The sequence below is a fragment of the Pseudarthrobacter sp. S9 genome, assembly GCF_050156545.1.
Classification (GTDB): Bacteria; Actinomycetota; Actinomycetes; order Actinomycetales; family Micrococcaceae; genus Arthrobacter.
Window position 1 is genome coordinate 2,320,852 of the sequence record NZ_CP189576.1, and the last position, 229,187, is coordinate 2,550,038.

Genomic DNA, 229,187 nt, shown 5'->3' on the forward strand with positions numbered 1-229,187 from the left:
CGGCGGAACCTCCGTGGGCCTGCTCCGGACGCTGGAGCTCTCCTCCGATGTCCTGGAGGGCGTGCTGCACATTACCGCCCGCGCCGCGGCCTGCGACGGCCCGGAAACCGAGGACGGCGAGATCCCGGATCACGCGGCCTGCCACCTGTACCAGCAGGACTGGGGTATCCCGGTGCTGCTGCAGGCAGACGGCGACACCGAGCTGGTGCTCGACCTGCGCGGCATGGATTGAGGACAGCCGCTGCTGGACTGGCCCAGTTTTGGGGGCCAGTCCCTTCAGCTGTGGCCCTGGTTGCGGCCGGGCGCGGCCATTGATGGGCCAGTCCCGCAGCGCTGGGTTGTCCACATAGGGCCCGGGCCGGCTGTTGAGCCTTGCATGGGGCCTGCACATTGGGGTCATGGATCCTGTGCAGATACTCAGCTCCGTGGGCGGGGTGGCGTTGTCCCGGGCTGTTGTGGCCGGAGGCGCCAACGAATCGGCCATCCGGAGCGCCGTCCGTGACGGTTCAGTGGTGCGGCTGGAGCGTGGTGTGCTCGCGCTTCCGGGCGCGGACCCTGAGCTGATCGCGGCAAAGCGATCCAGGGCGTTGCTCACGTGTGTTTCCGCCGCTCCGCGATTTGGTCTCTGGCTGTTGAACCCCGCCGCCAAGCCGCACTACTGGCACAGCAACGGCAAAAGGCCGCAGTCCTGCGTCAGCCACCGCATGCCCTTGACCCAGCCCAGAGCCTCGGGAGCCGTGGCGGCTCTGCCGGACGTCCTGCTTCACGCCTTGCTCTGTCTGCCCGCGCTCGAGTCCCTTGTCATGGTGGAAAGCGCCTACACCCGGGGAGACATCGACTTAGGATTCCTGCTGCGCCACCTAGCGGGAAACCGGTGCGGCAAGGCACGGAACGTGGTGGAGAGGGTTGAGCGCGGTGCGGATTCACTGCTGGAGACGCTGGCCCGGATCCTCTTCAGGGACGCCGGGATTTCCACCGAGACCCAGGTCTGGATCGACGGCATTGGCAGGGTCGATTTTCTGCTGGAAGGCTTCCTCATAGTCGAGATTGACGGGCTTGCCTTCCACCTTGAATCGCGGCAGTTCAAGAAGGACCGGCGCCGCGACAACTCGGCGGTCGTGCAGGGCCTGCCGGTGCTGAGATTCTTCTACGACGATGTCGTCTATGCTCCGGACGCGGTCCTGGCGCAGGTCCGGGAGGTGCTGGCACGGGGGTCGCTGCGCTGGCCGCAGCCGAACCGGCCCGGTTTTGAGGCGTTTGGGCCCGGGAACTGGCGTTAGGACGGCAGGACCGTGCTCAAAACCGGGCCAGTCCCGCAGCCGGGCGCGGGCGTGGCCGGGTCATAACTCAGTAGTTCAAGAGCGGGGTGAGCTTGACGGTGTCGGCGTCGATATCCAGACGGGTGGTGAAGCTGAAATCGTGGACCGCGTTGATGTCCGTGACAACGCCCGTGAACAGATCCACCTGGCGGGCCTTGATGCGTGCCTTGCCGTCCAACGGTGCCACGACCCAGCGGCCGCCAAAGGGTTCGATGCTGACGGCGGGGTACTCGGTGATGCTCCAGTCGATGGTCCCGTCAATCACGCGGTTGTTGGTGGCGTGGTAGAACGGGCAGTCGGGCTGGAGCTTCTGCTGCTTGTCGGCCTCGTCCGCGCAGGAATCCAGGAACTCCTTGACCTTGCCGCCCACGGCGTTCTTCAGTTGATCCGTGGCCTGGGTCAGCAGGTTCAGCGGCGCCGGGGGCACGTCCCTGCCGGACAGGGTGGCCCGGGTCGGCGGGGCGGAGAAGAACTGTCCGTTCAGGGAGGCCTCGTACTCGCCCGGGTAGAAGACAGCGAAGGAGTTGCGGCCGCTGGGCATGTTCACCGGCACACCGTTGAGCGTGGCCTCATTGGAATTCACCACGGTGACGTCGAGCAGGGGAAGCGCAGCCGGGACGAAGGACCACTTGTGGAAGAACAGCCACTCCGTACCGGACCGCTCCAGCAGGAATTCGGTGCGCAACTGGCTGCCGTCGATGCTGTAGTCAATGGGCACCATGACCTGGTTCCCGCCGCGGTCCTCAGCGTCGCCGAACGTGACGCCCGAGATGCGTGCGGCCGCGGTCTGCAGCGCAGTTCCGTCCAGCATCGCGGCGTTGCTGTGCGGCACGGAGGCGTGCAGCAAGCCGAGGGCTTTTTCGCCCTCGCCCTTCTGTAGTGCGGCCAGATACTCGCGGACAGGCTGCTGGGGGCCCGCGATGGAGTCGTTCACCAGGTTGATCGAAACGATGGCCCCGGCCACGGCAAGCATCAGGCCCAGCAGCCACACTGCTGCGATCCTGACCAACGCCTGACTCATTTGCACGTACCTTACGTTACCTGTAGGTCACCGGAAACCACGTGTCACAGGCGCCCCTTGTGACGCGGGGCATCGCTCCCGGAGAAGTTCGATGGCGCAACTCACCTCAGCGGTCAGGGCGCACTTTCAGGGATCAGGACACGGCCTGTACGCGGCTGCCGCAGCCAGGAATCCTTAGCTGCGGCGGCGCTTCGAGGAGGTGCCGAAGACCCCGCGGAGCAGCTCCCTGCCCAGCTGGGTCCCCAGCGAACGGGCCATGCTCTTGAGACCTCCGCCCAGCGCTCCGCCCAAGGCCCCGGCGAGGTCGCCGACCATGCCGCCGCCGGCCTCCTGCGGGGCCTGCCGCCCGGGAACCCTGTCATACCCGGGCGCCTCCTGCCCGGGCACCGGCGCGGGCCGGCTGCTCGGGCGGCCCAGGATCTCTTCCTCGATCCGCCGGGCGTCGGCGTCGACGGCGTTCCGGTCCATGGCGCCCCCGCCGCCCGGAACGCCGCCCACAGCGGACGGGCCCGCGGCGGCCCCGGTGGTGGCTGCCGCCTTGCCCGTGATCTTTTCGTAGGCGGAGACGTTGTCCACGGCCGTGCCGTACTTGGCGAGCAGTGCGGAGCCGGCGACGGTGCTGGAGATCAGGGCATCGGCGCTAGGGCGTGTCTCCTAATCGTGTGCTCCAGATGACGACGGCGTGCAGAACGGCCGCTGAGCGGTAGGTGAGGGCCAATTTGTCGTAGCGAGTGGCCAGGGAGCGCCATTGCTTGAGGGTGTTGAAACTGCGTTCGACGACATTGCGCCGCTTGTACGCGTCCTTGTCGTAGGTGACGGGCCGTCCTCCGGAGGAGCCCCTGCGTTTCCGGTTGGCTTTCTGGTCGTCCTTTTCGGGGATGACGCATTCAATGCCACGCCCGCGCAGGTAGCTCCTGATCGCTTTGGATGAGTAGGCTTTGTCAGCCATGGCCCGGTCCGGGCGGCTGCGGGGCCGGCCGGGACCTTCCCGTTCGACCTTCAGGGCATCCATGAGGTTTTCAAACATGGGCGAGTCCCCGCCCTGCCCGGGCCCCAGGAGCAGGACCAAGGGGCGCATGTTGCCGTCAACCAGGGCATGGATCTTCGTGGTCAGGCCGCCGCGGGAGCGTCCGACGGCATGATCATCCGGCTCATCAAGCAGATTCCTGTAATTCGAGAGGTCCCCCTGTGTGGCGGGGAAGGTTCGTGCCGTGCTGGTGGGCACGGTTGACCGTGGAGTCCACCGACACCTCCCAGTTGATCAGCCCTTGTGCGTCGGCACGGGTCAACAGCGCAGCCAGCACCCTGTCCCAGGTCCCGCTGGCGCTGTTGCGGCGGTGGTGCTTCCACACGGTCTTCCACGACCCGAAATGGGAAGGGAGATCCCGCCACGGGATACCTGCCCGGTAGCGGTAGATGATGCCCTCTGTCATCAACCGGTGGTCATTGAACGGCCGCCCCGGTTTCCCCGACGAATCAGGCATCAACGGGGCAATGAACTCCCACTGGGCATCGGACAACAAGGCATAACGCGAACTCACCACTCAATTTTGCCAAAAAGCCACCCCCAGCATTAGGAGACACGCCCTAGTACTACAGTCGCGTTTATTTTGGGCGGTCTCGGCGGTTTAATCGGACTTTCCGGTCGTGGCCTGTTAATCGTTGGTGGTGAGTGATGATATTTGTGTGGCGGAGGTAGAAGAGTGGGCCGAAGGTCTGGAGGAAATCGGCGATCTTATTGGGCCCCGGTTTGTCCGGTCCGAACCGCGGCGGAATGCTGTCGGATATGTGCGCGGGCTGCTTTCGGATGAGGAACGGAAAAACTCCTGGACCCTGTCTGAACGCGCCGGGCACGGGACCCCGGATGGCATGCAGCGCCTGCTCTCGACCACCGACTGGGACCCGGATGCTGTGCGGGATGATTTGTTCACCTACGTCAACCGCCACCTGGGCGATCCCGACGGGATCCTGATCATCGACGAGACCGGATTCCTCAAGAAGGGCACCGCATCGGCCGGGGTCGCACGCCAGTATTCAGGCACTGCCGGGCGGGTGGAGAACTGCCAGATCGGGGTGTTCCTGACCTACTCCGCCCCGGCCGGGCGCACCCTGCTGGACCGGGAACTTTACCTGCCCAAAACCTGGACGAATGACCGGGAAAGATGCACCCGGGCCGGGATCCCCAAAACCAGGGAATTCGCAACGAAACCGGTACTGGCCGCGGACATGATCGACCGCGCCCTGGATGCCGGGATCCCTGCCCGCTGGGCCACCGGTGACGCGGTCTACGGACAGCACACGGGGCTGCGCCGCCGTCTGGAAGCCAAAGGATTGCACTACGTGCTGGCGGTTCCCATGAACCAAAACATCATCGCCCCCACCGCCTGGCCGGGTGAACAGTGGCGCGCGGATAAACTCATCGCTTCCCTGCGCGGCAATGTCTGGCGGACCCGCACCGCCGGGGCAGGAACCAAGGGCGACCGTCGATACTCCTGGGCACGGACCCGCATCAACGGACCCGCCGAAACCGGAGAACATTGGCTGCTGGCCCGCCGGTCCCTGAAGGACCCCACCGACCTGGCCTACTACATCTGCCACGGCCCCAACCGGGTCTCCCTTGCCGAACTGGTGCGGATCGCCGGCGCCCGCTGGGCGATCGAGGAAACCTTCCAAACCTCCAAAGGCGAAACAGGGCTGGACCACTACCAGGTCCGCCAATACACCGGCTGGTACCGGCACATCACCCTCTCCATGTTCGCCCAGGCCTTCCTGACCGTGATCCGCTCCAAAAAAGGGGCCCTTCCGCCGCCGACGGCGAACTGATCCGGCTCTCACTGCCTGAAATCAGGCGGTTGCTCGTCCGACTCGTCTGGCACCGCACCACCAGCCCGAAACACGTCCTGAAACACTCAACCTGGCGAAGAAAACACCAGCACCGCGCCCGGCACTGTCACTACAAGGCCCGCGGACACACCCCATAAACGCGACTGTAGTACTAGGGCCCATGACGGATTCCGGGGCACGGAGGCGGGTCAGGGCCACCGGAGTCGGCGCGCCCTTCTCATTCATGACCGTGATGACGGCCTCGCCGATCCCGGCCGACGTGAGGGTCTCCTCAAGGTCGTAGTCGCTGATCGGGAAAGTGGACACCGTCGCCTTGAGGGCCTTGGCGTCCTCGGGGGTGTAGGCGCGGAGGGCGTGCTGCACGCGGTTGGCCAGCTGCCCCAGCACATCGGCCGGGACATCCTTGGGGGTCTGGGTCACGAAGAAGATGCCGACGCCCTTGGACCGGATCAGCCGCACGGTGGTGGTGATCGCGTCCAGGAACGCCTTCGAGGCGCCGTGGAACAGCAGGTGCGCCTCATCCAAGAAGAACACGAGCTTGGGCTTGTCGAGGTCGCCGGCCTCCGGTAAGTCCTCGAACAGGTCCGCCAGCAGCCACATCAGGAACGTGGAGAACAGCATAGGCTTGGTCTGCAGCGTGGGCAGCTCCAGGCAGCTCACGACGCCGCGGCCGTCCGGGGCGGTGCGCAGCAGTTCCGCGGTGCTGAACTCGGGTTCGCCGAAGAACTTCTCCATGCCCTGCGCCTCGAGGGTGATCAGTTCACGGAGGACGACGCCGGCGGTTGCCTTCGAGAGGCCGCCGAGTTCCGCGAGTTCGTCCTTGCCCTCTTCCGAGGTCAGGAACTGGATGACGGCCCGCAAATCCTTGAGGTCGATCAGTTCAAGGTTGTTCTTGTCAGCGAAATGGAAGACCAGCTGCAGGCTGGATTCCTGGGTCTCATTCAGTTCCATCACGCGGGAGAGCAGGATGGGGCCGAAAGACGTGATGGTGGCACGGACAGGGATGCCGTTTCCGTCGCCGCCGAGGGCCAGGAATTCCACCGGGAATGTCTTGCCGGACCATGCCTGGCCGATGCTCTCCGTGCGCCCGAGGAGCTTTTCGCTGCCCGTCGCGGCCGTGGCCAGTCCGGAGAGGTCGCCCTTGATATCCGCCAGGAACACGGGTACCCCCGCGGTGGAAAGCTGCTCGGCCATCATGTGCAGCGTGACGGTCTTGCCGGTGCCCGTTGCGCCGGCCACCAGGCCGTGCCGGTTCATCATTGCGAGCGGCAAGCGGACGGGGGCATCCTTGTGGAGTTCGCCGTCGATGATCGCGGCCCCCAGCTCGATCGTGGGACCTTCGAGGGCGTACCCCTTCTGGATGGTGGCGACTTTATCTGCAGTGGATTTGATGGCCATGCGGATAGCATAGCCGGGTCCGGCACGCCCGGACCCGGCTCAACGGTACAATCCCGCCCCCTGCTAGTCGGCGAGGACCTTGAGGACCTCCTTGGCCACGTTCTCGCTGGACTGCGGCTTCTGTCCGAGTTCCGCCATGCTCACCTGCGACAGTGCCAGGGCTTTGACCTTGCCCTCTTCCAGTAGATCGCAGAGCACGGCGGCATGTCCTCCGGGCCGATGCCGGGGGACATGCCGCCGGCCGGGTTCCAGGGCTGACGCGGATTTTGACCTTAGACTTCAGCATGGCCCCATCGATATTGAAAATGGTTCTTTTCGTCGCCGCTGCACTCGGCCTGGCGCTGATGGGCGGGTCACCGGCCTTGGCGGCCCCGGCGCTCTCATCAGAACCGGTGGGTATCGATGTGTCCTGGCCGCAGTGCGGCAAAACACTTCCGAAGCAGCCGGCCTTCGCGATCGTCGGCGTCAACAACGGCCTCGCCAACACCACGAACCCCTGCCTGGCGGCCGAGCTGGCGTGGGCCGAGACGGCAAAAACGCCCGCCGCGACGTCGCAGCCGAGGGTCGCGCTCTACGTCAACACGGCCAATCCCGGGCTGAAAGGGTCCTGGTGGCCCACCTCTAACGCCTACCAGGGCAAGCGCGTGGCCAACCCCTACGGGAACTGCGCCACGCGGGCCTTCAAGGCATGCTCCTACATGTACGGCTACGCGAAAGCGTACGACGACGCCGTACTCCGCGGGGTGAGGAATCCGGCGTCGTATCTCTGGTGGTTGGATGTGGAGACGGAAAACACGTGGCAGGCCGACAAGTCAGCCAATGTCGCCGTCCTCGAGGGCATGACCGCCTACTTCACGAGCATCGGCGCACGCGTCGGCATCTATTCAACCGGCAGCCAGTGGCGACAGATTGCCGGTTCGGTGTCGTCCGCCAGCCCGCTGGCCGGGTTGCCGAGCTGGCTGGCGGGTGCGGGGTCGTTGGCCGGTGCCAAGACCAACTGCTCGCTTCCCGGGCTCACCCCGCGCAGCCGCGTGTCGATGACGCAATACGTCTCAGGCGGGCTCGACTACAACTTCTCGTGCCGCTGATCCGCTAATCCTAGATCTGACGTGCCGGACCGGTGCTGCCTTGACGGCATCCGGCGGCCGCAGAAATATCCCGGCGGCCGGCAGAAATATCACGGGGGCCGGCAGAAATATCACGGGGCCCGCCGTCGTTGACCCCAGTGTGCCCGTGCCGGAGTCCGGTGTGGCGCCGGACCATGGTCCTGAACACTGTTCCGCTACGAAAGGCCGGCTTTTTCCGTGACTGTTCCGCTTTCCATCCTTGACCTGGCAACCATCGGCAAGGGCCAGACGGCGGCAGAGAGCTTCGCCGGAAGCGTTGCCATAGCGCAGCTCGCCGAGGAGCGGGGCTACCGGCGGATCTGGTACGCCGAGCACCACAACATGTCCTCGATCGCCTCCTCCGCCACGAGCGTGCTGATCGCGCACGTCGCGGCCCACACCTCCAGCATCCGCCTCGGCGCCGGCGGCGTCATGCTGCCCAACCACTCGCCGCTAACCATCGCGGAACAGTTCGGCACGCTCGAAACGCTGCACCCGGGCCGGATCGACCTCGGCCTGGGCCGCGCGCCCGGCAGCGACCAGAACACCATGCGCGCCCTCCGCCGTGACCCGATGTCCGCGGACAGCTTCCCGCAGGACGTGCTGGAACTCCAGGGCTACCTGACCGGCCCCACCCGCATCCCCGGCGTGGAAGCGACCCCGGGCAAGGGCACGAATGTGCCGCTGTACATCCTGGGCTCCTCGCTGTTCGGGGCCAGGCTGGCCGCCCAGCTGGGCCTGCCGTACGCCTTCGCCTCACACTTCGCGCCCAACGCCCTGCAGGACGCCGTCACCACCTACCGCCGCGAATTCAGGCCGTCCGCGCAGCTCGACGCCCCGCACGTGATCGCCGGCGTCAACGTCATTGCCGCGGACTCGGCCGCCGAGGCCCAGGCGATCTTCCAAGCCACCAAGCGGGCCCGGGTCTCGCTGTTCTTCGGCAACGGCCGGGTGTTCAGCGACGACGAGGCGGACATGATCCTGGACTCGCCGCAGGGCCAGCACATGGCACAGATGATGAAGTACTCCGCCGTCGGCACCCCGGACACCGTCCTGGAGTACCTGGACGAGTTCACTGCCCACGCCGACGCCGACGAGCTGATCGTTGCGCACCAGAGCACCGGCACCGTGGCGCGGCTGCGCTCCGTGGAGCTCCTGGCCGAGGCCGCCGGGCTCGTGCGGGTCTAGCGGCCTGTCGGCGCCCGGCCGGTCGCGGCGCCCGCTTACTGTTCCCGGCGGGCTCCGGCCGAGGCACTGACGGGGAAGACATGCGGGGCAGTGAACCCGGCCCGGCTGAAATCCCGGGCAATTCCCTCCGCGACCCTGCTGGCGTCGCCGTTCCGGACCAGGGCGATAGCGGCCCCGCCGAAGCCGCCGCCGGTCATGCGCGCGCCGAGTGCACCCAGTTCCTGTGCACTGGACACCGCCAGGTCCAGTTCCGGGGTGGAGATTTCAAAGTCGTCGCGCATTGACACGTGCGATTCGTTGAGGAAAGGTCCGATGGCGGTGGGGCCGGCAGTCCGCAGCGCAGCAACAGTGTCCAGCACCCGCTGGTTCTCCGTGATGACATGGCGGACCCGGCGGAAGGTCTGCCCGTCCAGCAGCGTGGCCGCGCGGGGCAGGTCCTCGGTGCCGAGTGCCCGAAGGCTGCCGACCCCCATGGTCCGGGCGCCGTCCTCGCAGGACCGGCGGCGGCTGGCGTAGCCGCCGTCGGCGTGGGAGTGGCTGGTCCGGGTGTCAATGACGAGCAGCCCCACCCCCGCGGCGGCGAAGCCGAGCGCGACGCTCTCCGTCTTCAGGCTCTGGCAGTCCAGCAGGATGCCGTGATCCGGTTCGCCCAGGAGCGAGGCCGACTGGTCCATGATGCCGGTGGGGGCGCCGACGACCCTGTTCTCGGCCAGCTGGCCGATCCGGGCCAGCTCCTGCCGGCTGAGGCCGAGCTGCCACAAATCGTTCAGGGCCAGGGCCACCGCGCACTCGACGGCGGCCGAGGAGGAGAGCCCGGCGCCTGCCGGGACATCTGAGCTCAGGGCCAGATCCACACCGGTGAGGGCGCCGGCGGGAGCGGTCCTGGACATGGCCCAGGCCACGCCCAGGGGGTAGGCGGCCCAGCCGTTCAGGGAGTCGGGGTCCAGTCCGTCCAGGCTCGTCTCCACCACGCCAGGGAATGCGCTGCTGGCAACCCGGAGCATGCGGTCTTCGCGGGCGCGGGCCGCTACGGTGGTGCGCTTGTCGATGGCGATGGGAAAGGCGAAGCCGTCGTTGTAGTCCGTGTGCTCGCCGATGACGTTCACGCGTCCGGGCGCGGACCACAAGCCGTCCGGTGCGACGCCGAACTCCCCGGTGAAGTATTCGGTTCCCTGGCGTAGAAGTTCGGTCATGGCTGAATGGCTTCCTGCTCTGTTGCTTCCTGCTTCATGGCTTCCTGGAGCCGGGCGGCTGCGGTTTCCGGCGGGATGTCGGCGATGAACGCGCCCATCGCCGCCTCCGAACCGGCAAGGTACTTCAGCTTGGTTTCCTCCCGCCGGGGCGACGTCAGCTGAAGCATCAGCCGGATGTCGTCCCGGTGGGCATGGACGGGCGCCTGATGCCAGGCGGAGATATACGGGGTAGGCGTCTCGTACAGGGCGTCCACGCCCCGTAGGAGCCGGCGGTACAGGCCGGAGAACTCGTCGCGTTCCTCGGCGGTGGTGGCGGCCAGGTCGGGAACGTGCCGGTGCGGCAGGATATGGACCTCCAGCGGCCATCGCGCCGCGAAGGGAACGAACGCGGTCCAATGCTCGCCCTGGAGCACCACGCGCTCGGACTTCTGCTCGAACCGGAGGACGTCCTCGAACAGCGAGCCCCCGTAGTTCTGGACCGAGCGGATGAGCTGGGCCGTGCGGGGCGTGATGAAGGGGTAGGCGTAGATCTGCCCATGCGGATGGTGCAGCGTCACCCCGATGGCCTCCCCGCGGTTCTCAAAGGGGAAGACCTGCTGGACGCCGGGCAGCGCGGACAGGGCGGCCGTCCGGTCCGCCCAGGCTTCCACGACCGTCCGCATCCGGGACTCCGATACCCCGGCCAGCGATCCGGTGGGTTCGGGGGAGAAGCACACGACTTCGCACCGGCCCACGGACTGCCGGCTGCGTCCCAGCCCCACCCTGGCGAGGTCGTCAAGCCCCTCCGGTGAACCGGGGCCGGTCAGGCCGGGCCCGAATGAGGGGGATTTGTTTTCGAAGACGGCCACATCGTAGAGGCTGGGAATCTCCGAGGGGTTCCCGGCCGAGGCGGGGGCCAGGGGGTCCAGGTGCGAGGGCGGCAGGACAACCCGGTTCTGGCGGGCGGAGGCGACCGAAATCCATTCGCCGGTCAACACGTCCTGCCGCATGGTCGCGGTCGGCGGACGTGCAGCCGGTTCGCGCAGATCGGGGGAACGCTCCGGGGAGAGCGCCGTGTCCGCGTCATCGAAGTAGATGATGTCCCGCCCGTCGGCGAGCAGATAAGACCGTTTCGTGATCTGGCCCATGTTAGACGCCTCTTCCGGTGTCGTCGGTGATGGCGCGGACGCTGAGGAGCAGCCCGTGTTCCGGGTTCAGGACTGGCATGGGCAGGCCCGACTCCGCCAGGAACCGGCCGCTTGCCTCAACTCCGGAGGAAAGCCACGCAGGGGGCAATACCTGCGTGAACGCATGGCCGATGCCGGGGGCCGGGTAGACCAGCTCCACCCGGTAGCTCCCGTCGGGCCGCAGCCCGGGGAGCGGGATCCGTCCGGGGACTTCGGAGAACGACGTCGCCACGGATACCAGGGCGTACAGCGCTTCGGTGCCGTCGTGGGAGACGACGCCGTGGAGCATCAGCGAGGGATCCGCCTCATCGGCGCGCACCATGCGTCCGCTGTGGATCAGCGCCCGGTAGTCCTTGAACAGCGCGATCGCAGCCGCGAGCTCGCTCCGTTCGGAGTCCTGGAGCTGGCGCACATCCCATTCCAGGCCGAAGTGGCCGAATATGGCGGTGATGGCGCGGAAGGACAGCGCATGGGTCCGCGCCGTGGTGTGCGAGCTTGTGGGGCCGATGTGCGCCCCGACGAGCTCGGGGGGCACCACCACCCCGGTCCACCGCTGGATGGTCTGGCGTTCCAGGGCGTCGTTGCAGTCGGAGGCCCAGACCCGGTCCGTGCGTTCCAGGATGCCGAGATCCACGCGGGCGCCCCCGGAGGAGCAGCTCTCGATCTCGACGTCGGGGTGGGCCTTGCGCAGTTCGTCCAGGAGCCGGTACACGGCCAGCGTCTGGGCATGCACCGAGGGGCTGCCCTCGTGGCCCATCTCGGTCAGGTCCCTGTTCTGGTCCCATTTGAGGTAGCTGATCCGGTACTGGCCCAGGAGGGCGTGCAGCCGGTCGAAGATGTACTGCCAGGCATCCGGGTTTGCCAGGTCCAGGACCTGCTGGTGCCGCCACCGCTCGGGCCGCGGGCCAGGTGAGGCGTGTCCGGCGGCGGGCCGGGCCGGTCCCGCGATCCAGTCCGGGTGGGCGCGGGCCAGGTCCGAGTCCTCGTTGACCATTTCCGGCTCGACCCACAGGCCGAATTCCATGCCGTGGCCGGTGACCGCGTCGATCAGCGGGGTCAGCCCGTCGGGCCAGAGCTGTTCGTCCACGTACCAGTCGCCGAGGCCTGCGGTGTCGTTTCTCCGGCCGCGGAACCAGCCGTCGTCGAGGACATAACGCTCGACGCCGAGCCCGGCGGCGGACTCGGCCAGCTCCAGCAGGGCGGGAAGCCTGTGGTCGAAGTAGACCGCCTCCCAGACGTTCAGCACCACCGGGCGGGGTTTGCCGGAGCGAGCCCCGGGATGGTGCGGGCGTCCGCGGAACCAGGCGTAGAAGGCGTCGCTGATGCCGTCCAGGCCGGAATCGGAGTAGGCGGCAAACAGCCACGGCGTCTCGTAGCTGGCACCCGCTGCGAGGGTGATTTCGGCTGATCCGAGCAGTTCCGAGGCGCCGATGACGGAACGGCCGTCCCCGATCGTCTCGACAAAGCTCTCGTGGTTGCCGCTCCAGCCCAGGTGCACGGCCCAGACCTGTCCGTGGCGGTTGCCGAATCCCACGGTTCCCGCAGCAAACAGCAGTGAGGAATCGTGGCCGGTGCGTCCGTGCCGGCCCGAGCGGACCCAGGTACCCTGCCGGATCGGGAGGCGCTGGGGGTGGGCTTCGCGGCACCAGCGGCCGGTGAGGTCCAGGATTTCCGTCGCGGCACGCCCCACGGGCAGCACGGTGGCAAGCTCCTCGAGGCAGTAGTTGTCTGGGCCGTCATTGTCCAGCGTGTGCCGGAGCTGCAGCAGGCCGCCGTCGTTGATCCGGATCTCGGTGCTCACCGTGACACCGGCGTCGGGAGCTGACTGGGTGATGACGGCGGAACGGCCGGCGCCGTCCGGCGTTTCCACGGACACCGCGCGGAGCCGGGCCGAGAACGCCTGGCCGTTCCGGTGGCCGCGGAGGCCGGGGCGTCCGCGCCAGCCGGAGGACGCCTGCGGGATCAGGCCCAGGGTCACGGGGATGTCCAGGGACGAGGGCGCAACAGGATCGCCGAGCAGCGACAGGTCCGGAAGGCCGGGGCCAAGGTCGGCGCCGAAGTGCAGCATGGCCGGCTCGCCGGTGCTGAAGTCGATGAGCAGGGCCTTGCCCGAGCACCGCAGGTACAGCGGGTCCAGGGGCGGTGCCTCCTCGGAGGCAAAGGTGGGTTGGGGGTGGTTCACGGCAGCTCCAGGCGTTGTCATTGGGGTTCGGGGGTGCTGATCCGGTCAGCCAGCGGCCGCGGCGTCGGTGGTGGAGGCCAGGCGCAGCCGGCCGACGCGTTCGCCGAGGATCCGCCGCGCTTCGCCCGCCAGCCGGTCGTCGCTTATGAGCTCGTCGGCGTCCTCGAGGCTGGCGATGGTGCTGATGCCGAGGGTCCCCCACTTCGTGTGGTCGGCCAGCACCACCACCCTGCGGGCCGCTGCAACGAACGCCCGGTCCGTTTCGGCTTCCAGCACGTTCGGGGTGGTGAACCCGGCATCAGGATCGATGCCGTGGACGCCGAGGAACAGCACATCCAGGTGCAGCTGCTTCAGGGCGGAGGTGGCCAGCGGTCCCACGAGCGCATCGGAGGGCGTCCGCTCGCCGCCGGTCAGGATCACGGTGGACGGGGAGGACCCCTGATGGAAAACATCTGCGATCCGCACCGAGTTGGTGACCACGGTGATCCGCGGCCCGGCGGACAGCAGCTGGGCCAGCGCCCACGTGGTGGTGCCGGCGCTGAGCCCCACGGCCATGCCCTCGCGCACCTGGGCGGCTGCCTCCTGGGCGATAGCCATCTTCTCGTCCTTGAGCTGCGTCACTTTCAGCTCGAAGCCGGGTTCGTGGGTGCCGGCGCCGCCGGGAAGCTTGGCCCCGCCGTGGATTTTTTCCAGGGCGCCCGCCGCATCGAGGGTTTCGATGTCCCGCCGGACGGTCATGAGGGACACGCCCAGCATCTTGGCGAGGTCCGCAACGCGGACGATCCGTTCACGCTGGACCTCTGCGAGGATGGCGGAGTGGCGGGCTGCGGCTAGCATTTTTGTCCTTAGTGGCTTGAGTGGATTGAGTGGTTTGTTGACGGGCTTGCTGGCTCGCCCATCAACGGGGAGTTCCGGGAACGGACGACGGCGACTGCGCCGGCCGCCAGGCTGAGCCCGCCGTTGAGGTCCGCACCGCTGAGAAGTTCAACGCCTGTAAGTCCAGCACCGGGAAGAGGCAGCCGGACGTCGTCCGTTCCGTGGTTGATGCAGAACGTCCAGTCCGTGCCGTCCTTGCTGCGCCGGCCGATTTCCACGTTGGCCGGGAGCTCCGGAATGAGGGGCAGTACGGCGGCATCGGCACAGAAGACGGTCAGCAGTTCGCTCAGGCCTTCCGGCGCCAGCGTGGTGGCGACATAGTAGGCTCGGCCGCTGCCGGCGTGGTTGCGGGTCACGGCGGGGGAGCCGGCCGCCGGTCCCTCGTCCACGACGGCGAGGACCTCGGCGGTGGTAGCCTTCCCGAGCTCGTTCCAGCAGGTGCCAGGGCCGAAGCCGCTGAGCCGGACGGCTTCGCCGGCGCGCAGCGGAAGGAACTCCTCCATCTGCACGCCCAGCAACCCGCTGAACGCGCCCGGGTAGCTGCCAAGCCTGATGTGGTCATTTTCGTCCACGATACCGGAGAAATACGTGATCACGAGGTGGCCGCCGGCCCGCACATAACCGTCCAGATTCGCCGCGCCGGAATCGCTCAGCAGGTATTGCATCGGGGCCACCACGAGCCGGTAGCCGGAGAGATCGTCAGTGCTTTGGCGGAAGTCGGTCGGGATGCCCGCACGGTAAAAGGCATCGTGCCAACGGCGTGTTTCCGCGATGTTTGAGGCGTCCACGCTCGGGTGTGAATCAAGTTCCGAGGCCCAACGGGCGTCGGTGTCATGGATGATGGTGACGTCGACCCGGCCGGACGCGCCGGTGACCACCGAGCCGCTGACTTCGGCGAGGCTGCGCAACGCCTGCCCCAGCTGGACCACTTCCCGCCACACCTTGGTGTCCGTGCCCGTGTGGGGCAGCAGCCCGGAGTGGAACTTCTCGGCCCCGGCGCGGGATGCCCGCCACTGGAAGAAGAGCGCGCCGTCGGCACCGCGGGCAACATGCTGCATTGAATTGCGCAGCAGCTCGCCGGGGGCTTTGGCGATGTTGCGGGGCTGCCAGTTGACGGCGGACGTGGAGTGCTCCATGAGCAGCCACGGCTTTCCCTTGGCCCAGCCGCGGGTGAGGTCTGCCGTTGCCGCCAGCTCCTGGAAGTTGCGCCGGTCCTCCGCGATCAGGTAGTGGTCATTGGAGACCACGTCCATCTGCTCTGCCCACCGCCAGTAGTCCACCGGCTGGTGCAGGCCCATGTTGAAGCCCATGAAGTTGGTGGTGACCGGATGCGGGGAGTGGGAGCGGATGATCGCGGCCTCGGCCTTGTAGCATTCCAGCAGTTCATCGGAGGAGTAGCGGGCGAAATCCAGCTGCTGGGTCGGGTTGACCCAGGTTCCGGACGTCCGCGGAGGCAGGATCTCCGCCCAGGCCGAGTAGCGCTGGGACCAGAACGCGGTGCCCCAAGCGGTGTTGAGGCCGTCGAGGCTGCCGTAGCGGCGTTCCAGCCAGGACCGGAAGCCGGCCGCCGCACCGTCCGAGAAGTCCGGCTGGTTGTGGCAGCCGTATTCGTTGTGCACATGCCACATAACCACGGCGGGATGGTCCGAGTACCTGCCTGCGATCTGCTCGGTCAGGGCGGCGGCAGCCCGCCGGTACTCGGGGCTCGAGGCAGCAAAGGCCTGCCGGGAACCGTAACTGTGCCGGACGCCGTCGGCCGTGATCGGAAGGGACTGGGGGTACTTGTGGCTGAACCACGGCGGCGGGGAGGCGGTGGCGTTGGCCAGGTCCACCCGGATGCCGTTGGCATGCAGCAGGTCCAGCACCCGGTCCAGCCAGCCGAATTCGTAGGCTCCCTCGGACGGCTCCAGCAGCGACCAGCTGAAGATGCCGACGCTGACCAGGTTGACGCCGGCCTCGCGCATCAGCCGGACGTCCTCGGTCCAGGTCTCCTCGGGCCACTGCTCCGGATTGTAGTCCCCGCCGAACGCCAGCGCCGGCGCTTCCGGGGAGCCCAGCCGGGCGGTGATGTAGTCCATGGCGGCGGTGTTGTTGCTGTCCACATTTATCCTTTGCTTGAGCCGAGGGTGAGCCCGGCGACGAAGTGGCGCTGCAGGAGGATGTACACAACCAGGGTCGGGATCACGGTGATGATGGCACCGGCGGCCAGCAGGTTGTAGTTGGACAGGAACACCCCCTGCAGGTTGTTGATGGCGGTGGTCACCGGGAGCCGGTCTCCGCTCTGGATGAAGATTAGCGGCCAGAAATAGTCGTTGTAGATGAAGATGACTTCCAGCGTGGCCATGGCTGCCAGGGCCGGCCGGCACAGCGGCAGAATGATGGACCAGTACTGGCGCCAGATGCCCGCCCCGTCCACCAGCGCCGCCTCCGTGAGGTCGTGGGACAGGGCCTTCATGTAGTTGGAGAGCACAAATGTGCAGAAGCCGATCTGGAACGCGGTGTTCGCGAGGATCACCGAGATGTAGGTGTTCAGCAGATTGCCGGAATCGCTGAACCAGTAGGGGAGTTGGAGCAGCTTGAACATCTCAAAAAGCGGTGTCGCCAGAACCTGGGGAGGCAGCAGGTTTCCGGCGGTGAACATGATCAGCAGGGTGATGTTGAACTTCCAGCTGACCCGGCTGACCGCGAAGGCCATCATGGAGGAGAACAGCAGGACCAGGATGATGGTGGGGATGCTGATGATCAGCGAGTTCGCAAAATACCGGGGGAAGCCGCCCTGGTTCCAGGCCGTGACAAAGTTGTCGAAGCTGAAGGCGCCGCCCAGGCTGAAGTAGCCGTACTTGTCCGTGTCGGCCTTGAGCCGCAGGGCGGTGAAGATAGCCCAGCCCAGCGGAATCATCCACATCACCGCCATCACGGTCAGGAAGATGTGGGTGCCGTAGTGGCGCTTGGCCTTGCTCCCGCCACCACGTATGGCGCCGGAGGACCCGGGCAGGGACGACTTGACGGCGGATGCTGTGCTGCTCATGATTTGCTTTCCTTCCCGAAGGTGCGGGACAGGTAGATGGTGATCGGCACCAGGGAAATCACCAGAAGAATGACGGCGAACGCGGAACCGATGCCGATCGACTGCCCCTCGCCCACCAGGAACGTGATGACCAGGGCGCTGATCAGCTCCAGCCCGTTGGTGCCCTTGTTAATGACCCAGACCACGTCAAAGGCACGCAGCGATTCGATGATGGTGATGACAATGATGACGATGTTCACCGGACGCATGGCCGGGAACACAATCCGGAAGAACGTCTGCGTGGCGTTGGCGCCATCGAGGGACGCCGCCTCCCGCAGGGAGGCGTCCACGCCCTTGAGCCCGGCTAAATACAAGATCATGACGTAGCCGGCGTGCCGCCAGGTGGCGGCCACGAGGGCGGCCCAGATGTTCACATGGGGGTCCCCAAACCAGTCCACCGCCTGCGGCGTGCCGGCGGTGCCCAGCAGGAAGTTCAGCAGGCCGTTGTCCTTTTGGTAGAACAGCTGCCAGATGATGCCGATCAGAGCCAGCGAGAGCATCACGGGTACAAAGAAGACGCTTTGGTAGATGTTGCTGCCGCGGATGTTCTGGTCCAGCAACACCGCCAGCAGCAGGCCGATGGGCGTGGCAATGAAGGCAAGGAAGACCAGCCAGAGAATATTGTGCTGCACGGCAGGCCAGAAGGCGGGGCTGTCGTTGACGACGTATTGGTAGTTCGCCAGCCCGGCCGCCCGGATCCCGTCCAGGCCCAGCCCGTTCCACCGTGTGAACGACAGCAGGACGGACAGCAGAGTAGGGATCCACACCAGAATCAGCTGGATCAGGGTGGGAACCCCAACCATGATGCTCAGGACAATCTTGTCCCGGTGGGAGAGGCGCCGGACGCGGCGGTTCTTGCGGATTCCGCGCCGGCCCGTGGGGGCCATTGCTGCCGTGGCGTTGCCCGCCGACGGCACATCGGTGGTGGAGCTCATGGGGGAGTTCTCCTAGGGTCGTTCCATGGCCGGAAGCCGGGGCCCGGGCAGTGCGCCCGGCCCCGGCTCCGTGGTGTGGGCTTATTGGGCGGCGTAGAGCGCCTTGGCCTGTGCTTCCAGGTTCTTGACGTCGATGGTTCCGTCCTTGACGAAACCCTGCAGTGCCGGGATCATCACGTTCGTAGCCATGGCGGGGAGTGCATCCCGGTCGAAGAACTGGCTGATGCTCGTGGCATTGGCGATCACGTCCGCGCACTTCTTATTCAGTGGCGAGAACTTGGAAGTGTCGGCACCCTTGACTGTGGCAATGTTGGATGGATCCACGGCTGCGTAGGCGTTCTGCCCCTCGGGGGAACCCATGAATGCCATGAAGTCGCGGGCGGCCTGGTTATTGCCACCCTTCTTCGACAGCAGCAGGCCATCGATCGGTGCTTCCACCGCCTCCTGGCCTTCGACGGCGATCTCCGGGAAGGGGAAGAAGTCAATGTCGGAGAGGACGGTCGGATCGGTGAACTGCTGCGTGACGAAGGAACCCAGCAGGTACATGCCGGACTTCTTTTGGCCCAGCGAAATGGCCGCGTCCTGCCACGTCATGCCCAGAGCGGCGGGGTTCTGGAACGGCAGCAGTTCCTTCCAGGTGTCAAAGACCTTGCTGACCTTGTCCTGGTCCCAGGATTCCTTGTGGGCCGTGAGGTCCATGTGGAACTGGTAGCCGTTGAGGCGCATGTTGATGTAGTCGAAGGTGCCCATGGCCGGCCAGCCGTCCTTGTCGGCAAACTCGATTGGGATCACGCCGTCGGACTTCATCTTCGCGCACAACGCAGTGAGGGCGTCAAAGGTCTTCGGAACCTCGTAGCCCTTCTCGGCCCAGAAGCTCTTCCGGTAGAAGAAGCCCCACGGGTAGTTGTAGTTCGGGACAAAGTACATCTTGCCGTCCGGGCCGGTGGAGGCCTTCTTCATGGCGTCGGAGTAATTGGCGCCGACTTTTTCCCAGACGTCGTCGATCGGTGCCAGCTGTCCTTGCGCCGCGTAGTACTGCATTCGGTAGCCGGCAAACCAGGTGAATGTGTCGTCCGGGCTGCCCTGCAGGTAGGCAGCAATCTTGTTCTGGAAATCGTTGTGCGGAACCACATTGGTGGCCACGGTGATGCCGGACTTCTTGGTGAAGGCGTCGGTAACCGCCTTGTAGGCCGCCTTGGGCACGTCATCCGATGACCCGGAACCGAAACTGACAGTCTTGGAGCCGCCCCCGCCGGAGGGTGCGCTGCCGCCCGTGCAGGCCGCCAGCAGTGGAACGCCTGCCATGGCCACGGCGCCCACCCCCAGCGTCTTCAGCAGTGTCCGGCGGTCCCATCCGCCTTGGCTGGAAGCCCTGCGCAGGGCGTCTTCATGCATGGTCATGATTTCTCCTTTGAAAAACACGGATGGTGTGCAGCGGCTCACATAATTATCTATCATAATCGAACAATAAGGAACGTCAAGAGGCAAAAAGGAACATTTGAGTTCACGAGGGGCCGGATGAAATGGCGGACCGCACCCGCCCCGTTGACTTGGCTGTGGGCCACCCCTACCGTTAAGGCTTTCAGGGTGTCGACTTGGTCCGCCGGCAGGTGGCAGCACCCGTAGTCCCGGATACACGGCAAAAATCCAGGTGCAACAATGAAGATCAAGTCCACAGCCGCCGCCACGCTGATAACCCTGGTGTTCATGGCCGGATTGCTCGGAGGCGGATCCGCACCGGCGTCGGCCGCCGGAACCATGTACTACGTGAGTGCGGCCGGCAGCGACACCAATGTGGGGACGTCACCCGATTCCCCGTGGCGGTCGCTCGAGAAAGTCAACGGCGCGGCCCTGCAGCCCGGCGATATCGTCAGTTTTCGCCGGGGGGACAAGTGGAACGGCGGTCTTGTGGTTAACCAAAGCGGAGCAGTCGGACTGGTGATCACGCTGAACAGCTATGGAAGCGGGGATCTTCCGACGATCGTCGGGGGGCAGACGGCAAATTGTGTCAGGCTGAACGGCAGCTTCATAGCGGTGGACGGCTTGCGCGCAGCGGCATGCGGCTACGCGGGATTCAGCGTCTACGGCGACAACAGCTCGGTCCGGAATTCCATCGCCGTAAACAATGCGGCAGGCATCAAGGTGGGCGACGGCTCGGACTTCGGCAGCTACACAAACAACACCCTGGCCGACAACAACATCATGAACGTCAATACTCCGGGGACAGGCTGCGGAACCGCGCGGGCCGTCAGGTGCAGCGATGATTCGGGCGCCTTCGGCGTGCTCATCAACGGCAACGACAACGAGTTCTCCGGCAACACCGTCACCGGCTCCACGGCGGCGTCCTACGACTTCACCCGCGACGGCAGTGCGTTCGAAATCTTCAACGGCAGCCGAAACAGGATCCACCACAACGTGGCAGCGGACAATAATGTCTTCTCCGAAATAGGGCGTTCAACCGGAACCGCCGACGGCAACACCTACAGCTACAACCTGATCCGGTCCACCTGCGGAGCCAATTGCTCCAAGGCTGCGGGCCTGATCGCGCGCGGCTCCGCCAGTTCCTTTGGTCCGACTAATCGCACCACCTTTGAATACAACACCGTCTGGCTGGACGGGCCCGATTCCCAGGCTGTTGTCTGCCACGCCTCGTGCCCCGCATCGACAGTCATCAGGGGAAACATCCTGGTGGGTGTCCGCAACTCATTGTGGATGGACAGCTCCGGCTGGACGGAACAACAGAACGTCCTCAACGGTCCAACAAATATTGCCCCGAGCGCCACGTCCACCACTGCGTCCGCGGGCTTTGTGAACGCGCCCGCCGATCTCCATCTGACAGACGCGAGCCCGGGGATCGACCGGGCCGATTCCAGTCCTTTCGGCACGGATCTTGATGGCAGGCCGGTGGCCCAGAACGGCGACTGCACGGGAACCAGCGCGGCCGATTCCGGAACCTTCGAGTACAAATCGCCCAACTGCTGATTGAGCTGAAGTTACACCGCCGCAACCGCCGGGACACCCGTGCGAAATGGGCCCGGGAGGATACTAGAGATATGTCCATTTTGGACGATTCTCATGCAGGCATTGGGGACTATCTGAAGGGCGGCGCCCATGCCCACTCCTCTCAACAAGTCACTGGCTGACTCCGCTCTTCTGACAAAATCCCTTCCGCTGGGGCTGCTTCGTGCCTTTGTGCAGACCGACGCCGCCGATGACGGCCTGACGCCCCAGCTGCTGGCCGCACTCAAGATCCTGGCACGCACGCCCGGGCTGCTGGTGGCGTGCAACTACGGCGGAACCCTCTGCACCGCGGAAGGCATTTCGACCGAGACGCTGCCGTTGGCCAGCGCGGCGATCGCCCTCCGCGCGCTCGCCGCCCTGCCCAACACCCACGCGGCCGTCATCTCCGGCCGATCCCTGCGCGACCTCGCCGCCGTCTCCCGCCTGCCGGCGGAGGTACATCTGGTGGGCTCGCACGGCACCGAGTTCGACATGGGTTATGCCCACGGACTCTCCCTCGCCACCGAGTCCGTGCTCCAGCGGGCCAGCCAGGCGCTCGCCGAAACCGTGGGGGCCTACCGGGGCATCAGCATCGAACGGAAACCCGTCGCCGTGTCTGTGCACACGAGGCCCGCGGCGCCGGACGTCGTGGCCCTGGCAACGCAGCAGACGGAGGGAATCGCCCGGGCACACGGGTTGTTCTTCATTGTGGACGGCTCCGTCCTGGACCTGTCCGTCGTCGAACCGTCCAAGGCAGCCGCCCTAGAGCACCTCCGCTCCATGCTCGGAGTGAGCGCCGCCCTCTACGCCGGGGACGCGTCCAGCGATGAGCTTGCCATGGCCACCCTCCGCGGACCGGACATGGCGCTGCGGGTGGGGGAGGGCCCCACCCTCGCCGCCCACCGGCTCCGGGACCCGGAGTCCTTCGCCCGGGTCCTGGCCATCCTCTTTGAACTGCGGCGGGCGTGGCTTTTCGGCGAGGACGCCGTGGGCCTGGAGCGGCACTCCATGATCGGCAACGGCTCCTCCACGGCCCTCATCACCCCGGACGCCAAGATCTGCTGGATGAGCCACCCGCTGCCGGACTCGGGGTCCCTGTTCGCCCATCTCCTCGGCGGGGACGCGGCCGGTCACTTTTCCGTGGAACCGGTGAAGCCCTCGCAGGTCCTGGGGCAGCGCTATGTGGACAGCACCATGATCGTGGAAACCCGCTGGGCGGACGTGACCGTGACCGACTACCTGGAACCGGCCCCGGAAGGCATCACCAGCCTGGTCCGCGTGCTCTCCGGCACCGGTACGGCCAGGATCGTTTTTGCGCCCCGGCCGGACTATGCCAATGCGCCCTTCAGCATGGAGGCGCGCGGCGCGGAACTGCATGTCGTGGGCACCGCGGATCCCATCGTCCTGCTGGCGCCCCGTGTCAGTTTCGCCATCACCTCGGACGGCCGCCACGCGACCGCCACGGCGGACGTCGAGCTGCGGCACGGCCCCGTCGTGCTGAACCTGCGCTGCGGCGACACGGAACCCCGGCCCGCGGAGCCCGACGACGAGACCGGGCGGCGGTCCGCCGTCGCGCATCATTCCCGCCGCTGGGTCGAGGGCCTGGTGCTGCCCGGCGTGAAGCCGTCCCTTGTGCGCCGCTCGGCGCTGGTGCTGCGTGCCCTCGTTCACGAACCCACCGGTGCCGTGCTCGCCGCGCCCACCACCTCGCTGCCGGAAGGAATCGGGGGCACCCGGAACTGGGACTACCGGTACTGCTGGCTGCGGGACGGGTCCATGACGGTCAACGCGCTCGTGGACCTGGGCTCCACAGTGGAGGCTGAAGGCTTCCTGGCCTGGCTCGGCAGGATCCTGACCCACGCTCCGGGGCCGGAGTGGCTCCATCCGCTGTACTCGGTGACCGGGGCCCCGCTGTCCACCGAGGCCATCATCGAGAGCCTGCCGGGCTATGCGGGATCGCGGCCGGTCCGGATCGGCAACGCCGCCGACCACCAGGTGCAGCTGGACGTGTTCGGCCCGATTGCCGAGCTGATCGACGCCCTGAGCGCGCGCCAGGGCTTCCTGTCCGATCCCCATTGGGAACTGCTGGTCCAGATGGCCTCGGCGGTCCTGGCCCGCTGGCGTGAAGCCGACCACGGGATCTGGGAGGCCCGACGGGCACCCCGGCACCATATCTACACGAAGGTGATGTGCTGGGTGGCGCTGGACCGGGCGCTGCGCACGGCGGCCCGCCACGGCCGGGAGCCTGTGCCGGACTGGGCGCCCACGGCCGCCACCATCCGCGAGGAAGTCCTGCGCGAGGGCTGGGACGAGACCGCCTCCTCCTACACCGTGGCGTACGACAGCCCGGACCTGGACGCCGCGGTGCTGCACATCGGACTCTCGGGCCTGCTGGACGTCAACGACCAGCGTTTCCTGGACACCGTCACGGCGGTGGAGCGTGAACTGCGTGTGGGTCCCACCGTCTTCCGCTACCGGTACGACGACGGCCTGCCGGGTCTGGAGGGCGGCTTCCACATCTGCACCACGTGGCTGATCGAGGCCTATGTGGCAGTGGGCCGGATCGAGGAGGCCTGGGATCTGTTCGACCAGCTGGTGAACCTGTTCGGGCCGACCGGGCTGCTGCCGGAGGAATACGATCCCGGAACGGAAACCCATCTAGGCAACCACCCCCAGGCCTATTCGCACCTGGGCTTCATCCGCTGCGCCCGGCTGCTCGACCGGCACCAGAAATATTAGCAGCGGGACCGCGGAGACGGCACCCTACTCGCAGCCGACGCCGTCCCCGTCACGGTCCAGCTTGCTGCTGTAGCCCGGCTGGCCCACATGGATGGGCGCCGCGCCCGCGGCGCGGACCGCGGCGCAGTTCGCGTAGTAGGCCGGTGCCTGTGCCGGGGCCACGGGTGCGGGCGCCATCTGGACCTGCGCAGGGGCGGGTGCCGGCGCGGCCTGCTGCACCGGTGGTGCCTCCTGTGCGGGTGGTTCCCCCTGGTCCGTCGGCGCCAGGGCGTCCGGGCAGTCCGCCAGGACCCGCGCCATGGCATCGTGCTCGGCCTGGGTGACCCAGAGCCCGTAGCTGGACTTGACCGAGATCTGGCGGGCGACGTAGTCGCAGCGGTAGGACTTGTTCGGCGGCAGCCAGGTGGCGGCGTCGCCGTCGCTCTTCCTGATGTTGGTGGGGCCGTCCACCGCCAGCAGGTTCAGGGGATCGTTGGCGAAGGACAGGCGCTGGGCGGGGCTGAGCTGTTGCGCGCCCTTCTGCCAGGCATCGCTGAGGGCGACGACGTGGTCAATCTGGACCGCTGTGCTGGTGCTGTTGCCGCGGAGGAAGTTGATGGCCGTTGCCGTGTAGGGGTCGTTCAGGACGCCGGAGAGCACCACGCAGTCGCGGGTCCCGAGCTTCAGGGCGAGGGCCGTGAGGTCCCGGCGGAGCATGTCATTGCGGGTGTCGCAGCCGTTGCGGTCGACGTCGGCCCAGGCCTGGCCGAACTGCTCGCGCGAGTAGCCAGTCTTCGGCGCCCTACCCTTGACGGGCAGCGTGGCCAGCACGTCCAGGGCCTTGCTGGCAAAGGCGGGCTGCTGGTGCGGGGCGCCGACGCCGACGCCGGTGAGGGTGACGCCGGGGGTTGTCTCGGGATCCAGCGGGGCGCCGTCGGTGCCGGGCATCGGCGTGGCGGTGGCAGTCGGGGCCGGCACGGTGGGGCTCGCGACGGCGGTCCTGGCGGCGGCAGGCGCGGTCCCGGGGCTCGCGCACGCCGACGTGGAAACGAGCAGCAGCCCGGCCAGGCCGCACGCAATCCAGTCGACCGCCCCCATCCTGCGGTGGCGTCGCGCCGTGCGTGATGGGGCGCTGGGCGAATCTACGCTGTTCAATTGTCTCCCCAATACGTGCTGTGTGCGGGTCGAATCCCGACCCGTCACAGCCTACCGGCGGCGGTCCAGGCAAGGCGCACGGCCACGCCGACCGGCCCATTGCGACGCTCCCTCAGCTCCTGCGGGAAAGAATCGCGTCAGGCGAGGATCAGGGCCACACCGATCATGGCCGGCACGGCCACCACCGTCGTGATCAGCACGGTGTCCTTCGCCACCGTGAGCCCGGCCCCGTAGCGGCTGGCGATGACAAACACGTTCTGCGCGGTGGGCAGGGCGGACGTGACCACGACGGCGAAGATTGTCTGCCCCTCCATGCCCAGCGCAAAGCGGGCGAAGACATAGGCCAGCAGCGGATGGACGATGAGTTTGAAACCGCTCGCCAGCAGGGTGTCGAGCCGGCGTCCGGCGGCGGCCTGCAGCGGCCTCGAACCGTTCAGGCTCATGCCGAAAGCGAGCAGCATGGCCGGGATCGCGGCACCGCCGATCAGATGGACGGGCTGCATCACCAGCTCGGGCACGTTCCAGCCGGTCCCGGCCACCACGAGTCCCAGGCCGGAGCCCACGATCATCGGGTTGCGCAGGATCATCAGCACGAAACCCAAAGGCGTGGTGCGGTGCTTGCTGGTGGTGGCATCCAAGGCCACCAGGAACAGCGGCGTGAAGAAGGCCAGCTGGAAGATCAGCAGCGGGGCGACATAGCTGGCATCACCCAGGACATATACGGCGATAGGAATGCCCAGGTTGGCCGAGTTGGCCAGCGAAGAGCTCATGGCGGACATGAGGGATTCGGGGAGGGGGCGTTTGAGCAGAAAGCGGACTGTGCCAAAGAACAGCGCCGCCGTCGCAAGGGCTCCCACTGCTGTCACCAGCAGCGGGGCGGCAAAGACGTCATGGAGTTTGGCCTTGCTGAGCGTCTCGAACAGCAGGGCGGGGCTGGCGACGAAGAAGGTCAGTGCGCTGAGCACGGAGCGGGCGTTCTCGCCCAGGATGTTCCGCCGGCCGACAAACATGCCGACCAAAATGATGAACCAGACGACGAAGAAGCCGGCGAGGACTCCTAGCACGCGACTCTCCGCAAGGTCGCGGGCGGGGGGTGGAAGGCTGTCACCACCCCAGACTAATCAGCTTTATTGAGCAGATGGCCTTATTACGCCGGAAAGCAGCGCGTCGGGTGGGGTGGCAGGCAGCAGTCCGGGGATCAGTTAAGCGAGGCGTTGTTCAGCGCGTGCGGCGGGCGCATGAGCCCGGGGGCAAGGCCCTCGGCGGGGTCGTTGCCGATCTGGACAATCTTGTTGTCCTTGTCCACGTGGACCACTTTCGGATTGTAGGCCTTCGCCTCTTCTGAGGTCATCTGGGCATAGGTGATCAGGATGACGACGTCGTTCTCGTGCATCAGGTGGGCGGCCGCGCCGTTGATCCCGATAACGCCGGAACCGCGCTCGCCGGCGATGGTGTACGTCTCCAGCCGGGCACCATTGGTGACGTCGACAATCGCCACGAGCTCGCCGGGGAGGATATCGGCCGCCTCCAGCAGATCCAGGTCCACGGTGACGGAACCGACATAGTGAAGGTCCGCGTGCGTGACCGTGGCGCGGTGGATCTTGGATTTGAATATTGTGCGATTCATAACGTCACCAGTCTAACGCGGGGCCGGCGTCCGCGCTGTGGCTCAGGGCACACGGCGGCCGGCCTGCCGTCGCAGTCAGGGGGCCGCGGTCAGGGGGCCGCGGTCAAGGCGGCGGTCAAGCGGGCCGCCCGCCCGTCGTCGGAGCGATGGAAGCCGCCGTCGCGGCCAGGATTTCACGGGCCGCAAGGATGGCAGGCCGCTTCGCGCTGGAGCGCCGCACCGAGGTGAAGACCGTCCGGTGCGGATCCCCGGGCAAGTCCAGCAGCCGAGCGGTGGTTCCCCGGCCGGTCCAGACCAGGTCCGGCATTAGGGCCACCGCATTGCCGGACTCGATCAGCCGGATCTGCGCCTGCAGGTCCGCCGTTTCGAAGCGGACGTCCGGCTCGAAGCCCGCGCTCCGGCAGGCCTGTTCGGCCCAGTGCCGTGACGCCGCGCCGCGGGGCTCCATGACCCAGGGCATCCCGGCCGTGTCCGCCAGCGTGGCGATGGCGGCCCGCTCCGGCGAAGCCGGCGGAACGGCGAGCCGGATGGCATCACTGGTCAGGGGGACGCGGTCCAGCTCGGCGTAGCGGGGCGCGGCGTGGCCGGGGTATTGCTCGGCGATCACCAGGTCGAAGTCCCGTGCCCACGTTTCATGAAGAGCGGTTTCGGGTTCCCGCTGCGTCATTTCGACCCGGACCTCGGGATAGCTGGAGGACATCCGGGTCAGGGAGTCGGGCATGAGCGCCAGGGCGGCCGACTGGAAGACGGCGATCCGTACCGTGCCGGTGACTGTGGTCAGGGAGGCCGCCAGGTCCGCCTCCGCCTGTTCCAGGGTCTCCAGGAGCTGGGCCGTGTGGGCCACGAGGACTTCGGCCTGGGGTGTCAGCTGTACCCGCCGTCCGGTCTTCCTGAGCAGCTCGACCCCGGCCTCCTTTTCGAGCAGGGCCAGCTGCTGCGAGACCGACGACGGGCTGTACTGCAGTGCCTCGGCGACCTCAGCCAGGGTGCCCCGGATTTTCAGTTCACGCAGCAGGCGTAACCGCCGGACGTCGAGCATCGCTATTCCTTTGTGTTTCTAATGGTTATTGATTAGGAGAATTCACTTTATCTAATGCAATCGGGCTTGCATACTGTTGTGACTCAGTAATCCCCATCACAGGGTGGATTGATGGGCACCATACCTAAGCAGGAGAACCCTGATGAACACAAAAGACCCGACCCAGTCGATCATGAGGCGCAAGCCCATCGACGACATCGAAGTAGAGAACAAACACAGCGGATTGTTAAAGAGCCTGGGGCTCTGGCAGTTGACGGCCATCGGCGTCGGCGGCATTATCGGCGTCGGCATCTTCTCGCTGGCGGGCCTTGTGGCCCACGGCAGCGAGAGCTCCCCGGGAGTGGGTCCGGCCGTGCTGTTCTCGTTCCTCATTGCGGGCCTGGCGTCTGCCGCCGCGGCACTGTCCTATGCGGAGTTCGCCGGCATGATCCCGCGCGCCGGTTCGGCGTACACATACGGTTATGTGGCCCTCGGTGAGGTGATCGGCTGGTTCATCGGCTGGGACCTGCTGCTTGAATACATTGCCATCGTGGCGGTGGTGGCGATCGGCATCTCCGGCTACTTCGACGCGTTCCTCTCCGGAATCGGCGTTCATATGCCGACCTGGATGACGTCGACGTTTGACGAGGGCAAGGGCGGAATCGTCAATATTCCGGCCATCCTCGTCTGCCTGCTCGTCACCTGGATCCTGAGCCGCGGCACCAAGGCCTTCGGCCGGTTTGAACTGGCGGCAGTGGCTATCAAGGTGGTCCTCATCCTGTTCATCATCGGCCTGGGCATGTTCTACATCAAGGCGGACAACTACAACCCGTTCATGCCGAGCGGGTTCGGTCCCGTCCTGGCCGGCTCGGCCACCGTCTTCTTCGCGGTATTCGGCTACGACGCCATGAGCACCGCGGCGGAAGAGGCCAAGGACGGCAAAAAGCACATGCCGAAGGCCATCATCCTCTCGCTGATCATCGCCATGCTGCTCTACGTGGCCGCCACCCTGGTGCTCACAGGCATGCAGAACTTCAAGGACATCGACCCCAAGGCCGGATTCGCCTCCGCGTTCAACGGCGTCGGGCTGCCGGTCGTGGCCACGATCATCTCGGTGTTCGCCGTCCTGTCCATCCTCACCGTGATGTTGACCTTCCTGCTCGGCGTCACCCGCGTATGGTTCTCCATGAGCCGCGACGGCCTGCTGCCGGGCTGGTTCGCCAAGACCGACCGCCACGGCACGCCCCAGCGCGTGACGTGGATCGCCGGCGTCGCCTCGGCGCTGCTGGCCGGCGTGTTCCCGATCAAGGCCGTTGCGGACCTGACCAACATCGGCATCCTCGCGGCATTCGTGGTGGTGTGCCTGTCCGTGATCATCTTCCGGTACAAGAGGCCGGACGCGCCGCGGACGTTCCGGCTGCCGTTCATGCCGGTGGTTCCGGCCTTCGGCGTGCTGGCCTCGGGCCTGCTGATGCTCCAGCTGCCGTGGGAAACCTGGGTCCGCTTCGTTGTCTGGCTCATCATCGGCCTGGCGATCTACTTCAGCTATGGCCGCAAGCACTCGCTGATGAACCCGGACAGCCCGCGGCATGAAGAAGCCGTGGAGATGCACCGCCCCGTCGGGTAACCGACGGCGGCGTAGTCGATTCGGTTTCGACAGGCTCAACCACTTCACCCGCGTTGCCCTATCACTTACAGCTCCCATCCGCCGGTTTTGGGGACCGGAAGTGATAGCGCAACCGGGGAAGATGGTTGGGCCTGCCGTTTTCCTCTCCCGGGAACCGTTGATTTTCCTAATCTGTATTGCTCGGAAAAGATCGCTTTATCTTATGAAAATCCGGTCGCATACTGATTCATAAGAGGTCCACATTTTGAGAAAGAACGAGTACCAGCCATGACCAACATCTCAACGGAATCCGGCACGAACACCGGCAATGCGGCCGCGCACGCAGCTGTCTCGGAAGGCTCTCCGGTTCTTGAAGCCGCAGCCCTCGCTGAGGACACCATCGGGCTGGTACGCCACTGGCTCACCGAAGCCGCGAAAGTCCCCGTTGACGTCTCGGCCGAGCAGCTCGCCGGCGTCCTGAAAGACCCGAACGGCCTCGACTTCACAGTCGGGTTCGTCGACGGCGTCGTCCGTCCCGAAGACCTCCAGGTCGCCGCCCGCAACCTCGCAGCCCTTGCGCCCAAGGTCCCGGCGTTCCTGCCGTGGTACATGCGCAGCGCCGTCCGCCTCGGCGGCACCATGGCACCGGTCCTGCCGCAGGTGGTCATCCCGGTCGCCCGCCGCGTGCTCCGCGAAATGGTCGGCCACCTCATTGTCGACGCCACCGATGCCAAGCTGGGCACGGCCATTGCGAAGATCCGCAAGGACGGCATCAAGCTGAACGTCAACCTCCTCGGCGAGGCCGTGCTCGGCGAGCACGAGGCCTCCCGCCGGCTCGAGGGCACGCACACCCTGCTGTCGCGCCCGGACGTCGACTACGTCTCCATCAAGGTCTCCTCAACGGTCGCCCCGCACTCCGCCTGGGCCTTCGACGAGGCCGTGGAGCACGTCGTCGAGAAGCTCACCCCGCTCTTCACCCGCGCCTCCTCCTTCCCCAAGGCCAAGTTCATCAACCTGGACATGGAGGAGTACAAGGATCTGGACATGACCATCGCGGTCTTCACCCGGATCCTGGACAAGCCCGAATTCAAGAACCTCGAGGCCGGCATCGTGCTTCAGGCCTACCTCCCGGACGCTCTGTCCGCCATGATCCGCCTGCAGGACTGGGCCGCCGCCCGCCGCGCCAAGGGCGGCGCCGCAATCAAGGTCCGTGTCGTCAAGGGCGCCAACCTGCCGATGGAGCAGGTCGAGGCCTCCCTGCATGACTGGCCGCTCGCCACCTGGGGCACCAAGCAGGACTCGGACACCAACTACAAGCGAGTCATCAACTACGCTCTGCACCCGGAGCGGATCAGCAACATCCGGATCGGCGTCGCCGGCCACAACCTCTTCGACATCGCCTTCGCCTGGCTGCTGGCCAAGCAGCGCGGCGTGCAGTCCGGCATCGAATTCGAGATGCTGCTCGGCATGGCCCAGGGCCAGGCGGAAGCCGTCAAGAAGGACGTCGGCTCGCTGCTGCTTTACACCCCCGTGGTCCACCCGGCGGAGTTCGACGTCGCGATCGCCTACCTGATCCGCCGCCTCGAGGAGGGCGCCAGCCAGGACAACTTCATGTCCGCCGTCTTCGAACTCAGCGAGAACGAAACATTGTTTGAGCGCGAGAAGCAGCGCTTCCTCGCCTCCCTCGCCAAGCTCGACGACGAGGTCCCGCCGCCGAACCGCCAGCAGGACCGCAGCCTCCCGGCCGAACCGATGCCGCACGATTCGTTCGGGAACACCGCGGACACCGATCCCTCGCTGCCGGCCAACCAGGCCTGGGGCCGCGCCATCCTGAGCCGTGTGCCCTTCTCGACCCTGGGCAACGCCGCGGTGGAGGCGGCCACCATCAACGACGCCGCAACCCTCAACTCCGTGATCGACGCCGCGGCGGAGCAGGGCAAGGCCTGGGGCGCCCTCTCGGGTGCCGAGCGGGCCGAGATCCTGCACCGCGCCGGCGACGTCCTCGAAGCCCGCCGCGCCGACCTCCTTGAGGTCATGGCCAGCGAGACCGGCAAGACCATCGACCAGGGCGATCCCGAGGTCAGCGAGGCCGTGGACTTCGCGCACTACTACGCCGAGTCAGCCCGCAAGCTCGACAACGTCGACGGCGCCACCTTCGTTCCGGCGAAGCTCACCGTCGTGACCCCGCCGTGGAACTTCCCGGTGGCCATCCCGGCGGGCTCCACCCTCGCGGCCCTCGCCGCCGGCTCCGCCGTCGTCATCAAGCCCGCCAAGCAGGCACGGCGCAGCGGTGCCTTGATGATCGAAGCCCTCTGGGAAGCAGGCGTGCCCCGCGATGTCCTCACCATGGTCCAGCTGGGCGAGCGCGAGCTCGGCCAGCAGCTGATCTCGCACCCGGCCGTGGACCGAGTGATCCTGACCGGCGGCTACGAAACCGCCGAGCTGTTCCGCTCCTTCCGCAAGGACCTGCCGCTCCTGGCCGAAACCAGCGGCAAGAACGCCATCATCATCACCCCAAGCGCGGACCTCGACCTTGCGGCGAAGGACGTGGCGTACTCCGCCTTCGGCCACGCCGGGCAGAAGTGCTCCGCCGCCTCGCTCGTGATCCTGGTCGGGTCCGTGGCGAAATCCAAGCGTTTCCACAACCAGCTGATCGACGCCGTGACCTCGCTGAAGGTCGGCTACCCCGAGGACCCCGCCAGCCAGATGGGCCCGATCATCGAACCCGCGAACGGCAAGCTCCTCAACGCGCTCACCACACTGGGCGAAGGCGAGAACTGGGCCGTCGAGCCGCGGAAACTGGATGAGACCGGCAGGCTCTGGAGCCCGGGCGTCCGCTACGGCGTCCGGCGCGGATCCCACTTCCACCTCACCGAGTTCTTCGGACCGGTCCTCGGCGTGATGACCGCGGACACCCTGGAAGAGGCCATCGCCATCCAGAACCAGATCGAATACGGCCTCACCGCGGGCCTGCACTCCCTTAACACCGAGGAACTCGGGCTCTGGCTGGACACCATCCAGGCCGGCAACCTCTACGTCAACCGTGGCATCACCGGTGCGATCGTCCAGCGCCAGCCCTTCGGCGGCTGGAAGAAATCCGCCGTCGGCGCCGGCACCAAGGCCGGCGGTCCCAACTACCTCGTCGGCCTCGGCGAGTGGACCAGCAAAGCCAGCACAGCCAGCAACGCGGGGGACAACGCGGCAGTTCCCGCGCACTCCGGCGTCCGCCGGATCGACGAGGCGGCCAACGGCTTCCTGACCGCTGACGAACTGGCACCGCTGCAGCGCTCGCTGGCTTCCGACGCCCTCGCCTGGGCCGGAGAGTTCGGCACGGCCAAGGACGTCTCGGGCCTGAGCGCCGAACGCAACATATTCCGCTACCGGGCCCTGCCCGTCACGGTGCGACTCTCCGAAGGCGAGCCGCTCGCGGACCTGGTCCGGACCGTTGCGGCCGGCGTCCTGGCCGGCTCCGCCCTGACCGTCTCCACCGCCGTCGAACTGCCCGCCCAGCTGCGTGCCGTATTGTCCGGCCTGGGCATCGCCGTCTCCATGGAGAACGACGCCGAGTGGCTGGCCACGGCCGGCACGCTCGCCGCGGCAGGCAAGCTGTCCGGCGCCCGGATCCGGCTCATCGGCGGCGACGCGAAGGCGCTGGCCGAGGCTACAGGCGGACGCCCGGACCTGGCCGTCTACTTCCACCCGGTCACGGAAGCCGGGCGCGTGGAACTGCTGCCGTTCCTGCACGAGCAGGCCATCAGCATCACGGCGCACCGCTTCGGTACGCCCAACCACATCTCGGACGGCCTGATCTAGGTCCCTAAACGGCGATCGCCGCCGTGCCCGCACCCCAGGGTGCAGGCACGGCGGCGATCGCGTTTAAGACTGCGGCCTCAGCCGAAGTACCAGCCCGGCGGCACCCAGGAGGCGGGAACCGCATGGGCGGAGAAGTCGTCGCAGCCGGAGCAGAAGTAGGTGACCTCGCCCAGCTTGCTCACGGAGCCGTCCCGCCGCTGCGTGGCCGGGACAAAGGTCTCCAGGTAAATGAACTCGTCAGTGCCGCAGCGTTCGCAATACGGGCTGGCGACATAGTCGGTGCCCCCCAGTGTGGCGTGGTGGGTATCGCGGCGGCCACGGCCGGGGTGCTGCGACGCCGCGCCGTGATGGACGGCGGGCGACACCGGGCGCGCCGACTTCAGCGCATGGACTGCCGTCGATGAGGGAAGATGGGGACTGTTTGTGGCTGGCAACATTGTCGGCCTATCCCGAACGCTCCCGTGCACTAGCCCCAGGGGCATCAGCAACGGGCAGCGTTCGTTGTCGAATCCTTGTCGTGGGCCTCTGCTTGACCTCAGACGCTTGACCTTAAGTACTGTCAGGATAGAGGAAGTCCAAGCGGCGTTCAATGGCTCGCGTTGACTCATCAAAGATGCCCGCGTAGCCGTATTCGAAGAATCATTTGAGAATGCCCGCGTAGCGGCGTGTCCGCCGGGCCGGTGTCCGCCGCTTCGGCATTGTGAGCCATGGAGCTTTCGATGAGTGAACGCAGGGCTGTCACGAAGACCATCGCAACCCGCTACGTCCGTTCGGGCCGGGCGGCGAAGAAGCAGGTTCTGGATGAGCTGTGCGCGACGACGGGCTGGCACCGCGACCATGCCCGCAAGGCGCTGCGGATGGCACTGGTGCTGAAGGTTGCCCGGCCCAGGGCGCCCCGGCCGCCGCTCTACGGGGAGCAAGTGATCGAGGCTCTGCGGTTCTGCTGGGCGGTCCAGGGCACCCCGTGCGGGCGGCTGCTCGCGGCCGCGCTGCCGGATCTGGTGCCGCGCCTGCGACGGTTCAAGGAACTTCAGATTGATGCCGGCACGGCCGCACTGCTGCTGCGGATCGCGCCGGCGACGATTGACCGCCGGCTCCGGGCGGACCGGGTGAAACTGGATCCGCGGGGCCGGTCCCATACCAAGCCCGGTACGTTGCTGAAGGACTCCATCCAGATGCGGACCTGGGCTGAATGGGATGACGCGGTGCCCGGTTTCGTCGAGATTGATCTGGTCGGCCACGAGGGCGGGAACAGTGCCGGTGAGTTCTGTTTCACCCTTGATATCACTGACATCGCGACCGGCTGGACCGAAACCCGGTCCGTGAAGAACAAGGCGCAGAAATGGGTCTTCGAAGCCATCAGGGACGCCACCGCGGCGTTTCCCTTTCCGATCCTGGGCATCGACTCGGACAACGGCTCGGAGTTCATTAATTGGGAGCTGTTCCGGTGGTGCGAGCAGGAGAAACTGACGTTCACGCGGTCCCGGTCCGGGAACAAGAATGACGGGGCGCACGTGGAGCAGAAGAACTGGCACATCGTGCGCCAGACGGTCGGCTACCACCGGTACGACACTGCCCGCGAGCTGGAGCTGCTGAACCGGATCTGGGACCTGCAGAGACTGCTCACCAACCATTTCGGACCCCAGCAGAAACTCGTCGCGAAGGTCCGCACCGGCGCGAAGATCAGCAAGAAATACGACCTTCCCGCGACCCCGTTCCAGCGCGTCCTGGCAGACACCGGCACCGTCGCCCGGGATGTGAAGGCCCGGTTGAAGCGGGAGAACAAACCCTTGAACCCGGCCGCGATCCAGCGTCAGGTCCAGGCCCTTTCCGCAGAGCTCCTGACCCTGACCACCGCCAAACAGGCCGCCAAACCCCGGCCGGCTACCCGGGCAAAATCAGATGATTCCACGAACCAGCCCAGGCGGGCATCTTGACATGATTCCTCGGGTGGCTGAGTAGGTACGCCGTCCGCGTAGGGAGCCCGCCGCGTAAGTACTCAGTGCCGGAGTTGGCACCTCCGCAGGACCCCTGCCGCGCACTCAGGCGGAGCGCTTCAGGGTCCGGCCCACGATCGCCTGGGTGAGGGCATCGATCACCTCGGTATTGGCCAGCGGGTTGCGGATCAGGGTGAAGTCGACGTCGCCCACGGGCGGGAGATCGAAGCGCCGCGTGATGATCTTCAGGTCGTCCGGGACCAGCGAGGAGGGCATCACGGCCACCCCGATGCCTGCCCGGACGGCGGCCAGCACGCCGCTGATCTGCCGCGTGGTGCAGGTGATCCGCCAGGTCCGGCCCTTGGACTCGAGCGCATCGATCGCAAGTTTCCGGCTGAGGCTGGGGGAGGGGTAGGCGATCAGCGGCACCGGGTCCGCCGGTTCCAGCGCGGTCTGCTCCAGGCCCACCCAGGCGAAGGAGTCCTGCTGGACCACCGTGCCGTCCTTGGCACCGGCCACCCACTTGACGAACACGAGATCCAGCTGGCCGGCGTTGAGCCGTTTGTAGAGCTGGTCGCTCTGACCCACAGTCAGTTCCAGGTTGATCTGCGGGTAGATTTGGCGGAACTCCCGGAGGATGCGGGGGAGGCCGGTGATAGCGAGGTCGTCGGCAGTGCCGAAGCGGAGTCGTCCGCGCATGGCGGATCCGGAGAAGTAGCGTGATGCGGCGTCGTGCGCGGAGAGGATGCTCCGGGCGAAGCCGGCCATGGCGTCGCCGTTGTCCGTCAGGCGCACGTCGCGGGTGTCGCGGGCGATCAGCATCCGCTTGGCGGCGGCCTCAAGCTTGCGGACGTGCTGGCTGACCGTGGGCTGCGCGAGGCCGAGGCGCTCGGCGGCCTTGGTGAAGCTCAGGGTCTCGGCCACGGCCAGGAAGGAGCGGAGCTGGGCGGGTTCAAACATGCGTACCTCCTGACCGGGGGTGCGGACGGCGCACTCTTCGTGACATTGCGTTTTGTAATGCTAGTTATGTTCAGAATAGTCTTCCACAATCGATTCCGGTCAGCATAGCGTTGAGGCATCCCCGCTCACCCGCTCCCTTGAGGACTTTTCGTGGCACCCCCTCCGCCGTTTCAGGCTTCCGTCGCCCAGTTTCCCGAGACCGTCACCCAGCCGATCGCCGTCGTCAACGAGCGCCTGCCATGGCGCCACACCTTTATTTCCCTGAAGGTCCGCAACTTCCGTATCTTTGCCATCGGCCATTTCGTGGCCGTCGTCGCGCTGTGGATGCAGAGGATCGCCCAGGACTGGCTGGTGCTGCAGCTCTCCGGGTCGGTCACTGCCGTCGGGATCACCGTGGCGCTGCAGTTCATGCCCTCGCTGTTCCTCGGACCGTGGGCCGGGATGATGGCGGACCGCTTCGCGAAGCGGAAAATCCTGATGCTATGCCAGTCGGTGGCCGCGGTGCTGGCGGCAATCCTCGCAATGCTGGCCCTGACGCAGCGGATCGAGGTCTGGCACGTCTATGCGATTGCCCTGGCGCTGGGCCTGGTCACGGTATTGGACCAGCCGGCCCGGCAGGTCTTCGTCAACGAACTGGTGGGACCGGCCTACCTGCGGAACGCCATCAGCGTGAACTCCACGATCTTCCAGCTGGGCGGGCTGATCGGCCCGGCGCTCGCCGGACTGCTGCTCACCGCCGTGGGCGCCGGCTGGGCCTTTGCCGCCAACGCCGTGGCCTGCTGCTCCACCGTGGCAATGCTCCTGAGCCTGCGCAAGGACCAGCTGCACATCAGCGCACCGGCCCCCAAGCGCAAGGGCATGCTGAAGGAGGGGCTGAACTACGCGCTCAGCAAGCCCACGATCTACTGGCCGTGGCTCATGGCCGGCTTCATCGCCGTGTTCGCGATGAGCCTGCCGGTGCTGCTGGCGGCCTTCGCCGACCACGTGTACGACGCCGGTGCCGGCGGCTACGGCCTGCTGAACGCCCTCGTGGCACTGGGCGCGCTGGCCGGCGCCATCACCTCCGCGCGGCGCCGCCAGCTGCGGCTCCGCTCGGTGGTCCTGGGCGCCGGGATGTACGGGCTCATGCTGTGCCTTGCCGCCTTCGCTCCGTCCATGGTGTGGTTCGGCGCGGCCATGGTCCTGTCCGGCTTCTGGTGCCTGATGTTCCTGACCGCCGCCAACCAGCTGGTCCAGATCAGCTCCAACCTGGCCATCCGCGGACGCACCATGAGCCTGTACATCATGGTCCTGATCGGCGGGCAGGCGATCGGCGGGCCGCTGATCGGATGGCTGGCCGAGCACGCGGACCCGCACACCGCGGTCCTGGTCTCCGGCGGGGTGCCGGTGCTGGCCGCCGTGACGGTCGCCGTCGTGCTGGCCCGTCGCGGGCAGCTGATGCTGCGCGTGGACCTGAAGGACCGGCGCCGCCTGCTGCGGATTGTCCGGAACCCGGGCGGGCGGCCGTCCGCCGCCACATCCTAGGTCCCGGCGGCTACCCGCCCAGCGGGGAGTGCGGGTACTCCGGCTTCCGCTGCTGGAACTGCAGCACGTCCTCGTTGAGGATCACGCCGTCGCGGATTTCTATCGCGCGGCTGATGGTCTCGTTTTCTGCCCAGGCCTCGGGGCCGGAGATCACGGTTTCGAGGAAGGGCAGCAGCGCCTCGCTGATTTCCCAGCTGGAGGAATTCCAGAGGTAGGACGGGCTGTGGTCCACGGCGTAGTAGTCGATGTGGTCCCCCACCTTGAGCATGGGCTCGGCGAAGGTGGTGTTTTTCGCCCAGCTGAAGCCCATGCCCTCATCGCAGGAGACGTCCACGATCAGGCTGCCGGACCGGAAGGCGTCCAGGTCCTCGGTACGCAGGTAGGTCAGCGGCGCGTTGGGGTCCTGCAGCGTGCAGTTGACCACGATGTCGCTCTCGGCGAGGAACGGTGCCAGCGGCACTCGGCCGCGGTCGGTGATGACCTGGCTAAGGAACGGGGCCTTGTCGTCGTGGTCGAACTGCACGATCCGCACCGAATGAATGGGCGAACCAACCGCAGCAACACCGCGGTTGGTCAGGACCTGGACGTCGTGGATGCCGTGGGCGTTTAGTGCAGTGACTGCGCCGCGGGCAGTGGCTCCGAAGCCGATGACGACGGCGCTCAGTCGGCGGCCGTAATCGCCGGTGGAGCCCGTCAGTGCCAGGGCATGCAGCACGGAGCAGTAACCGGCCAGCTCATTGTTCTTGTGGAATACGTGCAGGCCGAAGCCGCCGTCGCTGGCCCAGTGGTTCATCGCCTCGAAGGCGATCAGGGTGAGCTTCTTATCAATCGCCAGCTGCGTGATGGCCCGGTCCTGGACGCAGTGCGGCCACCCCCAGAGGACCTGCCCGTCACGGAGCTCGGCCAGGTCTTCGGGCTGCGGCTTGGGCAGGAGAACGACGTCGGCGTCCGCCAGCAGTTGCGCGCGCGGGACGATTCGCCCCACGAGCGGCGCCAGGTGGGCGTCCGAAACGCCGAAACGCTCGCCGTAACCCTCTTCCAGGACCAGCTGCTGCCGGAGTTCCGGTGCGATGCGGTCCAGGTGAAGGGGGTGGATCGGGAGGCGCCGCTCGTCAGGTTTTCGCGTGCTGGCCAGGACTCCCAGGGTGAGGCGGCTCAAGGCGGCGCTCACTTCTTTTTGGGACTCGCCGGCTTGGTGCTGGTGGCCTTGTCCATGGAGCTGGGCGGCGCTGCCGCGGACCTCTTATCGGCCCGCTTTTCCTTGATGGATTTGCCGGATTTCTTGGATGCTGCTTGACGGGGGGATTTGTCAGCCATGATCGCTCCTGTAGCGGAACCGAAGAGGTTCCTGACTTCTGACGATACAGGTAGCGACCTAACGGCCGTCCGGGGATTTCCGCCGGGGCGGCGGTGGGGAATTGGAGCGGCTGACGGGAATCGAACCCGCGTATCAAGCTTGGGAAGCTAGCGCTCTACCATTGAGCTACAGCCGCAGCGGGACTGTCCAAAAAATTGGTCAAGAGTCCCTGTTGCGTCAACCGGATTTACTTTACCTCAGCCGCGAGCCGTCCTCGAACAGCGACATCAGGCTTGTCGCCGCAGTCTGCGTGCGGTTCAAGGACACTGTCCGGCTTTGATTCAGGATCTCGTTCTCCTGCTCCAGAAGCCGGATCCGCTTCCTGGCATTCCGTAGTTCGGCGGCTTCCATTTCCGTAATGCCCGGTGTGATGCCGTCTTCGATCGCGGCTTTTGTGAGCGAGTTGTGCAGGGTTGCTTCACCATTCTAAATGGGCATGAAGGGGGAACAACGAAGGACACACCAGAATTTAGTGGCTACAAATGCTGGTGCAAAAGTAGGGCCACGGCCCGGAAACTCAACGATCCCCCGGGCCGTGGCCCCACCTAACTCTTCGACGGTAAACTCCGTCCCATGTCCTAGTAGTACTTTGTTAGGTTTTTGAGTGTTGCTCTTTTAATCTTCGGTCGGGTCTGTTAATTTCGGTTTATGAGGGACGACGAGATCGCGGCCGTGCGCCTTGAGCTGGAGGACTACGTTGCGGAGGTCTTCGGATCGCTGCCGCGCAAGGACCAGCGGGCCAAGGGCAGCCTGTATCTGCGGGGGCTGATGCTTGATGGCCGGCGTAAGTCGATGCAGCCGATGGGTGAGCGTCTGGGCGTGGACTACCAGCAGCTGCAGCAGTTCGTCTCCTCGTCGTCGTGGGCGGTGGAGCCGGTGCGGCGGCGGCTGGCGAACCTGGCGGTGGAGACGGTCGGGCCCGAGGCCTGGGTTATTGATGACACCGGGTTCAAGAAGGACGGGCCGGCCTCCCCGTGCGAAGCTCGTCAGGATACTTTTTTGGTGCTGGCATGGTGCTCATCCTTTCAAGGACTCAACACCCTCCATTAAACCCGGGGCGATTCAGACTGCCGCACCATTGATATGCTCCATTCCCCGATCCTACCGTTCAGTCATTCATTAGATGTCTAAGAAAAGTACGGTTTCATGGATCCGGCATCAAGAGGAGCAGGCCACTCCTGCTGACCTTGACCCGGCGGGGCCGTAACCGCGTGTTCAGCCAAAGTGAGGGTTCCCCGCCGGGAACCCACGGGTCTGTTCCCCTCAGGATCAGGGTTGGACCCGTGGGTTCGGCTCAACCCGAGGTGTTGCGCTCGAGCCGGTCAGGCGTTATCGGCGGTGGCCGCATACGCCCGGGTCCTGGGCCAGCGTTTCAGCGCGCTCGTCACGGTGGCGTGGGTCCACGCCGGGATCGCAGCCTGCAACGGGTGGCTGTTCTGCTGGCCCTGGTGGGAGAAACAGGCCCAACACCAACCCGCCCTTATGCCCGATGCGGCCGGCCCGGCACTCTGTGGGGTACACCTGCCCTGACCCGGGGCACGTGTAACGACTGCCCAGCTGAACCGCGCTGGGTTGCTGGAGGCTCTGCCCTGGACAGCGGTCCGCAGTTGCGGACGATAGGGAGGCCTGTGCTGTGGCGGATATCCATAACTCTTCGGTAAAGGCCCGCCGCGCATCTGCGCGTGGCGGGCCTTGCTGATTATCCTGAAGGTGTTAGCTGCAGTCTCTGGGGAAGCGGGCTACGCCCATCAGCCGTCCGCCGAGCAAGGATTCCCCGTGGCATTCGCAGAATACGACGTCGTCATCCAGCGTGATGCCATGAGCGTCTACAACTTCTTGCTGGATGCCAGGAATCTCCCGAGTTGGCGCGAAGGGATCCGGAGCGTCGAGCTCCAATCCGGCGCCGGCGGTGCCAAGGGCGCAGTGTACCGGCAGACCCTCACCGGGCCGGGCGGCCGTCCCGTTGCCGCGGATTTTGAGATCATCGAAGCGCGCCCGGGAGCGGAGATCCAGTACCAGGTCATCGTCGGCCCGGCCCGCCCGCACGGGGGCTACTACCTGAGCACGGAAGGAACGAGCACGCGCGTCCGCTTCGCCCTGGAATACGAGGCCAAGGGATTCCTGGTCCGGGTGAAGAATCCGTTCCGCAGGCGCATGAACGCCGAAGTCTGCCAGCTGGAGCGGCTCAAGGCGGTGCTGGAAGAGATGCCCGCGGCGGAATAGGCCGCGGGCTGGGGTGGCCCCGGCGCCATCACTCCGGGTCGCCCCGGGCAGTAACACTGGCAGTAACACTCGGCGGCGGCACCGACCCGCGCGGCCCGGGCATGGGCCAGTACGGTATTTTTGATCCTGTGCTGATCTCAGACCGCGACATTCGTACCGAAATCGACTCCCGACGGATTGTTCTGGAGCCGTTCGACCCTGCCATGGTTCAGCCCTCATCGGTGGACGTCAGGATCGACAAGTTCTTCCGGCTGTTCGACAACCACAAGTACGCCCACATCGATCCGGCGGAGGAACAACCCGAGCTGACCCGCCTTGTCGAGGTCGACGCCGGCGAACCGTTCATCCTGCACCCGGGGGAGTTCGTCCTCGGCTCCACCTATGAGACCGTCACGCTTCCGGATGACATCGCCGCCCGACTGGAAGGCAAGTCCTCACTGGGCCGGCTGGGACTCCTGACGCACTCGACGGCGGGCTTCATCGACCCCGGTTTTTCGGGCCACGTCACCCTCGAGCTCTCCAACATGGCCACCCTGCCCATCAAGCTGTGGCCGGGCATGAAGATCGGCCAGTTATGCTTCTTCCGGCTCTCCTCGGCTGCGGAGCACCCCTACGGCTCCGGCGAGTACGGCAACCGCTACCAGGGCCAGCGCGGTCCCACGGCCAGCCGCAGCCACCTGAACTTCCACCGCACCGACCTCTAGGCAGGTTCAGGCACAGCCGGGCAGGTCCGGGCCGGCCTAGGCCTGGCCGGCTGCCCGGGCCGCCGGCCGTTTCACGGGACGACGCAGCATCTGCACGAGCGGTTCCACGAAGCGCGCCGCCAGCGGACCCATGATGGCCATGATCAGCACGTAGGCGGTGGCCAGGGCCGCCAGCTCCTGGGGCACCACGCCGGAGGCGACCGCCAGTCCGGCGATGACAATCGAGAACTCGCCGCGGGCTATCAGGGCTGCCCCGGCACGGAAACGGCCCGGCACGCCGATCCCTGCCCGCTTGGCCGCCCAGACGCCGGTGATCACTTTTGTGGCTGCCGTCAGCACGGCCAGCAGCAGGGCCCAGCCGAGGACCGGCGGGATGGATCTGGGGTCCGTGTTGAGTCCAAAGACCACGAAGAAGATCGCCGCGAAGAGGTCCCGGAGCGGCTCGAGGATGCGGGTGGCGCTGTGGGCCGTGGCTCCGGAAATCGCGATGCCGAGCATGAAGGCGCCCACGGCCGCGGAGACCTGCATGGCGGCGGCCAGCCCTGCCACGAGCAGGGCGGCGCCCAGCAGGTTGAGCAGGAATACCTCGGAGTTCTCGCTGTGCACCGCTTTGGACACATGGTGGCCGTGGCGCAGGGCCACCACCAGGACGAGGGTGACGACGGCGAGGGAGATTCCCACGGTCTGGAGGCCCACGAGGAAGCTGACGCCGGCCAGCGTGGCCGTCAGGATCGGCAGGTAGACGGCCATGGCCAGGTCTTCGAAGACCAGGATGGACAGGATCACCGGGGTTTCCCGGTTGCCGATCCGGCCCAGGTCAGTAATGACCTTGGCCGCGATCCCGGAGGACGAAATGTAGGTGACGCCGCCCATCACCATGGCGCCCACCAGGCCCCAGCCCAGCATCGCAGCCAGCCCGGCGCCGGGCAGGAAATTGAGCAGTAAGTCCAGGACCCCGGCCTGCCATGACCGCTTCAGGCCTGTCACGAGCTCGGCCGCCGTATATTCCAATCCGAGCATAAGCAGCAGCAGGATCACGCCGATCTCGCTGGAAAGATGTGCGAACTCGTGCATGCCTTCGAGTTTGACCAGGCCTCCGGCCCCGAAAAACAGCCCGCCCACCAGATAGAGAGGGATGGGGGACATACCGATCCGCCCGGCCAGCCTCGCCAGCAGGCCGAGGCAGAACACGAGGGCCCCCAGCTCGATCAGGGTCAGGGCGAGCGGATCCATGCCGCTTAGCCGTTGCGCAGGATGCTGGCCGCTGTGTCCAGGCCTTCTTGCGTTCCGACCGCCACGAGAAGATCACCGGGGTGCAGGACGACGTCGGGTCCCGGTGAGGGCACGACCTCGCCCTCGCGCATGATGGCCACGATCGAGACGCCGCTGCGGGTGCGGATGCAGGCCTTGCCCATCGGCTGGTCGTGGAACGGGGATTCTGCGCCGATCGAGAACTGACGCGTGACGATTCCGGGGATTTCCCGGTGGGCTTCCGAGAGTTGCATGGCGAGGCGCTGGCCGCCCAGGAGGTTTCCCAGGGCGGCGGCCTCGTCGGCGGTCAGCGGGATGGACGCCTGGCAGGTGTCCGGATCGTCCCAGGTCGAGACGATCAGTTCCGTCTGACCTTCGCGGTATTCAACGACGCCGATCCGGCGTCCCGAGGCGGTCATGAAGTCCTTGCGCCGGCCCAGGCCGGGGAGGTCGGTCTCATCCACGTTCATATGTTCAGCCTAGTGCGCGAACGGGATTTTCGGAGGGCTCAGGCTGCCGGGACGACGGCGATTTCCGTCTTGCCCGGCGGCTTGACCGGCAACAGGGCAAGCAGGCCCGCCAGCAGCACCAACATGATGCCGAGGATGCCCCAGCGCTGGGCCTCGCCGGCAGCCACGAGCGGGGTGGCGACGGTGATGCACAGGGTGAAGAGGGTCGGGGCGAGGAAGCTCACGGCCCGGCCGGTGGTGGCGTAGAGCCCGAACAGCTCCCCGGATTCGCCGTGCGGGGCGAGCCGTGCGAGGTAGGCGCGCGAGGACGACTGTGCCGGCCCGACGAAGAGGCACAGGAACAGGCCGAAGATCCAGAACGTGGTGCTGCCGGCCCAGTCCATGCCGAAGAAGACATAACTCCCGTTACCGAGCACCAGGATGACGGTGCCCGCGACCAGGAGGCCGGCCAGGGACCCGATGATGACCGATTTCGGCCCGATCCGGTCATCCAGGAAGCCGCCGAGCATGGCCCCGACCGCCGCCACGACGTTGCCGAAGATCGCGAAGAAGATGACTTCCTTCAGCTCGAAGCCGAAGGTGCCGGCCGCGATGATGCCGCCGAACGTGAACACCGCGGCCAGGCCGTCCCGGAAGATGGCGCTCGCGAGCAGGAAGAAGATGGTGTGCGGACTCGTCGCGTAGATCGCCCTGATGCGCCGCACCAGCAGGCCATAGGATGCCAGGAACCCCAGGCCGGCACTCCGTTTGCCCGCGCTCCGTTTGGGTTTGGGGAGTTCCGGCACGGCGAACAATACCGGCAGGGCAAAGATGAAGAACCAGAGGGCGGAGAACACGGCAACCAGCCGGATGTTCAGGCTGTCCTCGGTAGATGCGCCGAACCAGTCAAAGCTGGGCTGGATGAACAGGCGGAGCACAACCAGCAGCGCCACGATGCCGCCGAGGTACCCCATGCCCCAGCCGAAGCCGCTGACCTTGCCGATATTCCGTGGGGTGGAAATCTGCGCCAGCATGGCGTTGTAGTTCACCCCGGCGAATTCGAAGAAAACATTGCCCAGCGCAATCAGGGTCACACCAAGGAGCAGGAACTCCGGCCGCGGGAAAACAAAGAAACACAGGCCAGTCAGGAGCGCGACGGCGGCCGTGTTGACGCCCAGCCACAGCTTGCGCCGCCCCCCGGCGTCCGAGCGCTGCCCGGTGACCGGGGCCAGCAAGGCGATCGCCGCACCGGCGATTGCCAGCGCGCCGCCGAGGACTGCCGAGGCCTGGTCCTCGCCGCCGAAGGCCTTGGACGTCAGGTACACGGTGAAGACAAACGTCGTCATGACGGCGTTGAAGGCCGCGGAGCCCCAGTCCCACGCGGCCCATGCCAGGATCCGGCCCTTATTGGCGACAGGGCTCCCGGATTCCAGTTCCGAGGACGGTCGCATGGCCTCGGGGGCGGCGGCTGAGTTCATAGCCTGAATGGTAGCCGTCGTGAGCGCGGCGCCGGACGCTCCCTGCCAAAAGAATTTGTGCACGCTTGGTAAACTGTCGGCACTGAACCTAACGAATACCCGCCTGCTCCAACTTGTTGACAATCGAAAACCTGACGTTGCGGAGATACCAGTGATCACAGTTCTTGCCGTGCACTTTGCGGTGGCTGCTGTGGCGCCGCTTCTCTTCCGGAAGTTCGGCAGGAACTCGTTCTACGCCCTGGCGGCGGTTCCCGCCGCCTCGTTCATCTGGCTGGTCTTGCAGCACGGTGTCATCTATTCGAACGCCGGGGCCACCGGCTCCGCGGCCGAAGTGCTCCCATGGATCCCCGCACTCAAACTGGAGCTCGCCTTCCGGATGGACGCACTGGCCTGGGTCATGTCGCTGCTGGTCCTCGGGGTGGGTGCCCTGGTGCTGATTTATTGCGCCCGGTACTTCAAGGACAAGGACGACGATCTGGGGGGCTTCGGCGCCCAGTTGCTTGCCTTCGCCGGGGCGATGTTCGGACTGGTCACGGCCGACGACCTGCTCCTGATGTTCATCTTCTGGGAACTGACCACAGTGCTGTCCTACCTGCTGATCGGATACGCCCGCACACGGCTGTCCGCCCGGCGCTCGGCGCTCCAAGCACTCGTCGTTACCACCGCCGGCGGGCTGGCCATGCTCGTGGGCCTGATCATCCTCGGCTCCGCCGCCGGAACCTACCGGATCCAGACCATCCTGGAGCAGGCGCCCGCGCTGGTCACGGGCCCCATGGGGGAAGCCGTGGGCGCCGCCGTCGTCCTGATCCTGATCGGCGCGATCACCAAGTCCGCCCTGGTCCCGTTCCATTTCTGGCTCCCCGGCGCCATGGCGGCACCCACGCCCGTGAGCGCCTACCTGCACGCCGCCGCGATGGTCAAGGCCGGGATATACCTCGTGGCGCGGCTCGCCCCGGCGTTCTCCGAGACGGCGTTCTGGCCGCCCGTGGTGCTGGGCCTGGGCCTGGCCACCATGCTGGTGGGCGGCTACCGGGCCCTCCGGCAGACGGACATCAAGCTCATCCTCGCCTACGGCACCGTCAGCCAGCTCGGCTTCCTGACCATGGTGGTGGGCCTCGGCACGCCCGACGCGGCGCTCGCCGGACTCGCCCTGCTCCTGGCGCACGGGCTCTTCAAGGCCACCCTCTTCCTCGTCGTGGGCATCATCGACCACCAGGCCGGAACGCGCGACATCCGCAAGCTCTCCGGCGTCTACGGCTCCGCCCGGGCGCTGGCAATCGTGGCGGGGATCGGCGCGGCCTCCATGGCAGGCTTCCTGCCGCTGGCCGGATTCGTGGCGAAGGAATCGGTCTTCGAGGCGTTTGTCCACTACGGCGCCGGATCCGTGCCCGGCCTGGTGATCTTGCTCGGCCTGGTCCTGGGCTCCATCCTGACCTTCGCCTACAGCGCCCGGTTCATGTGGGGTGCCTTCGCGGTGAAGCCCGGCGTCGAGACTACGCCGTTCAAGCCGATCAAGCCGGCGTTCCTGGCCGCCCCCGCCGTCCTGAGTGTCCTGACGATCCTCTACGGCCTGTGGCCGGATCCGGTGGACGGCTGGATTCAGCCCTATGCGGCGCTTTTTGTTGACGGCGCCGCGCACGACGGCGGACCGGCGGCCGGCGCTGCCGGGCACCTGGCGCTGTGGCACGGGTTCACGCCGGCGCTGGGGCTGACCGCCGCCACCTTCGCGCTCGGCCTCGCCATGTTCTACGGCCGCAACACCGTGTCCAGGCTGCAGGATCTGGTGCCCGGCTGGATCGACGGTGACCGTGCCTACCAGCTGACCATCGGCGCCCTCGACGACAGCGCGGTCTGGGTCACCGGCCGGACCCAGCGTGGCTCGCTGTTCTTCTACCTGTCCGTCATCCTGACCGTCGCGCTCGTCCTGCCGCTCACCGCGCTGCTCCTGGCCCGCAAGCCGCTGCCCGGCAGCCTCTACTTCATCGACCCCAACTCCCCGCTGCAGCTCGTGGCCGGCGCCGGCATCGTGATCGGGGCGCTCGCCGCCGTGCGGGCCAACAAACGTTTCCTGGCCGTGCTGATGGTCTCCGTCACCGGCTACGGCATCGCGCTGATGTTCGCCCTGCAGGGCGCTCCGGACCTTGCGCTGACCCAGATGCTGGTGGAAACCATCATCCTGGTGGCGTTCGTCCTGGCCATGCGCAGCCTCCCTGCGGAGCTGCGGGACCGTACCGGCGGAAAGTACCGGGTCATCCGGGTGATCATCGGTGTTGCCTTCGGAGCCACGATGATCTTCGTCGCCATCTACGCCCTCGGCGCCCGCGTGGCGCCGCCGGTCTCGCTGGAGTTTCCGCGGCTGGCCTATGAGGGCGGCGGCGGGCTGAACGTCGTCAACGTCACCCTCGTGGATATCCGCGTCTGGGACACCTTCGGCGAGATTTCCGTGCTGGCCCTGGCCGCCACCGGTGTTGCCAGCCTCATCTTTGTCCGGGGCCGCGGCGACAGGATCCGGACCGCGTCGACCGTGGCGGAAGGGACCGTGGGCCGGCGGAACGGTGCCGGGGGCAACAGCCGCGATGATGCCGCGCTGGCCCTGAGCCGCCGCTTCGCCGCGGCCACGCGCGACGCCTGGCTGGTGGCGGGCCGGACCCTTGCTCCGGAACGCCGCTCGATCATCTTCGAGGTGGTCACCCGGCTCATCTTCCACTCCGTGATCGTGTTCTCCATCTACCTGCTGCTGGCCGGGCACAACCTGCCCGGCGGGGGCTTCGCCGGCGGGCTCACCGCCGGCCTGGGCCTGACGCTCCGCTACCTCGCCGGCGGCCGCTTCGAACTGCGGGAAGCCACGCCCGTCGGCGCCGGCACCCTGCTGGGAATCGGGCTCGCCACGGCGGCGGCCGCAGGCATGACGCCGCTGCTGCTGGGCGGCCAGGTGTTCCAGAGCGCCATCGTCGGGCTGTGGCTGCCCATCTTCGGCGACATCAAGTTCGTCACCTCCACCATCTTCGACATCGGTGTCTACGTCGTCGTCGTCGGCCTCGTCCTGGACGTACTGCGGAGCCTGGGGGCCGAAATCGACGAGCATTTCGAAGATCATCCCGCGGAGCCCTCCGAACAGCAGGAAGCCGGCGGGATCCCGGCCGAAACCACCGCCAAGGGGAAAGCATGAGCGTCAATCTGACCCTGCTGACGGTCATGGGAGCCTTGTATGCCTGCGGCATCTACCTGATCCTGGAACGCAGCCTCACCCGGGTCCTGCTGGGACTCATGCTGCTGGCAAACGCCACCAACCTGCTGATTCTCACCACCGGCGGCTACGCCGGGCTCGCGCCGATGTTCAGCAAGGACACCGACCCGCGGGACTACAACGACCCCCTGCCGCAGGCACTGATCCTCACTTCGATCGTGATCTCCTTCGCCGTCACGGCGTTCATGCTGGGCATCATCTACCGCACCTGGGTCCTGGCCCGCCAGGACGAAATCCAGGACGACGCCGAGGACCGCCGCGTCGCGGAGACGCCCAGCTTCGACGCCGAGGACGACTCCGTGATCCCGGCGGAGACCTCGGAATTCCCGCTGGCCATGATCGGCTCCGACGGAGCCGGGATCTCGGACACCGCCGGACACACCGCCGCCGGAACCAACACAGCTACCGTCATGGCGGGCGACCGCCCGGTCATGGCCGAGGACGCCGCCGCGGAAGAACAGCCAGGCTCCCGGAACGTGGCGCCAAGACCGGAAGGAGGCGGACAGTGAACGTCGCCAGTTTTGCCCCGCTCGCCGTCGTACTTCCCATCCTGGGCGCCGCCCTGACCTTCCTGCTGATCCGGCACCCCCGGGCCCAGCGGGCCGTCAGCATCGCCGTGCTGTCCCTGACCCTGCTGCTCGAATGCTGGCTGCTCGCCTCTGTGTGGGAGGGCGGGACGGCCGCGGTGAACATCGGCGGCTGGCTTCCGCCCTGGGGCATCGTGATGGTGGTGGACCAGTTCTCCTCGCTGATGCTGGTGGTGTCCTCCGCCGTGAGCCTCGCCGTGCTGATCTACGCGACCGGGCAGGGCATGGCCGACGGCGACCGGGACGCGCCGCTCTCGATCTTCCACCCCACCTACCTGATCCTGGTGGCCGGGGTGTCCAACGCCTTCCTGTCCGGGGACCTGTTCAACCTCTATGTGGGCTTCGAGATCCTCCTGACCGCCAGCTACGTGCTGATCACGCTGGGCGGGACGGGCCCGCGCATCCGCGCCGGCGTGACCTATGTGGTGGTCTCGGTGGTCTCCTCAGTGCTCTTCCTGATCGCGATCGCCATGATCTACGGCGCCACCGGAACCATCAACATGGCGGATCTCGCCATCAAACTCGCGGATCTGGACCAGGGCACCCGGACCCTGCTGCACGTCATGCTGCTGGTTGCCTTCGGCATCAAGGCCGCGGTGTTCCCGCTGTCTTTCTGGCTTCCGGACTCTTACCCCACCGCGCCCGCTCCCGTCACGGCGGTGTTTGCCGGCCTCCTGACCAAGGTGGGCGTCTACGCGATGGTCCGCACGGAGACGCTGCTCTTCCCCGGGGACGCGCTCAACGCGCCGCTGATGGTCGCAGCGTTGTTGACCATGGTGGTGGGAATCCTCGGCGCCCTGGCCCAGAGCGACATCAAGCGGCTCCTGTCCTTCACCCTGGTCAGCCACATCGGCTACATGGTGTTCGGCCTGGCCCTGTCCACGGTGGCCGGGCTGGGCGCCGCGGTCTTCTACGTGGTCCACCACATCACCATCCAGACCAGCCTGTTCCTGGTCGCGGGCCTGATTGAACGCCGGGGCGGCAGCTCCTCCGTGGACCGGGTGGCCGGCCTGGCCAAGCTGTCCCCGCTGCTGGCGGTGCTGTTCTTCGTGCCCGCCATGAACCTGGCCGGCATTCCGCCGTTCTCGGGATTCCTGGGCAAGATCGGGCTCCTGCAGGCGGGCATTCAGCTCGGCACGCCGCTGGCCTACGCGCTGGTGATCGGGGGAGTGCTGACCAGCCTGCTGACGCTGCTCGCCGTCGCCAGGGTCTGGAACCGCGCATTCTGGCGCAAACCCGAGGACGCGGAACATCCCGATCCGGTGCTGCTCGCGGCTCCGCAAGATTCGGCCACCGGGGACCGGGGCGGCAAGACAAATGTCACCTTGCTCCCGCGGACCATGGTGGGCTCCACCCTGGGCCTGGTGATCTTCGGCGTGGCGCTGACCGTCTTTGCCGGGCCGCTGTTCAAGGTGGCGGACCAGTCCGCCCAGGAGATGCTGGACAGGTCCTCCTACATCCAGGCGGTGCTCGGCGAAGACGCGCCGGTCCCGGTGATCGCCCAGTCCGGGCAGGGTCAGCAGACTGGCGGCCGGAAATGAGCCGGAAGCGGATCTCGCTGCGACAGGAACTGCCGCTGCTGGTGTGGCTCGTGATTGTCTGGGGCGCCCTCTGGCAGAACTTCAGCCCGGGCAACCTGCTCTTCGGCGCACTCATCGCGGTGGTGGTGGCGCGCGTGTTCTACCTGCCCCCGGTGGAGCTCGGCGGCCGCTTCAATGTGCTCCGCGCCATCCCCTTCGCCGTCATCTTCCTCGCGAAGGTGGCGGCAGCGAGCTTCCAGGTCCTGTTCCTGGCCGCCGCCCGCGGACCGCGGGTGATCAGCGCCGTCGTCGCCGTCCCCCTGCGGAGCCACTCCGACCTCCTGGTGACCGCCACCGGGCACGTGATCTCGCTGATCCCGGGCTCGCTCGTGGTGGAGGTGGACAGGTCCACGTCCACGCTGTACATCCACGGCATCAATGTCCGCAACGCCGAGGACGCGACCCGGCTCCGCAAGGAAGTCCGGGACACCGAGGCCGGGCTGATCCGCATCATGGGGAGCCGAGACGAACTGTCCGCACTCAAGCAGGAGGCGCGCGCATGATGCAGCTTGTCCTGACGGTGACCGCCGTCGTACTGTCCCTGGCCGCCGCCGGAGCGATCATCCGGATCGCGAGGGGCCCCTCGCTGCTGGACCGGGTGCTCGCCGCCGACGTGCTGCTGGCCATCGTCGGGGCCGCGCTCTGCATCGACATGGCCGTCAACCGGCACCTCAACAACCTGATGCTTCTGGTGGCGCTGTCCATCATCGGTTTCGTCGGCTCCGTCACCGTGGCGCGGTTCGTGGCGGACAGGCGGGAGAACGTCCGTGAATCCTGACGCGTCCCTGGCCGACTTCATGATCGACGCCGTCTCCGCCGTCTTCATGGTGGTCGGCGCGCTGATGTCCCTCGCCGCCGCCGTCGGGCTGCTGCGGTTCCCCGACCTCATGAGCAGGATGCACGCCGCCACCAAGCCCCAGGTGCTCGGACTGTTCCTGCTGCTGTTCGCCCTGGGGCTCCAGATGCGCATCTGGTGGGTGTGGCCCGCGCTGGCGGTCGCCTGGCTGTTCCAGCTGCTCACCGTGCCCGTGTCCGCCCACATGGTGGGCCGGGCCGGCTACCGCACCAAGCACCTGCACCCGGAGCTGCTGAGCACCGACGAGCTCGAGGCCGTGGTCCAGCAGTCGGCCGCCAAGCGCGGTGCCGACGACGACCAGGGTGGCTGAGCCCGGTAGTCCAGGCCCAATCACCGGGGAGCCCGGTTAGACGATGTCCTGGGTCTTGGCGAAGCGGGTGATCGCGCGCTGGGTGCCGCGGTTGGCAAGCACCTGGATGATGGCGCTGACCGAGGCGGAGATCAGGGCGAAGATCAGGGCCGAGCGTAGCGTGGTGGGGATGTCGTCGTCGTGGCCCTTAGGCGGCTTGTTGCCGGTGGACTTCTCCCAGACGGTGTCGACGAGCTTGGTACCGACAAACCCGGCGAGGAGGCTGATGCCGGTGCCGAGCAATTTGATGACGATGTTCATTCCGGGACTCCTTGTGGGAGGAAGCAGGGTGGGAGGAAACCGAGTGGGAGGAAGCAGGGTGGCAGGAAACAGGGCTGCCCCTAGCCTAGCGTCCCTGCTGGGGGGATTCCCGCCGGGATAGCGGGGGAATTGTGACAGCCGGCGCGGGATTTGGCGGGCCTGCGGGTGTAAACTGAACAACGCCCACAAGGGCGATTTTAATACGACAGGGGAGCGCCGCCGTCGGGCATCACTGGAGGAATCCAGGGGAACCAATGGTGGGCGCTGAGAGTGCGGACAGCCGCAGACCCTCGAACCTGATCCGGCTAGTACCGGCGCAAGGGAGTCGAGATCTCAGAGTGCCCGGAGCGGCGGCGGAAGCGGCGGCCAGCCGGGGGACTCTCCCCTCCTGTTCCTCAGGAGGACGACATGACTGATACATCTGCAAAGCATGGTTCTGCCAAGCCGATGCTTGGACAACGCAACTACAACTGGCGTGTGGTGGACATCGTGGTGGCCGCCTTGATCGCCGTCGCCGGCGGCGTGATTTTCTGGGCCTGGTCCCAGGGCGCCAACGTGATTTCCGCACCCGTCAACGCGTTCTACCCGCCCCTGACAGGTCTCTATGCCGGCGGCTGGATGATCCCGGCCGTGCTGGGCATGCTCATCATCCGCAAGCCGGGCGCCGCCCTGTTCTGCGAAACAGTGGCTGCCACCGGCGAGCTGATCATGGGCTCGCAGTACGGCACCACGGTGCTGATTTCCGGCGTCCTCCAGGGCCTCGGCGCGGAGCTGGTGTTCGCCGCGATCCTGTACAGGAAGTTCAACCTGCCGGTGTCCCTGCTGGCCGGAGCCGGCGCGGGCCTGTTCGGCGGCCTCAACGACTCCTTCCTGCCGTGGGGCTGGAACATCGCCTACGCCGCCGGTGACAAGCTCGCCTACATCGTCTTCATGGCAATCTCCGCTGCCGTCATTGCCGGCGCCCTGTCCTGGCTCGCCACCCGCGGCCTGGCCAAGACCGGGGTACTGAGCTCCTTGGCCTCCCGCAAGGCCGCCACGGAGCCTGTCTTCTCCTGACATCCGCCGACGACTCATGACATCTTCCAATACAGTCCGCCCGTCGGCGATCACGGCCCGCGGCTGGGGCTGGCGGCACGCGGGCAGGCCCCGGCCCGCGGTCAGCGGGCTGGACCTGGACATCCGGCCGGGGGAACGGGTGCTGTTGCTGGGCCCTTCCGGCGCCGGCAAGTCGACGCTGCTCCACGCCCTGGCGGGCGTGCTCGGCGACAGCTCCGCCGGCGCCGGTGCCGCGGGCGGAGCTTCGGGCGACGCCGAGGACTCCGACGAGGCCGGAAGCCTCCTGATCGACGGCGCCCCGCCGCGGGCGCAGCGCGGCCGGGCCGGACTCATGCAGCAGGACCCGGAAACCCAGGTGGTGCTCTCGCGCCTCGGCGACGACGTCGCGTTCGGGGCGGAGAACCTTTCCGTGCCCCCGGCGGAGATCTGGGCGCGTGTGCAGGAAGCGCTCGACGACGTCGGGCTGGCCCGGCTGCCGCTGGACCACCCGACGTCGGCCCTCTCCGGCGGACAGAAGCAGCGCCTGGCGCTCGCCGGCATCCTCGCGATGCGCCCCGGGCTGCTCCTGCTCGACGAACCCACCGCCAACCTGGACCCGGCCGGCGTCCTGGAAGTCCGCGACGCCGTGGGCCGCTGCCTGGACAAGACCGGGGCCACCCTGGTGGTCGTGGAGCACCGGGTGGCCGTGTGGAAAGACCTCGTGGACCGGATCGTGGTGCTGCGGCCGGGTTCCGCCACGGAGTCCGCGGTGCTGATCGACGGCACCCCGGACCAGGTCCTGGAACAGGCACGGGACATGCTCATTGCTGCGGGCGTCTGGGTGCCGGGCCATGTGCCGCAGGCCCGGGCACGCACGGCGGCCGGGGCTGCCGGACAGCTGCTGCTCGCCGCGGAACAGCTCGCGGTTTCCCGGGAGCGGCCACGCCGCGCCGGTCTGCGCGGCGGCTTCCGCACCATCGCACCGCACCCGGTGCAGTCCGGCATCACGGCCCGGGTCCGCGCCGGGGAGGCCCTGACCATCACCGGCCCCAACGGTTCGGGGAAATCGACCTTCGCCCTGACCCTGGCCGGTCTCCTGCAGCCAGTCGCGGGGGCGGTCTCTGCCACGCTGGAGCTCAGCGCCGGCGCCGGCATCGATCCGTACCAGTGGAAGGCCCAGCAGCTGATCGCCAGGATCGGGACCGTCTTCCAGGAACCCGAGCACCAGTTCGTCACCGGCCGCGTGCTCGATGAGCTCATGTTCGGCCCCCGCCACCTCGGCTACGGTGAAGAGCGCGTGGACGAGCTGCTGGAGCGACTGCGGCTGAGGGACTTGGTGGACGCCAACCCCTACACGCTCTCCGGCGGCGAAAAGCGGCGCCTCTCGGTGGCGACGGTGCTCGCCGCCCACCCGCAGGTGCTGGTGCTGGACGAGCCCACCTTCGGCCAGGACGCGAACACCTGGGCTGAACTCGCCTCCTTCCTCTCCGAACTCCTCGACGCCGGCACCGCCGTCGTCTCCGTCACGCACGATCAGGAATTCAGCGCCGTCCTCGGCGGCACCGAACTCAGGCTGGCCACGCCGGGCCTTGACGTCGCGGACCTCGGGCTGCCCGAGGCGGCGTCGCCATGAGGGAAGTCCTGAACCTGCGCGGCAACCATGCCCTGCTGACCCGCGCCAATCCGCTGGCCAAGTTCACCGCCGTCGTCATGATCACCCTGGTGCTGGCGTTGTCGATCGACTGGGTCTCGGCGTCGGTGGCGCTGGCCTTCGAACTGATGCTTTTCCCGCTGGCCGGGCTGACCGTTGCCCTGCTGTGGCAGCGCGGCTGGCCGTTGATCCTCGCGGCGACGCTGGGCGGCTGGAGCACCGCCATCCTGGCGCCGGACACCGGGTCCATACTGTTCGACGCCGGCATCTGGTCCATCAGCGCGGGCTCCCTGCAGCTGGGGCTCGGCTTCATGCTCCGCGGCCTCGCCATCGCACTGCCCGCGGTGCTGCTGATGAGCTGCACGGACCCCACGGACCTGGCCGACGCCCTGGCGCAGAACGCGAAGCTGCCGCACCGCTTCGTCCTCGGCACCCTGGCGGCGATGCGGCTGGTGGGGCTCATGGCCGAGGAATGGCAGACCATCGGCATGGCCCGGCGTGCCCGCGGCGTGGGCTCGCGCGGCAACCCGTACCAGCGGCTCCGGGCCACCCTAGGACAGAGTTTCGGGCTGCTGGTGCAGGCCATCCGCCGCGCCTCCCGGCTAGCGGTCACGATGGAGGCGCGCGGCTTCGGCGGCGCGCAGCGGACCTGGGCGAGGCCGTCGACATTCAGCGGCCTCGACATCTGGGTCCTGCTGGGCGGGCTGGGCATCGCCGCGGCCGCCGTCGCCGCGGCCCTCGGGGCCGGCACCTGGAACCTCGTCTTCCTCACACGGCAGTAGACGCGGGAGTGTCCGCGGTAGACGCCGGAGCACCGGAGGACGCCGGAGCGCCGCGGCGCCGGAGGGCGGCCGGTCATGGCGCGGTTATCGCAGGTTATCGCACAGCGCGGGTATCCATGTGACATTGACGCCATTTCGGAGGCGATTCCGCGGCCGGATAGCTTATCCGTGATATTTTTCTGAAATGACTCAACAGACTGCTGAATACGTAGGCGTCCTGCTCCGCGATGCCCGCGGGGAGAAGGGCTGGACCCAGGCACAGCTCGCCGCCGAGCTGGGCACCAGCCAGAGCGCCATCGCCCGGATGGAACAGGGAAAGCAGAACCTGAGCCTGAAAATGATCCAGCGGCTGGAGACCATCGTCGGCCGCACCATCGTCAAAGTAGGCCGGCCGCAGATGACCCACCTCCGGGTGGACGGCGGCCGCACCCTCTCAGGCGCCGTGGACGTCAACAGCAGCAAGAACGCCGGCGTGGCCCTGCTGTGCGCCAGCCTCATCAACCGCGGCACCACGACGCTGCGCCGCCTGGCGCGCATCGAAGAGGTCAACCGGATCGTCGAGGTGCTGACCAGCATCGGCGTCGAATGCACCTGGCTCAACGCCAACGATCTCCAGATCCGCCGCCCGGCAGTCCTGGACCTCGGGTCGATGGACGTGGAGGCTGCCCGCCGGACCCGCAGCGTCATCATGCTGCTGGGCCCGCTCCTGGACGAATCCGGCGAATACCGGCTGCCCTACGTCGGCGGCTGCGACCTCGGCACCCGCACCGTGCAGCCGCACATGCAGGCGCTGCGCCAGCTCGGCCTCAGCGTGGAAGCGAAGTCCGGGTTCTACGCGGTGCAGGCGCCGCCGTCGGACGGCCGCGACCGTTCCTTCGTGCTCAGCGAACGCGGTGACACCGTCACCGAAAACGCCATCATGGCCGCCGCGCACCGCCGCGGCACCACCATTATCCGCAACGCCAGCTCCAACTACATGGTGCAGGACCTCTGCTTCTACCTGCAGATGCTCGGCGTGGAGATCGACGGCGTGAGCACCACGACGCTGAAGATCACCGGCCGCCCGTCGATCGACGTCGACGTCGAATACTTCCCGTCCGAGGACCCGATCGAGGCGATGAGCCTCATCACGGCCGGCATCGTGACGAACTCGGAAGTCACCATCCGCCGCGTCCCGATCGAGTTCATGGAAATCGAGCTCGCGACGCTGGAGCAGATGGGCCAGCGGCTCGAGGTGTCCGGCGAATACCTTGCCCGCAACGGCCGCACCCGGCTGGTGGACGTCACCACCCAGCCCTCGGAGCTGCGCGCCCCGGAGGACAAGATCCACCCCATGCCGTTCCCCGGCCTGAACATCGACAACCTGCCGTTCTTCGCGGTCATCGCCGCCAACGCCCAGGGCCAGACCATGATCCACGACTGGGTCTACGACAACCGAGCCATGTACCTGACCGAGCTGAACAAGCTGGGCGCCCAGGTGCAGCTGCTCGATCCCCACCGTATCTACGTCAACGGGCCCACCAAGTGGCGTGCGGCGGAAGTGGGCTGCCCGCCGGCGTTGCGCCCGGCCGCCTGCCTGCTGCTGGCCATGCTCGCCGCCCGCGGCGTCTCGGAACTGCGCAACATCTACGTCATAGAGCGCGGCTACGAGGACCTGGCCGAGCGGCTCAACACCATCGGCGCGAAGATCGAGTATTTCCAAGACTGACCCCCGCTGACCCCCGCTGACCCGCGTTGCTGGGACGCACCTGTCCTACGGGCCGGAGTCCGTGCAGAATAGAAGCATGCGCACTTTCGGCGTTGAGGAAGAACTCCTGATTGTCGACCCGGCTACCGGTTTCCCGCTGGCCCTGGCCGAGGCCCTCATGGCGCGCCTGAACCCGGGCGACGTCGTAGGCCACGCCGACGCCGGATTCAGTTACGAGCTCAAGCTTGAACAGGTCGAAACCCAGACCGTGCCGTGCCTTGATCATGCGGGGCTGCTCCGGGAAATCAGGCGGGGCCGGGCCCTGGCGGACCAGGCGGCACGGGCGCACGGCGCCCGTGTGGCGGCCCTGGCCACGTCCCCCTTCGCCCCCGCGACGCACACCACGCCCAAACCGCGGTATGCCACCATGGAGGAACGCTACGGCGTCACCGTCCGGGACCAGCTCACCTGCGGCCTCCACGTCCATACCCACGTGGAGTCCCCGGAGGAGGGAGTGGCGGTCATGGACCGGGTCCGCGACAAGCTGGCCGTGCTGATAGCGCTCAGCGCGAACTCGCCCTTCTGGAACGGCGCGGAGACGGGGTTCGAGAGCTACCGCACGCAGGCATGGAACCGCTGGCCGGCGGCAGGCCCCTCGATGATCTTCGGCAGCCTGCCGGTCTACCGGAGGGTGGTGCGCCGGCTGCTGGAAAGCGGCGTGCTGTTCGACGAGGGGATGGTCTACTTCGACGCCCGGCTGTGCCGGAACCATCCCACCGTGGAGATCAGGGTGGCCGACGTCTGCCTCCGGGCCGAAGACACGGCGCTGATCGCGGTGCTGGTGCGCGCACTCGTGGAATCGGCAAGCCGGGAATGGAACGACGGCGTGGAGCCCGCGCCAGTGCCGACCGTGCTGTTGAGGATGGCCGCCTGGCAGGCGAGCAACTGCGGGGTGACAGGGCAGCTGCTGGATTTCGGCAGCTTCCGGCCCGCTCCCGCCCGGGACGTCGTGGAAGCACTGGTGGACTATGTGGCCCCCGTGCTGGACGAGCAGGGTGAACTGGAGCTCGCTCGCAGCGGCGTCGAGCGGATCCTCGAGCAGGGCACCGGTTCGCAGCAGCAGCGCCGCCCGTTCAGCGACGCGGGACTGGCCGGCGTCGTGGACCATGCGGTCCGGGTGACGGCCGCCGCGGGACCCGAGATGGCAGTTCGCAGCAATGTCCCGCCGGCAGAATCATACGGTCGTTGCAACATCTGAATTCTTGGAGGTTGCAATGCCGGGTGGTTACCGGGCTTCTGATGCCCTGAAGGACGAGTTCTTTTCCCTGCTGCGGCAGGGGGTGTCGGTCAAGGAGGCGTCTGCCCGGATCGGCATGTGGCGCGGCACTACCCTGCGGTGGCTGGGTAAGACTGGTCGCATGCAGATGCGGATGGGTGTTGAGGGCGGCGTCGTAGGCGGGCCTGTGCCCCGGGGCCGGCCTGGGTCGAACAGGCTTGGTCTGATTGACCGGGCGGTGATCATGACGCGGCTGCGGGGCGGGGACAGCCGCGGCGATTGCGCGGGATATCGGCCGGGACAGGTCCGTCGTGTGGCGGGAAATCCGACGCAACCGGGGCGCTGACGGGGAATAGCAGGCCGACCTGGCCCAGATCCGCACCCATCAGCGGGGCCGGCGCCCCAAAGCGTTCCAGCTGCAGAGCCCCCGGCTGGCCCAATACGTGGAGGACGCCATGGACGATGGCTGGTCCCCGAAGCTGGTCTCCTTGGTCTTGAAGCTTGTCTTCCCCGACGATAGGAGCATGCAGATCAGCCACGAAACGATCTATCAAAGCCTTTACGTCCAGGGCCGGGGCGAGCTGCGCAAGGACCTGTACCGGTGCCTGAGCACCGGGAGGAACAAACGCACGGCCCGCGGCGACAGACCGCGCGGCGCGGCGGGCCGGCCCTACAAGGACGCCCCGAAGATCTCCGAACGTCCCGCCGAGGCCAATGACCGTGCAGTTCCAGGTCATTGGGAGGGCGATCTGGTGCGCCACGAGGCGCTGTTTTACCGAGCGGAGGTGGAAGACCTTCGCCTTTGTGCTGTCGCAGCAGCATGAAGAAGCTGGGGGCAGTCTGACCCGAGGAAACACCGGGAAGGGCGGAAAGCGGCCCCGACAACGCCGGGACGGACCAGCACTACCGAATGGGTCGGGTCCGGCAAGCAAGGCAGGAAGGTGTACGAGAGAAACCAGTGCTAAAAGCTTCTCAAGTCTCCCGCCAGCTCAAATTCGGTGGATATGGGCTGGCCTGCGGTGCGCACCACCCTCTCATTACGGGGTGGGAACTTGGATGTCGGTTAAGGTCGTTGGCATTCGAGGCCATGGTGAAGGCCTGCGGCGTAGCCGTGGCGATACCGCAGGGGCATAGCTGGGCGCCTAACCTGCCCATCGGTAAACAGTGAACGTGGGAACCATCGTGCGTCTCCCGTGACCGTGGGCCCATCCAGGGTCACGGTCACGGGTGGCGTGTTGTCCGTCGATCGGCGTGCGATGGGGCGGAGGGGTCGTAGTAGTCCGAGCGGGGGAAAGCCCCGTACATGGCGAAGGGCCCCAGCGGATATGACGCAGTAGCTACTGCAGGGAACGGAGACATTGGTGAATACCGGTGAACCGCGATGGGCTGACCTCGATGAGGCAACCGTGCGGGTACGTGCGATGCAGACGAAACTGCACCACTGGGCGGTCAGCGATCCTGACCGCCTTTTCGAGGATGTGTTCAACCTCGTCTATGACCGGGATTTCCTCACCGTTGCGTGGGGCCGGGTCAAAAGCAACAAGGGCGCCAGAACGGCCGGTGTTGACCGGCGCATTCCGGCCCTGATCGGTGGCGGTGCCGAAACCGTGGAGTTTTTGGGCGAGGTCAGGGAGCTGTTGAAGTCCCGCGCCTTCGCCCCGTTGCCGGTGAGGGAACGATTGATCCCCAAACCTGGCAGCAGCAAACTCCGACGGCTGGGTATTCCCACCGCGAGGGACAGGGTGGTTCAGGCATCCCTGGCCTTGGTGCTCGAACCGATATTTGAGGCGGACTTCAAGCCGGTAAGTTACGGCTTCCGTCCCAATCGTCGGGCTCAGGACGCGGTCGCCGAAATCCACGCAATGGGCACCCGGAGATATCACTGGGTGTTCGAAGCGGACATTGAGGCATGCTTTGACGAACTCAAGCACTCGGCTGTCATTGCCGAGGTGCGCAAGCGAGTCACCGACAAACGCGTGCTGGCCCTGATCGGCAAGTTCCTCAAGGCGGGCATTATGTCCGCCGAGGGGAAGATCAGAGCCTCGGGCACCGGAACACCGCAGGGAGGTATTATTTCGCCGCTTCTGGCGAATATCGCCTTGACGGTCTTGGATAAGCATTTCTGCGACAAATGGGATGCCCACGGCACCCCGTATCGCAGGGAAGCCCACCGGAAACGCGGCGGGGCCACCTATCGCATCGTGCGCTACGCGGACGACTTCGTGATCATGGTGGCAGGCACCAAGGACCATGCGGAGGCACTCTGGGACGAGGTTGCGGAGGTGATCGCCCCGCTGGGATTGAAAGTCTCCGTGCCCAAATCCCGGGTTTGCCATATTGACGAGGGCTTCGACTTTCTTGGTTTCCGCATCCAGCGGAGACTGAAGAAAGGAACCCAGAAGATGAGTGTCTACACCTACCCGTCGAAGAAGTCCTTGCTGACGATTCTCGGAAAGGTACGGGCACTGACACGCCGAGCGGAACACCCCTCACTCGACGTCCTGCTCCGCCAGCTCAACCCGGTGGTGCGCGGCTGGTGCAACTATTTCCGCCATGGGGTTTCCAAGGCGACCTTCGGCTATCTCGATGCGTTCATTTGGCACCGGGTTACCCAATGGATTCGCAAGCGGCACCCCGGCATTACATGGAAGGAACTCTACCGGCGCTTCCTGACAGGGAGGCCCGGAAACCAGCCGCAAGCCGAGGGAATTACGTTGTTCGACACCGCCTCAATAGCAGTAACGAGGTATCGGTGGCGGGCGCACAATATCCCAACGCCATGGGCGTCCAGCATGGCCTGAGTGGCTATCCGTGGAGCGCCGGATGCGATGAGAGTCGCACGTCCGGTGCGGAGGGCGGGTCGGAGAAACGAGCCGGGAGCAATCCCGGTGTCGCGCTCCGGCCCGACCCTACATCATCGGCAAGGACGGCCGCAGCGCCATCGGCACCCTGGTCGAACGCACCCCCCGGTACACCGTCCTGCTCCACCTGCCAGGGCAGCACACCGCCCAGGCCGTGGCCGATGCCATGATCGAGCAGATGCGCCGGCTCCCGGGACGGCTGGTCAATACCGTGACCTGGGACCGCGGCACCGAAATGGTCCAGTATCCGCGTGTCAGCATGGCCCTGGACGCGGGTGTCTATTTCTGCGATCCGCATTCACCCTGGCAGCGCGGCACGAATGAAAACACCAACCGGCTGCTGCGGCACTGGTTCGAAAAAGGCACAGACCTCTCCGGATTCACCGCCGGGGACCTGGACGTCATCGCCGACAAACTCAACAACCGGCCCCGCCCCACCCTGAACCTGGACACCCCGAAACAACGCATGCGCCAACTCATCGCCACCGCGCCTGACACCCATCGTTGCAACGACTGATTGACTTTGAGGCCGAAACATGCTCGCGAAGTGACATCCCGCGGCTAGTGGTGTGTCTCCAAAATAGATAATGGGTGGTCTGTTAATCTGATGGCGTGACGAATCCTGCTCCCGCCCTTTCGGTCTCAGATGGTCAGCGTGCCGCGTTGGAGGTGTTGTCGAAGTCGCAGACGGCCTCCCATCGCGAGGTGCAGCGGGCCCAGGTGCTGCTGATGTCCGCGGACGGGCTGGCGAACGAGTGGATCGCGAAGGTTGCCGGTGTGACCCCGGGGACGGTGCGCGCGTGGCGGGCCCGGTTCGAGGAGGAGGGGCTGGCGAAGCTGGGCAGGGTCCGTGCCGGACGGGGCCGGAAGCCGGTGATCCCGCAGTCCAAGATCGACGAGATCGTCGAGCTGACGCGGAACTCGAAGCCGGACGGGCAGACGCACTGGTCGGTGCGGACCATGGCCGCCAGGTCCGGGGTTTCCCCGGCGCAGGTGCAGCGGATCTGGGCGGCCCGGGGGCTGAAGCCGCACCGGGTTGAGGCGTTCAAGCTCTCCACGGACCCGAGGTTTGAGGAGAAACTCATCGATGTGGTGGGCCTGTATCTGAATCCGCCCGAGCAGGCGATCGTGTTGTGCATGGACGAGAAGTCCTCCATCCAGGCGCTGGACCGGACCCAGCCCTCGCTGCCGATGAAGAAGGGCCGCGGGGAAACGATGACCCACGACTACAAGCGCAACGGCACCACGACCCTGTTCGCCGCCCTGGACGTTGCCACCGGCAAGGTGATCGGATCCTGCCTGCCCAAACACCGGCACGGCGAGTTCCTGGCGTTCCTCAAAACGGTTGAGAAGAACGTGCCGGCAGAACTGGACGTGCACCTGATCCTGGACAACTACGCCACCCACAAACACGCCAACGTCAGAGCCTGGCTGGACAAACATCCCCGGTTTCACCTGCATTTCACCCCGACCTCCTCGTCCTGGTTGAACCTGGTCGAGCGGTGGTTCCGCGAGCTGACCGACAAGGCCCTGCGGCGCGGCGCCTTCCACTCCGTACCGGATCTGATCGCAGCGATCGAGGACTACCTCGCCTCCCACAACAACGAGCCCAAGCCCCTGGTCTGGACCGCGACCGCCGACAGCATCCTTGCAAAGGTCGCCCGCGGCCGCGTCGCACTCGAAGCCGTCAAACAAAACTGAGACACACCACTAGATCTGTTTGAGCGCCTGCCCGAGGTCGCGGATCAGGTCCTCGACGTCTTCCAGGCCCACGGAAAGCCGGACGACGCCGTCGCTGAGCCCGATCGCCGCGCGGGCTTCCGGACCCATGGCCCGGTGCGTCGTCGTGGCCGGGTGCGTGATGAGGGACTTCGAATCCCCCAGGTTGTTGGAGATGTCGATGATCCGCAACCCGTCCAGCAGCGCGAAGGCGGCCTCTTTCGCGGAGCGCCCCGGTGACGGGGAAAGCTCCAGCGTGAGCACGGTGCCGCCGGCCCTCATCTGCTTCGCCGCGAGCTCGTACTGCGGGTGTGATTTCAGCAGCGGGTACAACACCGAGCTGACCGCGGGCTGCTCCTCGAGCCATTCGGCCAGGCGCAGGGCCGAGGCCGAGGAGTGCTTGACGCGCAGCGCCATGGTCTCCAAGCCCTTGGTCAGGACCCAGGCGTTGAAGGCCGACAGCGCCGGGCCGGTGTGGCGCATGAGCTGTTTGACGGGTCCGTCAATGAACTCCTTGGTGCCCAGGATCGCCCCGCCGAGCACGCGGCCCTGCCCGTCGATGTGCTTGGTCCCGGAGTAGACGATCACGTCCGCGCCGAGGTCCCCGCAGCGCTGCAGGAGGGGGGTGGCGAAGACGTTGTCGACCACAACCGTGGCGCCGGCGGCGTGCGCCAGTTCGCTCACGGCGGCGATGTCCACGATTTCCTGCATCGGGTTCGACGGCGACTCGAAGAACACGGCCGTCGTGGGTCCCGCCAAGGCCGCGCGCCACTGATCCAGGTCCGGGCCGTCCACGAAGACCGTCTCGACGCCCCAGCGCGGCAGGATCTCGTTGAGGATCACAAAGCAGGAACCGAAGAGCGAACGGGCGGCGACGACGCGGTCCCCTGCCCCCAGCAGCGCGCCGAGGGCGGTGAAGACGGCGGACATGCCGGACGCCGTCGCAAAGCATGCCTCGGTGCCCTCGAGCAGCCGCAGCCGTTCCTGGAAGGTCGCGACCGAGGGGTTGCCGTAGCGGGAGTAGACGAAACGCTCGTCCTCGCCCGTGAACGCACGCTCGGCGGCGGCCGCGGACTCGTAGACGAAGCCTGAATTGAGGAAGATGGCCTCGGACGTTTCCTGGAAATTGGAGCGGTCAAGGCCGCCGCGGACTGCCTGGGTTTCGGGGCTCCAGCCGGCGGCGTCGGGATTGAAAGTCACTTAATTCTTTCCAAGGTTGGTGGGCAGGCCGCGGTTTTTCCAGCCGTTGACGGTCCGATCGCCGAAACGGTCGGTCTCGCCTTCGAAGCCCTCGAGGACGTTGTATGAGGTGTAGCCGGCCTCAGTGGCGGCGATCGCGGCGGCGATGGACCGGGCGCCGGAACGGCACAGGAACACGAGCTCGACGGCGGTGTCCTCCGGCGCCTGCTGCTTGAGCTGCTCCACGAACTGCGGATTGGGGATACCGCCGGCAAAGGTCCACTGGATGAACAACGGATCGTTTCGGCGTTCCGTCGCAGACGTGGTGTCCGGCATGCCGATGTGCGCCCATTCCCCTTCGGTGCGGACGTCCACCAGGATGGCGCCGGCCTCGAGCTTGGCCCAGGCCTCCTGCGGGCTGAGGTCTCCGGCGTAGCTCATGCGTGGCCCTCGAATGCCTCAGCAGAGCCGAAGTCGTCGCCGTCCAGGTCCTCGACGGCGTTGGCGACGGCGGCGTCCGCGCTGGCGATCGCGGCCGGAAGCACGACGGCCTGCGCCACGATGACGGAGCTGCCGTTGAAGGTGGCGGAGGGGTTTCCATGGAGGACGTAGCCCTCGGCCAGGGCCGCCGAGACGCGCTCACAAAAGGCGCGGTCGTCGGGGCCGGTGAACAGGCGGTAGGCCAGCTTCTCCTCAGCGGATGCCGGGCCGGGGGAGACGGGGGCGGGTGCTGCGCCAGGGGCAGCGGGTGCGGACGCGTCAGGCACGACGGATCTCCTTCTTTCACGCTTGCAGCTCGAATGGTCGATATGCCGAGTATTCACCTGAGGCACCCCGCCGCGAAAGGGAGGGTTGCCGACCGGCCAGTCAGGGCTTGGCGCCGGTTCTCATTACTCCCCAAAAACGTAACACTTCCGACGCCGGCCCGCACCGCCACCGTCGTCATGTTCCGTAACCGGGCCACCTGCCCCGCCGGATCAAACGCGGGATCAAACGCAAGTCACATCGGGCCCGGTCGAGGCGCCGGAACGGACGAAAGATGACCCGCGTTGCTGATCACAGAAAGTTATTCCGGGTAGTTGACAGGGAAATGTGAGTACTACTTGTTTGGGACCCTAATTCGGGGCCGCGTAGTTCGAGTAGTGCCTACTCGGGTGCTTCATGAGAGCGATCGCATTTACTGGGAGTGCTGATCCATTTAGGTCTCCAGAAGGTCTCAGAATGCAAAACAACACGCTGGGGGGCTATTGCATTGCGCTGAAAATGCGCCGTTCAATGCCCGGAAAGTGCAGGCAGCGCCCGTCACGGGTGCGCCCGGTCCCGTCATGCAGGCTGTGGACGATCGTCCGGGCCGACCCGGGAAATAACTCAACTCTGTCCCCAAGACCTGGCCCATTTATGCGGCCGGATCTGATCTCCAACAATTTCGTCCGGTTCAGCGCTGAGGGCTGCCGGAAATTCAACTAAGGAATTGGATATCCCATGGTCTCAGGACTCTGGATATCAGGGCTAGTGTGTAGACGGTTAGCTCAGGTCGTGGTTTGGCCCCGGGCCCTGTTCTGCTATTTGGCGATAGGTGGTGGGTGCCTGCTGGGTGCCGAGGCCGAGCAGGGCCTGGAAAGCTGCCATGGGTGTGCCACGCCGGTTGTACCGAAAGGTGAACTCGTCCATGTACACCTGCAGGTGTTCGTTGCTCACTGAGCGGTGGGTTCCTCGGAGCCAGGACTTGAAGTTGCTGATCGCGCGATGCACGCGGGGAAGGACCGGGTCGGTATCACCGACCTTCTTGGCGGCCCGCTGGGAGCGCGGGCGGTAGTCGTAGTCCTCCTTCTTGGCCAACGGTGCGTATCCCATCCAGCCGTCCGTGTGCACTATGGCGCCCGGAGCGACGGTTTCGGCGATGAAACCACACAGCGTCTCGCCGGAGGCGTCGGGGATCACCTTCATCCGTACCCGCCCGGAGCCCATGCCGCGCACTTCCACCGCGACGACCACCAGTGCGGCTTTGGCTGCGAGGTTCCTGCCGCCGCGCCGACCGGTCTCACGGCCGCCTACTTGGCATTCGTCGACCTCGACATCACCTGTCAGCAGGGTTCGTTCGGGGTTCACCATGGCCCGGCGCAGCTTGTGCAACATGGTCCAGGCCGTCTGATATCTGGTGAGTCCGAGCTGACGCTGCAACTGCCTGGCGGAGATCCCCGGGGTACCCGTCGTCATCAGGTAGGCCGCCCAGAACCACAGATGCAGGGCGGTGTGGGTCTTGTGCAGTACCGTGCCGGCGGTCAGCGAGACCTGGTAGTGACACCCGGCGCATTCCCACAGTCCGCGCGCGGCCACAGGCCAGACGACCCGCCCCTGACAGCGGGGGCAAACGTAGCCCTCAGGCCAGCGGCATTCAAACAGGTAGTCCAGACAAGCCTGCTCGTCGCCGAACCTCGCCTGGAAGTCCAGGACCGTCCGCGGAAAATCCGGTCTCGGCATTCACCCAGCCTACCTGAACTAACCGTCTACCCACTTCAGGGCTAATGCAAAGTCGCTGGTGATGGCCTGATTCGTGCGAGTCTGAGGGCCCGGTGGGCGTTTCTGGCGGTGTGTCTGGTGGCCTTGGCGATGTTGGTCGTTTTGGCCATCCGGTAGAGGCTGATGGCGAGGTTCCGCAGCGAGGCCATGAGCCGCGGCGCGTTGCCCGTGCGCACCTGGGAACCATCCTCGGCGAACGTGACGTCCCGGGTCCAATGCAGCCGGTTCTCGATCGTCCAGTGCCCGCGGACCCAGGCGTTGAGCTGCGCGGGGCTGGCTTTCCGGGCCGGCAGGGACGTGATCATGTAGACCGTTTCAACACTCCATTTCCGGCTGGTGAGCGGACGGGACCGGCGGGTGATTTGGGCGGCCTGGGCCGCGTGGGGGAAGAGGATGCCGGCCTCGATGGTGACGACCTTGATGACCCGGGAACCGGTGCGGCCGTGGCTGCGGTACCGCTGGCGGTCCCCGACGGGTACGTCCTTCCAGGGCAGCGCTTTCAGCTGCCGCTGCAGGCTCCTTTGGTTTCCCTTGACGCAAAGGACATAGTGCGCGCCGCGGCCGTGCAGGTAGGTGGCGTGGGAGCGTTGGGTGTGCATCGCATCGGCGGTGACCACCATGCCGTCAAGGTCCGTGAACTTGTCCAAAAGAGTCGTGAACAAGGTGATCTCGTTGGTCTTCACGCCCACGTCGACCTGCCCCAGGACGGTGCCGGTGGCGTGGTCCACGGCGGCCATCAGATGCACCCGGGAGCCGCCGCCGTTCTTCGCGCCGCGGACTTCCTTGCCGTCCACGGCGATGACGGCCGGCTTCACCTGCGCGGTGACCCATGCCCCGATGGCGGTATCGAACGCATCTCCATCGATCCTGGCCAAGACACGCTGGATCGTGGTCACGTGCGGGACGCCAATTCCCGCTTTGGCCAGGGGGTTGCGGCCCGTGTCGGCCGCCCATTCGGCGATCTCGGCGAAGGACTTCGCCCCGGAGAGGACGGCGCAGATTGCCAGCGCCAGGATTCCCGTCAGCCCGTACCGGATGCCCCGGCGTTTCCTGGGATCCGGGACGGAATCCAGGACGTCCCGCATCGTGCCGGGCGTCACGGCCGGCTTCGCCTGTGCCGGCATGTCCTCCAAGTGGCGTGCGAGGGCCTGGATGGGGGAAGATGGCATGAAGGAACTCCTGCTAAGCGGCGATCTAGACAATCACCTGTTTAACAGGAGTTCCCCTTCTTTAAAAGCACCCATCCAGCGCGTGTCAGCGCCTACTCGCCGGGCATGCTCAACGACTTTGCATCAGCCCTGCTCTGGATATGGTGAGATTTCGGGTGTGGGGTTTTAGGGGTTTTTCTTCATTCTGTAATGCAGGATGAGGTCGGTTCCTGGGTAGCGGGTTTTGGTTTGGGTGAGGTGTTCGCAGAGCTCGGCGAGGGCTTTGGTCTTGGCCTTGGTGGGCATCGGGTCCAGGGTGACCGTCAGGAAGCCGGGGACGGTCGGGTCAATGTCGCCGCTTGATGCCAGTGCGGTCCTCAGTAGGGCGTGGGCCTCGTCGGCGGCGCGTTTGTAGCCGGTGTTCGTGCGGATTTCCCGGGCGAGGGTCATCATCGTGTTGAACGCGGCCATCCGGATGCCGTGGTGAATGAGTCTCGTCTCCGTGTCCAAAACCTGCTGGCCCGGGGCCAGGTCTCCGAGGCGGATCCTGGCAGGGAGCCCCTGGTAGGCGGCTTCCGCGGCGTCAAGTGCCGTTTCGGCATCCCAGAGCGGGGCCTTGATGGCGTTGATCATGGCATTGGTGACGGTGATGTCGGTCGTTCCTGCCGGCGGGGTTCGCAGGGCGAGCAGTGCCGCGTCGGTGTCGGCGGCACTGTCGGTGAAGTGTTTCTTCGCGGCAACGACTCGTTGGTAGGCCGTGGCTTTGGCGGGGTTGGGGACCATCCTGTCAGCGTCGTCGTCGCTGGAGGTGTAGCTGTCGTGGGAGTCGAGGTCGAAGTGCATGCGGGCGTAGCGGAACTGGTTTTCCTGCCGCCACCGCGAACCCATCCGATACACAGCCTCCCCGGCGCCAAGGTCGCGGTCGGTGGTGAGGATGTGGATCTGCCGCCTCCCGCCACCGGAACCGGCGACCGTGCGGGTGATCTGGCGCATCTGGAACACTTCCCCGCTTGTCTTGGTCGCTGTCAAGGGCAGGTCAACGAGAGTGTCGGCCACGGCCCAGGTGCGGGTTTCGCCGTGGTCCTCACGATGGGACACCTCAGTAAAGAGCGCTTCGTCGATGTCTTCTGTTTTGCCCTTGCGCCAGGTCAGCGGGTCAAAGCCGGCCTCTGCCATGTGTTGGAAGAGTGCCGGTGACCAGCCGCCGCGGTCGAAGCCGGCAAGCACCCGCCGGTCATCACCCACAGCCTTACGCAGTTGGGGAAGGAGGCGGCGCAGTGCGGCAGCGAGGGAGGCTCCGGGTTCGGCCATGACCAGGAACACCGGGGAGCCGTTGGCGTCACTGACCCAGGTTTCCTCGGTTGCCGGGACGGGGAATTTCAACCGGGTCGAGTACAGTTTCCCGATTTTTTTCGTGCCCTGGTAGGCGCGCACATGCCCGTCCACATACAGGACCGCAGCGAGGTTCTCCCCGCCCGGGCCGGCTGGGTTGAGGTGGTGGGTGGCCAGGGCCGCAATCAACTCCGGTGCCTTGCCGGTTTCGGCGAGTTGGGCGATGCGCCGGCGGATCGTTTTCACTTCCGGGGCGCGGTCCAGTCCCAGGATCCGGCCCAGGTCCTCCGGGTTGAACCTGGTTGCGCCCTCGGCACGGGATTCCCCGGCCAACGCCCGCAGCACCGCATCCACCAGCATGGTTTCCATACCGTAGAAGCCGTTCGGCAGTGAACCATAGGTGGCCTTTGCACACTTGAGGAGGCCGGAGCGTTCCAGGGCGGGGAAGGCCAGGAACAACCCGGCATGCGGGACGCGGGCGGCCGGGGCAAACACCGGGGCCGCGCACTCCAAAACCCCGGCGGCGGCACGCTCCGCGGAACGGGCCACCGGCGCCGGCAGGATGGGAAGCTCCGGCTGCGCCACGGGTGGCGGTGCTTCGCCGACGCTGTCGGTGGGTGCGCCGTCTTGGGCGTCGGCCATGGCCATGGCGCGCCGGACGGTGTCGGTGGAGACCCCGGCGGCGGCGGCCGTGGCCCGCAGGCTTGCCCCGGTGGCACGGTAGGCCCGAATCTCCTCAGCTTTCGCCTCCGTCAATATGGACGGGCGTTTGGGGCCTTTCTTTTCCGGCACCAGGGCCGCCAGGCCCTCGGCGGTGAGCATCTTGCGCCAGCGGCGCAAGGACTCCGTCGTCACCCCGAACCCGGCGGCAACCTCACTGACCGGGGCCGCACCGATTTCCACCAGCTGGGCGGCTGCCATCCGCCGCAGGTCTTCCCGGCCGGCGGGCCACTGGAAGGACTTGAACCCGTTAATGAAAACGCTCCCGCCAGCCGCCTTGCCATCGAAGAACGCAACGACGTCTCCCATGAGCGTCGCGCCAATTTCTTCCAGGACGGGCAGGGCAGGTTGAATCGTCATCGAAACCATTGTTCCACCCACCCAAACGCGAAAATCAGCACAAATCTATTTTCTCACAGAGCGGAGCAGATTAACAGCCCTCCAGATATCAAAAACACCGGAAACTCAACGAACCTGAAAACCCATCACCCCACCATGACCGGAGCCCTGGGTCTCGATTCATGTTTTGCTGATTGTTTTCCTGATAACTTTCCTGGTGGCCGCTGCTGTGGGGCAGTCCTGGTTCCACCGCCGCCTGCGCCGGCCCGAGCTGCTCCGCAGGCTTTCCCTGATCGCGGGCAGCACGCTGCTGGTCGCGAACCTGTGCTGCTTCGTCACCGACGCTCCCGAGTTCTGGCGGACCGCCGATCTGACCGCGACCCTAGGGGGCATGGCGGCGCTGGGTGTTGCCATGACTGCCCTGCATACCGGCGGAGTTCCGGCCCGCCAGCCGCGGAGGGTCCTGGCCATCGGCGCCCATCCCGACGATCTGGAACTCGCCTGCGGCGGAACCCTGGCCAAGTTCGTCGACTCCGGGCACGAAGTGCAGGGACTCGTGATGAGTGACGGCAAGCGAGGCGGAGACGCCCTGGAACGCTCGCTTGACGCGCGGCGCGGCGCGGCGTTCATGGGGCTCAGCGGCATGAGCCACCACAACTTCACAGACACGGAGCTGTCCCGTCACAGCCAGGAGATGGTCGCCGTCATCGAAGGCGCCATTGCACGGTTCAACCCGGACATCATCCTCACCCACTCCAACCATGACCAGCACCAGGATCACCAAGCCGTGCACCAGGCCACGCTGCGGGCCGCCCGCCAGCATCACTCGATCCTCTGCTACGAGAGCCCGTCGGCAACCCGCGACTTCAGCCCGAGCGTATTCGTTGACATCGATGACTACATGGATGCGAAAGTCCAGGCCGTCAGGATGCACAGCGACCAGCTCGGCAAGCCGTATATGACCCCGGAACGGGTCCGCGGCATCGCATCGTTCCGCGGGGGACAGGCCCGGCGCAGGGTCGCCGAAGCCTACGAGCCCGTCCGGCTGCTCAGCACGGAACTGGAAAAGCTGTGAAGCCCCGCATCCTGGTCACCGGCATCGGCGGACCCGCAGGCCGCGCGATCGCGGCCCAGCTCAGGGCCCGCGGCATTCCTGTCCTGGGCACCGACATCCGCGAGCTTCCCGCCGAGGCCGGCGTCACCGTCGTCGCGGTCCCTCCGGCCACTGATCCGGAAATGGCGTCAGCGCTCCGCCGGCTCATTGCCCGCGAGGGGATCAACCTGGTGATTCCGACGGTCAGCGAGGAGCTTCCGCACATTGCGGCGGCCCGCGCCGGCTTAGGGGCGGACGTGCGTGTCATCATCGGTGACCCCGGGGCGGTGGCCCTGGCTAATGACAAGCTCTTCACCGCGTGGCAGCTCCGGCAGGCGGGCGTCCCCGTCCCACGCTTTGGCGTCCCCGGTGATTTCGCCGACGCCGGCGCCGCGATGGCCGCGCTGGGCGGACCCGTCGTCGTCAAGCCCCGGGTCTCCCGCGGCGGGCGCGGCGTGATCGTCGTCGACGGCACTGTAGGCATGGACTGGGCCAGCCTGCCGGAAGGGCAGATTGTCCAGGAGTTCATCCCGGGCACCGAGTACGGGCCCATGGTCTTCGGCACCCCCGCGCACAACAGCGCCGCGCCGTTCGCTGTCGTCGTCGAGAAGACGGAGCTGGCCCACGGCAACGTGGGCAACGCCGTCTCCACCCGTCGCGTCGAAACGGGCGAAGCCACGGATGTGGGCAACGTGGCGATGGCTGCCGTCCGGGCGCTGGGACTGACCGGACCGGTCGACGTCGACGTCCGCCGCCGCGCGGACGGCACCCCGGTGGTGCTTGAGGTCAACGCCCGTTTCGGTGCCAACAGCGAAGCGGCACCCGAACTGCTCGACGCCGTCCTGGCGTCCTTCACCCTCCAGTCCTTCAACCCTGCATCCTTCCGGCAGAGCACGGGAGCGTACGCCAATGTCTTGGTTTGAGGCGGCCTTTGAATCAACGGCAGAATCAGCCGCCCCATCAGCCGTCCCGGGGGCACTGTTCCTGCTGCTCCTCCTCGGCCTGCCGATCCTCGCGTTGGGGCTCGTGAAGCTCCTGGTGCTGCCGTTGTCCGTCTGGTTCGAAGTCCGGGCCGCCGGCCGGCGGCGCCGCGGCGCGCCCACCCTGCTGGATGAGTGGCCGAGCGTGTCGATCATTGTCCCGGCCTTCAATGAGGCAACCGTCATCGAGAACTGCGTCCGGTCCATCCAGCTCACCAGGTATGACAGGTACGACGTCATCCTCGTGGACGACGGCTCCACCGACAACACGGCCGGGCTGATGGCAGGCCTCGCCGCGGCCGATCCCCGGATCACGGTCCTGACGCAGGCAAACGCCGGCAAGGGGGCCGCCCTGAACCTGGGTATCCGCAACGCCACCGGCGACGTCCTCATGTTCGTGGATGCGGACGGGATCTTCTCCGCACGCACAGTCCGGCGGATGCTTCAAGGCTTCGAGGACCAGCGCACGGGCGCTGTCTGCGGTGACGACAGGCCGGTGAAACCTGAACCGCGTCCAGACCCGGATGCTGGCGTTCATCAGCCATATCGGCACCGGCATGGTTCGGCGCGCCCTGACCCTGATCGGCTGCCTGCCGATTGTCTCCGGCAATATCGGCGCGTTCCGCCGCACGGTGCTGGACGAAATCGGGCCGTTCCGCGAGGACACGGTGGGGGAGGACCTGGAGCTGACGTGGCGGGTGCACAAGGCCGGATATCGGGTGGTCTTCGCCCCACGGGCCCTCGTTTATGCGGAGTCGCCGTCGACCATCGGCGCCCTCTGGCGGCAACGGGTCCGCTGGGCCCGCGGCCTGCTGCAGACTATGGGGATCCACCGGGGCATGATCGGGAACCCCAGGCGCGGCCGGTTCGGGGCGTACCTGCTGTTCAATGCCGTCACCATGGTGGTCCTCCCGGTGGCCCAGCTGCTGGTTCTCCTGGATCTGGTGTTCCTGCTCGCCCTGGGCAGCAGCCCGCTGGGCGCCGATGCCTGGGGCTTCCGCGGCTGGCTCGGGCTCCTCGTCACGCTGGTCTTCTCGATCATTGCGCTGGCCATGAACAGGGCGTGGAGAGACCTGCGGCACGTGTGGGCGCTGCCGCTCGTCCCGTTCTACTCGGTGTTCACGAGCCTGACCATGGTGGCTGCCCTCGCCCAGGAGGTCCGCGGTAAGGAAGCGCGCTGGAACAAGCTCACGCGCACCGGAGTGGTCAGCGTCCGGGCGCCGGGCTCACGCGCGGAACTGCGCGTTTGAGCCGCGCCCTGGCCCTGTTGCTCGTTCCGGTGCTTGTTCCGGTGCTCGCGGTGGGCGCCTGCTCCGGGCCGCCGGCGGCATCTGCGTCCGCCGCGGAGCGCACGGTCGGCGTCGGCTATGAAACCGTGGTCGACGCCGCAGCGACGCTGCCGGATCTTGCCAGCCGGCTCGATGAGGTGAAGGCGAACAGCGTCACCATCAGCGTCGGGCGGCTGGACTGGACGGCGTTCCCCTGGGACAGCCACCCGGACGTCGAGGCCGCCCCGGGCCGGGACCATGTCGCTGATGCGATCAAGGCCCTGGGGACAGACGGCTCCGGCAAGCCGCGACGGATCACCCTCACCATCGACCTGCTGGTTCCGGCCTGGATCCGCGCCGCCCCTGGCATCGCCGGCATCAACTTCGACGGCACCCGGTCCAAGGACTTTGCCAGCGTCACCGCCCTGACCACGGGACCTGTCGGCGAGCGGCTCGTGGAGTTCGTGACGGACCTGACCAGGCGTTACCACCCGGACGCCGTCGCCCTGACGGAGCTGATGTTCGAGAACAACACGTACGGAGGCGATGACCGGGACTCGTACCGGCGGACCACCGGCGCGGCGGACTGGCCGCGCCTGGCGAACGGCGATATCGACGTCGCGCATCCAACCATCGGCTCCTGGCGGTCCCAGGCGCTGGCGTCGCTGGTGGCCCGGGCGTCGGCCGCGGCCCACGCCAACGGGGCAACGCTGGACATGGACGTCCGGGCGCCATGGGCTGACCCCGCCGGCGACCGGCCCGAGAGCGGCCATGACTACGGGCTGCTGGCCGCGGCCGCGGACCGTCTGGTCGTGTGGAACTATTTCGGGCTCAACAACGCGCCGGCGTCGTACTCCGCTGAGCTGGCCGAGGCGATGGCAGGGCGCCGCGGGAAGTTCGTCATGTCCGTCGGCATGTGGGCGACGGAGGGAAGGATTTCCGCCGCGGACCTTGCCGCCGGACTGGAGGCGTCGGTTGCCGGCGGGGCGACGGCGGTCGCGGTCACCCCGGCCAGCATGCTCGACGGCGACGCGTGGCGTGCGCTCAGGAAAGCCTGGGCCGGCTGAACGCCTGTTGCCCTGGGGTCGATGGCGGGGGGCGCTACTCGACGGTGGCGAAGAGTGCGTTGAGCTCGGCCGTGAGCTGCCTGCGCAGTTCCGGGTTGCCGATTTCCTGGCCGTCGATGTGGTTGACGGGCGCCAGGAGCCGGATGCTGGAGATCAGCCACACGGCGTCGGCGTCCAGCAGGTCCTTCGGCTCCAGCGGACCGTAGCCCAGTTCCCAGCCGGCCGCCTTGGCAGCGGTGAACAGGGCGCCCTGCGAGGTGCCTGGCAGGATCCCGCTGTCCAGCTGGGGCGTGATGAGCCGCCGGACCGTGCGGACGCCGCCGGCGCCGTCGTCGGACGTCTCCAGGTGCGCCAGCAGCACGGTCGACGTCGGGCCCTCCAGGACCCGGCCGTCGGCGGAAGTGAAGATGACGTCGTCCGCTCCGTGCTCGTGGGCGTACCGCAGCGCCGCCATGTTCACGGCGTAGGAAAGCGTCTTGGCCCCGAGCAGGAGCCAGGGCGCGCGCTCGCCGACGTCGCTGTCGTACCCGCGGTCCAGCAGGATGACGTCGACTCCGGTCTCGCGCTGGCGGCGGCCGGCGGCGGCGGGCGGGGATGCCTGGACCCAGCAGGTGGGGGTGGAAGCGCCCTCGGCCCCGCGGGTCACGAGCAGCTTCACCACAACCTCGTCCGTGCCGCCGGCTTCGGCCGCGGCAGGGTCCTGGCTCCGGTACTCGCCGATCGCGGTGCCAATCGCGCGCCGCCAGGCATCCTCGGCGGGGATGTCCAGCTCCAGCAGGCGGGCCGAGCCGGCCAGGCGGTTCAGATGGGCCTGGAGCTTGCGGGGCCGGCCGCCCACGGCCAACAGCGACTCGAACACGCCGTCACCGCGGGTGGCGCCCTGGTCTGTGGCCATCAGTTGCGGCCTGGACGCGTCGGCCACGCGGCCGTCGCGGAACTCGGGATCCAGGAACACCAGCACTGTCGCGGGAGGAGCGGGAGCAGGAGCCGAGGCAGGAGAAGTCATGGCTCCAGCTTAGTGCGGGTGGTGCCGGGATAGGATTTGCTGGTTGCCCGTTCCGGAACCGTTCCGCGGGTCTGTAGCTTGAGGGGTTCGCCTGTGCTGTGGCCATTTCCGCTGGCGGAGACACTCCCGTCCTGGGTGATCCTGATCCTTACCCTGATCGACCTCCTCATCCGCGTGCTGGCCCTCGGCATCATCCCCGGAAACCGCCGCCCCACCACGGCGATGGCCTGGCTGCTGGGCATCTTCTTCGTCCCGGCCGTGGGCCTGGTGCTGTTCCTGCTCTTCGGCAACTTCCGGCTCTCCCGCCGCCGCCGGGCGCAGCAGAACGCGGTCAACATGCGGATCCGGGCCGGCACGTCCGAGCTTGCCAGCCTCGAAAGCGTCTATGACGGGCCGGAATGGGTGGCGTCGGCCGCGGAACTGAACAAAACCCTGGGCTCGCTGCCGATGGTGGACGGCAACAGCGTGGAGCTGCTGCCCGGCTACCCGGACTCCATCCGGGCGATGGCCGAGGCCGTCCGCAACGCCAAATGGTTCGTCAACGCCGAGTTCTACATCATGAGCACGGACCACGTGACGGACGAGCTGTTCACAGCGCTGGAGGAGGCGGCCGAGCGCGGCGTCGAGGTCCGCGTCCTGTTCGACCACCTCGGCACGCTGCGCATCAAGGGCTACCGCAATTTGATCGCCCGTCTCAAGGCCAGCAAGATCCGCTGGCGGCCCATGCTGCCGCTGCGGCCCGTGCACGGGCAGTGGCGCCGGCCCGATCTGCGCAACCACCGCAAGATCATGGTGATCGACGGCGAGGTCGCCTTCACCGGCTCGCAGAACCTGATCGAGCCGTCCTACAACAACCCGCGGCACCGCAAGGTGGGCCGTGAATGGGTGGAGCTGATGGCCTGCCTGCGGGGGCCGATCGTCACCACGCTCAACGTGGTCTTCGCGACCGACTGGCTCAGCGAAACCGACGAATCGATTGAGGACCAGCTGGCGCACCGGCCGGAGTCCCACCCCGGCAACATCACGGCCCAGGTTGTGCCCAGCGGTCCCGGCTTCATCACCGAGAACAATTTGCGGCTCTTCAACACGCTCATCTACTCGGCGCAGCACAAGATCTCGATCTGCAGCCCCTATTTCGTCCCGGACGATTCCCTGCTCTACGCGGTGACGACGGCGGCGCAGCGGGGCGTCGACGTCGAACTCTTCGTCTCGGAGAAGGGGGACCAGTTCCTGGTCCACCACGCCCAGCAGTCCTATTACGAGGCCCTGCTGGAGGCCGGGGTGCGGATCTACCTGTACAAGGCGCCGTTCGTGCTGCACGCCAAGCACTTCACGATCGACGACGAGGTTGCCGTGCTGGGCTCCAGCAACATGGACATGCGCTCCTTCTCGCTGAACCTGGAGGTCTCGGTGATGCTCCTGGGCGAGGACATCGTGCAGAGAATCCGGGCCGTGGAGGACACTTACCGGGACATCTCGCACGAACTCCTGCTTGACGACTGGATGAAACGGCCGATGCGGATCAAGTATGTGGACAATGTCGCGAGGCTCACGGCCACGCTGCAATAGGGCTGCAGCCGGGCGGGGCCGGGCTTCAGCCTTCGGGGAAGTCCGCGCCGAGCGCCGAGAGGACGCCGAACGCCTTGGTCCGGATTTCCTCGTACTCCTCCTGCGGGGATGAGTCCGCCGTGATGGCGCCGCCGACGCCGAGACTCAGTGCCGTTGAGCCCTCACCATCTGCGCTGATCACCAGGGTCCTGATGGCCACGGCGAGATCGGTGGCGCCGCTGAGCGAGAAGTAGCCGATCGCCCCGGAGTACACGCCCCGCGGCGCGGCTTCGAGCCGGTCGAGGATGGCCATGGTGCTGACCTTGGGGGCGCCCGTCATGGAACCGGCGGGGAAGCAGGCCGCGACGGCCTCGGCCCGAGGCAGGCCGGGCCGCAGCCGGGCATCGATGGTGCTCACCATCTGGTGGACGGTGGCGTAGCTTTCGATTTCACACAGCCGGAGGACCGAGACGGAGCCCGGCACGGCGAAGTGGCTGAGGTCGTTGCGCAGCAGGTCCACGATCATGATGTTCTCGGCCCGGTCCTTGGGCGAGGATTCGAGCTCCTGCCGCAGGGCCGCGTCCCGCCCGGGCTCGGCGTCGCGGCGCCGGGTTCCCTTGATCGGCTCGGCCCGCATCGCGCCGTCGGCCGCGATCCGCAGGAAGCGCTCCGGCGAGGTGCTGGCCACGGTGAGTTCGCCGAACCGCAGGTAGCTGGCGAACGGGGCGGGGTTCCGGCGGCGCAGCGCCAGGTAGGTCCGCCACGGGTCCAGCCCGTCCGGAGCGAGGGTTGAGACCACGGCTGTCGTGGCCGTTAGGGCGGTGGTGAGGCAGACCTCGTAGCTGTTCCCCTCGGTGATTTCATGCTGGGCCTCGGTGATCTTGGACTTGTAGGAGACTTCCGAGTCCCTTGCGGTGAAGTCCGGTCCGGCGGTGCCAAGCTCGGGCAGCACGACGGCACCGCTGCTGCCGCTGCCGTCACCGCCGGCGTCCGTTGAGCCGGCGTCCGCCGCCGCGACGGCCAAGCGGGCCGTCTCGAGCCATTCGGCGGCGTCCGGCGTGTCCAAGGCCAGGAGCCATGCCGAGCGTTCCACGTGGTCCAGGACCACGGCGCGTCCGGCGAAGATCAGGCAGGCATCCGGGGTTCCGGCCGCGACGTCGCTGCCGCCCGTCTCACGTTTCAGCTCATAGCCGAGGTATCCCAGCCAGCCCAGGGTGAACTCGCAGGGGTAGCCCTCGGGGGCGCGGAGGGCCCGGCGGCCCCAGACGCCGTCCAGCCAGCGGAAGAACGGGCCATCCGTTGTCGCGGTGGCCTGTCCTGCCCGCACCCGGGTCAGCCCGGAACTGTGCCGGGCTGCCTGGCCGAAGCGGCCGCCGTCGTCCGCCAGGATGCTGAAGCGGCTGCGTTCCGCTCCTTCCCGGGCCAGGCCGGCCGGGTTCAGGGAGGAGTCGAGCCACACGGCGTTGGGCGAATGGCGGTAGAGCGCCTCGAACAGCCTGGCAGCATCCGGTGCGGCCCCGATCCGCTCGGCCCGCAACTGGAGTCCGCGCCGGGCCTCGAGCTCGGGCAGCAGCACGGGAGCCAGGGCGGGGAGGTACTGGAGGGCCTGCAGAACGTCGTCGGGGGCGGTGCCGTCGGCGAGGTTGAGCACGTGCACGTCGGCGTGCGCCGGGACGTAGTCGGCCGCCAGCCAGTCCTGTTCCTGGGCCGCCCACTGGTCCCAGAAGGGTTCGTAGGTGTCGCCGTCCCGCGCCAGCGCCCGGGTGCGGCGGTCCTGGTCGGAGGAATCCGCCCAGATCACGGCGTCAAGCAGGGGGCGGGCGGCTTCGGCGCCGGCGCCGACGCCTTCCACCAGGACGATTTCGGCCGGCCGCGTCACGCGGGCTACGCCGTCGTAGTGCCTATCCCAGTCCCAGCTGACCCACTCGGCCGGTTCGCCGCGGCGCAGCGGGGAAAGGACCGTGGTGACGTAGCGCTCGATGCCCGCGGCGAGTCCGTTCCAGCCGGGGTAGATGTCTTCGAGGTGGAAGAGGGAGACCTTGTGGTGTTCCCGGAGCCGCGCCGCCAGTTCGATGGCCAGGGTGGTCTTGCCTGAGCCGGACCGCCCGTCGATGGCGATGATGACGGGTGTGGGGCTCATGAAATAGAGCGTACCCGCTGCTCCGGCCGGTCCGGACGCTGCAACTGGGTGCGGACATGCTCCACGATCCCGGGAATCGAGGACCTGATGAGGGCCCAGGCGGTGTCGAAGTCCGCATGTCCGCCGTACCAGGGGTCCTCTATCCCCTGGTCCAAGGGATCCTTGCCGGCGACGGCGGGGTCGAAGCTGCGCAGCATCCGGATCTTGGACAGGGAATCGCGGTCCGGCGCCGCCTGCCGCAACCAGCCGTAGTGGTCCACGTCCAGCGCCAGGATCAGCTCGCGGCTCAGGAACCATTCCGGACGCCACTCGCGCGCCGCGTGGCGGTCCGAAGGAATGTTGTGGGCCGTGAGTTTGCGGGCGGCCCGCGGATCGATCGGACGGCCTGCCTCGTAGGCGGTGGTGCCGGCCGAATCCACCACCGCTCCGGTGAGGCGCTCGGCCCGGAATGCCTCAGCCAGCATCAGTTCGGCCATCGGAGACCGGCAGATGTTCCCGGTGCAGACCGCGATGATCCGGTACTGGCTCGACATTGAGGTCATAGCTAAGCATGAACGATGCGGGCGCCTCTTGGCTAGCCGCGGGGCATTCGGTGTTACGGATTTTGTCATGCCGCATTGTCGAGCTGTCACAGGATGGGAGTCGGATCGCAATCGACCTGGGAGTCCGCCAGTATTCAGCCTGGAAGTCAGGCGCCCGGACCCCACAGTGCCTTGCGGAGCAGGTCCTTCAGGCCATCGACCTCGGCGGCGCTGAGGGCCGCCAGAGCCGCGGACTCGGCCCGGCGCGCGGCGGCCTCGGCCAGCCTGAAGGCGGCGGCGCCCTCATCCGTCGCCGAGACCGTCTTGGCGCGCCTGTCCTGCCGCCCCGGCGCCCGAATCACCAGCCCGCGCTTCTCCAGCTCGTCAATCAGGGCCACGATCTGGCTGGGATCCAAGCTGAGGAATTCGGCCATCTCGCGCTGGGTCGGCTCCAGACCGCTGTTGGCGAGGGCGAGCACCGAGTAGGAGCGCTCCTTCAGGCCGAACTCGGCCAGTGCGCGGTTGTTGAGCACGGAGCCGAAGGCGTGCAGTTTGGCCAGCAGGAAGCCCGCGTCCTGGCTGATTGACGCCGCAAAGAGCTTGTCCGCCGGTTCGGTGCGCAACTCATCCTGTGTCTCGGTCGCCATGCCCAACTCCAATAGTCCTAAAAATAAATCATTGACTTTTTCAACTATCCATATTCTCATGGATACAGAACAGCATCCCACGCCACGGGGCAGGATGCACAAGGTCAGCTAGCAAAGGAGCAGCGATGAGCCTCTCAGGCAAAGTAGCGATCGTCACGGGAAGCGGACGGGGGCTTGGACTCGCCTACGCGAGGGAGCTGGCCCGCCAGGGCGCCGCCGTAGTCATTAACGACGTGGACGCGGAAGTGGCCGGCGAAGCGGTCCGAACCATCGAGGCCGACGGCGGCCGGGCCGTCGCCGTTGTCGCCCCGGTGGGCAGCACGGAAGTTGCGAAGCAACTGGTGCAGGCCGCGGTTGACGCGTTCGGACGCCTGGACATCCTCGTCACGAACGCCGGCATTCTGCGGGACAAGAGCCTGCTGAAGATGACGGATGAGGACTTCGACCTGGTGATCAACGTTCATCTGCGCGGCACCTTCACCTGCGTCCGGGAGGCGTTCGGTTATTTCAAGGAGCACGGCATCGCGGGCCGGATCATCACCATCGGCTCCCCGACGGGCCAGCGCGGCAACTTCGGCCAGACCAACTACGCTGCGGCGAAGGCCGGGATCGTGGGCATGGTCCGGACCTGGGCGCTGGAAATGAAGAAGGCCGGCGTTACCGCCAACGCCGTCATTCCGGTGGCCGCGACGGCCATGACCAAGACCGTCCCGTACTTCCAGAAGGCCGTCGAGGCAGACGAAGACGGCGAGGCCATGCCGGCCTTCTTCCGCCACGATCTCGGTTTCGGCACGGCCGACGACGTCGCCGGGCTTGTCGCCTTCCTCGCCTCCGACGCAGCGGCAGGCATCACCGGCCAGGCCATCGGCGCCGGCGGTGACAGGCTGCAGCTCTGGACCCATCCCGAGGCCGCTGCCACCGAGTACCGAGAGGGCGGCTGGGGCTACCAGGACCTCGTGGAGAACTTCGGCGCAGTCTTCGGTGACAAGCTGCAGGGCGTCGGCGAGGAATTCCTGCCACTGCCGGACGATCTGAAGCCCGAACCCGAAGAGGTCCGCTGACATGGCCACAAGCTCGACATCACAGCGCTATGAACTCGGCATCGACGCCGCCAGGCTCGATGCGATCGACATGCACGTCCACCTCGAAGTGGACGGCCACGGCCACGAATCCCTGCCGCCGGCCCTGACCGAAGCCTCCGCGAAGTACTTCAAGGCCGAGGACCGCACCCCCACGCTGGACCGCATCGCCGAGGTGTACCGCGGACTGAACATGGCCGCCGTCGTCTTCACCGTCGACGCCCGCACCCAGCTCAAGCACGAGCCCAACAGCATTCCCGAGCTCATTGCCGGTGCCGCACGGAACAACGATGTGCTGATCCCCTTCGGCAGCGTCGATCCCCGCACGGGCGCCGAAGCCATCCAGGGCGCCAAGCACCAGGCCATCGACCTGGGCGCCCGGGGCTTCAAGTTCCACCCGAGCCTGCAAGGCTTCGACCCCTCGAACGAGCAGTTCTACCCGCTGTGGGAGACCCTCCAGGAACTGGGGCTTCCGGCGATCTTCCACACCGGCCAGAATGGCATGGGGGCCGGTCTTCCCGGCGGCTACGGGATCAAGCTGGCGTACTCCAACCCGCTCCTGCTGGACGCGGTGGCCGCGGACTTCCCGGAACTGCAGATCATCATGGCCCACCCCTCGGTGCCGTGGCAGGACGAGGCCAACTCGATTGCCACGCACAAGGCGAACGTCTTCATCGACCTATCCGGCTGGTCGCCGAAGTACTTCCCGGAGTCCCTGGTGCGCATGTCCAACTCGGTGCTCCAAGATAAGGTGCTCTTCGGCACCGACTTCCCCCTGATCACGCCGCAGAAGTGGCTGGGCGCCTTCGCGGACCTGCCGCTCAAGGACGAAATCCGGCCCAAGATCCTCAAAGACAACGCGGTCCGGCTGCTCGGGCTCAGTGGCTGAGATGAGCCTGGACACCAGCACGGCAGCAGGCCGGCCGGCCGCAGCGCAGGAGCGCCTCTACGGCGTCTGCGACTACTACGACGCCGAGTCCCTCCTCACGGAGGGGGAGCGGCGGGTTCTTGGGCGGCTGCGCAGCTTCCTCGACGAAAAGGCCAGGCCGCTCCTGGCCGACTACTGGGAACGCGGCGAGTTCCCGGACCAGCTGGCCCGGCCGCTGGTTGACCTGGACCTGATGGAACCGGCCGAGCTGACCGCGGACGGCCCCACCCGCGGGATCTACCAGGGCTTCCGGATCTTCGAACTCGCCCGTACGGACGCCTCCCTGGCCACGTTCTACACGGCCCAGGCAGGGCTGTTCCGCACCGCAATCCGGGTGGGTGCCTCACCCGAGCAGCAGGCCGAGTGGATGCCCAAAGTCATCGACTTCTCCCTCAAGGGCGTCTTCTCGCTCACCGAACCGGAGTCCGGCTCGGACATCGCCGGGGGACTGTCGACGACGGCTCGGCTCGATTCCGATGGGGGCTGGGTCCTCGACGGCGCAAAGCGCTGGATCGGCGGCGCCGCCACGGCCGACGTCCTGGCGGTCTTCGCACGCGACGTTGCCGACGGCCAGGTAAAGGCCTTCTTGGTGGACCGCGAGGCCCCCGGGGTGACGCTGGAAAAGATCCACGGCAAGACCGCCCTGCGGATTATGCAGAACGCCCATATCACCCTCGACGGCGTCCGGGTTCCCGACTCCATGCGGCTGCACAATGTGAACTCCTTCCGGGACGTCGCCGCCATGCTGCGGGCCATGCGCTCGGACGTCGCCTGGATCGCCACCGGCATCCAGGCCGGCGCGTTCGAGGCCGCCCTGCGCTACGTCACGGAGCGGCAGCAGTTCGGCCGCCCGCTGGGCTCCTTCCAACTGGTGCAGGAGAAGCTCGCCCGGATGCTCGGCAACGTCACCTCAGCGCTGTCCCTCGTGGTCCGGCTGACCGAACAGCAGGCCAGGGGCATCTACCGCGACCAGGACTCCGCCCTGGCCAAGATGCAGACCAGCCTGCTGATGCGGGAAACGGTGGCGCTGGCCCGCGAGGTGGTGGGCGGCAACGGGATCACGCTTGAGTCGGACGTCGCGCGGTTCCACGCTGACGCCGAAGCCGTCTACTCCTACGAAGGCACCCACGAAATCAACGCCCTGATCGTCGGCCGCGCGCTCACCGGCGAAAGCGCCTTCACCCGCTGAGGCGAACTGACCAACCCAAGTTCGGCACCGCCGTCGCACTTCAATAATCCAAACCACAACAGGAGGCAAAGATGCCCAATCTCGTCGTCGACTTCGACAAACTGCTCACCCTCGCCGGCACCGACCTCGGCGTCACCGACTACCGCGAAATTACCCAGGAACAGATCAACAAATTCGCTGATGCCACCGGCGACGACCAGTGGATCCACGTTGACCCCGAACGCGCCAAGGACGGCCCGTTCGGCGCCCCGATCGCCCACGGCTTCCTCACCCTCTCGCTAATCATCCCGTTCTGGGGCGAACTGTTCGACGTCGACGGCGTCACCACCAAGGTGAACTACGGCCTGGATAAGGTCCGCTTCACCTCCCCGGTCAAGGTGGGCTCGCGCATCCGCATGCAGGCCACCATCACCGAGGTCACCGAGGTCAAGGGCGGCGCCCAGATCAAGGTGTCCAGCACCATCGAGATCGAGGGCCAGGAGCGGCCGGCCGTCGTGGCCGAGTTCCTCGCCCGTTTCTACAAGTAACCCGCTCCGCCGAGCCAATTTCCCGCTCGCACTATCCCCCCAATCCCTTTCCCTCTGTTCAAAGGAACAACCATGTCCGGACTCACCCAGCTCCAGGCCATGGGCACGGCCGAGCGGCGCAAGGAAGCGCGCACGGTCATTGCCTCCAGCTACCTGGGCAGCACCATCGAGTACTACGACTTCCTCCTCTACGCCACAGCTTCCGCCGTGGTCTTCCCGAAGGTCTTCTTCTCCGGCATGGACGACTGGGTGGGCGTCGTGGCCGCCTACGGGACGTTCGCGGCCGGTTACGTGGCACGGCCCCTCGGCGGCATCATCTTCGGCCACTTCGGCGATAAGGTGGGCCGCAAGGGCATGCTGATCGTGTCCATGCTGGTCATGGGCATCGCCTCCACCCTGATCGGCCTGGTGCCGGACGCTTCGGTGGCCGGCCCCTGGGGTGCCGTGATGCTGGTGATCCTCCGCGTCTTCCAAGGCATCGCGGTGGGCGGCGAGTGGGGCGGCGCGGCGCTGATGGCGCTGGAGCACTCCGAATCCGGGAAACGCGGCTTTGCGGCGTCATTCGTCAACGCCGGCGCCCCCACCGGCGCCGTGCTGGGCACCCTCGTCATGGGCGCCTTCTCCGCCCTGCCCAACGCGCAGTTCCTGGCCTGGGGCTGGCGGGTGCCGTTCCTGCTGTCCTTCGTCCTGCTGGGCGTGGGCATGTTCGTCCGGCTCAAGGTCTCGGAAAGCCCCATCTTCAAGGCCGCCCTTGAACAGGAGAAGGCCGAACAAGAGAAGGCCGAACAGGAGAGGAGCGCAGAAGTGACGCCGCGCCGCGAGATTCCGCTCCTGCAGGTCCTCCGCCGGCCCAAGACCCTGATCTTCACCATGCTCGCCGGCGCCGCCGGCTTCGCCCTCCAGGTAGTCCTGGCCACGTTCTCCGTGACCTACGCGGTGTCCAAGGGTGCCGACCGCCAAGGCGTGCTCTATGCGTTCGCGGCAGCGTCGCTGGTGTCCATCGCCTTTGTGATCATGGGCGGCAGGCTCTCCGACAAGCTGGGCAGGCGGCCGGTGATGGTCGGCGGACTGGTGCTCTTCATCGTCTACCTCGTGCCGATGTTCCAGCTGCTGTCCTCCAACAACATCGCGCTGATCTTCGTGGCCTTCGCCGTGGGCCTCATGATCCACTCCACGCTCTTCGGGCCGCTGGCAGCCTTCGTCTCGGAGCAATTCGGCACCACCTCGCGGTACACCGGGGCCTCGCTGGGATACCAGCTGGCAACCCTCCTGGGGGCGGGCTTCACGCCGGGCATCGTGGCGCAGATCTTCAAGGACTCCGGCCAGAACACGGCCTCCGTGGTCTGGTACCTCGCCATCATGTCCGTCGTGTCGATCGTGTTCATCCTGCTGACGCGTGAACCGAAGAACAACGATCTTCAGGCCGTCCGCTCCTAACCCGGCCCGCAGGCACTACCGTCTAACTAGAAAGGATTCGCCGTGGAAAATTTTGGCATCGGCTCGTGGCTGCAACGGCGCCGCCCGAAGTCGGGCACCAAGACAGCCGTCATCAACGGAGCCCGGGAGCTGAGCTACGAGCAGCTCGCGGAGCGCTCCACCAGGCTCGCCAACGCCCTGCGGGACCGCGGCGTGGCCAAGGGGGACCGGGTGGCCTACCTGGGCGAGAACGATCCCTCGTTCCTGGAAACCCTCTTTGCCGCAGGACTCGTGGGGGCCGTCTTCGTTCCGCTCAACACCCGGCTGGCGCCGCCCGAAATCCAGTTCCAGCTCCGGGACTGCGGGGCCGCCGTTCTGGTCCACTCAGCGAGCCTCGTCGACCTCGCGGAGCGCGGCGCCGCCGACACCGCGGTGGGGCGGCGGATCGTCGTCGACGACTCCCCGTCCGATTCCCCGGCGTCCGACGGCGGCGCTTCCGCCCCTGCCCGGGAGCCTGTGGCGGATGACTTCGAGGACGTTGTCGCGTCCGGCGCGGCGCTGCCCCTGGACGAACCGGTGGGGCTGGACGACGGCGCCATGATCCTCTACACCTCGGGAACAACCGGCAACCCGAAGGGCGCCCTGCTGACCCACGGAAACATCACCTGGAACTGCATCAACGTGCTGGTCGATTTCGACTTCGCCTCCACGGACGTCGCGCTGATGATCTCCCCGATGTTCCACGTGGCCTCCCTGGACATGGGCGTCCTCCCCACGCTCCTCAAAGGCGGGACCGTTGTCCTGGAATCCAAGTTCGATCCCCGACGGACCCTGGAGCTGATCGAACAGCACCGGGCAACTACCGTCAGCGGGGTTCCGACCACCTATCAGATGCTGTGCGAACACCCGGCCTGGGACACCACGGACCTCAGCTCGCTGAACAAGCTGACGTGCGGCGGATCCGCGGTGCCCATGCGGGTCCTGGAGGCGTATGAGCGGCGCGGGCTGCGCTTCTCCAACGGCTACGGCATGACCGAGACGGCCCCGGGGGCCACCACCCTGCCGGCCGCCCGGTCCCGCGACAAGGCCGGATCATCGGGGCTTCCGCATTTCTTCACGGATGTCCGGGTGGCCGACCCCGCGGACCCTGCGGCCGGTCCGGCGGCGCCAGGGACCGTGGGGGAGATCCAGATCAAGGGTCCCAATGTCATCCACGAATACTGGAACCGGCCCGAGACAAACGCCGATTCCTACACGGATGGCGGATGGTTCAAATCAGGGGACATGGGCTACAAGGATGAGGACGGATTCGTGTTCATCTCCGACCGGCTCAAGGACATGATCATTTCCGGCGGCGAGAACATCTACCCGGCCGAGGTGGAGCAGGCCATCACCGAACTTGACGCCGTCGGCAGCGTCGCCGTGATCGGGGTACCCGATGAAAAGTGGGGCGAAGTGCCGCGGGCCGTGGTGCTCCTGCGGGAGGGGGCGCAGCTGACCGAAGAACAACTGCGGGCACACCTGGACGGCAGGCTGGCGCGCTACAAGATCCCGAAGACAGTGGTGTTCGTGGACGAGATGCCCCGGACGGCCAGCGGCAAGATCCGCAAAGCGGACCTGCGGAAGCTGATCCCCGGCCACATGTGACGGCGGTGGCCGGAGGTCGGCGGTGACGCGGCCTCCGGCGCCGGCACCTGTCGCCGGCTTCTCCTGCGTCGGCTTTCTGGCACCGGCTTCAGTCGACGGTGAAGATGCTGATGACCACGCGGCCCGGGTGCCGGACACCGGTCCCCGCGGTGAGGCGGGTGTTCAGCCAGTCCAGGCCCGGGGAGGCGGTGGCGAGCCGGGGCCAGCACCGGAAATAGATCCTGGAGGGCCCGGCGCGGGCGCTCTCGGTGAAATCCGCCAGCTGACCCGGGCCGGAGGGCCGACCCGGGGACGCGCCCTTCGGCGACGGTCCGCGGTGGCCTGCGCCGGGACTTAGTGGATCAGCGCCAGCAGGACGCCGACGGCGCCGAACAGCACGCCAAACGTCCGGTTTAGGATCAGTTGTCCCCGGGCGTCGTGGGTGAAGCGCTGGAAGGACGTGGCCGCCGCCGCGAAGAAGAACCACATCACCAGGATGTCGATCACGATCACCGTGGCGGACAGGACGAGGTACTGCGGCAGCAGCGGCTGCTCCGTACGAATGAACTGGGGCATGAACGCCAGGAAGAAGACCACGGCCTTGGGATTGAGCAGGTTGACCCACAGGCCGCGGCGGAACATGGAGAGCGCCGGCTCATTCCGCAGCGCGGCGGCCTTCTCCCGGTCCAGATCGGGCTTGTGCAAGAACTGGCGGATGCCCAGGTAGACCAGGTATGCTGCGCCGGCGTAGCGGATGACGTTGAAGGCCACCGGGGAGCTGGCCACGAGCACCCCGACCCCCAGCGCCACGATCAGGATGTGGACAATCAGTGCGGCCTGCTGGCCCAGGATGCCCCAGATGGAACGGCGGAACCCCGAGTTCAGGGAATTGCTCATGGTGTTGATGGCGCCTGCGCCGGGGGTGAAGCTGATCAGGACGCCGGCGCCGGCCAGGGCCAGCCAAAGGGAGGGTTGCACCAGCCAAGTTTACGCGGGAGGCGCGCCGATTTACCGCGCTTCAGCCGCTAGCCGGTCCGGAGGCCGTAGGTGAGAACCATGTTTCCTTTGCTGGTCTGCTGCGATTCCTGGAGTTCCAGCCTTGTCAGAGGGTCGCCGTCTTCAAAGAGCCGCCGGCCCTTTCCCGCAATCACGGGATGGACCATCAGCGTCAAGGAGTCGAGGAGGCCCGCGAACAGAAGCTGGCGGACCGGGGAGATGCTGCCGAACACGCCGATCTCGCCGCCGTCGCTGTTCTTGAGCGCGGCCACGAAGTCCTCCAGGGGGCCCTCGATAAGGCGGGAATTCTGCCACCCGAGCTCGCCGGACAGGGTCCTGGAGGCGACATACTTCCGCAGGGGATTGATGAAGTCTCCGAAAGGATCTCCGCTTGCGGCACTGGGCCAGTACCCTGCCCACTCCTGGTACCCGACGCGGCCGAGGATGGCGGTGTCCACCCGGCCAATCATCTGGCCCATCCCGGCGCCGAGCTCATCATCAAAGCTGTCGAACTGCCAGAGATTGGGGGCTTCGACCACACCGTCCACGGAGTAGAAAAGGCCGGCCGTCAATTTGCGCATTGGTGTTCTCCTCAGAGGGTGAGTCCTTCCTGCACCCTATCGGCAGATCGGAAGGCAGGGAATGATCCGCGGGGGAAAACCTTCCGGGGCTGCCCCGGACGACGGCGCGGTGCCGCCGGCCGGGGCAGCGTCCGGCTGGCCGGGCCAGCCGCGCGGATCAGCCGTTGGAGCTGGAGCCGTCCGTGGCGGGGGCGCTGGAGTCTGCGGGACCCCTGCCGCCGCCGGGGCGGCCCTGGCCCTGCTCCTGCGTTCCGGTGACGGTGAAGTTCTCATCGAGCAGGACGGTGGCCTGGGTGCCGTCGGCCTTCGTGATGTGGGCTTCGTAGGTGGCGCCGTCGGCGTCGGTCTCCATCCGCTCGATTGTCGCATCAGGTTGGGCTGCCTTCACGGCCGCCTCGACCTTGGCGGCGTTGTCCCCGGTGAGGATCTCCTCCGTCTTGCCGTTCGCCTGGTGCTGCCCACGCGGGCCGGCGGTGCCGCCGTCGGGCATTCCGTATCCGTTGCCGTAACCGCTTGCGGCGGTGGCGGGGCTCGACGACGAGGTGCCGGTGGCGTCGTCGGCCATCGCGGGGAGGGCTGCCGCCCCGATGGCGCCGCCGCTGATGACCGCGGCGAGCATGATGCCCGCGGTGGTCTTGTTGATCTTTGCCATGTGAAACTCCTTTGCTGGGGCCCGGATCCCGGGCCGGCCGAGGTTTCGGCCTGGGACCAGCTTCAGCTGTGGAGTTATCGCCGCGCTTTCCGGTGGCTGTGCCCGTGCTGTGAGTGCCTGTGGGGTCTGCCCGGAGTTGGGGTCTGACCCCACATCGATTGCTCCGCAACGGCCCTTTTGGGGGCTCAGAAGGGCCGTTGCGGAGCAGTCGATGGGTAGGACGACGACGTCCATGATGACGCGCCCCTTGATCTTCTCCGCCACGCCGCGCTAGACGCGGTTGCTCCCCGTGACACTGGCGGTCACCCCGGGCTTCGCTGTCTCAGCGTTCATTCGAGATTCCCTGGTTAGCGCCGACGTGGACAAGGGCTTCGGCTTGCTGGCTATGGAGCCCGGGCAGGATGTCCAGGCTGTTAAAGCTGTAAAGATGGACTCCGGCCACGAAGTTGCGCATCAGAGCCAGTTCGGAGATCAGGCTTTCTGGCGAGTATCTGTTACCCACCAGGAGGCGGCGGGACAGCGGGCCCTGACGGCTGAGGAACTTCAGTGATGTGCCGACTCCGATCTTCCTTGCCAGTGGAATGAGTTCGCTCCGTGCGATGGGACCGGCTACGCCCGCCCAGACCGGCAGCTGAAACCCTTCTCGTCTCAGAAGCTGCACGTAGCCGCTGATCTTGGGTGCTGCAAAGCACATTTGCGTCACCACGTGGGAGGCCAGATGCTGTTTGTCGAGCAGCGAATCAAGCAGACGCAGTTGACTGACCTGCGGATGGCCTTCGGGGTACCCGGCCACTCCAATTGACATGCTGCCTCCCGATATGTCTGCGATGTCCTCCATGAGTGAAATGCTCGACTCATAAGGGCCGGCATAGTGGGGGGCATCACCGGCAATCGCGAATACCTCAGTTATTCCGGCGACTTCGCAGTCCCTCAGTATGCCTGCGAGCTGTGAACGGTCGCTCAGGCTCCGTGCGGCCAAATGCGGAACTACTCGGTATCCGTGGGAAGCCAACTGAAGCGCAGTGCGCATTGTCCGTCCGACTCCGTGATGCGGCAGGCATGTCACAGTGACCGTCGCGGAAGTGGGAAGCAGTGCATTGATCCTGGTGACTATTTCGTCCCCAGGGATTATTTCCATGCGGGTGGGAAGAACGGTGTCGATGTCGGCCTGGCGACGCGCGTCGAGATGCCGATCGGCAAAGTTTGATGAAAGTGATGGAACCGTCATGAGGAACTCCAGGGTATGGCCGGCGCTATATGCGCCGGAGCGGACCGGGTTCCTCCCCGCTCTGTATTGGACCTGAGAGATTCCGCGCAGCCATGATTTCGCAGGGGCTCCGCTTGCACCGTCGGTGAGTCCGGGCTTTCGCCTGACTGCTTTCCAGAGTTGCCTCGCCGTGGCGGTACATGGGCCTGAGAGATTCCTGGGGAGGATTTGCTCCTACGGCGCCTGCCCGGTTGATGACTGGGAGGACTCTCCCGCCACGGTTCGAAAGGCATATTCAGTTGTGTCAAGGTCGGACCCGCAGATCCGTGGCACCGGCAGCCACGCGTCTCTTGACGCGAAGCCGCCGGCGCCCAGAGAGCCCACGAACACCCGCTGGCCGTACCATTCCAGTACGGAATAGACTGGGGCCCGCAGGAAATCGAGGGAGCGGGAGGAGTCAGGTATCTTCTGGTTCTGGAAGCGGAGTCAGCGAAGGACGACTGTCCGGTTCCCTGACAAAATGATTCTTCCCTCAGAGTGCCAACGTACTGCGTTTGTGAGTGCTTTACATTCGGCGTCCCTGCCGACCGTCACGAGGTCTGAGGGGCTGAAGGTGTGGTCGACCTCGATCACCTGCTGGGCAATGATGGGTCCCTCATCCAGCTCCGAATTTACGTAGTGCGCCGTTGCGCCGACTGTTTTGACTCCCCGTTCGTAGGCCTGGTGATAGGGCTTGGCGCCCTTGAAGCTGGGCAGGAAGGAGTGGTGGATGTTGATGGCCTTGCCGGCGAGCCGGGCCGTAAGGTTGTCGCTGAGAACCTGCATGTAGCGGGCCAGGACGACCAGCTCAACATTGTATGTGTCTACTAGTTCGAGCAGCTCGGATTCCGCTTCTTGCTTTGTTTCCTGGCTCACGGGGATGTGGTGGAACGGGATTCCGTGCCAGGTGACAAGATCCTCATGGTCTTGGTGGTTGGATACAACCGCGACGATCTCGACTGGCAGTTCGCCGCTGCGGGCGCGGAAGAGCAGATCGTTAAGGCAGTGGCCATACTTGGAGACCATGACCAGGATTCGTTGCTTTCGGTCATGGGGCTCCAGTCGCCAATTCATTTCCCATTTTGCAGCCACCGGAGCGAAATCCTGTCGGAGTTCTTCGCGGGTTGAGACGCTGCCAGTTGAGATGAAGTGCACCCTCATGAAGAAGTGCCCTTCTTTTTGGTCGCCGAACTGTTTGATGTCGATGATGTAGCAGCTGTGGTCCAGGAGAAATTCGGCAACTGAGTGAACAATCCCGGGCGATTCGGCGCAGTCGAGTGTGAGCACATACTCCGCGGTCACCGCCTCCGAGCGATCGAGTGCCGGGCTGTTGGACTGTGCTGTCGTTTCTGTCCTCATTGTCCGTCAACCGTGACTTTGCCAAGGAGCTCCGGGGCAGCATTTTGCTCCGACCGGAGCTCGTCCTGGAACGTCGCGTAGCGGGCCAGATGGGCGGGACGGCGGCGCAGGACGGACCAGGCGATGCCGAGCACGATAAACCAGACCGGCGTGACCAGCAGTGCGGTGAGCGTGTCTGCCTGGGTGGTCAGCGTCCAGAGCACGAAAGCGAAGAACGCGAAGACCACCCACACCATCGGGATGCCGCCGGGCATCTTGAACTTGGACTCGGCATGCAGCTGCGGGCGGCGCTTGCGGAAGGCGAGGTAGCTGGCCAGGATGATCGACCAGACAAAGACGAAGCAGACCGCGGACACGGTGGTGACCATGTCAAACGCCTTGCCGATGTCCTGTCCGGCATACATCAGCACGACGCCGGAGAGCAGCAGAACACAGGACAGGAACAGGGCGTTGCGGGGAACCTTGCGGCGGGAAAGGCCACCGAAAAGGGCCGGCGCGTCACCCTCCTGGGCCAGGCCATAGACCATGCGGGACGTGGAGTAGATGCCGGAGTTGGCCGAGGACATAGCCGAGCTGAGCACCACCAGGTTGACCACCGTGGCGGCGGCGCCCAGGCCGGCCAGCGAGAACATGGCAATGAACGGGCTGTGCCCGGCGGCGAACTGGGTCCAGGGCGTGACGGACATCAGGATGATCAGGGCGCCCACGTAGAAGAGCAGCACACGCACCGGGATGGAGTTGATGGCCTTGGGCAGGTTCTTCTCCGGGTCCTTGGCCTCTGCGGCCGTGGTGCCCACCAGCTCAATGCCTACAAACGCGAAGACGGCAATCTGGAAGCCGGCCACGAAGCCCATGAACTCGTTCGGGAAGAAGCCGCCATGGCTCCACAGGTTGGTGAAGCTGGCCGGTCCGGCGTCGGACTGGAACCCGCTGAAGATCATGAACAGACCCACCACGATCAGCGCCGCAATGGCGATGATCTTGATGAGGGCGAACCAGAACTCGGTCTCACCGAAAGCCTTCACGGTGGTCAGGTTCAGCAGCAGCAGGATGGCGATGGTGGCCAGGCCCGGGATCCACAGCGGGAGCCCCGGCCAGAGTTCCGGTGAGTACCCGGCGATGGCTATGACATCCGCGATTCCGGTGATCACCCAGCAGAACCAATAAGTCCACCCTGTGAAGAAGCCGGCCCAGGGGCCCAGCAGGTCCGCGGCAAAATCGCTGAAGGATTTGTAGTGCAGGTTGCTCAGGAGCAGCTCGCCCATCGCCCGCATGACGAAGAACAGCATGAAGCCGATGATCATGTACACGAAGATGACCGAGGGCCCGGCCGCCGAGATGGTCTTGCCCGAGCCCATGAACAGGCCGGTGCCGATGGCCCCGCCGATGGCAATCAGCTGGATGTGGCGGTTGCTGAGCTGCCGCTCAAGATGGGGGGTTTCGGCAAGCGCGGAAGGGGGATGATGAATCGTCAAGAGGAACTCCATCGTTCAAGTGGCACCAGGGCCACGATGATTCGGGTTCCTCCCCGCTCTGTATTGGACCTGAGAGTTTCCGCGTCCCTGCTGTCGCAGGTGCCGCTTGCACCGTCGGTGAGCCCGTTTGCCCGGACTACTTTCCAGAGTTGCCTCGCCGCGGCGGTACATGGGCCTGAGAGATTCCTGGGGAGGATTTGCTCCTACGGCGCCTGCTGAATGTACCGGCAGGACTCTCCCGCCGCAGATCATAAGCGTTTTCACTTTTGAGTGATGCGGATCACACACTAGCGTGGAGGGCAACTCCACGCAACCAGGCAGGGACTAAATCATCCTCATGGAAGTTGCTGCCAGTGCGTGATTTTCATGGCCAGAGCCTCGCAAGGGCGGCCACTGGTCCAGTGTGGGATGGCTCACGAAGAAAAGTCAAACCTCAGTTTTGCGTCATAGTCTTGCGGCTGGATGCGTAGTGCCTCAGCTATTTCTGCTCGCGAAATGCCGGCGGTGATGGCATTGGTTTTGTCTTTGGCCAAGGCGATGAGTTTGTGTTGGATGGCGGTGATGGCGCGCGTCAGTTCGGCGGGGTTGGTGTCGTTGAAGAGCCGGGCGAACTCGCTGGCGCGCTCCGGTGTCAGGACAGCTGAGTCCATGACGCGCTGGTACGGGGTGCGTGGCCTGTCATAGATCCGGGTCTTCCTTCCGTTCCTGTTCGAACGCCAGCCGATGGCCTTCGTGGTCGCAGTGAACATGTTCAGCCGCACCCTCACGAGCGGATAGAGCTCATTGAGCAGCCTCAGCTCACCGGCAGTGTCGTAGCGGTAGTGGAAGGCGTGACGGCGGACCACATCGCCGTTCTTCTGTTCAACGTGGGCGTTGTCGTTGGATTTATAGGGCCTGGCCCGGGTGAAGAACAAGTCCCGCTCACCGGCCCATTTGATCAGGGCGTGGTTGATGAATTCACCACCGTTATCGGTATCCAGGCCCACGAGCGGGAACGGCAGCCTGGCCTCGATGCCTGTCATAGCCTCGAGGACCCACCGGTGGGCGCCGTTCTTAATCGCAATGTTCTCTGTCCAGCCGGTGAATACATCGGTGACCGTGAGGGAGCGGATGAACTCCCCGGCCAGGGTCGGGCCGCAGTGCAGCACCAGATCCGCCTCGACGAACCCCGGCGCCTGTTCGTGCTCATCCCCGGCCTTGCGGACCTGGATCGAGTTGCGCAGCAGCGGCCCGGGTTTCGTCCCGGACAGGCCCAGTATCCGCGCACCGTCCTTGGTCGGCTTCAGCATCCTGTCGATCGTTGCCCCGGAAACGGCGAGCAGCTGCGCCCGCGTCTGCTCGTTCAGACGTCTCTGGTCCAGCTCGTGAAACCTCTCCAGCTTGGGCAGCCAGATGGCCATCGTCGCGGCCAGATACTTCCCGGACGGACGCCCGGCAAGGTTCCACACCTGAACCAGCAGCTTCAGCGTGTCATACCCGTACGAACGGGACCGCGGTACGCGTTTGACCGCTTTCACCGGGCCCTTCCGCTGCAGCGCCGTCCGTAACGCCCGTCTCGTATTCGCCCTGGACCAGCCCGTCGTCGCGACCAGCTGATCCAGCATCACCCCCTTGGCCTTCTTCGACGCGCGCCCATACTCGGCCGCATGCTTCTTCGTGATCTCCCGACGCGCACCCATCGACAACTGACCCATCCGCCAAGCACACCGCAGCACTCGGGCGGTCACCGGCATTTCGCGAGCATTAATCAAATGAGGCACGCACCCCATTTCGCGAGCACTATACGTGAGTCTTGTCGGGATGTTGCCCGGCGCCGAAATTTCGTATACCGTGTGGTGCGAATCACCCACATCTGAATATGCCTTTCGAACCGTGGCGGGAGAGTCCTCCCAGCCATCAACCGGGCAGGCGCCGTAGGAGCAAATCCTCCCCAGGAATCTCTCAGGCCCATGTACCGCCGCGGCGAGGCAACTCTGGAAAGCAGCCAAGCAACGTCCTGGCTCACCGACGGTGCAAGCGGAGCCCCTGCGAAAGCACGGCTCCGCGGAATCTCTCAGGTCCAATACAGAGCGGGGAGGAACCCGGTCCGCTCCGGCGCGTTGCGTCGGCCATTCCTTGGAGTTCCTCATGACGGTTCAATCTCTTTCATCCAACTTTGCCGATCGGCATATTGGCGCCCGCCGCCAGGCCGACATCGATACCATGCTCAAGGCTGTCGGCTACGACAGCGTTGATGGCCTGGTGGACACCGCTGTTCCCGATTCCATCCGCCAGGAGAAGCCGCTCCAGCTCACGGACGCCCTTAGCGAGGTCGAGGTTCTGACCGAGCTGCGCAGGCTTGCCTCCAAGAACAAGACCGCCGTGCAGATGATCGGCCAGGGCTACTACGACACCGTGACCCCGCCGGTGATCCGCCGCAACATCCTCGAGGCCCCCGCCTGGTACACCGCCTACACCCCCTACCAGCCCGAAATCTCCCAGGGCCGCCTCGAGGCACTGCTGAACTTCCAGACCATGGTCCAGGACCTCACCGCGCTCCCGGTCGCCAACGCGTCCCTCCTCGACGAGGCCACCGCCGTCGCTGAGGCCGTGCTGCTCATGCGCCGCGCCAACAAGAACAAGACCGCTGCCGGGGCCAAGACCGTCCTCGACGCCGACTGTCTCCCGCAGACCATTGCCATCGTCAAGGGCCGCGCCGAAGCCCTCGGTTTCGAGGTGGAGGTCGCCGACCTCTCGAAGGGATTGCCCGACGGCGACATCAACGGCATCGTCCTCCAGCAGCCCGGCGTCTCCGGCCGGGTGTGGGACCAGTCCGGCGTGATCGCCGAGGCTAAAGACCGGGGCGCGCTGGTCACCGTGGCAGCGGACCTCCTGGCCCTCACCCTGATCACCCCTCCGGGCGAGCAGGGTGCGGACATCGCCGTCGGCTCCACCCAGCGCCTGGGAGTGCCGCTGTTCTTCGGCGGCCCGCACGCGGCCTACATGGCCGTGCGTGACGGCATGGAACGCACGCTCCCCGGCCGCATCGTCGGCGTCTCCAAGGACAACGCCGGCGTCCCGGCCTACCGGCTGGCGCTGCAGACCCGCGAGCAGCACATCCGCCGCGAGAAGGCCACGTCCAACATCTGCACCGCGCAGGCACTGCTGGCGATCGTGTCCTCGTTCTACGCCGTCTACCACGGCCCCGACGGCCTGAAGGCCATCGCCGAGACCGTCCACAACAACGCCCGCGCCCTCGCCGCCACGCTGAAGATCGTGGGCCGGGAACTGGTAAGCGACTCCTTTTTCGACACAGTTACGGTCCGCGTGCCCGGCAAGGCCTCCAAGGTCATCGCCGCCGAGGCCCGGGGCATCAACCTGCGCCTCATCGATGCGGACACAATTGGCGTGTCAGTCGATGAGACGACGACGCCGGAGGTCCTCTCCGCAGTGGTCGTCGCCTTTGGTGCCGGTCCGGTGGTGGAGGCCAAGGGCTTCGAGCTACCCGAAACGGTGCTGCGCACCTCCGAATTCCTGCAGCATCCTGTCTTCAACACGCACCGCTCCGAGACCCAGTTGCTGCGCTACATCCGCAAGCTCTCGGACCGGGACCTCGCGCTGGACCGCACCATGATCCCGCTGGGCTCCTGCACCATGAAGCTGAACGCCACCGCAGAAATGGAAGCGATCTCCTGGCCGGAGTTCGCCTCCATCCACCCGTTTGCGCCGGACTCCCAGACCGAGGGCTGGCGCGAACTCATCCGCGGCCTCGAGGCTGACCTCGCCGAAATTACGGGCTACGACCAGGTCTCGATCCAGCCGAACGCCGGCTCGCAGGGCGAGCTCGCCGGCCTGCTGGCGATCCGCGGCTACCATCTTTCCCGCGGGGACGCCCAGCGCAACATCTGCCTGATCCCGGCCTCCGCCCACGGCACCAACGCGGCCTCGGCCGTGCTCGCCGGCATGAAGGTGGTTGTGGTGGCCACCGCCTCCGACGGCACGATTGACCACGCGGACCTCACCGCCAAGATCGAGCTGCACAAGGACGTGCTGTCCGCGATCATGATCACCTACCCGTCCACACACGGTGTGTATGACGCCGATGTCCGGGAGGTCTGCGACGCGATCCACTCGGCCGGCGGCCAGGTTTACGTCGACGGCGCCAACCTCAACGCCCTCGTGGGCCTGGCGCAGCCGGGCAAGTTCGGCGGCGACGTCTCGCACCTGAACCTGCACAAGACCTTCTGCATCCCGCACGGCGGCGGCGGTCCCGGCGTCGGGCCCGTTGCGGCGAAGGCCCACCTGGCGCCGTTCATGCCGGGGGACGCGAACAAGGCGGCGCACGAAGCCGGCGCTATCGAACCAGGAACTGGTGCTGCAATCTCGGCCTCCCGCTACGGCTCGGCCGGCGTCCTGCCGATCTCCTGGGCTTACGTGAAGCTGATGGGCGGCCAGGGCCTGACCGAGGCCACCAAGTCGGCCCTGCTCGCGGCGAACTACATTGCCGCAAGATTGGATGAGCACTTTCCGGTTCTCTACACGGGGGAGAGCGGGCTGGTGGCCCACGAGTGCATCCTGGATTTGCGTGAACTCACCGCCAGGACAGGCGTGACCGCCGAGGACGTGGCCAAGCGCCTCATCGACTTCGGCTTCCACGCACCCACGCTGTCCTTCCCCGTGGCGGGCACCCTCATGGTGGAGCCCACCGAGTCCGAGGACCTTGCGGAGATCGACCGCTTCATCGAGGCGATGATCACCATCCGCCAGGAGATCGACCAGGTCGCCAACGGCGATTTCACGGTGGAGAACTCCCCGCTGCGCAACGCACCCCACACGGCCGCCGCCGTCGTATCTTCCGACTGGGAGCGGGCGTACCCGCGTGAGCAGGCCGCCTTCCCCGTCCACACACTCCGGCAGGACAAGTATTTCCCCCCGGTCGGGCGCATCGACGGCGCCGCCGGAGACCGGAACCTGGTCTGCTCCTGCCCACCCCTCGAAGCCTTCGAGGACAACACTGAGGCCTTCGAAGACTAAGGATTTCCCCGATGACTGAGAACTACACCGCGCTCTATGAAGAGCACAAAAAAGCCGGCGCGTCCTTCACCGATTTCGGCGGCTGGCAGATGCCCCTGAAGTACTCCTCCGAGCTGTCCGAGCACCACGCCGTCCGCGCGTCCGCCGGCCTGTTCGACCTCTCCCATATGGGCGAAGTCTGGGTCACCGGCCCGGACGCCGCAGCGTTCCTGGACTACGCACTGGCCGGCAAGCTGTCAGCTGTCGCCGTGGGCAAGGCCAAGTACTCGCTGATCTGCCAGGAAGACGGCGGCATCATCGACGACCTGATCTCCTACCGCCGTGGCGATGAAAAGTACCTGGTGGTTCCGAATGCGGGCAACGCCAAGGTTGTGGCTGCGGCACTGCTTGAACGTGCTGCCGGCTTTGATGCCGCCGTGGAGGACGTTTCCGCCGAGACATCGCTGATCGCCGTCCAGGGACCGAACGCGGAGGCCATTCTGCTGGCGCTGGTGCCGGCCGAGCAGCACTCGCTGGTCACAGATCTGAAGTACTACGCCGCCATCGAGGTAGGGATCACCGTCAAGGGCACTGTCCAGGACCTGCTGCTGGCCCGCACCGGCTACACCGGCGAGGACGGCTTCGAGATCTACGCGCCCAACAGCGACGCCGCGGATCTCTGGGAGGCACTGCTGGAAGCCGGCGCCGGCCACGGGCTGATCCCCGCCGGCCTGGCCTGCCGCGACTCCCTGCGTCTGGAAGCCGGCATGCCGCTCTACGGCAACGAACTCTCCCGCGAAGGCAACCCCTACGCGGCAGGCCTGGGCCCGGTGGTCTCGCTCGCCAAGGAGTCCGACTTCGTGGGCCGTACGGCACTGGAAGCACTCAAGGCAGCCGGCGCAGGCTCCACCACCGGCCGCAAACTCGTGGGCCTCAAGGGCCTGGGCCGCCGTGCCGGCCGCAGCCACTACCCGGTCCTCAAGGACGGCAACATCGTCGGCGAAGTGACCTCCGGGCAGCCAAGCCCCACCCTGGGGTACCCCGTCGCCATGGCCTACGTCGACGTCGAACACGCCGCACCGGGCACGGCCCTGGACATTGACCTCCGCGGCAAGGCGGAGCCGTTCGAAGTCGTGGCACTGCCGTTCTACAAGCGCGGAAAATAGCGCGGCCCCGGTGCTTGAGCCTGTCGAAACCAAATACGAACTTAAGGATTGAGAAATATGAGCAAAGTTGTTGCTGAATTGAAGTACTCCGCTGAACACGAGTGGGTTGCTGCTGACGGATCGGGCCCGGCGGGGATTGGTATTTCGGCCGTGGCTGCCGACGCGCTCGGCGACATCGTGTACGTTGACCTGCCTGAGGTCGGCGCCACGGTGACCGCGGGGGAGACCTGCGGCGAGGTGGAGTCCACCAAGTCCGTCTCGGACCTGTACGCCCCCGTCACGGGTGAGGTCACGGAGATCAACCCGGACGTCGTGTCCGATCCCGCGCTGATCAACAGCGATCCCTACGGCGCCGGCTGGCTCTTCAAAGTGGCCGTGACCGAAGAAGGCCCGCTGATGTCGGCTGAAGAGTACGCAGCCAAGAACGGCGGCGAACTGTGAGCGGCGCAACGACCGCAGGTACCGTCGCGTTTGAGCAGGTCGTTTCTGCGAGCCTGGACGCGGACCTCTCCGCCCTGGATCCGGAGATCGCCGTTCAGATTGACGCGGAGCTGACCCGCCAGCGCGACGGCCTGGAGATGATCGCCTCGGAAAACCACACCGCCGTGGCCGTCATGCAGGCGCAGGGCTCGGTGCTGACCAACAAGTACGCCGAGGGTTACCCGGGCAAGCGTTACTACGGCGGCTGCGAGCACGTGGACGTCATCGAGCAGCTCGCCATCGACCGGGTCAAGGCGCTGTTCGGCGCGGAGTACGCGAACGTGCAGCCGCACTCCGGCGCGCAGGCCAACGCCTCGGTGATGCACGCCCTGATCCGTCCGGGCGACACCATCATGGGCCTGAACCTGGCCCACGGCGGGCACCTGACGCACGGCATGAAGATCAACTTCTCCGGCCGGCTCTACAACGTCATCCCGTACCAGGTCCGTGAAGAGGACCACCGGATCGACATGGCCGAGGTGGAGGCCCTGGCACTGGAGCACAGGCCGGCCCTGATCGTGGCCGGCTGGTCCGCGTACGCCCGGCAGCTGGACTTCGCCGAGTTCCGCCGGATCGCCGACGCCGTGGGCGCCTACCTGATGGTGGACATGGCGCACTTCGCCGGCCTCGTCGCCGCGGGCCTGCACCCGTCCCCGGTCCCGCACGCGCACGTGACCACCTCCACGACGCACAAGACCCTCGCCGGTCCGCGCGGCGGCATCATCCTGAGCAACGACGCCGGCATCGCCAAGAAGATCAACTCCGCCGTGTTCCCCGGCCAGCAGGGCGGCCCGCTGGAGCACGTGATCGCCGGCAAGGCCGTGGCCTTCAAGATCGCCGCGTCGGAAGAGTTCAGGGAACGCCAGGAACGCGTGCTGGCCGGTGCCCGGATCCTCGCCGATCGCCTGGTCCGGGACGACGTCACGGCCAGAGGGATCTCGGTGATCTCCGGCGGCACGGATGTGCACCTGGTCCTGGTGGACCTGCGGAACTGCGAACTGGACGGGCAGCAGGCCGAGGACCGGCTCGCCGCGATCGACATCACCGTCAACCGCAACGCCGTGCCGTTCGATCCGCGCCCGCCGATGGTCACCTCGGGGCTGCGGATCGGCACCCCGGCGCTGGCCACCCGCGGCTTCGGCGAGGCAGCCTTCGCCGAGGTCGCGGACATCATCGCCGAGGCCCTGACCGCCGACGCCGGCGCGGACCTGTCCGGCCTGCGCTCCCGGGTGGAGGCCCTCGCCGCCGCCCACCCGCTCTACCCCTCGGCATAGCCCGTCCTGGTGGTTGAGCCTGTCGAATCATTGGGGGTTCGACGGGCTCAAACCACCGACATTTTGAAGCATGACCAAAGTTAGGAACCGACAATGGCTGTTGGAGTCTTTGACCTCTTCTCCATAGGAATAGGCCCGTCCAGTTCGCACACGGTGGGACCGATGCGGGCCGCCGCGGTGTTCGCCGAAGAGCTCAAGTCCCTTGGCAAGCTGGCGGAAGCGGCGTCGTTGCGGGTGGACCTCTACGGCTCGCTTGCCGCCACCGGGCACGGGCACGGCACCATGACCGCGATCCTGCTGGGGCTCGAAGGGTTCCACCCGGAGCTGATCCTGCCCGAGGAAGTGGAGGAGCGGCTCGCCGCCATCGCCGAGACAGGGACCCTGCAGCTCGCCGGTTCCGTCCCGTTGCCCTACGGCGTCCAGGACATGGTCCTGCGCCCGCTCACCATCCTGCCCCGGCACACCAACGGGATGACCTTCACCGTCTCCGGCGCCGACGGCGAAGTCCTCCACAAGGCGACGTTCTTCTCCGTCGGCGGCGGCTTCATCGTCCGCGAAGGCGAGGAGGACGCCGCACTCAAGGAACTCGACGAGTCCAAGAAGGAGCTTCCCCTGCCGTTCCGCACCGCCGCGGAGCTGCTGGAACACTGCCAGTCCAGGGGCCTGTCGATCGGCGAGATCATGTTCGTCAACGAGCGGGCCTCCCGGACCGAGGAGGAGATCCGCGAGGGCCTGCTGCACATCTACTCCGTGATGGAGGCCTGCGTCGAAATCAGCATCAGGCGCGAGGGCCTGCTGCCGGGCGGACTCAAGGTCCGCCGCCGCGCTCCCGACTGGCACGAGCGGCTGCTGAAGGAGGACAAGGACCGGGACCCGAAGTACTGGCAGGAGTGGGTGAACCTGATCGCCCTGGCCGTGAATGAGGAAAACGCCTCCGGCGGCCGGGTGGTCACCGCCCCCACCAACGGTGCCGCGGGCATCATCCCCGCCGTGCTCTACTACGCGCTGCACTTCGCGCCCGGCATGGACAAGGCAACCCAGGCCGACCGCGACGACGTAGTGGTCAAGTTCCTGCTCACCGCGGCCGCCGTCGGGGTGCTGTACAAGGAGCAGGCCTCGATCTCGGGCGCGGAGGTCGGCTGCCAGGGCGAGGTGGGCTCGGCGTCGTCGATGGCCGCTGCCGGCCTGGCAGAAGTCATGGGCGGCACCCCGCAGCAGGTCGAAAACGCCGCGGAAATCGCGATGGAACACAACCTCGGCCTGACCTGCGACCCGATCGGCGGGCTCGTGCAGATCCCCTGCATCGAGCGCAACGCGATTGCCGCGGCCAAGGCCATCAACGCCGCCAAGATGGCGCTGTGGGGCGACGGCTCGCACCGGGTGTCCCTCGACGAGGTCATTGTCACCATGCGCGAAACCGGCAAGGACATGAGCTCCAAGTACAAGGAAACCGCGATGGGCGGACTCGCCGTCAACGTCGTCGAATGCTAGGTCCAAGAACCAATAACAGGGAACGCCGTGGTTTCCAGGAAGTGCCATGGTGAAGACCAAACCTGGGCAGCCTGGAGCCAAGCGATTGTCTGTCGCTGACTGGATTGTCCTGGTCAGTGCGAGCCTGATCATGGGCGTGATCATCTGGGCTTGCATCGCCTACCTACCCCCAACGCTGAACAAGTAACCTGACCAACCCGCAAAACCGCAATTACCACAACTGTGGTGACCGGTTCCCTTATACAAGGAACGTCATGACTCTGGAATTTTCCGAAATTGGCTTCGCCCCGGACTTTGTTGACTACTCGGACGCCTGGCAACGGCACAAGCAGCTGCCTGCGGACGTGGTGGTCCGCAAACACGAGGATGCCCTCGTTGCAACCCGCGAAGGAGCTCTACTGTGACACTGGCACCAGAAGGCCGGAAGATGCTGCGCATTGAGCAGCGCAATGCGGCCACACCGGTGGAACGGAAGCCGGAATGGATCAAGGCCAAGGTCCAGATGGGCCCGGAGTTTGTCCAGCTCAAGAAGCTGGTGAAGAAGGAAGGCCTGCACACCGTGTGTGAGGAGGCCGGCTGCCCCAACATCTTCGAGTGCTGGGAAGACAAGGAAGCGACGTTCCTGATCGGCGGCTCCGAATGCACCCGGCGCTGCGATTTCTGCCAGATCGATACCGGCAAGCCCTCCCCCGTGGACGTGTTCGAGCCCACCAAGGTGGCCCGCTCGGTCCAGGCCATGCAGCTGCGCTACGCCACGGTCACGGGCGTGGCCCGCGACGACCTCGCCGATGAGGGCGTGTGGCTCTACGCCGAGACGGTCCGCAAGATCCACGAGCTGAACCCGGGCACCGGCGTCGAGCTGCTGATCCCGGACTTCTCCGGCAAGCCCGAACACATCGCGGCGATCTGCGATTCCAGGCCCGAGGTGTTCGCGCACAACGTCGAGACCGTGCCGCGGATCTTCAAGCGCATCCGCCCGGCGTTCCGCTACGACCGCTCCCTGGACGTCATCACGCAGGGCCGCAGGCTGGGCATGGTGACGAAGTCCAACCTGATCCTGGGCATGGGCGAGACCCGGGAGGAGATCTCCGGGGCGCTCCGGGACCTGCACGACGCCGGCTGCGACCTGATCACGATCACGCAGTACCTGCGCCCGAGCGAGCGGCACCTGCCGGTGGACCGCTGGGTCAAGCCGCAGGAGTTCGTGGACCTGCAGCAGGAAGCGGACGAGATCGGCTTCCTGGGCGTCATGAGCGGACCGCTGGTGCGTTCCTCGTACCGCGCCGGCCGGCTCTGGGCCACCGCGATGCGCAAGAAGGGCCGGGCAATCCCGGCCGGGCTCGCCCATATCGAAAGCTCAGGCAGCACCCGCCAGGAAGCCAGCTCGCTGCTGGCCGTGCTGAAGACGGATTAATACAACAGCCCTTGGTCTGCCCGGCCGAAGCTGAAGTGCTTTTCGATCCCTGAGCGGCGTCCCGCGGCCGCAACGGTGAGGGTCAGAACCCGCGTCGCCGGGTGCCACCGCGCGGGCCGGACGGCCCCTGCCAGCGCCTCCGCGATCCGGTGCGGCTCGGGATACCAGTGGCGTTCAAGTTCGCCGTCCACCAGAAAGCTCACGGTCCCCGTGGTGAGATCGACGCCGGGAATCACCCGAAACGAGTGCGGCGGGGCCGTGGGCTGGTGAAGGGTTTCCCTGGTGTGGGCGCCGGTGAAGCCGGCGGCGCTGGAATATTCCTGGTACGGCAATTGCCTGCTCCTTGTGGAGTTGCTCTTGCCCGCCCGGTTGTCTTTGGTCCGGGTGGGGCCGCTTCCTCATCCGAACCACCCGCGAACATGGGGTTGGTGCGTGGCAAGTCGGAGCTTGGCGCCACATCTCTTGAAGCTGGCATCAACTGTACCAACACGTCCCCTGGAACAGCGCGACGGCGGACTGAGCCGGGCGACGACGACTGACGAGCCAACCTATGCGATGGCCGGGGCTCGTGCTGTCACCCTGCAAAACTGGCACAGCCTTTTTGTAGGCACCCGACAAAAACGGTCCATGACGGCAGAACTAGCGTCGGTTGTGACCTATTCACGGAATTTCGAACCATGTGCAGAGGACAATCAATGACGATTCAGGCAGACCTTCAGGCAACCCGCTACGAAATTCTGGAAACCGCGCGTCGGCAGGTGCTGGAGAATGGCGTCGGGCTCACGGAGCCGCAGCTCTTGGAGATCCTGCGCCTCCCCGACCATGCCCTCCCGGCCGCTCTTCAGCTCGCCCACGAAGTCCGTCTGAAACACTGCGGCGAAGACGTGGAGGTGGAGGGCATCATCTCCATCAAGACCGGGGGTTGCCCCGAGGACTGCCACTTCTGCAGCCAGTCCGGGCTCTTCGACAGCCCGGTCCGCGGCGTGTGGCTGGACATCCCGGAACTGGTCAAGGCCGCGAAGGAAACCGCAGCCACCGGCGCCACGGAATTCTGCATCGTCGCGGCTGTCCGCGGACCGGACATCAAGCTGATGAACCAGATCAAGTTTGCGATCGACCGCATCAATGAAGCGGTGGACATCAACATTGCCTGCTCACTGGGCATGCTCACCCAGCGCCAAGTGGATCAGCTCGCCGAGTGGGGCGTGCACCGGTACAACCACAATCTCGAAACGGCCCGCAGCTACTTCCCGGAAGTGGTCACCACACACAGCTACGAGGAGCGCCTCGAAACGTGCAGCATGGTCAAGGCCGCCGGCATGGAGCTGTGCTGCGGAGCCCTGATCGGGATGGGTGAATCGCTGGAGCAACGAGCCGAACTCGCGGCCCAGCTCGCCGCGCTGGAACCGCACGAGGTCCCGCTCAACTTCCTCAATCCCCGGCCCGGGACCCCGCTGGAAAACCAGGGGATCATGGACGGAAAGGACGCATTGCGCGCGATTGCCGCCTTCCGGCTTGCCATGCCCCGGACCGTGCTCCGCTACGCCGGCGGCCGCGAACTGACGCTCGGCGACCTGGGAACACGCGAGGGGCTGCTCGGCGGAATCAACGCGGTGATCGTGGGCAACTACCTCACCACCCTCGGCCGCCCGGCCGATGCGGACCTGAATCTCCTGGTGGAGCTCAACATGCCCATCAAGGAATTCCAGAAGTCACTGTGAACTTCGTCATCGCGGAAACCTACTGCGGGCATTGCGGCGAGCAGGCGGCGCAAGGTGAGAGCCCGACGTCGGACTCTCACCGCCGTTGCGGGGAACTGTTGCGGCTGGAACCGCCGCGCTACTGCGGGCTGTGCCGGCGCCGGATGAAGGTCCAGGTCACGCCGACGGGCTGGACCGCGGAGTGTTCGCGCCACGGGGTGCTTGTTCAATGAACCTGATCCAGAGGGACCGGGCGCGTCTTTGGCACCCCTATGCGCCCGCCAGTTCCAGCCTTCCGCTGTGGGAAGTGGAAGCGGCCGACGGCATGCGGCTGCGGCTCCGGGACGAAGAGGGCACCGTCCATGTCGTACTGGATGCCATGTCGTCGTGGTGGTCTGTGATCCACGGCTACCGCCACCCTGTGTTGGACGCCGCCGCCAAGCGGCAATTGGACGATTTCAGCCATGTCATGTTCGGTGGCCTGACCCATGCCCCGGCTGTGGAACTGGCCGAGCGGCTCGTGGACATGGCACCGTCAGCTCCCGGCCGGGCGCGCTTGGAACGAGTGTTCCTGGCGGACTCGGGTTCGGTTTCCGTGGAGGTGGCGCTCAAGCTGGCGGTCCAGTTCCAGACCGCATCCGGGAGACCACGGCGGCAGCGTTTCCTGAGCCTTCGCGGCGGCTATCACGGCGACACCTTCGCGGCGATGGGAGTCTGCGATCCCGTGGACGGCATGCATGCGGCCTTCCCCGGTCTGCTGGCCCGCAACGTGTTTGCGCCCCGTCCGCCTGCCGGAACAACCGCCACTGCTGAAACCGTTCAGTTGTGGGCTTCTGAGCTCGAAAGGGTGGCCGAAACCAATGCCGGGGAGCTGGCGGCGATCATCGTGGAACCGATACTCCAGGGCGCCGGCGGCATGTTCGCCTATCCGGCCGAGTGCCTGCGGGTGCTTCGCCGGGTGGCGGACCGGCACGGGCTGCTGCTGATCTTCGACGAGATCGCCACCGGCTTCGGCCGCACCGGTGAGTTGTTTGCGGCCGACCGCGCAGGGGTCGTCCCGGACATCATGTGCGTGGGTAAAGCACTTACGGGCGGCTATCTGACGCTGGCCGCAATGCTGTGCACCGGCGAGGTAGCTGGGGCCGTTTCCGCCGGCCCGGCCGGGGCGCTGCTGCACGGGCCGACCTTCATGGCCAACCCGCTGGCATGTGCGGTGGCCAACGCCAGTCTCGGAATGATTGACGGCGGCGCCTGGCGCCAGGACATCGCCAGGATCAGTGCCGGCCTGGTTTCGGGACTCGCTTTTGCCCGGGGACTGGAGGGTGTCCGGGAAGTCCGCACTATCGGCGCCGTCGGGGTCATCGAACTGCACGACGACGTCGACGTCCCCGCGGTGACCCGGGCGGCGATCCGGCACGGGGTCTGGGTACGCCCCTTCCGGAACCTTATTTACACCATGCCGCCGTACATCAGCACGGCGGCGGATATTGAAAAGATCACCGCGGGCATGGTCGCGGCAGTGGCCGAGGTCCACGAACAGGGGACAGCCCGGAGCGGAGACGCGGCATGAGTGCCTCGATGGCGCGGTGGCTGGAGCAGCAGGCCACGGTCCGTGAGCGCCGTGGGCTGGTCCGCCGGCCGTTCGCCCGGGGCGCGGGCGACCGCTTCGTGGACCTTGCCAGCAACGACTACCTTGGCCTGTCCTCCGATCCCCGCCTGGCGGACGCCGCGGCGGCCGCCGGCTCACTCTGGGGTACCGGGGCCACCTCCTCGCGTCTGGTGGCCGGGACAACGGAACTGCACCTGGAGCTGGAGCAGGAACTTGCCCGGCTGACAGGGATGGAGGCGGCGCTGGTCTTCTCATCCGGCTATCTGGCGAATCTGGGAGTGATCACGGCGCTGGGCGGGCCGGGAACCCTGATCGTGGCGGATGAGCATTGCCATGCGTCCATGATCGACGGTTTCCGGCTGAGCCGCTCGCGGACGGAATCGTTCGGGCACAACCGGCCGGATGAAGCCCACCGGCTGCTCGCCGGGCGGACCGAACCGCGGGCGCTGATCGCCGTCGAGTCCGTGTACAGCGTGCTGGGCGACGAGGCGCCCCTGGCCCGACTGGTGGCTCTGGCCGAGGAGCACGACGCCGTGCTGCTGGTGGACGAGGCGCACAGCCTGGGCGTGGCGGGCGCCGGTGCCCATCAGGGACACGGCTCGGTGGCCGGGACGGTCCTCGCCGGCCATCCGAACGTCGTCGTTACCGCCACGCTGTCCAAAGCCCTGGGCAGCCAGGGCGGCGCGGTCCTCGGTCCGCCGCTGCTGCGCGAACACCTCATCAACCGCTCCCGCAGCTTCATTTTCGACACCGGGCTGGCTCCGGCGTCCACCGCGGCCGCCCTGGCCGCGGTGCGGATCATCCGCGAAGAACCGTGGCGTGCCGGGGCTGTCCGGAGCAATGCCGGTGCCCTCGCCCGGGGCTTGGTGTCTGTTCTGCGGGCGGGCGAATCAGCGCTTGAGCAGGCAGCCGGCGCCGTCCAGTCCATCGCGATGCCGTCCGCTGCCTCGGCCGTGGCGGCGACTGACGCCGCCCGGTCAGCGGGCGTGCGGATCGGATGCTTCCGGCCGCCGTCGGTCCCGGATGGAGCATCCCGGCTTCGACTCACGGCGCGCGCCACACTGACGACGCACGAGATTGAACACAGCTGCGCGGTGTTGCGCAGCATATTGGAGGAATTGCCATGAGCCTGCCGGACATCATCCTGGTCACCGGAACGGACACCGGCGTCGGGAAGACGGTGACGACCGCGGCCCTCGCCGCCGTCTTGCGGCGGCGCGGGCGCACTGTGGCCGTCTACAAGCCGTGCCAGTCAGGGAACGCCGACGGTGATTCGGACATCGCTGAAATCGTGCGCCTGGCGGGCGCCATGACGGCCGAAGCGGGCGTGGTGCTGCAGCAGCCGCTGGCTCCGGTGGCCGCTGCCGCAGTCGACGGCGCGGAACTCCCGCCGCTTGCGGCGCACGCGGACAGGATCCTCGAACTCGCCCAATCCCACGATCATGTTCTGGCTGAGGGCGCGGGAGGCCTGCTGGTGCACCTGGATTCCGACGGCGGCACGCTGGCCGGTCTCGGAGCCCTGCTGGCGCCTGCTGCGGCATTCCTGCTGGTGACACGGCCCGCCCTTGGCACCTTGAACCACACGACATTGACGCTCGAAGCCCTGGAACACCGCGGGCTGGCGGTGCTTGGTGTGGTGCTCGGCAGCTGGCCGGCCAGCCCGGGGACCGCCGAACATGGCAACCGGCAGGTGCTCGAATCGTTGCCGGTTCCGCTGATCGGCGCCGTCCGGGCATCGGCCTCTGAGCTGTCTCCCGCGGATTTCAGGGATCAGGCCGCCGCCTGGTTGAACGGGCTGCCCGAATGAACACGGCACCGGTGAACACCGGACTCAAAGATCTCCGGACAGAGAAATCCCCGGAGGGACAGTGCCCGTACCTGGTGCTGCGGGATCCGGAGACCGTCAGGGAGGTGCTGCACAGACCGGCCGACTTCAGCCCTGCCAACGCCCTGGTCGCGGCGACGCCGCTGTCCGGCCAGGCACTGCGCGTGCTGCAACGTGCACGCTTCGCCCTGCCTCCGGTCCTGGCCAGCAACGATACAGGCTCGCACGCGGGGATCCGCAAAGTCGTTGCGGGTTACTTCACCCCGGCCACCGTCGCCGCGATTGAGCCACGCATCCGGCAGCTGGCACGGGAATCGGCTGCGCAGGCCGTGGAACAACTCAACAGTTCCGGTCGGGTTGATCTGGTGCAGGCCGTGGCGGCGTTCCCTCCCGCGGTCATCATGCTGGAGCTGCTGGGACTTCCGGTGCGGGATCTGGTCCGGCTCAAGTGCTGGAGCATTGACTCCCTGGAGCTGTTCTGGGGCTGTCCGGACGAGGCACGGCAACTCGAGCTGGCCCACAGTGCAGCGGATTTCTACCGTTGGTTGCGGGAACTCGTCCTGGAATCGGTGGACGCCCCCGGGCGGAATCTGTTCAAATCGCTCGCCGGCCACGGCTTGTCCACGCCGGAAATCTGTTCCATGGGCTACTTCCTGCTGATCGCGGGGCAGGAAACGACCACACAGCTGATCAGTACATCACTGTTCCGGCTCGTTCAGGGATCCGGGATTGTGACCTGGGACGAGGCGGCGGCAGAGGCGGGCGCCCGGGCCGCGGTCCGGCACGTGCTTGCCACCGAATCGTCCGTGCCCACATGGCGGCGGGTCGCGGTGCAGGACACCCTCCTCGGTGGTGAGCTGGTTCCGGCCGGCGCCGAAATCCTCCTCGAACTCACCGGCAACCACGGCAGCTCCGCTGGGCGGATTCCGCGGGACTCCGGGCAGCCGTCCGGAGCTCCGGGCCAAGGGTCAAGCGCATACACCCTGGCCTTCGGCTCGGGCATTCACCGGTGCCTGGGTGCAAAACTGGCGGAGCTGGAGGCCGCCGTCGTCGTCCAGGAAACGGCGGCCGCGCTGCCCGGAATCCGGCTGCAGGACCAGACACCCGGATGGATCCGGCTGTTGTCCTTCCAGGCACCACGGACGGTGACCATCAGTCACCGGGGGAGGTAATCCCAGCCCGGCGATGACGCGGACGATGCGGAGCGGCGTAAGCTCTTCGAGCTCGCGGCGCAACCGTCGTCGAAGACCAGTTACAGCACCTGCTGGGCGACGGCGGCACTCACGCCCGGGCGATCACCTCGCCGTTGGGGATCAGGAACCAGCCGTCGTCCGTGGATCCCCAGCGGTGCCAGCCCGCGGAAATCCGGGCCAGGTCCGCCTCGCTGGCAAAGCCGTATTCGAGCGCCTGATCGGCAAAGGCCGAATGCAGCACCCGTTCACCCCACACCCGCGCCTGCCACCGCCGCTGCTGCCCGGTGGCGTAGAGCCAGTTGCTGCTCGACGGCGCTACATCGGTGAATCCGGCGGCCTGCGCCCAGGATACGAGGCGACGGCCGGCGTCGGGTTCGGCCCCGTTGCGGCGGGCAATCCGCTGGTACAGCTCCATCCACTCATCGAGCTCCGGGACGGCCGGGAACCAGCTCATGCCGTGGAAATCGGCGTCGCGCACCGCCACGATCCCGCCGGCCTTGGACACCCGGCGCATCTCCCGCAAGGCGGCCACCGGGTCCGTCAGGTGCTGCAGGACCTGGTGCGCATGGACGACGTCGAACGACTCGTCCTCGAAGCCGAGGTCGTAGATGTTGCCCGCGACGAATTCGACATTCGTCATACCGCGCTCGGCAGCCAGGGCGGTCGCCTGGGCGATCACCTCGGGGGAGCGGTCCAGCCCGGTGACCCGGCCGGGGGCGACGATGTCCGCGAAATCGCACGTGATGCTGCCGGGTCCGCAGCCGACGTCGAGGACCGACACCCCGGGGGTGAGGTGCGGGATGACAAATGCCGCGGAATTCTCCGCGGTCCGGGAGGCATGGGCGCGGACCACGGATTCGTGGTGGCCGTGGGTGTAAACATCGTCGGGCTGCTGCGCACTCATAGTGGAACGCTACCCTTCCGCGACTGCAAAAGGGCCGGCCCACCCAAGTAGGCCCACCCAAGTAGCTAGGAGTAGTTGCCGTTTCGACGCCCGAAAACGACAACAACTGCCGGTCAGTTGGGCTGCCGGTCCCGGCGGAAGCAGGCAGTTTTTTCGCAGCTGTCCGTCAGTTTTGCGGCTTCCGCCGGAGGTGGTTCTGCGGATGATTAGGGGAGTGGAAATCAATAACAGCAACAAGCGCACCGGCGGCAAGGGGCTCGGCTTGTTCCGGGCCACGGGCATCTACGTCGGGGCCATCCTAGGCTCGGGCGTCCTGGTGCTTCCCGCCATCGCTGCCAAGGAGGCCGGGCCGGCGTCGCTGCTGGCGTGGGCGCTGCTCCTGGTGTTCTGCATTCCCGTGGCCTTCAGCTTCGCCGAAATGAGCCGCCAGCAGCCCGACGCCGGAGGAATCGCGCACTTCGTCAGGCGCGCACTTCGTCAGGCGCGCCTCGGTGGTGGCCGGCTACCTCTTCTACTTCTCGATCCCCTTTGGCGCCCCAGCCACGGCCGTGATCGGCGGCAACTACATCGCCCACGCCGTCGGCGGCGGCCGGGAAACCGCAGTCATGGCGGCGTCCGTGATCCTGCTGGCCGCCTTCGTCAGCAACGCCGTCGGCATCCGGGTGTCCAGCCGCATCCAGCTGGTGCTCATGGTCCTGCTGGTGGGGCTGCTCGCGCTCGCCGTCGTCCTCGCGGCACCCCACGCAAGGGCGGAAAATTTCCAGCCGTTCGCCCCGGACGGCTACTGAGCCGTCGGAGGCGCCGCCAGCCTGTTGTTTTTCTGCTTCGCCGGCTGGGAGGCCGTCTCCCACCTGGCTGGGGAGTTCCGCAATCCGGAGCGCGACCTCAAATGGGCCACCTGGCTGACCCTGTTCGTGGTGGGGGTGGTCTACATCGGCGTCGTCGCGGCCTCGGTGGCCGTGCTCGGCCCGCAGCTGCCCGGAAGCGCCGTCCCCATCGCGGAGCTGCTCGAGAAGGGGCTGGGCGGACTGGCCGCCCCGCTCACCGCCGTTGCGGCCGCGGTCCTGACCTTCGGCCCGATCAACACCTTTGTGGCGGGCGCCAGCCGGCTCGGGGCTACGCTGGCGTCCGACGGCGTGCTGCCGCGGGCCCTCGCGCGGGGCGCCGGGCCGGGACAGCTCCCCGCCCGGAGCCTGGCCACTCTGGCCGTCCTGACACTGCTGTCCTTCGCGGCGGCCATCGCCGGGCTCACCGACATGCAGTTCCAGATCGGGGCGGCGTCGGCGTGCTTCACCGCCGTGACCGCGTTCGGCCTGGCCGCCGGCATCCGCCTGCTGAGCCCGCGGACCGCGGCCTGGTACGGCGTCATCGTGGCCGCGGCCGTGATGCTGGCCGTTCTGCTGTTCAGCGGCTGGGCGCACGTGGTGCCGCTGCCGCTGCCGCTGCCGCTGGCGCTGGCGCTGGCGACTGCCGCGGTCTGGGCCGGCAAACGGTTTGGGGGCAACCCGCTGCCCGAACCGGTGCCGGATCGGCTGCCGGAACCGGTGCCAGTGGCACGCCACGGGCCGCCTGCCGCCGCGAATTCCGAAACCCAGGGTGCCGGAGTCGGGTAGGGGCCCGCCAGTAGCTGTTCAAAAAGCAGGATCCCACCGTCACCGTTCCTGGTCCCGCCACCAGGTGACTGTGGCGGTGGCTGCCTCCTGCAGTGGCGTCGGTTGCAGGCCCATGGCCGCCTCGCTGGCGTGCGAATCCATCACGAACGGGTGCTCGAACTGGTAGAGCGTCTCGGCCAGCTCCCTCATCCCGGGGGCGAACAGCCCCATCATCCGCAGTGCCCAGCCCGGCACCGCCGTGACGCGCGGAACCCGGACGCCGGCCGCGGCGGCGAACGCCCCCGCGATGTCCCGCTGCGTGACGGCGGGCCCGGTGGGGGCATGCCACACCCGGTTCCACAGCGACGGAGTCCGGGCCGCGGTGATCATGGCGGCCGCAAGGTCCGGCACATAGGTGAAGGAGTGCGGCTGGTCGGCGCTGCCGATCACCTGCAGCGGCTTGCCCGCCAGGACCGGCCGGACCATGCGCTCGCCGGCATGCGCGCCACGGACCCTCGGCCCGAAGAAATCGCTGGCCACCACGCTCACGGTATCCGTGGCTGATGCCGCCCGGGCCATGAGGAGCTCGGTGCGGACGCCACGTTTGCCGCCTTGGGCCGCCCTTGGGCTGTCCTCGCGCATAGTCGCCTCAGGCGAGCTGTAGGAATACAGGCTTTCCGGGAAGACGACGACGGCTCCGGCCTCGCCTGCCGCCGCCAGCACCGTCTGATCGGCTGCGGGCAGTTCGTTTTCCCAGACTTTGGCGTTGTACTGCGAGCCGTGAATGCAGTGGAAGACGGCTGCCGCGCCGTGGAATGCGCCGCCGAGTTGGGCGGGGTCCGACACGTCCACGGTCAACTTGTCGATCAAGGGGTGGGCGGGGCCGCTTCCTGACCGCGTGAGGACCCGCACCCGGTGGCCGGACGCGGCGAGCTGCTTCGCGACGGTCCAGCCGACAGGGCCGGCTCCGTTGACGACATACAGCTCAGATGATTGATGCTGGGACATTCTGATCTCCTAACGGTTTGGAGAGCAGTGCTCTCTGAATCAAGAATGGGACCGCCGTAGTGGAGAGTCAAGAGCAGTGCTCACATTTGTTGACACTGCTCTTCTTTGTGGAATGCTGGAGCCATGCCACAATCTGTCCTCGGGCCCGCCCCGAAGCCGTCAACGCCCCGCGAGCGGGCCCGTGCCCGGACCGTGGCGGACATCATCCGGCTGGGGCGGGAGCACCTGGCGCTGCACGGGGCCGCCGCGCTGTCCCTCCGGGCCGTGGCCCGGGATCTCGGCGTCGTGTCCTCGGCGGTCTACCGGTACGTGGAGAACCGCGAAGAGCTGCTGACCCTGCTGCTGATCGACGCGTACAACGAGCTCGGAGACGACGTGGATGCCGCCCTCGGGGCCGTGCCGGAAGGGGACTTCGGCTGGCGGTTCATGGCGCTGGGACTGGCGGTCCGGGACTGGGCGCTGCGCGAGCCCGCCCGCTACGCCCTCCTGTTCGGCAGTCCGGTGCCGGGGTATCAGGCGCCGGCAGAGCGGACCACCGGTCCAGGCACCAGGGTGATCTATGCTCTCATGGCGATCCTCGACGGCGCCTACCGGGCCGGCCGGCTGACCGCGGACGGCGGCCACGCCGCCGTCGTGCCTCCTCCGCTGGCCATGGACCTGGCGAAGATCCGCACGGAGCTCGGGCTCACAGTGCCCGACGGGCTGCTGGCGAGCGGCGCGCTGGTGTGGACTTCGCTTTTCGGCGCCATCAGCTTCGAGGTCTTCGGCCAGTACGGGGCGGACACTTTCGCCGCGCGTGACGAGCTCTTCGCCCACCATCTCGCCGTGCTGGCCGGCGTGGCGGGGCTGCGCGCGGTTCGCGCCGAGGGCGCGTTCGACTGATCCCCTGTTGCCTCACCGCCGCGCTCGATAGACTGCCCCTGCGCCCGCCCGGGCGTGCCCGATGCTTCCAGGAAGGGTCCGTCCATGTCTGAAAACAGTGAGTTTGATCGAACGGCAGCAGAAAAGCGCGACGGCAGCACGCCGAGTCCTGCGGCCGAAGGCGACGCGGCAGTCGAAGGTGACGTTGCCGAAGGCCAGTATGTCGAGGGCGACTACGGCACGGCGGGTACCGCCGGTGAGAATCCGCCCACGGCCGGAGAAGGCGAATATCCCACAGGCGACTACGGCACTGCGGGCGCTGTCGGTGAAACGGCCGCCGCCGTCGAAGAGGGGGAGTATCCAGAGGGCGACTACGGCGCCGCGGGCACTGTCGGTGAAACGGCCGCCGCCGCCGTCGAAGAGGGGGAGTATCCCGAAGGCGACTACGGCGCCGCGGGGCCTGCCGCAACTGCCGGCACGGCCGGAACTGTCGGCACCCAACGGACCGGGCGCGGCGATGCCGACAATGCTTCCGCTGAAGACACGGAGCGCGGCGAGGCTGCACGCGGGGACAGTTAGACCCCGCACCTGATCAGCGCACCTGATCGGGCCGTTTCGCGCCATCGGTTCGCGCAGGGCGAAACCTGGCCTCCAGTGGCGCCGGGACCGCTGGAAATCCGGCGGCTGGGAATCATCACGGACTGTCATAAATCCAAAGTTGAGTCGACTTGGCTCAACTTTGGATTGACTTAAATCCGGGTCTGGGTAAAGTTGAGTGTAGATCGCTCAATAACCAGGCGAGCCTCAATCTCGACAGGCTCGATCACCAGAGCCAGCAAGATTCCCAGGAAAGTAAGGAAGCAACACATGTCACGTGCAGTAGGAATTGACCTCGGAACAACCAACTCCGTCGTCTCCGTTCTCGAAGGTGGCGAGCCCACCGTCATTGCCAATGCCGAGGGTGGCCGCACCACGCCGTCGGTCGTTGCATTCTCCAAGTCCGGCGAAGTCCTGGTCGGCGAGATCGCCAAGCGCCAGGCCGTCAACAACATCGACCGCACCATCGCCTCCGTCAAGCGCCACATGGGCACTGACTGGAGTGTCGCCATTGACGACAAGAAGTACACGGCGCAGGAAATCTCCGCCCGCATCCTGATGAAGCTGAAGAACGACGCCGAGTCGTACCTGGGCGAAAAGGTCACCGACGCCGTTGTTACCGTTCCGGCATACTTCAACGACGCCCAACGCCAGGCCACCAAGGAAGCCGGAGAAATCGCCGGCCTGAACGTCCTCCGCATTGTCAACGAGCCCACCGCGGCCGCGCTGGCCTACGGCCTGGACAAGGGCAAGGAAGACGAACTCATCCTCGTCTTCGACCTCGGCGGCGGAACCTTCGACGTCTCCCTCCTCGAGGTGGGCAAGGACGAAGACAACTTCTCCACCATCCAGGTCCGCTCCACCGCCGGTGACAACCACCTCGGCGGCGACGACTGGGACCAGCGCGTCGTTGACTACCTGCTGAACCAGCTCAAGGTCAAGGGCATCGACCTCTCTAAGGACAAGATCGCCCTGCAGCGCCTGCGCGAAGCGTCGGAGCAGGCCAAGAAGGAGCTCTCCTCCTCCTCCAGCACCAACGTCTCCCTCCAGTACCTCTCCGTCACCCCCGACGGCCCGGTCCACCTGGACGAGCAGCTGACCCGCGCCAAGTTCCAGGACCTCACCAAGGACCTGCTGGACCGCACCAAGAAGCCGTTCCAGGACGTTATCAAGGAAGCCGGCATCAAGCTCTCCGAGATCGACCACATTGTGCTCGTCGGCGGTTCCACCCGCATGCCGGCGGTGTACGACCTCGTCAAGGAACTGGCGGGCGGCAAGGAGCCCAACAAGGGCGTCAACCCGGATGAGGTTGTGGCCGTCGGCGCCGCACTGCAGGCCGGTGTCCTGAAGGGTGAGCGCAAAGACGTTCTCCTGATCGACGTCACCCCGCTGTCCCTGGGCATCGAAACCAAGGGCGGCATCATGACGCACCTGATCGAGCGCAACACGGCCATCCCCACGAAGCGGTCCGAGACCTTCACCACGGCGGACGACAACCAGCCGTCCGTGGCCATCCAGGTCTTCCAGGGCGAGCGGGAGTTCACCCGCGACAACAAGCCGCTGGGCACCTTCGAACTGACCGGCATCGCTCCGGCTCCGCGTGGCGTCCCGCAGGTCGAGGTCACTTTCGACATCGACGCCAACGGCATCGTGCACGTCTCCGCGAAGGACAAGGGCACGGGCAAGGAACAGTCCATGACCATCACCGGCGGGACCGCGCTCTCCAAGGAAGACATCGACCGCATGGTCCGTGACGCCGAGGAGCACGCTGCGGACGACAAGGCACGCCGCGAGGCAACCGACACCCGCAACACTGCCGAGCAGCTCGCGTACTCCGTGGACAAGCTGATCGCCGACAACGCCGACAAGCTGCCGGAAGAGGTCAAGACCGAGGTCAAGGCCGACGTCGACGCCCTCAAGAAGGCCCTCGAAGGCACCGATGACGCCGCCGTGAAGACCGCGTTTGAGAAGCTGCAGGCGTCCCAGTCCAAGCTCGGCGAAGCCATCTACGCGCAGGCCGGTTCGCCGGACGGCGCCACGGGCGCCCAGGGTGCCCCCGCCGGTGAGCAGCACGCCGCGGCATCCGACGAGGACATCGTCGACGCCGAGATCGTTGACGAAGACGAGAAGAAGTAGTCATGCCCCATCACGGCAACGAAGAAGAGCACGGTTCTTCGGAGAACCGGCGCGACGCCAACGGCTCCGACAGCCAGGCGAATGAGCCGCAGAAGCCCGTCATCCACGACAACCGCAAGGTTGATCCGAAGACCGGCCAGGCACGCCACCCTGACCAGGAGCACCACGCCGATTCCGGGGACGCACTGTCCCAGGCGGAGGATATCCTCAACAGCGTTGAGGTTCCTGCCGCGGAATCGGTGGCCCAGGGAGTTGACACGGCCGAGGCGGAGGAGCTGAAGAACGATCTTCGCCGCCTGCAGGCTGAGTATGTCAACTACCGCAAGCGCGTGGAGCGCGACCGTGCCGTGGCAGGGGAGATGGCCGTCATCGGCGTCCTGAATGCCCTGCTCCCGGTGCTGGACGACGTCGACGCGGCCCGCCAGCACGGCGACCTCGCGGACGGCCCGTTCGCCGCGATTGCCGCCAAGCTGGAGAACGCGCTCAAGACGTACGGCTTGGTGCGCATCGATGAGACCGGAGTGGAGTTCGATCCCACGATCCACGAGGCCCTCATCCAGCAGCCGGCCCCGGATGTCGAGGTCGACACCGTCAGCCAGGTACTGCGCTCGGGCTACAAGTCCGGCGACCGCGTGCTGCGCGCGGCACAGGTGATTGTGGCTGTTCCCGCGTAACAATCGCCTTCGCGGATGAGGGGGCCCCGCCCCTACGCCGGGTGGCCAAGGATCTGCGATCCTCGGCCACCCGGCTCCGGTAGGCCCGATGCCACTCCCAGGCCCCGTCATCCGCTTCGGCGTTCAGCGGTAATCTCGCCTTAACGCTTTGTACATTTGAAAGGAAACGCCATTGGCTAGCCAGGACTGGGTGGACAAGGACTTTTACAAGATCCTTGGTGTCGCCAAGGACGCTTCCGACGCCGACATTAAGAAGGCCTACCGGAAGCTCGCGCGGCAGCACCACCCGGACACCAACGCGGGGGATACCGCTTCGGAGAAGAAGTTCAAGGACATCTCCGAGGCCTACTCCGTGTTGTCCGATGCCGATGAGCGCCAGCAGTATGACGCTATCCGGGCCATGGGCGGCGCACGCTTCGCCCCTGGCGGCGGGGGCGGCGGGGCTGGCGGCGGCGCCGGCTTCGAAGATCTCTTCGGCGGGCTGTTCACCGGTAACGCCGGCCGTCATTCCGGCGGGTTCAGCACGGCCGGCGGCATTCCGCCCGAGTTCGCCGACCTGTTCGGCGGCGGCGGCGGTTTCGGTGGCGGGGGCCAGACGTTCCAGCGCGCCCCGCAGAAGGGCGCGGACCGTACCGCATCCACCTCGATCTCCTTCGCCGGCTCCATCCGCGGCACCACGATCGGCCTGCGCGAACCGGACGGCGAGGTCATTGACGTCCGCGTGCCGGCCGGCATCAAGGACGGCCAGAAGGTCCGCGTCCGCGGCAAGGGCCAGTACGGCCCCGCCGGCAACGGCGACCTCATGGTCACGGTGTCGGTGAAGCCGCACGATTTCTACGTCCGCGACGGCGACAACCTCCGGATCCACGTCCCGGTCTCCTTCCCGGAGGCCGCCCTGGGGGCGGACATCGAGGTCCCCACCATCGACGGCGACAAGGTCAAGGTCCGCGTCCCGGCCGGCACGCCCTCCGGGCGCACGCTCCGCGTCAAGGGCCGCGGCGTCAAGCACGCCAAGGCCACCGGGGACCTGCTGGTGACCATCGACGTCGCCGTCCCCCGGCGGCTGAGCAAGGAAGCGGAGGACGCCGTGAAGGCCTTCGCCGCGGCCACCGTCGATGAGGACGTCCGCGCAGGCCTGGCAGCCAAGGCCCGGCTCTAAGAACGGGGTCCTGCCATGGCCATCGACTTCGATCAGCCGATCTTCGTCATCTCCGTCGCTGCGGAGCTGGCGGACATGCATCCGCAGACGCTGCGCCAGTATGACCGGCTGGGCATCGTCTCGCCCAGCCGGGCCCCCGGCAAGTCCCGGCGGTACTCCCAGCGGGACGTGAACATGCTCCGCGAGGTCCAGCGGCTTTCCCAAGAGGGAGTCTCCCTGGAGGGCATCAAGAGGATCCTCCAGTTGGAGAACCAGGTGGCCGCCCTGCAGCGCCGTGTCAGCGAGCTGACCGAGGAGCTGGGACGGCGCCGTGAACCGCTGGACTCCCGCATTTTCGCGGCCGGAACCGCCGGCGACGTTGTCAGTCTGGCCCGCGGCAAGCGGCCCCGCGCGCGGTCGCAGGCGCTGGTGGTGTGGCGGCCCCGCGGCCCGGGCGAGTAGTCGCGCAGGCGTTCTGGCGTTTCGGCGTTGATCTGCCAGGGCCCGGAACCCGAGGCTGATGACGGGTCTCCACGGTTCGCGGGTGGGGCGTATTCAGTTGAGTTCGTTGACGCGCAGACTGAGCCAAAGGGCCAGGGTGTCGTCCGGATTGCCCAGGTCGAGGTCAAATAGGTCGCCCGCACGGCGTAGCCGATAGCGGAGGGTGTTCTGATGCAGGGATAATTTGGCTGACGCCGCCGCGGAGTCCCTCGCGCAATCTAGGTATGTGAGCAGGGTCTTTCCATACTCGGTGTTCGAACGCCTGTCGAACTCCAGTATGTTGAGGGCATGGTGCGACATAAGCCGCGGAGTATTGTGGAACACCTGCGCAAGTTCCAGCAGCGTTATCCGGCTTCGAAAGTCGTGCGCGCTGGCCACCGGCGTGGGTGTCGGACGGTTGCCGAGCATCAGCAGCACCAGATCGGCATCGTGCCTGGAGTGGCTTATGTGTCGGATTGCCGTGACCGCGGAACCAATGGAAGCGTGCACGGCGACGCCTAGAGCCGATGCGGCGCGGGTAACCAGCCGGCGGGCCAAAGCTTTCGCGGCACCCAGCTCGCAACCCGCCGTCCCGGTGAACAGCGCGTACACCGTGTTGCCGATGACTCCGCATTCAGCCCCGTAGTGGTGGGCTTCGCAGTGGGTGGCAATGAGATCAGTGAGACGCGCCATTCTCAACTCGTCACCGGTTGTTTCGAGTGAAGGTTGGAACGCCAGCACAATGAACGGACCCGCGGAGTCCAGCCCCAATTCGCCGGCCACAAGCAGCGCGTCATCACTGCCTTCGAGCACGCGCCGCAGCAGCTGTGAGCGCTGCTGCCTCGCCAGGTCGGCGGCGCTACGTGCGCGGAGCATATGCAGCGCGGCAATATCGGCAGAGCGCTCCAGGGCGCGTTCTGCATCCCCGTCGAGGTCGTCGGCTGCGTCGACAACCCAGATGGAGCCCAGCGGTTGCGTGCCGGCCCGGACCGCGACCGCCAACCGGGCCAGCTCCGGCGCCACACCGGGCACCCGGACCACCCCTGCTGCCTTGAAGACGGAGGCATACTGCTCCGCGTTCTCCGGAAAGTCCGGGACCCGGCGGCCAAGTATGCCCTTCCTCCGCTCCTCGTCGATCGGCTGCCCGGGGAGGGTGGAGTAGGCGAGCACATGCTGTTGCATATCCTCGATGGCGGTGGCTCCCCCGACCATCGCGGCGATCGCGTTTGCCAGTGCGAACAGGTCGCCTACTGCCAGGACGGACAGGGAGCTGTTTGCTTCAGTTGCTGTCGTCAGGGCGGAGTTGATGAGCGCATCCAGCTGCCTCCATTCAATGTCGTCGTCTACGACGAGCAGGGCGATGCCTTCGGAATCCGCGACGGCCGCGAGGGTCTCGATGCTCAGCGTCAATGACTTGACCACGACCGCGCCGAACCCACGGCGTGCTGCTTCGCGGACAACATCCGCCGAGCCGGGATCAGCCGGGTGAAGGCCGATGGCGAGGAGGATGCCGCTGCGCGGACCCGACGGCGGCGTCCATGGATCGAACAAGGTGGGGCTGGTCAGCGGCAGCCGTAGCTGGGTCGCACCAGAAGCGAGGCGTAAACCGGAACCATCGAGGATATGCAGCAGTTCAGCCACTGCAATGCCGTGAGGCTTGGCAATCGGTCCCTTCATGCTGGCCACAGTATCCGCTCATTGTGCTTCACGACAACATAATCCCTCCATCTTGTTGCTCAAGGCTGATGATCTGCGACTCAGCGTTGGTCATGATTGACCTATGTTGCTCAATGTTGAAGCCAAGCCGCTTGTCCGCCAAGCGAAAAGCGCCGCCATCCGTGCGGCGAACCAGGCCCGCGTTCAGATTGTCGACGAGCACGAAATAGGCCGTCTCCGGGACATGGCGGAGCTGTTCATCGAGGTATGGGGCACCTCGCAGCGCGAGGCACCCATGCCCTCTGACCTGCTGCGCAGCCTGAGCCACGCGGGCTGCAACGTCACGGCCGCATATGATGCCACCGGCACCCTCAGCGGCGCGGCCGTGGCCGTAGTCTCACCCGGAAGCACCTCGATGTATTCCATGATTGCCGGGGTAGCCCCCGGTGCCGCGGATTCCGGTATCGGGTTCGCCCTCAAGCAGCATCAGCGCGCATGGGGACTGGCCCGGGACCTGGACACCATGACCTGGACTTTCGACCCGCTGGTCAGCCGGAACGCCCGGTTCAATCTGACGAAGCTTGGCGCCCACGCTACCGACTATCTGCGCAACTTCTATGGCGTCATGGACGACGAAATCAATGCCAACGACGAGAGCGACCGGCTGGTAGCGGTGTGGCCTTTGGCCACAGACCGCGCCGTCGCCTGCAGCGAAGGTTTCGTAGCCCCGGTCGAATTGCCGCACTTCACGCCGGACGATATTCGGGCGACGGGCGCGGACGGGCAGCCGATGCTGATCGAAGCGGCGGGATCGCTGTGGTGCCGGGTTCCGGAGGACATCGTTGCCCTGCGGCGCCGGGATCCGGATGAGGGCGCCGCCTGGCGCAGCCGCATCCGCGAAGTTCTTACTACGGCCTTTGCCTCCGGTCATACGGCAAACAGTGTCACACGCGCGGGCTGGTACCGCCTCGAAAAAGAAAGTCAGAAATGAAAATCGAAAATATCGAACTCCACCGGGTCTGCATGCCATTGGTTAGCCCGTTCCGGACATCTTTCGGAACGGCCACGGAGCGTGAGACAACCCTGGTGCGCGTGGTCACGGCGGAGGCCGAGGGCTGGGCGGAGTGCGCCGCGGAACCCGATCCGCTCTACAGCTCCGAGTTTCTGGATGGCTGCGACCTGGTCATGCGCGACCATTTGATCCCGCGGCTGAAGATGCTCGGCGACCGTCTGACGGCGGAACACGTTGCTACGGCGCTGGCGCCCGTGAAGGGGCATCCGATGGCGAAGGCCGTTCTCGAAACGGCAATTCTTGATGCTCAGCTCAAGGAATCCGGTGTGTCCTTCGGCGGGTACTTGGGTGCAGTCCACGAGCAGGTGCCGGCAGGCGTGTCTGTGGGCATCATGGACTCGATCGACGAAATGCTTGACGCCGTGGCCGGCTACCTGGCGGAGGGGTATCTGCGGATCAAACTCAAGATCGAACCAGGCTGGGACATTGCCCCGGTGCGTGCAGTGCGCGAACGCTTCGGCGACGAGGTCCTGCTTCAGGTTGACGCAAACACTGCGTACACGTTGGCGGACGCCCGTCATTTGGCCAGACTCGACCCGTTCGACCTGCTCCTGGTGGAACAACCTCTGGCGGAGGATGACATCCTTGGCCACGCCCAACTCGCCAAACTCATCAAAACGCCGATCTGTCTCGATGAGTCAATCGAATCGGCGCGCGATGCCGCCGCCGCCATCACCCTCGGCGCCTGCAGCGTTATAAACGTCAAGCCAGCGCGCGTGGGTGGCTACCTGGAAGCACGCCGTATCCACGACGTCGCAGCAGCCCACGGGGTGCCGGTCTGGTGCGGCGGCATGCTGGAGACCGGAGTCGGGCGAGCCGCAAATGTGGCGCTGGCCGGACTGCCGAACTTCGTGCTCCCGGGAGACACCTCCGCATCCAGCCGCTACTACAGCCAGGACCTGACGGAACCGTTCGTCCTTGAAGAGGGGCACCTTCGGGTTCCGAGGGGGCCGGGGATCGGTGTCGACATCCTTCCCGACGTGCTGGCCGAGCTCACGTCGTCCACCACCAGCGTCAGATTCTAGCCAAGACAACAGCCACAAACTCAGCGCGACGGCCTTGCAACAAAGATGTTCAGCGGCCTCGCTCCACTAGTCGGGAGAGCAAGAATGAACACCAAGAAAGACAGCGGGAGATCGTGGGCAACCGTGGGTTCGATCGGTCTCGCGGTGACTCTGGCACTATCGGCATGTTCCGGCGCAGGTGCACAGGCAATTGCCGGTGGTGCACAGACCCCGGGCGGAGCAGCGGCTGCCAGCGGCGTCGACACGGCGGCCGCAGCGGCGCTGCCGGCCAAGTACAAGGATGCCGGCCAGATCAAGGTCGCCTCCGATATCCCGTTCCCTCCCATGGAGATGTTCGATGAGAATCAGAACCTGACAGGTTTCGACTATGACCTGGCACAGGTCCTTGGCGCGAAGCTCGGCGTGCGGATGGAACTGCAGAAGCAGGCATTCGACAGCGTCATCCCCTCCCTGCAGTCCGGCAAGCACGACGTCATCATGTCCGGCATGAACGACACGCCCGAACGTCAGAAGACCATCGACTTTGTCGACTACTTCCACGCAGGATTCTCCATCCTTGTCACAGCCGGGAATCCGCAGAAGATCAGTACCGCACTGGATCTGTGCGGCAAGGAGGTGGCCGTCCAGAAGGCCACCGTACAGGCCGAGATCCTGCACGGTTATGACGAGCAGTGCACGGCAAAGGGGCCGGGTCCGATGAGGATCGCCGAATTGCCGCTCGAAACGGATGTGCAGACGGCCGTCCGTTCCGGCAAGGCGATAGCTGACGTTGTCGATTCTGCAGTCGCCGCCTATTCTGCGAAGACAGCCGGGAACGGCACGATGTTCGAGGTCGTCCGGGATTCGGCCAACCCTGCGGGGTACAGCCCGGTCTACACGGGAATCGGCGTGCTGCAAAAGGATTCCGAACTGAGCAAGGCGCTGCAGCTGGCACTTCAATCCGCCATCGACGATGGCACATACAACAAGATCCTGCAGAAGTACGCGCTGACCGATTATGCCGTCGATAAGGCCGGGATCAACCTCGGCACCGCCGGCTCATGAGGCGCAGTACAGTGACATCCCTGGCCGCCCCGGCTGTTCCGGACGGGCCGCCGACCGCCCTGTTCAAGGGCGCGGCTGCGGACGACGACATCGTCGCGGTCCCGCTCAGGCATCCGTGGCGGTGGGTGGTTGCCGCCGTCCTCCTGGCGGGGCTCGTGAGCCTGGTTTCCTCGCTGTGGTCGAATAAGAACATCGACCACTCGACGATCACCGAATTCATTTTCAACCCGCGGATCCTCAGCGGCGTGATGCTCAGTCTGGTTCTCACGATCCTCGCCATGATCGTTTCCACGGTGCTGGGCGTACTTCTGGCCGTCATGCGGCTGTCCAACAACCCGGTGATGAACGTGCTGGCCTGGCTTTACGTGTGGATCTTCCGCGGAACTCCGCTACTGATCCAGATCGTCTTCTGGGGCTACCTCGGCCTGCTGTATTCGCAGATTTCCATGGGCATCCCGTTCACCGAATTCACCGTTTTTTCGGTCGACACCAACAGCTTGATTCCGGCGTTCACGGCCGGTCTGCTCGCCATGACCCTCAACCAGGCCGCGTATTCGGCTGAAATCGTGCGGGCGGGGATACTCTCCGTTGACGTTGGCCAGCACGAGGCCGCCTACTCGGTCGGGATGTCCCCGGCGTTCACCTTGTTCAAAGTGGTGCTGCCGCAGGCCATGCGGGTGATCATCCCGCCGATGGGCAATGAAACGATCTCGATGCTCAAGAACACTTCGCTGCTGTCGGTGATCGCCGTTCTTGAGCTGTACACGGTTGCCACGCAGATCTCCTCGCAGAATCTTCGCCAGGTGGAACTGCTGGTCGTGGTCAGTTGCTGGTACTTGTTCCTGACCTCGGTGCTCTCCGTTCCGCAGTACTACCTGGAACGGCATTATGGCCGCGGCATCGCCAGGAGCCAACCGCCCACCCTTATGGAACGCATCTGGACGGCGTTCCGCCGGACCCGGAAGACCAACAGCGTTGTCGAAAGGTGGGATGCCTCGTGACGGACTCCTTGAACATCAGGCAGGCGCCCGCCGGCGAAGCTTTGCTGAGCGCACGCAGCGTACGCAAACATTACGGCGGTGTCGAAGTCCTGAAAGGGATCTCGCTCAATGTCAACCCGGGACAGGTGATGTGCCTGCTCGGTCCGTCCGGTTCGGGCAAATCAACTTTCCTGCGCTGCATCAATCATCTGGAAAAGATCGACGGCGGCCGCATCTCGGTTAACGGCGAACTCATCGGATACTCTCAGCGCACTGACCGGATCGTCGAAATGAATCCGCGCGAGGTAGCCCGCCAACGACGAGGCATCGGCATGGTCTTCCAACGGTTCAACTTGTTTCCGCACATGACCGCACTGGAAAACATTACAGCGGCCCCTATCGGCGTGCGGAAAATCGCCAAAACCAACGCCGTCCGGCGGGGTCGCGAGCTCCTGGACCGGGTCGGTCTGGCCAACCTGGCAGGGGCCTACCCGGCGCAAATGTCCGGCGGCCAGCAGCAACGCGTTGCGATAGCGAGGGCCCTGGCAATGGATCCGAAGTTATTGCTGTTCGATGAGCCAACCAGCGCGTTGGACCCGGAACTCGTGGGAGACGTTCTCGATGTGATGCGAACGCTGGCGGCCGACGGGATGACGATGGTCGTAGTCACGCATGAAATCGGGTTTGCCCGGGAAGTAGCGGACCAGGTGGTCTTCATGGACGGCGGGGTAGTCGTGGAATCGGGACTGCCGGCAAGCGTGTTGACCAATCCGCAGAGTCCCCGTACCAAGGCATTTCTCGACGGCGTGATCCCCGCAACGGCCGGCCCCAACGAAAAGATCACGCTATGAACCCTACGGAAACACCGCATGAAGGGGAGTGCCTGGACCTCGCACAAGAGGTTTCCGGGCTTGCCCTGGATCTCATCAACATGGAAAGTGTCTCCGGCAACGAACATGCCATCGCCGGTGCCATCGAACGCGCGCTACGACGGCTGGGGCACCTGGAGGTTGTGCGGGACGGTGATGCCGTCATGGCCCGAACGAACCTGCACCGGACCGAACGGGTGATCCTTGCGGGTCATCTGGACACCGTGCCGTTGCCCACGGTTGCCGGGTCGAAGGGAACTGTGCCTGCCGCGAGGGACGGGGAGGTGATCTACGGGCGCGGCGCAACTGACATGAAGGGCGGGGTGGCCGTCCAGCTGGGCTTGGCGGCATCCCTTACGGAGCCGATGCGTGACGTCACCTACGTTTTTTACGACAACGAAGAAGTTGAATCAGCCAGGAACGGACTGGGCAGACTGGTGTCGAATTATCCGGATTGGTTCAAGGCCGACTTCGCGGTCATCCTCGAACCCTCCAACTCCGTCGTCGAAGGGGGCTGCAACGGGTTCCTCCAGGCCGTAGCGACAACTCATGGCGTCTCAGCCCATTCCGCAAGGTCGTGGATGGGGACCAACGCGATCCACGGATTGGCGGACATATTGGTGCGATTACGTGATCACGTCCCGGCCGAAGTTGAGGTTGACGGACTCGTCTACAAGGAAAGCCTCAGCGCAGTAGGAATCAGCGGCGGAATCGCAGGCAATGTCATTCCCGACAAAGGTGAAGTCGAAATAAACTACCGGTTCGCCCCCGATAGAAGCACCGAACAAGCCGCGGAGTATGTCAGGACCGTCCTGGCCGGATTCGACGTACATATTACCGACGGCATGAGCGGCGCCCGGCCCGGACTGAACCATCCGGTAGCCAAAGACTTCATCGCCGCCGTCGGCGGCAGCGCGAATCCTAAGTACGGCTGGACCGATGTCGCACGCCTCTCCGAGCTTGGAATACCAGCCGTCAACTACGGCCCAGGAAACGCAATGCTCGCACACACAGACAACGAACACGTCAGGACAGAAGATGTCCAAACCTGTCTGAATGCTCTGGCGGCATGGCTCTCCTAAGCTTGTGCCCGGAAAGCGCATCGCCAATTTCAGAATACGGCGCGTGGTGGTGCGGCAGCCGCGTGGGAATGAGTGACGTTCCCTTGTGCGCCCCCCGGCCGGCGGCCAGACTTGAAGTACCTGCCCTCATGGGTTCCCGAGCACCGTCCTAGGAGCAGCCATGGACAACCGAGATGAACTGCGGCACGCCTATGGACGCCTTATCGAGGCTGCCGCAGCCAACGACGCGGACGCCCTGGCCGCGATCGTAGATCCGGACATCGTGGATCACAACCCGGTACCTGGTCAGCGGCCTGGTCTGGAGGGCATCACGTTCTGGATGCAGGGAATGCATGCCGCCCTGGCCGACCTCACCGGCGTCGTGGAGGACACCGTGGTGGAGGGCGACAAAGTCGCCGGCCGCGTCACCTGGCGGGGAACCCATGAAGGGACCTTGTTCGGGCTGCCGGCGACAGGCAAGCAGACTGTGGTTTCGGCGATGCATATTGTCCGTTTCAGCAACGGACTGGCCGCCGAATGGTGGGGTGTCCCCGATCTCTACGGTGCCCTGACGAGCCTGGGCGCCCGGCTCGAGCTGCCGGAAGTCTGACAGCCCGTGCCCTCGTGCGCCCGCCCTAGTGCGCCCGCCCGACGGCCGGCCGACACCGGTCGGCACCGGCGCGGGGCAGGCGCAGGGCCGCAGGGCCTGGGCAAGTGGTGGGGCGCCGCGAACTGAGTACTTCCGGGAAGATTCAGGTAGCCGGCCATTCGATAGTCGGGTACCTGACTTGCGTGACTTTCGGCCCGCGGCGCGCGTTGAATAGGGGTGGAAGATAAGTCTGGCTTATCGCGGACGCGGCTCCTCCGGGAAGCGGCAGTGCAATTGGCCAGCGGAACAGCGCAAGATGCCGGGGGGTACCGCATGTTTGATTCATGGAAGCTGATCAGGTCCTGGCTGAGTCCCGCAGCGTTCGCGAGCATCTCATGAGCTCCGGACTGGCCACGGCGGTCTCGTTCGCCGGCTCTCTGCCGGGCTCGATCGTGATGTCCCTGGGGCAGATGCTTGTCCTCGCGTGCGTCTGTTTCGATATGGTCCGTGTGGTCTCTGTGCCGCGGTCCCACCGCCGGTACGTGGCCAACACCGTGTTCCGGACGCTGGCGCTGCCTTCGATCCTGGTCATGGCGCTCAGCGTGCTGATCGACGCGGCCTCCGGTTCTTGGTATGACGTCTCCGCCGGGGTCTTCGTCATGGTTGCCGTGATCTTCCGGTGGCACCATGACACGGATGAGGACAACTGGTGGAAGGGCAAGGGCGAGGCCCTGGGCCGCTGGGTCCGGAACCGGACGGCCCCACGGTCCCTGACAGCACCGTCGGCTGCCTGAGAGGGCTTCGTGCCGGTGCACTGCCGCTGGCATGCCCCGGGGAGACCGGGGACTTGCTGTCCGGCCGCCTCAGGGTGTCAAATCCTTAACAGAAGGCCCTGACAAGGCACGAACGCGGATGATGGATACGACGCCAGGAGGTTCTCATGCCGTCGAAAGGCGCCAAGGTACCGGCAAGGAGTCCTGGCCGGGGAACGTCTGATCTCCGGCGGGCGGACGCTTCCGACGCCGTCCCACCGGACCGGCCGGAACAGATCCGGAACGTCGCGCTGGTCGGTCATTCAGGATCGGGAAAAACGATGCTGACAGAGGCGCTGCTCGCCGCCACGGGTGCCATTTCACGCAAGGGCTCGATCGCCGACGGCACCACGGTGAGCGACTCGGATCCGTCCGCAATTCACCAGCAGCGTTCCGTCGCGCTCTCGGTGGTACCGGTGGTGGTCGGCGACGTTAAAGTGAACCTGCTCGACACCCCGGGCTACCCGGATTTCATCGGCGAGCTGCGCGCCGGGCTGCGCGCGGCGGACGCGGCGTTGTTCGTCGTGTCGGCCGTTGACGATATCGACGCGGCGACCACCGCACTCTGGGGCGAGTGCGAACGGGTCGGAATGCCGCGGGCCGTCGTGATCAGCCGTCTCGACCATCCGCGGGCGGATTTCGACGCCGCCCTCGCCAGATGCCGGCTCGCGTTCGGCGACTCGGTGCTGCCGCTCTACCTGCCCGTCCGTGCAGCCGGGACGGTCACCGGCTTGTTCGGGCTGCTGTCGGGGACCGTTTCGGAACATGATCCGGAAGATCCGGTGCCCGCCCGCCGGAACGCAACCGACGTCGAACTTGCCGCGTCGGAGTCCGCGCGGAGCGTGCTCATCGAAGGGATCATTGCTGAGAGCGAGGACGAGACGCTGATGGACCGCTACCTCGGAGGCGAAGAAATCGCTCCCGAGGTCCTGATCGGCGATTTGGAGACAGCGGTCGCGCGCGGGTCGTTCTATCCGGTGCTGGCCACCTCGGCAGAAACCGGCGTCGGACTGGCGGAACTGCTGGAGGTGCTGACCCGGGCGTTCCCGTCCCCGGCCGAGCGTGATCTTCCCGCGGTGACTGGCCTGGACGGTGCGCCGGCCGGGCGGCTGCCCTGTGATCCGGCGGGGCCGCTGGTCGGCGAGGTCGTGCGGACCACCATCGACCCCTTCCTCGGCCGCGTCTGCCTGGTGCGCGTGTTCTCCGGCACGGTGCGGGAGGACTCCGCCGTGCATGTGGGCGGGCGGGGGTTGTCGGATCGAGGGCATGAGGACCATGACAGCGATGAGCGGATCGCGCACCTCTATTCGCCGCTGGGATCGGGACTGCGGCCGGTGCCCTTCTGCGTGGCCGGAGACATCTGCGCGCTCACCAAACTGGGCATCGCGGAGACGGGCGATGCCATTTCCGCCAAAGAGAGGCCGCTCCTCGTCGCGCCCTGGGACATGCCCGAACCGCTGATGCCCGTTGCGGTCGAAGCGGCCTCGCACGGCGATGAGGACGCCCTGGCCAGGAGCCTGGGCAAGGTCACGGCCGGTGACCCGACGCTGCGGGTGGAACGCAACTCCGAAACCCATCAGCTCATCTTGTGGTGCATGGGCGAGGCGCACGCCGAGGTGGTTCTGGGCAGGCTGCGCGAGCAGGGAGTGAATTTGCAGACTGTCGGGGTGGTGACGCCGCTGCGGGAGACGTTCGCCGCGTCGGCGGTCGGCCATGGACGGTATGTCAAACAATCCGGAGGCCACGGCCAATATGCCGTCTGCGACATCGAAGTCGAACCACTCGGACGCGGCGCCGGGTTCGAGTTCATCGACAAAACCGTGGGCGGCGTGATTCCCGGGCCGTTCATCGCGTCCGTGGAGAAGGGCGTGCGGGCGCAGATGCACAAGGGCGTGTCCGCAGGGTTCCCGGTCGTGGACATCCGGGTCACGCTGATCGGCGGCAAGACGCACAGCGTCGACTCCTCGGACGCGGCCTTCCAGGCCGCCGGGGCGCTGGCCCTGCGGGAGGCCGCGGCCGCGGCCCGCATTCAACTGCTCGAACCCGTCTCTGCCGTGACAATCAGCGTTTCGGACGACTACGTGGGCGCGGTGATGAGCGATCTGTCCTCTCGCCGTGGGCGCCTGACCGGAACCACCTCCGCAGGGGGAGACGGCACCGAAATCAGCGCCGAAGTCCCGGATCAGGAACTGCTGCAGTACGCGATCGAGTTAAGGGCGCTGACCGCTGGCAGCGGCCGCTTCCGCCGGAGCTACCTGCGGCACGAACCGGTGCCGTCGACCTCGACCCCGGCCGTCATGAAGGGGTGACGGCCGGTCCGGGCGGCCCCGAGCCGGTTGCCCGTCCGCGATTCAGCGCCTCAGCCGTTCAGCGCCTTAGTCGTTGAACAGTCCGGCCAGGTCCTCCGCCGTCAACGCGCCGCCGGAGAGCGCATCGCCTTCCATGACGTCCGCGAACAACTGGGACTTCTTGGCCTTGAGCGCCATGACCTTTTCCTCGATCGTGTCCTTGGCGACGAGCCGGTAGACCATCACGTTCCGCGCCTGGCCGATCCGGTGGGTGCGGTCCACGGCCTGCGCCTCCGACGCCGGGTTCCACCACGGATCCAGCAGGAACACATAGTCCGCCTCTGTCAGGTTCAGGCCGAAGCCGCCGGCCTTGAGGCTGATCAGGAACACCGGCGCCGCACCGTTCTTGAACTCGTTGACGACGTCGGTACGGTTGCGGGTGCCGCCGTCCAGGTAGCAGAACTCGATGTTCTCCTCGACCAGCCGCTCGCGGACCTTGCCCAGAAAACCGGTGAACTGGCTGAAGATCAGGGCCCGGTGGCCCTCCGCCACGAGGTCCGCCAGTTGCTCGAACAGCACATCGAGTTTGCTGGAGCGCACCCCGGAGAGTGCGGGATCGATCAGCGAGGGGTCCAGGCTGAGCTGCCGCAGCAGGGTCAGCGACTGGAAGATGGTGAAGCGGTTCTTGTTGACGTCGTCGATCAGGCCCAGGATCTTCTGGCGCTCCCGCTGCAGGTGCGTCTGGTAGACCTTCTGGTGGCGCGGATTCAGCACCACCTCGAGGATCTGCTCCTGCTTGGGCGGCAGATCGTGGATGACCTGCTCTTTGGTGCGGCGCAGCATGAGCGGACGGACCCGACGGCGGAGCTTGTCCAGCTGCCCCTTGTCACCGTTCTTCTCCACCGGCTTCTGGTAGTACTCCGCGAACCGCTTGGGGCTGGAAAAGAGCCCCGGTGCCACGATCGAGGTGAGGGCCCAGAACTCCATCAAGTTGTTCTCCAACGGGGTGCCGGTGATGGCCAGCTTGAAGGCAGCGGGCAGCTTGCGGGCGCACTGGTAGGCCTTGGACTGGTGGTTCTTGACGAACTGGGCTTCATCCAGGACCAGGCCGGCCCACTCCTGCGAGGCGTAGGCGTCGTAGTCGATCCGGAACAGCGCATAGGAGGTGATGATGATGTCCGCGCCGGCCATCGCGTCGGCCGGATCCGAGCCGCTCTTGGCGAAGGTCTCGCTGATCGCCCGCACCGTCAGGCCGGGCGCGAATCGTGCGGTCTCCGCCTCCCAGTTGCCCACGACACTCGTGGGGGCGACGACGAGGAACGGGCCGGCTCCGTCCGCCGGTTCCACCCGGGCGGCTTCCTTGGCGGCGCAGATCAGCGCCAGCGCCTGCACGGTCTTGCCGAGGCCCATGTCATCGGCCAGCACGCCGCCGAGTCCGTGCCGGTAGAGGAAGCTCAGCCAGTTGAAGCCTTCCAGCTGGTAGGGGCGCAGTTCGGCGTCCAGCGTCGCGGGCAGCGGCAACCCCTTCACACCGCCCTCAAGGAGACCGCCGACGGCCTCACGCCAGGCGGCCGCCTGCTCATCCACGATGCCGAGCTGCGCGAGCTCGTCCCAGAGGCCGGCCTGGAAGCGGCTGATCTGCAGCGGCGCATCCTTGTCGCCTTGGTTGTCCTGAAGTGAACGGGCTTCATCAATCAGTGCCCGCAGCTGGTGCAGCTCGGGCAGATCAAGGGAGAAGTACGCGCCACTGGGCAGCAGCATGCGGGTCTGGCCGGCCGCGAGGGCGGAGAACAGTGCCGCGAAGGAGACCGGCTGGCCCTCCAGGGTGATGACGATACCGAGATCGAACCAGTCGCGGCTGTCCGTCGCCTTGGTGGAAATCGCCACGACAGGCGCCTCTTCGGCTTCGCGGTAGTCCGCCATCTCGCCCGAAGTATCGACCGCGACGCCCGGGAGGTCGCGGAGCCGGGGGAGCACCTCCTCGGTGAAGGTGAGCGTGTCCAGGCCTGTGAGTTCTGCCGTGGCCGCGAGGCGCGGTGTTCCCCAGCCGCCGGTGGCGGATTCGCCCAGGGGCGGCACCACGTCCCAGGGCTGTCCGACTCCCTCAAGAATACCGGCTTCGGCGGGGTCGTCGCGGTAGCCGTGATCGCCCGGATGGCGCCACAGGGGCTGGGCAGTGACAAGGTTCCCGGACTTGTAATGCCATTCCCAGTGCAGCCGGACCCGGTGGTCCGCGCCGTAGTTTGCGAGCAGGGACAGGGTTGGGACGGCCAGCGTGGGCAGCTCCACGGATTTGTCGGACGCCGTCACCCGGGCGGCCTGCTTGAGCTTGGGGTAGAAGCCGGTCAGGAAGCGGCTTTCGTCCCGGGCCGGAATGTGCAGGGTGGTCCCGGCGGTGACGAAGGTCAGGAGTTCCTCGCTGAGCCCGCTTTCCAGCGGGGCGAGGGTGATCACGGAGTCCGTCGGGGCGGTGCCGGGCAGCGCGTCCCCGGCGGAAGTCAGGAAGATCCCGTGGGCAGGGCGGCCGATGGTCCCGACGGACGCCGGATCAACCACAACCCCCTCGACGGTGATGGTCGGCGCGAGCGCCAGCCCGCCGTCGTCCCCGGCAGCAGGCACGACGGCGGCCGCCCCGGCGCCGTTCTCAGGGCCCGCCGCAGCGCCGAAGCGGGCCAGATTCAGCCCGACGGCGGCCGGCTCTTCCACGAACCGCACCGGCTCCGTGCCGCGGCTGTGGACCAAGGCGACGCCGATCTTCTGCGCCTGGGCGAGCAGGCTCCACAGGTTCTTGCCGGCGTAGGTGTTCAGCCCCAGCCAGGGCGCAGTGCCGGTGTGCTGGCGGTTGGCCAGAGCGGTGTGAGAGGCGAGGAATTCCTGCATCCACTCGACATGGTTCTCGTTGCATTCGCGCCGGTAATTCAGGTAGCTCAGGGTGTTCCAGGAGACGTCGCCGCGGATCCATTTGCCCTTGGCGCCCATGATCACGGGCCTCGCCTTGAGCTGGCGGACGCTGCGGAGCGGATCGCGGCGTCCCGTGTAGGAGAAGTGCGGGGCGGGTTCCTCGATGTCGAACTGGAGAGCCAGCGGGATGCCGTTGGTGGACGGGGTGATTCCGGGACGGGAAATTAGCGGGCTGAGGGCCTGCTCCCAGTCGGCTACCTCCACCGGCGCTCTCTGGTGGGACAGCCGGGTGAGGTCGGCAGGAGCGAGCAACTGGAGCCGGGTCGCCGGGTTGTCTTCGGCAGCGAACAGGAGGGCGGCCACATGCTTGCAGTCCTTGCGGACCGGGCAGCTGCAGACGCCCACGGTGCAACTCCAGCCGCCCGCCTTCCGGACCAGCTTGGCCGTCGTCGAGTAGGGCACGTCCGGGCCACCCCGCACCTTGCCCAGCAGCAGCCCGGTGGCTGCGTCGAAGGAGATCCCGGAAACGCGGCTCCCCATGGCGTAGGCAAGTCCGGCCGCAAGGGAGCGGTCGTTGATCGCGGGAGTTTGTATTGCCAGTGCCGCACTCTCGTCCGGTTGGGATGGCATGTGCGCGCTACTTTCAGCAGGTGGTCATCTGATCCATCTTAGCGAGCCTGCAGGGGCCCTGATACTTCGCCCGGGCTGAGGCTCCCTGCCCCGAGGCTAGCGTTGCCCCGGAGCGGGGCCGAGGCCGCACCTCCGCTATGTGGAAAACCCGGCCGCGTCGAACGGCCCTTGAAACTTCGCCTTACGTTCAACTTGGGCTCGGCTGCCGGAGGCAGAGGCGGCATACCGTGGAGGAGCCCGGAGTATCAGCCGATTTCAGCAGTAAGGATCCCGCATGACCAACGGTGAGCCCACCAGCCAGCCCGCCCACAGCTACCCCACCGTGCTGCGCACGGAAAGCCTGAACGTCGGAAATGAGGAAGTTGTCGACGCAAACGTGAACGTGGTCAACGCCATGTTCGCGGAACTGCTCGACGCCGAGGAAATCTCCCCGAACGCGCTGCGCAGCTACTACGTGGACTTCTACGTGACACAGTCACTGGGCGGCGGCTTCGCCCAATACGTTTTCACCGCGCAGGAACGCGAAGATATCGATCCGTACGTCAGGGGCGGACTGGAGGGCATGGGCGCAACCGCACACCTGGACCTCTTCAACCGCACGGTGGCCGCGTTCGGTGCCCTGTCCGATACCGACGTCGACACCTACCTGGACGGCGGGACCGGCTGGGATGCTGCCGGTGATGCTGAGGACGGAACCTCCGATGCCGTGAGGCGCCTTGAAGAGCTTGACGGCGAATTCGAGTCGCTCCTGGAAACCGAGGACATCATCGCGCTGAACGCCGCGTGGCTCCGTAGCCAGCAGGGTCTGCTGGTCCTGTCCGACGACGAACTTGATGCGCACATCGCCGGACGCGTGGCACGGATCCCCAACCTGGCGGAGCGCCAGGCGGCGGCTGCCGAGGAAGCGCTCCTGGACGCGCCGGAGTTCGAGCAGATTATCCGCGAACTGTGCGACATCGCCGGCCACACCCTGCTGCGGATCTCCATGGGCGATCCCAACTACCGGCACAACGGCGAGTCCACCCTGGCCTGGCATTTCACCACCGAACAGGGGGAATTCCTCATGCTGGAGGATGACGACGAAGCGTTCATGCTCAACCCGCAAACGAAGGAGATTCTCGCCGCCGTGGAGTTCGAAGAAGTCGACGCCTAGCAGGGAACCGCCAGGCAGGGCATACGCGCCCGAGGCCGCGGGGCGGCACGGACGACGGCGCCGCGATGCGCCGCCGTCGTCCGTTCCCCGCGGTCTGGTGGCCGGGGATGCCGCGCGTGCCGTTAGGAGCCGGCCGGTGCGGTGATCATCTCCCCGGACGGAGCCACGAGGTACCAGACGCCGCCTACGCCCTGGCCCAGGATGTCTCCGGCCGCCTTGTCCTTTTCAAAGTAGTAAACGGGCATCCCGCCAATGGTCAGCTGCTTCTTGCCGTCGGGCGTGGCGATAGTCCCCACCTTGCCGGTGACGCCATCGACCTTCGGTGTCTCGGACGTGGTAAAGACGGGAGGCCACGCAGTGAGGCACCCGCCGGTGCAGGCACTGGTCCCGGAGTCCTTCGTGTCCTTCGTGAAGAAGTAGACGCTCATTCCCTTGCCGTCCACCACAACCTGCCCGGCCTTGGACGGGGTCACCATGAGCTCGGCGCCTGCTGACGCCGGAGCTGAACTGGACGCAGCGCTGGATTCCGTGGGTGCCGACGTGGCCGCGGCGGACGTGGCAGGCGCCGCCGACGCTGATGTTGTTGATGTTGTGGTGCCGCTGCTTCCCCCACAGCCCGAGAGTAATGCGGCGAGGGCGACGGCGGACAGGCCAATGCTGAAGTGCTTCTTCATTGCAGCTCCTTGACTCGTGCCAGCCCAATTCAGAGGCCGGCGCTAACCGATAAGACGCCGTGGAGCGAAGAATGGTTCACGGCGGGACATTGAAAAATTCCCTGAACTGCGGCGCTGAACTATTGTGGCGGCCTGTACGTCATACATGGGCAGAGGGACATATGCCAGGGAGGTGGGGAATGCCGCTGGACGAAGACGTGGTGGCTGCGATTTACCGCGACCACGGGACGGCCCTGAAACGCTTCGTCCTCGGCGCGTCCCGGGATCCGCAGCTAGCCGATGACGTCGTGCAGGAGACCGTCCTGCGCGTCTGGCAGCAGGCGCCGCAGATCACGGGCAGCCTGCGCAGCTACCTGTTCAGGACGGCCCGCAACATCATGATTGACAACTACCGCAAAGCTCAGCGCCGCCCTCGGGAGGCGACGGAACGCGATGTCGCCGACCCCGTAGTTGCCGCCGAACGCGTCGACGATCTGCTCAATAAGGTGCTGATCGAGGAGGCCCTGCTCCGGCTCAGCGCGGAGCACCGGGACGTCCTCGTCGCCCTGCACTACCTTGGCTACACAGTCAAGGAGGCGTCCGCCCACTTGCAAGTCCCCAGCGGCACAGTGAAGTCCCGGGCGTTTTATGCCGTGCGGGCCCTGCGGACGATCCTTGACGAAATGGGGGTGCAGCAGTGAACGACACCGAGGTGCACCAGCTGCTCGGCGCCTATCTGCTGGGCGGCCTGGAGCCGGCCGAGGCGGCAGCTTTTGAGCAGCATCTGAGTTCCTGTGCCGAGTGCCGTCAGGAGCTGGACGAACTGGCCAGCCTCCCCGCGCTGCTTGACGCGCTGCCGGTGCCCGACGCTGTCGCGCTCACCGCCGCGGTGGCGGCGGCCCGTGAACGGGCGCTTGCCGTGCCCGAACCGGTTCCCGTACCGCGGCGGCTGCTCGACGAACTTGCCGCCCGCCGTCGGAAAGTGCGACGCCGGTGGTTTGCGGCGGTGGGCGCTGTGGCTGCCGCGTGCCTGGTCCTCGGGTTCCTGGCCGGACCGCTGCTCAACCAGCCCGCCAAACCGGACGCCAGTTACTCCGTCCAGGCCAGCAACGGACTGCAGGTCACCGTTGGGCTCGTCAAGAAGACCTGGGGCACCGAGCTCGCTGTCGACGGCCGGAGCCTGCCCATCGACGGGACGTTCTCGCTTTGGGTGAAGGACCGCGACGGCGGCGAAGACCGTGCGTGCGCCTGGACGGCCACCCCCAGCGGCAAGGTCAAAATCACCGGGGCGACGCCGGTGCAGCTGGCCAGCATCGCCAGCGTCGAGATGCGCAACGGGCAACAGCAGACCTTGGCCGTCATCGCCGTACCTGACGGCTAGCCCGTTCATGTCCTGCCCCGTCGGGCTTTACATCTTGGCGAGTTTGGCCCGCCCTACCATGAAGATGCCGTAGCAGATCAGGCCGGCGCCCACGGCTGCCAGCAGGTACACGCCGAACGGCTGTTCGCGCAGGGCCTTCAGTCCGCCGTCGAGCCCGGTCGATTCCTCAGGGTGCGCCGTCACGGTGGCGATGATGATCAGCAGCCCCACCAGCAGCAGGGCGATGCCCTTGGCGGCGTAGCCCAGGACGCCGACGGCGGTCACCGCGGTTCGGGCCTGATCCTGGGAAGGCATGCGGAGGTACTTGAGGAAGGATTTCCTGAAGCCCCGGATGGCATAGACGATTCCTGTAATGGCGACGGCGGCGCCGATGACGAGCAGTAGCACGATGCCCCCGGGCGCCTTCATGAGGTGTACGGTCAGGTCGCTCGTGGACTGGCGGTGGTTGGAGCCGGCGCCGATGGCGAAGGACGCCAGTGTGATGGAAAATCCGGCATACACCAGGGCCTGCAGGGCGGCCTTGACCTTCTTCGCGGCCTTCTTCTTGCCGGGCAGGTGCTCGAAGTCGAAGACGGCGTCGCTTGTCTGCCAGAGAGCCAGCGCGGCACACGCGGCGAAGGAGCTCCAGAGCAGCAGGGGACCGGCCGGCTGGCTGGCGAGTTCCTGCACGGCCCCGCTGACGTCAGCCTGGCCCTGCCCGCCCATGGCGAGCCGGATGGCGACGTATCCGATGAGGAAATGCAGGATGCCGCTCACGGCAAACCCGGCCCGCGCCGCCACTTCGAGCGCCTTCGAATTGGTGACGTCCTCGGCGACTTCTGCAGCGTCCTTCAGTTCTTTTTTGATGATCGATCCCTCGCGCGGTCCGTTCCGGAGCCGCTTACCCGCCCCGGGTCTTCAACTCCCTTCATCGTGCCACGCGAAGCTGTTCAGGAACAGTGCCCGCGTTGACTCATCAAAGATGCCCGCGTAGCCGTATTCGAAGAATCATTTGAGAATGCCCGCGTAGCGGCGTGTCCGCCGGGCCGGTGTCCGCCGCTTCGGCATTGTGAGCCATGGAGCTTTCGATGAGTGAACGCAGGGCTGTCACGAAGACCATCGCAACCCGCTACGTCCGTTCGGGCCGGGCGGCGAAGAAGCAGGTTCTGGATGAGCTGTGCGCGACGACGGGCTGGCACCGCGACCATGCCCGCAAGGCGCTGCGGATGGCACTGGTGCTGAAGGTTGCCCGGCCCAGGGCGCCCCGGCCGCCGCTCTACGGGGAGCAAGTGATCGAGGCTCTGCGGTTCTGCTGGGCGGTCCAGGGCACCCCGTGCGGGCGGCTGCTCGCGGCCGCGCTGCCGGATCTGGTGCCGCGCCTGCGACGGTTCAAGGAACTTCAGATTGATGCCGGCACGGCCGCACTGCTGCTGCGGATCGCGCCGGCGACGATTGACCGCCGGCTCCGGGCGGACCGGGTGAAACTGGATCCGCGGGGCCGGTCCCATACCAAGCCCGGTACGTTGCTGAAGGACTCCATCCAGATGCGGACCTGGGCTGAATGGGATGACGCGGTGCCCGGTTTCGTCGAGATTGATCTGGTCGGCCACGAGGGCGGGAACAGTGCCGGTGAGTTCTGTTTCACCCTTGATATCACTGACATCGCGACCGGCTGGACCGAAACCCGGTCCGTGAAGAACAAGGCGCAGAAATGGGTCTTCGAAGCCATCAGGGACGCCACCGCGGCGTTTCCCTTTCCGATCCTGGGCATCGACTCGGACAACGGCTCGGAGTTCATTAATTGGGAGCTGTTCCGGTGGTGCGAGCAGGAGAAACTGACGTTCACGCGGTCCCGGTCCGGGAACAAGAATGACGGGGCGCACGTGGAGCAGAAGAACTGGCACATCGTGCGCCAGACGGTCGGCTACCACCGGTACGACACTGCCCGCGAGCTGGAGCTGCTGAACCGGATCTGGGACCTGCAGAGACTGCTCACCAACCATTTCGGACCCCAGCAGAAACTCGTCGCGAAGGTCCGCACCGGCGCGAAGATCAGCAAGAAATACGACCTTCCCGCGACCCCGTTCCAGCGCGTCCTGGCAGACACCGGCACCGTCGCCCGGGATGTGAAGGCCCGGTTGAAGCGGGAGAACAAACCCTTGAACCCGGCCGCGATCCAGCGTCAGGTCCAGGCCCTTTCCGCAGAGCTCCTGACCCTGACCACCGCCAAACAGGCCGCCAAACCCCGGCCGGCTACCCGGGCAAAATCAGATGATTCCACGAACCAGCCCAGGCGGGCATCTTGACATGATTCCTCGGGTGGCCGTTGGGCAACGCTTGTGGCCTAGCCTTGTGGCCTAACGGCGCCGGTAGCCGAGGTCGAAGATGAGGCGGCCGGCCTCGTGCGCCTTGTTTTCGAAGCTTGTCAGGATCCGGCCCTCGAACCTCGGGGCCCAGCCGCCGGTCTCGTCAATGCCTTCGTTGGGCCCGGTGTGTTCGGTGCTCACCGGGGCGCGGCCCTCCTTGACCGGTGCTCCGCCCACGAGGGACTCGACGCCGGATTCCCACACGCGGGTGAGGGGGCTCTCGTCGCCGCGGCGCTCGCCCTCGTGCAGGTTCTCGAACTCGGCGGAGCCAGCCAGGACGTCGCGCACATGGACGGCGTAGTTGGACCAGTCCGTTGCGATCCGCCAGATGCCGCCGGGCTTGAGGGCCCGGGCTGCGAGCTCGGCGAAGGCCGGCTGGATGAGGCGGCGCTTGTGGTGGCGGGACTTGTGCCACGGGTCCGGGAAGAAGACCCACAGCTCCGTGACGGAGCCGGCCGGGAGCATGGTGGCGAGCACCTCCGGGGCGTTCGCCTCCACCACGCGGACGTTGCTCAGCTGGCGGCTGTTGATCTTGATCAGGGTGTTGGCCAGGCCCGGGGTGTAGACCTCCACGGCCAGGAAATCCTTGTCCGGATTCGCCTCGGCTGCATGACAGACGGCATCGCCGAGGCCGGAGCCGATCTCCACGATCAGCGGGGCCGTGCGGCCGAATTCGGCTTCCGCGTCGAACACGTAGCCCGGGTGTACTGAGGTGTTGGCGATGTGGCGGGGGACGTCGATGGCCCAGCGGTCCGAGTGCTCTTCCCATGCTGCCTGCCGGCGGCCCTGCAGGCGTGTCCCGCGGCGCACAAAGCTGACGGGCCGGCCGCCGTAGGTGCCGAAGGAGGCCTGACTGCCGGGGGTCACCAGGCGCGCGGGCGGCGGCGGCTCAGGCGTCTGGGGGGATTCTGGGGATTCACTCATCCCTTCCAGAATAGTGGAGTTTGTGGGGGTGGTAGGCGTCGGGGAAAGCCGCAGGGGCGGGCGGTCCAGGGAGAACCGGGACACCGGTGGCGTTCAAAAATCATCAGAAACCCTCCGCCGTTGGCCGCCAGAAGCAGAATGCCGACAATCTGGACCGCCAGAATGGACAGCCCCAGGACGCCGGTGACCCGGGCATTCGTCCCGCCGTCTGATCGAACGACGGCAACGATGCCCAGGATCACGCAGGCCGGGCCGAGGGGAGCCGGCAGACTCCAAAAGACCGCGGGCGCAACCCAGTCCCGCGGGCCGCGGTCCTCGTCCGCCCGCGTAAACAGCGCGGCCAGGCGACTGGCCGGCACAGCCACAGTCAAGCTGAGGGCCACCAGAACGCCGCACACGAGACTTGCCACGCCGGCGCCGGGGCTCCGCGCAGGAGGTGGAACGGGCGGCGGCGCTGGCGGGTGCTGCTGGAGACTCATGGTTCCCCTGCGTTTACGGAGCAGTGTGAGTAACTGTGCTTGTTCGGTCAGCGTATTTGCGGACCGGGACATACCTCTACGCGCCTCCGCCGTATGTGGATGAATCCCATGTGCCGCCGCCGTGCTCGGGGCGCCTGCCAGAATGGGTCAGTGACCGTACCGAAGAGCGCCCCGGACTCCGCTGCCAGCAGTCCCGCCGCCGCGGGCGTGCCGCAAGGACGCCGCAGCCCGCTGGTGGACGCCGAGATCGGCGACGTCCCCGGGGCCGAGCCAACGCACGTCACCGGGCGCCGCGGGCTGATCCACCTCGGCGTGTGCCTGGTCCTGGTCGGGCTGAACCTCCGCACCGTGTTCTCCAGCTTCTCCGCGGTGCTTCCGGAAGTGACGGCCGACGCCGGGCTGCCGGGCTGGGCAGTGGTGGTCCTCACCACGGTGCCCGTGACGCTGCTGGGCGTGTTCGCCCCGCTCGCCCCCGTGCTGGCGCACCGATTCGGCGCGGAGCGCGTGCTGCTCGGCGCCATGGTGGTGCTCACGGCCGGGCTGCTGCTGCGGCCGGCTGAACTGCCCGGGGCCGGGCATCTTCCTTCGCTGCTGGCGGGAACGGCGGCGTGCGGCGCCGCGATTTCGCTGTGCAATGTGCTGCTGCCGGGACTCGTGAAACGCGACTTCCCGCACCGCCTCGGCCTGATGGGAGGCCTCTACACCACGGCAATCTGCGCCTCGGCGGCCCTCGGCGCCGGCTTCACCTTCCCCGTGTTCAGGGCGACCGGAGAGTGGACTGCGGCGCTGTGGTTCTGGGCGCTGCCCGCCGTCGTCGTCCTTCTTTTATTCCTGCCGCTGGCCATCCGCCAGCGGCACGGCCGGCAACACCAGGGGGCCGGCGGCGTCAACGTGTGGCGCTCGGCCGTCGCCTGGCAGGTGACAGTGTTCATGGTCCTGCAGGCGATGATGTCGTTCAGCGTGTTTGCGTGGCTGGCGCCGATCCTGCGCGAGCGCGGTGTGGACGGCGGCACGGCGGGGCTGATCGTCTCGGCTTCGATCGTGTTGCAGATGCTCGGGTCCCTGTTCGCTCCGGCCCTGGCCACGAGGTTCCGGGACCAGCGCGCCATCAACACAGTGCTGGCGCTCATGACCGGCGGAGGGTTCGCACTGAGCATCTTCGGTCCGCTGCAGCTGATCTGGCTGTGGACCGGGCTGCTCGGCCTGGGCCAGGGCAGCCTGACGGCGGCGGCACTGACCATGATCATGGTCCGCACGCGCGACGGCCACACGGCGGCCCACCTGTCCGGGATGATGCAGGGCGTGGGCTACGGGCTGGGCTCCACCGGCACCCTCATGGTCGGCCAGCTGTATCAGTCCACGGGGTCCTTCGCCGCGGCGGGCGTGCTCTTCCTGGCGGTCGGTTCGCTCGCCGCCGTGTTCGGCTACCGGGCCGGACGGAACCGTTTCGTCGGCGGCTGACCGAACTGGCTGACCCAACTGACTCGCAGCAGGGGTCGTTCTGAGTGCTCAGACCGACCCTGCTGCGAGTTACTTGGGGGAGGTGAAGCGCTCAGCCGCGCAGGTCCTTGCCCTTGGTCTCCGGAATGGTGAAGATGAACAGGACGCTGATGGCCAGCAGGGCAACGGCGTAAAGGTTGAAGGCCTGGGCCATGTTGATGTTCTTGAGCCATTGCTGCAGGTACGGCGCGGTTCCCCCGAACACCGCCACACAGATCGAGTACGGGACGCCGACGCCGACCGTCCGGATGCTGGTGGGGAACAGTTCCGCGTACACGGCCGGGACAATGGCGGCGCTCGCGGCGATGAAGACCAGCATGACGGACATGCTCACGGCCAGTTGCCAGGCCGAGTCCTTGAGCAGCCAGGTCATGGGGAAATGCATGACAGCCGAGCCGATCGCGCCTGCCCACAGGACCTTTTTGCGGCCGATGCGGTCGGACAGCTTGCCCCAGAACGGCAGCGCCGCGATGAAGACGATATTGCCGATCACGCCGGCCCAGAGTGCCTCGCCGCGGTCGATCTTCAGGGCGGTGGTGGCGTAGCTCGGGGCCACAACACCCCAGATGTAGTAGATGACGGTGAGACCGACGGTCAGGCCGATCACCTGCAGCGCCTGCTTGCGGTGGCGGACAATCTGCGGCCAGATCGGTGCGCGCTTCTCGGTGGCGGTCTCGCCCTCGAAGACGTCGGTTTCGTGCAGCCGTGCGCGCATGATCAGGGCGTAGAGTCCCAAGGCGGCGCCGATCAGGAACGGGACACGCCAGCCCCAGGCATTCATGGCCTCTGCGTTGAGCGTCATGTTCAGCACGGCACCGAGCAGCGTGCCGAAGAGGATGCCGACAGTGCCCGAGGTATAGATCAGGGTGGCCCAGAAGCCGCGCTTTTCCTTCGGCGCCATTTCGGACAGGTACGTCTGCGACGACGGCAGCTCGCCGCCGTGCGCCAGGCCCTGGATCAGGCGGGCCAGCAACAGAACCAGCGAGGCCCCGACCCCAACGGCGGTGAAGGTCGGCGCGATGCCGATCAGCAGGCTCCCCACGGATGCCAATCCCACAGCCATCGTCATGGAGGCTTTGCGGCCGATCCGGTCGCCGATCCAGCCGAACGCGAAACCACCCAGCGGTCGGGCTACGAAGCCGACGGCGAAAATCGCCAGTGTGGACAGCACCGCCGAGGCGGGGTCTGCCTTGCTGAACAGCTGGCTGGCAATGAACGGCGTGAATGTTGCGTAGATCGCCCAGTCGTACCATTCGACGGCGTTGCCGATGCCTGTGCCGACAATGGTCTTCCGCATCGACGGTTTGGCCGCCCGCTGGGGGTTGAAAGTGGTGGTCATGGTATTTCTCCGGGTGATGAGGGGGCTAGTTGGCTGAGCCAGTGAGGGCCGGGACAGGGGCCGTAGAAGCGAGACCTGGGGAACCGGAAGCCAGCGTGGCGATCCGGGAAACTGCCAGTTCGGCGTAGAGCGCAGCGCCGTCGGACAGCACGCCGTCGTCGAAGTTGGCGTACGGGGAATGGTTGAACGCGGTAGCGGTGTGGTCCGCGCCGGGGGCGACGGCACTGAGCCCGATGAACGTGCCGGGCACCTCCGCCATGACACGGGAGAAATCCTCGGAGCCGCTCAGCGGGGTGGCCCACCGGGTCAGCCGGGAATCTCCGAACAGGCTCTCGATGGTCTTCTCGGCCGTCCGGGTTTCGTCTTCGTCCGTGATGCTGAGCGGGTACTCGCCGCGGTAGTCGACGTCCACCTCCAGGCCGTGGGCTGACGCGATGCCCTTGAGCAGAACCGGAATGGCGGTCATCATGCGTTCCCGGGATTCGTCTGAGAAGGTGCGGATGGTCGCTTCGAAACGCGCGGACTCGGGGATGACGTTGCGCTTGGTGCCGGCCTGCAGGACGCCGACGGTCAGGACTACGGGGTCGAACATGTTGAACTGGCGGGTGATCATGACCTGCAGTGCCGTCACCATTTCGGCCGCCGCCGTGACAGGGTCCTTCGCGGCGTGCGGGGCCGAACCGTGGCCGCCGGCGCCCAGGATGGTGACAAAGAGGCCGTCCGAGGCGCTCATCATGACACCCGGCTTGGTGCAGAACTGGCCGTACGGCTCCAGGGCGGAGAACACGTGCATGCCATAGGCGGCGTCGACCCGGCGGCCTGCCGCGTCCAGGACGCCTTCGCGGATCATGTGGCCCGCGCCGTCGAAGCCTTCTTCGCCGGGCTGGAACATCAGGACGACGTCGCCGGCCAGCTGTTCGCGGCGCTCCGCCAGGAGGGTGGCGGCGCCGGCCAGCATGGAGGTGTGCAGGTCATGGCCGCAGGCGTGCATCGCGCCGTCGATCTTCGAGGAGAACTCGACGCCGGTGCGCTCCTGGACGGGCAGCCCGTCCATGTCGGCGCGCAGCAGGACTGCCGGCTTCTCGGTCGAGGCATGCGGTGCGCCGCCGCGCAGAACCGCGGTGACCGACGTCGTGCTCTCACCGAGGGTGATTTCGAACGGCAGGCCCTCAAGGGCCTTGAGTACCTTTTCCTGCGTGCGGGGAAGGTCCAGTCCGATCTCGGGCTCCTGATGCAGCTCGTGGCGCAACCGGACAATTTCGTCCTGCAGTTCCTTGGCATCCGTGGCGATCGACATCTGTTCTCCTAATTCCTGAACGATTGGTAAGTCCCAGCTCCCATTGTGGAGTGACTTGATTCACAGCGAGTGAAATGGCTGGAAAAAATCAAAAGTATGATGGTTCTTGCAGGATTCACGCATGGGATTGAAGGGACTGTCTGGTGGAGCTCACCGAGGAAGACCTCGAACTGATCAATGCGCTGCAGATTGCGCCGCGGATCAGCTGGTCAGACGCGGCAGACATCCTCGGCGTCCACGCGACAACCCTGGCCGCTCGCTGGGAACGCCTGTTGGCGTCCGGCGCGGCCTGGACCACGGCCCATCTGATGGGCGATCCCAAGCAAATGTGTCTGGCGCTGGTGGACGTCGACTGCGAGATGCAGCACCGTGCCGACGTCACCGCTGCGCTCGCCGCCATCCCGGAAGTAGTCACCATCGAGGAAGCAGCAAGCAACCGCGACCTGATGCTGACGGTCATCACGCCCACCCTCGGCCATTTCAGCGACACCGTGGTGCCGAAGTTCAAGGAGATCACCGGCCTGCTCAAATACCGGACGTCCCTGTGCACGAGGCTGCACGCGGGCGGCTATGCCTGGCGTCTCAATGTTCTGAACCGGGCGCAGCAGAGCGCGCTCAAGGCCCTCGCCGGGCCCGAGGCATCCGGCTCAGCGCCGCCCCAAAGCCAGGGCGCCCCGTTGCCGCAGAGCCACCACGATCTGATTCCCTTCCTCGCCCATGACGGGCGGGCGACCGCGGCGGAGATCGCCCGCAGCCTGGGTCGCAGCCCGGCCACCGTCCAACGGCAGCTGAACCGCGTGCTCTCCAGTCATTTGCTCTCCTTCCGCTGCGAGATCGCGCAGAAGTACTCGGGCTACCCGGTCACGTGCCAATGGCTCGCCAACGTTCCGCCTGGCCAGCACGAGGCCGCGGCAGCCGAGCTGCGCAGCTTCCGCAACATCCGGCTCAGCGCCTCCACCACGGGCCGCACCAACTTTGTCATCCTCATGTGGCTGCATTCACTCGCCGAGGTGATGAACGCCGAGCTCGCCCTCCAGCAGCGGATCCCCGGCATCGAGCTGGCGGAAAGCGTGGTCATGCTCAGCACCGTCAAGCGTGTGGGCTGGATGCTGAACCCGGACTCGACCGCCACCGGCGCCGTCGTCGTCTCCGCGCATGGGCTCGATGTGGCCGGCTGATGCCCAAGTAGCTGCCACCAGGTGTCGTTCTGGGCGCTCAGAACGGCTCAGAACGGCACCTGCTGCGAGCCAGTTGGGGCGGCCTCGGGCGAAGGACCCGCCGTCGGTTCCCACCGCTGCGGTCCCGTGCCCCCGCCGCCCAGCTGGTCCTCGGGATTCTGCAGCCGGCACGCCTTGAGGCTGAGGGAGCCGCAGCCGATGCAGCCGTCGAGGTCGTTGCGCAGGTGTTCGAGTGCGGCGATGCGGGCATCCAGCTCGGACCGCCACAGCCGGGAGAGCCTGGCCCAGTCCCGCTTTGTCGGGGTGCGGCCCTCGGGCAGGGACTCCAGGGCGGACCGGGTGTCCTTCAGGCGCTGGGACACGCGGATGAACGCCACCCGGCGCAGCACGTCCCGCCGGTACCGCCGCTGGTTGCCGGCGTTCCGCGTCGAGGAAATGAGCCCGTTGCGTTCGTAAAAATGCAAGGCCGACGGCGCCACCCCGCTGCGCTCGGACACCTCGCCGATACTCAAGGGGTGGTGCGCCCCGCCCGCCAGCTGTGGCATGCTTCCCCTCTAGCCTTCAACCAAGTCGTTCAACCCAGTGCCTTCAACCAAGTCGTTCAACCCAGTGCCTTCAACCAGGCCCTTCAACCAGGCCCCGCCAAACCCGCCTCCGGACCGGCCTTGACCTCAACATTGGTTGAGGTTTTACGGTTGCGTCCATGACTATCGATCAGGTCCCGCCCGTGCCCCGTACCGCCCCGCCCCTGGTTCCGGAAACAGCCGGCATCTTCCACCGCAGCTACCTGCTGGTGACCCTCGGCGCCTGCGCCCTGGTGTTCCTGGCTGCCTTCGAATCCCTCGCGGTGACCACCATCATGCCGCTGGTGAGCCGCGAACTGAACGGGGCCGACCTTTATGCACTGGCCTTTGCCGGGCCGTTGGCCACCGGCGTGATCGGGATGGTGGCCGCCGGCAACTGGTCCGACCGCAGGGGCCCCGTGGCTCCGCTTTACGCCTCGGTGGCCTTGTTCGTGCTCGGCCTGCTGATCGCCGGAACGGCCGGGAGCATGCCGGTCCTGGTGTCCGGGCGGCTGGTGCAGGGACTGGGCGGCGGGGCCATCACCGTAGCGCTGTATGTGGTGGTGGCCCGGGTCTATCCGCCGGTGCTGCACCCGAAGATCTTCGCCGCGTTCGCCGCGGCCTGGGTGATCCCGTCCCTGGTGGGCCCGTTCGCCGCCGGAGTCGTCGCCCAGCTGGCCAGCTGGCACTGGGTGTTCCTCGGCGTGGTGGGGCTTGTGGTTCCGGCCCTGCTCATGATCGTTCCGGCCCTGCGCGGCCTGCAGGGCACCGCCGAAGGCGCCGTGGAAGGCGCACCGAAGGGCGCACCGCAGGGCGCACCGCAGGGCGCTCCCGAAGGCACGCAGAAAGGCTGGGACTACGGCCGGCTGGCCTGGGCGGCGCTTGCGGCCCTCGCCGTGCTGGGCCTGAATCTGTCCGCGGAGGTTCCGGTGGCCGGCGGCGTGCTCGCGGCGGCCGCCGTCGCGGTCGCGCTCCTGGCCGTCCGTCCCCTCATGCCGCGCGGAACCCTCATCGCCCGCCGCGGTCTGCCGAGCGTCATCCTCACCCGGGGACTCGCGTCCGCCGCCTTTTTCGGCGCCGAGGTGTACTTGCCCTACCTGCTGGTGGAGCGCTATGTCTTCTCGCCCACGTTCGCCGGCCTCACCCTTACCGGCGGCGCCCTCGCCTGGGCGTCGGCGTCCGCCATCCAGGGCAGGCTGGGGCCCCGCCTCGACCACCGGCGGGCGGTACGGATCGGCTCGGCATTGGTTCTCGGCGCGGTCGTCCTGGTCCTCGTGACCACGGTGCTTGGCTGGCCCGCCGCCGTCGCGATCACCGGCTGGGTGTTCGCCGGCGGCGGGATGGGGCTGATGTATCCGCGCCTGAGCGTCATGACCCTGGCCCTGTCCACCAAGGACACCGAGGGCTTCAACAGTTCTGCGATGTCCATCTCCGATTCGCTCGGCGGGGCGCTGGCCCTCGCCGCCACGGGGATCGTCTTCGCCGCGTTCACGACCACGACGGCGTCCTTTGCGGGGGTGTTCGCACTGACGGCGGTGATCGGGGCCGCCGCCGTCGCCGTCGCCCCGCGCGTCGCCGTGCGGCGGCAGCCTTAAGCGCGTCGCCGCACCGGAACGCAAACGAGCCCCGGCCGGAAACAGCCGGCCGGGGCTCCTTGATTGCGCGGGATGCGGTGGTCAGACCGCCACGGGGGCTTCCTCGGCCGAGCGTACGGCCTTCCATTCCTCAATCCGGGCCTGCTGCAGCGGGGTCTGGCGGTTGAAGTACCAGGCTGCGCCGAGCAACAGGAACCAGACCGGGGCTACCACCAGCGCGAGCCGGGTGTCATCGGCCTGCGCCAGCGCCACCAGCATGAAGACGAAAAACGCCAGCACCACATAGGGCATGAAGGCGGAACCGGGCATCTTGAATGTCGAGGCGGCGTGCAGGGCAGGCCGGCGCCGGCGGAATGCGAGGTAGCTGATGAGGATCATGGACCAGACGAACATGGTCAGCACCGAAGCCACCGAGGTGACGATGGTGAAGGCTCCGATGACGGAATCGCCGGCGTAGAGCAGGACCAGTCCGGCCAGCAGGAAGATGCAGGAGAACAGCAGCGCGTTCTGCGGGACCTTGCGGATGCTCAGCTTCCCGAACGCCTTGGGCGCGTTGCCGTCCTGGGCGAGGCCATAGATCATGCGGGAGGTGGAATAGATTCCGGAGTTGGCGCTGGATGCGGCGGAGGTCAGCACCACGAGGTTGATGACCACGGCGGCGATGCCCAGCCCGGCCAGGGTGAACATCCCGATGAACGGGCTGCTGGCCGGATCGATGCTGCGCCACGGGTTGACTGCCATGATGACTACCAGGGCGCCTACGTAGAACAGCAGGACCCTGACGGGGATGGAATTGATGGCCCGCGGCAGGTTCTTTTCAGGGTTCTTGGTTTCCGCGGCTGCGGTGCCCACCAGTTCGATGCCGGCGAAGGCGAAAATGGCGATCTGGAAGCCGAGGATGAAGCCGAACATACCGTGCGGGAACATGCCGCCGTCGTTCCAGATGTTGGCCAGATTGGCGACGGCGCCGCCGGGCGAGGTGAAGTGGGAGGCAATCATCACCACACCGGTGGCGATGAGCGCGAGGATCGCCACCACTTTGATAATGGCGAACCAGAACTCCGCTTCGCCAAACGCCTTGACACTGGGCAGATTCAGCAGGATCAGCACCACGGGGGTGATCAGGGCCGGGATCCACAGGGGAGTGCCGGGCGCGAGCTTGTCCACGTATCCGGCGATGGCCACGATGTCGGCCACTCCGGTGACCACCCAGAAGAACCAGTACGACCAGCCGGTGAAAAAGCCTGCCCAGGGTCCGAGGAGGTCGCCGGCGAAGTCGCTGAAGGATTTGTAGTTCAGGTTGGAGAGCAGGATCTCGCCCATGGCCCGCATGACGAAGAACAGCATGAAGCCGATGATCATGTAGACGAGGATGACGGACGGGCCGGCCAGGGAGATGGTCTTGCCGGAGCCCATGAACAGGCCGGTGCCGATTGCGCCGCCGATGGCGAGCAGTTGGATGTGGCGGTTGCCAAGGGCGCGGGCGAGGTTCGGTTCCTGGCCGTGGCCCCCGGTAGCGGATTCTGATGCAGTGGTCGGGGTGGCCGTGGTGGTGCGTTCAGACATTGGGCTTCTTCCTTGTCACAGGCGGGGCGATGCGGAAAGGGGATCCGGCATCGCGGCCCGCACGGATCCGTCATTGGTGTGACGGAGGTAACAGTTTTGGCGTGTGAATTAAGAGTAGGCCCGGGATTCAGGCACCCCCCGGCGTCACGGCGGTTCGTCCGGCCGGCAGTGCCGGGCGCTCGCGGAGGGCGGCGCGGCCGGAGGGGCGGCTTTCCCGGGGGCTCCGGCGCGTCAATCAGTCCTGCCAGGGTTCGACAACTGTCGATCATCGTAGCCTCGGTTGTCGTCCTGTGTCCCACGTCATATTTAGCTTCCGGCAGGCTCTTTCCGGGTCGTGGTTCCGGGTGCTGTGGTCCCGGGCTGCGGGTCAGCGGGCCGCCAGGCGGGTGGCCCGCAGTACGGCGTCCGTCAGGGAAGCCGCCTCGCCGTCCGGTCCGACGGCGCTGCGGTGGCGGCTGTCCAGGACGTCGAGCCGCCACTCGGGGCCCTCGATCTGGAGTTCGCGGGCAAGGTCCTCGGCGGTGAAGTACTTCTCCGGTGTGTTGTGCGTTCCCCACGGCGGCAGGCTGTCAGGGTGGTGGCCGACGACGAGCAAGGTGCCGCCCGTCCGAACCGCGGCCGCGGCGAGCTGCAGCGCCTGTTGCCACGGCATCTGGGTGGAATGCAGGAATTGTGCCGTGACCAGGTCGAACGGCTGATCCGGCACCCAGCCGGCGAGATCCTGCCGCACCCACTCGATGTTGGCGCCCTGCCCCGCCTCTTGCGCATGGGCAGCCGCCCGTTCAAGGGCGACGGCGGAGACGTCCAGCGCCGTCACGGCCCAGCCGCGGCCGGCCAGCCAGATGGCGTCGGCTCCCTCGCCGCAGCCCAGATCCAAGGCAGTGCCCGGCGGTAGCTCCGAAGCCTCTGCGATCAGCTGCGGATTGGGCCGGCCGCTCCACACCCTGGGACGGCGGCGGTACCTTTCGTCCCACAGCTGGGCGGCCGTGCCGTGGTTGCCGGGGTGATCCCCGCCGTCGTTCCCGTGTCTGTGCTCGTGCTCCGTCATGGTTCTCCTCCGGGTCGCTCATCACATCATTGCAGGGTGGGTGCGCCGGGGAAACGGCAGCGCGCGGGGATGCGGAGCCGGGGACACACGGAAATCACCGAGTGGAAACGCGGCCGAAACCTTCCTGGTGAATGCTGGGGCCACGACGTTGGAACGCTGGGGAAGGCAATGATCATGAACGTAGAGGAAGCGCGCCAAGTCCACACCTGCACCGAGCTGGCAGTGGGGGACGAGATCGAGGCATGGCATAACGGCAGGCTCTTCCACCGCGGCACGGTGAGCCGCACGGTGGCGTCCACGGATCTGTTCTGGATCCGGGACTCGAGAACGGGGGCGCGACGCCTGATCGACTTTGAGGCGTTGGTCATCCTCCGCGCCCCGGCTCCCGGCGCTACGGCGGCCGGCGGGGCCGCCGCCGGGTCCGGGAAGGTCGCGTCCGCGAAGGCAGCGTCCGCAGCGGGTGGGCACGCGTCGTCGCACGTCCCGCTGTTCCAGGCGCCCAGCATGGCGCCGTAAGCCCCCGGCCCTGCCGGATGATAGACTGAACGAACTTGATGTGCAGTGATGCCCACTATGGTCTTGATTGATCGGTTCCGGTTCATCAACCGGTTCCCCGGCAGGATTCCTCACGGAATTCGTCCGCCGGGAGTGGGTTTTTTTCATGTGAGAGGCACATCCTGCGTCGATGAACGCGTTCTATTTGGTCCCGGCCGCCACTGCCGCAAGGTTAGTAGCAGCCCGGTTGATCACCTGACTTTTCTTCGGCGAACCCCTGGACCAACCGGCACCGGGGGCCGATATCCTCACGGATACCGCCTGAAAGACCTTTGAAACACATGACTACTTTCGCTGCCCTTGGCACGCCCAAGGCCCTTGCCGACCTGCTGACCGCTCAGGGGATCGAATCCCCGTTCCCGATCCAGGTCAAGACCCTCCCGGACACCCTGGCCGGACGTGACGTCCTGGGCCGCGGCCGCACCGGCTCCGGCAAGACCATCGCCTTCGCCATCCCGCTTGTAGCCCGACTCGCTGAGCGGGAGGCCAAGCACTTCCGTAAGCCGGGCCGCCCCATGGGCCTGGTCCTGGCACCCACCCGTGAACTGGCCACCCAGATCAACGCCACGATCGAGCCGATGGCCAAGGCCATGGGCCTGACCACCACCGTGATCTACGGCGGCATCTCCCAGGCACGCCAGGAAAAGGCCCTGCGCGCTGGCGTCGACATCGTCATCGCCTGCCCGGGCCGCCTGGAGGACCTGATCCGCCAGCGCATCCTGACCCTCGAGGCCGTCGAAATCACCGTCCTGGACGAGGCCGACCACATGGCCGACCTCGGCTTCCTCCCGGTGGTCAAGAAGCTCATGGACATGACCCCCAGCCAGGGCCAGCGCCTGCTCTTCTCCGCCACCCTGGACAACGGCGTGGACAAGATCGTCCAGCGTTACCTGTCCAACCCGCTGACCCACTCCGTGGACGATCCGCAGGCCGCGGTGACCACCATGGAACACCACGTGCTCGTCGTCAACGACCAGACCGTCAAGAAGCAGCTGATCGTCGAGCTCGCCTCGGGCGCTGGCCGCCGGGTGCTCTTCATGCGCACCAAGCACCACGCCCGCAAGCTGGCCAAGACGCTGACCGACGCCGGCATCCCGGCCGTCGACCTCCACGGCAACCTTTCGCAGAACGCCCGTGACCGCAACCTGGCCGAGTTCTCCTCCGGTGACGTCCGCGTCCTGGTGGCCACCGACGTCGCGGCCCGCGGCGTCCACGTCGACGACGTCGAACTGGTCATCCACGTGGATCCGCCCACCGAGCACAAGGCTTACCTGCACCGCTCAGGCCGCACGGCTCGCGCCGGTTCCGACGGCACCGTGGTCACGCTGACCCTGCCCGAGCAGCAGTCCGACGTCAAGAAGCTCATGAAGGCTGCCGGCGTCGAGGTCAACTTCGAGCGCGTCACCGCCAACTCCCCGCTGGTTGCCCAGCTGGTGGGCGAAATGGCCGACAAGATCGATCCGCGCACCCGTGCAGCACTGCTCGCAGCCAAGGCCGCGCAGCACGGCGGCGGCAGCTCCACCGGTGCCAACGCCGAGCGCAAGCGCGCCCGCCGCACCACCCAGGCTGCACCCACTGCGGGTGGCCGTGGCGGACGTGGCGGACGCGGACGCGTCGGAGCTGAGGCTCCCCGCACAGATCTTCCCCGTGCCGAGCGCCGTGCCGTGGCCTACGAGGGCCAGGCTGCGGCTCGCAACGCTGCAGAGCGTGTCGCGGAAAAGAACGAGGACCGGGCGGATGCCGAGCGCGCCGCACGCCGCACCGCCCGCGGACGCTCCACTGCCTACGCACACCACAACGATGTGCCGGCCGCCGGCGGCCGCGCATCGGCCGGCCGCGGTTCGGACGGACGCGCCTCTGAAGGACGCGGCGACGCCCGGGGCGCCTCGGCACCCCGCAGCGGCGCTCCCCGCACGGGCGGCGCACCGCGCACCGGTGCCTCGGCCGGCGGCCAGCGCGGCGGGCGTCCGGCAACCGGCCAGCGCGCAGCTGCCGGCGCCAGCGGCGCAACCAGCAAGTCCGGCGGAAACTCGGCTGTCTGGTCTTCAAACACCGGCGGCACTTCGGGCGGATCCTACGCGGGTGGCGGCAACGGCCGTTCCGGCGAAGGCCGCCCGGCACGCAGCGGCCCCCGCCGCGCGTCCGCACCGGCGTCGAACGAACGCCGCAGCCGCTAAGTCCCGAATGCCATCATCGAGTGCTCCGTAAGCGCCGTTTAGCAGGTTCAGAACGGCACTTGTGGAGCACTCGGTGGCATTAGGAACGCCTTACCATCCTCGGGTGCGCCACTCCTTTAGGTGCGGGCGTTCCGCGCCCAGGGTGGTGGGTTTGCCGTGGCCCGGGTGCACCACGGTGTCATCCGGGTACACATCGAACAGCCGCTCGCTCACATCGGTGATCAGCTGGTGGAACCGCTCAGGATCCTGCTGGGTGTTGCCCACGCCGCCGGGGAACAGCGAGTCGCCGGAGAAGATGTGCGCGGGGCCTGCCGGGTCCTGGTAGACCAGGGCGATCGAGCCCGGAGTATGCCCGCGCAGGTGCACCGCGGTCACGTCGAAGCCGTCGAAGTTGCCGACGTCCCCGTGATGCAGCAGCACATCCACCGGCACCGGCAGCTCAGGGGCGTCCTCCGTCCCGGCCGCCGTTTTCACGCCGGTGGCCGCCACCAGGCCCGGCAGTGCACGGACATGGTCCCAATGCTGATGGGTGGTGGCGATCAGCGCCAGCTTGGGCGTCGCGGACGTGTCCGCCGAGGCTTCCGCGAGCAGCTCCTGGATGGCGGCCAGATCATCGGCCGCATCGATCAGCAGCTGCGTGCCGGATGCCTTGCTGGTGAGCAGGTACACGTTGTTGTCCATCTCGCTGACCGAAATCCGGCGGATGGTGATGTCACGTAGTGAGTGAATGAGCGAGTCCATGGGCATCAGTCTACGGACGCGCTATTCGCGGCCCTCGGACACCCATCGGGGGTCCGCGGAACGGGAGCCGACGACGGCGTCCGCGGCGGCGTCGAGCTTCTCCAGCTGCGCGGCTGTGAAGGTGAGCGCCAGGGCGCCCAGGTTCTCGTCGATCCGGTGCGCCTTGCGCGTACCGGGGATGGGAACCACGGGGAGTCCCAGCTTCCTGCCCTGCGCCAGCAGCCAGGCCAGAGCGACCTGGGCCGGAGTCGCGCCGTGCCCCGCGACCTCCAGCTCGGCGGCGACGGCCTGGACCGCGGCCACCACACCCCGGTTGGCCTCAGCGGCGTCTTCGGCGAAGCGGGGGACGTTGCGGCGGAAGTCGTTGCTGCCCAGCGTCGAGGCGTCCACGGTGCCGGTGAGGAATCCCCGGCCCAGCGGCGAATAGGGCACAAAACCCACCCCGAGCACGGCGGCTGCGGGAACTACGTTGCGTTCCACGTCGCGGCTCCAGATGGACCATTCGCTCTGGACGGCGGCGATCGGGTGGATGCTGCTGGCTTCGCGCAGCTCCTCGGCCGTCACCTCGGACAGGCCAAGATGCCGTACCTTGCCCTGCTGCACAAGCTCCGCCATGGCCCCCACGGTTTCCACAATCGGAACGCGGAGGTCACGGCGGTGCATGTAGTACAGGTCAATGGTGTCGGTGCCCAGCCGTTGCAGGCTGCGGTCCACGGACTGCTTCACGTAGGCGGCGTCGCCCCGGATATCGGTGTAGCCGTCCGCCGGGCTGCCCACAAGGCCGAACTTGGTGGCCAGCTGGACTTCGCCCCGGCGCTCCTTGAGCAGCCGGGCGATCAGCTCCTCATTGCTGCCCCCGCCGTAGATGTCCGCCGTGTCGATGAACGTGACTCCGGAGTCCACGGCGTGGTGCAGGGTCCGCAGTGCCTCGGACTGGTCCACCTCCCCGTAGACCGCGGTCAGGGCCATGCCGCCGAAGCCCAGAGGGCTGACCGTGAGGCCGTCGCCGAGCTGGAGTGATGCTGCCGCTGCTTGATTCATGGAACTCTCCGTTTCTTGGATTGCACATGGGGACGTGGCTGCCCGCCGGGCTTGCAGTCCTTGCCAAGAACCTTCGGGGAAGCGCCAGTGTTCCGCCCTTAGTCCTCGGCCGCGGAACCGCCGGACGGCAGCAGCTTCAGTCCCGCCGCGCAGCCGACAATCCCGGCGATGAACAGCAGCTTGAGCGGACTGGCCGGTTCGACGCCGGTCGCCATCGCCCAGCCGACCGTCAGCGCCGCGCCGATCCCCACCCAGACGGCGTACGCCGTCCCGAGCGCTATCTGCTTCACCGCCAGCTCCAGGCCCGCCATGCTCAGTGCGGCGGCGACGGCAAACACGAGGGTGGGCAGCGGCCGGGCGAAACCGTCGGACAGGCCCATGGCCGTGGCCTACACGGACTCCAGCACAGCCGACGCCAGCAGGATGATCCAGGCCGACGCCGGTTTTGGGCCGGCCAGTTTCGGGCCCACGTTCACGCCGCCACCTTCAGCCCGGCAACGCACGCAGCGATCCCGGCGAGCAGCAGGATCCGCCCCGCCGTCGCACGTTCGACCTTGGCGATCATCGCGTAGGCGGAGGTCAGGACGACGCCGACGCCCACCCACACCGCGTAGGCGGTGCCGACGGGAATGGTCTGCATGGCCACCGCCAGGCCGGCGGTGCTGGCCAGGACGGAGACTAGGAAAACGGCGGCAGGGACCAGTCTGCGGCTGCCCGCGGCCCGCGAGGCCCGGTGCAGGGCTGCTGCCCAGACTGCCTCCAGCGCACCGGAGAGGATGAGCATTGCCCACGGCATGACGGCTCCCTTGGCCAGTCTTGTCGCGTACCGGGTACTGAACCGTCGTCCGGAGGTCCCGGAGGAGGAACCTTGGTTTCCAGCCTATCAACGTCCGACGGTGCGCGGGTGAAGGCTGCCCGGACAGTACAGACAGCTATGCTGTGCCAGGCCCGTCCTAACCGCCGTCAGATACGGGGTCGATGGACACGACGGCCAGGAAGCCGCGGCCAAGGATTTCCGGCGTGGCCGTGTCTGAACCGACGACGGCGTCGTAGCGGTTCAGCTCGACGCGTCCCGCCTCCGGCGGCTCGCCGCCCCCCGCCTCACCAGGGACGGGCGCGCCGGCGTCCGCGGTGCCGGGGCTGACCGCGGCCTGGCCCTGGAGCAGGATTCCGAGCTGGCCTTCGAACACGGGATGGGCGCGCTTCTTGGAGAGTTCGATGATGGAGGTGTAGCCCTTGAAGGCGCCCCTGCGGGTGATGAGGTTCAGGTCGCGGATGTCGCCGGTGGGCAGAGCCCCGGCCGAGTCCGCGTCGCCGGAGAACCGAAACGGGCGGTATTTCTCAAGCGGGTGCTCGGCGCCGTCGACGCTCAGCAGCATCAGCTCGCCGTCAATGACGGTGATCACGCGGTCCATACCGGGGAAGGAGGAGAAGTCGCCGGCCTTGGACACCTCGGCGATGCTCACCCGCCAGTCCCAGGCGCCGTCCTGCCCTGTGGCAGCCCGGGGGTGGCGTGCCAATTCGCGGGTCACCCCGCCGCCGTTGCGCCAGGGTTGGGCTTTGAGCTCGGCATAGCGGATGATCTCCATGGGCCCAGCCTATCCGCCGGCTCCGGCGCCGCCGCCGCCCCATGCGGGATGTGACTCGGGCCGTGACACTTGACGCCGGCACCGAAACCTCGGCAGCGGCTGCGCGGTCTTGCTAACGTCAGAGGCAAGAAGCGTTGCAGAAGGAGCCGGAATGTTCGTCAAAGTGTGCGGTCTCAGCACCCCCGAGTCAGTCCGCACCGCGGTCGAGTCCGGGGCGGACGCCGTCGGCTTCGTCCTGACCCGAAGCCCCCGTGAAGTCACGCCGGCACAGGCTCGGAACCTCCTGGCCTGTGTCCCCGCCGGGCTCCCCGCGGTGGGGGTCTTCCGGCATGAGACGGCCGCGGACGCCGTCGCTGTGGCTCGCGAGGCGGACCTGGCTTGGGTGCAACTGCACGGCGACCGCTCCCCGGCGGACGTCCGGACGGTGCACGACGCCGGCATGAAGGTCATCCGGGCCGTCACCATGTCGGCCGCCCCGGAAGCGTTCGAAGATTGGGGCGAGGAGCTGCTTTTGATCGACGCCGCCGTGCCCGGCTCCGGCGAGGCCTGGGACTACAGCTCGGTCCGGGCACTGGGGCTCGAGGGCCGGCGCTGGCTGCTGGCCGGCGGCCTGGATCCCGCCAACGTCGCCCGGGCGGCAGCGGAGGCCGGCGCGTGGGGCATGGACGTGTCCTCCGGCGTCGAATCATCCCGCGGCGTCAAGGACCTGGCCAAGATCAGGGAGTTCGTGAAGGCCGCGAAATCGTCGGACTGAGATTTCCAGGGCCTGACAGGCCTCTGAGCTCACGCAGGCGAACGGCAGCCGGGGCGATTTCCTGGCTGCCGCTCTCCTGATGCTCTTTCGTCAGGCGTTCCTCGCGCCTGCGGGACGCAGGGTGGTTCCGCCCAGCTAGGAGCGCTTAATCACGACGTCGTCGATGTACTCATCGCCCTTCTGGCGGGTGTGCTCGGCACCGAGCTGAACCTTGCTCAGGCTGCTCCCGAGCATGCTGACGGTACTGCTGTTGTATTTCTGCACTCCGTCGAACCACACCTGGATGTTTGATTTACTGCCGTTGGCTGTCACCCGCATGGTGACGTGATGCCAGGCGCTCAGGGAAATGCTTCCGGCGATCAGCTTCGTGTAGACAAAGGAGCCGCTCGGCGCAGTCACCCGCAGCCAGAGCTGTCCGTTGCTGTTGTAGCGGTAGATGTCCGCAACCCGGGTTGTGCCGGAGAAGAACCGGAAGTACGGGACATCGTTGCCGGCGACTCCCGCGGTGGTGATGTCGAACCAGCCGTCCGCGTAGACAGTTTTGGTGCCCGAGGGGAAGGAGGGGGTGGAGAGGTTTGCAAGCGAACCGGAATCAGTCGTCACGTGCAGTTTGGCTGAACAAGACCCGGTGTGCGCTGTCGGGCTCAAAACACCTGCGGTGCCTGTTCCCGCCACCTTGGGAATGAGGGGGGAAAGGCTCCCGGACTCAAAGTTTGAGGCAACCACCGTGGTTCCGGGGTAAGAGTTGGTTGGTACGGGAGTGCCCGTCTTGCACGTGGCCGCCGAACTTGCCTGCGCGGAACCGAAAACAAGGGTACCGGCTACTAGCAGTCCGAGCGTCCCCACTGTGCTAAGTGCTTTTAGTTTTCTCATTGATTTTACTTTCAGTGATTGGTTCGACTTGTTCATTTGATCTCGCGCCGTGGCAACGAGCATGCTGGGTCCGTTCACGCCAGCTGCACCAGCTGCACTACCGCCGAGATGCCAACTACAGACAGGAGGGCCGCGGTGACGATCACCACTGCCCGCGGCAGTGCTCGATCAGGCTTTAGTACACGCAGCACGTCGCAGCTCACGAGTGCCGTTACGGTGGCGAGGCCCGTCAGGAAGACGATCATTTCGCACGCACCAAGGAGCGCTTGGACCTCTTGAGCTCGAATCCCAGGAGGCCGAGCGTGGCGATGGCCAAGAGACAGACGCCTGCCGGAGGGGACCAGAGACGTGCATAGATCATCGCCGTCGCCACGAGCGTGGACATCGCAAGGCTGAAGGCGATTGCGATGGCGATGCTAAGGGGAAGCGCCCCGGTCGCTTGCACGGAGCGTGGAGGATCAATCCGGAGGAGCAGGACCAACGCTGTTCCGGGGCCTGCCAGCATCAACAGGCCGATCACCGCCATCCGCAGGCCACCGGGGCCGAAGAACGAGAGTGGTATGGCGGCTAAGGCCACGACGGCCGTCGCATAGCTCACATAGCTGCGTTCAGTTGCCATTGCTAACTCCTTCGATGTGGAAAATCACGCCGCCGGCATTTTCAAAAACCTTTGTCCAGCCAGGATTGGTGCCGCATGTGGCGATGAAACGCTGAAGGTCGCCTGGGGGAGTCGAGCCGCGAAGATCGGCCGCCTCCTGCTGGCTTTCCGTGATGATCAGATACGCCCCCGATTTGTGGGCGATCTGGTTGGCCGCGTCACAGGTGAGCGGGGCCGTAGCGTGGCTTGGCTCGGCAGCAACGAGAGCTCGATAGTCATAATCCGCGTAGTGCTGGAATCTCCACGGCGTATTGCGCACCGCCTCGATGAGGACTGCTCCGGTAGGGGCAGTCGAGTAGAGGCGGTTCACGACGGCGATTTCATCGTTGCTGAAACTCTCCATACCGTCGTTTCCATAGCGGGAAACGACCGTGGCCGTGGCGAGTACCGAGCCCAGCAGCAACAAGCCCAGAGCGCGCCGCAAGCTCAGCCCGGCACTCCTGTCGGACATCAGTGGCAGCACCGCCAGGCAAACGGCGAACGGCAGGCTGAAGAGGTACAGGCGGAGCAGCAGTTCACCCCCGTACGGCTGGGCCGGGATCAGGACCAGGGGCGCCAGCGCACAAGCCGCGGCCGCGAGCCACGGCGCTTTCCGCCTGTAGCCCGCTATGGCTCCAACGACGGCAAGGATCCATACCAGCGCCACCTCGGCCATTCGCGTATAAACGACAAACATGTGCGCATCGCTGCCGGAGACCCTTGTGTTCAGCGCGCCGACCGTGTTCGCACCGATGTCGCCGAACGAGCCGAAGAGCTGGCCATAGTGTCCCTGCAGATATGTTGATGCGGCAAAGAGCAGCCAGCCCACCGGCAGCACCACAGCGAGTACCGGCAGAAAGCGCAGCCGGAGTCGGCCGGTCAGCAGCAAGACGGCCATGATCGGGATTACCGCGAAGGGACTGAGTTGGTGTGATGCTGTCATCGCGAGGAGGATCAGCGAACAGACCACGACGAGCACGGCTGCGTCCGCTTTGGAAGGCTCCACTAGGCCTTGCCGCGGGACCGCGCCGTCCAACCTGCTGACAATTCGGGCAAGCCACGTGGAGAACCGGTTGCGGTCCGTAGGCCATGCCCATCCGCTGAAGGCGCTGAGAAGGCAGGCAATCAGAGTGAGCATGAGCACGAAGGAATAGGCCTGCGGTGACAGATAGTCCTGTCCCACCCAGCTGGTCAGATAGAAGATCCACACGGCCGCCCAGGCTTGGCGGGGATTTGCGGTCAATCGTTTTGCCAGCGCCAAGAGCGGCGCCAGCAGGAGGATGTTGATCCCAACGGGAGCCCACGTCGCGATGCCCATCAGGTCCTTTACCCCGGTTGCGCCTGACAGCATTCCCAACAGGTCGAAGAAGCCCGGCCAGTTGAAATACGCGTCCAGCCCGGGATCCAGCTGGCCTGACTGGGCGATGTTGTCGGCAATTCCCAGATGCCGGAAGCTCGCCTCCAGACGCGGCAAGCCATGGATGATCGGGTCGGCACCGTCCAGGACGATCACCGTGACCAGAACTTGCCACGTCAGAAGGGCCGGGACGAACCGGCGAAGACTCAGGGAGGCCACGAAACCGGCCAAGCTGAGAGCGAGCGCGATGAAGTAGGCAGGAGGCAGCGCTCGGATGAGTCCGGCGCCCCCAATCTGCAGGGGATCGACCCGGGTCAAGCTCCAGACGCCGAGCACCAGGGCCGCCGCGGCTACGGCGGCCAGGGCGTTGACGTGCCAGGAGGGCGTCAGTCCAAGGTTACGGTCGGTGGGCGGTTTTGCACCGCCGTCTCGCACACGTTGGGCGGTTCGCACGGAGAGACTTGCTGCCGTTTCGCGTGTCATGATTTCTCGATTCGAGTCGGCTGGTGGCGCGCCGCCGCAGGAACCTCGCCTGGTACGGCGGGGGCCTTCATTCGGGTCAGCGTGATCAGGCGCAGTATGGCGATCAGAGCAACCGTCGCCTGAGCGACGGACCAGAGCAGGGATACTCCGGTAAGGCCATATTGCTGGGCCACGGCCGCGGCGGGCGCCACGACCAGGATGGCGGCCAGGACGGCCACAACTGTGGATTCAAACAGACGCCCTTGGGCTCGGCACAGCCCGTAGTAGACCTGGGTCACACAGCTCAGGAGCAGTGCCGGAACTAGTACGGGAAGCAGAATCCAAGCGGAAGCGTACTGCGGCCCGAGAAAGCGGAGGAGTAGTGGCCCGGCAAGCATCAGGATCAGCCCGGCCGCGAGAGTCAGCAGAAGGCTGGCCCGGAGTGCGGAGGCGACGAGACCGGGTCTTGAACGCGTGCCGGCCAGGGCCGTCTGGAGGGTGAGCCCGGCGGACTGCGGCACGAAGAAGACCGCTGAGGCCATCATCCACACTATGTACCACGCGGCAGTCGCCGCAGGGCCCACCGTGGCGGCAACGATGAGGGGAAGCAGGTAACCAGGTGCGCGGTCTGCGAGCATGAGCGCGTGGTTCGGAAGCCCGGGTTTCAAGAGTTTCAAGGCCGGGCGTGGCCGCAGTCCGTGTCTCCAGTCAGGGGAGACTTTGGCGCGGCTGAGCTGGTGCAGGCCCACGACAACACTTACCAGCGCTCCGGCCCCAACAGCGCCAACGATGACCCACAGTTCGCGGATTCCGACGGCGAACGCGGCGGCCAGGAAGGCAAGCTGCACCAGACTTTGCACGATGCTTCGGACAAGTGTGCGGTCAGCGCGCTGCTGGGCAACGCCGACATGGTCGAGCTGATAGGCGCTGGCGGCGAAGAGGGCCGTGGCCAGGAATATGACTGTTACGAGGGGATCGTTCCAGGCCTCTCCCACCCCCGAACCGAGGGAGTGCGTAATGCCGGCCAGTACTCCTGCCACGACGAGGGAAAACGTCCCCACGGTGAGCAGACTGGTGGCTATGAGGCGGCGGCCTCCGTCTGTTTCGGCGGGGAGAAGAGTCAGCGTCGCGGGCCCGACGCCGAGCATTCCCAGCTGGACGGTCAGAAGAGCCGCGGACACCACCGCCGAGCCCAGACCTATCTGCGCCTGAGGAAGCACGAGGGCAGCGAGCGCCCAGAACAGGAAACCGGTCAGCATGGGGGCTACCCTCGCCGCGGCCAGCCAGGCTGCATTTCCTCCCACCGAGAGGGTCTGGTTTGCGGGTCGCAGGATCTCACCGAACATGGCGCGGTAGTTGTAGAGAAAAAAGCCCATCCAGTAGGGCAGGAAGCGGGGGGCTTGTACCAGGGACAAGCCGACGCCGCGGACTGATGCCAGCAGGGGAAGGACCACTAACCAGCTGGCGCGGGACGGATGTTTGCGTATGGTCCGGGCCATCCCGGCGCCGTCCTGGAGCCACTGGTCGCGGGCATAGTCAAAGGTGTCGGCGAACCGGTGTCTGACCACTGTGGAGCTGGAGACGCCGAGCCGGTAGCCGGCTTGCTCCATCCGGATCCGCAACTCGACATCTTCCCCGGAGCGGAAGTCGTCGTCGAAGCCGACCGAAAGCAGCACGTCACGGCGCATGAGGGTGGCGCAGACTCCAAACCAGGTGCGCACGCGGCTGTGGTTGTGGTGCCAGGCCAGAGCCGCACCCCAGTACCCCGGACCGTCGGCCTCGCTGGCCAGCCCGAATTGCAGCCCGTCATAGCCGCCCGACTCGAATTCGTCCAGGAGCCGTCCCAAAGTGCCCGGCGGAAGGACGACGTCGGCGTCTATGAGGGCGACCACGTCGCTACTGGCGCTCCGAGCACCCAGCATCCGCGCGGCCGGCAAGCCGCGGCCCTCGTCGGAGATGACGATCGCCCCGAAGGAACGGGCAATGTTGGCCGTGTCATCCGTCGAGCATCCATCGATCACGATCATTTCGTGCGGGTGTTGGCGGCCGATTGACTCCAGGCATTCGCCCAACCAAGCTGCGGCATTGCGCGCCGGAACAACAACCGACACCTTGAGATCGCTCACGTGGCCTCACCTCACTCGTCGAGCTTTGAACGGACCAGGTTCGCGATGAAGTCGGAGGCCTGATCCGCGGACCAGGAGGCAGGCAGCCGAAGCAACCAGCACGGCACATCCTCCAGGGCCCGCCGCACAACGGCAGCCTTCTGGCCGAAATGCTCTTCCAACGGGACCAGGCTGGTAGCACCGAGGGCCTCGACGAGCCGCCGCGACACCATGGGCAGTTCGGAATGGAAGTTCCCGACGATCCGGGACGTCATCCACTCTGTGCTTCGTGCTTCCAGCCGGGCGTCCGACCCGTCATAGCGTTCGAGGAAGATGGCCAGCTGGGCCGGGGCCGCCGAAGAGATCCGGTTTGATCCGAAGACATGATCCGGCTGCACCATCCGGTGCTCGGGGGACCAGCGCCTGGTGAACGCGGCAGTTTTCGGATAGCGGACAATCACCGGATGGACGGCCGTGGCCAGATGGGCGACAGGGGTTGTGAGCCATCCCGGCGCCAGCGGTTTGCGGGTTCCACGAAACATGTCCGGGTAGATGGCCCTGTGGTGGGGCTTAATGAACATCGGCTTGGCATAGCCCATGAGCATTCCGCCGGCGCCCATGAAGGCCCAGTCGTCAGCCATGAATCGTACGTCCCGCATGGCAACCAACTTCGCCACTGTGCTGGTCTTCCCGACGCCTCCCCACGCTGGCAGGAGTACCCCGGAGCCACGGAAGTCCACCACCGCGGCGTGGATCATCGCGGTCTCCTCCCGGACGCACAGGCGGTCCAGCAAAGGGATCACTGAGGTCAACAGCTCGCCGGCCCCTTCGATCCGATATCCGTCCGGGGTTTCAATGACCTGAACCCGGTCCGCGGGGATGTACAGCGAGTCCCCAGTGAATCGGTAGGCGTCCTCGGCGTGCGACTGACCGGAAACGGGTGAGACTTTTCCGCCGATGGTTATCCGCCTGGGCGCGGTGGACTTCCCGAGGAACGGGGCGAGCATGTCACGCAGCTGCGACTCGCCCGGCGTCCCCGGCTCCACGTCGATGCCCACGATGCCATGGACATCGAAACTGGCTCCAACCGATGCACCGATCGGCTGCTTCACGTCGCGTTCAGACTGGCTCATGATCCAAGCTTTCTGGGTTCGGGGCTGCCTCCGGGGCAACGTGCGGGGTATGCCGATGACTGGTTCGTTTCACTGGACTTCCCTCCAGAGCTCGTCCGGCGACACCTGGCTGGCTTTGACTGGTGCGGGCGCGAGAGGCAGGCGACGGCCGCGCACGTAGCCGATGGCGGTGGCCGCGAGGACAGCGATAATAGTCGCCGCACGGCCGAGTCCGGCTGGCTCCTCGCCACGGATCCAGCCGCGGACTCCGGCAAACACCGCCCGCGGCAGAATCTGCCGGACATACCGCCGTTCAGGGCCCAGTGCCCGCTTGTGGCCAACCACCCTGCTCACCTGTGCTTTGGAAATCCCCTCGGACCAGGAGCGTGAGAGCATGTAGCGCAGGGTGCCCCGCTCCGCAGGGACGTGGTGGTGCACCAGGGCAGCCGGTTCGTAGACGACACGGGAACCGGGGGCACCGAGTACGGCCCGGATGCAGAGTTCTGTCTCTTCACAGCCCAGCGGAATGGCGTCCTGGCGACCTAGCGAAGTGTTGAAACCGCCGACACGGTTGAGGACGTCAGCGCGGAATGACATGTTCGCCCCGATGACGTTGCGCACCTCGGCGGCGACTTTGGGCACGCCCCGATACGTGCAGCCGACAATCCAGTCCAGCTCTTCGGCGAAGTGACCCGGACGCCCAGCTGCCCATAGCGGCTCGACCCGACCACCCACCGCCAGGACGTCCTGGTCGTCGTAGAGCGCCGCAAGCCGCTCCAGCCACGCCGGCTCCGCCTCGGCGTCGTCGTCGAGGAAAGCCACGATCTCGGCGTTTGCCACGCCGGCTCCGGTGTTGCGGGCGCCGGAGAGGCCCTTGGGGCCTGTGTTTTCGACGATCACCGCGTCCGGGACCGTGAAGATGAGCCTCTTGTAGAGTTCCATGTTGTAGTCGACGACGACGATCGTCTGTTTGGGCGTCAGCGTTTGGGCGCGAACGGATTCCAGCGCGCCCATCAACATCTCCCACCGCTCCTCGGAGTAGGAGCAGATGACCACAGAAACTGCCGGCAATCCGGAAAACTGGGACATCTTATTCACCCGCCCGCAGGCCCAGGACACTCTGGGGATCCGTAGGGATATGGGGGAAAACGGTGCTGGGATACTTGTACTTCACCCGTCGCAGGGCCTCGGGACGAGCTCCGGCGGTGGGTGCCTCCCAACTCACGCGTTCCCGCGCGAGGGTCCTCAGTACGCGCCACCCGTCCCGGAATGTGTGGAGATTTGACTGCCCGGAGATGCGGGAAAGCTCGTGGCTGGGCACTTCGGCAATCCGAAGACCCGCCCTGGAGGCCCGCACGATCAGTTCGGTCTCGATCTCGAAACCGTCCGACTTCAGTTCCAGAATGTCAACGCATTCCCGGCGGAGCGCTATGTAGCCGTAGCACAGGTCCGAGTAATCGCTGTGAAGGACAGCGTTCGCGAGCGCAGTCAGCATCCTGTTACCGCTGCTGCGCAGCCAGGTGATGTCGTCTGAGCCGCCGCCCGTCACGTAGCGCGAGCCTTTGACGAAGTCGTATTCGTGCTGGAGCGGCGTGACCAACCAGCCGATCTCCTGGGGGTCCATGCTCCCGTCCCCGTCCAGCATGACGATGATGTCACCGGAGGCCGCGGCAAAGCCGGCGCGCACGGCGTTGCCTTTGCCGGGACGTGGCTCGGCAACCACTACGACGTCCAGACGCAGGGCCCGGGCAACATCGACGGTGCCGTCGAGGGAGCGGCCGTCGACTATCACTACTTCGTCCACGTAGGAGGGCATTCGTCGAAGAACCCAGGGCAGGTTCATTGCCTCATTCAAGGTGGGGATGACCACACTGACGGACGGGCTTGCCGGAGGGGGCGTCGTTTGGGGGCGCACATTCGGTTTGAGATTTGGGATAGACACTGGCCTCACCACTCAATGACGTAGTCTGCTCGCCTCAACCACCGCGCTTTCCCTGTCCCTCCAAAAGGGGAAGTAGACCCGTGCTGTTCGCTGATCAGTTGTAGGCAACTTAGTGAAATACCCCAGACCTAAATATTGGTCGCGTCACCTTGCATTAACCTTGGGTTAAGTTGAAACTTCAACTGAACTGTTCGTCAAGTGGATGTTGCTGAAAAGCATCAGCCGCTTTGGCACAAAAAGCAGTTGATCGCCTGGTTCCGTCCGTGCGACACTGACCGCATGCGGACACCCGTTAAGGGGGGCGCCGCCAGAATAAACGCCCGGCGCCTCCGTAGCTTCAGGATCATGCTCGCTCCCGCCGTCGTGCTGGTGCTCGTCGGCTGCGGTGCCGACCCGGCTGCCACGGGCCAGCGGCCAATGTTCACCTCGGGGTCCGCTTCACCCAGCGGTTCAACATCCGAGTCACCCGCGGGATCAGCAGCCGCTTCACCCAGCGGTTCAACATCCGAGTCACCTACCGGGTCAGCACCCGCTGGCGCCGCCCCGGGCTCGGCCACTGGCTCGGCCCCGGAGTCGACCCCCGAGCCGGCCCCTTCTCCGACCCGGACCACGGATCTGACTATGAGCGGCGATCTGCCCGGGTGGAAACAGGTCTTCGCGGAGGATTTTTCCGCTGGCGACGTCCCGGTGGGCGCCTTCCCGGGCGAGCTCTACAAGGCGCGGTGGACCGCGGGATATAAGGATGGGACGCCGGACACGGCCGGGCAAGTCAGCGGAGGAAAATCGGGCTACTACCCGTCGAAAGTGCTCAGCGTCCGGAACGGCGCCCTGGACTGGTACCTGCACTCGGAAAACGGCATTTCCATGGGTGCCGCGCCCATGCCGAAAATCCCGAACGCCAGCGCCAATCCGGCACGTGCCAACAGCTTCCTGTACGGGCGATACTCGGTTCGCTACCGGGCTGATTCGCTGGCAGGTTTCAAGACGGCGTGGCTTCTGTGGCCGGATAGCGGCGTCTGGCCGAGGGATGGCGAGATCGACTTTCCTGAGGGCGATCTCGCCCGGATTATTTACGCTGCAATGCATTTCCCCAGGTCCGGCGCTGACGCTTTTGAAAAGTTTGATTCGGACAAATTCGCCACGTCGTGGCACGTGGCGACCCTGGAGTGGAGTCCGGGGCGTGTTGAATTCTTTCTCGACGGCGCATCCCTGGGTGCGAGCACGACCTCTACCCCCACGACCCCGATGCATTTCATTCTGCAGACCGAGTCCTGCCTGACGGGATGTCCCGCTCCCGAAACCCAGGGGCACGTGTACCTCGACTGGGTCAGCCTCTGGACGCGAGACTGAGAGACCGGCGAGAATGTAGGGCCTCGCTGGGTTTGCAGCCATTCGCTACGCCGCCATTCACCAAACAGTCACCGGGCTACCTTCGCTGGAGGGTGAAGGAGTCGGAGAAGGTGTATCCCTCTGCGGGAACGAACCGTGCGGCCAATTCGGCGGCCGTGGCGGTGACGTGCAGTGTCCCCAGAGCCGGATTTCGGTTCTTTCCGGACGAGCTGGCGAAATAGCCGGCTTCCGGGTCGTCGGCATTGACGTTGTAAAGTCCGACACCACCGACCCCGATAGTGGCGAAAACAGTCCCTGAGCCCTGCGCCATGGTGCTGTCGGTATCGGTCAGGCACCCGGCAGAAAAGCTTGCCGGAACGAGCTCCGGGCATTGCCCGCCCACGCCCAGCTGGTGCGTCCGCTGATAGACGTGGTCATGGCCGGACAACACGAGGTCGACCTTCTTTTCGATCAGCATGTTCGTGAACTCGTGGCCGGCCGGGCAGCCGTAGTTGCCGATGCTCAAGCAAGGGACATGCATGCCCACCACGGTCCACGGGATCTTCTGCGATTTTGCCTCGTCAATGGCGTCCGCGGTCCAACGCCAGCGTTCGCTGTCCTTCGAGTAATCCAGTGGCTGCCCGTCCCGGAAATCGATGCCGGGAGAGACCATGATGAAGCGAACAACCGGATTCTGTTCGGGAGCATCCGCCTGCCACTGCGTGCCGTAGACGCCCTGGACGCCGGGCAGCTTGTTGGGAAGGCACTGGACAAATTTCTCGATATCCCCGTCATGGCCGTCGCTCTCGTGGTTTCCAGTCAACAATTGATAGGGGAAGTCCGCGCCGAGGCTGCCGGTGACCATGTCGCAGAACTTCTGTTCGATCCCGGCCTTGTAGGTGAAGTCGCCGAGGGTGAGGTTCAGGTGGGGTTTGAGCCCCGCAACGACGTCGAGCACTTTCCGGGCCCCCGTGCTGACGCCGATGTCTCCTTGGGCGGTGAAGTGCACGGGGGCGCCAGGCGCCGTTGCGGGGCTGGATATCGGTGCCGGCGTTGGGTCCGGCGGACCATGCTGGCAGGCGGACAGTATCAGGCCCAGGCTCAGCAGGCCGGCTCCGATGCCAGCCTTGCCCAGTTTGCCCAGATTGCCCCGCGATCCGGCCACGATTCCTCACATCATTGGGTTGATCAGTATTCTGCGAAAATTCGGTGTTGCTCGGTATTACTCGCTATTTGTACGCCAGACTAACTCGGCAATGGGGGCGAAGACCGGATCCGGGTTTCCCTGCGGCGGTGTCCCGTCGTGTCCTGCGCTGTTGCCGGAGGCGCCGGCGCCCGTGGGCCGTCCAGAGCCGCGCCCTAGCCCGGGGCAGTCTTCCTCGTTAGCATGCTTTGTGGGGGAGTACCCCGATGACCCGGCGGGATCGGCCCGCCACCCGCTCGAAGGAGACCGTTGTGACTCTGCCCGAAGGTTTGACCCCCGGCGTCTGGACGCTGGACATGTCCCACAGCGAAGTTGGCTTCAGCGTCCGCCATGCCGGCATCAGCAAGGTCCGCGGCCGCTTCAACGAGGCCTCCGCGGAGGCCCGGGTGCGGGACTCCCTGGCGGATGCCAGCCTGCATGCCACGGTCAAAACCGCCAGCTTCGATTCCGGTGACGCCAACCGGGATGCCCACGTCCGCGGTGCCGACTTCTTCGACGTCGAGAAGTACCCGGAGATGACGTTCCGCGCCACCGGGATAAGGGGCGACGGCGAGGACTATGTGCTGACCGGCGATCTCACGATCCGCGACGTCACCAAGCCCGTGGAGCTCGAAGTCGAGTTCACCGGCATCGCGGTGGATCCGTTTGGTGCAACCCGGGCAGGCTTCAGCGCCGAGACGGACATCAGCCGCAAGGCGTTCGGCCTGACCTGGAACGCCGCCCTCGAAGCGGGCGGCCTGCTGGTCAGCGACAAGGTCAAGATCAACGTCGAGGCGGCCTTGGTGAAACAGGCCGCGTCCTAGGACGGATCGCGCTGCCAGCCGGGCTGCGGCCGGCCTGGCACCGTGCCGCTTCGTGGCGGACTCCTCCGCGGTGCCGGCCGTCAGCACCACCCTCAGGGAGGCCAAGGGCCGAATCGGCACCGGGCGGGAGACAATGGAGCCATGAAGACACTCCTGAACATCATCTGGCTGCTCTTTGGCGGGCTGTGGCTGGCGCTCGGATACTTCCTGGCCGGCATTGTCTGCTGCCTGCTCGTCGTCACCATCCCGTGGGGGCTCGCCTCGTTCCGCATCGCCTCCTACGCGCTCTGGCCCTTCGGCCGCACCGTCGTGGACAAGCCCGGCGGCACCGGCGTGTTCGCCCTGCTGGGAAATGTCATCTGGCTGCTCGTGGCCGGCATCTGGATTGCGGTCGGGCACGTGATCACAGCCTTCGCCATGGCCATCACGATTGTCGGCATCCCGCTGGCGATCGCCAACCTCAAGCTCATCCCGGTGTCCCTGATGCCGCTGGGCAAGCAGATCGTCCCCAGCAATACGCCTTTTGTGACGGCTTACGGGAAGGGCCGGCGCTAGGGCTCCTGCGGCAGCTTCGACGGGGTGCCGACCCCCGCCTCCGGCGAATCCTCCAGCCAATCCTCCAGAGAATTCAGTCCAAGGAAACCGAGGAAGACCAAGATGACTGAGAAGGCACCCACGAGCGAAGACCTCATGCTGGTCATCGTCCGCGAGTTCAAGGCCCCGATCGCTGTGGTGTGGTCCGCGCTGACGGACCCGGACCAGGCCCCGGAGTGGTGGGGTCCGCACGGCTTCCATGTCCCGCGTGAGAGCATCGACGCGGACCTGGAGATCGGCGGCCTGTACCGGGCCTGCATGATCCAGGAAAGCACCGGGCAGGAACACTGGTGGAGCGGCGTCCACACCGACATCGAGCCGCCGAGCCTCCTCGTGTTCACCCACGCCTGGGACAAACCGGACGGCACCCGGGGCTTCGAGACCGAGGTGACGATCCAGTTGGAGGAGATCGACGACGGCACGCAGATGACCTTCACCCAGGGACCGTTCGAGTCGGCGGCAAGCCGCGACAGCCACGGGGACGGCTGGCGTGAGTCGTTCGACCGGCTGGCGAATCACGTGAGAGTCACCGCCTGACAGCGCCCGGCCCCGGTGACTAAGTCCAGTCTGGCGGCCACGCACCGCGTGGCAGCTAAGTCCTGCAGAAAGCACCGTCCGAAAGCAGTGCGACGGCGGTACTGGCGTTGAGTTCGGCGGCGATCTCCACGTCTTCGGCGTAGCCTCCGAAGATCAGCTCCCGGCCGCTGGAACACTCCCGAAGTGTCTCCGCGAGCCGCGGTTCCGCAGCGGCAAAGGCGTGCGCGGCCCACATGGCCTCTGGAGAAAATCCGGTCCGGCGGTGTCCAGGAAGAGCGGCGAGGAATGCTCCCGCCCCCAACTGGTCCTCAAGGGCCGGCCGTAGCGCCCCGCCGGGCCACTGTTCCCCCGCGGCGACCACGGCAATCACCGCCCCAGGCGGCAAATGCTCCGCAGCCCACTCGGCCGTGGCCCGGGCGTTCCGCAGCGATACTGCAGCCACTCTCGGCGCCAGTCCTGCCAGCGCGTGGGAGATGGTGGAGCCGTTGGGGGAGGGCAGCACCACCCGGCCCAGCTGGGGCGCCTTCCGCAGGCTCGCGGGCGAAAGGCTGGGCCCCGGGCCTCCGCGCCTGCCGGCGAGCTGGGCTCTGCGGCCCCGGGCGAAGTCTTCGGCGGACCCGTCTTTCCATCGGTAGGGGAAGACCTCGACCCCCCGCTCCACCGCGACACTGACGCATGTGGTGAAACTCAGGACGTCCACCACCACCGCGAGCTCGGCGCCGGGCGCAATGGCCATGGCGCCGTCGAGCCCCCACTCACAACGGACGGTGAACGGCAGCTGGCGGTGCGCCGGCAGGGCCTCGCTCATCCGAGTTCGCCGCGCAGGTTCCGGCGGGCCGCCGCTTGCCAGAGTTCGCGGCCCCGGCTGGTGTGGAAGAGCGGCTCGAGCTGCAGGAGCTGGCGGACGACGGCGGCGCGCCCGGCGGCGAAGTCGGCGTCGCCGATGTGCGCGAAGTCTTCCCTGACGGCGGCCAGGTAGCGGCCGTAGGCTTCGGGTTCCCCGCCCAGAACGGAAAGGTCGGCGTCGCTGAGCAGGGCGCCGGCGTCGTCCCCGGGCGCCGGCCGGTGGCCGGCCGTGAGCCGGACCAGGCGCGCCACCTCGTCCACCTCGGCGGCCGGGAGTCCGGCATGCCGGAGCCGGTCCTCGGCCAGCCTGGCGGACTCTTCCTCGTCCTGATCCGCGACGCCGCGGTAGACGGCGTCATGAAACCAGGCCGCCAGCAGTACCGTGCGGGGCGGCGCGGCGGGGTCGGCCAGGAGGTCAAGGGCCTCCAGGACGGCCAGCAGATGGGTGCGGCCGTGGTACTTCCGGTGCCCCTCGCCCCAGCGGTCCAGCAGGTCCAGGAAGAGGGCGTCGTGGCCCGGCAGCACCTCGCTCCAGCGGTTCAGGAGCGGGACCTTCAGGGCTTTCCCGCGCTGGCGGGCAGGGATCCGCAGCCCGCTGGCGATCAGCTTCCGCACCAGGATCCGCCCCTCCACCGGGACAGCGCCGGCCGCCACGAGCGCCCTGTACCGGGCCTCGACGACGTCGTAGTGGTCGCCGTCGAACGCCCGCTCCGGGATGCCGGCCGCCGCCGCGAAGGCGTGCAGCTCTTCGATCGAGGTGTCCGAGATCAGGTGGGAGAAGTGGGTGCCGTGGGCAGGCCAGAGCGGCGGATCAACGTAGACGGCCATGCAGGCAGTCTAATGCGGCCCGCGCCGGGTGGACCCGTATGCGGCAGCAGTCCGAAGCCTTCATCGCCGACGAAATTCAGCCAGACGCCGCCCGTGGCATAGGGGGCGATGTTTTCGCGGAACCGTTTCACCCACGCCTTCGCCTGCTGGCCGCAGGGGCGCGCCGGCGGCGGCCGGGCCTGCGACGGCTCCGCCCCAGCGGGCGACCAGCTGCTGGGAACGGGGACCGGGCAGGTTCCGCGTCGCGTCAACGATCAGGATGGTCCGGCTTAACCCATGTCATGGCAGTGCTCCTTGGTGACCATGGCTCCGCCCCACTCAAAAATCGTACGGCGGGGTCCTGCCGGAGGCTATGGGTAATAACTTGGACGATGCTTGCTGTAGATTATGCTTTTGCGGACAGAAGATCATCGTAACTCCGCAGATGAGGAACTAGGATCGCACTATGCCTAATATTCGCGTCTCCGAGGCGGCACGGTTTCTCGGTGTCAGTGACGACACCGTCCGGCGCTGGATCGAGAACGGAAGCCTGACTCCGGTCAAGGACGACGCCGGCCGGCTGGCGGTGGACGGACTGGAGCTCGCGCAGCTTGCCCGGGAGCAGGCCCAGCTCCCGGACGACCCCGCCAAGGTGGGCAGCTCGGCCCGGAACCGCTTCGTGGGACTGGTCACCGCCATCACCGCGGACACCGTGATGGCGCAGGTGGAGCTGCAGTGCGGGCCGTTCCGGGTGGTGTCGCTGATGAGTAGCGAGGCCGTGCGCGATCTGGGGCTGGAGCTCGGGTCCGTCGCCACCGCCGTCGTCAAGGCCACCACAGTGATTATCGAAACACCCAAGGGAAAGAGCCTCATATGAGACTCGTGCCAAAGTACTCCGCTCTGCTCGTCGCCGCCATACTCGTGGTGGGCGTTGCAGGCTGCGCGTCGGGAACGCCCGGCGGCGCAGCCGGCACCACCGGTTCGGGGGCGAGCGCCAGCGGGCCGCAGACGCTATCCGGAACCATCACGGTCTTCGCGGCAGCCTCCCTGAAGGGCACGTTCACCAAGCTGGCCAGCCAGTTCGAGGCGACGAACCCCGGCACCAAGGTGGTGCTGAGCTTCGCCGGCTCCTCGGACCTCGTCACCCAGATCTCCCAAGGCGCCCCTGCCGATGTGTTCGCCTCGGCGGACACCAAGAATATGGTCAAGCTTTCCGACGCCAAACTGCTGGAGGGGACCGCGACGAACTTCGCCACCAATGTCCTCGAGATCGCCGTCCCTCCTGCCAACCCGGCGTCGATCACGTCCTTCGCCGATCTGGCCAGGCCCGGCGTCCGCGTGGTTGTCTGCGCACCCCAGGTCCCCTGCGGAGCCGCCGCCGATACGGTCGAAAAGGCCACCGGCGCCACGCTGAAGCCGGTCAGCGAGGAATCGTCCGTGACAGACGTGCTGGGCAAGGTCACTTCGGGCGAGGCCGACGCCGGCCTGGTGTACGTCACGGACGTCAAGACCGCCGGAGACAAAGTCAAGGGCATTCCCTTCGCCGAATCGGACCAGGCCGTCAACACCTACCCGATCGCCACAGTAGGCTCGAGCAAGAACAAGGAGCTGGCGGCGGCGTTTATTGCGCTGGTCACCGGCAGCGAAGGCAAGAAAGTCCTCGGCGACGCCGGGTTCGGCACACCGTAAGGAACGCATGACGCACGGCAGGGGCAGCGGGTATCACGGCATCCCGCGCTGGATCTACCTCTTTGCCGCGGCGGGCGCCCTGTTCGTCCTGCTGCCCCTCGCCGCGATGGTCGCCAAAGTCAACTGGCGGCAGTTCATCCCCCTGGTTACCTCGGAATCGTCGCTTACCGCCCTCGGACTGAGCCTGCGCACCTCGGCGGCCAGCACCGTCCTCTGCGTTCTGCTGGGCGTTCCGCTGGCCCTCGTCCTGGCCCGCGGACAGTTCCCCGGGCAGCGGCTCCTGCGCTCCTTCGTCCTGCTGCCGCTGGTTCTGCCGCCCGTCGTCGGCGGCATCGCGCTGCTCTACACCTTCGGCCGGCAGGGCCTGCTCGGACGTTCAATGGAAATCGCGGGGATCCAGATTGCGTTTTCCACGACGGCGGTGATCCTCGCCCAGACCTTCGTGGCCCTGCCGTTCCTTGTGGTCAGCCTCGAGGGTGCCCTGCGCTCGGCCGGGAGCCGGTACGAGGCCATCGCCGCGACCCTCGGTGCCCGCCCCACAACGGTGCTGCGCAGGGTCACGGTCCCGCTGGTCCTGCCCGGGCTCGCCTCCGGTGCCGTGCTCTCCTTCGCTAGGAGCCTCGGCGAATTCGGCGCCACGCTGACCTTCGCGGGCAGCCTGCAGGGCGTCACCCGCACCCTGCCGCTGGAAATCTATCTGCAGCGAGAGACCGACGCCGATGCCGCCGTCGCGCTGTCACTGCTGCTCGTGGCCGTTGCGGTGATCGTAGTCGGCCTGTCGTATCGGCGTCCGGCGGTTGCCGGCGCCCGCAGCGGCACCCGGCGGGAGCTGTCGGGGCCATGACCGTCCGGATTGAGGCTGCCGTCGCCGACCGAGGCTTCGACGTGTCACTGAGCCTGGCGCCTGCCGAGACGATCGCCGTGCTTGGCCCGAACGGGGCCGGCAAGTCCACGTTGCTGTCGGTGATCGCGGGCCTGCTCCGCCCGGACACGGGCCGGGGCGAGGTGGATGGCAGGGTCCTGTTCGACCTGAGCCCCGGGGTGAACACCTGGACTGCGCCGCACCGCCGCGGCACCGCTCTCCTGGCCCAGGAACCCCTGCTGTTCCCGCACCTGAGTGCGCTCGAAAACGTCGCCTTCGGGCCGCGGAGTGCGGGGGCGGCCAAAGCCGCCGCACGCGAGACCGCCTTGCGCTGGCTGGCCGAAGTCGACGCCGAATCCCTCGCCTCCCGGCGACCGGGGCAGCTGTCCGGCGGCCAGGCCCAGCGCGTGGCCGTGGCGCGGGCGCTGGCGGCCAACCCCGACGTGCTGCTGCTGGACGAGCCGATGGCCGCCCTCGACATCCACGCCGCACCGCTGCTGCGCCGGCTGCTCAAGCGGGTCCTTGCCGGCCGCCGGGCCATCATCGTCACCCACGATGTCCTGGACGCCTATATGCTCGCCGACCGGGTGATCGTGCTGGAGGACGGCAAGATCACGGAGGAAGGCCCCGTCCGGGACGTTCTCCAGCGCCCGCGCAGCCGCTTTGCCGCCGGACTTGCCGGGATGAACCTGGTCGCGGGAACCGTCACCGCCACCGGCATCCGCTCGGCGGAAGGACTGGAATTCGCCGGGCAGCATGACGACCCGCTCCTCCCCGGGCAGGCGGGCGTGGCCGCGTTCCCGCCGTCGGCCGTGTCCGTCTTCCTCAGCGAGGCCCACGGCAGCCCGCGGAACTCTTTCCGGGTGACCATCACGGACCTGGAGCCGCACGGGGACCAGATCCGGGTCCGGGCCGGCGAGATGTCAGCGGACATCACGCCCGCCGCGTCCGCGGACCTCGGCCTGGCCCCCGGCATGGGCGCCTACTTCGTGGTCAAGGCGGCGGCGGTGTCGATCTACCCGGCGTAGGTGCCGGCTGTCCCCGGGCTGCTGCTACCGCCGGCTCGTGCCGGCAGTTCCGGCTTGCTACTCGCGGGTGCGGCGGACGGGGTGCTGGCTGACGATTGAGACGCGGTTGAAGGCGTTCATCGTGATCACCAGCCAGCTGACGGCGGAGAATTCCTCGGCCGTGAGATGCTTCCTGGCCCGGGCGCCTTCACGCTCGCGGGCATGGGCGTCGGAGATGTTCGTGACGGCCTCGGCCAGAGTCAGGGCCGCTCGCTCCTTCTCGGTGAAGAGATTCGTGTCGCGCCAGGCGGGGAGTACGGCAAGGCGCTGGGCGGACTCGCCGTTCTTCACGGCGTCGCCCACGTGCAGGTCCAGGCAGAAGGCACAGCCGTTGATCTGCGAAATGCGGACGTTCAGCAGCTCGATCAACGTCCCGTCCAGCCCCGCTTCCGCGGCGGCTTCCTTGGCTTTCAGGCCCAGACCGTTGAGGGCGCGCCACGCCGCGGGATGTTCCTTGTCCAGAAAAACACGCTGCTGTTCGGGTATTTCCGCTGCCGCCGCCTCGTCCATGGACCCAGAATACCTACGCACTTCGGTGCAGCCCCGAGCATCGTGTGACAATCTTGTCAAACCTGTGACAAGATTCAGACGCGGAGGGTATTTTGATTCGGTGGACGGCTCCTTGGGGGAGCCGGCCACCGAATCGCCCTCCGGGGCGGATCATCCCCGTGGGACATGTCCATTCCTTGGCCCTGGCAGTGGGCATAACGGGAATGTGTCCGGCGGTCCGGTTTAGAGGGGGACATGTCCAGTGGTCCGGTCTGAGCGCGGGGGGACATGTCCATTCCTTGGCCCTGGCAGTGGGCATAACGGGAATATGTCCGGCGGTCCGGCTTCGCGGGGGACATGTTCGGTGGTCCGGTCTGAGCGCCGTGGGACATGTCCATTCCTTGGCCCTGGCAGTGGGCATAACGGGAATATGTCCGGCGGTCCGGCTTCGCGGGGGACATGTTCGGTGGTCCGGTCTAAGCGCCGGGGGACATGTCCATTCCTTGGCCCTGGCAGTGGGCATAACGGGAATATGTCCGGCGGTCCGGCTTCGCGGGGGACATGTCCGGTGGTCCGGTCTGAGCGCGGGGGGACATGTCCATTGGTGCGGACCAGCGAGGCACATGTCCAGGGCGGGGCCAGCCAGGAGGACATGTCCGGTCATCGGCGCGACCCACGGGAGGACTCGGCCAGTCAGCATAACGGCTTCATGTCCATTGGTGCGGACCAGCGAGGCGCATGTCCAGTCAGCGTCCGGCCGGCGCCGTTGCACGCACCAATTCAGCGCCCGAGGCCGCCATGGCGCCCGGATCGCCGGCAACGATGATGCCGGCAAAGCTGTCCGCGAAATCTCCCGGGTCCGGGTCCACGGAGCCGACGACGGCGTACACCGGCGTCGTTCCCGCGCGGGCGAGGATGGCGGCGATGATCTTCCCCTGGCTGGTCTGGGAATCCAGGCACCCTTCGCCGACCACCACCGCGCTGCTCGCGGCCAGTTGCGAGTCGAAGCCCAGCAGGTCGAGCACATAGTCCGCACCGGACACCAGGTCGGCCCCGTAGCGGGCCCACATGCCGGCGGAGAAGCCGCCGGCCGCACGCGTCCGGTCCACCGGGCGCGGATCGCGGCCGTACTCAGAAGCGAACGAATCCGCCAGCAGCTCAAGCCGGCGGGTGAGCACCTCAACCGTGGCCCGGTCGGCGCCCTTCTGTGGCCCGAACACGCGGGCGGCGTCGTTGAACCGCGTGGTGACGTCGCTGAGGATCACGATGTCTGCGCCGCGGAGGCCGCCGCGCTCCTCAATCGCGGTGATGGCACCGGCCCCGCCATCGGTGGTGGCTGAGCCGCCCGCCGCCACCAGAATGCGGCGTGCACCGTGCCGTACGGCCTCCGCAATCAGCACGCCGGTGCCGTAGGTGCTGGCGGCCACCGGGTTCCGGTCGCCGGCGGAGGGCAGGTTCAGGCCGCTCGCGAACGCCAGTTCGACGACGGCGGTCCCGTCTGCTGCCAGCCCGATCGCCGCCTCGACGGGGTCTCCCCACGGGCCGAGGGTGCTGACCCGGGCAGGGCGGGCATCCAGCCCGCGGACCAGCATCTCAAAGGTTCCCTCGCCGCCGTCGGCCACGGGCAATTCCACGGCCGTGCCGCCGGCCGCCCGGATTCCGGCGGCAATGTGTCCGGCCACTTCGCCCGCGGTGAAGGTCCCCTTGAAGCTGTCCGGGGCCACCAGGATGCTCATCGGCTCAGAAACCCACGTTGCCGCGGCCCTTGAGCTGCAGCATCTGCCGTGCCTCGTCCGGGGTGGCGACCTCGAAGTTGAGGGCTTCCAAGATGGTCCGGATCAGGGTGACCTGTTCGGCGTTGGAGGTGGCCAGCTGTCCAGGCCCGATCCACAGGGAATCCTCCAACCCGACGCGGACGTGGGAGCCCATGGCGGCACCGATCGTGGCAAGCGGCATCTGGTTCTTGCCGGCGCCCAGGATGGACCATTCGTAGTCCTCTCCCAGCAGCCGGTCGGCCGTGCGGCGCATGTGCATGAGGTCCTCGGGGTGGGCGCCGATGCCGCCGAGCAGCCCGAAGACCGACTGGACAAACAGCGGACCCCTGGCCAGTCCGCGGGCGTGGAAGTGGGCGAGGTTGTTCAGGTGCGAGATGTCGTAGCACTCGAACTCGAAGCGCGTGCCGTTCTCGTTGCCGATGCCCAGGATGGTCTCGATGTCCTGGAAAGTGTTCTTGAAGACGAGGTCGCGGCTCTTTTCGAGACCCTCGCGCTCCCAGTCGTGGCCGAACTCCGTAAAGCGGTCCAGCATCGGGTACAGCCCGAAGTTCATCGAGCCCATGTTGAGCGAGGCGAGCTCGGGCTTGAAGATGGCCGCGGGCTGCATGCGCTCCTCGACGGTCATGTGCGGCGAGCCGCCCGTGGTGATGTTGATGACGGCGTCGGTGTTGCGCTTGAGCTTGTCCAGGATCGGGGCGAAGTGCTCCGGGTGCTGCGAGGGGCGGCCGTCCCTGGGGTCGCGGGCGTGCATGTGCACAATCGCGGCGCCCGCCTCGGCGGCGCCGATCGCGGCGTCGGCGATCTCCTCGGGCGAGATCGGCAGGTACCGGGACATGGACGGGGTGTGGATGGCGCCGGTGACGGCGCTGGTGATGATGACCTTGCGGGCAGCAGCCATGGAAATGTCTCCTTGGTGAGTCGGATCGTGGGACGGAGGATCGCAGGCGGACCGGATCCCGGTGCGTCAGGTCAGTAGAGTTTTTCCGTGTTGCCGTCGACGGCGAGAGCCTGGCCGTTGACGTTGCGGGCCATGTCGCTGGCGGCGAAGACGGCCATGTTGGCGATGTCCTCGGCCTCGATCAGCCGGCCCAGCGAGGACTGGTTATGGTACAGCGCCGACACCTCGTCCTCCGGCAGGTCCAGCATCCGGGCCCTGGCGGCGATGACGGCGTCGATGCGCGGGCCGTTGACGGCGCCGGGGCAGATGGCGTTGACGCGGATGCCGTCCGGACCGAGTTCGATCGCGAGGGTCTTGGTCAGCCCGACGACGGCCCACTTCGACGCCGAATAGGCGCTGCGGCCGGCCATGCCCAGCCGTCCGGCGGCCGAGGAGAGGTTCACGATCGAGGCGTTGCGTCCCTGGCGCAGCAGGGGCAGGGCGTGCTTGATGCAGAAGAACTGGCCGTGGATGTTGACGTCGAACGTCGTTTTCCACGCCGCGGCGTCCAGCGTCTCGAGGGGCCCGGTGGGTCCGGCGATTCCGGCGTTGTTGACCAGGATGTCCAGGCCGCCCAGCTCCTCCTGGACCGTGGCCATGAGCCCGAGGACCTGCTCCTCGTCCGAGACATCGCTGACGGCCGCGAAGAGGCCGTCGACGCGTGCCTGCCCGACGGCGTCGGGGTCAATGTCGGTGACGAAGACGGTGGCGCCGAGTTCCCGGAATTTGTTGGCGATGGCCAGGCCGATGCCGTTGGCTCCGGCAGTTACGAGGACCCTTTGTGAGCTGAAATCCATGAGTAATCCTTGGGTTGGGGTGGCCGCGTGGGAGGCCATTGGTTGCGTCAGCGGGCTGCGTCAGTGGGCAGCAGGGATGCCTTGGGGCTTCTCCGTGCCGCGCTTGAGCAGCAGGGAGAGCAGCGCGCCGAGGGCGCACATGGCCACGATGAACCACAGTCCGGAGAGTTTGGAGCCGGTGGCGTCCTGCATGAAGCCCATGACATATGGGCCCAGGAAGCCGCCGCAGAGGCCGATGGTGTTGACGAACGCGATGCCGCCGGCAAGGGCCGCGCCGCTGAGGCGCGTGGCCGGGTAGGTGAAGAGGATCGGCTGCAGGGCGAAGAAGTTGAAGGCTGCGAGGCAGAAGCCGATCATGCCGATCACGGGACCGCCGACGGCGCCGAGGGCGAAGCCCGCCACGATGCCGATCATCGTTCCGGTGACCAGCATCCGGGAGCGGCGGCCGTCGGTGGCGAAGCGGGGGACCAGCAGGGCGCCGGCGGCCGAGAAGATCCACGGCACAGCGGTCAGCAGGCCGATCTGCAGCGGGTTGAGCTTTCCGTAGGTGCCGATGATGGAGGGCAGGAAGTAGGACAGGGCATAGACGGCGATCTGGTGCGTGAAGTAGACGCCGACGACGAGGAGGATCTGCTTGTCCTTCAGGACGTCGCGGAGCCGGTGGTTGCCGGAGGCCTCGGCGCCGGCGGTTTCTTCGGCGGCGATGCGGGCCTCGAGGTCGGCGGCCTCGTCGGCGGTGAGGAACTTCGCCTGGCTGGGACGGTCCGGGAGCTTTTTCCAGACCACGTAGGCCAGCACGCAGGCGGGCAGGCCTTCGACGAGGAACATCCACTGCCAGCCGTGCAGCCCGCCGAGGCCGTCCAGGGTCAGCAGCAGGCCGCCCAGCGGGGCGCCGACGATGTTGGCGATGGAGACGCCCAGCAGGAACATGCCGTTGGCCTTGGCCCGGTCCTTGACCACGAACCACTGCGTCAGGAAGTACATGACGCCCGGGAAGAGGCCGGCCTCGGCCACGCCCAGCAGCATCCGCATGATGTAGAAGGACCATTCGCCCTGGACGAAGGCCATGCAGGCGGAGATGATGCCCCAGGTGATCATGATCCGCATAATCCAGAAGCGGGCGCCGACCTTGTGCATGATCAGGTTGGACGGGATCTCGGACAGGGCGTAGGTCAGGAAGAACAGTCCGGCGCCGACCCCGTAGGCGGTGGCCGAGAGGCCGAGGTCGATCTCCAGCTGGTCCTTGGCCATGCCGATGTTGGTGCGGTCCAGGAAGGCCATGATGTAGGCGCCGATCAGCAACGGCATCACGCGGCGGAGAATCATGCCGTTTATTTCCTGCGGTGTGCGCATCTTCTTTGGTGCGGATACAACTGACATGGGTCTTCGTCCTCGAATAGGTGGTCGGAATAGGTGGTCAGGATGGGTTGGACGGCATGTTGAAGGCGGACGGCATTCCGGCAGCCCCGTTGAAGCAGGGTGGCTGGCCGCGTTGGGAAGTACTTCAGGGAGCGGGCCTCAGGGGGCGGGCGGAGTGCAGCCGCACGTCCGTCCGATGTGCAGGCGGTGCCGGCACACCTTCGAGGTGTAGCTGCTGGACGGGGAATCGATGCGTTTGAGCAGCATGGCAAAGGCCTCGTGGGCCATTTCCTGCTGCGGCTGGACAATGCTGGTCAAGTTGATCAGCCCTGAGCGGCTGTGGGGCAGTCCGTCGCAGCCGGCGACGGCGACGTCTTCCGGGATACGCAGGCCTTGGGACAGGGCGTACTCCATGACGCCGATGCCCAGTTCATCGCTGCCGCACACGACGGCCTGAGGCGGAGTCCCGGCGGAGAACAGCCGTTCTGCCGCCAGCCTGCCGCCCTCATTGTTGACCCTCGTGCTGATTTTCCGGTCTCCGCTGATGGTGACCCCGGCCGCTGCGGCGGTGCGGACAAAGGCCTGTTCGCGGGCCAACGATGCGGTGGAGAAGCGGGGGCCGATCACCGTGGCGATTTCCGTGAAGCCGTGGCTGAGCATGTGCTGCATCAGCGTGGTCGCCGCGGCGTCGTCGTCGATCCCCACGAAGTCCGAGTCGAGGAAGTCGGCCCGGCGCGAGAGGCACACATAGGGGATCCGGGCCGCCCTCAGGGTACGGAAGGCGGTGGCGTCATCCCGGAGCGAGGCGGCAAGGATGATGCCGTCCACGTTGCGGTGGGCGAGCGTCGAAGTGACCTGGGCGAGCACCTCCGGATCGTCCTGCGTGGTGGCCACGAACACTTCGTAGCCGGACTCCGCGGCGGCGGTGATGATGCCCTGCGCCCAGCGCGGGAACATCGGGTTGATGATGTTCGGCAGGATCAGGCCGATCACCCGGGTCCGCTGCGGGTCCGTTGACTGTGAGGGCCTACGGGGCCTGAAGCCGAGCTCGTTCGCCACCTGGATGATGTGGCGGCGGGTCTCCGGCGATACGCCGCCCTTCCCGTTGAGGACATAGGACACCGCGGCCGGGGAAACCCCGGCGGCCCGGGCCACCGCTGCGGCTGATACCGGCGCCGCGGGGCCATCCGTGGGGACGCTTGTGGTGTGTTCCTGCATGTCCGGCCCTCCTTCGCGTCGCTTGGTGTCTTGGTTCTTGCCCGAGTTCTTGCCCGTGTTCTTGCGTGGGTTCATGCGCTGTGACCTCAGTTACATTAGGTAGCCCGCGGAGCGTTAAGCAACGTTAAGTACGGCTTCCCTCCACTCTCGCGGGGCATTCCGGCCCTAGACAGCCGTTTCGCTGTCGGCAAACATGGACCCAAAGGGGCCACGCGCAAAGTTGAGCGATATAGACTCAACTTTGACAGTAGGATCATTCCGGAAGGAGCTCTCTTTGGACCCGAAATTCACCACCAAGAGCCAGGAGGCTCTTTCGGCAGCAGCCATGAACGCCTCGACGGCAGGAAATCCGCAGCTCGAACCTGCCCACCTGCTCAAGGCGCTCATGGACCAGCGGGAGGGCGTCGCCGTCGCGCTTCTCCGCGCTACCGGTACGGATCCGGATGCTGTCAGCGTCCAGGCGAGCACTGCCATCAAAGCCCTGCCGGCCACCTCCGGCGGTTCGGTGCAGCAGGCCCAGCTGTCCCGGACCGCCATGCAGGCCATCAAGAACGCCCAGAACGAAGCCGAGAGGCTAGGGGACACCTTCGTCTCCACCGAGCACCTGCTGCTCGGGCTCTCGGCCGGGAGCGACGGCGTCGGCAAGCTGTTGCGCGACGCCGGCGCGTCCCACGAGGCGCTCCTCGCCGCCCTGCCAGGCGTCCGCGGCGACCGCAAGGTCAACAGCGCGGATCCCGAAAACACGTTCCAGGCACTCGAAAAGTTCGGCACCGACCTCACCGCTATGGCCCGCGCCGGCAAGCTGGACCCCGTGATCGGGCGGGACGCCGAAATCCGCCGCATCATCCAGGTCCTGAGCCGGCGCACCAAGAACAACCCAGTGATCATCGGCGAGCCCGGCGTCGGCAAGACCGCCGTCGTCGAAGGCCTCGCCCAGCGGATCGTGGCCGGCGACGTGCCCGAAAGCCTCCGCGGCAAGACCCTGATCGCCCTCGACCTCGCGTCCATGGTGGCCGGCGCCAAGTACCGCGGCGAATTCGAGGAACGGCTCAAGGCCGTCCTGGAGGAAATCAAGAACTCCGAGGGACAGATCGTCACGTTCATCGACGAGATCCACACCGTGGTCGGCGCCGGTGCCACCGGGGACAGCTCCATGGACGCCGGCAACATGCTCAAGCCCATGCTGGCCCGCGGCGAACTCCGCCTCATCGGCGCCACCACGCTGGACGAGTACCGCGAAAACATCGAAAAGGATCCCGCCCTGGAACGCCGCTTCCAGCAGGTGTACGTCGGCGAGCCGAGTGTGGAGGACACCATCGGCATCCTGCGCGGTCTCAAGGAACGCTACGAGGCGCACCACAAGGTGGCGATTTCGGACTCCGCCCTCGTCGCCGCGGCCACGCTCTCCAACCGCTACATCTCCGGCCGGCAGCTTCCGGACAAGGCGATCGACCTCGTGGATGAGGCAGCCTCCCGGCTGCGGATGGAGATCGACTCTGCGCCGGAGGAGATCGACCAGCTGCGCCGCGCAGTGGACCGGCTCACCATGGAGGAGCTGGCCTTGGCCCATGAAAAGGATCCCGCCTCCCTGGAACGCCTCGCCGCGCTGCGTGCGGACATGGCGGACAAGAAGGAGGAACTGGCTGCGCTCAACGTCCGCTGGGAGGCGGAGAAGGCCGGTCTGAACCGGGTGGGTGACCTCAAAGCCAAACTGGACGAACTTCGCTCGAAGGCGGACAAGGCCCAGCGTGAGGGCGACCTGGAGACCGCGTCCCGCGTGCTGTATGGCGAAATCCCCGCCCTTGAACGCGAGCTCAACGCCGCTGCTGCAGCCGAGGCGGCCGTGACGGACAAGTCCTCGCAGATGGTGGCTGAGCAAGTCACAGCGGATGACATCGCGGAGGTCATCTCGGCCTGGACCGGCATCCCGGCGGGACGCATGCTCCAGGGCGAAAGCCAGAAGCTGCTGCATATGGAAGAGGAACTCGGAAAGCGGCTGATCGGCCAGTCCAAGGCGGTTGCCGCGGTGTCCGATGCCGTGCGCCGTGCCCGCGCGGGCATCAGCGATCCCAACCGGCCGACAGGCTCGTTCCTGTTCCTCGGCCCCACCGGAGTGGGCAAAACCGAGCTCGCCAAGGCCTTGGCGGACTTCCTCTTCGACGACGAACGCGCCATGGTGCGGATCGATATGTCCGAGTACGGCGAGAAGCACTCCGTGGCCCGGCTCGTCGGAGCGCCACCGGGCTACGTTGGCTACGAGGAAGGCGGCCAGCTGACCGAGGCTGTCCGCCGCCGGCCGTACTCCGTGCTGCTGCTGGACGAGGTGGAGAAGGCCCACCCCGAGGTCTTCGACATCCTCCTGCAGGTCCTTGACGACGGCCGTCTCACCGACGGCCAGGGCCGCACCGTGGACTTCCGCAATGTGATCCTGGTGCTCACGTCCAACCTAGGCAGCCAGTTCCTGGTGGACCCGACCCTGGACGCGCACGCCAAGCGGAACGCGGTGATGGCCACTGTGAATGCGACCTTCAAACCGGAGTTCCTGAACCGGCTCGATGAGATCGTGCTGTTCGATGCCCTGACCGTGGATGAACTGGCCCGCATTGTGGAGCTGCAGGTTGCCGAGCTTTCCGGCCGCCTCCACGGCCGCCGGCTGTCCCTGGACGTGAGCGACGGCGCCCGCGCCTGGCTGGCGATGTCCGGTTTCGACCCCGCCTACGGGGCCAGGCCGCTTCGCCGGCTGGTGCAGCGCGAAATTGGCGACCGCCTGGCGAAGGCCATTCTGGCGGGGGAGATCGCTGACGGCGACACCGTGCTGGTGGACACCGCGGCCGACGTCGACGAACTCACGATTGAGGGGCTGGAGGCCGTTGTCGGGCCCGACGGCGGCGGCGCGACCGGCAGCGGGCTCTCCGTCCGCCGCAAGGAGTAGGCGACAGGGCAGCCGGCGGTTTCGGCCGGGAGCCGGGCTGGGTCAGCGGAGCAGGGACTCCATGATGACGTTGCCGGTGTCTGCCACCACGTAGCAGTCCACCCGCCGGTCGCCCTTGTCCCAGCTGGTGGAACTCGGGTAGGCGAGCTTGTAGCTGAGCACATAGTCGCCTGACTTCTCCGTGAGGGGCGCCGCTTTGCAGGCGTCCAGCGCCTTCTGCTTGAGCGGGTCCCGGCCGGGGTAGGAATCCGCGGCCGCGTACGCCTCGATCGCGACCAGTTGGGCCGAGTGGCCGGTCCCGCAGGCCACCACGGTGGACTGCGGGGCCTCGGGGTCGAAGTCCTTGAAGCAGTCGCCGAGCCGGAAGTCCAGGGCATTGACGCCTTCCAGCGGCAGTGCGCCGCGGCTGGCGGGGGCCGACGACGAGGCCGTGGGGGCCGGGGTGTTCTCGCCGGCCGAGGGCGTGGTGCCGCCGCCGAGCGAGGATGCCGCCCACCAGATCGCGAGCCCCAGCACGACGAGCACCGCCACGGCAGCACCGACCCGCTTCGGTCCCTGGCGCCGCACCCAGCCGGCCAGGAGCGCACCTTGCCGGGCGAGCACCGTGCCGGCGCCTGACCGGTTGCTACGATCCGAGGGCGTCAGGAACGGTGAAGGCGTAGTTGGCATCGTGGAGGGTGCCTCGGAAGGCGTGACTATCGGCAGTGCGGACGTCGGCGGCCTGGAAGGCTGCGGCGGGACGGCGCCGGAGCCGGGAGCTGATGCCGGCGGTTGGGACGGAAGGGCGGGGACCGACGGCGGCCCGGGCTCACCGGCAGGCGGAACCTCAGGCAGCCCGGTGTCGTGCCTTGCGTTCTCTTCAGTCACTGAGAAATTCACCACTTCCGTGCGTCTTCGCCGTGGCTGGAGGCCCGGCGCGGTGGCCCTTTTCGGGGAGCCCACCACGAAACTGTACCGAAGAAGCGCGCGTGGCCGCATGCTCCGGCGGCCGCGCCCATGGCCGCCGGAGACGCCACACTGTCCACAGGGGGTGGGCTGGCAAGCAGCCGGGGCCGAAAGCATGTAATCTAGGTGTACGACAAATTGACCAAACATTCCGGGGCCTCACCGATCGCCAAAGGTGACCACCTCCGGTCCAAGTACAAAAGGGGGTCACGCCATGGGGCGCGGCCGTCAAAAGGCAAAAGCTACCAAGCAGGCTCGGGATATCAAGTACTACTCCCCGAACACTGACTATTCGGCCCTTCAGCGCGAGCTCACGGGCCCGGGAAGTCGTGCCACGAGCCACTTCGCGGATGACCCGGTCGAGCCGGATTATTCGGCCTACGTGGATAAGTACGCGGACGATTTGGAAGAAGACGACGACGAGGTAGATTCTCGTCGAATAGGTTAGTCGTCGCCCGCTGAAACTGCGGTAATGCTGTCAGCGACGTACCGCCGTCGTACGTCTTTTGAGTACGCAAGTTCGGCTCTTCTTTTCCAGCACCCTAGGTGCTGACCTCAGTTATCAGGCCCGTTGGGTACGCCGGTCGGCGTGCCCAACGGGCCTTTCTGCGTTACGCGCTGCCAGTCTGCAAGCGCCGGATGGGAAGCAGCGTCTGGGGCGGCCCGGCCGCGGCCAGGAATTTGAGGATGAGGCCGGTGACCACGACCGGTTGTTCGAGGGGAAGCGCATGGGATGCTCCGGGAACGACGGCGAGCTGACCTTGTGGCAGGGCTTCGTACAGCGAGACCGTATGCGGCAACGTGACGAAGTCGTCGTCACCGACCAGGACGAGCACCGGGTGGGTGATTTGCGCGATGTCGGCGGCGGTAAGTGTCGGTTCCGAACTGAACATCCTGAGACTCTTGTCGAAGGTGACTTCCAGGTGCTTGGCACCGTCGGGTGATCGTTCGATGTAGGCCTTGCCGAGTTCCTGCAGGATGGGCGACTCCGGATCGAATTCAACCGGCATGACGCCGTCGTAGCGATAGTTCGCACCAATGACTACAAGCTTGTGCACTAGATCGGGCCGCCTGAGCGCCACGAGGAGCGCAACAATACCGCCGTCGCTCCAGCCCACAAGATGGGCGGGGCTGCCGACGACGTCCTCGAGCACACGGACGGTCTCGGTGGCCATGTCCTCATAGTGGAAATCGGCGTCGGTGTCCGCGGTGTAGCCGTGGCCGCGGCGATCGAAGGCGACCACGCGGAACTGCTCCGACAGGCCCGGTCCAATGCTGTCGAGGAGTTGGTCGCTGTTGCTCAGGCCGCCATGCAGCAGCAGGAGCGGCGCCCCGGCACCGCCCCGGTCCTCCACCCACGTGGGGTGCCCGTCAATATCCACGCGGCTGGCCATTGTCCACTCCGTTCTGGGGGCTGATCCTTGCTGGCGGTGCACGCCCTGCGGTTATTCTCCTCCTACGCCCCGTGTCACTACAACGGCCGCATGCGGGGCCGCTGGTCCTCGATCGGGACCTGGATCTGTTCAGTGTAAGGGCCCGGTACTAGGTTGATTGTGGACGGATTGATCGTGCGCGGGTTCATCGGCGGGTCGAAGGGAATTGATTCATATGCCAGAGGTTGAGAGCTACAAGCAGGGGACGCCGTGTTGGGCCGACCTGTCTGCCAGCGACATCGAGGCGGCCAAAACGTTCTACTCGGAGCTGTTCGGCTGGGAGCTGGACGCCATGCCTGCCGGGCAGGACATGACGTACTACATGGCCAGGCTACAGGGCCGCTACGTGGGCGGGATGATGCAGCAAATGCCGGACATGGCAGCCGCCGGCATGCCGTCCTACTGGGCCAGCTACATCGCCGTCGATGACGCCGACGACGCCGCGGCCAAGGCCACCGAGGCGGGTGGAACCCTGCTGTTCCCGGTGGATGAGGTACCGAACGGCAGCGGGCGCATGTTCTTCGCCTCGGATCCCACCGGCGCCCAGATCGGCTTCTGGCAGGCCGGTACCCACATCGGTGCGGGGCTGGCTGACGAACCCGGCGCCATGATCTGGAGCGAGCTGCAAACGGACGACACCGCCCGCGCAGTCCCGTTCTACGAGGCTGTCACTGGCTGTACCTCGGAGCCGGGTCCCGCGGGTGACCTCGCTGAGTACACGAATTTCATTGTGGACGGCAAGCCCGTTGCGGGGGCAATGAGGCAGCCCATGGAGGGCGTGCCGCCGTTCTGGATGACCTACTTCAAGGTTGCGGATGTGGATCGCCCGGCGGTACGGGCACACGAACTCGGCGGCCAGGTCCATGCCCCGGCTTTCGACGTCCCCGGAGTGGGCAGGCTTGCCGTGCTGGCGGATTCCAACGGTGCGGTGTTCAGCGTTATGGCCGCCGAAAGCGCGGAATCGCGGTGACCCGACGCACGGGATTCACCACAGGCGAGGTCTGCTGGACGGACCTCCAGACCGGGGACGTTGAAGCGGCGAAGACTTTCTATGCGGCGCTCTTCGGCTGGCGCTACGAGGACCTGCCGACGCCGGACGGCCGCAGCTACGCGCAGGCCTTCCTGGGCGATGGACTTGTATCCGTGATCGCCCCGCAGAACCCGCAGCAGGAAACCGCCGGGGCCCCGGGCCAGTGGAACGTGTATTTCGCCGCCGATGACGCCCGGGAACTTGCCGCGGAGCTGGCGCACTCCGGCGGAAGCCTCGACTTCGGCCCGGAAGCGGTGAATGACACCGGCGTCATGATCTTCTTTGCCCCGCCGGGCGGCGGTACGACGGGGGCTTGGCAGGCAGGAAGCCACTTCGGCACAGCCCGGAGCCAGGAGCCGGGCGCGCTGGCATGGGCCGAGCTGCTCACGCCCGAGCCGCAAGCCGCCGTCGGCTTCTTCCAGCAGCTGTTCGGGCACGAGGTGACCGAGTACCCCCAGGACGACGGCGGCACCTACACCACGCTCATGGTCAACGGCACGGAGGTGGCCGGAATCGCCCCGCTTCCGGCTGATGCCGACGTTCCGCTCAAGGCCGGGTGGCAGGTGTACTTCGGCGTCGCCAACGTCGCGGATGCGGTGGACGCCGCCGTGGCCGCGGGCGCCGTTGTCCTCGTGGAACCGGAGGAGCTCGAGGAAGCCGGCACAGTCGCCACGCTCCAGGATCCGCAGGGCGGCGTGTTCAGCCTTTTGGAGCTTTAAACGCATCGAGTGCTCCATAACCGCCGTTTTGAACCCTCAATACGGCGGTTATGGAGCACTCGATGGCGCTATTGCAGGAGCTTAGGCGTAGGCGTTGACCAGGCGGACCGCGCCGCCGTCGACGCCCTTGGCGCCCTGCACGTAGTCCGGGCCGGCCTTGAGGATAGCGTCCGAGTTTTCCTCGACGGTGCCCATGATCCAGGACGGCAGGCCGCGGTCGTTGAGCCGGTTCACCGCGGCGTCGGCGGCGTCGGCGGAGACGATCGCCACCATGCCCACGCCCAGGTTCAGGGTGCGCTCCAGATCAGGCAACGGGACGTTGCCCAGCTCGGAGACCAGCTTGAAGATGGCCGGCAATTCCCAGGTAGCCCGGTCCACGGTGGCCAGCAGGCCCTGCGGGAGGACACGGGCCAGGTTGGCGGCGAGGCCGCCGCCGGTGACATGGCTGAAGCCGTGCACGGCCCGGCCGGCCGCTGAGCCGTTGACCGGGAAGGTCCGGGCCAGGTCCAGACAGTCCGCGGCGTAGACGCGGGTGGGTTCCAGCAGCTCTTCGCCCAGGGTGCGGCCGAGTTCGGAGACCTGGCGGTCCAGGGCCCAGCCGGCGTGGTTGATCACGCGGCGGACCAGGGAGTAGCCGTTGGAGTGCAGGCCGGAGGAGGCCATGCCGATCACGACGTCGCCGGCGCGGACGCGGTCGGGGCCCAACAGATCGGCGGCCTCGACAACGCCGGTGGCGGCACCGGCGACGTCGTATTCGTGCTCACCGAGCAGGCCGGGGTGTTCGGCGGTCTCGCCACCCACGAGGGCGGTGCCGGCGACCGAGCAGGCGGCCGCGATGCCGCGGACGATGTCAGCGATGCGCTCCGGGACAACCTTTCCGCAGGCGATGTAGTCGGTCATGTACAGCGGTTCGGCGCCCACCACGACGATGTCGTCCACCACCATGCCCACAAGGTCGAAGCCGATGGTGTCGTGGATGTCCATGGCCTGCGCGATGGCCACCTTGGTGCCGACGCCGTCGGTGGAGGTGGCCAGCAGCGGGCGCTTGTAGGTGAGCAGCCTGGAGACGTCGTAGAGGCCCGCGAAGCCGCCGACGCCGCCGATCACCGAGGAGTTGTGCGTCGCCTTGACGGCGTCCTTCATGAGTTCGACGGCGCGGTCGCCTGCTTCGACGTCGACGCCGGCAGAGGCGTAGGTGATGCCTGCGGCGTTTTGGGCGGCGTTCATGTCAGCGGCCGGGGAGGCGGAAGTCATACGGGCTCTTTCTTGTCGGCTGCAAACGTGTCAGCGCCAACTTGCGCGGCGGTGGCACGATCGGCGGTGGTGACGCGGTCGGCATCGGTGAGCAGTTCTTCGAATTCGGAGTCCGGTCCCGGATCGCAGCCGGTGGCGCCGGGCTTCTCGGCCGGGTCCTCGTCCATGGAGGTGCCGGGCTCGGCGTCGAAAATGCCGGGGATTGTGGCGGCGCCGGCGGCGGGAAGTCCGCCGAGGTCGGTGCGCTCCAGCAGGTTCTTGCCCAGCTTGTCGGCACCCGGAAGTGCGATCGGGTAGTTGCCGGTGAAGCAGGCGGTGCAGAGGCGTTCGCGCGGCTGACGCGTGGCCTCGATCATGCCGTCTTCGGAGATGTAGGCCAGCGAATCGGCGCCGATGGCCTGGGAAATTTCCTCGATGGTGGCGCCGTTGGCGATCAGCTCCGCGCGGGAGGCGAAGTCGATGCCGTAGAAACAGGGCCACTGCACCGGCGGCGAGGAGATCTTCACGTGCACGGAAGCGGCGCCGGCTTCGCGGAGCATCCGGACGATGGCGCGCTGGGTATTGCCGCGGACGATCGAGTCATCCACCACCACCACGCGCTTGCCGTGGATCACGGATTCCAGGGCGTTGAGCTTGAGCCGGATGCCGAGCTGCCGCAGGGTCTGCGACGGCTGGATGAAGGTGCGGCCCACGTAGGCGTTCTTGACGAAGCCGTGCGCAAACGGGATGCCGGATTCCTCCGCGTAGCCCACGGCCGCGGGGGTACCGGATTCCGGGACCGGAATGACGATGTCCGCTTCCTGGGTATTTTCGCGAGCCAGCTGGCGGCCCATCTCCACGCGGGACTCGTACACCGAGCGGCCCGCAATGGAGGCGTCCGGGCGGGCGAGGTAGACGTACTCGAAGACACAGCCGGCCGGCGTCGCCTCCGCGAAGCGCTGGGAGCGGACGCCGTCCTCGTCGATCGCGATGAATTCGCCGGGTTCGATCTCGCGGATGAAGCTCGCACCGACGGTGGCCAGGGCGGACTGTTCGGAGGCGACAACCCAGCCGCGTTCCAGCCGGCCCAGACAGAGCGGGCGGATGCCGTAGGTGTCGCGGGCGGCGTAAAGGGTGCCCTCGTCCATGAAGACAAAGCAGAAGCCGCCCTTGATCTTGGGCAGCAGTTCCAGGGCGGTCTGTTCGAGGGACTTGCCCTCTTCGCCCTCCAGGAGCGCGGTGACCAGGGCGGTGTCCGAGGTGTTGCCCTGCTTCATCTCGCCGCTGAGCTGGCCGTCGTTGCGGTCCATGATCATGGCCTTGAGCTCGGCCGTGTTGGTCAGGTTGCCGTTGTGGGCCAGGGCCACGGTCCCCGTGGCGGTCGCGCCCAGGGTGGGCTGGGCGTTGGCCCAGTGACTGGCACCGGTAGTGGAATAGCGGCAGTGGCCGACGGCCAGATGCCCGGTCAGGGTGTTCAGCGTGGTCTCGTCGAAGACCTGGGATACGAGCCCCATGTCCTTATAGACGTTGATCCGCTTGCCGTCACTGGTTGCTATGCCAGCCGACTCCTGACCACGGTGCTGCAGTGCATACAGCCCGTAATAGGTGAGTTTTGCTACCTCTTCGCCGGGTGCCCAGACCCCGAAGACGCCGCAAGCGTCCTGAGGGCCTTTTTCGCCAGGGAGAAGATCATGAGAAAGTTTTCCATCGCCGCGTGCCACTGGTCGATTATCTCACGATGTGCGCTAAGACTTTTCCGGCCGCCGTTTTATGACCTGCCGCCGGCTCAGTCGAGGTCCTCGCCGTCGGCCTCGGGGACTGACTCGACGACGGCGTGCCCGGCGCGGCGGACGCTCAGCCGGTCCAGCAGCAGCGCCGCGACGGCGCCCAGAATGACGCCGCCGGCGGCGCAGAGGACCATGAAGAAGCCGAAGACCGAGCCGCGGTCGTAGGCGGCATCCCCCGGGACGCCGTAGGCGATGACGGCGGCGACAGCGACGCCCACCAGCCCGCCCAGGATCAGGAACGGAACATACTTCGGTGCCCGGCGCACGGTGATCTCGCGCCGTTCGGCCGCCGCCGGGGGCTTCGGGCCCTCGGGGCCCTCCGCCGGGGTGTGCTCAGAGGCCGCCGCCGGGGTGCTGTCCGGGGCTGTTTCCCGGGTTGTATCCGGCTGGGAGTTGTTGCCTGCGGTACCGGGGTTTTCGTGGGAAGACATGCCGTTAAGCCTACTGCCCCCGGTGCCCGCAACCGGCCCGCAACCGACCTGCCACCGGCTCGGAACGGGCCTGCCGGCGGCCTGCCACCGGCTTTCTGGCCGCAGGCCGGCGGCGGCCGGGGCCTCCCGCGGCGCGCCAAACGAACTCATTGCCCGGGCCCCGCTCCCGGGGGCAGACTATGGGTGGGGGAGGTCTAGGACGAGCTAAGGAATCGCCATGTCAGCCGCAGCCGACCATATCCGGGACCAGCAACGAAGCATTTGGGATCAGTTCTCGGCCGGCTGGAGGAAATGGGACGCTGTATTGCTCGACTGGCATGCACCGTTCGGGGACGCCATGATCCGGGAGGCACGGCTCCGCCCGGACTCCGCGGTGCTCGACGTCGCCGCCGGCACCGGCGAGCCGGGGCTCACGGCGGCAGCCCTTGTACCGCCGGGTAGCGTGGTCCTGACAGACATTTCGGAGGGCATGCTCAGGGTGGCGGCGGAGAAGGCCGCGGCCAGGGGACTGGGTAACGTGCGTACCGCAGTCAGTGACGTCGCCGCCCTGCCGTTCGAGGACGCCGCCTTCGACGCGGTCTTCTGCCGCTTCGGCTTCATGTTCTTTCCGGACATGTCCGCCGCCCTGGCGGAGATGGTCCGCGTGGCCAGGCCGGGCGCGCGGATCAGCGCCGCCGTCTGGAGCCGGGCGGCGGAAAACCCATGGGCGAGCCTCATCCTAGGGACAATCGCCCGGCACACCGAGCTGCCGGTACCGCCGTCGGGCGCCCCCGGACTCTTCCGCTGCGCCGCGCAGGGCCTCATGAGCAGGGTTTTCAACGACGCAGGACTCCTCGACGTGGCCGAGCGGAAGGTCAGCACGGACTTGGTGCTCGAATCCCCGGAGGTCTACTGGGAGTTCATGACCGACATCGCAGTTTCCGTGGTCACCGGCCTCGCCAAGGCGGACAAGGAGTCACGGGAGCTGATCCGCTCCGACGTCTTCCAGATGCTGGGCCGCTACGAGTACGACGGCGCCATCCGGCTCCGGTCCACCGCCACGGTCGTGGCGGGGACGCGGGCATAGCCGGGCGGAATCGCCGGCCCGGCGCGACCGCGCTGATCCTCCACTTGCGCGGGCTGCGGGGGTGCGCGGGCTGCGGGGGTGCCGTCCGGGGCGCCTTTGGACGGCGCGGCATGGAAAAGGGCGACGCCGGCCCGGCGTTTCGCGTCAAAGTGCCCCGGGAAGGCCGGGGCGGCCAGGCCAATCGGCCAGCGGCGCGCGACTTCCAGACGCTCTTGCATCAGGTGCCGGAGCGTCTGGCGGCGCTAGACGCCCAGTTCTTGTTTGAGTGCCGCCACGTGTCCTTGCGCCTTGACCTGGTACTGCGCCAGCGTCACCCTGCCTTCGGGGTCCACCACCACGGTGGACCGGACAAGCCCCTCGGTGATTTCGCCGTTGACCAGCTTTTCGCCCCAGGCGCCGTAGGCGAGGGCTACTGCGTGGTCCTCATCGGACAGCAGGGGGAAGCTCAGTCCAAAGTCGCCGGTGAAGTCGGCCAAGGCATCGGGTGCGTCGGGGGAGATGCCCAGAACCTCATAGCCGGAGCCCTTCAGGGAGCCGAGGTTGTCGCGGAAATCGCAGGCCTCGGTAGTGCAACCGGGCGTTGCGGCCTGCGGATAGAAGTAGACAATGACGTTCTTGCCGAGGTAGTCAGACAGCGATACCGGCTTGCCGTCCGCATCCTGAAGGCTGAATGCAGGGGCCTGTGCGCCGGGCTGGAGCTTGACAGTGTGACTGGTGTTCATGGGAGTCCTTCGGTTGGGGGTGAATCGAGCCTGCTGAAGTGAACAACGGCCGGGTCAGATGCTGTATTCCGCCGGGCCCCGCACGGTGGCGTGCGGTCCCGGAACGAACCGGTAGCCGCCGCTGCGTACCGTGATGATCGCGTGCCGGGCGCCGCCGAGTTTCCGGCGCACACGGCCCACATAGACGTCGATGGACCGGGCGGCCGCCCCGGGGGTGTCGAACGACTCAAGGCGACATTGCAGTTCCTGACGGCTGATAGTCCGCGAACAGTTCTCCACCAGATGCCTCAGGAGGGCGAATTCGAGGCCGCTCAGCGGGGCCGGCTCCCCGTCCACCAGGGCCTCTCCGGCGGCGAGATCAACGGCGAGCCGGCTGGTGGCGGTGGCTTCGGGAGCTGGTGCGTTCACGGCCGGCCGCGATGCCCCGCCGTCGGACGTTCCCTCCGTTGCGGTTCCCTCCGTTGCTGTTTCCTCCCCGGGGGGCCGTCCGACGGCGGACGTGGTGGCTCCGGCGGCGGGCCTGAAGTGGACTTCCGCCTCCGGAGCAGATTTCAGGGCGCGGGCAAGCACGAGCTCGGCTGCGCGGGCCAGGACTGCCTCGTCGATGGCTGCGCCATCCTCCGCAGTAACCCAGACGGCCAGACCCCTGGCCGCCAGGCCGGGCGGCTGGCGGCTAGCGAGACCACGCGCCGTTTGGAGACCGGATGCCACGGCCGGCTGGCTCATACGCCGCCGCGGCGGATCAGTTTGCCGGTCGGTGTCCGGCCGTCGATCAGGGTGCCGCGGAGGTAGGTCTGCCGGATGGCGCCGGAGAGCGGGCGGCCGTCGTAGGGGGTGATGGGGTTTTTGTGCTTGAGTTTGGTCACGTCCACGACGTAGGCCTGGTCCGGGGCGAAGACGGAGAAGTCGGCGTCGTAGCCGAGCGCGAGCCGGCCCTTGGTGCTCAGGCGTGCCAGTTCGGCGGGTTTGGCGGCCATCCAGGACACGACCTGTTCCAGGGTGATGCCGCGGTGCCGGGCCTCGGTCCAGATCAGGGAAAGGCCCAGCTGCAGCGAGGACACCCCGCCCCAGGCCACGGCGAAGTCGCCGTTGTCCAGGTCCTTCAGGTCCAGGGTGGAGGGAGAGTGGTCCGAGACGATGCAGTCGATGGTGCCTTCCTGCAGGCCCTTCCAGAGCAGTTCGCGGTTGGCGGCCTCGCGGATCGGCGGGCAGCATTTGTATGCGGTGGCGCCGTTGGGGATTTCCTCGGCCATGAGCGTGAGGTAGTGCGGGCAGGTTTCCACGGTGAGGTGTACGCCGTCGCGTTTGGCGGTGGCGATCATCGGCAGCGCGTCCGAGGAGGACAGGTGCAGGATGTGCGCGCGGGCCCCGGTCCAGCGGGCCCGTTCGATGACTTCGGCGATGGCCTTGTTTTCGGCGCCGCGGGGGCGGGAGGCCAGGAACGTGGCGTACTGGTCCCCGCCCGGGTGCGGGGCGTGGTCGATCGCGCGGGAGTCCTCGGCGTGGACGATCATGAGGGAGTCGAAGGAGGCGAGCTCGGCCATGTCGGCCTCCATCTCCTCGGCGTCCAGGTGCGGGAATTCGTCCACGCCGGAGTGCAGCAGGAAGCATTTGAAGCCGAAGACGCCCTCGTCGTGCAGCGGGCGGAGGTCCTTGGTGTTGCCGGGGATGGCGCCGCCCCAGAAGCCGACGTCCACGAACGCCTGGTCCTGCGCGACCTCGCGTTTGAGTTTGAGGTTCGCCACGGTGGTGGTGGGCGGGATGCTGTTCAGCGGCATGTCGATGATGGTGGTCACGCCGCCGGCCGCGGCGGCCCGGGTGGCGGAGGCGAAGCCCTCCCACTCGGTCCGGCCGGGCTCGTTGACGTGGACGTGGGTGTCCACCAGGCCGGGGATGAGGGTCTCGTCCTCGGCCAGGTCGATGATTTCGGTGCCGGTGAGGCCGTTGCCCAGCGGTTCCAGGGCGACGATCTTGCCGTCGCGGACGCCGACCTCCCGGGCGGCGATCCCGGCCGTGGTCAGGACCCGCCGGCCCCGGATCACGAGGTCATAGTGTTCATCAGACATGGAGGGTCTCCTTCGAATCGGCGCCTCGGTTCGCGGCCGCTGCTGCGGGCGTCCCGGCCGAGAGCTGCGAGCCGATCCGCCTCCCCAGCTGTTCCAGGAGCGGTCCGGCTTCCGCTATACATGTGTCTACATTGCTTTCCAGCTCTGTCAAGGTGTGAACCGAACTGAAGCCTGCTTCGCGAAGCCGCTCGGGGGCCAGGGTGGTCCGTCCGCAGACGGCCACCACCGGGACGCCCGCCAGCGCGGCCGCCCGGGCAACGCCGATCGGGGTCTTGCCGAGCAGGCTCTGCTCGTCCAGGCTTCCTTCGCCGGTGATCACCAGGGCCGCGCCGGCCAGCCGTTCGTTCAGCCCGGTGAACTCCAGCACGACGTCGATGCCCGGCCTGCGCCTGGCCGCCAGTACCGCGATCGCGGCGTAGCCCACGCCGCCGGCTGCCCCGGCGCCGGGAGCCTCCGCGGCCAGCAGCGCGCGCGGTCCGATTTCCGCGGCCAGCACCCGGACGAAGTTGCCCAGGGCCGCGTCGAGAATGGCGACGTCCGCCGCGGTGGCGCCCTTCTGGGGGCCGAAGATGGCGGGGGCGCCTTCGGGGCCCAAAAGCGGGTTGTCCACATCGCTGGCCAGGACGAAGCGTGCCTCGTCCAGCCTGGCATCGAAGCCGGTGAGGTCTATCCGGGCCAGCCGGGCCAGGGCGGCGCCGCCGGGCGGGAGTTCCCGGCCGTCGGCGTCGAGGAGTTTGGCGCCGAGTCCCTGGAGGACCCCGGCGCCGCCGTCGGTGTTGGCGCTCCCGCCGACGCCCAGAATGATCTGCCGGCACCCGGCGTCGAGCGCCGCGCGGATCAGTTCGCCGGTGCCCAGGCTGGTGGCGCCGGTGGCACTGGCAGAGTCCGGGGCGCCGCTGTTTTGGCCGAGGCCAGGCAGGACGGCGAGCCCGGACGCGGCGGCCATTTCAATCACGGCTTCGCGTCCGCGGACCGCGAACTCGGCCCGGAGCGGCTGCCTGGTAGGGCCGCTGACCACGGCACTCCGGCGGGTGAAGCCGGAGCCGACGGCGGCATCGAGGGTGCCCTCGCCGCCGTCGGCCACGGGGATGCGGATGATCTCCAGATTCCCGCCAGTGGCCGCCTGGAGCCCGGTTTCCAGGTGACGGGTCACCTCCGGGGCGGACAGAGAGCCCTTGAACTTGTCCGGGGCAATGATGACGCGCATTGTTAGGCCAGCGAAGACAGGATGGCGGTCGGGGCGTCGGCGCGGGTCTCGGCCAGCTCCTCGAACTCGTTCACGGCGTTGATTTCCACGCCCATGGAGATGTTGGTGATCTTTTCCAGGATCACTTCCACCACCACCGGAACCTGGAACTCGCCCATCAGGGCCTTGGCCTTGTCGAACGCGGCCGCCAGATCGTTGGGGTCTTCAACCCGGATGGCCTTGCAGCCCAGGCCCTCGGCCACCTTGATGTGGTCCACGCCGTAGCCGTTGGTCTCGGGAGAGTTGATGTTGTCGAACGCCAGCGACACGTTCTGTTCCATGTTGAAGCCGCGCTGGGACTGGCGGATCAGGCCCAGGTAGGAGTTGTTCACCACCACGTGGATGTACGGCAGGTTGAACTGCGCGCCCACGGCCAGTTCCTCGATCATGAACTGGAAATCGTAGTCACCGGACAAGGCAACCACCGTCTCGTCGGGCTTCCCGCGCACCACGCCGAGGGCAGCCGGGGCGGTCCAGCCCAGGGGGCCGGCCTGGCCGGCGTTGATCCACTTGCGCGGGCCGAAAACGTGCAGCATCTGCGCGCCGGCGATCTGGGACAGGCCGATCGTGGACACGTAGGTGGTGTCCTTGCCGAAGGACTTGTTCATCTCCTCGTACACGCGTTGCGGCTTGATCGGGATGTTCTCGAAGTGCGTCTTGCGGTGCATGGTGGCCTTGCGATCGGTGCATTCGGCGACCCAGCCGGAGTAGTCCGGCAGGGACCCGGCTGCCTTGCGCTCGCGGGCGAGTTCCACCAGCCCGGTCAGCGCCGCGCCGGCGTCGGAGGCGATGCCCAGGTCCGGGGAGAAGACGCGTCCGATCTGCGTCGGTTCGATGTCGATGTGCACGAACGTGCGGCCGGTCGTGTAGGTTTCCAGGCCACCGGTGTGGCGGTTGGCCCAGCGGTTTCCGATGCCGATCACGAAGTCGGAAGCCAGCATGGTCTCGTTGCCGTAGCGGTGCGAGGTCTGCAGGCCCACCATGCCGGCCATCAGGGGGTGCTCGTCGGAGATGGCGCCCCAGCCCATCAGGGTGGGGATGACCGGAACGTTGAGCAGTTCGGCCAGTTCAACCAGCTGCGCGGAGGCGCCGGCGTTGATGATGCCGCCGCCGGCCACGATCAGCGGGTGCGTGGCTGCGGTCAGCATGTCCAGGGCCTTTTCCAGCTGCTTGCGGCTGGCCTTGGGCTTCTCGACGGCCAGGGGCTCGTAGGTGTCGATGTCGAATTCGATTTCGGCCATCTGCACGTCGATGGGCAGGTCCAGCAGCACCGGGCCGGGACGGCCGGAGCGCATCAGCTGGAAGGCCTTCTGGAAGGCGCCCGGAACCTGGCCCGGTTCCAGGATGGTCATGGCCATCTTGGTGACGGGCTTCGCGATGGACTCGATGTCCACGGCCTGGAAGTCCTCCTTGTGCAGCTTGGCCACGGGGGCCTGGCCGGTGATGCAGAGCATGGGGATGGAATCCGCCCAGGCTGCGTACAGCCCGGTGATCATGTCGGTGCCGGCGGGGCCGGAGGTGCCGATACAGATGCCGATGTTGCCGTCCTTGGCCCGGCTGTAGCCGTCCGCCATGTGGCTGGCGCCTTCGACGTGGCGGGCGAGCGTGTGGCGGATGCCGCCGTGTGCCCTCATGGCCGAGTAGAACGGGTTGATGGCCGCGCCTGGCAGGCCGAACGCCTCGGTGGCGCCCTCCTTCTCCAGGATGGCGACGGCAGCGTCTACGGTGCGCATCTTCGTCATTGTGTGCTCCTTGAAAGTCTGTTATTGGTGCCCCGTGGGGCTGAATTTGAATGTGTTGGGGAGAGCCGGCGTCGGAAAGTACGACGCCGGCTCTCCCTTTTGAGTTCTGGTGCCCCTTGTGGGGACGGGCGGCTGGCTTAGCTGTCGCTGGCTACTTGCGGCCCGAAAGCTGGAGGACCTGCTTGAAGAGGCCTGAGTGGTCCAGTCCGCCGTCGCCCTGGTTGACAGTGGCGGCGACGAGCTGGGCGACGACGGCGCCGAGCGGGACGGCGACGTTGGCCTCGCGGGCCGCGGAGGTGACGATGCCCAGGTCCTTGTGGTGCAGGGCCAGGCGGAAGCCGGGCTCGAAGTTGCGGTCCAGCATCTTCTGGCCCTTCTGGTCCAGGACTTTGGAGCCGGCCAGGCCGCCGCCGAGGACCTTGAGGGCGGCGTCCGTGTCGACGCCGTAGGCCTCGAGGAAGGCGATGGCCTCGCCGAGGACCTCGATGTTGACGGCGACGATCAGCTGGTTGGCTGCCTTGACGGTCTGGCCGGAGCCGGCAGGTCCGACGTGGACGATGGTTTTTCCGACGGCGTTGAGAACGTCCTGTGCTGCGTCGAAGTCGGCTGCCTCGCCGCCCACCATGATCGACAGGGCCGCGTCGATCGCGCCCTGTTCGCCGCCGGAGACCGGGGCGTCGAGGGCGCGGATGCCGGCTGCCTTGGCGTCGTCGGCGAGGCGCTTGGCGACGTCCGGGCGGATGCTGCTGGCGTCGATCCAGAGGGTGCCCTGCTTGGCGTTGGCGAAAAGTCCGTCCGGGCCGCTGACGACGCCTTCGACGTCGGGGGAGTCAGGCACCATGGTGATGACGACGTCGGCGTCCTTGACGGCGTCCGCGATGCTGGTGGCGCCCTTGCCGCCCTCGGAGACAAGTTTGTCGATCTTGTCCTGGCTGCGGTTGAAGCCGGTGACGGTGTGGCCGGCCTTGACCAGGTTGATGGCCATGGGCAGGCCCATGATTCCGAGTCCGATAACTGCAACGTTGCTCATTGTGGTTCCTTTACTGAAAGTCTGTGGGTTGTAGTGCGACTGGGCTAGAAGGGTTCCTAGCGGGCCACGCGCTGGCGGATGGCCCAGGCGAAGGCTGTTTCCGCCGGTTCCTTGTATTCGAGGCCGATGTAGCCGCTGTAGCCGAGTTCGCGGCTGCGGGCGATCCATTCGCCGAGGGGAAGCTCGCCGGTTCCGGGAGCCCCGCGGCCGGGGTTGTCGGCAATCTGGATGTGGCCGAAGTCTTTGGCGTGGTTTTCGATGACGGCGGCGACGTCGTCCCCGTTGACGGCGAGGTGGTAGAAGTCCGCGAGGAGTTTGACGTTGTCTGCGCCGGATTCTTTCTTGACCCGGGCGATCACCGTGAGGGCGTCGGCAGCTGTGAGGAGCGGGTATTTCGGGGCGCCGCTGACGGGTTCCAGGAGGACGGTTCCGCCGATGCGGGCCACTCCGGCAGCCGCAGTCGCGAGGTTTTCGGCGCCGATTGCGTCCTGCTTCTGGGGCGATTCGCCGTCGATGCGGTTGCCGTAGAGGGCGTTGAAGGCTTTGCAGCCGAGGCGCTCGCCGATTCCTGCGACAACGGCGATGTTGTCCAGGAATTCAGCGGAGCGGGCGGGCCAGGAGACCAGACCCCGGTCCCCGCCGGGCATATTGCCGGCGTTGAAGTTCAGTCCGGTGAGCTGGACGCCGGCGTCGGTGATGGCGCGCTCGAACGCGGTGGTCTGGGCGTCGGTGGGGACGGAGGTCTCGAAGGGCCACCAGAATTCGACGGCGTCAAAGCCGGCTGCCTTCGCGGCGGCGGGACGTTCCAAGAGCGGCAGTTCCGTCAGCAGGATGGAGCAGTTCACGGTGTACGTCATTGTGGGTTCCTTCGGGCTCTGCACCGGATCGGCTCCGGTGATTCCTGGCTTCTTGCTTATTTCGTGTTGCTTATTTCATATTGTGGAAACTATATCTTGCTCTGTGAAAAGTTTAGGTTGCCGTGGGGGGAGCAGTCAACCCCCGGAGGCTTAAACAGCCGTTAAGTTAAACAGCCGTTAAGTTAAACAGCTGCGCCCCGGCCGGGGGCCGGGGCGCAGCTGAGGCAACGACGGGCTCAGGTGAGGCGGATCTGCCGGTTGACGTCTTTGTAGAGCAGGTAGCGGAAGTTTCCGGGGCCGCCGGCGTAGCAGGCCTGCGGGCAGAAGGCGCGGAGCCACATGAAGTCGCCGGCTTCGACCTCGACCCAGTCGTCATTGAGTCGGTAGACTGCTTTGCCCTCCAGGACGAAGAGACCGTGTTCCATCACGTGGGTTTCCGCGAACGGGATGGACGCGCCGGGCTGGAAGGTGACGATGTTGACGTGCATGTCGTGGGCCAGGTCGTCAGGGTCCACAAAGCGGGTGGTGGCCCAAGCGCCGTTGGTGCCCGGCATCGGCCGGGGTTCCACGTCCTGGTCACGGGTCACGAACGACTTCGCGGTAAAGCCCTCCAACGGCTCATAGGCCTTGCGGATCCACTGGAAGGAGGCGACCTCGCCCCCGGCGCCGCCGGTGGACTCGGCGTCGTTCTTCACCTTCCAGTCCGAGCCGGCGGCGAGGTAGGCATAGCCGCCGGACTCGAGGCGGTGGATCTCGCCGTCGAGGGTCAGCGTCAGCGAGCCTTTGGTGAGGAAGATGACGCCTTCGACGCCGGCCTCAGCCTCGGGTTTGTCACTGCCCCCGCCGGGGGCCACTTCAACGATCAGCTGCGAGAAAGTGGTGGCGAACCCCGCAATGGGGCGGGCGATGATCCAGGCGCGGGTGTTGGTCCAGCCGGGAAGGTTGCTCGTGACGATGTCGCGCAGCACTCCCTTGGGGATGACGGTGTAGGCCTCCTTGACGACGGCGCGGTCGGTGAGGAGCTGGGTCTGCGGCGGCAGGCCGCCTTCGGGGGAAAAGTAGTTGCTCATGGCGTGACTCCTGTGGTGAATGTTGGTCAGGGGGCTGTCGGGGCGGGCTGTGCCAGCCGGGGGTGGGCCAGGGCGGTCAGTTCGGGAAGCCCGACGCGGGCCAGCTCACGGACTTCTTCCGCTCCGACGGCACCGCACTGGACGCCGCGCAGCACGAAGGCCGCGAGGGCCCTGGCGGTGGCCGGTTCGTCCATCACGCCGCCCTCGGTGCGCTCCACATAGTTGCGGAGCCGTGCGGCTGCGGCGGGCAGGCCCTGCCGGTAGAAGGCGTAGGTGGCGGCGAAGCGGCTCGGCAGTTGGGCCGGGTGCAGGTCCCAGCCCTGGTAGAAGCCGCGTTCCAGCGAGCGGCGGACCAGCCGGCCGTGCAGCCGCCAGGCATCCTCGACAGCATCGCCGACGGGGATGATGTTCGTGGAGCCGTCCGAGAGCCGGATCCCGGTACCGGCCGCGGCGAGCTGCATGACCTCCTTGGCGAAGTCCGCCACGGGGTGCTCCATGGACTGGTATTCCGCGGAGATCTGCAGGGACGCCGAGTAGTCGTAGGTGCCGTAGTGCAGGCCGCTGATCCGGCCGGGAACAGCGTGCGGCAGCTGCGCCACGGGAGAGGTGCCGTCCGGGCCGAGGATGAGCTGCGGTGTCTCCACCTGCACCTCGAACCGGAGCCGGCCGGTCGGCAGCGAATGGACTTCTTCGAGCCGGGACACGGCGTAGTCCATGGCCTGCACCTGGGCCACCGTGGTGACCTTGGGCAGGGTCAGGATCAGCCCGTTCGGAAGCTCGCCGGCGGAAGCCAGCCCGGACACAAACAGGTCCAGGGTGCGCAGCCCGCGGGCCCGGGTCGGCGCCTCGAAGCACTTGAAACGGATACCGATGAAGGGCGGTGCGGTACCGGCAGCGACAGCGGTGGCCACGGCGGAAGCCGCGGCAACAGCGGCGGCGTCCTCGGCGTCGTCGCCCCGGTCCCCGTAGCCGTCCTCGAAGTCCAGCCGGAGATCCTCGATAGGCTCGCTGCCCAGCTTCGCTTCCACACGGGATGCGACCGCGGAAGCCAGCTCGGCGTCCTGGCCCAGCAGCTCGCCCAGACGGGCCAGTCCGCCGTGGGCCGCCGCCGTCGTGAGCGCCTGGGCGCCCCAGTCGGCGGCGAACGTGGGCGTGAACCGGTCCGCCGGGACGTAGACGGTGTGGACGGGCTGGCGGGAGCCGTCGTCGCCCGGGTAGTTCTTCTCCAGCAGCCGGTCCGTGGCGGCGAGCTGCGCGTCGATGTGGGCAGCGTCGGCGCCGGACAGCGACGGCGTCAGTGACCGCCGGGGCGATGAATGGGTGGGGGATAGCACCATGCCTCAGCCCACCAGTTCGTAGGCCGGGGTGGTGAGGAAATCGGTGTAGTCCTCTGAGAGGCAGATCTCGCCGATGAGCTTGCTGGCCGGCTCGTAGTAGCGGCGGAAGGCTTCGTCGCCGAACTCGGTCCGCAGGCGCTCGGTTTCCTCGCCCAAGATGCGTTCCACCAGCTCGCGGGTCACGGTATTGCCCGAGTCTGCGAGCACCGACTTGTTTCGGATCTGCTGCCACACCTGGGAGCGGGAGATCTCGGCCGTGGCGGCGTCCTCCATGAGGTTGTGGATGGCCACCGCGCCGGTGCCGGACAGCCACACCGCGGTGTAGGCGACGGCGACGTACAGGTTCAGGCGCAGTCCGCCTTCGGTGACCTGGCCCTTGGCCGAGGCGATGTCCAGCAGCTGCTCCGCGGTCACGGAGACCTCGGGGCGCTGCTTGTCCAGCTGGTTCGGGCGCTCGCCGAGGACGGCGTCGAACGCTTCCCGGCACGTGGGGACAAGATCCGGGTGGGCGACCCAGGAGCCGTCGAAGCCGTCGTTGGCCTCGCGGGTCTTGTCGGCGCGGACCTTCTCGAAGGCCGCCTGGGTGACCTCGGGGTGGCGCCGGTTTGGTATCACCGCAGCCATGCCGCCCATGGCAAAAGCGCCGCGGCGGTGGCAGGTCTTGACGAGCAGCTCCGTGTAGGCACGCATGAACGGTGCCGTCATGGCCACCGTGGCACGGTCCGGCAGCACAAATTCCTGCCCGGCGTCGCGGAAGTATTTGATAATGCTGAACAGGTAGTCCCAGCGGCCTGCGTTCAGGCCGGCCGCATGGTCGCGCAGCTCGTAGAGGATCTCGTCCATCTCAAAAGCGGCCGGGATGGTCTCGATCAGCACCGTGGCGCGGACCGTACCCTGCCTGAGGCCCAGGAAATCCTGCGCGAACACAAACACGTCGTTCCAGAGACGCGCTTCAAGGTGGCTCTCCAGCTTGGGCAGGTAATAATACGGGCCCTGGCCATTCATGACCAGCTGCTTGGCGGTGTGGAAGAAGTGCAGGCCGAAGTCCACCAGCGCCCCAACGGTGGGTTCGCCGTCGATCAGCAGATGGGTTTCCGGCATGTGCCAGCCGCGGGGCCGGGCCACCACGACGGCCAGGGGAGCATCTGTGCGGAGCGTGTACTCCTTGCCTTCGGGTGAGGTGTAACTGAGCCGGCCGGTCGCGGCGTCACGCAGGTTCAGGAGGGCGTCGATGACGTTGGCCCACGTGGGGGTGCTGGCATCCTCCAGGTCGGCGAGCCAGACCTTGGCGCCGGAGTTCAGCGCGTTGATGGCCATCTTGGCCGGAGTGGCGGGGCCGGTCATTTCGACGCGGCGGTCCTGCAATGCTGACGGCGCCGGCGCAACTTTCCAGTCGCCGTTGCGCACGTCCTGCGTTTCCGGCAGGAAATCAAGCCTGCCGGTATCGGCGGCCTGCTGGCGCTTGACGCCGCGGGCGGCCAGCAGCTCCATGCGGGTGCCGGCGAAACGTTTGTGGAGCTCCTCCACAAACGCCAGTGCCTTGGGGGTAAGAATCTCCTCCGCACGTTCGATCGGCCGGGGGTCTGTGACGGTGATAGCCATTTGGGTTGGGTCCTTTCGTGGGCTGCGAATCAGGCGTGGGCTGGCACGGAAGCCGTTGCCGCGTGGGCTGCGGCGGCTGCTGCGTTTGCCACAGCAGCTGCGACGTCAGCGGCCACGTGCGGATCGAAGACACTGGGGATAATGTAACTGGCATTGAGCTCGTCGTCAGCTACCCGGTTGGCAATTGCCTCGGCAGCGGCCACCAGCATCTCGGGTGTTATGTCGGATGCACCGGCGTCCAGGAGCCCGCGGAAGAAGCCCGGGAACGCCAGCACATTGTTGATCTGGTTGGGGAAATCGCTGCGGCCGGTGGCCACCACCGCGGCGTGCTTTGACGCGATGGACGGATCGATTTCCGGCGTGGGGTTGGCCATGGCGAACACAATCGCCTTGTCAGCCATGGAGGCAACCTGCTCCTCGCCGATCACATTCGGGGCACTCACGCCGATAAACACATCTGCGCCCTTGAGCGCCTCGTGCAGGGTTCCGGAGAAACCCTCTTCATTGGTGTTCGCGGCGATCCAGCTGCGGTGCTCATCGCTGTATTCCTCGCCGGAGTGGATGGCTCCGGAGCGGCCGGCGGCCACGATGTGCCGCGCGCCCTGGGCCTTGAGCAGCTGGATGATGGCGGATCCTGCCGCACCCACGCCGGAGACCACAATGCGGACCTCGGAGAGCTTCTTGTCCACCACCCGGAGGGCGTTCGCAAGCGCCGCGAGGGTGACGATCGCCGTGCCGTGCTGGTCATCGTGGAACACCGGGATGTCGAGTTCCGCACGGAGCCGGTTCTCGATTTCGAAGCAGCGCGGGGCCGCGATGTCCTCGAGGTTCACGCCGCCATAGACGGGGGCTAGCGCCTTGACGATCATGATGATTTCCTCGGTGTCCTGCGTATCCAGGCAGACCGGCCAGGCGTCGACGTTGGCGAACTGCTTGAACAGGGCAGCCTTGCCCTCCATCACAGGAAGCGCAGCTGCGGGGCCGATATTGCCCAGGCCCAGGACGGCCGAGCCGTCGGTGACCACAGCGATGGTGTTCCGCTTGACGGTCAGGTTCCGGGCGGCTGCCGGGTCCTCGGCGATGGCCATACACACACGGGCGACGCCGGGAGTGTAGGCGCGGGAGAGATCGTCACGGTTGCGCAGGGCCACTTTGGGGACGACCTCGAGCTTGCCGCCAAGGTGCATCAGGAAGGTGCGGTCCGAAACGTGCTGGACCTTGACGCCGTCGAGCGCGTTGAGCGCGTCCTTGACGCGGTTGGCATGGGCGTCGTCGGTGGTGTTGCAGGTGACGTCAACAACCAGGGTCTCGTGGTGGGACTCGGTGACGTCCAGCGCGGTGATCGCAGCGCCGGCAGCTCCGACGGCAGCGGCAAGCTCGCTGGTGGCGGAGAAGCTGGACGGTGCTTCCACGCGCAAGGTGATCGAATTTCCGGGGCTCGGGTTCGCCATTGAATGTCCTCCTGGTAAGGGCCCTGTCTCCGGGCCAGCTACGAAGCTAGATGTTTTCGTATTATGGATATTATTATCTACTTTGTGGAAATACAACCCTTGATGTCGCATCGACGGCGTGCCGTCAGTGCTGTATCTTGGGTTTTCCAAGCACTTTTTTCACGATGTGGATAAGAGTTGTCGCTACCGATCCCGCAGGAGACCACGGTTATGGCTGAAAAAGCCACAGGAGGCGTGCAGTCCGTTGAGCGCGTTTTCGAACTTCTGGAACTGATTACCGACGCAGGCGGAGATGTCACGCTCAGTGAACTCTCATCCTCCACCGATCTTCCGCTGCCCACCATCCACCGGCTGCTGCGCACGCTCGTCACCCTGGGGTACATCCGCCAGCTGCCGAACCGCCGGTATGCGCTGGGTCCGCGGCTCATCCGCCTGGGTGAATCCGCCAACAAGCAGCTGGGCGCCTTGGCGCGGCCCCAGCTGAAGTCCCTTGTGGACAGGCTGGGGGAGACCGCCAACATGGCGGTCCTGGACTCGGACATGGTCATCTACGTGGCCCAGGTTCCCTCCCTTCACTCGATGCGCATGTTCACCGAGGTCGGCCGGCGCGGGTACATGCATGCCACCGGGATGGGTAAAGCCATCCTCGCCCAGCTGGACGATGAGGCGGTCCGCGGCATCGTCAGCCGCAAGGGCATGCCCACCCCCACCCCCAAGAGCATCGGCGACGTCGATACGCTGCTGGCGGATCTGAAGCTGATCCGCGAGCGGGGGTACTCCATCGACGAGGAAGAGCAGGAGATCGGCGTAAGGTGCTTCGCGATGGCGATCCCCAATGCGCCGACGCCGGCGGCCATTTCTGTCTCCGGCCCCGTGTCCCGGGTGGACCAGTCCTTCGCGGACCGGGCCGTGCCGCTGCTGCGGGAGGCAGCCCAGGCGATCTCCGAGGAGCTCAACCAGAACTGAATGGCTGATGCCGGCCTTCTGGCCGGAAACGAGGCAACCGCTGAGGCCCATGATCCGTCAGGACATGGGCCTCAGCGGTGATCCCGGTCGGGGCCTGGGGACTGGAGTCCTAGTGTTCAGGAGCCAGCTTGGGTGACTCGACAGGGACTTCCTTGCCGTCGCAGTCGATCAGCTTCCCGTTCTCGTACCGGTCACCCTCGGCCAGGCACGCAATATCCTCCTCGCGGATCACACGCCCGGTGCCGGCCACAAAGACGGACTGGTTCTCCGAGTTGCCCGCCTTGAGATGGTTGAAGAGCAGGTTCAGCAGGATGGCCATGACGGCGGCGGAGCTGATGCCGGAGTGGAAAATCGTGCCGAACCAGGACGGGAACTGGTCGTAGAACTTCGGGGCAGCGATCGGGATCATGCCGAAGCCGATGGACGCCGCCACGATGATCAGGTTCATATTGTTGCGGTATTCCACCTTGGACAGCGTCCGGATGCCGCTGGCGGCCACCGTTCCGAAGAGTACGACGCCAGCGCCGCCCAGGACGGGGGTCGGAACCGCTGCGACGACGCGGCCAAGGACGGGGAGCAGGCCGAGGACCACCAGGATGAGCCCGCCGGCGCTGACCACGAAGCGGCTCTTGATGCCGGTGATGGCCACGAGCCCCACGTTCTGGGCGAATGCGCTCTGGGTGAAGGAGTTGAACAGCGGAGAGATGGCGCTGGAGAGCATGTCCGCCCGCAGGCCGTCGCCGATCCGCTTTGAGTCCACCTTGGTGCCCACGATTTCGCCGACGGCGATGATGTCAGCCGAGGTCTCGGTGAGCGTCACCAGGATGACGATCAGCATGGAGACGATGGCTGCGATCTCGAACGTGGGCGGGCCGAATGCGAACGGGGTCGGGAAGGCCACGATGTCGCCCTGGCCGATCTTGGAGAAGTCCGCCATTCCGGTCACAAAGGCGATGACGGTGCCGATCACCATGGCCAGCAGGATGGAAAGGCGCGAGATGGCGGCGTTGCCGATCTTGCTCAGCAGCAGGACCACGCCCATGGTGGCGGCGGCGAGGCCGATGTTGGCCATGCTTCCGTAGTTGGGAGCTTTGCTGTTGCCGCCCATGGCCCAGTTGGCGGCCACTGGCATGAGGGTCAGGCCGATGGTGGTGATGACCGTGCCCGTGACCACGGGCGGGAAGAACTTGATGATCTTGGAGAAGAGCGGGGTGATGGCCAGGCCGATCAGGGATGCAACGATGACCGAGCCGAAGACCGCCTGGATCCCGCCTCCGCCGTTCACAATGGCCACCATGGTGGAGACGCCGGCGAAGGAGACACCCTGGACCAAAGGCAGCTGCGATCCGAAGAACGGGATGCCGATGGTCTGCAGGATGGTCGCGAGTCCGCCGACGAACAGGCAGGCCGCGATCAGGAGGCCGATGTCCTGCGACGACATGCCTGCGGCCGCGCCGATGATGAGCGGAGGCGCGATGATGCCGCCGTACATGGTCAATACGTGCTGGAATCCGTAGGCGAACGTGCTGCCGATCGAGAGTCGCTTGTCTTCGGGGCGGGTGGACGGCTGGCGGCTGGTCTTGGCGCCCGCAGTGGGGGATTTCTTCTTAATGTTCATGGCAGACTTTCTTGGTTCATGGCAGACGCCTTCGTCTGGCTAACAGTGTCTGGCTAACAGATCGGGCTTACAGGTGTTGTCAACAGGGTGGAGCGGGTGTGCCGGCCCGGGGCTCGTGCCATCAGTGCGGAAGCTCCGGGCCGGCAGTGAACAGCGCTTTGAGGCCTAGCAGAAGCCTGCGATCCCGGACCAGGCGATGTCCGCCGGGGTGGCGTCATCACGCTGGACGGTGGCCTCGATCAGGCCATAGGGGCGGTCCGCGGCGAAGAAGACCTCGTTGGGGTTGTCGAGGCCGAACGGCGACAGGTCCACCAGGAAGTGGTGCTTGTTGGGCATGGAGAACTTGATTTCATCGATCTCGGTGTGCGCTTCGAGGACCTTGGTGCCCATATCGAACAGGGTCTGCTGCAAGGCGTGGGAGTAGTTCTCCGTGAAGCCTTCGAGCAGGAGGCTCCTGACGTCTTCGTAGCTCTTGTTGAAGTCCAGCGAGCTGAAGTCAGTGCCGGCGTTGAAGCGCCAGCGCGCCGTGACGTCGGTGGCCAGGATGCGGTCCGTGGTCTCCGGGAGGGTGGTGTATTTGTCCTTCGGGTAGCCCACGAAGCCGGACTGGGTGGACTTCAGGACAGTAAGGTCGGTGAGCCCGGAGATGACGTGGGTGGCTGCGCCGTCCCGGACCACCACGGCGGTGCGGACTTCCTGGCCGTTGCGGACGAACGAGTGATTGTGCGCGCTGCCGTGGGCCTGGATGCGGTCCCAGCTATAGGATTCGGCTTCCCAGCGGCCGCCGGTCACCCAGTCAAAGCTGGACGTGAAGTGCTCGCCGAGGCGCAGCAGGAAGGCTTCGGGAGACCCGATTCCTTCGCGGGCGAAGGCGTAGACGGTGTTCTTCTGGGTGTCCGTGGCCACCACGTGGGCGTTGTCGCCTTCGAGGTGGGCGGCGGCGAAATCCCCGCGCAGCTGCGAGGTGACGTTGAGGTCTTCGATCTCGTGGCGGTCGGTGTCCCTCGTGATTTTGACGACGCGGACTTCGGCTTTGCCGTACTGGTTGTTGCCGAGGATGATCTTGTTGCTCATGGTAGGTTCCCAACTTCCGGTATGTGGAATAAAACTCCCACATAGAAATGTCGTACGCGTTTCGCGTGCGTTTCTTTTACCGTCGACCCAACAAAAAATGAGCCGACGTCGATTGACGCCAGCTCATTACGACCCTGCCTGCTGCTCCCAGGTTACGTGACCTGCGCCACGAGTTGAGTTAAAGCGTAGCGCGGGAATCCCGTGGTGTACATCACAATCTGAAAAATCCGATTGTGACCGACGCGGAACCTGCCCCGGCGGCCACTCCTGAACCAGCCCTTGACGACGTCACCGCGGCGATCTATCATTTCCACATAACAATATTTATTTTCCGCACTGTGAAAATTTGTATTGCGAAAATGTGTACTGCAAAAATTTGAAGTACCCGCGAAAGTCCAGATGAGGAGGATCAGATGAACCCGCAGGAGAAGGAATTTGTCACGCCGGCGCAAGCCGCCGCACCAGCCCAGGAGTTTTACCTCCCCACCGGCGGCGGGACGGACCCGGACTTCTTCATGCCGGCCGACCGTGGGCATGGCCCCGGCCCGTTCTCGCGCTGGATGCACCGCCTCCCGCTGGTGGGCCGGCTGCGTTCCTAGGACCCACCCCTTCCTGGAGCGACGCGGGGTCACTGAGGGCCCATCCCGATGCCTGGGATGGGCTCACAGTGACCTGCGTCGTTTTAGTTACCCGGAGATCAGTTTCCTTGCAGCGGCCGAGTGTTCCGCGATCAATCCGGCAACGTCGAGACCCGGGATCTGGCCGTCCACGACGCGCCACGCCCCGCCCACCATGACACGGTCGGCACGGTCGGCAGCGCACAGGAGCAGCGCAGCAATGGGATCGTGACTTCCGGAGAACCGCAAGTCATCGAGCTTGAACATGGCCAGATCCGCCTGCATCCCCGGTGCCAGCTGGCCAAGATCGGGCCGGCCCAGCACGGCAGCCGAGCCGCGTGTTGCCCAGCCCAGCGCCCGCTCCACCGGGACCTGCGCCCCGTAGCGCAGCCGCTGCAGGTACAGCGCCTGCCGTGCCTCGAGGATCATGTTGGAGGCATCGTTCGACGCCGATCCGTCCACTCCCAGCCCCACCGGCACGCCTGCATCCTCCAGTTCCAGGATCCGCGCGGTGCCGGATGCCAGCCGCATGTTTGAGGTGGGGCAATGTGCGACGGCGGTGCCGGCGGCTCCCAGCCGGGCGATCTCGTCATCGCTGAAATGAATGCCGTGGCCCAGCCAGGTCCGGTCCGTCAGCCAGCCGACGCTTTCCAGATAGTCCACGGTGCGCAGCCCGAACATTTCCCGACAGAAGTCTTCCTCGTCCAGGGTCTCGGCGAGGTGGGTGTGCAGCCTGACGTCCAAACGTCCTGCCATCAAGGCGCTCTCGGCCATGATCTCCTTGGTCACGGAAAAAGGCGAGCACGGGGCCAGTGCAATCTGGATCGTGGCCCCCTCGCCGCGCTCGTGATACTGGCCGATCAGCCTCTCGCTGTCCGCCAGAATCACCTCAGGCGCCTGAACCGTGGACTGTGGCGGCAGGCCGCCGTCGTCCTCTCCCAAAGTCATGGAACCGCGGGTGAGGGTCGCCCGCATTCCCAGCCTGCGGACCGCCTCGACTTCGATGTCGATGGCGTTTTCCATGCCGTCGGGGAAGAGATAGTGGTGATCCGCCGCGGTGGTGCAGCCGGACAACAGAAGTTCGGCCAGGGCCACTGTGGTGGCCAGTTCAAGATCGCGTGGCGTGAGCCTGGCCCACACCGGGTACAGGTTCTGCAGCCACGGGAAGAGCGGCGCGTTGGCCACCGGCCCCCAGGCCCGGGTGAGCGTCTGGTAAAAGTGGTGGTGAGTGTTGATCAGGCCGGGCAGCAGGACGTGATTGCCGGCGTCGAACGTCTCGTCACAGGGTGCGAAGGGCTGCTGTCCGGCGGCCAGGACCTCCGCTATCGTGCCGCCGCTGACCACGATGCCGCCCGAGGCGTCGAGGCCGTTCGCGGTGAAGGCCGCCTGTGGATTTTTGATCCAGAGCCGGGTTGCGGAGGGATGCGGATGAGTGAGGGCCATGTCTGGTTCCTTGTCTGATGGTTCCGGGTGTGCTCGTCCCGGTGGCGAAGGTTCCAGCTCAGTGAGGCCCTGTCTGCTGATCCAGGTTGGCCGGCGCTGCGAACAGCGGCGGCCCGGGATCAGCCTAAGGTAGCCAGCAAATGCCCGTCAACGCCCGCGGAATGTGACTCTGCAGAAAATCAGATTTCACATTGCGGAATTAAAATTCCAGAAAACTATGGCGCACACCACATCCCGGTGCTAGTCTCGATCTTGCCAAAGGCGGGCACCCGGACTCCGGGGAAGCTATCTACCAGGCGCAACTTAACCTTCAAAAGCACATGCTGAAGCCTGGTAACCGTCGCATCTGGCCCTTCCGTCTCATCTCGGTATACCGGCTTCCAAGCAAAGGGAGTCGCATCATGAGCAGCACCGTCACGGCCGAGCAGTTACTGGCCAGATCCATCCAGTTGGCCACGGCCAACGTCCTGAACAGCGGCGGGCCGTTCGGCGCCGTGATCGTCACGGCGGACGGTCAAGCGTTCGACGGCGTCAACCGCGTCACCGCCACAAACGATCCCACCGCCCATGCCGAGGTCACGGCCATCCGGCGTGCCTGCACCGAACTCGGCACGTTCGACCTCCGCGGGTCCACGCTCTACAGCAGCTGCGAGCCATGCCCCATGTGCCTTGCTTCCGCGCTCTGGGCCCGCATCGACCGCGTGGATTTCGCCGCGGACCGGCACGACGCCGCTTCAGTGGGCTTCGACGACGCCGTCTTCTACGAGTACTTCGAGAACGAGAACCGGCATGCCGTCATGCCGGTGTCCAAGGTGGAACTGGGTGATCCCCAGGCTCCCGGAGTACTGGAGCCGTTCAACACCTGGAACACGCTCGACTCCAGGATTGACTACTAGGGCCGGTGGCTGACATGACAATCCTCGATCAGTCCCACGAAGGACCGCAACCGGCAACGACGCCGGCCCCCAACGCCGCACTCCACGCCAAGCGACCGGCCCGCAACACCCGGCCGCCGGCGTCGAACGCTTTCCTGGATCGCTTCTTCCAGATCACCGAGCGCGGTTCAACTCTTGCCCGCGAATTCCGCGGCGGCCTGGTCACGTTCTTCACCATGGCGTACATTGTGATCCTGAATCCGTTGATCCTGGGCGGTTTCAGCGCGGACAACGCCCCCACCGATGTCGCCGGCGGCTGGCTGTCGGCCGCTCAGATCGGGGCAGTCACCGGACTCACCGCCGGTGTGATGACCATCCTTTTCGGGCTGGTGGCCAATCTGCCGTTCGGTCTGGCAGCGGGGCTGGGCATCAACTCCTTCCTCGCGGTCTCCGTGATCCACGAGGTCACGTGGCCCGAGGCCATGGGCCTGGTGGTCATCAACGGCATCCTGATCGTCCTGTTCGGCATCACCGGAGCTCGGACCGCGATTTTCCGGGCCGTCCCCAAGGAACTGAAGGCTGCCATCACCGTGGGCATCGGCCTGTTTATCGCCTTTATCGGCTTTGTGGATTCCGGCTTCGTCCGTGCCACCAAGGGCGGCCCGCCGGTGCAGCTCGGCAATGATGGCTCCATTACGTCGATCCCGACTCTCGTCTTCATTGTGGGCCTGCTGGCCATGGGCATCCTCGTGGCACGCAAGGTCCAGGGCGGTCTGCTGATCGGCATCGTGGCCACCACTGTGCTGGCAGCTGTTGTGGAAGCCATCCTGCACATCGGTCCTTCGAGCGCCACCAACCCCGGCGGCTGGCACCTGAACACTCCCGTACTGTCGGGCCAACTGGTCTCCGCACCGGATCTGGGCCTCGTGGGTCAGTTCGACATGTTCGGCGCCTTCGGCCGGATCGGCGGACTCGCGGCAACCATGCTGGTGTTCACACTGGTGTTCACGAACTTCTTCGACGCCATGGGCACCATGACCGGCCTCGCCAAGAGCGCCGGCGTAGCGCACAAGGACGGCACCTTCCCGCGGCTGAAATCGGCCTTCATCGTTGAAGGCTTCGGTGCAATTGCCGGCGGCGCCACCTCGGGATCCTCGAACACCGTATACATCGATTCCGCGGCGGGCATCGGCGAAGGCGCCCGCACCGGGCTGGCCTCCGTGGTCACCGGTGTCCTGTTCCTTGGCTCCATGTTCCTTACCCCGCTCACCAGCGTGGTTCCGCTGGAGGTGGCCGCCGCCGCCCTGGTGGTGGTGGGCGCCATGATGATGGCACAGATCCGCGAGATCAAGTTCACCAAGTTCGCTGTGGCCCTGCCGGCATTCCTGACCATCGTCACCATGCCGCTGAGCTACTCGATCGCCAACGGCATCGGCGTCGGGTTTGTCTCCTGGGCCATCATCGGGGCAGCGTCGGGCAAGGCCAAGAAGATCCATCCGCTGATGTGGGTGGTGAGCGTCGGCTTCCTCGTGTACTTCGCGCGCGGACCGATCAACCTGCTGCTCGGCGGATAGTCCGCCCGCCAAGACGGCGGGCGGCGGCCAGCGACCGGATCCGCTCAGGACGCGGGCAGGTGAAGCCTGCCCGCGTCCATCGCGCTGAAACGAAATTGACAGGGAAACGAAATTGACGCGGGCGCCACCCCCGCTTACGCTTCCCACTGCTCACGATAGGAACGAGAATATGGGCACGATCGCACTCGGCCTGGGCCTGGAAATCCGGCTGAAGAGTCAGATGGACTGCCTCCCTGAAAACGGAGACAGTACGCCGTGGGAAAGGGCTGTGCCGCCATGCTGGACCTGATGCCTTCACTGAACGAATGGCGCCCCGCGGTTTCCGGGCAGCAGTGCGCCGTGGCCACCATCGTTTCGGCGAGCGGGTCCGTGCCGCGGCCGCTGGGCACATCCATGGTGGTGTCCGAAACCGGCGAGGTGCTGGGCAGCCTGTCCGGCGGCTGTGTTGAAGGCGCCGTGGTGGGGGCGGCGCTGGAAGCCATGCGCGACGGCGGTTCGCGCCTTGAATCTTTCGGCTACAGCGCCGAGGACGCATTCGCCGTCGGACTCACCTGCGGGGGAGAACTGGAAGTGCACATCCAGCCACTCGGCTCCCGTTCCGGCGCCCTGCAGCAGGAGGCGCTCCGCGGCTTCCCGGCCAACACCGCAGGGACGCTGGCGCTGATCCGGAGGGTGGATGCGCACGGCGCAGGCGCCATCGTAGTTCCTGATCCGGCCGCCTTTTCCGCGGCACACTCCACCGAACTCGCGGCGCTGCTCGGACTCAGCGTTCGCCACGACGCTTCCGCAATGTTGGCTGCAGCGGCTCAGCTGGAACCCCTCCTGCGGGGAGGCCGCACGGGCCTGGTGCGGCTGGCGCCTGCGGATGGTTGCGCCAGCTGGGTATTTGGCATGGGTGTGCCGGATGCCGTGGCCCCGGTGTCCGCCCTGCCGCACACGGAGCCCGTCACATTACTGGTGGAAAGCCGTCTGCCGCCTGCCCGCATGCTGGTTTTCGGTGCCAACGACTTCGGCGCCGCGTTGCTTCCCGCTGCGAAGCTGCTGGACTACCGCGTGACCCTGTGTGACGCCCGGCCGGCCTTCGCGGCGCAGCAGCGGTTCAGCGTTGCAGACGAAGTGGTCACCGACTGGCCGAACCGCTACCTGGCCGCCGAAGCCGCGGCCGGCCGGGTGGACGGCAGATCCGTAGTTTGCGTCCTCACGCACGACCCCAAGTTCGACCTCCCCTTGCTCCGGACCGCCCTCGGCCTGGAGCTGGCATACGTGGGGGCCATGGGATCCCGGCGGAGCCACCGCCAGCGGGTTGAGTCCCTGCTCGAGGCGGGGGTTGCGCCGGAGCAGCTGGCACGGCTCCATTCGCCGATCGGCCTGGATCTCGGAGCGGTCACCCCCGCTGAAGTCGCCGTCTCCATCACGGCCGAGCTGATAGCCGCCCGCAACCAGAGGGCTGGCGGTTCACCTGCCGCCGCCTGCGCTCCGCTGAAAGACGGGAGCGGCCCCATCCACCGCTCCGCAGGGCGCAGTAGCGATGCCAAGCACAAAGAAGCCAAGTTCAAAGAAGCCGGGCACAAAGAAGCCGGGCACAAAGAAGCAGCACATCAGGAGATCGCATGGACATGAACACCATTGAGGCCGTTGTCCCCACCACGGACCCGGCCGAATGGCGCGCCGGCGATGCCTGGCTCGCCGGCGGAACGGTCCTTTTCTCCTACGGCAGCTACGCATTCGGCCAGCAACCGCTGAAGCGCCTGCTGGACCTCGGCTCCACCGGATGGCCCGCCCTCACGGTCACCGAGGAGGGCATTGAGCTCGCGGCAACATGCACCATCGCGGAACTTTATGCACTCCCGGACTCGATTCCGCCTAGCGGAGCCGGCTTGGAGCGGGCAGACAACTGGCCCGGCCTGGATCTCATCCGCCCGTGCTGCGACTCCTTTGTGGCGTCCTTCAAGGTCTGGAACATGTCCACCGTCGGCGGCAACCTCTGCACCTCACTGCCCGCCGGACCCATGATTTCACTGTGCGCCGCGCTCGAGGGCCAGGCCACCGTCCTGGGCCCGGGCGGGGCCAGCCGCACTGTTCCGGTGGCGGATTTCGTGACGGGGGACGGGCGGAACGCCCTCGCTCCCGGCGAGCTGCTGCGCAGCGTGCACCTCTCGGCGTCGGCCCTGGCCTCGCGTGCGGCGTTCCGCCGCCTGTCCCTCAGCAACCTGGGGAGGTCCGGGGCGCTGCTGATCGGAAGGCTCGACGCCGACGGGAAGCTGACCCTCACCGTCACCGCAGCGACCAAGCGGCCGATTCAACTGCGCTTCGACGCGCTTCCGGACGCCGCCGCATTGGCTGCTGCCCTCGGCACCGCCATCCCGGAGGCGCTCTACCACGACGACATCCACGGGCTCCCTGCCTGGCGGAGGGACATGACGTACCGGCTGGCGGAAGAAATCCGCGCCGAACTTTCAGCCCCGGCAGGCGACACGCCCTTGCACGTTTCCGGCGACTTCTGGCCTCCGCAGGCATCAATCCCTCGGGCGCCGGCCCTGAATCAGTCCGTGAATCCGACCCCGAATGCCTCCCCGGCTGCATCACTGAAGGAAGGGGCCTGAGCATGGCCATCGAAATCAACGGCGCCCCGGCGCAGGCCGAACCCCGCCCGGGCCAATGTCTGCGCACGTTCCTGCGGGAGCAGGGCAACTTCGGCGTCAAAAAGGGCTGCGACGGCGGCGACTGCGGGGCGTGCACCGTCCACGTGGACGGCACCCCCGTACACAGCTGCATCTATCCGGCCGTCCGTGCGGAAGGCCACGCCGTCACCACCGTGGAGGGACTGTCCGACGGCGATTCGCTCCACCCGATGCAGCAGCAGTTCCTGGACCGTCAGGGGTTCCAATGCGGTTTCTGTACCGCCGGAATGCTGATGACCGCCGCCACCTTCGACGATTCGCAGAAGGAGAACCTGCCCCGCAACCTCAAAGGCAATCTGTGCCGCTGCACGGGATACGGGGCCATCGAAGACGCGGTGTGCGGGCACGCAGCGCACGGTGAATCCAGCCACCCTGCCCCGGCCGGACCGGGTGCCGGAATCACCGGCGAAGGGCAGCCCCCTCCGCAGCCGGGCCAGATGGGGGACGACGTCCCCGCACCGGCCGGCCGGGCGATTGTCACGGGTCAGGCGCGCTACACCCTGGATGTTCCGGCGGACGAGCTCCCGGGACTGCTGCACCTGAAGCTCCTGCGCTCGCCGCACGCCCACGCCCGGGTGGTCTCCATCGACGCAACGGCCGCCCTGCAGATTCCCGGAGTGGAAGCCGTATTCACCCACGAGGATGCCCCGGCACAACTGTTCTCCACGGCCCAGCACGAGCTGTACACGGACGATCCGGACGACACCCGCGTGCTGGATAACGTGGTGCGGTTCATCGGACAGCGGGTTGCCGCCGTCGTCGCGGATTCCGTAGGCGCAGCGGAAGCCGGCGTCCGTGCGCTGGCCGTTGAGTACGAGCTGCTGGACGCCGTTTTCACACCGGAAGAGGCCCTGCGGCCTGGAGCCCCGGCCATTCACGGGGACAAGGACGCGGCGACGGCGCGCATCGGACGGCCGGAGCGGAATGTCGTGGCGGAGCTGCATTCCGAGCTCGGCGATGTGGCCGCCGGCTTTGCCGAGTCGGATTTCGTCCACGAGCAGACGTACCGCACCCAGCGCGTGCAGCATGTGGCGCTCGAGACGCACGCGTCCATCGCGTCGATCGACGACGACGGCCGGCTGCGGGTCCGTACGTCCAGCCAGGTGCCTTTCCTGGTCCGCCGGACGCTGTGCAGGGTCTTTGGGCTGCCCGAGAATCAGGTGCACGTGGTGGCTGGCAGGGTTGGCGGCGGCTTCGGCGGCAAACAGGAGGTGCTCACCGAGGACATTGTGGCGCTCGCCGCGCTGAAACTGCGCCGTCCCGTGCAGCTGGAGTTCACCCGGACCGAGCAGTTCACGGCGGCCACCACGCGGCATCCGTTCACCATCCGGCTCAAGGCGGGAGCCAGCCGGGACGGCCGGCTCACTGCCCTGCAGCTGGACGTGCTGACCAACACCGGCGCCTACGGCAACCACGCTGTGGGGGTGATGTTCCACGGCTGCGGCGAATCCCTGGGTGTGTACAAATGCGCCAACAAAAAGGTGGATGCCCAGGCCGTCTACACCAACACGGTGCCGTCCGGAGCCTTCCGTGGCTACGGGCTCAGTCAGATGATCTTTGCCGTCGAGTCAGCCATCGATGAGCTCGCCACCGGAATCGGCGTGGACCCGCTGGAGTTCCGGCGCCGCAACATGGTCCGCGAAGGCGATGACATGCTGTCCACGCACCCGGAACCCGAGGAGGACGTGCACTACGGCAGTTACGGGCTGGACCAGTGCACGCGCCTCGTCGCGGATGCCCTGGACCGGGGCCGCGAACGCTACCGCGCGGCAGGTCTGGATTACCTTGGCCCGGACTGGGTCACCGGCGAGGGCTCGGCGCTGTCCATGATCGACACCGTCCCTCCCCGCGGACACTTCGCCCATTCGAAGGTCCGGCTCCTGCCGGACGGCACGTATGCGGCCGACGTCGGCACGGCCGAATTCGGCAACGGCACCACCACGGTGCACGCCCAGCTCGCGGCGACGGCGCTGTCCACAACCGCCGGCCGGATCCGTGTCCGGCAGTCGGACACGGATCTGATCGAGCACGATACCGGCGCCTTCGGCTCCGCCGGTACGGTGGTGGCGGGTAAGGCGACCCTCGCTGCCGCCGAGGAACTTGCGGTGCGGATCCGGGCGTTCGCCGCCGGCGTCCGCCAGATCCAGGCCTCCGGCTGCACGCTGGACGGCGACGCCGTGGTCTGCGACGGAACTCGGGTGGCGCTGACCGAAATATACGACGCCGCCAGCCAGGCCGGCGTCGAACTGGCTGCCGAGGGGCGCTGGGGCGGGACTCCGCGCTCGGTGGCCTTCAACGTCCACGGCTTCCGTGTCGCCGTCAATACCGGGACGGGTGAGCTGCGGATCCTGCAGAGCGTGCAGGCCGCCGACGCCGGCGTCGTGGTCAACCCGCGGCAGTGCCGCGGCCAGATCGAAGGCGGGATTGCGCAGGCGCTGGGCGCCGCGCTGTATGAGGAGGTCAGGGTCGACGACGCCGGCCGGGTCACCACGGACATCCTGCGGCAGTACCACATCCCCTCTTTCGCGGATGTGCCGCGCAGCGAGGTGTATTTTGCCGACACCAGCGACAAGCTGGGACCGCTGGGCGCCAAGTCCATGAGTGAGAGCCCGTTCAACCCCGTGGCGCCGGCACTGGCCAACGCCATCCGGAACGCCACCGGGGTGAGATTCGCAGAGCTTCCGATTGCCCGGGACAAGATCTATCTGGGGCTGAAGGCGGCCGGGCTCAGCACGTAGGCGATATCTGCGCGAAATGGCAGTTGACGGCAATGTTCCTGGAGAACACTGCCGTCAACTGCCATCTGGATTGCCTATTTCGATGTATGGGCTATGAATCCCCGCCGGCGCCGCCCGTCGTGCCGGCGTTGACGTCGAGGAGCTTGTAACGGTCGATTGCGTAGGCCGGAATGCTGCCGTCCACTTCGCCCCGCGAGGCAAGCAGCTGCAGCGTCTTCACCACGATCGAGTGGGTGTCGTTCTTGAAGAAGCGGCGCGCGGCGGCGCGGGTGTCCGAGAAGCCGAAGCCGTCCGCGCCGAGCGAGGCGAACTGGTGCGGGAGGAACTGCCGGATCTGGTCCGGGACGGCCTTCATGTAGTCGGTGACCGCCACGATCGGCCCGGTGGCGCCGGCGAGCTGCTGGGCCACGAACGGAACGCGGGCGGGCTGGCCCGGGTTCAGGAAGGCCTCCTCCTCGGCGGCGAGGCCGTCGCGGCGCAGCTCGTTCCAGGACGTCACGGACCAGACGTCAGCGGAGACGCCCCAGTCCTCGGCGAGGATCCGCTGGGCTTCCAGGGCCCAGGGGACGGACACGCCGGAGGCGAGGATCTGGCTCTTGGGGCCGTCAATGCCCGACGCCGACACCCGGTAGATGCCCTTCAGGACACCGTTGACGTCCAGGTTCTCCGGTTCGGCGGGCTGCAGGATCGGCTCGTTGTAGACCGTGATGTAGTACATCAGGTTCCGGTCCGTGGACTCCGTGCCGTACATGCGCTCCAGTCCGTCGCGCATGATGTGGCCCATTTCGTAGCCGTACGCGGGGTCGTAGGTGACGACGGCGGGGTTGGTGGCGGCCAGGATCGGTGAGTGCCCGTCGGCGTGCTGCAGGCCCTCGCCGGTCAGTGTGGTGCGGCCCGCGGTGGCGCCGATGATGAAGCCGCGGGTCATCTGGTCCGCCGCGGCCCAGAAGGAGTCCCCGGTGCGCTGGAACCCGAACATCGAGTAGAAGACGTAAATGGGGATCAGCGGTTCGCCGTGGGTGGCGTAGGAGGTGCCCGCGGCGGTGAAGGCCGCGACGGAACCGGCCTCGTTGATGCCCGGGTGGATCAGCTGACCCTGCGCCGACTCCTTGTAGGCGAGCACCAGTTCCCGGTCCACGGAGAGGTAGTTCTGCCCGTCCGGGTTGTAGATCTTCGCGGTCGGGAAGAACGCGTCCATGCCGAAGGTGCGGGACTCATCCGGGATGATCGGCACGATCCGCTTGCCGAAGTTCTTGTCCCGGAGCAGGTCCTTGAGCAGGCGGACAAAAGCCATGGTGGTGGCTGCCATCTGCTTGCCGGAACCCCGTTTGGCAACCTCATACGATGCGGGATCGGGAAGGTCCACGGGGGCATGGTCTCGCCGGCGCTCCGGGACGAAGCCGCCGAGTTCCTTCCTTCGCTCCAGGAGATAGGCGATCTCGGGGGCGTCCATGCCGGGGTGGTAGTACGGGGGCCGGTAGAGGTCGGCCTCGAGCTGCTCGTCCGTGACCGGGATGCGCAGGTGGTCGCGGAAGGCCTTCAGGTCCGCGAGGGTGAGCTTCTTCATCTGGTGCGTGGCGTTGCGGCCCTCGAAGTGGGTGCCCAGGCCGTAGCCCTTGACGGTGTGCGCCAGGATGACGGTCGGCTTGCCCTTGAACTCGGTGGCGGCCTTGTACGCGGCGTAGACCTTGTTGTAGTCGTGGCCGCCGCGCTTGAGGTTCCAGATCTGGTCGTCGGACAGGTCCTGGACCATTTCCTTGGTCTGCGGGGTCTGGCCGAAGAAGTGCTCGCGGACGAACGCGCCGGATTCGGCCTTGTACGTCTGGTAGTCGCCGTCGACGGTCTCGTTCATGATCTTCACCAGCGAGCCGTCGTGGTCCTTATCCAGGAGGTCGTCCCACTCGCGGCCCCAGACGACCTTGATGACGTTCCAGCCGGCGCCGCGGAAGAAGGCCTCGAGTTCCTGCATGATCTTGCCGTTGCCGCGGACCGGCCCGTCGAGGCGCTGGAGGTTGCAGTTGATGACGAAGTTGAGGTTGTCGAGCTTGTCGTTCGCGGCGAGCTGGAGCAGGCCGCGGGATTCGGGCTCGTCCATTTCGCCGTCACCCAGGAACGCCCAGACCTGCTGGTCGCTGGTGTCCTTGAGGCCGCGGTTTTCCAGGTACCGGTTGGACTGCGCCTGGTAGATGGCGTTCATCGGCCCGATCCCCATCGACACCGTCGGGAATTCCCAGAACTCCGGCATCAGCCGCGGGTGCGGGTAGGAGGACAGGGCGTGGCCTTCCTTGGACTTCTCCTGCCGGAAGCCGTCCAGGTCCTCCTCGCTCAGCCGGCCCTCCATGAACGCGCGGGCGTACATGCCGGGGGAGGCGTGGCCCTGGAAGAAGACCTGGTCGCCGCCGCCGGGGTGGTCCTTGCCGCGGAAGAAATGGTTGAAGCCGACCTCGTACAGGGTCGCGGCACCGGCGTAGGTGGAGATGTGCCCGCCGACGCCGATATCCGCCCGCTGCGCCCGGTGCACCATCACCGCGGCGTTCCAGCGCAGCCAGGCCCGGTACTTCCGCTCGATCTCCTCATCGCCCGGGAACGGCGCCTCCTGGTCCACCGGGATCGTGTTGACGTAATCCGTGGTGGTCACCATCGGAACACCCACGCTCTGCGCGCCGGCCCGCTGGAGCAGACTGCGCATGATGTACCGGGCACGTTCGGTGCCCTGTTCCTGAATCAGGGTATCCAGGGACTCGATCCATTCGGCGGTCTCTTCCGGATCACGATCAGGCAGCTGGTTTGTCAACCCGCTGAGGATATGGGAGGTATCTTCTCCTGCAGCCACGTCTAGCCTCGCTTCATCGTTGAATATTGGCTCAAGTTTTCATTATGTGAGAAAACTTTCTTGCCCTTCGAGATTATCGACGGCCCTTGGTGTCGTCAAGGCGAGGCCGCCCGAACTGCGGCAGGCCCGGCCCCCGGCGGGCCTATTCACGGATTGTGACCGGGGCGGGGCGATGGTCCGTGCGGCCCTCAGCTGCCCCGGTAGGTCGAGAAGGCGAACGGGCTCAGCAGGAGGGGGACGTGGTAGTGCGCCTGCTCCTCGGTAACCCCGAATGTGAGAGTCACCTCGGGGAAGAAAGTCTCGGTGCCGGCGGCGGCATAGTAGGCCCCGGTGTCGAATCCCAGGCGGTAGGTGCCGGACGGGACCCTGTCCGGTCCGAGCTCTTTGATCCGCCCGTCGGCATCCGTGGATCCTGTGGCGATCTGGACCCACCGCTCGCCGTCGAGTTTGTGCAATGTGACCGCAACGCCGGCGGCCGGCTTGCCCGAACCCGTGTCCAGGACGTGGGTGGTGATGTGGGAGACGCTCATTTGCTCATCAGTCCTTCGAGTCGGAGCACTGCGATCTCGCGCAGCTGCTGGCCGATGATTGGTTGTTCCTGCTCGGGGGTGTGGGCGAGCCTGGCATTGAGGGCGGCCAGGATCTCCTCCCGGCTGCGGCCGGCTGCGCGGATCAGGAACACTTGGCCGAACTTCTCTTCGTAGGCACGGTTGCCGGCTGCCAGGGCCTCCGCCACCGCGGCGTCCGCCACGCCAAGGGATGCCTGCTCCGACTGGGACAGCCGGGCCTCGGTGCTGTCGCCGGGGGCCCGTTCCCCGATTCGCGGGTGGTGGGCCAGGGCTGCGGCCACCTCCGAGGCGGTGAACGGATCCGCCGCGCGGCGGGCTGCGGCGAGGAGGGAGGCCGGATCGGAATAGGGCCGCGCGTCAGCGAGCTCATCAATCCAGCGCTGGATGTCCAGGCAGGGGCGGAGCGCTGCAACGGCCTCCGAACGGCCCGCGGTATTGAACTGTTCAAACAACATGTGCCAGGTCCTAGGGGGTCGATGCTGGCATCCACGGCGCGGGCTATACGGTTAACTATTCCGTATCGTGGAACTGTTATTTCAGCATATGTAAAAGTCAATCCTACGGCCCGGCCGGTGTCAACTCCCCGTCGTCCCGTCCGGGGGCACTTTACGGCCACGGGCAGCGGCAAGTACGACGACGGCCCGGCGTTTCGTGTCGAAATGCCCCCGCTCGGCGCAGGCGGCCGCCGATGCCAGGTCCTACTTCGCCAGGAACCGCAACAGAATGTCGTTGACTTCGGCGGCGTGGGTCCAGAGCATGCCGTGCGGGGCGCCGTCGATCTCCACGTACTCGGCGCCCGGCAGGGCCTTGGCGAACTGGCGTCCCGTGATATCGATCGGCAGGATGTTGTCCGCCGTGCCGTGGACAATCAGCGCCGGGACGTCGATCTTGGGGATGTCGGCGCGGAAGTCGGTCAGCCAGGTCGGCTGCGCGGCGGCCGAGGCGGCAGTGCCGCCCCGGGTGGCGAGGTTCCAGCCGGCGTTCATGACCTCCTGGCTGAGGCGCGGGGTACCGAGGAAAGTCCCGCTGTTGTAAAAATTCTTGAAGAAATCGGTGAAGAAGGCGTAGCGGTCCGCGGTCACGGCCTCCATCAGGCCGTCGAACACGGACTGCGGGACGCCGCCGGGGTTGTCCTCTGCCTGCAACAGGTAGGGTTCGAGCGAGCCGAGGAACACGGCCTTCGCCACCCGGCCCGAGCCGTAGCTCGCCAGGTAGCGGCCCACTTCGCCGGTCCCCATCGAGAAGCCCACCAGCACGGCGTCGTAGAGGTCAATCGTGGTCAGGAGGGTGTCCAGGTCCGCCGCGAAGGTGTCATAGTCGTAGCCTTCGGTGGGCTTGCTGGACTGCCCGAAGCCGCGGCGGTCGTACGTGATGACGCGGTAGCCGGCGTCGAGGAGGGCAGCCGCCTGCCTCTCCCAGGAGGAGCCGTCCAGCGGGTAACCGTGGATCAGGACCACGGCCTGGCCGGACCCGTGGTCCTCGTAGTAGAGCTCGACGTCGGTGCTGTTCTCGGTTCCAACCTTGATGTAAGCCATGCCAGCGGTCCTCCCAATAGTGTTCAAGTACGGTTCGGTGTGCTTTGCGTTGGTGCGGTGTGGTGCGCAGGAGCGTGCCCTTGCCTGGGTACCACTGTAGGGAACCAACGATGCCGCCGGACAGGGTGTTCCCTGCGAATCCATCTGAGCGAATTCCATCCGGCATACCCCTGGGGTGGCATTTCGCGGTGTAGGCAGCCGTCACACTTTGGTCATTGAAGTGTCGGCAGACAGGGTCTGTTCCTCTTCCGGGCTGAGGAAATCCTCGGCCAGGGTGGCCCACTGGGGTCGGAAGGAATAGAGGCAGCCCAGCCGCAGGCGGGTCGCGTTGGCATAGGCATCGAAGCGCGCAGGTGTGACCCGCAGTTCCTCGGCAGCAGCGATGACCTGGAGGCGGGCGGTGCGGTACCGCTCGGGTGTCAGGCGCCTTTGACGCAGGCGCAGCTGAAGGTGCATGGCAAGGTTTGCGAGGTCGGCGGCAGCTTCGGCCCGGCCGGCCTCGTCGAAGTCCAGCAGCCCCAAGGCTGCGTCGGAGTCCTGGGCGAATATCTGCTTGTCGTGAAGGTCCCCGTGGGACCACACCAAGGGATCGGGTTGAGTCCGGAGCAACTGTTGTGCGATCTGCCCGGCGGCCGCACGCACGGCCAGCCGCTGGGCTTGGGCCGCCGGAATGCCGTGGGCATGCAACAGCCACAAGTCCACTATGCGTTGCAGGTTCTCCAGTTCGACGGCGGCCGTGCGGGGCGCGAGCGCCTCGAGAGTCGTACGGTGCGCGGGAGCCGTGGCCAGGGATTGTTGCCGGACCCAGCCCCGGGACCATTTTTCCCAGGCCTTTTCGAACACGGCGTCGCTGACCTCCGGGTCCTGCCCCAGCTCGAACAGGGAGCGTCCGGGGATACCGGTAAGGGTGAGGCAGCCCGGGGTGCAGGAAACCACTTCAGGGGTGCGGAAGTCCTCGGCGCCCAGGAGCTTTGACATCCGGGCGTGGCGGGCGGCGGCTTCGGCGGAGTAGTTGAGCCGGAAGACCTTAAAGTACAGTTCGCCGGACCTGACCACGGCGCGCATACGGGCTCGGTGCACAATCACCTCACCGAGCGGTGCAACTTGCACCAGTGCGGGCAGGAGCCGGTCCTTCGGAAGCACTTCCACCTGCCCGGACCGCAGATAGGCTGCTCGGACGCCCGGCCGTTCCGGGGTGAAAACCTCCATGGTGTAGTCGCCTGCGGTTTTTTCGGGCCAGGCCCGAATGACCTGCCATAGAGTTTCCTGGGCGTCCGGGACCACGGCCGGCACGGGCGGGTGCCAGCTCACGTCATCCCTCCCATGAGAGGGTCGGCACGGCCAACGGCCTGCTCGCTTTGGGCGGGAACGCCCACGGCTGCAGTTGGTTGCGGAGCGGGTCTCCGTTCAACAACGCCGCTTGAAGTGATAGCCGTTGGTACGAAGTCGGAGAATCGACGATCATGCCTGGTGCGTTCGACGAGAACGGCCAAAGCCAAGGCCGAGCGCACGGGCAGCGGGGAACAAGCCAGACGCAGCCAGGCGCCATCGGAATAGGCCCGGAAACGGTCCGGACTGACGTGGAGTGCTTCAGCGGTGGCCATTACTTGCGCGTGGGCGGCCAGGAATCGTGCCGGCGTCATACGCTTCCGGCGCGTGTGAAGTTCTAAATGGACGTCCAGATTAGCCAGATCCAGGGCGGCCTCGGCCTGAGCGGTATCGTCGAAGTCCAGCAACCCGAGTGGCGATTGCTCGTCGACGGCGAGGATTTGCTTGTCGTGGAGGTCCCCGTGCGCCCAGACCAGCGGATCGGGCGGGGTCCGGAGTAAGTTGTGCGTCACGTGCAGTGCCAAGGCACACAGGGCATCGCCTTGCAGTGAAGCTTCCGGGACGTCGCCATAGTGACGCAGCCACCGGTTCACCCAGCGCCACAAATCAGCGGCTTCCACCTCCGGCGAATGGACGGGCAGTGCCGCCAGAGCGCTGCGTCCCACGGAGCTGCCCACTTGGGCGGCCCAGGCGTCCGACCATTTCTCCCACAAACCGGCGAACGATTCATCGCTGATCGTCAGGTGATCTTCACCCAAGGCACCCAAGGTCCGTCCGGGGACGGCACTGAAAACGATGACGTCCGTGGAACTCCTAAGGACCGTGGGAGACGAAAAACTTCCGGCGTCCAGGAGGAGCTCCGTTTGTGCGCAGCGTTCGGCGGGGAGGAGCGCGTCGCCTGGTTTGAA

General features: G+C 66.6%; 197 protein-coding genes, 1 tRNA gene, 7 pseudogenes and 7 riboswitches (2 of these 212 only partly in view). Of the genes and pseudogenes, 100 read left to right on the forward strand and 105 right to left on the reverse strand.

Annotation, left to right across the window (positions count from 1 at the left end; all coding sequences use genetic code 11):
- Both ACQCSY_RS11100 and ACQCSY_RS11105 read left to right on the forward strand, forming a co-directional pair.
- Positions 1-232: the end of an NHL domain-containing thioredoxin family protein gene (locus ACQCSY_RS11100; protein WP_427128746.1), read on the forward strand. The gene continues 1,730 nt to the left of window position 1, outside the view; 232 of the gene's 1,962 nt are visible here — the last part of the coding sequence; the start codon falls outside the window, past its left edge; it ends in the stop codon at positions 230-232.
- 166 nt (positions 233-398) lie between these two features.
- Positions 399-1,280 carry an endonuclease domain-containing protein gene (locus tag ACQCSY_RS11105; protein ID WP_427128748.1) on the forward strand — a complete coding sequence of 294 codons (882 nt, stop codon included), beginning with the start codon at positions 399-401 and terminating at the stop codon, positions 1,278-1,280.
- A 67-nt stretch (positions 1,281-1,347) separates the two neighbouring features.
- Here ACQCSY_RS11105 and ACQCSY_RS11110 read toward each other — a convergent pair whose 3' ends face one another.
- The 3 genes and pseudogenes from ACQCSY_RS11110 to ACQCSY_RS11120 form a co-directional block, all read right to left on the reverse strand.
- A complete protein-coding gene (locus ACQCSY_RS11110) occupies positions 1,348-2,340 on the reverse strand; it encodes a hypothetical protein (protein WP_427128750.1) in 993 nt (330 codons plus the stop codon).
- 174 nt (positions 2,341-2,514) lie between these two features.
- Positions 2,515-2,985, reverse strand: a pseudogene (locus ACQCSY_RS11115) (helicase HerA-like domain-containing protein); the annotation flags it as partial.
- Positions 2,981-3,824, reverse strand: a protein-coding gene (locus ACQCSY_RS11120) for an IS5 family transposase (protein ID WP_427135584.1) whose coding sequence is annotated in 2 segments (ribosomal slippage) — positions 2,981-3,517 and positions 3,519-3,824 — 843 coding nt in all. Because the reading frame shifts where the segments join, the coding sequence is not laid out codon by codon here. The pseudogene ACQCSY_RS11115 and the gene ACQCSY_RS11120, both read right to left, overlap by 5 nt.
- Positions 3,825-4,020: 196 nt before the next feature.
- Here ACQCSY_RS11120 and ACQCSY_RS11125 point away from each other — a divergent pair.
- The gene (locus ACQCSY_RS11125; RefSeq protein ID WP_427135793.1) at positions 4,021-5,163 is read left to right on the forward strand and encodes an IS701 family transposase; all 1,143 of its coding nucleotides are present in this window, start codon (positions 4,021-4,023) and stop codon (positions 5,161-5,163) included.
- Between the two features lie 168 nt (positions 5,164-5,331).
- Here ACQCSY_RS11125 and ACQCSY_RS11130 read toward each other — a convergent pair.
- Positions 5,332-6,582: pseudogene (locus ACQCSY_RS11130) on the reverse strand (helicase HerA-like domain-containing protein); the annotation flags it as partial.
- A gap of 63 nt (positions 6,583-6,645) precedes the next feature.
- Entirely contained in the window at positions 6,646-6,780 is a 135-nt protein-coding gene (locus ACQCSY_RS11135) for a hypothetical protein (RefSeq protein WP_427128752.1), read from the reverse strand.
- Between the two features lie 107 nt (positions 6,781-6,887).
- Here ACQCSY_RS11135 and ACQCSY_RS11140 point away from each other — a divergent pair, with 107 nt between their 5' ends.
- Complete coding sequence (locus ACQCSY_RS11140; protein WP_427128754.1) at positions 6,888-7,670, forward strand: hypothetical protein; 783 nt, start codon at positions 6,888-6,890, stop codon at positions 7,668-7,670.
- A 216-nt stretch (positions 7,671-7,886) separates the two neighbouring features.
- Positions 7,887-8,876, forward strand: a complete 990-nt coding sequence (locus ACQCSY_RS11145; RefSeq protein WP_427128755.1) for an LLM class flavin-dependent oxidoreductase — start codon at positions 7,887-7,889, stop codon at positions 8,874-8,876.
- A gap of 35 nt (positions 8,877-8,911) precedes the next feature.
- Here ACQCSY_RS11145 and galK read toward each other — a convergent pair whose 3' ends face one another.
- From galK to ACQCSY_RS11185, 8 genes are all read right to left on the reverse strand, one after another.
- Positions 8,912-10,069: a galactokinase gene (galK, locus tag ACQCSY_RS11150; RefSeq protein ID WP_427128757.1), complete on the reverse strand. Its 1,158-nt coding sequence runs from the start codon at positions 10,067-10,069 to the stop codon at positions 8,912-8,914.
- Positions 10,066-11,196 (reverse strand): galactose-1-phosphate uridylyltransferase, encoded by a 1,131-nt coding sequence (gene galT, locus ACQCSY_RS11155; protein WP_427128759.1) that lies wholly within the window; start codon positions 11,194-11,196, stop codon positions 10,066-10,068. Before galT ends, galK begins: the two co-directional genes overlap by 4 nt.
- Before the next feature lies 1 nt (position 11,197).
- Positions 11,198-13,372: an alpha-galactosidase gene (locus ACQCSY_RS11160; protein ID WP_427135795.1), complete on the reverse strand. Its 2,175-nt coding sequence runs from the start codon at positions 13,370-13,372 to the stop codon at positions 11,198-11,200.
- 90 nt (positions 13,373-13,462) lie between these two features.
- Complete coding sequence (locus ACQCSY_RS11165) at positions 13,463-14,254, reverse strand: DeoR/GlpR family DNA-binding transcription regulator (RefSeq protein WP_427128761.1); 792 nt, start codon at positions 14,252-14,254, stop codon at positions 13,463-13,465.
- 8 nt (positions 14,255-14,262) lie between these two features.
- Complete coding sequence (locus ACQCSY_RS11170) at positions 14,263-16,395, reverse strand: beta-galactosidase (protein ID WP_427128762.1); 2,133 nt, start codon at positions 16,393-16,395, stop codon at positions 14,263-14,265.
- Positions 16,396-16,397: 2 nt separating this feature from the next.
- Positions 16,398-17,321: a carbohydrate ABC transporter permease gene (locus tag ACQCSY_RS11175; protein WP_427128764.1), complete on the reverse strand. Its 924-nt coding sequence runs from the start codon at positions 17,319-17,321 to the stop codon at positions 16,398-16,400.
- On the reverse strand, positions 17,318-18,295 hold the full coding sequence (locus tag ACQCSY_RS11180; RefSeq protein ID WP_427128766.1) for a carbohydrate ABC transporter permease: 978 nt from the start codon (positions 18,293-18,295) through the stop codon (positions 17,318-17,320). The genes ACQCSY_RS11175 and ACQCSY_RS11180 overlap by 4 nt, the downstream gene beginning before the upstream one ends.
- Before the next feature lie 81 nt (positions 18,296-18,376).
- A complete protein-coding gene (locus ACQCSY_RS11185; protein WP_427128768.1) occupies positions 18,377-19,696 on the reverse strand; it encodes an ABC transporter substrate-binding protein in 1,320 nt (439 codons plus the stop codon).
- A 258-nt stretch (positions 19,697-19,954) separates the two neighbouring features.
- Between ACQCSY_RS11185 and ACQCSY_RS11190 the strand changes: the two genes are divergently transcribed.
- Both ACQCSY_RS11190 and ACQCSY_RS11195 read left to right on the forward strand, forming a co-directional pair.
- Positions 19,955-21,277, forward strand: a complete 1,323-nt coding sequence (locus tag ACQCSY_RS11190; protein ID WP_427128770.1) for a hypothetical protein — start codon at positions 19,955-19,957, stop codon at positions 21,275-21,277.
- Between the two features lie 129 nt (positions 21,278-21,406).
- Positions 21,407-24,034, forward strand: a complete 2,628-nt coding sequence (locus tag ACQCSY_RS11195; RefSeq protein ID WP_427128772.1) for a trehalase-like domain-containing protein — start codon at positions 21,407-21,409, stop codon at positions 24,032-24,034.
- A gap of 24 nt (positions 24,035-24,058) precedes the next feature.
- Here ACQCSY_RS11195 and ACQCSY_RS11200 read toward each other — a convergent pair whose 3' ends face one another.
- The 4 genes from ACQCSY_RS11200 to ACQCSY_RS11215 form a co-directional block, all read right to left on the reverse strand.
- Positions 24,059-25,111 carry a GmrSD restriction endonuclease domain-containing protein gene (locus tag ACQCSY_RS11200; protein WP_427135797.1) on the reverse strand — a complete coding sequence of 351 codons (1,053 nt, stop codon included), beginning with the start codon at positions 25,109-25,111 and terminating at the stop codon, positions 24,059-24,061.
- Positions 25,112-25,305: 194 nt separating this feature from the next.
- Entirely contained in the window at positions 25,306-26,232 is a 927-nt protein-coding gene (locus ACQCSY_RS11205; protein WP_427128774.1) for an AEC family transporter, read from the reverse strand.
- A 134-nt stretch (positions 26,233-26,366) separates the two neighbouring features.
- Positions 26,367-26,795: an aspartate 1-decarboxylase gene (gene panD, locus ACQCSY_RS11210; RefSeq protein WP_427128776.1), complete on the reverse strand. Its 429-nt coding sequence runs from the start codon at positions 26,793-26,795 to the stop codon at positions 26,367-26,369.
- Between the two features lie 115 nt (positions 26,796-26,910).
- Entirely contained in the window at positions 26,911-27,834 is a 924-nt protein-coding gene (locus tag ACQCSY_RS11215; RefSeq protein ID WP_427128778.1) for a LysR family transcriptional regulator, read from the reverse strand.
- Between the two features lie 142 nt (positions 27,835-27,976).
- Between ACQCSY_RS11215 and ACQCSY_RS11220 the strand changes: the two genes are divergently transcribed.
- Together ACQCSY_RS11220 and ACQCSY_RS11225 are read left to right on the forward strand one after the other, a co-directional pair.
- Positions 27,977-29,440, forward strand: a complete 1,464-nt coding sequence (locus ACQCSY_RS11220) for an amino acid permease (RefSeq protein ID WP_427128780.1) — start codon at positions 27,977-27,979, stop codon at positions 29,438-29,440.
- 267 nt (positions 29,441-29,707) lie between these two features.
- Complete coding sequence (locus tag ACQCSY_RS11225; RefSeq protein ID WP_427128782.1) at positions 29,708-33,232, forward strand: bifunctional proline dehydrogenase/L-glutamate gamma-semialdehyde dehydrogenase; 3,525 nt, start codon at positions 29,708-29,710, stop codon at positions 33,230-33,232.
- Positions 33,233-33,309: 77 nt separating this feature from the next.
- On the opposite strand, the gene ACQCSY_RS11230 is transcribed toward ACQCSY_RS11225, so the two are convergent.
- Positions 33,310-33,669, reverse strand: coding sequence for a hypothetical protein (locus tag ACQCSY_RS11230; RefSeq protein ID WP_427128784.1), 360 nt, complete (start codon positions 33,667-33,669; stop codon positions 33,310-33,312).
- Positions 33,670-33,951: 282 nt separating this feature from the next.
- Here ACQCSY_RS11230 and ACQCSY_RS11235 point away from each other — a divergent pair, with 282 nt between their 5' ends.
- On the forward strand, positions 33,952-35,169 hold the full coding sequence (locus ACQCSY_RS11235; RefSeq protein WP_427128786.1) for an integrase catalytic domain-containing protein: 1,218 nt from the start codon (positions 33,952-33,954) through the stop codon (positions 35,167-35,169).
- 105 nt (positions 35,170-35,274) lie between these two features.
- Here ACQCSY_RS11235 and ACQCSY_RS11240 read toward each other — a convergent pair whose 3' ends face one another.
- Positions 35,275-36,129, reverse strand: coding sequence for a LysR substrate-binding domain-containing protein (locus ACQCSY_RS11240; RefSeq protein ID WP_427128788.1), 855 nt, complete (start codon positions 36,127-36,129; stop codon positions 35,275-35,277).
- Between the two features lie 150 nt (positions 36,130-36,279).
- Here ACQCSY_RS11240 and ACQCSY_RS11245 point away from each other — a divergent pair, with 150 nt between their 5' ends.
- Entirely contained in the window at positions 36,280-37,653 is a 1,374-nt protein-coding gene (locus tag ACQCSY_RS11245; RefSeq protein ID WP_427128790.1) for an MFS transporter, read from the forward strand.
- A gap of 10 nt (positions 37,654-37,663) precedes the next feature.
- Here the strand turns inward: ACQCSY_RS11245 and ACQCSY_RS11250 are convergent, their stop codons facing one another.
- From ACQCSY_RS11250 to ACQCSY_RS11265, 4 genes are all read right to left on the reverse strand, one after another.
- Positions 37,664-38,812 (reverse strand): N(5)-(carboxyethyl)ornithine synthase, encoded by a 1,149-nt coding sequence (locus ACQCSY_RS11250; RefSeq protein WP_427128792.1) that lies wholly within the window; start codon positions 38,810-38,812, stop codon positions 37,664-37,666.
- An 8-nt stretch (positions 38,813-38,820) separates the two neighbouring features.
- Entirely contained in the window at positions 38,821-38,970 is a 150-nt protein-coding gene (locus ACQCSY_RS11255) for a hypothetical protein (RefSeq protein WP_427128793.1), read from the reverse strand.
- 102 nt (positions 38,971-39,072) lie between these two features.
- Positions 39,073-39,146: transfer RNA gene (locus tag ACQCSY_RS11260), tRNA-Gly, on the reverse strand.
- 56 nt (positions 39,147-39,202) lie between these two features.
- Complete coding sequence (locus tag ACQCSY_RS11265) at positions 39,203-39,361, reverse strand: hypothetical protein (RefSeq protein ID WP_427128795.1); 159 nt, start codon at positions 39,359-39,361, stop codon at positions 39,203-39,205.
- 297 nt (positions 39,362-39,658) lie between these two features.
- Between ACQCSY_RS11265 and ACQCSY_RS11270 the strand changes: the two are divergent.
- From ACQCSY_RS11270 to dcd, 3 genes and pseudogenes are all read left to right on the forward strand, one after another.
- A pseudogene (locus ACQCSY_RS11270) lies at positions 39,659-40,000 on the forward strand (transposase); the annotation flags it as partial.
- Positions 40,001-40,786: 786 nt separating this feature from the next.
- The gene (locus tag ACQCSY_RS11275; protein WP_427128797.1) at positions 40,787-41,233 is read left to right on the forward strand and encodes an SRPBCC family protein; all 447 of its coding nucleotides are present in this window, start codon (positions 40,787-40,789) and stop codon (positions 41,231-41,233) included.
- A gap of 128 nt (positions 41,234-41,361) precedes the next feature.
- Positions 41,362-41,937, forward strand: a complete 576-nt coding sequence (gene dcd, locus ACQCSY_RS11280) for a dCTP deaminase (protein WP_427128799.1) — start codon at positions 41,362-41,364, stop codon at positions 41,935-41,937.
- Between the two features lie 36 nt (positions 41,938-41,973).
- Here the strand turns inward: dcd and ACQCSY_RS11285 are convergent, their stop codons facing one another.
- From ACQCSY_RS11285 to ACQCSY_RS11295, 3 genes are read right to left on the reverse strand one after another with little or no spacing between them, the layout of a single operon-like run.
- Positions 41,974-43,170 carry a cation:proton antiporter gene (locus ACQCSY_RS11285; RefSeq protein WP_427128800.1) on the reverse strand — a complete coding sequence of 399 codons (1,197 nt, stop codon included), beginning with the start codon at positions 43,168-43,170 and terminating at the stop codon, positions 41,974-41,976.
- Between the two features lie 5 nt (positions 43,171-43,175).
- Positions 43,176-43,658: a cation:proton antiporter regulatory subunit gene (locus tag ACQCSY_RS11290; RefSeq protein WP_427128802.1), complete on the reverse strand. Its 483-nt coding sequence runs from the start codon at positions 43,656-43,658 to the stop codon at positions 43,176-43,178.
- Between the two features lie 38 nt (positions 43,659-43,696).
- Positions 43,697-45,115 (reverse strand): MFS transporter, encoded by a 1,419-nt coding sequence (locus ACQCSY_RS11295; RefSeq protein WP_427128804.1) that lies wholly within the window; start codon positions 45,113-45,115, stop codon positions 43,697-43,699.
- A gap of 151 nt (positions 45,116-45,266) precedes the next feature.
- Between ACQCSY_RS11295 and ACQCSY_RS11300 the strand changes: the two genes are divergently transcribed.
- The 6 genes from ACQCSY_RS11300 to mnhG are packed head-to-tail and all read left to right on the forward strand — an operon-like array spanning position 45,267 to position 51,695.
- Positions 45,267-48,284, forward strand: coding sequence for a Na+/H+ antiporter subunit A (locus ACQCSY_RS11300; RefSeq protein WP_427128806.1), 3,018 nt, complete (start codon positions 45,267-45,269; stop codon positions 48,282-48,284).
- The gene (locus tag ACQCSY_RS11305) at positions 48,281-48,871 is read left to right on the forward strand and encodes a Na(+)/H(+) antiporter subunit C (RefSeq protein ID WP_427128807.1); all 591 of its coding nucleotides are present in this window, start codon (positions 48,281-48,283) and stop codon (positions 48,869-48,871) included. Before ACQCSY_RS11300 ends, ACQCSY_RS11305 begins: the two co-directional genes overlap by 4 nt.
- A complete protein-coding gene (locus ACQCSY_RS11310; protein WP_427128809.1) occupies positions 48,868-50,490 on the forward strand; it encodes a Na+/H+ antiporter subunit D in 1,623 nt (540 codons plus the stop codon). The genes ACQCSY_RS11305 and ACQCSY_RS11310 overlap by 4 nt, the downstream gene beginning before the upstream one ends.
- Positions 50,487-51,032 (forward strand): Na+/H+ antiporter subunit E, encoded by a 546-nt coding sequence (locus ACQCSY_RS11315; RefSeq protein WP_427128811.1) that lies wholly within the window; start codon positions 50,487-50,489, stop codon positions 51,030-51,032. The genes ACQCSY_RS11310 and ACQCSY_RS11315 overlap by 4 nt, the downstream gene beginning before the upstream one ends.
- On the forward strand, positions 51,029-51,307 hold the full coding sequence (locus ACQCSY_RS11320) for a monovalent cation/H+ antiporter complex subunit F (RefSeq protein WP_427128812.1): 279 nt from the start codon (positions 51,029-51,031) through the stop codon (positions 51,305-51,307). The genes ACQCSY_RS11315 and ACQCSY_RS11320 overlap by 4 nt, the downstream gene beginning before the upstream one ends.
- Entirely contained in the window at positions 51,297-51,695 is a 399-nt protein-coding gene (mnhG, locus tag ACQCSY_RS11325) for a monovalent cation/H(+) antiporter subunit G (protein WP_427128813.1), read from the forward strand. Before ACQCSY_RS11320 ends, mnhG begins: the two co-directional genes overlap by 11 nt.
- A 36-nt stretch (positions 51,696-51,731) precedes the next feature.
- Here mnhG and ACQCSY_RS11330 read toward each other — a convergent pair whose 3' ends face one another.
- Positions 51,732-51,995: a DUF4235 domain-containing protein gene (locus ACQCSY_RS11330; RefSeq protein ID WP_427128815.1), complete on the reverse strand. Its 264-nt coding sequence runs from the start codon at positions 51,993-51,995 to the stop codon at positions 51,732-51,734.
- A gap of 197 nt (positions 51,996-52,192) precedes the next feature.
- Positions 52,193-52,336, forward strand: a riboswitch (TPP riboswitch).
- Positions 52,337-52,403: 67 nt separating this feature from the next.
- Between ACQCSY_RS11330 and ACQCSY_RS11335 the strand changes: the two genes are divergently transcribed.
- The 9 genes and pseudogenes from ACQCSY_RS11335 to ACQCSY_RS11375 all read left to right on the forward strand — a co-directional run bounded on the left by ACQCSY_RS11335 (position 52,404) and on the right by ACQCSY_RS11375 (position 62,988).
- Entirely contained in the window at positions 52,404-53,051 is a 648-nt protein-coding gene (locus ACQCSY_RS11335; RefSeq protein ID WP_427128817.1) for an ECF transporter S component, read from the forward strand.
- Between the two features lie 16 nt (positions 53,052-53,067).
- Positions 53,068-54,663: an ABC transporter ATP-binding protein gene (locus ACQCSY_RS11340; protein WP_427128819.1), complete on the forward strand. Its 1,596-nt coding sequence runs from the start codon at positions 53,068-53,070 to the stop codon at positions 54,661-54,663.
- Positions 54,660-55,463 carry an energy-coupling factor transporter transmembrane component T family protein gene (locus ACQCSY_RS11345; protein WP_427128821.1) on the forward strand — a complete coding sequence of 268 codons (804 nt, stop codon included), beginning with the start codon at positions 54,660-54,662 and terminating at the stop codon, positions 55,461-55,463. Before ACQCSY_RS11340 ends, ACQCSY_RS11345 begins: the two co-directional genes overlap by 4 nt.
- Positions 55,464-55,647: 184 nt before the next feature.
- Positions 55,648-57,171 carry a UDP-N-acetylglucosamine 1-carboxyvinyltransferase gene (locus ACQCSY_RS11350; RefSeq protein WP_427128823.1) on the forward strand — a complete coding sequence of 508 codons (1,524 nt, stop codon included), beginning with the start codon at positions 55,648-55,650 and terminating at the stop codon, positions 57,169-57,171.
- A gap of 76 nt (positions 57,172-57,247) precedes the next feature.
- Positions 57,248-58,408 (forward strand): glutamate--cysteine ligase 2, encoded by a 1,161-nt coding sequence (locus ACQCSY_RS11355; protein WP_427128825.1) that lies wholly within the window; start codon positions 57,248-57,250, stop codon positions 58,406-58,408.
- Between the two features lie 383 nt (positions 58,409-58,791).
- Positions 58,792-59,250, forward strand: coding sequence for a transposase (locus ACQCSY_RS11360; protein WP_427135798.1), 459 nt, complete (start codon positions 58,792-58,794; stop codon positions 59,248-59,250).
- A 537-nt stretch (positions 59,251-59,787) separates the two neighbouring features.
- The gene (gene ltrA, locus ACQCSY_RS11365; RefSeq protein ID WP_427128827.1) at positions 59,788-61,227 is read left to right on the forward strand and encodes a group II intron reverse transcriptase/maturase; all 1,440 of its coding nucleotides are present in this window, start codon (positions 59,788-59,790) and stop codon (positions 61,225-61,227) included.
- Between the two features lie 112 nt (positions 61,228-61,339).
- Positions 61,340-61,804 (forward strand): annotated as a pseudogene (locus tag ACQCSY_RS11370) (IS30 family transposase); the annotation flags it as partial.
- 95 nt (positions 61,805-61,899) lie between these two features.
- Positions 61,900-62,988: an IS630 family transposase gene (locus ACQCSY_RS11375; protein WP_427128829.1), complete on the forward strand. Its 1,089-nt coding sequence runs from the start codon at positions 61,900-61,902 to the stop codon at positions 62,986-62,988.
- Positions 62,989-62,997: 9 nt separating this feature from the next.
- On the opposite strand, the gene ACQCSY_RS11380 is transcribed toward ACQCSY_RS11375, so the two are convergent.
- The 6 genes from ACQCSY_RS11380 to ACQCSY_RS11405 form a co-directional block, all read right to left on the reverse strand.
- Entirely contained in the window at positions 62,998-64,206 is a 1,209-nt protein-coding gene (locus tag ACQCSY_RS11380) for an O-succinylhomoserine sulfhydrylase (protein WP_427128831.1), read from the reverse strand.
- On the reverse strand, positions 64,207-64,626 hold the full coding sequence (locus ACQCSY_RS11385; RefSeq protein ID WP_427128832.1) for a rhodanese-like domain-containing protein: 420 nt from the start codon (positions 64,624-64,626) through the stop codon (positions 64,207-64,209).
- Positions 64,623-64,952 (reverse strand): DUF1737 domain-containing protein, encoded by a 330-nt coding sequence (locus ACQCSY_RS11390; RefSeq protein WP_427128834.1) that lies wholly within the window; start codon positions 64,950-64,952, stop codon positions 64,623-64,625. The genes ACQCSY_RS11385 and ACQCSY_RS11390 overlap by 4 nt, the downstream gene beginning before the upstream one ends.
- Before the next feature lie 13 nt (positions 64,953-64,965).
- A riboswitch (SAM riboswitch) is annotated at positions 64,966-65,080 on the reverse strand.
- A gap of 629 nt (positions 65,081-65,709) precedes the next feature.
- Positions 65,710-66,666, reverse strand: a complete 957-nt coding sequence (locus ACQCSY_RS11395; RefSeq protein WP_427128836.1) for an IS1595 family transposase — start codon at positions 66,664-66,666, stop codon at positions 65,710-65,712.
- A gap of 41 nt (positions 66,667-66,707) precedes the next feature.
- Positions 66,708-67,874 (reverse strand): ISAs1 family transposase, encoded by a 1,167-nt coding sequence (locus ACQCSY_RS11400; protein WP_427128838.1) that lies wholly within the window; start codon positions 67,872-67,874, stop codon positions 66,708-66,710.
- Between the two features lie 165 nt (positions 67,875-68,039).
- Entirely contained in the window at positions 68,040-70,265 is a 2,226-nt protein-coding gene (locus ACQCSY_RS11405) for a putative transposase (RefSeq protein WP_427128840.1), read from the reverse strand.
- A gap of 166 nt (positions 70,266-70,431) precedes the next feature.
- Here ACQCSY_RS11405 and ACQCSY_RS11410 point away from each other — a divergent pair, with 166 nt between their 5' ends.
- The 5 genes and pseudogenes from ACQCSY_RS11410 to ACQCSY_RS11430 all read left to right on the forward strand — a co-directional run bounded on the left by ACQCSY_RS11410 (position 70,432) and on the right by ACQCSY_RS11430 (position 74,652).
- Entirely contained in the window at positions 70,432-71,319 is an 888-nt protein-coding gene (locus ACQCSY_RS11410) for a PIG-L deacetylase family protein (protein ID WP_427128842.1), read from the forward strand.
- Positions 71,316-72,260, forward strand: a complete 945-nt coding sequence (locus tag ACQCSY_RS11415) for an ATP-grasp domain-containing protein (protein WP_427128844.1) — start codon at positions 71,316-71,318, stop codon at positions 72,258-72,260. The genes ACQCSY_RS11410 and ACQCSY_RS11415 overlap by 4 nt, the downstream gene beginning before the upstream one ends.
- Positions 72,247-72,786, forward strand: a pseudogene (locus ACQCSY_RS11420) (glycosyltransferase); the annotation flags it as partial. The gene ACQCSY_RS11415 and the pseudogene ACQCSY_RS11420, both read left to right, overlap by 14 nt.
- Before the next feature lie 55 nt (positions 72,787-72,841).
- The gene (locus ACQCSY_RS11425) at positions 72,842-73,567 is read left to right on the forward strand and encodes a glycosyltransferase (protein WP_427128845.1); all 726 of its coding nucleotides are present in this window, start codon (positions 72,842-72,844) and stop codon (positions 73,565-73,567) included.
- Positions 73,564-74,652 (forward strand): hypothetical protein, encoded by a 1,089-nt coding sequence (locus tag ACQCSY_RS11430; protein WP_427128846.1) that lies wholly within the window; start codon positions 73,564-73,566, stop codon positions 74,650-74,652. Before ACQCSY_RS11425 ends, ACQCSY_RS11430 begins: the two co-directional genes overlap by 4 nt.
- Before the next feature lie 34 nt (positions 74,653-74,686).
- Here ACQCSY_RS11430 and ACQCSY_RS11435 read toward each other — a convergent pair whose 3' ends face one another.
- Positions 74,687-75,658 (reverse strand): aminodeoxychorismate lyase, encoded by a 972-nt coding sequence (locus ACQCSY_RS11435; RefSeq protein WP_427128848.1) that lies wholly within the window; start codon positions 75,656-75,658, stop codon positions 74,687-74,689.
- 93 nt (positions 75,659-75,751) lie between these two features.
- Here ACQCSY_RS11435 and cls point away from each other — a divergent pair, with 93 nt between their 5' ends.
- On the forward strand, positions 75,752-77,227 hold the full coding sequence (gene cls, locus ACQCSY_RS11440) for a cardiolipin synthase (protein ID WP_427128850.1): 1,476 nt from the start codon (positions 75,752-75,754) through the stop codon (positions 77,225-77,227).
- 25 nt (positions 77,228-77,252) lie between these two features.
- On the opposite strand, the gene ACQCSY_RS11445 is transcribed toward cls, so the two are convergent.
- The 3 genes from ACQCSY_RS11445 to ACQCSY_RS11455 all read right to left on the reverse strand — a co-directional run bounded on the left by ACQCSY_RS11445 (position 77,253) and on the right by ACQCSY_RS11455 (position 80,514).
- Positions 77,253-79,346 carry a chorismate-binding protein gene (locus ACQCSY_RS11445; protein WP_427128851.1) on the reverse strand — a complete coding sequence of 698 codons (2,094 nt, stop codon included), beginning with the start codon at positions 79,344-79,346 and terminating at the stop codon, positions 77,253-77,255.
- The gene (locus ACQCSY_RS11450) at positions 79,343-79,888 is read right to left on the reverse strand and encodes a low molecular weight protein-tyrosine-phosphatase (RefSeq protein ID WP_427128853.1); all 546 of its coding nucleotides are present in this window, start codon (positions 79,886-79,888) and stop codon (positions 79,343-79,345) included. The genes ACQCSY_RS11445 and ACQCSY_RS11450 overlap by 4 nt, the downstream gene beginning before the upstream one ends.
- A gap of 146 nt (positions 79,889-80,034) precedes the next feature.
- Positions 80,035-80,514 carry a MarR family winged helix-turn-helix transcriptional regulator gene (locus ACQCSY_RS11455; protein WP_427128855.1) on the reverse strand — a complete coding sequence of 160 codons (480 nt, stop codon included), beginning with the start codon at positions 80,512-80,514 and terminating at the stop codon, positions 80,035-80,037.
- A gap of 125 nt (positions 80,515-80,639) precedes the next feature.
- Between ACQCSY_RS11455 and ACQCSY_RS11460 the strand changes: the two genes are divergently transcribed.
- The 6 genes from ACQCSY_RS11460 to ACQCSY_RS11485 all read left to right on the forward strand — a co-directional run bounded on the left by ACQCSY_RS11460 (position 80,640) and on the right by ACQCSY_RS11485 (position 87,300).
- The gene (locus ACQCSY_RS11460) at positions 80,640-81,575 is read left to right on the forward strand and encodes an SDR family NAD(P)-dependent oxidoreductase (protein ID WP_427128857.1); all 936 of its coding nucleotides are present in this window, start codon (positions 80,640-80,642) and stop codon (positions 81,573-81,575) included.
- Position 81,576: 1 nt separating this feature from the next.
- A complete protein-coding gene (locus tag ACQCSY_RS11465) occupies positions 81,577-82,482 on the forward strand; it encodes an amidohydrolase family protein (RefSeq protein ID WP_427128859.1) in 906 nt (301 codons plus the stop codon).
- Between the two features lies 1 nt (position 82,483).
- Positions 82,484-83,710, forward strand: a complete 1,227-nt coding sequence (locus ACQCSY_RS11470; protein WP_427128861.1) for an acyl-CoA dehydrogenase family protein — start codon at positions 82,484-82,486, stop codon at positions 83,708-83,710.
- Between the two features lie 71 nt (positions 83,711-83,781).
- Positions 83,782-84,237, forward strand: coding sequence for a MaoC family dehydratase (locus ACQCSY_RS11475; RefSeq protein WP_427128862.1), 456 nt, complete (start codon positions 83,782-83,784; stop codon positions 84,235-84,237).
- 72 nt (positions 84,238-84,309) lie between these two features.
- Positions 84,310-85,674, forward strand: a complete 1,365-nt coding sequence (locus ACQCSY_RS11480) for an MFS transporter (protein ID WP_427128864.1) — start codon at positions 84,310-84,312, stop codon at positions 85,672-85,674.
- A 42-nt stretch (positions 85,675-85,716) separates the two neighbouring features.
- The gene (locus ACQCSY_RS11485) at positions 85,717-87,300 is read left to right on the forward strand and encodes a long-chain-fatty-acid--CoA ligase (RefSeq protein ID WP_427128865.1); all 1,584 of its coding nucleotides are present in this window, start codon (positions 85,717-85,719) and stop codon (positions 87,298-87,300) included.
- A gap of 88 nt (positions 87,301-87,388) precedes the next feature.
- Here ACQCSY_RS11485 and ACQCSY_RS11490 read toward each other — a convergent pair whose 3' ends face one another.
- The 8 genes from ACQCSY_RS11490 to ACQCSY_RS11525 all read right to left on the reverse strand — a co-directional run bounded on the left by ACQCSY_RS11490 (position 87,389) and on the right by ACQCSY_RS11525 (position 95,282).
- On the reverse strand, positions 87,389-87,562 hold the full coding sequence (locus tag ACQCSY_RS11490; protein ID WP_427135800.1) for a DUF3237 family protein: 174 nt from the start codon (positions 87,560-87,562) through the stop codon (positions 87,389-87,391).
- 71 nt (positions 87,563-87,633) lie between these two features.
- Positions 87,634-88,257, reverse strand: coding sequence for a LysE family transporter (locus tag ACQCSY_RS11495; RefSeq protein ID WP_427128866.1), 624 nt, complete (start codon positions 88,255-88,257; stop codon positions 87,634-87,636).
- Positions 88,258-88,304: 47 nt separating this feature from the next.
- Positions 88,305-88,856, reverse strand: coding sequence for a dihydrofolate reductase family protein (locus tag ACQCSY_RS11500; RefSeq protein WP_427128867.1), 552 nt, complete (start codon positions 88,854-88,856; stop codon positions 88,305-88,307).
- A gap of 157 nt (positions 88,857-89,013) precedes the next feature.
- On the reverse strand, positions 89,014-89,508 hold the full coding sequence (locus ACQCSY_RS11505; protein WP_427128869.1) for a hypothetical protein: 495 nt from the start codon (positions 89,506-89,508) through the stop codon (positions 89,014-89,016).
- A gap of 322 nt (positions 89,509-89,830) precedes the next feature.
- Complete coding sequence (locus ACQCSY_RS11510) at positions 89,831-90,736, reverse strand: methylenetetrahydrofolate reductase (protein WP_427128871.1); 906 nt, start codon at positions 90,734-90,736, stop codon at positions 89,831-89,833.
- 163 nt (positions 90,737-90,899) lie between these two features.
- Positions 90,900-91,000: riboswitch (glycine riboswitch) on the reverse strand.
- Positions 91,001-91,201: 201 nt separating this feature from the next.
- Entirely contained in the window at positions 91,202-92,113 is a 912-nt protein-coding gene (gene purU / locus ACQCSY_RS11515; protein WP_427128873.1) for a formyltetrahydrofolate deformylase, read from the reverse strand.
- Positions 92,110-93,600: a D-serine/D-alanine/glycine transporter gene (cycA, locus tag ACQCSY_RS11520; RefSeq protein WP_427128875.1), complete on the reverse strand. Its 1,491-nt coding sequence runs from the start codon at positions 93,598-93,600 to the stop codon at positions 92,110-92,112. The genes purU and cycA overlap by 4 nt, the downstream gene beginning before the upstream one ends.
- A gap of 141 nt (positions 93,601-93,741) precedes the next feature.
- Positions 93,742-93,839, reverse strand: a riboswitch (glycine riboswitch).
- Positions 93,840-94,001: 162 nt separating this feature from the next.
- Positions 94,002-95,282 carry an integrase catalytic domain-containing protein gene (locus tag ACQCSY_RS11525; RefSeq protein ID WP_427128877.1) on the reverse strand — a complete coding sequence of 427 codons (1,281 nt, stop codon included), beginning with the start codon at positions 95,280-95,282 and terminating at the stop codon, positions 94,002-94,004.
- A 172-nt stretch (positions 95,283-95,454) separates the two neighbouring features.
- Positions 95,455-95,555, forward strand: a riboswitch (glycine riboswitch).
- 160 nt (positions 95,556-95,715) lie between these two features.
- Here ACQCSY_RS11525 and gcvP point away from each other — a divergent pair.
- From gcvP to lipA, 7 genes are all read left to right on the forward strand, one after another.
- Positions 95,716-98,601, forward strand: a complete 2,886-nt coding sequence (gene gcvP, locus ACQCSY_RS11530; protein WP_427128879.1) for an aminomethyl-transferring glycine dehydrogenase — start codon at positions 95,716-95,718, stop codon at positions 98,599-98,601.
- An 11-nt stretch (positions 98,602-98,612) separates the two neighbouring features.
- Positions 98,613-99,746, forward strand: coding sequence for a glycine cleavage system aminomethyltransferase GcvT (gcvT, locus tag ACQCSY_RS11535; protein WP_427128881.1), 1,134 nt, complete (start codon positions 98,613-98,615; stop codon positions 99,744-99,746).
- Between the two features lie 57 nt (positions 99,747-99,803).
- On the forward strand, positions 99,804-100,187 hold the full coding sequence (gene gcvH, locus ACQCSY_RS11540; RefSeq protein WP_427128883.1) for a glycine cleavage system protein GcvH: 384 nt from the start codon (positions 99,804-99,806) through the stop codon (positions 100,185-100,187).
- Positions 100,184-101,500: a serine hydroxymethyltransferase gene (gene glyA / locus ACQCSY_RS11545; RefSeq protein ID WP_427128885.1), complete on the forward strand. Its 1,317-nt coding sequence runs from the start codon at positions 100,184-100,186 to the stop codon at positions 101,498-101,500. Before gcvH ends, glyA begins: the two co-directional genes overlap by 4 nt.
- Before the next feature lie 93 nt (positions 101,501-101,593).
- On the forward strand, positions 101,594-102,991 hold the full coding sequence (locus tag ACQCSY_RS11550) for an L-serine ammonia-lyase (RefSeq protein WP_427128887.1): 1,398 nt from the start codon (positions 101,594-101,596) through the stop codon (positions 102,989-102,991).
- A 254-nt stretch (positions 102,992-103,245) separates the two neighbouring features.
- Complete coding sequence (locus tag ACQCSY_RS11555) at positions 103,246-103,395, forward strand: hypothetical protein (RefSeq protein ID WP_427128888.1); 150 nt, start codon at positions 103,246-103,248, stop codon at positions 103,393-103,395.
- Positions 103,392-104,405 (forward strand): lipoyl synthase, encoded by a 1,014-nt coding sequence (gene lipA, locus ACQCSY_RS11560; protein WP_427128890.1) that lies wholly within the window; start codon positions 103,392-103,394, stop codon positions 104,403-104,405. Before ACQCSY_RS11555 ends, lipA begins: the two co-directional genes overlap by 4 nt.
- Here lipA and ACQCSY_RS11565 read toward each other — a convergent pair.
- Positions 104,402-104,737, reverse strand: coding sequence for a hypothetical protein (locus tag ACQCSY_RS11565; protein WP_427128892.1), 336 nt, complete (start codon positions 104,735-104,737; stop codon positions 104,402-104,404). The genes lipA and ACQCSY_RS11565 overlap by 4 nt on opposite strands.
- Before the next feature lie 16 nt (positions 104,738-104,753).
- Positions 104,754-104,873, reverse strand: a riboswitch (SAM riboswitch).
- Between the two features lie 227 nt (positions 104,874-105,100).
- Here ACQCSY_RS11565 and bioB point away from each other — a divergent pair.
- From bioB to ACQCSY_RS11590, 5 genes are all read left to right on the forward strand, one after another.
- A complete protein-coding gene (gene bioB / locus ACQCSY_RS11570) occupies positions 105,101-106,126 on the forward strand; it encodes a biotin synthase BioB (protein WP_427128893.1) in 1,026 nt (341 codons plus the stop codon).
- 208 nt (positions 106,127-106,334) lie between these two features.
- Positions 106,335-107,675 (forward strand): adenosylmethionine--8-amino-7-oxononanoate transaminase, encoded by a 1,341-nt coding sequence (locus ACQCSY_RS11575; RefSeq protein ID WP_427128895.1) that lies wholly within the window; start codon positions 106,335-106,337, stop codon positions 107,673-107,675.
- Between the two features lie 8 nt (positions 107,676-107,683).
- Positions 107,684-108,841: an 8-amino-7-oxononanoate synthase gene (locus ACQCSY_RS11580; RefSeq protein WP_427135802.1), complete on the forward strand. Its 1,158-nt coding sequence runs from the start codon at positions 107,684-107,686 to the stop codon at positions 108,839-108,841.
- Positions 108,838-109,521 carry a dethiobiotin synthase gene (gene bioD / locus ACQCSY_RS11585; RefSeq protein WP_427128897.1) on the forward strand — a complete coding sequence of 228 codons (684 nt, stop codon included), beginning with the start codon at positions 108,838-108,840 and terminating at the stop codon, positions 109,519-109,521. The genes ACQCSY_RS11580 and bioD overlap by 4 nt, the downstream gene beginning before the upstream one ends.
- Positions 109,518-110,711 (forward strand): cytochrome P450, encoded by a 1,194-nt coding sequence (locus ACQCSY_RS11590; protein WP_427128899.1) that lies wholly within the window; start codon positions 109,518-109,520, stop codon positions 110,709-110,711. Before bioD ends, ACQCSY_RS11590 begins: the two co-directional genes overlap by 4 nt.
- Before the next feature lie 109 nt (positions 110,712-110,820).
- On the opposite strand, the gene ACQCSY_RS11595 is transcribed toward ACQCSY_RS11590, so the two are convergent.
- A complete protein-coding gene (locus tag ACQCSY_RS11595) occupies positions 110,821-111,636 on the reverse strand; it encodes a methyltransferase domain-containing protein (protein WP_427128900.1) in 816 nt (271 codons plus the stop codon).
- Between the two features lie 202 nt (positions 111,637-111,838).
- On the opposite strand from ACQCSY_RS11595, the pseudogene ACQCSY_RS11600 reads away from it, so the two are divergent.
- Positions 111,839-112,057: pseudogene (locus tag ACQCSY_RS11600) on the forward strand (amino acid permease); the annotation flags it as partial.
- A 73-nt stretch (positions 112,058-112,130) separates the two neighbouring features.
- A pseudogene (locus ACQCSY_RS11605) lies at positions 112,131-113,249 on the forward strand (APC family permease).
- 39 nt (positions 113,250-113,288) lie between these two features.
- Here ACQCSY_RS11605 and ACQCSY_RS11610 read toward each other — a convergent pair.
- A complete protein-coding gene (locus ACQCSY_RS11610) occupies positions 113,289-114,236 on the reverse strand; it encodes an NAD-dependent epimerase/dehydratase family protein (protein ID WP_427128902.1) in 948 nt (315 codons plus the stop codon).
- Between the two features lie 123 nt (positions 114,237-114,359).
- Here ACQCSY_RS11610 and ACQCSY_RS11615 point away from each other — a divergent pair, with 123 nt between their 5' ends.
- From ACQCSY_RS11615 to ACQCSY_RS11640, 6 genes are all read left to right on the forward strand, one after another.
- Positions 114,360-115,118, forward strand: coding sequence for a TetR/AcrR family transcriptional regulator (locus tag ACQCSY_RS11615; protein ID WP_427128904.1), 759 nt, complete (start codon positions 114,360-114,362; stop codon positions 115,116-115,118).
- 84 nt (positions 115,119-115,202) lie between these two features.
- Positions 115,203-115,676, forward strand: a complete 474-nt coding sequence (locus ACQCSY_RS11620; RefSeq protein WP_427128906.1) for a hypothetical protein — start codon at positions 115,203-115,205, stop codon at positions 115,674-115,676.
- Positions 115,677-115,964: 288 nt separating this feature from the next.
- A complete protein-coding gene (gene dnaK / locus ACQCSY_RS11625; RefSeq protein WP_427128908.1) occupies positions 115,965-117,830 on the forward strand; it encodes a molecular chaperone DnaK in 1,866 nt (621 codons plus the stop codon).
- 2 nt (positions 117,831-117,832) lie between these two features.
- Positions 117,833-118,504, forward strand: a complete 672-nt coding sequence (locus ACQCSY_RS11630; protein ID WP_427128910.1) for a nucleotide exchange factor GrpE — start codon at positions 117,833-117,835, stop codon at positions 118,502-118,504.
- A 172-nt stretch (positions 118,505-118,676) separates the two neighbouring features.
- The gene (locus ACQCSY_RS11635) at positions 118,677-119,663 is read left to right on the forward strand and encodes a DnaJ C-terminal domain-containing protein (protein ID WP_427128912.1); all 987 of its coding nucleotides are present in this window, start codon (positions 118,677-118,679) and stop codon (positions 119,661-119,663) included.
- A 15-nt stretch (positions 119,664-119,678) separates the two neighbouring features.
- On the forward strand, positions 119,679-120,104 hold the full coding sequence (locus ACQCSY_RS11640; RefSeq protein WP_427128914.1) for a heat shock protein transcriptional repressor HspR: 426 nt from the start codon (positions 119,679-119,681) through the stop codon (positions 120,102-120,104).
- 93 nt (positions 120,105-120,197) lie between these two features.
- Here ACQCSY_RS11640 and ACQCSY_RS11645 read toward each other — a convergent pair whose 3' ends face one another.
- Positions 120,198-121,799, reverse strand: coding sequence for a PucR family transcriptional regulator (locus tag ACQCSY_RS11645; protein WP_427128916.1), 1,602 nt, complete (start codon positions 121,797-121,799; stop codon positions 120,198-120,200).
- A 103-nt stretch (positions 121,800-121,902) separates the two neighbouring features.
- Between ACQCSY_RS11645 and ACQCSY_RS11650 the strand changes: the two genes are divergently transcribed.
- The 9 genes from ACQCSY_RS11650 to ACQCSY_RS11690 all read left to right on the forward strand — a co-directional run bounded on the left by ACQCSY_RS11650 (position 121,903) and on the right by ACQCSY_RS11690 (position 131,539).
- On the forward strand, positions 121,903-122,769 hold the full coding sequence (locus ACQCSY_RS11650; RefSeq protein WP_427128917.1) for a hypothetical protein: 867 nt from the start codon (positions 121,903-121,905) through the stop codon (positions 122,767-122,769).
- Entirely contained in the window at positions 122,766-123,875 is a 1,110-nt protein-coding gene (gene menC / locus ACQCSY_RS11655; RefSeq protein ID WP_427128918.1) for an o-succinylbenzoate synthase, read from the forward strand. Before ACQCSY_RS11650 ends, menC begins: the two co-directional genes overlap by 4 nt.
- An 84-nt stretch (positions 123,876-123,959) precedes the next feature.
- A complete protein-coding gene (locus ACQCSY_RS11660) occupies positions 123,960-124,919 on the forward strand; it encodes an ABC transporter substrate-binding protein (protein ID WP_427128920.1) in 960 nt (319 codons plus the stop codon).
- Complete coding sequence (locus ACQCSY_RS11665; protein ID WP_427128922.1) at positions 124,916-125,920, forward strand: amino acid ABC transporter permease; 1,005 nt, start codon at positions 124,916-124,918, stop codon at positions 125,918-125,920. Before ACQCSY_RS11660 ends, ACQCSY_RS11665 begins: the two co-directional genes overlap by 4 nt.
- The gene (locus tag ACQCSY_RS11670) at positions 125,917-126,750 is read left to right on the forward strand and encodes an amino acid ABC transporter ATP-binding protein (protein WP_427128924.1); all 834 of its coding nucleotides are present in this window, start codon (positions 125,917-125,919) and stop codon (positions 126,748-126,750) included. Before ACQCSY_RS11665 ends, ACQCSY_RS11670 begins: the two co-directional genes overlap by 4 nt.
- Positions 126,747-127,850: a succinyl-diaminopimelate desuccinylase gene (gene dapE / locus ACQCSY_RS11675; protein WP_427128925.1), complete on the forward strand. Its 1,104-nt coding sequence runs from the start codon at positions 126,747-126,749 to the stop codon at positions 127,848-127,850. Before ACQCSY_RS11670 ends, dapE begins: the two co-directional genes overlap by 4 nt.
- Before the next feature lie 160 nt (positions 127,851-128,010).
- On the forward strand, positions 128,011-128,439 hold the full coding sequence (locus ACQCSY_RS11680; RefSeq protein ID WP_427128927.1) for an ester cyclase: 429 nt from the start codon (positions 128,011-128,013) through the stop codon (positions 128,437-128,439).
- 323 nt (positions 128,440-128,762) lie between these two features.
- The gene (locus ACQCSY_RS11685) at positions 128,763-129,212 is read left to right on the forward strand and encodes a hypothetical protein (RefSeq protein WP_427128929.1); all 450 of its coding nucleotides are present in this window, start codon (positions 128,763-128,765) and stop codon (positions 129,210-129,212) included.
- Positions 129,213-129,358: 146 nt separating this feature from the next.
- Positions 129,359-131,539: an elongation factor G-like protein EF-G2 gene (locus tag ACQCSY_RS11690; RefSeq protein ID WP_427128931.1), complete on the forward strand. Its 2,181-nt coding sequence runs from the start codon at positions 129,359-129,361 to the stop codon at positions 131,537-131,539.
- Positions 131,540-131,605: 66 nt separating this feature from the next.
- Here the strand turns inward: ACQCSY_RS11690 and ACQCSY_RS11695 are convergent, their stop codons facing one another.
- Positions 131,606-135,049 carry an SNF2-related protein gene (locus ACQCSY_RS11695; RefSeq protein ID WP_427128933.1) on the reverse strand — a complete coding sequence of 1,148 codons (3,444 nt, stop codon included), beginning with the start codon at positions 135,047-135,049 and terminating at the stop codon, positions 131,606-131,608.
- Positions 135,050-135,323: 274 nt separating this feature from the next.
- On the opposite strand from ACQCSY_RS11695, the gene ACQCSY_RS11700 reads away from it, so the two are divergent.
- Positions 135,324-136,202, forward strand: a complete 879-nt coding sequence (locus ACQCSY_RS11700) for a DMP19 family protein (RefSeq protein ID WP_427128935.1) — start codon at positions 135,324-135,326, stop codon at positions 136,200-136,202.
- Positions 136,203-136,324: 122 nt separating this feature from the next.
- Here the strand turns inward: ACQCSY_RS11700 and ACQCSY_RS11705 are convergent, their stop codons facing one another.
- Positions 136,325-136,876: a COG4315 family predicted lipoprotein gene (locus ACQCSY_RS11705; protein ID WP_427128937.1), complete on the reverse strand. Its 552-nt coding sequence runs from the start codon at positions 136,874-136,876 to the stop codon at positions 136,325-136,327.
- Positions 136,877-137,055: 179 nt separating this feature from the next.
- Here ACQCSY_RS11705 and ACQCSY_RS11710 point away from each other — a divergent pair, with 179 nt between their 5' ends.
- Together ACQCSY_RS11710 and ACQCSY_RS11715 are read left to right on the forward strand one after the other, a co-directional pair.
- Positions 137,056-137,556: a sigma-70 family RNA polymerase sigma factor gene (locus ACQCSY_RS11710; RefSeq protein ID WP_427128939.1), complete on the forward strand. Its 501-nt coding sequence runs from the start codon at positions 137,056-137,058 to the stop codon at positions 137,554-137,556.
- Complete coding sequence (locus tag ACQCSY_RS11715; protein ID WP_427128941.1) at positions 137,553-138,236, forward strand: anti-sigma factor family protein; 684 nt, start codon at positions 137,553-137,555, stop codon at positions 138,234-138,236. The genes ACQCSY_RS11710 and ACQCSY_RS11715 overlap by 4 nt, the downstream gene beginning before the upstream one ends.
- A 27-nt stretch (positions 138,237-138,263) precedes the next feature.
- On the opposite strand, the gene ACQCSY_RS11720 is transcribed toward ACQCSY_RS11715, so the two are convergent.
- On the reverse strand, positions 138,264-139,070 hold the full coding sequence (locus tag ACQCSY_RS11720; RefSeq protein ID WP_427135803.1) for a DUF1206 domain-containing protein: 807 nt from the start codon (positions 139,068-139,070) through the stop codon (positions 138,264-138,266).
- A gap of 233 nt (positions 139,071-139,303) precedes the next feature.
- On the opposite strand from ACQCSY_RS11720, the gene ACQCSY_RS11725 reads away from it, so the two are divergent.
- Positions 139,304-140,521 (forward strand): integrase catalytic domain-containing protein, encoded by a 1,218-nt coding sequence (locus ACQCSY_RS11725; protein WP_427128786.1) that lies wholly within the window; start codon positions 139,304-139,306, stop codon positions 140,519-140,521.
- Positions 140,522-140,572: 51 nt separating this feature from the next.
- Here ACQCSY_RS11725 and trmB read toward each other — a convergent pair whose 3' ends face one another.
- Positions 140,573-141,505: a tRNA (guanosine(46)-N7)-methyltransferase TrmB gene (gene trmB / locus ACQCSY_RS11730; protein ID WP_427128943.1), complete on the reverse strand. Its 933-nt coding sequence runs from the start codon at positions 141,503-141,505 to the stop codon at positions 140,573-140,575.
- Positions 141,506-142,191: 686 nt separating this feature from the next.
- Between trmB and ACQCSY_RS11735 the strand changes: the two genes are divergently transcribed.
- The gene (locus ACQCSY_RS11735; protein WP_427135805.1) at positions 142,192-143,445 is read left to right on the forward strand and encodes an MFS transporter; all 1,254 of its coding nucleotides are present in this window, start codon (positions 142,192-142,194) and stop codon (positions 143,443-143,445) included.
- Between the two features lie 91 nt (positions 143,446-143,536).
- Here ACQCSY_RS11735 and ACQCSY_RS11740 read toward each other — a convergent pair whose 3' ends face one another.
- Positions 143,537-144,823 carry an MFS transporter gene (locus ACQCSY_RS11740; protein WP_427128945.1) on the reverse strand — a complete coding sequence of 429 codons (1,287 nt, stop codon included), beginning with the start codon at positions 144,821-144,823 and terminating at the stop codon, positions 143,537-143,539.
- 25 nt (positions 144,824-144,848) lie between these two features.
- A complete protein-coding gene (locus tag ACQCSY_RS11745; RefSeq protein ID WP_427128947.1) occupies positions 144,849-146,120 on the reverse strand; it encodes a M20 metallopeptidase family protein in 1,272 nt (423 codons plus the stop codon).
- A gap of 143 nt (positions 146,121-146,263) precedes the next feature.
- On the opposite strand from ACQCSY_RS11745, the gene ACQCSY_RS11750 reads away from it, so the two are divergent.
- Positions 146,264-147,298 (forward strand): Lrp/AsnC family transcriptional regulator, encoded by a 1,035-nt coding sequence (locus tag ACQCSY_RS11750; RefSeq protein ID WP_427128949.1) that lies wholly within the window; start codon positions 146,264-146,266, stop codon positions 147,296-147,298.
- 47 nt (positions 147,299-147,345) lie between these two features.
- Here the strand turns inward: ACQCSY_RS11750 and soxR are convergent, their stop codons facing one another.
- A complete protein-coding gene (soxR, locus tag ACQCSY_RS11755; RefSeq protein ID WP_427128951.1) occupies positions 147,346-147,843 on the reverse strand; it encodes a redox-sensitive transcriptional activator SoxR in 498 nt (165 codons plus the stop codon).
- A gap of 158 nt (positions 147,844-148,001) precedes the next feature.
- Here soxR and ACQCSY_RS11760 point away from each other — a divergent pair, with 158 nt between their 5' ends.
- Positions 148,002-149,456 (forward strand): MFS transporter, encoded by a 1,455-nt coding sequence (locus ACQCSY_RS11760; RefSeq protein ID WP_427128953.1) that lies wholly within the window; start codon positions 148,002-148,004, stop codon positions 149,454-149,456.
- An 81-nt stretch (positions 149,457-149,537) separates the two neighbouring features.
- Here ACQCSY_RS11760 and ACQCSY_RS11765 read toward each other — a convergent pair whose 3' ends face one another.
- Both ACQCSY_RS11765 and ACQCSY_RS11770 read right to left on the reverse strand, forming a co-directional pair.
- Positions 149,538-151,022: an amino acid permease gene (locus tag ACQCSY_RS11765; RefSeq protein WP_427128955.1), complete on the reverse strand. Its 1,485-nt coding sequence runs from the start codon at positions 151,020-151,022 to the stop codon at positions 149,538-149,540.
- Positions 151,023-151,389: 367 nt separating this feature from the next.
- Positions 151,390-152,070 carry a class I SAM-dependent methyltransferase gene (locus ACQCSY_RS11770; RefSeq protein ID WP_427128957.1) on the reverse strand — a complete coding sequence of 227 codons (681 nt, stop codon included), beginning with the start codon at positions 152,068-152,070 and terminating at the stop codon, positions 151,390-151,392.
- A gap of 174 nt (positions 152,071-152,244) precedes the next feature.
- Between ACQCSY_RS11770 and ACQCSY_RS11775 the strand changes: the two genes are divergently transcribed.
- Positions 152,245-152,586, forward strand: a complete 342-nt coding sequence (locus tag ACQCSY_RS11775) for a hypothetical protein (protein ID WP_427128959.1) — start codon at positions 152,245-152,247, stop codon at positions 152,584-152,586.
- Positions 152,587-152,906: 320 nt separating this feature from the next.
- Entirely contained in the window at positions 152,907-154,802 is a 1,896-nt protein-coding gene (locus tag ACQCSY_RS11780; protein WP_427128961.1) for a DEAD/DEAH box helicase, read from the forward strand.
- 90 nt (positions 154,803-154,892) lie between these two features.
- Here the strand turns inward: ACQCSY_RS11780 and ACQCSY_RS11785 are convergent, their stop codons facing one another.
- The 5 genes from ACQCSY_RS11785 to ACQCSY_RS11805 all read right to left on the reverse strand — a co-directional run bounded on the left by ACQCSY_RS11785 (position 154,893) and on the right by ACQCSY_RS11805 (position 158,173).
- Positions 154,893-155,543 carry an MBL fold metallo-hydrolase gene (locus ACQCSY_RS11785; protein WP_427128963.1) on the reverse strand — a complete coding sequence of 217 codons (651 nt, stop codon included), beginning with the start codon at positions 155,541-155,543 and terminating at the stop codon, positions 154,893-154,895.
- Between the two features lie 21 nt (positions 155,544-155,564).
- Positions 155,565-156,584 (reverse strand): aldo/keto reductase, encoded by a 1,020-nt coding sequence (locus ACQCSY_RS11790; protein ID WP_427128965.1) that lies wholly within the window; start codon positions 156,582-156,584, stop codon positions 155,565-155,567.
- Between the two features lie 98 nt (positions 156,585-156,682).
- Positions 156,683-156,964: a DMT family transporter gene (locus tag ACQCSY_RS11795; RefSeq protein ID WP_427128967.1), complete on the reverse strand. Its 282-nt coding sequence runs from the start codon at positions 156,962-156,964 to the stop codon at positions 156,683-156,685.
- A gap of 92 nt (positions 156,965-157,056) precedes the next feature.
- Positions 157,057-157,380 (reverse strand): DMT family transporter, encoded by a 324-nt coding sequence (locus ACQCSY_RS11800; RefSeq protein ID WP_427128969.1) that lies wholly within the window; start codon positions 157,378-157,380, stop codon positions 157,057-157,059.
- Positions 157,381-157,389: 9 nt separating this feature from the next.
- A riboswitch (guanidine-III (ykkC-III) riboswitch) is annotated at positions 157,390-157,456 on the reverse strand.
- Between the two features lie 81 nt (positions 157,457-157,537).
- Positions 157,538-158,173 carry a HutD/Ves family protein gene (locus ACQCSY_RS11805; protein WP_427128971.1) on the reverse strand — a complete coding sequence of 212 codons (636 nt, stop codon included), beginning with the start codon at positions 158,171-158,173 and terminating at the stop codon, positions 157,538-157,540.
- 151 nt (positions 158,174-158,324) lie between these two features.
- On the opposite strand from ACQCSY_RS11805, the gene ACQCSY_RS11810 reads away from it, so the two are divergent.
- On the forward strand, positions 158,325-158,927 hold the full coding sequence (locus ACQCSY_RS11810) for a phosphoribosylanthranilate isomerase (RefSeq protein WP_427128972.1): 603 nt from the start codon (positions 158,325-158,327) through the stop codon (positions 158,925-158,927).
- 135 nt (positions 158,928-159,062) lie between these two features.
- Here the strand turns inward: ACQCSY_RS11810 and ACQCSY_RS11815 are convergent, their stop codons facing one another.
- From ACQCSY_RS11815 to ACQCSY_RS11850, 8 genes are all read right to left on the reverse strand, one after another.
- Positions 159,063-159,530 carry a hypothetical protein gene (locus ACQCSY_RS11815; RefSeq protein WP_427128974.1) on the reverse strand — a complete coding sequence of 156 codons (468 nt, stop codon included), beginning with the start codon at positions 159,528-159,530 and terminating at the stop codon, positions 159,063-159,065.
- A gap of 344 nt (positions 159,531-159,874) precedes the next feature.
- Positions 159,875-160,045 carry a hypothetical protein gene (locus tag ACQCSY_RS11820; RefSeq protein WP_427128976.1) on the reverse strand — a complete coding sequence of 57 codons (171 nt, stop codon included), beginning with the start codon at positions 160,043-160,045 and terminating at the stop codon, positions 159,875-159,877.
- The gene (locus tag ACQCSY_RS11825; protein ID WP_427128978.1) at positions 160,042-160,419 is read right to left on the reverse strand and encodes a hypothetical protein; all 378 of its coding nucleotides are present in this window, start codon (positions 160,417-160,419) and stop codon (positions 160,042-160,044) included. The genes ACQCSY_RS11820 and ACQCSY_RS11825 overlap by 4 nt, the downstream gene beginning before the upstream one ends.
- Entirely contained in the window at positions 160,409-162,277 is a 1,869-nt protein-coding gene (locus ACQCSY_RS11830) for a hypothetical protein (protein WP_427128980.1), read from the reverse strand. The genes ACQCSY_RS11825 and ACQCSY_RS11830 overlap by 11 nt, the downstream gene beginning before the upstream one ends.
- A complete protein-coding gene (locus tag ACQCSY_RS11835; protein WP_427128982.1) occupies positions 162,274-164,382 on the reverse strand; it encodes a glycosyltransferase in 2,109 nt (702 codons plus the stop codon). Before ACQCSY_RS11835 ends, ACQCSY_RS11830 begins: the two co-directional genes overlap by 4 nt.
- 11 nt (positions 164,383-164,393) lie before the next feature.
- Positions 164,394-165,494 carry a hypothetical protein gene (locus tag ACQCSY_RS11840; protein WP_427128983.1) on the reverse strand — a complete coding sequence of 367 codons (1,101 nt, stop codon included), beginning with the start codon at positions 165,492-165,494 and terminating at the stop codon, positions 164,394-164,396.
- Positions 165,495-165,563: 69 nt separating this feature from the next.
- Positions 165,564-166,544: a glycosyltransferase family 2 protein gene (locus ACQCSY_RS11845; RefSeq protein ID WP_427128985.1), complete on the reverse strand. Its 981-nt coding sequence runs from the start codon at positions 166,542-166,544 to the stop codon at positions 165,564-165,566.
- Between the two features lie 19 nt (positions 166,545-166,563).
- Positions 166,564-167,424 carry a glycosyltransferase family 2 protein gene (locus ACQCSY_RS11850; protein WP_427128987.1) on the reverse strand — a complete coding sequence of 287 codons (861 nt, stop codon included), beginning with the start codon at positions 167,422-167,424 and terminating at the stop codon, positions 166,564-166,566.
- 612 nt (positions 167,425-168,036) lie between these two features.
- Here ACQCSY_RS11850 and ACQCSY_RS11855 point away from each other — a divergent pair.
- A complete protein-coding gene (locus ACQCSY_RS11855) occupies positions 168,037-168,765 on the forward strand; it encodes a glycoside hydrolase family 16 protein (RefSeq protein WP_427128989.1) in 729 nt (242 codons plus the stop codon).
- Between the two features lie 76 nt (positions 168,766-168,841).
- Here the strand turns inward: ACQCSY_RS11855 and ACQCSY_RS11860 are convergent, their stop codons facing one another.
- The gene (locus tag ACQCSY_RS11860; RefSeq protein WP_427128991.1) at positions 168,842-169,909 is read right to left on the reverse strand and encodes a metallophosphoesterase; all 1,068 of its coding nucleotides are present in this window, start codon (positions 169,907-169,909) and stop codon (positions 168,842-168,844) included.
- Between the two features lie 290 nt (positions 169,910-170,199).
- On the opposite strand from ACQCSY_RS11860, the gene ACQCSY_RS11865 reads away from it, so the two are divergent.
- The 3 genes from ACQCSY_RS11865 to ACQCSY_RS11875 all read left to right on the forward strand — a co-directional run bounded on the left by ACQCSY_RS11865 (position 170,200) and on the right by ACQCSY_RS11875 (position 171,882).
- Positions 170,200-170,751: a YceI family protein gene (locus ACQCSY_RS11865; RefSeq protein ID WP_427128993.1), complete on the forward strand. Its 552-nt coding sequence runs from the start codon at positions 170,200-170,202 to the stop codon at positions 170,749-170,751.
- 141 nt (positions 170,752-170,892) lie between these two features.
- Positions 170,893-171,306: a YccF domain-containing protein gene (locus tag ACQCSY_RS11870; RefSeq protein WP_427128995.1), complete on the forward strand. Its 414-nt coding sequence runs from the start codon at positions 170,893-170,895 to the stop codon at positions 171,304-171,306.
- A 102-nt stretch (positions 171,307-171,408) separates the two neighbouring features.
- Entirely contained in the window at positions 171,409-171,882 is a 474-nt protein-coding gene (locus ACQCSY_RS11875; protein ID WP_427128997.1) for an SRPBCC family protein, read from the forward strand.
- A 55-nt stretch (positions 171,883-171,937) separates the two neighbouring features.
- On the opposite strand, the gene ACQCSY_RS11880 is transcribed toward ACQCSY_RS11875, so the two are convergent.
- Both ACQCSY_RS11880 and ACQCSY_RS11885 read right to left on the reverse strand, forming a co-directional pair.
- Positions 171,938-172,690, reverse strand: a complete 753-nt coding sequence (locus ACQCSY_RS11880; RefSeq protein WP_427128999.1) for a 2-phosphosulfolactate phosphatase — start codon at positions 172,688-172,690, stop codon at positions 171,938-171,940.
- The gene (locus ACQCSY_RS11885) at positions 172,687-173,556 is read right to left on the reverse strand and encodes a DUF4031 domain-containing protein (RefSeq protein ID WP_427129001.1); all 870 of its coding nucleotides are present in this window, start codon (positions 173,554-173,556) and stop codon (positions 172,687-172,689) included. The genes ACQCSY_RS11880 and ACQCSY_RS11885 overlap by 4 nt, the downstream gene beginning before the upstream one ends.
- Before the next feature lie 445 nt (positions 173,557-174,001).
- On the opposite strand from ACQCSY_RS11885, the gene ACQCSY_RS11890 reads away from it, so the two are divergent.
- The 4 genes from ACQCSY_RS11890 to ACQCSY_RS11905 are packed head-to-tail and all read left to right on the forward strand — an operon-like array spanning position 174,002 to position 177,114.
- On the forward strand, positions 174,002-174,412 hold the full coding sequence (locus ACQCSY_RS11890; protein WP_427129003.1) for a TOBE domain-containing protein: 411 nt from the start codon (positions 174,002-174,004) through the stop codon (positions 174,410-174,412).
- The gene (modA, locus tag ACQCSY_RS11895) at positions 174,409-175,224 is read left to right on the forward strand and encodes a molybdate ABC transporter substrate-binding protein (RefSeq protein ID WP_427129004.1); all 816 of its coding nucleotides are present in this window, start codon (positions 174,409-174,411) and stop codon (positions 175,222-175,224) included. The genes ACQCSY_RS11890 and modA overlap by 4 nt, the downstream gene beginning before the upstream one ends.
- Positions 175,225-175,231: 7 nt before the next feature.
- A complete protein-coding gene (locus ACQCSY_RS11900; protein WP_427129006.1) occupies positions 175,232-176,068 on the forward strand; it encodes an ABC transporter permease in 837 nt (278 codons plus the stop codon).
- Positions 176,065-177,114: a sulfate/molybdate ABC transporter ATP-binding protein gene (locus ACQCSY_RS11905; protein WP_427129007.1), complete on the forward strand. Its 1,050-nt coding sequence runs from the start codon at positions 176,065-176,067 to the stop codon at positions 177,112-177,114. Before ACQCSY_RS11900 ends, ACQCSY_RS11905 begins: the two co-directional genes overlap by 4 nt.
- Before the next feature lie 57 nt (positions 177,115-177,171).
- On the opposite strand, the gene ACQCSY_RS11910 is transcribed toward ACQCSY_RS11905, so the two are convergent.
- The 6 genes from ACQCSY_RS11910 to ACQCSY_RS11935 all read right to left on the reverse strand — a co-directional run bounded on the left by ACQCSY_RS11910 (position 177,172) and on the right by ACQCSY_RS11935 (position 183,803).
- A complete protein-coding gene (locus tag ACQCSY_RS11910; protein ID WP_427129009.1) occupies positions 177,172-177,663 on the reverse strand; it encodes a carboxymuconolactone decarboxylase family protein in 492 nt (163 codons plus the stop codon).
- Between the two features lie 725 nt (positions 177,664-178,388).
- Entirely contained in the window at positions 178,389-179,378 is a 990-nt protein-coding gene (locus tag ACQCSY_RS11915; protein ID WP_427129011.1) for a glycerate kinase, read from the reverse strand.
- A 4-nt stretch (positions 179,379-179,382) separates the two neighbouring features.
- On the reverse strand, positions 179,383-180,315 hold the full coding sequence (locus ACQCSY_RS11920) for a 3-keto-5-aminohexanoate cleavage protein (protein WP_427129013.1): 933 nt from the start codon (positions 180,313-180,315) through the stop codon (positions 179,383-179,385).
- Between the two features lie 71 nt (positions 180,316-180,386).
- On the reverse strand, positions 180,387-181,151 hold the full coding sequence (locus tag ACQCSY_RS11925) for an SDR family oxidoreductase (RefSeq protein ID WP_427129015.1): 765 nt from the start codon (positions 181,149-181,151) through the stop codon (positions 180,387-180,389).
- Positions 181,152-181,211: 60 nt separating this feature from the next.
- Entirely contained in the window at positions 181,212-182,531 is a 1,320-nt protein-coding gene (locus tag ACQCSY_RS11930) for an MFS transporter (protein ID WP_427129017.1), read from the reverse strand.
- A gap of 138 nt (positions 182,532-182,669) precedes the next feature.
- Entirely contained in the window at positions 182,670-183,803 is a 1,134-nt protein-coding gene (locus ACQCSY_RS11935) for a LacI family DNA-binding transcriptional regulator (RefSeq protein WP_427129019.1), read from the reverse strand.
- 199 nt (positions 183,804-184,002) lie between these two features.
- On the opposite strand from ACQCSY_RS11935, the gene clpB reads away from it, so the two are divergent.
- Entirely contained in the window at positions 184,003-186,660 is a 2,658-nt protein-coding gene (clpB, locus tag ACQCSY_RS11940; protein WP_427129021.1) for an ATP-dependent chaperone ClpB, read from the forward strand.
- A gap of 42 nt (positions 186,661-186,702) precedes the next feature.
- On the opposite strand, the gene ACQCSY_RS11945 is transcribed toward clpB, so the two are convergent.
- Positions 186,703-187,329: a septum formation family protein gene (locus ACQCSY_RS11945; RefSeq protein WP_427129023.1), complete on the reverse strand. Its 627-nt coding sequence runs from the start codon at positions 187,327-187,329 to the stop codon at positions 186,703-186,705.
- Positions 187,330-187,819: 490 nt separating this feature from the next.
- Between ACQCSY_RS11945 and ACQCSY_RS11950 the strand changes: the two genes are divergently transcribed.
- Positions 187,820-188,053 (forward strand): DUF3073 domain-containing protein, encoded by a 234-nt coding sequence (locus ACQCSY_RS11950; protein WP_426979751.1) that lies wholly within the window; start codon positions 187,820-187,822, stop codon positions 188,051-188,053.
- A gap of 163 nt (positions 188,054-188,216) precedes the next feature.
- Here the strand turns inward: ACQCSY_RS11950 and ACQCSY_RS11955 are convergent, their stop codons facing one another.
- A complete protein-coding gene (locus ACQCSY_RS11955; RefSeq protein ID WP_427129025.1) occupies positions 188,217-188,999 on the reverse strand; it encodes an alpha/beta fold hydrolase in 783 nt (260 codons plus the stop codon).
- A gap of 214 nt (positions 189,000-189,213) precedes the next feature.
- Between ACQCSY_RS11955 and ACQCSY_RS11960 the strand changes: the two genes are divergently transcribed.
- A complete protein-coding gene (locus ACQCSY_RS11960) occupies positions 189,214-190,008 on the forward strand; it encodes a VOC family protein (protein WP_427129027.1) in 795 nt (264 codons plus the stop codon).
- Positions 190,005-190,787 carry a VOC family protein gene (locus tag ACQCSY_RS11965; RefSeq protein WP_427129028.1) on the forward strand — a complete coding sequence of 261 codons (783 nt, stop codon included), beginning with the start codon at positions 190,005-190,007 and terminating at the stop codon, positions 190,785-190,787. The genes ACQCSY_RS11960 and ACQCSY_RS11965 overlap by 4 nt, the downstream gene beginning before the upstream one ends.
- Before the next feature lie 81 nt (positions 190,788-190,868).
- Here ACQCSY_RS11965 and purM read toward each other — a convergent pair whose 3' ends face one another.
- The 3 genes from purM to ACQCSY_RS11980 form a co-directional block, all read right to left on the reverse strand.
- Positions 190,869-192,041 carry a phosphoribosylformylglycinamidine cyclo-ligase gene (gene purM / locus ACQCSY_RS11970; RefSeq protein WP_427129030.1) on the reverse strand — a complete coding sequence of 391 codons (1,173 nt, stop codon included), beginning with the start codon at positions 192,039-192,041 and terminating at the stop codon, positions 190,869-190,871.
- Positions 192,038-193,741: an amidophosphoribosyltransferase gene (purF, locus tag ACQCSY_RS11975; protein ID WP_427129032.1), complete on the reverse strand. Its 1,704-nt coding sequence runs from the start codon at positions 193,739-193,741 to the stop codon at positions 192,038-192,040. Before purF ends, purM begins: the two co-directional genes overlap by 4 nt.
- A 65-nt stretch (positions 193,742-193,806) precedes the next feature.
- Positions 193,807-194,079 carry a hypothetical protein gene (locus tag ACQCSY_RS11980; protein WP_427135806.1) on the reverse strand — a complete coding sequence of 91 codons (273 nt, stop codon included), beginning with the start codon at positions 194,077-194,079 and terminating at the stop codon, positions 193,807-193,809.
- A 376-nt stretch (positions 194,080-194,455) separates the two neighbouring features.
- On the opposite strand from ACQCSY_RS11980, the gene ACQCSY_RS11985 reads away from it, so the two are divergent.
- Positions 194,456-195,304: a class I SAM-dependent methyltransferase gene (locus ACQCSY_RS11985; RefSeq protein ID WP_427129034.1), complete on the forward strand. Its 849-nt coding sequence runs from the start codon at positions 194,456-194,458 to the stop codon at positions 195,302-195,304.
- Between the two features lie 242 nt (positions 195,305-195,546).
- On the opposite strand, the gene bcp is transcribed toward ACQCSY_RS11985, so the two are convergent.
- The 11 genes from bcp to ACQCSY_RS12040 form a co-directional block, all read right to left on the reverse strand.
- Positions 195,547-196,026, reverse strand: a complete 480-nt coding sequence (gene bcp, locus ACQCSY_RS11990) for a thioredoxin-dependent thiol peroxidase (RefSeq protein ID WP_427129036.1) — start codon at positions 196,024-196,026, stop codon at positions 195,547-195,549.
- Positions 196,027-196,080: 54 nt separating this feature from the next.
- Entirely contained in the window at positions 196,081-196,752 is a 672-nt protein-coding gene (locus ACQCSY_RS11995) for a winged helix-turn-helix domain-containing protein (RefSeq protein ID WP_427129038.1), read from the reverse strand.
- Positions 196,749-198,092 (reverse strand): allantoinase AllB, encoded by a 1,344-nt coding sequence (allB, locus tag ACQCSY_RS12000; protein WP_427129040.1) that lies wholly within the window; start codon positions 198,090-198,092, stop codon positions 196,749-196,751. Before allB ends, ACQCSY_RS11995 begins: the two co-directional genes overlap by 4 nt.
- Positions 198,085-199,299: a glycerate kinase gene (locus ACQCSY_RS12005; protein WP_427129041.1), complete on the reverse strand. Its 1,215-nt coding sequence runs from the start codon at positions 199,297-199,299 to the stop codon at positions 198,085-198,087. Before ACQCSY_RS12005 ends, allB begins: the two co-directional genes overlap by 8 nt.
- 2 nt (positions 199,300-199,301) lie before the next feature.
- Positions 199,302-201,080 (reverse strand): glyoxylate carboligase, encoded by a 1,779-nt coding sequence (gene gcl, locus ACQCSY_RS12010; RefSeq protein ID WP_427129043.1) that lies wholly within the window; start codon positions 201,078-201,080, stop codon positions 199,302-199,304.
- Between the two features lie 151 nt (positions 201,081-201,231).
- A complete protein-coding gene (locus ACQCSY_RS12015) occupies positions 201,232-202,278 on the reverse strand; it encodes a 2-hydroxy-3-oxopropionate reductase (protein WP_427129045.1) in 1,047 nt (348 codons plus the stop codon).
- Positions 202,167-202,967: a hydroxypyruvate isomerase family protein gene (locus ACQCSY_RS12020; protein ID WP_427129047.1), complete on the reverse strand. Its 801-nt coding sequence runs from the start codon at positions 202,965-202,967 to the stop codon at positions 202,167-202,169. Before ACQCSY_RS12020 ends, ACQCSY_RS12015 begins: the two co-directional genes overlap by 112 nt.
- 236 nt (positions 202,968-203,203) lie before the next feature.
- Complete coding sequence (locus tag ACQCSY_RS12025) at positions 203,204-204,037, reverse strand: bifunctional allantoicase/(S)-ureidoglycine aminohydrolase (protein WP_427129049.1); 834 nt, start codon at positions 204,035-204,037, stop codon at positions 203,204-203,206.
- A gap of 26 nt (positions 204,038-204,063) precedes the next feature.
- The gene (locus ACQCSY_RS12030; RefSeq protein WP_427129050.1) at positions 204,064-205,374 is read right to left on the reverse strand and encodes a DUF6986 family protein; all 1,311 of its coding nucleotides are present in this window, start codon (positions 205,372-205,374) and stop codon (positions 204,064-204,066) included.
- Between the two features lie 3 nt (positions 205,375-205,377).
- On the reverse strand, positions 205,378-206,976 hold the full coding sequence (gene aceB / locus ACQCSY_RS12035) for a malate synthase A (RefSeq protein WP_427129052.1): 1,599 nt from the start codon (positions 206,974-206,976) through the stop codon (positions 205,378-205,380).
- A gap of 29 nt (positions 206,977-207,005) precedes the next feature.
- Positions 207,006-208,427, reverse strand: coding sequence for an NAD-dependent malic enzyme (locus ACQCSY_RS12040; RefSeq protein ID WP_427129054.1), 1,422 nt, complete (start codon positions 208,425-208,427; stop codon positions 207,006-207,008).
- Between the two features lie 210 nt (positions 208,428-208,637).
- Between ACQCSY_RS12040 and ACQCSY_RS12045 the strand changes: the two genes are divergently transcribed.
- Positions 208,638-209,393, forward strand: coding sequence for an IclR family transcriptional regulator (locus tag ACQCSY_RS12045; RefSeq protein WP_427129056.1), 756 nt, complete (start codon positions 208,638-208,640; stop codon positions 209,391-209,393).
- 109 nt (positions 209,394-209,502) lie between these two features.
- Here ACQCSY_RS12045 and ACQCSY_RS12050 read toward each other — a convergent pair whose 3' ends face one another.
- Positions 209,503-211,011: a nucleobase:cation symporter-2 family protein gene (locus ACQCSY_RS12050; RefSeq protein WP_427129058.1), complete on the reverse strand. Its 1,509-nt coding sequence runs from the start codon at positions 211,009-211,011 to the stop codon at positions 209,503-209,505.
- A gap of 165 nt (positions 211,012-211,176) precedes the next feature.
- Positions 211,177-212,085, reverse strand: coding sequence for a factor-independent urate hydroxylase (gene pucL / locus ACQCSY_RS12055; protein WP_427129059.1), 909 nt, complete (start codon positions 212,083-212,085; stop codon positions 211,177-211,179).
- Between the two features lie 413 nt (positions 212,086-212,498).
- Here pucL and ACQCSY_RS12060 point away from each other — a divergent pair, with 413 nt between their 5' ends.
- Positions 212,499-212,684, forward strand: coding sequence for a hypothetical protein (locus ACQCSY_RS12060; RefSeq protein ID WP_427129061.1), 186 nt, complete (start codon positions 212,499-212,501; stop codon positions 212,682-212,684).
- Between the two features lie 87 nt (positions 212,685-212,771).
- Here the strand turns inward: ACQCSY_RS12060 and ACQCSY_RS12065 are convergent, their stop codons facing one another.
- Positions 212,772-214,145, reverse strand: a complete 1,374-nt coding sequence (locus ACQCSY_RS12065) for an 8-oxoguanine deaminase (RefSeq protein ID WP_427129063.1) — start codon at positions 214,143-214,145, stop codon at positions 212,772-212,774.
- A gap of 401 nt (positions 214,146-214,546) precedes the next feature.
- Between ACQCSY_RS12065 and ACQCSY_RS12070 the strand changes: the two genes are divergently transcribed.
- The 5 genes from ACQCSY_RS12070 to ACQCSY_RS12090 all read left to right on the forward strand — a co-directional run bounded on the left by ACQCSY_RS12070 (position 214,547) and on the right by ACQCSY_RS12090 (position 222,013).
- Positions 214,547-215,041 carry a nucleoside deaminase gene (locus tag ACQCSY_RS12070; protein ID WP_427129065.1) on the forward strand — a complete coding sequence of 165 codons (495 nt, stop codon included), beginning with the start codon at positions 214,547-214,549 and terminating at the stop codon, positions 215,039-215,041.
- A 14-nt stretch (positions 215,042-215,055) separates the two neighbouring features.
- Complete coding sequence (locus tag ACQCSY_RS12075; protein ID WP_427129067.1) at positions 215,056-216,594, forward strand: NCS2 family permease; 1,539 nt, start codon at positions 215,056-215,058, stop codon at positions 216,592-216,594.
- 276 nt (positions 216,595-216,870) lie between these two features.
- Positions 216,871-218,214: an XdhC family protein gene (locus ACQCSY_RS12080; protein ID WP_427135808.1), complete on the forward strand. Its 1,344-nt coding sequence runs from the start codon at positions 216,871-216,873 to the stop codon at positions 218,212-218,214.
- Positions 218,205-219,197, forward strand: a complete 993-nt coding sequence (locus ACQCSY_RS12085; protein WP_427129069.1) for an FAD binding domain-containing protein — start codon at positions 218,205-218,207, stop codon at positions 219,195-219,197. Before ACQCSY_RS12080 ends, ACQCSY_RS12085 begins: the two co-directional genes overlap by 10 nt.
- Positions 219,198-219,199: 2 nt before the next feature.
- On the forward strand, positions 219,200-222,013 hold the full coding sequence (locus ACQCSY_RS12090) for a molybdopterin-dependent oxidoreductase (RefSeq protein ID WP_427129070.1): 2,814 nt from the start codon (positions 219,200-219,202) through the stop codon (positions 222,011-222,013).
- A gap of 91 nt (positions 222,014-222,104) precedes the next feature.
- On the opposite strand, the gene aceE is transcribed toward ACQCSY_RS12090, so the two are convergent.
- From aceE to ACQCSY_RS12120, 6 genes are all read right to left on the reverse strand, one after another.
- Complete coding sequence (aceE, locus tag ACQCSY_RS12095) at positions 222,105-224,846, reverse strand: pyruvate dehydrogenase (acetyl-transferring), homodimeric type (RefSeq protein ID WP_427129072.1); 2,742 nt, start codon at positions 224,844-224,846, stop codon at positions 222,105-222,107.
- Between the two features lie 188 nt (positions 224,847-225,034).
- On the reverse strand, positions 225,035-225,376 hold the full coding sequence (uraH, locus tag ACQCSY_RS12100; RefSeq protein WP_427129074.1) for a hydroxyisourate hydrolase: 342 nt from the start codon (positions 225,374-225,376) through the stop codon (positions 225,035-225,037).
- On the reverse strand, positions 225,373-225,870 hold the full coding sequence (uraD, locus tag ACQCSY_RS12105) for a 2-oxo-4-hydroxy-4-carboxy-5-ureidoimidazoline decarboxylase (protein ID WP_427129076.1): 498 nt from the start codon (positions 225,868-225,870) through the stop codon (positions 225,373-225,375). Before uraD ends, uraH begins: the two co-directional genes overlap by 4 nt.
- A 243-nt stretch (positions 225,871-226,113) precedes the next feature.
- Positions 226,114-226,950 carry an alpha/beta fold hydrolase gene (locus ACQCSY_RS12110; RefSeq protein ID WP_427129077.1) on the reverse strand — a complete coding sequence of 279 codons (837 nt, stop codon included), beginning with the start codon at positions 226,948-226,950 and terminating at the stop codon, positions 226,114-226,116.
- Between the two features lie 201 nt (positions 226,951-227,151).
- Positions 227,152-228,261: a phosphotransferase gene (locus ACQCSY_RS12115; protein WP_427129079.1), complete on the reverse strand. Its 1,110-nt coding sequence runs from the start codon at positions 228,259-228,261 to the stop codon at positions 227,152-227,154.
- On the reverse strand, positions 228,258-229,187 hold the 3' portion of the coding sequence (locus ACQCSY_RS12120; protein ID WP_427129081.1) for a phosphotransferase. 291 nt of this gene lie beyond the right edge of the window; 930 of the gene's 1,221 nt are visible here — the last part of the coding sequence; the start codon falls outside the window, past its right edge; the stop codon is at positions 228,258-228,260. Before ACQCSY_RS12120 ends, ACQCSY_RS12115 begins: the two co-directional genes overlap by 4 nt.

Bases quoted from the DNA above. Each gene is read 5' to 3' on its own strand.
- ACQCSY_RS11820 (WP_427128976.1), bottom strand. From the start codon at position 160,045: ATGATCGTCTTCCTGACGGGCCTCGCCACCGTAACGGCACTCGTGAGC.
- ACQCSY_RS11950 (WP_426979751.1), top strand. From the start codon at position 187,820: ATGGGGCGCGGCCGTCAAAAGGCAAAAGCTACCAAGCAGGCTCGGGAT.
- ACQCSY_RS11700 (WP_427128935.1), top strand. From the start codon at position 135,324: ATGACCAACGGTGAGCCCACCAGCCAGCCCGCCCACAGCTACCCCACC.
- ACQCSY_RS11780 (WP_427128961.1), top strand. From the start codon at position 152,907: ATGACTACTTTCGCTGCCCTTGGCACGCCCAAGGCCCTTGCCGACCTG.
- ACQCSY_RS12045 (WP_427129056.1), top strand. From the start codon at position 208,638: ATGGCTGAAAAAGCCACAGGAGGCGTGCAGTCCGTTGAGCGCGTTTTC.
- ACQCSY_RS12075 (WP_427129067.1), top strand. From the start codon at position 215,056: ATGACAATCCTCGATCAGTCCCACGAAGGACCGCAACCGGCAACGACG.
- ACQCSY_RS11525 (WP_427128877.1), bottom strand. From the start codon at position 95,282: ATGGGTCAGTTGTCGATGGGTGCGCGTCGGGAGATCACGAAGAAGCAT.
- purM (WP_427129030.1), bottom strand. From the start codon at position 192,041: ATGACTTCCGCCTCCCCGGCCGCTGACATGAACGCCGCCCAAAACGCC.
- ACQCSY_RS11665 (WP_427128922.1), top strand. From the start codon at position 124,916: ATGAGGCGCAGTACAGTGACATCCCTGGCCGCCCCGGCTGTTCCGGAC.
- bcp (WP_427129036.1), bottom strand. From the start codon at position 196,026: ATGAACACCAGTCACACTGTCAAGCTCCAGCCCGGCGCACAGGCCCCT.
- ACQCSY_RS11870 (WP_427128995.1), top strand. From the start codon at position 170,893: ATGAAGACACTCCTGAACATCATCTGGCTGCTCTTTGGCGGGCTGTGG.
- soxR (WP_427128951.1), bottom strand. From the start codon at position 147,843: ATGCCACAGCTGGCGGGCGGGGCGCACCACCCCTTGAGTATCGGCGAG.
- ACQCSY_RS11165 (WP_427128761.1), bottom strand. From the start codon at position 14,254: ATGCTAGCCGCAGCCCGCCACTCCGCCATCCTCGCAGAGGTCCAGCGT.
- ACQCSY_RS11510 (WP_427128871.1), bottom strand. From the start codon at position 90,736: ATGACGGTTCCATCACTTTCATCAAACTTTGCCGATCGGCATCTCGAC.
- ACQCSY_RS11615 (WP_427128904.1), top strand. From the start codon at position 114,360: ATGCCACAATCTGTCCTCGGGCCCGCCCCGAAGCCGTCAACGCCCCGC.
- ACQCSY_RS11630 (WP_427128910.1), top strand. From the start codon at position 117,833: ATGCCCCATCACGGCAACGAAGAAGAGCACGGTTCTTCGGAGAACCGG.
- ACQCSY_RS11785 (WP_427128963.1), bottom strand. From the start codon at position 155,543: ATGGACTCGCTCATTCACTCACTACGTGACATCACCATCCGCCGGATT.
- ACQCSY_RS11920 (WP_427129013.1), bottom strand. From the start codon at position 180,315: ATGGCTGCTGCCCGCAAGGTCATCATCACCAGCGCCGTCACCGGCGCC.
- ACQCSY_RS11435 (WP_427128848.1), bottom strand. From the start codon at position 75,658: ATGACTTCTCCTGCCTCGGCTCCTGCTCCCGCTCCTCCCGCGACAGTG.
- ACQCSY_RS11795 (WP_427128967.1), bottom strand. From the start codon at position 156,964: ATGGGCCTGTCCGACGGTTTCGCCCGGCCGCTGCCCACCCTCGTGTTT.
- bioB (WP_427128893.1), top strand. From the start codon at position 105,101: ATGACGATTCAGGCAGACCTTCAGGCAACCCGCTACGAAATTCTGGAA.
- ACQCSY_RS12070 (WP_427129065.1), top strand. From the start codon at position 214,547: ATGAGCAGCACCGTCACGGCCGAGCAGTTACTGGCCAGATCCATCCAG.
- ACQCSY_RS11910 (WP_427129009.1), bottom strand. From the start codon at position 177,663: ATGGACGAGGCGGCGGCAGCGGAAATACCCGAACAGCAGCGTGTTTTT.
- ACQCSY_RS11315 (WP_427128811.1), top strand. From the start codon at position 50,487: ATGAGCCGGAAGCGGATCTCGCTGCGACAGGAACTGCCGCTGCTGGTG.
- uraD (WP_427129076.1), bottom strand. From the start codon at position 225,870: ATGTTGTTTGAACAGTTCAATACCGCGGGCCGTTCGGAGGCCGTTGCA.
- ACQCSY_RS12085 (WP_427129069.1), top strand. From the start codon at position 218,205: ATGGACATGAACACCATTGAGGCCGTTGTCCCCACCACGGACCCGGCC.
- ACQCSY_RS11590 (WP_427128899.1), top strand. From the start codon at position 109,518: ATGAACACGGCACCGGTGAACACCGGACTCAAAGATCTCCGGACAGAG.
- ACQCSY_RS11885 (WP_427129001.1), bottom strand. From the start codon at position 173,556: ATGGCCGTCTACGTTGATCCGCCGCTCTGGCCTGCCCACGGCACCCAC.
- ACQCSY_RS11925 (WP_427129015.1), bottom strand. From the start codon at position 181,151: ATGGATTTCAGCTCACAAAGGGTCCTCGTAACTGCCGGAGCCAACGGC.
- ACQCSY_RS11220 (WP_427128780.1), top strand. From the start codon at position 27,977: ATGAACACAAAAGACCCGACCCAGTCGATCATGAGGCGCAAGCCCATC.
- ACQCSY_RS11620 (WP_427128906.1), top strand. From the start codon at position 115,203: ATGTCTGAAAACAGTGAGTTTGATCGAACGGCAGCAGAAAAGCGCGAC.
- ACQCSY_RS11190 (WP_427128770.1), top strand. From the start codon at position 19,955: ATGAAGATCAAGTCCACAGCCGCCGCCACGCTGATAACCCTGGTGTTC.
- pucL (WP_427129059.1), bottom strand. From the start codon at position 212,085: ATGAGCAACAAGATCATCCTCGGCAACAACCAGTACGGCAAAGCCGAA.
- ACQCSY_RS11265 (WP_427128795.1), bottom strand. From the start codon at position 39,361: ATGGAAGCCGCCGAACTACGGAATGCCAGGAAGCGGATCCGGCTTCTG.
- ACQCSY_RS11930 (WP_427129017.1), bottom strand. From the start codon at position 182,531: ATGTCAGTTGTATCCGCACCAAAGAAGATGCGCACACCGCAGGAAATA.
- panD (WP_427128776.1), bottom strand. From the start codon at position 26,795: ATGAATCGCACAATATTCAAATCCAAGATCCACCGCGCCACGGTCACG.
- ACQCSY_RS11340 (WP_427128819.1), top strand. From the start codon at position 53,068: ATGACATCTTCCAATACAGTCCGCCCGTCGGCGATCACGGCCCGCGGC.
- ACQCSY_RS11705 (WP_427128937.1), bottom strand. From the start codon at position 136,876: ATGAAGAAGCACTTCAGCATTGGCCTGTCCGCCGTCGCCCTCGCCGCA.
- ACQCSY_RS11385 (WP_427128832.1), bottom strand. From the start codon at position 64,626: ATGAGCTACGCCGGAGACCTCAGCCCGCAGGAGGCCTGGGCCAAGCTC.
- cycA (WP_427128875.1), bottom strand. From the start codon at position 93,600: ATGGAGTTCCTCTTGACGATTCATCATCCCCCTTCCGCGCTTGCCGAA.
- ACQCSY_RS11880 (WP_427128999.1), bottom strand. From the start codon at position 172,690: ATGAGCGAGGCCCTGCCGGCGCACCGCCAGCTGCCGTTCACCGTCCGT.
- ACQCSY_RS12110 (WP_427129077.1), bottom strand. From the start codon at position 226,950: ATGGCTTACATCAAGGTTGGAACCGAGAACAGCACCGACGTCGAGCTC.
- ACQCSY_RS12050 (WP_427129058.1), bottom strand. From the start codon at position 211,011: ATGAACATTAAGAAGAAATCCCCCACTGCGGGCGCCAAGACCAGCCGC.
- ACQCSY_RS11350 (WP_427128823.1), top strand. From the start codon at position 55,648: ATGACTCAACAGACTGCTGAATACGTAGGCGTCCTGCTCCGCGATGCC.
- ACQCSY_RS11235 (WP_427128786.1), top strand. From the start codon at position 33,952: ATGAGTGAACGCAGGGCTGTCACGAAGACCATCGCAACCCGCTACGTC.
- ACQCSY_RS11680 (WP_427128927.1), top strand. From the start codon at position 128,011: ATGGACAACCGAGATGAACTGCGGCACGCCTATGGACGCCTTATCGAG.
- ACQCSY_RS12065 (WP_427129063.1), bottom strand. From the start codon at position 214,145: ATGGCCCTCACTCATCCGCATCCCTCCGCAACCCGGCTCTGGATCAAA.
- ACQCSY_RS11455 (WP_427128855.1), bottom strand. From the start codon at position 80,514: ATGGCGACCGAGACACAGGATGAGTTGCGCACCGAACCGGCGGACAAG.
- ACQCSY_RS11185 (WP_427128768.1), bottom strand. From the start codon at position 19,696: ATGACCATGCATGAAGACGCCCTGCGCAGGGCTTCCAGCCAAGGCGGA.
- ACQCSY_RS11140 (WP_427128754.1), top strand. From the start codon at position 6,888: ATGGTTCTTTTCGTCGCCGCTGCACTCGGCCTGGCGCTGATGGGCGGG.
- ACQCSY_RS11935 (WP_427129019.1), bottom strand. From the start codon at position 183,803: ATGAACCCACGCAAGAACACGGGCAAGAACTCGGGCAAGAACCAAGAC.
- ACQCSY_RS11195 (WP_427128772.1), top strand. From the start codon at position 21,407: ATGCCCACTCCTCTCAACAAGTCACTGGCTGACTCCGCTCTTCTGACA.
- ACQCSY_RS11240 (WP_427128788.1), bottom strand. From the start codon at position 36,129: ATGTTTGAACCCGCCCAGCTCCGCTCCTTCCTGGCCGTGGCCGAGACC.
- ACQCSY_RS11775 (WP_427128959.1), top strand. From the start codon at position 152,245: ATGAACGTAGAGGAAGCGCGCCAAGTCCACACCTGCACCGAGCTGGCA.
- aceB (WP_427129052.1), bottom strand. From the start codon at position 206,976: ATGGCTATCACCGTCACAGACCCCCGGCCGATCGAACGTGCGGAGGAG.
- ACQCSY_RS11445 (WP_427128851.1), bottom strand. From the start codon at position 79,346: ATGAGCCCCACACCCGTCATCATCGCCATCGACGGGCGGTCCGGCTCA.
- ACQCSY_RS11425 (WP_427128845.1), top strand. From the start codon at position 72,842: ATGCTGGCGTTCATCAGCCATATCGGCACCGGCATGGTTCGGCGCGCC.
- ACQCSY_RS11550 (WP_427128887.1), top strand. From the start codon at position 101,594: ATGGCTGTTGGAGTCTTTGACCTCTTCTCCATAGGAATAGGCCCGTCC.
- ACQCSY_RS11800 (WP_427128969.1), bottom strand. From the start codon at position 157,380: ATGCCGTGGGCAATGCTCATCCTCTCCGGTGCGCTGGAGGCAGTCTGG.
- ACQCSY_RS11810 (WP_427128972.1), top strand. From the start codon at position 158,325: ATGTTCGTCAAAGTGTGCGGTCTCAGCACCCCCGAGTCAGTCCGCACC.
- ACQCSY_RS11995 (WP_427129038.1), bottom strand. From the start codon at position 196,752: ATGAGCCAGCCGGCCGTGGCATCCGGTCTCCAAACGGCGCGTGGTCTC.
- ACQCSY_RS11395 (WP_427128836.1), bottom strand. From the start codon at position 66,666: ATGCCGAGACCGGATTTTCCGCGGACGGTCCTGGACTTCCAGGCGAGG.
- ACQCSY_RS11500 (WP_427128867.1), bottom strand. From the start codon at position 88,856: ATGCGCAAATTGACGGCCGGCCTTTTCTACTCCGTGGACGGTGTGGTC.
- ACQCSY_RS11855 (WP_427128989.1), top strand. From the start codon at position 168,037: ATGAGCGGCGATCTGCCCGGGTGGAAACAGGTCTTCGCGGAGGATTTT.
- ACQCSY_RS12015 (WP_427129045.1), bottom strand. From the start codon at position 202,278: ATGGATCGCCCGCAGCCGCGAACTCGGCTACAGCGGCTACATCGGCCT.
- ACQCSY_RS11345 (WP_427128821.1), top strand. From the start codon at position 54,660: ATGAGGGAAGTCCTGAACCTGCGCGGCAACCATGCCCTGCTGACCCGC.
- ACQCSY_RS11175 (WP_427128764.1), bottom strand. From the start codon at position 17,321: ATGAGCAGCACAGCATCCGCCGTCAAGTCGTCCCTGCCCGGGTCCTCC.
- ACQCSY_RS11215 (WP_427128778.1), bottom strand. From the start codon at position 27,834: ATGCTCGACGTCCGGCGGTTACGCCTGCTGCGTGAACTGAAAATCCGG.
- ACQCSY_RS11985 (WP_427129034.1), top strand. From the start codon at position 194,456: ATGTCAGCCGCAGCCGACCATATCCGGGACCAGCAACGAAGCATTTGG.
- ACQCSY_RS11555 (WP_427128888.1), top strand. From the start codon at position 103,246: ATGACTCTGGAATTTTCCGAAATTGGCTTCGCCCCGGACTTTGTTGAC.
- ACQCSY_RS12060 (WP_427129061.1), top strand. From the start codon at position 212,499: ATGAACCCGCAGGAGAAGGAATTTGTCACGCCGGCGCAAGCCGCCGCA.
- ACQCSY_RS12090 (WP_427129070.1), top strand. From the start codon at position 219,200: ATGGCCATCGAAATCAACGGCGCCCCGGCGCAGGCCGAACCCCGCCCG.
- ACQCSY_RS11355 (WP_427128825.1), top strand. From the start codon at position 57,248: ATGCGCACTTTCGGCGTTGAGGAAGAACTCCTGATTGTCGACCCGGCT.
- modA (WP_427129004.1), top strand. From the start codon at position 174,409: ATGAGACTCGTGCCAAAGTACTCCGCTCTGCTCGTCGCCGCCATACTC.
- ACQCSY_RS11890 (WP_427129003.1), top strand. From the start codon at position 174,002: ATGCCTAATATTCGCGTCTCCGAGGCGGCACGGTTTCTCGGTGTCAGT.
- ACQCSY_RS11225 (WP_427128782.1), top strand. From the start codon at position 29,708: ATGACCAACATCTCAACGGAATCCGGCACGAACACCGGCAATGCGGCC.
- ACQCSY_RS11330 (WP_427128815.1), bottom strand. From the start codon at position 51,995: ATGAACATCGTCATCAAATTGCTCGGCACCGGCATCAGCCTCCTCGCC.
- ACQCSY_RS11575 (WP_427128895.1), top strand. From the start codon at position 106,335: ATGAACCTGATCCAGAGGGACCGGGCGCGTCTTTGGCACCCCTATGCG.
- ACQCSY_RS12030 (WP_427129050.1), bottom strand. From the start codon at position 205,374: ATGGTGCTATCCCCCACCCATTCATCGCCCCGGCGGTCACTGACGCCG.
- ACQCSY_RS11255 (WP_427128793.1), bottom strand. From the start codon at position 38,970: ATGGCTGACAAATCCCCCCGTCAAGCAGCATCCAAGAAATCCGGCAAA.
- ACQCSY_RS11110 (WP_427128750.1), bottom strand. From the start codon at position 2,340: ATGAGTCAGGCGTTGGTCAGGATCGCAGCAGTGTGGCTGCTGGGCCTG.
- ACQCSY_RS12020 (WP_427129047.1), bottom strand. From the start codon at position 202,967: ATGACGTACACCGTGAACTGCTCCATCCTGCTGACGGAACTGCCGCTC.
- ACQCSY_RS11690 (WP_427128931.1), top strand. From the start codon at position 129,359: ATGCCGTCGAAAGGCGCCAAGGTACCGGCAAGGAGTCCTGGCCGGGGA.
- ACQCSY_RS11595 (WP_427128900.1), bottom strand. From the start codon at position 111,636: ATGAGTGCGCAGCAGCCCGACGATGTTTACACCCACGGCCACCACGAA.
- gcl (WP_427129043.1), bottom strand. From the start codon at position 201,080: ATGACGAAGATGCGCACCGTAGACGCTGCCGTCGCCATCCTGGAGAAG.
- ACQCSY_RS11505 (WP_427128869.1), bottom strand. From the start codon at position 89,508: ATGGCAAAGATCAACAAGACCACCGCGGGCATCATGCTCGCCGCGGTC.
- gcvP (WP_427128879.1), top strand. From the start codon at position 95,716: ATGACGGTTCAATCTCTTTCATCCAACTTTGCCGATCGGCATATTGGC.
- allB (WP_427129040.1), bottom strand. From the start codon at position 198,092: ATGTCTGATGAACACTATGACCTCGTGATCCGGGGCCGGCGGGTCCTG.
- ACQCSY_RS11725 (WP_427128786.1), top strand. From the start codon at position 139,304: ATGAGTGAACGCAGGGCTGTCACGAAGACCATCGCAACCCGCTACGTC.
- ACQCSY_RS11650 (WP_427128917.1), top strand. From the start codon at position 121,903: ATGTTGCTCAATGTTGAAGCCAAGCCGCTTGTCCGCCAAGCGAAAAGC.
- ACQCSY_RS11480 (WP_427128864.1), top strand. From the start codon at position 84,310: ATGTCCGGACTCACCCAGCTCCAGGCCATGGGCACGGCCGAGCGGCGC.
- gcvT (WP_427128881.1), top strand. From the start codon at position 98,613: ATGACTGAGAACTACACCGCGCTCTATGAAGAGCACAAAAAAGCCGGC.
- ACQCSY_RS12040 (WP_427129054.1), bottom strand. From the start codon at position 208,427: ATGGCGAACCCGAGCCCCGGAAATTCGATCACCTTGCGCGTGGAAGCA.
- dnaK (WP_427128908.1), top strand. From the start codon at position 115,965: ATGTCACGTGCAGTAGGAATTGACCTCGGAACAACCAACTCCGTCGTC.
- ACQCSY_RS11470 (WP_427128861.1), top strand. From the start codon at position 82,484: ATGAGCCTGGACACCAGCACGGCAGCAGGCCGGCCGGCCGCAGCGCAG.
- bioD (WP_427128897.1), top strand. From the start codon at position 108,838: ATGAGCCTGCCGGACATCATCCTGGTCACCGGAACGGACACCGGCGTC.
- ACQCSY_RS11955 (WP_427129025.1), bottom strand. From the start codon at position 188,999: ATGGCCAGCCGCGTGGATATTGACGGGCACCCCACGTGGGTGGAGGAC.
- ACQCSY_RS11400 (WP_427128838.1), bottom strand. From the start codon at position 67,874: ATGCCATCTTCCCCCATCCAGGCCCTCGCACGCCACTTGGAGGACATG.
- ACQCSY_RS11825 (WP_427128978.1), bottom strand. From the start codon at position 160,419: ATGGCAACTGAACGCAGCTATGTGAGCTATGCGACGGCCGTCGTGGCC.
- ACQCSY_RS11295 (WP_427128804.1), bottom strand. From the start codon at position 45,115: ATGAACTCAGCCGCCGCCCCCGAGGCCATGCGACCGTCCTCGGAACTG.
- ACQCSY_RS11640 (WP_427128914.1), top strand. From the start codon at position 119,679: ATGGCCATCGACTTCGATCAGCCGATCTTCGTCATCTCCGTCGCTGCG.
- gcvH (WP_427128883.1), top strand. From the start codon at position 99,804: ATGAGCAAAGTTGTTGCTGAATTGAAGTACTCCGCTGAACACGAGTGG.
- ACQCSY_RS12025 (WP_427129049.1), bottom strand. From the start codon at position 204,037: ATGAGCAACTACTTTTCCCCCGAAGGCGGCCTGCCGCCGCAGACCCAG.
- ACQCSY_RS11695 (WP_427128933.1), bottom strand. From the start codon at position 135,049: ATGCCATCCCAACCGGACGAGAGTGCGGCACTGGCAATACAAACTCCC.
- purU (WP_427128873.1), bottom strand. From the start codon at position 92,113: ATGAGGACAGAAACGACAGCACAGTCCAACAGCCCGGCACTCGATCGC.
- ACQCSY_RS11580 (WP_427135802.1), top strand. From the start codon at position 107,684: ATGGCGCGGTGGCTGGAGCAGCAGGCCACGGTCCGTGAGCGCCGTGGG.
- galK (WP_427128757.1), bottom strand. From the start codon at position 10,069: ATGACCGAACTTCTACGCCAGGGAACCGAATACTTCACCGGGGAGTTC.
- ACQCSY_RS11105 (WP_427128748.1), top strand. From the start codon at position 399: ATGGATCCTGTGCAGATACTCAGCTCCGTGGGCGGGGTGGCGTTGTCC.
- ACQCSY_RS11760 (WP_427128953.1), top strand. From the start codon at position 148,002: ATGACTATCGATCAGGTCCCGCCCGTGCCCCGTACCGCCCCGCCCCTG.
- ACQCSY_RS11745 (WP_427128947.1), bottom strand. From the start codon at position 146,120: ATGTCGATCGCCACGGATGCCAAGGAACTGCAGGACGAAATTGTCCGG.
- ACQCSY_RS11305 (WP_427128807.1), top strand. From the start codon at position 48,281: ATGAGCGTCAATCTGACCCTGCTGACGGTCATGGGAGCCTTGTATGCC.
- ACQCSY_RS11200 (WP_427135797.1), bottom strand. From the start codon at position 25,111: ATGGGGGCGGTCGACTGGATTGCGTGCGGCCTGGCCGGGCTGCTGCTC.
- ACQCSY_RS11900 (WP_427129006.1), top strand. From the start codon at position 175,232: ATGACGCACGGCAGGGGCAGCGGGTATCACGGCATCCCGCGCTGGATC.
- ACQCSY_RS11685 (WP_427128929.1), top strand. From the start codon at position 128,763: ATGGAAGCTGATCAGGTCCTGGCTGAGTCCCGCAGCGTTCGCGAGCAT.
- ACQCSY_RS11945 (WP_427129023.1), bottom strand. From the start codon at position 187,329: ATGCCAACTACGCCTTCACCGTTCCTGACGCCCTCGGATCGTAGCAAC.
- ACQCSY_RS11790 (WP_427128965.1), bottom strand. From the start codon at position 156,584: ATGAATCAAGCAGCGGCAGCATCACTCCAGCTCGGCGACGGCCTCACG.
- ACQCSY_RS11230 (WP_427128784.1), bottom strand. From the start codon at position 33,669: ATGTTGCCAGCCACAAACAGTCCCCATCTTCCCTCATCGACGGCAGTC.
- galT (WP_427128759.1), bottom strand. From the start codon at position 11,196: ATGGGCCAGATCACGAAACGGTCTTATCTGCTCGCCGACGGGCGGGAC.
- ACQCSY_RS11765 (WP_427128955.1), bottom strand. From the start codon at position 151,022: ATGTCTGAACGCACCACCACGGCCACCCCGACCACTGCATCAGAATCC.
- ACQCSY_RS11875 (WP_427128997.1), top strand. From the start codon at position 171,409: ATGACTGAGAAGGCACCCACGAGCGAAGACCTCATGCTGGTCATCGTC.
- ACQCSY_RS12005 (WP_427129041.1), bottom strand. From the start codon at position 199,299: ATGCGCGTCATCATTGCCCCGGACAAGTTCAAGGGCTCTCTGTCCGCC.
- ACQCSY_RS11960 (WP_427129027.1), top strand. From the start codon at position 189,214: ATGCCAGAGGTTGAGAGCTACAAGCAGGGGACGCCGTGTTGGGCCGAC.
- ACQCSY_RS11610 (WP_427128902.1), bottom strand. From the start codon at position 114,236: ATGTCCCAGCATCAATCATCTGAGCTGTATGTCGTCAACGGAGCCGGC.
- uraH (WP_427129074.1), bottom strand. From the start codon at position 225,376: ATGAGCGTCTCCCACATCACCACCCACGTCCTGGACACGGGTTCGGGC.
- ACQCSY_RS11475 (WP_427128862.1), top strand. From the start codon at position 83,782: ATGCCCAATCTCGTCGTCGACTTCGACAAACTGCTCACCCTCGCCGGC.
- ACQCSY_RS11180 (WP_427128766.1), bottom strand. From the start codon at position 18,295: ATGAGCTCCACCACCGATGTGCCGTCGGCGGGCAACGCCACGGCAGCA.
- dapE (WP_427128925.1), top strand. From the start codon at position 126,747: ATGAACCCTACGGAAACACCGCATGAAGGGGAGTGCCTGGACCTCGCA.
- ACQCSY_RS11710 (WP_427128939.1), top strand. From the start codon at position 137,056: ATGCCGCTGGACGAAGACGTGGTGGCTGCGATTTACCGCGACCACGGG.
- ACQCSY_RS11460 (WP_427128857.1), top strand. From the start codon at position 80,640: ATGAGCCTCTCAGGCAAAGTAGCGATCGTCACGGGAAGCGGACGGGGG.
- ACQCSY_RS11405 (WP_427128840.1), bottom strand. From the start codon at position 70,265: ATGACGATTCAACCTGCCCTGCCCGTCCTGGAAGAAATTGGCGCGACG.
- ACQCSY_RS11285 (WP_427128800.1), bottom strand. From the start codon at position 43,170: ATGGATCCGCTCGCCCTGACCCTGATCGAGCTGGGGGCCCTCGTGTTC.
- trmB (WP_427128943.1), bottom strand. From the start codon at position 141,505: ATGAGTGAATCCCCAGAATCCCCCCAGACGCCTGAGCCGCCGCCGCCC.
- ACQCSY_RS11770 (WP_427128957.1), bottom strand. From the start codon at position 152,070: ATGACGGAGCACGAGCACAGACACGGGAACGACGGCGGGGATCACCCC.
- ACQCSY_RS11335 (WP_427128817.1), top strand. From the start codon at position 52,404: ATGACTGATACATCTGCAAAGCATGGTTCTGCCAAGCCGATGCTTGGA.
- ACQCSY_RS11905 (WP_427129007.1), top strand. From the start codon at position 176,065: ATGACCGTCCGGATTGAGGCTGCCGTCGCCGACCGAGGCTTCGACGTG.
- ACQCSY_RS11830 (WP_427128980.1), bottom strand. From the start codon at position 162,277: ATGACACGCGAAACGGCAGCAAGTCTCTCCGTGCGAACCGCCCAACGT.
- ACQCSY_RS11915 (WP_427129011.1), bottom strand. From the start codon at position 179,378: ATGAGCATCCTGGTGGCCCCGGACAGCTTCAAGGGGACCTTCACCGCG.
- ACQCSY_RS11450 (WP_427128853.1), bottom strand. From the start codon at position 79,888: ATGACCTCAATGTCGAGCCAGTACCGGATCATCGCGGTCTGCACCGGG.
- ACQCSY_RS11840 (WP_427128983.1), bottom strand. From the start codon at position 165,494: ATGAGCCAGTCTGAACGCGACGTGAAGCAGCCGATCGGTGCATCGGTT.
- ACQCSY_RS11320 (WP_427128812.1), top strand. From the start codon at position 51,029: ATGATGCAGCTTGTCCTGACGGTGACCGCCGTCGTACTGTCCCTGGCC.
- ACQCSY_RS12080 (WP_427135808.1), top strand. From the start codon at position 216,871: ATGCTGGACCTGATGCCTTCACTGAACGAATGGCGCCCCGCGGTTTCC.
- menC (WP_427128918.1), top strand. From the start codon at position 122,766: ATGAAAATCGAAAATATCGAACTCCACCGGGTCTGCATGCCATTGGTT.
- ACQCSY_RS11645 (WP_427128916.1), bottom strand. From the start codon at position 121,799: ATGAAGGGACCGATTGCCAAGCCTCACGGCATTGCAGTGGCTGAACTG.
- ACQCSY_RS11740 (WP_427128945.1), bottom strand. From the start codon at position 144,823: ATGACCACCACTTTCAACCCCCAGCGGGCGGCCAAACCGTCGATGCGG.
- ACQCSY_RS11290 (WP_427128802.1), bottom strand. From the start codon at position 43,658: ATGAACGTGGATGAGACCGACCTCCCCGGCCTGGGCCGGCGCAAGGAC.
- ACQCSY_RS11805 (WP_427128971.1), bottom strand. From the start codon at position 158,173: ATGGAGATCATCCGCTATGCCGAGCTCAAAGCCCAACCCTGGCGCAAC.
- ACQCSY_RS11465 (WP_427128859.1), top strand. From the start codon at position 81,577: ATGGCCACAAGCTCGACATCACAGCGCTATGAACTCGGCATCGACGCC.
- ACQCSY_RS11660 (WP_427128920.1), top strand. From the start codon at position 123,960: ATGAACACCAAGAAAGACAGCGGGAGATCGTGGGCAACCGTGGGTTCG.